The organism is Duganella sp. sic0402, assembly GCF_019219065.1.
GTDB lineage: Bacteria > Pseudomonadota > Gammaproteobacteria > Burkholderiales > Burkholderiaceae_D > Rugamonas.
Genome location: NZ_JAHUWK010000011.1, coordinates 57,672 through 233,109, shown reverse-complemented (window position 1 = coordinate 233,109; position 175,438 = coordinate 57,672). Strand labels below are relative to the sequence as shown.

General features: G+C 62.5%; 155 protein-coding genes, 5 tRNA genes and 1 riboswitch (1 of these 161 running past the window's edge). Of the genes, 66 read left to right on the top strand and 94 right to left on the bottom strand.

What is annotated here, in order from left to right:
* From KW842_RS22985 to KW842_RS22970, 4 genes are all read right to left on the bottom strand, one after another.
* Nucleotides 1–715 (bottom strand): elongation factor Tu (locus tag KW842_RS22985; protein ID WP_218306444.1); only part of this gene is annotated, 715 nt, incomplete at its 3' end.
* Nucleotides 716–802: 87 nt separating this feature from the next.
* Nucleotides 803–877 (bottom strand) — tRNA-Thr (locus KW842_RS22980).
* Nucleotides 878–933: 56 nt separating this feature from the next.
* Nucleotides 934–1,007 (bottom strand) — tRNA-Gly (locus KW842_RS22975).
* A gap of 55 nt (nt 1,008–1,062) precedes the next feature.
* A tRNA-Tyr gene (locus KW842_RS22970) sits at nt 1,063–1,147 on the bottom strand.
* 198 nt (nt 1,148–1,345) lie between these two features.
* Here KW842_RS22970 and KW842_RS22965 point away from each other — a divergent pair.
* Nucleotides 1,346–4,603: an EAL domain-containing protein gene (locus tag KW842_RS22965; protein ID WP_218306443.1), complete on the top strand. Its 3,258-nt coding sequence runs from the start codon at nt 1,346–1,348 to the stop codon at nt 4,601–4,603.
* Nucleotides 4,604–4,615: 12 nt separating this feature from the next.
* On the opposite strand, the gene KW842_RS22960 is transcribed toward KW842_RS22965, so the two are convergent.
* The 3 genes from KW842_RS22960 to KW842_RS22950 form a co-directional block, all read right to left on the bottom strand.
* Nucleotides 4,616–6,193: a DUF3369 domain-containing protein gene (locus KW842_RS22960; protein WP_218306442.1), complete on the bottom strand. Its 1,578-nt coding sequence runs from the start codon at nt 6,191–6,193 to the stop codon at nt 4,616–4,618.
* A gap of 77 nt (nt 6,194–6,270) precedes the next feature.
* Entirely contained in the window at nt 6,271–7,287 is a 1,017-nt protein-coding gene (locus KW842_RS22955; protein WP_218306441.1) for a J domain-containing protein, read from the bottom strand.
* A 106-nt stretch (nt 7,288–7,393) separates the two neighbouring features.
* Nucleotides 7,394–8,545, bottom strand: coding sequence for a class I SAM-dependent methyltransferase (locus tag KW842_RS22950; protein WP_218306440.1), 1,152 nt, complete (start codon nt 8,543–8,545; stop codon nt 7,394–7,396).
* 24 nt (nt 8,546–8,569) lie between these two features.
* Here KW842_RS22950 and KW842_RS22945 point away from each other — a divergent pair, with 24 nt between their 5' ends.
* From KW842_RS22945 to KW842_RS22930, 4 genes are read left to right on the top strand one after another with little or no spacing between them, the layout of a single operon-like run.
* Nucleotides 8,570–9,367, top strand: a complete 798-nt coding sequence (locus KW842_RS22945) for an SDR family oxidoreductase (RefSeq protein WP_218306439.1) — start codon at nt 8,570–8,572, stop codon at nt 9,365–9,367.
* 22 nt (nt 9,368–9,389) lie between these two features.
* Complete coding sequence (locus KW842_RS22940; protein ID WP_218306438.1) at nt 9,390–9,788, top strand: dihydroneopterin aldolase; 399 nt, start codon at nt 9,390–9,392, stop codon at nt 9,786–9,788.
* Entirely contained in the window at nt 9,785–10,711 is a 927-nt protein-coding gene (ttcA, locus tag KW842_RS22935; protein WP_218306437.1) for a tRNA 2-thiocytidine(32) synthetase TtcA, read from the top strand. Before KW842_RS22940 ends, ttcA begins: the two co-directional genes overlap by 4 nt.
* A 59-nt stretch (nt 10,712–10,770) precedes the next feature.
* Entirely contained in the window at nt 10,771–11,106 is a 336-nt protein-coding gene (locus KW842_RS22930) for a hypothetical protein (protein WP_218306436.1), read from the top strand.
* Here KW842_RS22930 and KW842_RS22925 read toward each other — a convergent pair.
* From KW842_RS22925 to KW842_RS22915, 3 genes are all read right to left on the bottom strand, one after another.
* Nucleotides 11,103–12,872, bottom strand: coding sequence for a M14 family metallopeptidase (locus tag KW842_RS22925; protein WP_218306435.1), 1,770 nt, complete (start codon nt 12,870–12,872; stop codon nt 11,103–11,105). The genes KW842_RS22930 and KW842_RS22925 overlap by 4 nt on opposite strands.
* Before the next feature lie 74 nt (nt 12,873–12,946).
* Complete coding sequence (locus KW842_RS22920; protein ID WP_218306434.1) at nt 12,947–14,521, bottom strand: S41 family peptidase; 1,575 nt, start codon at nt 14,519–14,521, stop codon at nt 12,947–12,949.
* Between the two features lie 42 nt (nt 14,522–14,563).
* Nucleotides 14,564–15,487, bottom strand: a complete 924-nt coding sequence (locus KW842_RS22915) for a LysR family transcriptional regulator (RefSeq protein WP_218306433.1) — start codon at nt 15,485–15,487, stop codon at nt 14,564–14,566.
* Nucleotides 15,488–15,590: 103 nt separating this feature from the next.
* On the opposite strand from KW842_RS22915, the gene KW842_RS22910 reads away from it, so the two are divergent.
* The gene (locus KW842_RS22910; protein ID WP_229223854.1) at nt 15,591–16,790 is read left to right on the top strand and encodes an MFS transporter; all 1,200 of its coding nucleotides are present in this window, start codon (nt 15,591–15,593) and stop codon (nt 16,788–16,790) included.
* A 15-nt stretch (nt 16,791–16,805) separates the two neighbouring features.
* On the opposite strand, the gene KW842_RS22905 is transcribed toward KW842_RS22910, so the two are convergent.
* From KW842_RS22905 to hppD, 5 genes are all read right to left on the bottom strand, one after another.
* Complete coding sequence (locus tag KW842_RS22905; RefSeq protein ID WP_229223853.1) at nt 16,806–19,487, bottom strand: TonB-dependent siderophore receptor; 2,682 nt, start codon at nt 19,485–19,487, stop codon at nt 16,806–16,808.
* A gap of 131 nt (nt 19,488–19,618) precedes the next feature.
* Nucleotides 19,619–21,703, bottom strand: coding sequence for a prolyl oligopeptidase family protein (locus KW842_RS22900; RefSeq protein ID WP_218306431.1), 2,085 nt, complete (start codon nt 21,701–21,703; stop codon nt 19,619–19,621).
* 23 nt (nt 21,704–21,726) lie between these two features.
* A complete protein-coding gene (locus KW842_RS22895) occupies nt 21,727–24,084 on the bottom strand; it encodes an FtsX-like permease family protein (RefSeq protein ID WP_229223852.1) in 2,358 nt (785 codons plus the stop codon).
* Nucleotides 24,085–24,303: 219 nt separating this feature from the next.
* Nucleotides 24,304–27,885 carry an indolepyruvate ferredoxin oxidoreductase family protein gene (locus KW842_RS22890; RefSeq protein ID WP_218306430.1) on the bottom strand — a complete coding sequence of 1,194 codons (3,582 nt, stop codon included), beginning with the start codon at nt 27,883–27,885 and terminating at the stop codon, nt 24,304–24,306.
* Nucleotides 27,886–27,997: 112 nt separating this feature from the next.
* Entirely contained in the window at nt 27,998–29,119 is a 1,122-nt protein-coding gene (gene hppD, locus KW842_RS22885) for a 4-hydroxyphenylpyruvate dioxygenase (RefSeq protein ID WP_218306429.1), read from the bottom strand.
* A gap of 126 nt (nt 29,120–29,245) precedes the next feature.
* On the opposite strand from hppD, the gene KW842_RS22880 reads away from it, so the two are divergent.
* The 4 genes from KW842_RS22880 (at nt 29,246) to KW842_RS22865 (ending at nt 33,052) form a co-directional block, all read left to right on the top strand.
* Nucleotides 29,246–29,767 carry an Lrp/AsnC family transcriptional regulator gene (locus KW842_RS22880; RefSeq protein ID WP_218306428.1) on the top strand — a complete coding sequence of 174 codons (522 nt, stop codon included), beginning with the start codon at nt 29,246–29,248 and terminating at the stop codon, nt 29,765–29,767.
* Between the two features lie 167 nt (nt 29,768–29,934).
* The gene (locus KW842_RS22875) at nt 29,935–31,503 is read left to right on the top strand and encodes a methyl-accepting chemotaxis protein (RefSeq protein WP_229223851.1); all 1,569 of its coding nucleotides are present in this window, start codon (nt 29,935–29,937) and stop codon (nt 31,501–31,503) included.
* 25 nt (nt 31,504–31,528) lie between these two features.
* The gene (locus KW842_RS22870) at nt 31,529–31,936 is read left to right on the top strand and encodes a hypothetical protein (RefSeq protein ID WP_218306426.1); all 408 of its coding nucleotides are present in this window, start codon (nt 31,529–31,531) and stop codon (nt 31,934–31,936) included.
* Between the two features lie 12 nt (nt 31,937–31,948).
* Nucleotides 31,949–33,052 carry a porin gene (locus KW842_RS22865; protein WP_218306425.1) on the top strand — a complete coding sequence of 368 codons (1,104 nt, stop codon included), beginning with the start codon at nt 31,949–31,951 and terminating at the stop codon, nt 33,050–33,052.
* Nucleotides 33,053–33,073: 21 nt separating this feature from the next.
* On the opposite strand, the gene KW842_RS22860 is transcribed toward KW842_RS22865, so the two are convergent.
* From KW842_RS22860 to KW842_RS22845, 4 genes are read right to left on the bottom strand one after another with little or no spacing between them, the layout of a single operon-like run.
* Nucleotides 33,074–33,739, bottom strand: coding sequence for a GNAT family N-acetyltransferase (locus KW842_RS22860; protein ID WP_218306424.1), 666 nt, complete (start codon nt 33,737–33,739; stop codon nt 33,074–33,076).
* The gene (locus KW842_RS22855) at nt 33,736–34,977 is read right to left on the bottom strand and encodes a multifunctional CCA addition/repair protein (RefSeq protein WP_218306457.1); all 1,242 of its coding nucleotides are present in this window, start codon (nt 34,975–34,977) and stop codon (nt 33,736–33,738) included. Before KW842_RS22855 ends, KW842_RS22860 begins: the two co-directional genes overlap by 4 nt.
* Nucleotides 34,978–34,981: 4 nt before the next feature.
* On the bottom strand, nt 34,982–35,701 hold the full coding sequence (locus KW842_RS22850; RefSeq protein WP_218306423.1) for a glutathione S-transferase family protein: 720 nt from the start codon (nt 35,699–35,701) through the stop codon (nt 34,982–34,984).
* Nucleotides 35,702–35,722: 21 nt separating this feature from the next.
* Nucleotides 35,723–37,696, bottom strand: a complete 1,974-nt coding sequence (locus tag KW842_RS22845; protein ID WP_218306422.1) for a lytic transglycosylase domain-containing protein — start codon at nt 37,694–37,696, stop codon at nt 35,723–35,725.
* A 30-nt stretch (nt 37,697–37,726) separates the two neighbouring features.
* Here KW842_RS22845 and KW842_RS22840 point away from each other — a divergent pair, with 30 nt between their 5' ends.
* Entirely contained in the window at nt 37,727–38,308 is a 582-nt protein-coding gene (locus tag KW842_RS22840; RefSeq protein WP_218306421.1) for a 5-formyltetrahydrofolate cyclo-ligase, read from the top strand.
* Here KW842_RS22840 and metF read toward each other — a convergent pair whose 3' ends face one another.
* Genes metF through ahcY form a run of 3 tightly spaced genes read right to left on the bottom strand, consistent with a single transcriptional unit; the run spans nt 38,309 to nt 40,958 of the window.
* Complete coding sequence (gene metF, locus KW842_RS22835) at nt 38,309–39,136, bottom strand: methylenetetrahydrofolate reductase [NAD(P)H] (RefSeq protein ID WP_218306420.1); 828 nt, start codon at nt 39,134–39,136, stop codon at nt 38,309–38,311. It abuts the gene before it with no gap.
* The gene (locus KW842_RS22830; RefSeq protein WP_218306419.1) at nt 39,129–39,479 is read right to left on the bottom strand and encodes a phage holin family protein; all 351 of its coding nucleotides are present in this window, start codon (nt 39,477–39,479) and stop codon (nt 39,129–39,131) included. The genes metF and KW842_RS22830 overlap by 8 nt, the downstream gene beginning before the upstream one ends.
* Nucleotides 39,480–39,530: 51 nt before the next feature.
* On the bottom strand, nt 39,531–40,958 hold the full coding sequence (gene ahcY, locus KW842_RS22825; RefSeq protein WP_218306418.1) for an adenosylhomocysteinase: 1,428 nt from the start codon (nt 40,956–40,958) through the stop codon (nt 39,531–39,533).
* 29 nt (nt 40,959–40,987) lie between these two features.
* Nucleotides 40,988–41,056, bottom strand: a riboswitch (S-adenosyl-L-homocysteine riboswitch).
* A 113-nt stretch (nt 41,057–41,169) separates the two neighbouring features.
* On the opposite strand from ahcY, the gene KW842_RS22820 reads away from it, so the two are divergent.
* Nucleotides 41,170–41,682, top strand: coding sequence for a hypothetical protein (locus KW842_RS22820; protein ID WP_218306417.1), 513 nt, complete (start codon nt 41,170–41,172; stop codon nt 41,680–41,682).
* Between the two features lie 160 nt (nt 41,683–41,842).
* Here KW842_RS22820 and metK read toward each other — a convergent pair whose 3' ends face one another.
* Nucleotides 41,843–43,009, bottom strand: a complete 1,167-nt coding sequence (gene metK / locus KW842_RS22815) for a methionine adenosyltransferase (protein WP_110846281.1) — start codon at nt 43,007–43,009, stop codon at nt 41,843–41,845.
* 174 nt (nt 43,010–43,183) lie between these two features.
* Between metK and KW842_RS22810 the strand changes: the two genes are divergently transcribed.
* From KW842_RS22810 to dapF, 3 genes are read left to right on the top strand one after another with little or no spacing between them, the layout of a single operon-like run.
* Complete coding sequence (locus KW842_RS22810) at nt 43,184–44,044, top strand: lysophospholipid acyltransferase family protein (protein WP_218306416.1); 861 nt, start codon at nt 43,184–43,186, stop codon at nt 44,042–44,044.
* Entirely contained in the window at nt 44,041–44,919 is an 879-nt protein-coding gene (locus KW842_RS22805) for a lipid A biosynthesis acyltransferase (protein ID WP_218306415.1), read from the top strand. Before KW842_RS22810 ends, KW842_RS22805 begins: the two co-directional genes overlap by 4 nt.
* 7 nt (nt 44,920–44,926) lie before the next feature.
* The gene (gene dapF, locus KW842_RS22800) at nt 44,927–45,790 is read left to right on the top strand and encodes a diaminopimelate epimerase (protein ID WP_218306414.1); all 864 of its coding nucleotides are present in this window, start codon (nt 44,927–44,929) and stop codon (nt 45,788–45,790) included.
* On the opposite strand, the gene KW842_RS22795 is transcribed toward dapF, so the two are convergent.
* The gene (locus tag KW842_RS22795; protein ID WP_218306413.1) at nt 45,787–47,118 is read right to left on the bottom strand and encodes a tetratricopeptide repeat protein; all 1,332 of its coding nucleotides are present in this window, start codon (nt 47,116–47,118) and stop codon (nt 45,787–45,789) included. The two genes, dapF and KW842_RS22795, sit on opposite strands and share 4 nt — an antisense overlap.
* A 329-nt stretch (nt 47,119–47,447) precedes the next feature.
* Here KW842_RS22795 and KW842_RS22790 point away from each other — a divergent pair, with 329 nt between their 5' ends.
* The 8 genes from KW842_RS22790 (at nt 47,448) to hslU (ending at nt 55,316) form a co-directional block, all read left to right on the top strand.
* Nucleotides 47,448–48,500 (top strand): porin, encoded by a 1,053-nt coding sequence (locus KW842_RS22790; RefSeq protein WP_218306412.1) that lies wholly within the window; start codon nt 47,448–47,450, stop codon nt 48,498–48,500.
* 112 nt (nt 48,501–48,612) lie between these two features.
* The gene (locus KW842_RS22785) at nt 48,613–49,281 is read left to right on the top strand and encodes a DUF484 family protein (protein ID WP_218306411.1); all 669 of its coding nucleotides are present in this window, start codon (nt 48,613–48,615) and stop codon (nt 49,279–49,281) included.
* Between the two features lie 10 nt (nt 49,282–49,291).
* Nucleotides 49,292–50,227, top strand: a complete 936-nt coding sequence (locus tag KW842_RS22780) for a tyrosine recombinase XerC (protein ID WP_218306410.1) — start codon at nt 49,292–49,294, stop codon at nt 50,225–50,227.
* Nucleotides 50,228–50,330: 103 nt separating this feature from the next.
* Nucleotides 50,331–51,407 (top strand): GTP-binding protein, encoded by a 1,077-nt coding sequence (locus KW842_RS22775; RefSeq protein WP_218306409.1) that lies wholly within the window; start codon nt 50,331–50,333, stop codon nt 51,405–51,407.
* 90 nt (nt 51,408–51,497) lie between these two features.
* Complete coding sequence (dksA, locus tag KW842_RS22770) at nt 51,498–51,941, top strand: RNA polymerase-binding protein DksA (protein ID WP_218306408.1); 444 nt, start codon at nt 51,498–51,500, stop codon at nt 51,939–51,941.
* A gap of 119 nt (nt 51,942–52,060) precedes the next feature.
* Nucleotides 52,061–53,341, top strand: a complete 1,281-nt coding sequence (locus KW842_RS22765; RefSeq protein ID WP_218306456.1) for a hypothetical protein — start codon at nt 52,061–52,063, stop codon at nt 53,339–53,341.
* Nucleotides 53,342–53,433: 92 nt separating this feature from the next.
* A complete protein-coding gene (hslV, locus tag KW842_RS22760) occupies nt 53,434–53,976 on the top strand; it encodes an ATP-dependent protease subunit HslV (RefSeq protein ID WP_218306407.1) in 543 nt (180 codons plus the stop codon).
* Entirely contained in the window at nt 53,973–55,316 is a 1,344-nt protein-coding gene (gene hslU / locus KW842_RS22755) for an ATP-dependent protease ATPase subunit HslU (protein WP_218306406.1), read from the top strand. Before hslV ends, hslU begins: the two co-directional genes overlap by 4 nt.
* 51 nt (nt 55,317–55,367) lie before the next feature.
* Here hslU and KW842_RS22750 read toward each other — a convergent pair whose 3' ends face one another.
* The gene (locus KW842_RS22750) at nt 55,368–55,901 is read right to left on the bottom strand and encodes an outer membrane beta-barrel protein (protein ID WP_218306405.1); all 534 of its coding nucleotides are present in this window, start codon (nt 55,899–55,901) and stop codon (nt 55,368–55,370) included.
* 138 nt (nt 55,902–56,039) lie between these two features.
* On the opposite strand from KW842_RS22750, the gene KW842_RS22745 reads away from it, so the two are divergent.
* Nucleotides 56,040–56,774, top strand: a complete 735-nt coding sequence (locus tag KW842_RS22745) for a helix-turn-helix transcriptional regulator (protein WP_218306404.1) — start codon at nt 56,040–56,042, stop codon at nt 56,772–56,774.
* A 73-nt stretch (nt 56,775–56,847) separates the two neighbouring features.
* On the opposite strand, the gene KW842_RS22740 is transcribed toward KW842_RS22745, so the two are convergent.
* The 17 genes from KW842_RS22740 to gpmA all read right to left on the bottom strand — a co-directional run bounded on the left by KW842_RS22740 (nt 56,848) and on the right by gpmA (nt 74,719).
* Nucleotides 56,848–59,088 carry a patatin-like phospholipase family protein gene (locus KW842_RS22740; RefSeq protein WP_218306403.1) on the bottom strand — a complete coding sequence of 747 codons (2,241 nt, stop codon included), beginning with the start codon at nt 59,086–59,088 and terminating at the stop codon, nt 56,848–56,850.
* An 8-nt stretch (nt 59,089–59,096) separates the two neighbouring features.
* Nucleotides 59,097–59,657 carry a type II secretion system protein N gene (locus tag KW842_RS22735; protein ID WP_218306402.1) on the bottom strand — a complete coding sequence of 187 codons (561 nt, stop codon included), beginning with the start codon at nt 59,655–59,657 and terminating at the stop codon, nt 59,097–59,099.
* A 25-nt stretch (nt 59,658–59,682) separates the two neighbouring features.
* Nucleotides 59,683–60,903 carry a type II secretion system inner membrane protein GspF gene (gspF, locus tag KW842_RS22730; protein WP_218306401.1) on the bottom strand — a complete coding sequence of 407 codons (1,221 nt, stop codon included), beginning with the start codon at nt 60,901–60,903 and terminating at the stop codon, nt 59,683–59,685.
* An 18-nt stretch (nt 60,904–60,921) separates the two neighbouring features.
* Nucleotides 60,922–62,343, bottom strand: a complete 1,422-nt coding sequence (gene gspE, locus KW842_RS22725) for a type II secretion system ATPase GspE (RefSeq protein ID WP_218306400.1) — start codon at nt 62,341–62,343, stop codon at nt 60,922–60,924.
* 1 nt (nt 62,344) lies between these two features.
* Complete coding sequence (gene gspD, locus KW842_RS22720; protein WP_218306399.1) at nt 62,345–64,570, bottom strand: type II secretion system secretin GspD; 2,226 nt, start codon at nt 64,568–64,570, stop codon at nt 62,345–62,347.
* 16 nt (nt 64,571–64,586) lie between these two features.
* Complete coding sequence (locus KW842_RS22715; RefSeq protein WP_218306398.1) at nt 64,587–65,360, bottom strand: type II secretion system protein N; 774 nt, start codon at nt 65,358–65,360, stop codon at nt 64,587–64,589.
* Nucleotides 65,357–65,866: a type II secretion system protein GspM gene (gene gspM, locus KW842_RS22710; RefSeq protein WP_218306397.1), complete on the bottom strand. Its 510-nt coding sequence runs from the start codon at nt 65,864–65,866 to the stop codon at nt 65,357–65,359. The genes KW842_RS22715 and gspM overlap by 4 nt, the downstream gene beginning before the upstream one ends.
* Nucleotides 65,863–67,098 carry a type II secretion system protein GspL gene (gspL, locus tag KW842_RS22705; RefSeq protein WP_218306396.1) on the bottom strand — a complete coding sequence of 412 codons (1,236 nt, stop codon included), beginning with the start codon at nt 67,096–67,098 and terminating at the stop codon, nt 65,863–65,865. The genes gspM and gspL overlap by 4 nt, the downstream gene beginning before the upstream one ends.
* Nucleotides 67,099–67,125: 27 nt before the next feature.
* The gene (gene gspK, locus KW842_RS22700; RefSeq protein WP_218306395.1) at nt 67,126–68,070 is read right to left on the bottom strand and encodes a type II secretion system minor pseudopilin GspK; all 945 of its coding nucleotides are present in this window, start codon (nt 68,068–68,070) and stop codon (nt 67,126–67,128) included.
* Nucleotides 68,067–68,723, bottom strand: a complete 657-nt coding sequence (locus KW842_RS22695) for a type II secretion system protein J (protein ID WP_218306394.1) — start codon at nt 68,721–68,723, stop codon at nt 68,067–68,069. The genes gspK and KW842_RS22695 overlap by 4 nt, the downstream gene beginning before the upstream one ends.
* Nucleotides 68,720–69,091: a type II secretion system minor pseudopilin GspI gene (gene gspI / locus KW842_RS22690; RefSeq protein ID WP_218306393.1), complete on the bottom strand. Its 372-nt coding sequence runs from the start codon at nt 69,089–69,091 to the stop codon at nt 68,720–68,722. The genes KW842_RS22695 and gspI overlap by 4 nt, the downstream gene beginning before the upstream one ends.
* Before the next feature lies 1 nt (nt 69,092).
* Complete coding sequence (gene gspH, locus KW842_RS22685) at nt 69,093–69,563, bottom strand: type II secretion system minor pseudopilin GspH (RefSeq protein WP_218306392.1); 471 nt, start codon at nt 69,561–69,563, stop codon at nt 69,093–69,095.
* Nucleotides 69,564–69,584: 21 nt separating this feature from the next.
* On the bottom strand, nt 69,585–70,040 hold the full coding sequence (gspG, locus tag KW842_RS22680; RefSeq protein WP_218306391.1) for a type II secretion system major pseudopilin GspG: 456 nt from the start codon (nt 70,038–70,040) through the stop codon (nt 69,585–69,587).
* Nucleotides 70,041–70,177: 137 nt separating this feature from the next.
* Nucleotides 70,178–70,972: a HesA/MoeB/ThiF family protein gene (locus KW842_RS22675; protein WP_218306390.1), complete on the bottom strand. Its 795-nt coding sequence runs from the start codon at nt 70,970–70,972 to the stop codon at nt 70,178–70,180.
* A gap of 30 nt (nt 70,973–71,002) precedes the next feature.
* Nucleotides 71,003–72,490, bottom strand: a complete 1,488-nt coding sequence (locus KW842_RS22670; RefSeq protein WP_218306389.1) for a S41 family peptidase — start codon at nt 72,488–72,490, stop codon at nt 71,003–71,005.
* 15 nt (nt 72,491–72,505) lie between these two features.
* Nucleotides 72,506–73,933 carry a murein hydrolase activator EnvC gene (locus KW842_RS22665; RefSeq protein ID WP_218306455.1) on the bottom strand — a complete coding sequence of 476 codons (1,428 nt, stop codon included), beginning with the start codon at nt 73,931–73,933 and terminating at the stop codon, nt 72,506–72,508.
* Nucleotides 73,934–73,972: 39 nt separating this feature from the next.
* Nucleotides 73,973–74,719, bottom strand: a complete 747-nt coding sequence (gpmA, locus tag KW842_RS22660) for a 2,3-diphosphoglycerate-dependent phosphoglycerate mutase (RefSeq protein WP_218306388.1) — start codon at nt 74,717–74,719, stop codon at nt 73,973–73,975.
* A 100-nt stretch (nt 74,720–74,819) separates the two neighbouring features.
* Here gpmA and KW842_RS22655 point away from each other — a divergent pair, with 100 nt between their 5' ends.
* The 5 genes from KW842_RS22655 to KW842_RS22635 all read left to right on the top strand — a co-directional run bounded on the left by KW842_RS22655 (nt 74,820) and on the right by KW842_RS22635 (nt 77,686).
* A complete protein-coding gene (locus tag KW842_RS22655; protein WP_218306387.1) occupies nt 74,820–75,221 on the top strand; it encodes a rhodanese-like domain-containing protein in 402 nt (133 codons plus the stop codon).
* 10 nt (nt 75,222–75,231) lie between these two features.
* Nucleotides 75,232–75,492 (top strand): glutaredoxin 3, encoded by a 261-nt coding sequence (gene grxC / locus KW842_RS22650; protein WP_161047569.1) that lies wholly within the window; start codon nt 75,232–75,234, stop codon nt 75,490–75,492.
* Nucleotides 75,493–75,629: 137 nt separating this feature from the next.
* Nucleotides 75,630–76,103 carry a protein-export chaperone SecB gene (gene secB / locus KW842_RS22645; protein ID WP_090189134.1) on the top strand — a complete coding sequence of 158 codons (474 nt, stop codon included), beginning with the start codon at nt 75,630–75,632 and terminating at the stop codon, nt 76,101–76,103.
* 69 nt (nt 76,104–76,172) lie between these two features.
* On the top strand, nt 76,173–76,616 hold the full coding sequence (locus KW842_RS22640; RefSeq protein WP_218306386.1) for an SH3 domain-containing protein: 444 nt from the start codon (nt 76,173–76,175) through the stop codon (nt 76,614–76,616).
* A 41-nt stretch (nt 76,617–76,657) separates the two neighbouring features.
* Nucleotides 76,658–77,686: an NAD(P)H-dependent glycerol-3-phosphate dehydrogenase gene (locus tag KW842_RS22635; RefSeq protein ID WP_218306385.1), complete on the top strand. Its 1,029-nt coding sequence runs from the start codon at nt 76,658–76,660 to the stop codon at nt 77,684–77,686.
* A 10-nt stretch (nt 77,687–77,696) separates the two neighbouring features.
* On the opposite strand, the gene KW842_RS22630 is transcribed toward KW842_RS22635, so the two are convergent.
* The 3 genes from KW842_RS22630 to mscL are packed head-to-tail and all read right to left on the bottom strand — an operon-like array spanning nt 77,697 to nt 80,029.
* Nucleotides 77,697–78,386, bottom strand: a complete 690-nt coding sequence (locus KW842_RS22630; protein WP_218306384.1) for a DUF2461 domain-containing protein — start codon at nt 78,384–78,386, stop codon at nt 77,697–77,699.
* Between the two features lie 8 nt (nt 78,387–78,394).
* The gene (locus tag KW842_RS22625; RefSeq protein WP_218306383.1) at nt 78,395–79,555 is read right to left on the bottom strand and encodes a Do family serine endopeptidase; all 1,161 of its coding nucleotides are present in this window, start codon (nt 79,553–79,555) and stop codon (nt 78,395–78,397) included.
* A 36-nt stretch (nt 79,556–79,591) separates the two neighbouring features.
* Nucleotides 79,592–80,029, bottom strand: a complete 438-nt coding sequence (gene mscL / locus KW842_RS22620; RefSeq protein ID WP_218306382.1) for a large conductance mechanosensitive channel protein MscL — start codon at nt 80,027–80,029, stop codon at nt 79,592–79,594.
* Between the two features lie 347 nt (nt 80,030–80,376).
* On the opposite strand from mscL, the gene petA reads away from it, so the two are divergent.
* The 7 genes from petA to KW842_RS22585 all read left to right on the top strand — a co-directional run bounded on the left by petA (nt 80,377) and on the right by KW842_RS22585 (nt 85,175).
* Nucleotides 80,377–80,985 (top strand): ubiquinol-cytochrome c reductase iron-sulfur subunit, encoded by a 609-nt coding sequence (gene petA, locus KW842_RS22615; protein ID WP_090189124.1) that lies wholly within the window; start codon nt 80,377–80,379, stop codon nt 80,983–80,985.
* A gap of 1 nt (nt 80,986) precedes the next feature.
* Nucleotides 80,987–82,399 carry a cytochrome bc complex cytochrome b subunit gene (locus KW842_RS22610; protein WP_218306381.1) on the top strand — a complete coding sequence of 471 codons (1,413 nt, stop codon included), beginning with the start codon at nt 80,987–80,989 and terminating at the stop codon, nt 82,397–82,399.
* 27 nt (nt 82,400–82,426) lie between these two features.
* Nucleotides 82,427–83,191, top strand: coding sequence for a cytochrome c1 (locus tag KW842_RS22605; protein ID WP_218306380.1), 765 nt, complete (start codon nt 82,427–82,429; stop codon nt 83,189–83,191).
* Between the two features lie 113 nt (nt 83,192–83,304).
* Entirely contained in the window at nt 83,305–83,916 is a 612-nt protein-coding gene (locus KW842_RS22600; protein ID WP_072788101.1) for a glutathione S-transferase N-terminal domain-containing protein, read from the top strand.
* A gap of 89 nt (nt 83,917–84,005) precedes the next feature.
* Nucleotides 84,006–84,491, top strand: coding sequence for a ClpXP protease specificity-enhancing factor (locus KW842_RS22595; protein ID WP_218306379.1), 486 nt, complete (start codon nt 84,006–84,008; stop codon nt 84,489–84,491).
* A 26-nt stretch (nt 84,492–84,517) separates the two neighbouring features.
* Nucleotides 84,518–84,593: transfer RNA gene (locus tag KW842_RS22590), tRNA-Thr, on the top strand.
* Between the two features lie 378 nt (nt 84,594–84,971).
* On the top strand, nt 84,972–85,175 hold the full coding sequence (locus KW842_RS22585; protein WP_218306378.1) for a hypothetical protein: 204 nt from the start codon (nt 84,972–84,974) through the stop codon (nt 85,173–85,175).
* Nucleotides 85,176–85,180: 5 nt separating this feature from the next.
* On the opposite strand, the gene KW842_RS22580 is transcribed toward KW842_RS22585, so the two are convergent.
* The gene (locus KW842_RS22580) at nt 85,181–85,948 is read right to left on the bottom strand and encodes a hypothetical protein (RefSeq protein WP_218306377.1); all 768 of its coding nucleotides are present in this window, start codon (nt 85,946–85,948) and stop codon (nt 85,181–85,183) included.
* 84 nt (nt 85,949–86,032) lie between these two features.
* Here KW842_RS22580 and KW842_RS22575 point away from each other — a divergent pair, with 84 nt between their 5' ends.
* Nucleotides 86,033–86,914 carry a dienelactone hydrolase family protein gene (locus KW842_RS22575; protein WP_218306376.1) on the top strand — a complete coding sequence of 294 codons (882 nt, stop codon included), beginning with the start codon at nt 86,033–86,035 and terminating at the stop codon, nt 86,912–86,914.
* Nucleotides 86,915–86,931: 17 nt separating this feature from the next.
* Here the strand turns inward: KW842_RS22575 and KW842_RS22570 are convergent, their stop codons facing one another.
* Both KW842_RS22570 and KW842_RS22565 read right to left on the bottom strand, forming a co-directional pair.
* Nucleotides 86,932–87,927, bottom strand: a complete 996-nt coding sequence (locus KW842_RS22570) for an alpha/beta fold hydrolase (protein WP_218306375.1) — start codon at nt 87,925–87,927, stop codon at nt 86,932–86,934.
* 129 nt (nt 87,928–88,056) lie between these two features.
* Nucleotides 88,057–89,025, bottom strand: a complete 969-nt coding sequence (locus tag KW842_RS22565; RefSeq protein WP_218306374.1) for an alpha/beta fold hydrolase — start codon at nt 89,023–89,025, stop codon at nt 88,057–88,059.
* A 152-nt stretch (nt 89,026–89,177) separates the two neighbouring features.
* On the opposite strand from KW842_RS22565, the gene KW842_RS22560 reads away from it, so the two are divergent.
* The 3 genes from KW842_RS22560 (at nt 89,178) to KW842_RS22550 (ending at nt 91,170) form a co-directional block, all read left to right on the top strand.
* Nucleotides 89,178–90,080, top strand: coding sequence for a LysR family transcriptional regulator (locus tag KW842_RS22560; protein ID WP_218306373.1), 903 nt, complete (start codon nt 89,178–89,180; stop codon nt 90,078–90,080).
* 113 nt (nt 90,081–90,193) lie between these two features.
* Nucleotides 90,194–90,376: a hypothetical protein gene (locus KW842_RS22555; protein ID WP_218306372.1), complete on the top strand. Its 183-nt coding sequence runs from the start codon at nt 90,194–90,196 to the stop codon at nt 90,374–90,376.
* A 26-nt stretch (nt 90,377–90,402) separates the two neighbouring features.
* Nucleotides 90,403–91,170, top strand: coding sequence for a GIN domain-containing protein (locus KW842_RS22550; protein ID WP_218306371.1), 768 nt, complete (start codon nt 90,403–90,405; stop codon nt 91,168–91,170).
* 90 nt (nt 91,171–91,260) lie between these two features.
* Here KW842_RS22550 and KW842_RS22545 read toward each other — a convergent pair whose 3' ends face one another.
* The 10 genes from KW842_RS22545 to KW842_RS22500 form a co-directional block, all read right to left on the bottom strand.
* Complete coding sequence (locus tag KW842_RS22545; protein ID WP_218306370.1) at nt 91,261–92,190, bottom strand: type II secretion system F family protein; 930 nt, start codon at nt 92,188–92,190, stop codon at nt 91,261–91,263.
* A gap of 12 nt (nt 92,191–92,202) precedes the next feature.
* Nucleotides 92,203–93,180 (bottom strand): type II secretion system F family protein, encoded by a 978-nt coding sequence (locus tag KW842_RS22540; RefSeq protein WP_218306369.1) that lies wholly within the window; start codon nt 93,178–93,180, stop codon nt 92,203–92,205.
* Between the two features lie 4 nt (nt 93,181–93,184).
* Complete coding sequence (locus tag KW842_RS22535; protein WP_218306368.1) at nt 93,185–94,528, bottom strand: CpaF family protein; 1,344 nt, start codon at nt 94,526–94,528, stop codon at nt 93,185–93,187.
* A gap of 1 nt (nt 94,529) precedes the next feature.
* Complete coding sequence (locus KW842_RS22530) at nt 94,530–95,702, bottom strand: AAA family ATPase (protein ID WP_218306367.1); 1,173 nt, start codon at nt 95,700–95,702, stop codon at nt 94,530–94,532.
* Complete coding sequence (locus KW842_RS22525; protein WP_218306366.1) at nt 95,699–95,950, bottom strand: hypothetical protein; 252 nt, start codon at nt 95,948–95,950, stop codon at nt 95,699–95,701. The genes KW842_RS22530 and KW842_RS22525 overlap by 4 nt, the downstream gene beginning before the upstream one ends.
* A complete protein-coding gene (locus tag KW842_RS22520) occupies nt 95,950–97,377 on the bottom strand; it encodes a type II and III secretion system protein family protein (protein WP_218306365.1) in 1,428 nt (475 codons plus the stop codon). The genes KW842_RS22525 and KW842_RS22520 overlap by 1 nt, the downstream gene beginning before the upstream one ends.
* A gap of 6 nt (nt 97,378–97,383) precedes the next feature.
* The gene (gene cpaB, locus KW842_RS22515; RefSeq protein WP_218306364.1) at nt 97,384–98,211 is read right to left on the bottom strand and encodes a Flp pilus assembly protein CpaB; all 828 of its coding nucleotides are present in this window, start codon (nt 98,209–98,211) and stop codon (nt 97,384–97,386) included.
* Nucleotides 98,208–99,575, bottom strand: coding sequence for an AAA family ATPase (locus KW842_RS22510; protein ID WP_218306363.1), 1,368 nt, complete (start codon nt 99,573–99,575; stop codon nt 98,208–98,210). Before KW842_RS22510 ends, cpaB begins: the two co-directional genes overlap by 4 nt.
* Nucleotides 99,576–99,670: 95 nt before the next feature.
* The gene (locus KW842_RS22505; RefSeq protein WP_218306362.1) at nt 99,671–100,201 is read right to left on the bottom strand and encodes a prepilin peptidase; all 531 of its coding nucleotides are present in this window, start codon (nt 100,199–100,201) and stop codon (nt 99,671–99,673) included.
* A 56-nt stretch (nt 100,202–100,257) separates the two neighbouring features.
* Nucleotides 100,258–100,437: a Flp family type IVb pilin gene (locus KW842_RS22500; protein ID WP_218306361.1), complete on the bottom strand. Its 180-nt coding sequence runs from the start codon at nt 100,435–100,437 to the stop codon at nt 100,258–100,260.
* A gap of 253 nt (nt 100,438–100,690) precedes the next feature.
* Here KW842_RS22500 and KW842_RS22495 point away from each other — a divergent pair, with 253 nt between their 5' ends.
* Complete coding sequence (locus KW842_RS22495; RefSeq protein ID WP_218306360.1) at nt 100,691–101,734, top strand: GGDEF domain-containing protein; 1,044 nt, start codon at nt 100,691–100,693, stop codon at nt 101,732–101,734.
* Nucleotides 101,735–101,736: 2 nt separating this feature from the next.
* On the opposite strand, the gene KW842_RS22490 is transcribed toward KW842_RS22495, so the two are convergent.
* The gene (locus KW842_RS22490; protein ID WP_218306359.1) at nt 101,737–102,957 is read right to left on the bottom strand and encodes an HD-GYP domain-containing protein; all 1,221 of its coding nucleotides are present in this window, start codon (nt 102,955–102,957) and stop codon (nt 101,737–101,739) included.
* A gap of 85 nt (nt 102,958–103,042) precedes the next feature.
* Between KW842_RS22490 and KW842_RS22485 the strand changes: the two genes are divergently transcribed.
* The 3 genes from KW842_RS22485 (at nt 103,043) to icmF (ending at nt 111,001) form a co-directional block, all read left to right on the top strand.
* Entirely contained in the window at nt 103,043–103,975 is a 933-nt protein-coding gene (locus KW842_RS22485; protein WP_218306358.1) for a LysR substrate-binding domain-containing protein, read from the top strand.
* A 183-nt stretch (nt 103,976–104,158) separates the two neighbouring features.
* Nucleotides 104,159–107,680: an indolepyruvate ferredoxin oxidoreductase family protein gene (locus KW842_RS22480; protein WP_218306357.1), complete on the top strand. Its 3,522-nt coding sequence runs from the start codon at nt 104,159–104,161 to the stop codon at nt 107,678–107,680.
* A gap of 27 nt (nt 107,681–107,707) precedes the next feature.
* Complete coding sequence (gene icmF, locus KW842_RS22475) at nt 107,708–111,001, top strand: fused isobutyryl-CoA mutase/GTPase IcmF (protein ID WP_218306356.1); 3,294 nt, start codon at nt 107,708–107,710, stop codon at nt 110,999–111,001.
* An 18-nt stretch (nt 111,002–111,019) separates the two neighbouring features.
* Here the strand turns inward: icmF and soxR are convergent, their stop codons facing one another.
* Complete coding sequence (gene soxR / locus KW842_RS22470; protein WP_218306355.1) at nt 111,020–111,451, bottom strand: redox-sensitive transcriptional activator SoxR; 432 nt, start codon at nt 111,449–111,451, stop codon at nt 111,020–111,022.
* Between the two features lie 68 nt (nt 111,452–111,519).
* On the opposite strand from soxR, the gene KW842_RS22465 reads away from it, so the two are divergent.
* The gene (locus KW842_RS22465) at nt 111,520–111,924 is read left to right on the top strand and encodes a RidA family protein (protein ID WP_218306354.1); all 405 of its coding nucleotides are present in this window, start codon (nt 111,520–111,522) and stop codon (nt 111,922–111,924) included.
* Here the strand turns inward: KW842_RS22465 and KW842_RS22460 are convergent.
* The 6 genes from KW842_RS22460 to KW842_RS22435 form a co-directional block, all read right to left on the bottom strand.
* A complete protein-coding gene (locus KW842_RS22460; protein WP_218306353.1) occupies nt 111,918–112,319 on the bottom strand; it encodes a hypothetical protein in 402 nt (133 codons plus the stop codon). The two genes, KW842_RS22465 and KW842_RS22460, sit on opposite strands and share 7 nt — an antisense overlap.
* A gap of 54 nt (nt 112,320–112,373) precedes the next feature.
* The gene (locus KW842_RS22455) at nt 112,374–113,381 is read right to left on the bottom strand and encodes a substrate-binding domain-containing protein (RefSeq protein ID WP_218306352.1); all 1,008 of its coding nucleotides are present in this window, start codon (nt 113,379–113,381) and stop codon (nt 112,374–112,376) included.
* A gap of 10 nt (nt 113,382–113,391) precedes the next feature.
* Nucleotides 113,392–114,660, bottom strand: coding sequence for a sugar MFS transporter (locus tag KW842_RS22450; RefSeq protein ID WP_218306351.1), 1,269 nt, complete (start codon nt 114,658–114,660; stop codon nt 113,392–113,394).
* Nucleotides 114,661–114,686: 26 nt separating this feature from the next.
* Complete coding sequence (gene pgmB, locus KW842_RS22445) at nt 114,687–115,328, bottom strand: beta-phosphoglucomutase (RefSeq protein WP_218306350.1); 642 nt, start codon at nt 115,326–115,328, stop codon at nt 114,687–114,689.
* Nucleotides 115,325–117,646: a glycosyl hydrolase family 65 protein gene (locus tag KW842_RS22440; RefSeq protein ID WP_218306349.1), complete on the bottom strand. Its 2,322-nt coding sequence runs from the start codon at nt 117,644–117,646 to the stop codon at nt 115,325–115,327. Before KW842_RS22440 ends, pgmB begins: the two co-directional genes overlap by 4 nt.
* An 87-nt stretch (nt 117,647–117,733) precedes the next feature.
* Complete coding sequence (locus KW842_RS22435) at nt 117,734–118,729, bottom strand: LacI family DNA-binding transcriptional regulator (protein ID WP_218306348.1); 996 nt, start codon at nt 118,727–118,729, stop codon at nt 117,734–117,736.
* A gap of 187 nt (nt 118,730–118,916) precedes the next feature.
* Between KW842_RS22435 and KW842_RS22430 the strand changes: the two genes are divergently transcribed.
* On the top strand, nt 118,917–121,391 hold the full coding sequence (locus KW842_RS22430; RefSeq protein ID WP_218306347.1) for a TonB-dependent receptor domain-containing protein: 2,475 nt from the start codon (nt 118,917–118,919) through the stop codon (nt 121,389–121,391).
* A 104-nt stretch (nt 121,392–121,495) separates the two neighbouring features.
* On the top strand, nt 121,496–121,831 hold the full coding sequence (locus tag KW842_RS22425) for a hypothetical protein (protein ID WP_229223849.1): 336 nt from the start codon (nt 121,496–121,498) through the stop codon (nt 121,829–121,831).
* Here KW842_RS22425 and KW842_RS22420 read toward each other — a convergent pair whose 3' ends face one another.
* On the bottom strand, nt 121,832–122,911 hold the full coding sequence (locus KW842_RS22420) for an MBL fold metallo-hydrolase (RefSeq protein ID WP_218306346.1): 1,080 nt from the start codon (nt 122,909–122,911) through the stop codon (nt 121,832–121,834). It lies immediately after the preceding gene.
* Nucleotides 122,912–122,996: 85 nt separating this feature from the next.
* Between KW842_RS22420 and KW842_RS22415 the strand changes: the two genes are divergently transcribed.
* Nucleotides 122,997–123,605: a TetR/AcrR family transcriptional regulator gene (locus KW842_RS22415; protein ID WP_218306345.1), complete on the top strand. Its 609-nt coding sequence runs from the start codon at nt 122,997–122,999 to the stop codon at nt 123,603–123,605.
* Here KW842_RS22415 and KW842_RS22410 read toward each other — a convergent pair.
* On the bottom strand, nt 123,602–124,693 hold the full coding sequence (locus KW842_RS22410; RefSeq protein WP_218306344.1) for an exo-alpha-sialidase: 1,092 nt from the start codon (nt 124,691–124,693) through the stop codon (nt 123,602–123,604). The two genes, KW842_RS22415 and KW842_RS22410, sit on opposite strands and share 4 nt — an antisense overlap.
* Before the next feature lie 2 nt (nt 124,694–124,695).
* Nucleotides 124,696–124,965: a MoaD/ThiS family protein gene (locus KW842_RS22405; RefSeq protein ID WP_218306343.1), complete on the bottom strand. Its 270-nt coding sequence runs from the start codon at nt 124,963–124,965 to the stop codon at nt 124,696–124,698.
* 61 nt (nt 124,966–125,026) lie between these two features.
* Here KW842_RS22405 and KW842_RS22400 point away from each other — a divergent pair, with 61 nt between their 5' ends.
* Nucleotides 125,027–125,332, top strand: a complete 306-nt coding sequence (locus KW842_RS22400; RefSeq protein WP_218306453.1) for a hypothetical protein — start codon at nt 125,027–125,029, stop codon at nt 125,330–125,332.
* On the opposite strand, the gene KW842_RS22395 is transcribed toward KW842_RS22400, so the two are convergent.
* The gene (locus KW842_RS22395) at nt 125,329–125,865 is read right to left on the bottom strand and encodes a carboxymuconolactone decarboxylase family protein (protein ID WP_218306342.1); all 537 of its coding nucleotides are present in this window, start codon (nt 125,863–125,865) and stop codon (nt 125,329–125,331) included. The two genes, KW842_RS22400 and KW842_RS22395, sit on opposite strands and share 4 nt — an antisense overlap.
* A 112-nt stretch (nt 125,866–125,977) precedes the next feature.
* Between KW842_RS22395 and KW842_RS22390 the strand changes: the two genes are divergently transcribed.
* Complete coding sequence (locus KW842_RS22390; RefSeq protein WP_218306341.1) at nt 125,978–126,871, top strand: cupin domain-containing protein; 894 nt, start codon at nt 125,978–125,980, stop codon at nt 126,869–126,871.
* On the opposite strand, the gene KW842_RS22385 is transcribed toward KW842_RS22390, so the two are convergent.
* Together KW842_RS22385 and KW842_RS22380 are read right to left on the bottom strand one after the other, a co-directional pair.
* A complete protein-coding gene (locus KW842_RS22385) occupies nt 126,816–127,118 on the bottom strand; it encodes a 2Fe-2S iron-sulfur cluster-binding protein (RefSeq protein WP_218306340.1) in 303 nt (100 codons plus the stop codon). The two genes, KW842_RS22390 and KW842_RS22385, sit on opposite strands and share 56 nt — an antisense overlap.
* A gap of 35 nt (nt 127,119–127,153) precedes the next feature.
* Entirely contained in the window at nt 127,154–128,824 is a 1,671-nt protein-coding gene (locus KW842_RS22380) for a PAS domain-containing methyl-accepting chemotaxis protein (protein ID WP_218306339.1), read from the bottom strand.
* Between the two features lie 288 nt (nt 128,825–129,112).
* On the opposite strand from KW842_RS22380, the gene KW842_RS22375 reads away from it, so the two are divergent.
* On the top strand, nt 129,113–129,511 hold the full coding sequence (locus KW842_RS22375; protein ID WP_218306338.1) for an EF-hand domain-containing protein: 399 nt from the start codon (nt 129,113–129,115) through the stop codon (nt 129,509–129,511).
* Here the strand turns inward: KW842_RS22375 and KW842_RS22370 are convergent.
* The 4 genes from KW842_RS22370 to KW842_RS22355 are packed head-to-tail and all read right to left on the bottom strand — an operon-like array spanning nt 129,508 to nt 135,636.
* Entirely contained in the window at nt 129,508–130,698 is a 1,191-nt protein-coding gene (locus KW842_RS22370) for a hybrid sensor histidine kinase/response regulator (protein WP_218306337.1), read from the bottom strand. The two genes, KW842_RS22375 and KW842_RS22370, sit on opposite strands and share 4 nt — an antisense overlap.
* Entirely contained in the window at nt 130,698–131,300 is a 603-nt protein-coding gene (locus tag KW842_RS22365; protein WP_218306336.1) for a chemotaxis protein CheB, read from the bottom strand. Before KW842_RS22365 ends, KW842_RS22370 begins: the two co-directional genes overlap by 1 nt.
* A 2-nt stretch (nt 131,301–131,302) precedes the next feature.
* Nucleotides 131,303–132,121, bottom strand: a complete 819-nt coding sequence (locus tag KW842_RS22360) for a protein-glutamate O-methyltransferase CheR (RefSeq protein ID WP_218306335.1) — start codon at nt 132,119–132,121, stop codon at nt 131,303–131,305.
* Nucleotides 132,122–132,135: 14 nt separating this feature from the next.
* Entirely contained in the window at nt 132,136–135,636 is a 3,501-nt protein-coding gene (locus KW842_RS22355) for a response regulator (protein ID WP_218306334.1), read from the bottom strand.
* 251 nt (nt 135,637–135,887) lie between these two features.
* Between KW842_RS22355 and KW842_RS22350 the strand changes: the two genes are divergently transcribed.
* The gene (locus tag KW842_RS22350; protein WP_218306333.1) at nt 135,888–136,094 is read left to right on the top strand and encodes a hypothetical protein; all 207 of its coding nucleotides are present in this window, start codon (nt 135,888–135,890) and stop codon (nt 136,092–136,094) included.
* Nucleotides 136,091–136,786, top strand: a complete 696-nt coding sequence (locus KW842_RS22345; RefSeq protein ID WP_218306452.1) for a DUF535 family protein — start codon at nt 136,091–136,093, stop codon at nt 136,784–136,786. Before KW842_RS22350 ends, KW842_RS22345 begins: the two co-directional genes overlap by 4 nt.
* Here KW842_RS22345 and KW842_RS22340 read toward each other — a convergent pair.
* Complete coding sequence (locus KW842_RS22340) at nt 136,783–137,565, bottom strand: TauD/TfdA family dioxygenase (protein ID WP_218306332.1); 783 nt, start codon at nt 137,563–137,565, stop codon at nt 136,783–136,785. The genes KW842_RS22345 and KW842_RS22340 overlap by 4 nt on opposite strands.
* Before the next feature lie 100 nt (nt 137,566–137,665).
* On the opposite strand from KW842_RS22340, the gene KW842_RS22335 reads away from it, so the two are divergent.
* Nucleotides 137,666–138,607: a LysR family transcriptional regulator gene (locus tag KW842_RS22335; protein WP_218306331.1), complete on the top strand. Its 942-nt coding sequence runs from the start codon at nt 137,666–137,668 to the stop codon at nt 138,605–138,607.
* An 8-nt stretch (nt 138,608–138,615) separates the two neighbouring features.
* Here KW842_RS22335 and KW842_RS22330 read toward each other — a convergent pair whose 3' ends face one another.
* From KW842_RS22330 to KW842_RS22295, 8 genes are all read right to left on the bottom strand, one after another.
* A complete protein-coding gene (locus tag KW842_RS22330; RefSeq protein ID WP_218306330.1) occupies nt 138,616–139,962 on the bottom strand; it encodes a cytochrome c in 1,347 nt (448 codons plus the stop codon).
* Between the two features lie 9 nt (nt 139,963–139,971).
* Complete coding sequence (locus KW842_RS22325) at nt 139,972–141,747, bottom strand: GMC family oxidoreductase (protein ID WP_218306329.1); 1,776 nt, start codon at nt 141,745–141,747, stop codon at nt 139,972–139,974.
* A gap of 5 nt (nt 141,748–141,752) precedes the next feature.
* Complete coding sequence (locus KW842_RS22320) at nt 141,753–142,481, bottom strand: gluconate 2-dehydrogenase subunit 3 family protein (RefSeq protein ID WP_218306328.1); 729 nt, start codon at nt 142,479–142,481, stop codon at nt 141,753–141,755.
* A gap of 24 nt (nt 142,482–142,505) precedes the next feature.
* On the bottom strand, nt 142,506–143,186 hold the full coding sequence (locus KW842_RS22315) for a response regulator (protein ID WP_218306327.1): 681 nt from the start codon (nt 143,184–143,186) through the stop codon (nt 142,506–142,508).
* Nucleotides 143,183–144,592: an ATP-binding protein gene (locus KW842_RS22310; RefSeq protein ID WP_218306326.1), complete on the bottom strand. Its 1,410-nt coding sequence runs from the start codon at nt 144,590–144,592 to the stop codon at nt 143,183–143,185. Before KW842_RS22310 ends, KW842_RS22315 begins: the two co-directional genes overlap by 4 nt.
* A gap of 100 nt (nt 144,593–144,692) precedes the next feature.
* A complete protein-coding gene (locus KW842_RS22305; RefSeq protein WP_218306325.1) occupies nt 144,693–146,846 on the bottom strand; it encodes an ATP-binding protein in 2,154 nt (717 codons plus the stop codon).
* 105 nt (nt 146,847–146,951) lie between these two features.
* The gene (locus tag KW842_RS22300; protein WP_307729863.1) at nt 146,952–148,781 is read right to left on the bottom strand and encodes a glycosyl hydrolase family 28 protein; all 1,830 of its coding nucleotides are present in this window, start codon (nt 148,779–148,781) and stop codon (nt 146,952–146,954) included.
* Between the two features lie 19 nt (nt 148,782–148,800).
* Nucleotides 148,801–150,912 (bottom strand): hypothetical protein, encoded by a 2,112-nt coding sequence (locus tag KW842_RS22295; RefSeq protein ID WP_218306324.1) that lies wholly within the window; start codon nt 150,910–150,912, stop codon nt 148,801–148,803.
* 190 nt (nt 150,913–151,102) lie between these two features.
* On the opposite strand from KW842_RS22295, the gene KW842_RS22290 reads away from it, so the two are divergent.
* Both KW842_RS22290 and KW842_RS22285 read left to right on the top strand, forming a co-directional pair.
* Nucleotides 151,103–154,174 (top strand): TonB-dependent receptor domain-containing protein, encoded by a 3,072-nt coding sequence (locus tag KW842_RS22290; protein WP_218306323.1) that lies wholly within the window; start codon nt 151,103–151,105, stop codon nt 154,172–154,174.
* The gene (locus KW842_RS22285; RefSeq protein WP_218306322.1) at nt 154,171–155,670 is read left to right on the top strand and encodes a glycosyl hydrolase family 28 protein; all 1,500 of its coding nucleotides are present in this window, start codon (nt 154,171–154,173) and stop codon (nt 155,668–155,670) included. The genes KW842_RS22290 and KW842_RS22285 overlap by 4 nt, the downstream gene beginning before the upstream one ends.
* Here the strand turns inward: KW842_RS22285 and KW842_RS22280 are convergent.
* Entirely contained in the window at nt 155,664–157,208 is a 1,545-nt protein-coding gene (locus KW842_RS22280) for a glycoside hydrolase 43 family protein (RefSeq protein ID WP_229223858.1), read from the bottom strand. The genes KW842_RS22285 and KW842_RS22280 overlap by 7 nt on opposite strands.
* 58 nt (nt 157,209–157,266) lie before the next feature.
* On the opposite strand from KW842_RS22280, the gene KW842_RS27630 reads away from it, so the two are divergent.
* Entirely contained in the window at nt 157,267–157,392 is a 126-nt protein-coding gene (locus KW842_RS27630; protein WP_255584408.1) for a hypothetical protein, read from the top strand.
* Nucleotides 157,393–157,449: 57 nt separating this feature from the next.
* Here the strand turns inward: KW842_RS27630 and KW842_RS22275 are convergent.
* Nucleotides 157,450–157,525: transfer RNA gene (locus tag KW842_RS22275), tRNA-Arg, on the bottom strand.
* Nucleotides 157,526–157,727: 202 nt separating this feature from the next.
* Here KW842_RS22275 and KW842_RS22270 point away from each other — a divergent pair.
* The gene (locus tag KW842_RS22270; RefSeq protein ID WP_218306320.1) at nt 157,728–158,279 is read left to right on the top strand and encodes a cytochrome c5 family protein; all 552 of its coding nucleotides are present in this window, start codon (nt 157,728–157,730) and stop codon (nt 158,277–158,279) included.
* Between the two features lie 45 nt (nt 158,280–158,324).
* On the opposite strand, the gene KW842_RS22265 is transcribed toward KW842_RS22270, so the two are convergent.
* Nucleotides 158,325–158,885, bottom strand: a complete 561-nt coding sequence (locus tag KW842_RS22265) for a hypothetical protein (RefSeq protein ID WP_218306319.1) — start codon at nt 158,883–158,885, stop codon at nt 158,325–158,327.
* A 78-nt stretch (nt 158,886–158,963) separates the two neighbouring features.
* Between KW842_RS22265 and KW842_RS22260 the strand changes: the two genes are divergently transcribed.
* The gene (locus KW842_RS22260) at nt 158,964–159,173 is read left to right on the top strand and encodes a hypothetical protein (RefSeq protein ID WP_218306318.1); all 210 of its coding nucleotides are present in this window, start codon (nt 158,964–158,966) and stop codon (nt 159,171–159,173) included.
* Nucleotides 159,173–159,736, top strand: a complete 564-nt coding sequence (locus KW842_RS22255) for a PIN domain-containing protein (RefSeq protein WP_218306317.1) — start codon at nt 159,173–159,175, stop codon at nt 159,734–159,736. The genes KW842_RS22260 and KW842_RS22255 overlap by 1 nt, the downstream gene beginning before the upstream one ends.
* Before the next feature lie 35 nt (nt 159,737–159,771).
* Here KW842_RS22255 and KW842_RS22250 read toward each other — a convergent pair whose 3' ends face one another.
* The 4 genes from KW842_RS22250 to KW842_RS22235 form a co-directional block, all read right to left on the bottom strand.
* Complete coding sequence (locus KW842_RS22250) at nt 159,772–161,808, bottom strand: M13 family metallopeptidase (RefSeq protein ID WP_218306450.1); 2,037 nt, start codon at nt 161,806–161,808, stop codon at nt 159,772–159,774.
* Between the two features lie 93 nt (nt 161,809–161,901).
* Nucleotides 161,902–163,923, bottom strand: coding sequence for a M13 family metallopeptidase (locus tag KW842_RS22245; protein WP_218306316.1), 2,022 nt, complete (start codon nt 163,921–163,923; stop codon nt 161,902–161,904).
* Between the two features lie 76 nt (nt 163,924–163,999).
* Nucleotides 164,000–165,991 carry a M13 family metallopeptidase gene (locus KW842_RS22240; RefSeq protein ID WP_218306449.1) on the bottom strand — a complete coding sequence of 664 codons (1,992 nt, stop codon included), beginning with the start codon at nt 165,989–165,991 and terminating at the stop codon, nt 164,000–164,002.
* Between the two features lie 142 nt (nt 165,992–166,133).
* Nucleotides 166,134–166,721, bottom strand: a complete 588-nt coding sequence (locus tag KW842_RS22235; RefSeq protein ID WP_218306315.1) for a hypothetical protein — start codon at nt 166,719–166,721, stop codon at nt 166,134–166,136.
* Between the two features lie 344 nt (nt 166,722–167,065).
* On the opposite strand from KW842_RS22235, the gene KW842_RS22230 reads away from it, so the two are divergent.
* Both KW842_RS22230 and KW842_RS22225 read left to right on the top strand, forming a co-directional pair.
* Nucleotides 167,066–168,511, top strand: coding sequence for a S41 family peptidase (locus KW842_RS22230; RefSeq protein ID WP_218306314.1), 1,446 nt, complete (start codon nt 167,066–167,068; stop codon nt 168,509–168,511).
* 125 nt (nt 168,512–168,636) lie between these two features.
* On the top strand, nt 168,637–169,758 hold the full coding sequence (locus tag KW842_RS22225; RefSeq protein WP_218306313.1) for a beta-ketoacyl-ACP synthase III: 1,122 nt from the start codon (nt 168,637–168,639) through the stop codon (nt 169,756–169,758).
* Here the strand turns inward: KW842_RS22225 and KW842_RS22220 are convergent.
* Together KW842_RS22220 and KW842_RS22215 are read right to left on the bottom strand one after the other, a co-directional pair.
* Nucleotides 169,755–170,372, bottom strand: a complete 618-nt coding sequence (locus tag KW842_RS22220; RefSeq protein ID WP_218306312.1) for an FMN-dependent NADH-azoreductase — start codon at nt 170,370–170,372, stop codon at nt 169,755–169,757. The genes KW842_RS22225 and KW842_RS22220 overlap by 4 nt on opposite strands.
* Complete coding sequence (locus KW842_RS22215) at nt 170,369–170,788, bottom strand: GNAT family N-acetyltransferase (protein ID WP_229223848.1); 420 nt, start codon at nt 170,786–170,788, stop codon at nt 170,369–170,371. Before KW842_RS22215 ends, KW842_RS22220 begins: the two co-directional genes overlap by 4 nt.
* Nucleotides 170,789–170,868: 80 nt before the next feature.
* Here KW842_RS22215 and KW842_RS22210 point away from each other — a divergent pair, with 80 nt between their 5' ends.
* The 4 genes from KW842_RS22210 to KW842_RS22195 all read left to right on the top strand — a co-directional run.
* A complete protein-coding gene (locus tag KW842_RS22210; protein ID WP_218306310.1) occupies nt 170,869–172,272 on the top strand; it encodes a PLP-dependent aminotransferase family protein in 1,404 nt (467 codons plus the stop codon).
* An 87-nt stretch (nt 172,273–172,359) separates the two neighbouring features.
* Entirely contained in the window at nt 172,360–172,806 is a 447-nt protein-coding gene (locus tag KW842_RS22205; protein WP_218306309.1) for a carboxymuconolactone decarboxylase family protein, read from the top strand.
* A gap of 286 nt (nt 172,807–173,092) precedes the next feature.
* Nucleotides 173,093–174,814 carry a YbaL family putative K(+) efflux transporter gene (gene ybaL / locus KW842_RS22200; protein WP_218306308.1) on the top strand — a complete coding sequence of 574 codons (1,722 nt, stop codon included), beginning with the start codon at nt 173,093–173,095 and terminating at the stop codon, nt 174,812–174,814.
* Nucleotides 174,814–175,438, top strand: the 5' portion of a protein-coding gene (locus KW842_RS22195; RefSeq protein WP_218306307.1) for an ABC transporter substrate-binding protein. Its footprint extends 146 nt past the window's final position; 625 of the gene's 771 nt are visible here — the first part of the coding sequence; the start codon lies at nt 174,814–174,816; the stop codon falls past the right edge of the window. The genes ybaL and KW842_RS22195 overlap by 1 nt, the downstream gene beginning before the upstream one ends.

The window sequence follows — 175,438 nt, the reverse complement described above, 5'->3', positions numbered from 1 at the left end:
TGATGCCGCGCTCAACACGACCGGTCACCACGGTACCGCGGCCCGAGATCGAGAACACGTCTTCCACTGGCATCAGGAAGGCGCCGTCAACTGCGCGCTCTGGGGTTGGGATGTAGCTGTCCAGTGCGTCGGCCAGCTGCATGATCGCCTGTTCGCCCAGAGGACCGGTGTCGCCGTCCAGTGCTTTACGTGCCGAACCTTTGATGATAGGCAGGTCGTCGCCTGGGAACTCGTATTTCGACAGCAGCTCGCGCACTTCCATCTCAACCAGTTCCAGCAGTTCTTCGTCGTCGACCAGGTCGCACTTGTTCAGGAACACAACGATGTATGGAACGCCAACCTGGCGGGCCAGCAGGATGTGTTCGCGGGTCTGCGGCATTGGGCCGTCAGCTGCGGAGCACACCAGGATCGCGCCGTCCATCTGCGCTGCGCCGGTAATCATGTTCTTGATGTAGTCGGCGTGGCCTGGGCAGTCAACGTGAGCGTAGTGACGCGAAGCGGTTTCGTACTCAACGTGTGCGGTGTTGATGGTGATGCCGCGTGCTTTTTCTTCTGGAGCAGCGTCGATCTGGTCGTAAGCCTTAGCTTCGCCGCCGAATTTTTTCGACAGAACGGTTGCGATCGCAGCGGTCAGGGTGGTCTTGCCGTGGTCGACGTGGCCGATGGTGCCGACGTTAACGTGCGGCTTGGTCCGCTCGAATTTCTCTTTTGCCATTTTAGACTCCTAACGATTTGGTGTGATTGGCAGGGAACCCTGCCCAACTGTCTTGATAGTGCTACCGAACTGCCGTACTGCGTATTCTGGTGCCCTTTACGTGGATTGAACACGTGGCCTCTCCCTTACCAAGGGAGTGCTCTACCACTGAGCTAAAAGGGCTTATGGGGTACTACGCTTTACAACTGCGATACTTGCGTATCTGATTGCAACAACACTGGAGCGGGTGAAGGGAATCGAACCCTCGTCATAAGCTTGGAAGGCTTCAGCTCTACCATTGAGCTACACCCGCGAGGTATTGGTTCAATTCATTTCACTTGCTGCGCCACTCAGTCTTTTGCAAAACTTGGTGGAGGGGACTGGATTCGAACCAGTGTACTCTGAGAGAACGGATTTACAGTCCGTCGCCTTTAACCACTCGGCCACCCCTCCGCGAGGAACCGCAGAGTATGAAGCAATTTTTCCGAGCCGTCAACTCATTTTCGCATCTTATCGATGCTGCGTTGACAGTTCGTCTGCTTCGGGGCGAGATTTTATACGCACCAACTGCGATTGTGCAAGTGTTGTTTTTATGTTGCATGATTTCCTATACAATCGTCCGCACCCTATGAGACTCCCGGAGCCTTGCGTTTGAAGAATCGAAGCGGTCGCTGGCCTACTTTGCTGTTCGCCAATCTGGTCCTGTGGGCCGTGTACTTCGCCACCGGCCGGCTCGGTCTGCTGCTGGCGCTGCCGCCGGGCTATGCGTCCCCGATCTTTCTGCCGGCCGGTATCGCATTGGCCGCCTGCGTGGCCGGCGGTGCGCGCATGCTGCCAGCGGTGGCGCTCGGTTCCCTGTCGGTCAACCTGGTCTACCCGTGGCTCAGCCCTGGCGGCATCACTTCCGCCGCGCTGGCGGGCGCAGCTGCACCGGCCTTGGGCGCGGCGCTGCAAGCCTGGGTGGGCAGCGTGCTGTTCCGCCGCTATATCGACCAGGCGATCGGCTCAGGCCGCGATGTGGTGCGCTTCATTCTGCTGGCCACCACGGTCACGCTGGTGTCGAGCACGGTGTCGGTGTCCGGCATGCTGGCGCTCGGCATCCTGCAGCGCGACGGCCTGGCTGCCGACTGGCTGGCCTGGTGGATGGGCGACACCATCGGCATCCTGCTGGCGGCACCGCTGACCTGGATCGCCATCGGCCGGCCGCGCGCGCTGTGGGCGCGCCGCCGCACGCTGGTCGGCCTGCCGCTGGTGCTGTCGGCCGGCGCCTTCATCGCCATCTACCTGCAAGCGGACCGCTGGGAAAGCAACCAGCAGCTGCAAACCTTCCGCCTCAAGGCGCAACAGACCGGCGACCTGCTGCAGGCGCAGTTCAGCGAACACGAACGCTTCATTTACGCGATGGCCAAGGCGCTCAACGATCCGCGCCGTGCGATTGGCGCCGACGACTTCAGCAACCTGGCGCACGGCTATCTCGACCAGCGCCCGGAGCTGCTGTCGATGGCCTGGCTGAGGCCGGTTGAAGGCAGCGAGCGCGGCGCATTCGAAGCCTGGGCGAGCCAGCACGCGGCGCCCGGCTACCGCATCCGCGAGCGCGATGACGCCGGCACATTCACCATTGCCAGCCAGCGCGAACGCTACTTCGCCGCCACCTTCATTGAACCGGCCGCCAGCCGCGTCTACCTCGGCCTGGACTTCCTGCACGATCCGCAGCGGCGCGACGCGCTGGAACGGGCCATCCAGTCCGGCCAGCCGACCGCCACCGGGCCGCTGCAAATCCTGCCGCGAAACGCCGGTCCCGGCCTGCTGCTGCTGCAAACCGTCTACCCGCCCGGCAGCCATCGCCAGGCCATCGGCGCCTTGCTGATCTCGATGCAGTTCGACGACTGCCTGAACCAGGCGCTGAAGCGTTCCGAATTCCCGCACTTCCTGCTGCGCTTTGAGGACACCGACGACGAAGGTCCGCGCCGCGTGGTGCAGGACACGCTGGGGCGCGCGGTGGACGCCGGCGACTTCCAGCGCCAGCTGCACTTCGGCGGCCGCATCTACGAACTGACGCTGGCGCCGACGCCGGCCTATCTGCAACAGCAGCGCGGCTGGCAAAGCTGGACCGTGCTGACCTGCGGCCTGCTGCTGACCGGCCTGCTGGGCACGCTGATGATGCTGATCAGCGGCGAGCGCGCGCGCATCCAGGCCGAGGTAAAAGACTCCACCTCGCGGCTGCGCCAGCGCGAAGCGCGCCTGCAGGCGATCCTCAACAAGGCGGCCGATGCCATCCTCACCATCGACAGCAACGGCATGCTGATGTCGGCCAACGCCGCTGCCGGCCGGCTGTTCGGCTACGCGCCGGAGAAAATGGTGACGCTGCCGCTGGACAGCCTGATACCGGTTGGTGTCGGCGAAGCGGCGGGCCTGGATGCGGCGGGCCTGCTGCGCATGATCGCCTGCGGCGTCACCCACGAATACGAGCTGCCCGGCTGGCGCAGCGACGGCAGTGAATTCCCGCTGGCGATGTCGGTGTCGGAAGTGGAGCTGCCGGACGAGCACTTGTTCGTCGCCATCCTGCACGACCTGACCGAACAGCATATGGCGCAGGAGCGCATCCACCGCCTGGCGCACCACGACACCCTGACCGGCCTGGCGAACCGGCTGTCGCTGAACCTGCGGCTGGAGCAGCTGCTGGCGCAGACGCGGCGCAACGGCGGCATGGCGGCGGTGCTGTTCATCGACCTGGATCACTTCAAGAAAATCAACGACACCCACGGCCACGAAACCGGCGACCTGCTGCTGGTGGCGGTGTCGCAGCGGCTACAGGAACTGCTGCGCGAAGTCGACACCATTGCCCGCCTGGGCGGCGATGAATTCATCGTGGTCACCGACGGCGCCATCTCGCCGGACGACGCCTCCAACATCGCGGTGCGCATTGTCGACGCGCTGACCGCGCCGTATCACCTGAACGGCAAAACCGTGCACAGCGGCGCCAGCGTTGGCGTGGCCATGTTCCCCGGCGACGGCGAAGACGCCGGTACGCTGATGCGCCACGCCGACACCGCGATGTACGCCGCCAAGAGCCAGGGGCGCGGCAACTTCCAGTTCTTCTCAGAGGAGATGAACACCGCCACCCACGATCGGCTGATGCTGGAAAGCCGGCTGTGGCAGGCGCTGGAGCAGGACGAATTCGAACTGTATCTGCAGCCGCAGGTGGAGCTGGCGACACAGCGCATCATCGGCGCCGAAGCGCTGCTGCGCTGGCACCATCCAGAGCTGGGCATGGTGGGGCCGGACCGCTTTATTCCGATCGCCGAAGAATCGGGCCTGATCCTGCCGCTGGGCGACTGGGTGCTGCAGCGCGCCTGCACACTGCTGCATGCGTGGAGTGTGCCAGAACTGGCGCACCTGCGGCTGGCGGTCAACCTGTCGGCACGCCAGTGCCACGGCCCAGGCCTGCTGCCGCACCTGGACCGCATGCTGCACAGCCACGGCATCGACCCGGCCTTGCTGGAACTGGAGATTACCGAATCGGCGGCGATGCAGGATCCGGAACGCAGCCGCGCGCTGCTGATCGAATTACGCTCGCGCGGCATCAAAGTAGCGATTGACGACTTCGGCACAGGCTACTCGTCGCTGAGCTACCTGAAGCTGTTTGAAATCGACCGCATCAAGATCGACCGTGGTTTCGTAAAAGATATCGAAAGCGATCCGAATGATGCGGTAATTGTCGCCGCCACCATCGCTCTGGCGCACTCGCTCGGCCTGGAGGTGATCGCCGAAGGCGTAGAAACCCAGGCCCAGCGCGACTTCCTGCGCGCCAAGCAATGCGACGAAGCGCAAGGCTACCTGTTCGCCAAACCGATGCCGGTAGCGCAATTCGAAGCGATGGTCCGCGCCGCCAGCATCGCCGCCGCCTGAGCCAATCCGGGGTCAGTTGGGGGTTTGGCCGATGGCGGGGTCGCGTTCGATCATATCCAGTAGCGCGGCCACCACTTCGGGGTCGAACTGCTTGCCGGCGCGGTCCTTGATGTAGGCCACCGCCTCGGCGTGCGGCCACGGCTCCTTGTACGGGCGCTCATGCAGCAGCGAGTCGAATACGTCGACCACCGCCACGATACGCGCCGCCAGCGGAATCGCGCTGCCCTTCAGCTGGTTGGGATAGCCGCCGCCGTCCCAGTGCTCGTGGTGGCCGCCAGCGATCTGCGCGCCATAGGTCAGGTAGCTGACGCCATCTACCATATTCGCCGCGCGTTCCAGGATGGTCTTGCCCACCGCCGCGTGCTGCTGCATTTCGGCGCGCTCTTCCGGCGTGTGAATGCCCGGCTTGAGCAGGATATGGTCCGGCGTCGCCACCTTGCCCACGTCATGCAGGATCGACGCCAGGCCGATCATTTCCAGCAGCTGCGGCGTGATTTCGTCCGGATAGGCGCCACGCTCGTGCAGCCGCTGCGCCAGCGTCGACGACAGCATCTGCACCCGCCGCACATGGCCGCCGGTGCCGCTGTCGCGGAATTCCGCCAGGTCGGCCAGCGCCACCACCGTGGCTTCCTGCGCCTTGCGCAGCTGGCCGAACATATACAGATTGTCGAACGCCGCCGCGATCCGCTGGCAGAACACTTCCAGCAGGTCGCGCTGGATTTGCGCCAGCGGCCATGGCGGCGTGACCGAAATCGCCACCTCGCGGTTTTCCTGCGTGTGGATGAACAGCACATTGGCCGGATGCTCGAACTGCGATTTCTTTTCCGCGAAAGCCTTGGAGATGGTCGGCCACAGCGGGTGCCCGGCCGGCATCAGCTCGGCGTCGTTGAGCGCCGCGTAATTGCCGGTGGCCGCCACCACGGTGGTGACGCCGGTGTCGCCCTGCATCAGGCACAGCACGCCGTCCGAGCCGACATCCAGGATCGCGCTGACCTGGTTCAGCACACCGGAGGCGAACTCGCGCAGCGAATGGATCTGGTACAGATTGGTGGCGCCGGCCAGGATCTTGCCCAGCCCGACCCGGCTGCGCTCCAGCATGTTCAGACTCTCGTAGGCGCGCAGCGCCGAGATCACCGTGGTGAACAGCTTCTGCGTGGTCAGCTCGGTCTTGGCCTTGTAGTCGTTGATATCGTATTCGATGATGACGCGCTGCTCCGGCGCCTGGCCCGGCTGGCCGGTACGCAGCACCACCCGCACGATCGAATTGTGGAGTTCCTCCCGGATGCGCCGCGCCAGGATCAGGCCAGCGTCGTCGGTTTCCATCACCACATCCAGCAGCACCAGCGCAATGTCCGGCGTGTCGCGCAGGATGTCGAACGCTTCGCGCCCGCTGTAGGCAGAGAACAGTTCCAGCTCGCGGCCCTTGAAGCTCACATTGCGCAAGGCCAGCCGCGTCACCGCATGCACATCGACATCGTCGTCGACAATCAGCACCCGCCATAAACGCTGGTCGGGGGCACCGAGACCACTGGCCGGAAGCTCATCCTCGTCTTCATCGATCAGCCAGTTGTCATCGTTGGAATCGGTCATGCGCATCTCCTGTGGTTGCCCTCAGGATAATCAGATTCCCCCCCTGTGACAACTGTTATTGGCGCTGCACTGAAGCTCTAGTTGTTGACGGGGGACGCCCCGGTTTCCATCGCGGCCGTGGCGGTGCGATTGGCGCCGCCGCAGGCGCCCGGATTGGCGCCGACGTCGAGGTTCTGGTAGCGGATTTCGTACTTGCCGTTGCTCAGCTTATCGACCAGCAGCTTGTCATGCGCCTGCACATAGGCGTAGCGCACATTCGAACGGCGGTCCATATCGTAGACCTTGATGAAGACTGCCGAGCTATTACTGCTGTTGTCCAGCGTCAGCTGCATCTCGTCGCCGCGATTGCCGACCGGGAAACCTTCCATATAGCCGGAGCGGGCCGGCCACGGCTCGCCGTTGGGCGCCACCAGGGTTTGCGTCTGGGTTTCGCTGTCGCATTCGGCGCCTGCGCTCGGCAGCACGATCTGCGAGGTGGCCGCCACCTTGACCGGCGACGGCTTGACCGTGAGCGAATCGGACAGCCGCACCGTGGCCCAGCTGTCACGCTGCTCGGCGCGCGCATCCTTCTGCTCGCGAGGCGCATGCGCGGCGGCGTCCGGCGTGGCGGCGTTGGCATTGATGCCGCCGTTCTTGCCGCCCCAGGCGCTGCTCAGCAGGCTGCCCATTATCTGCGGCTCGGCCACCATGGTGGCGCCGCCGATCCAGCCCAGCGCCAGGCAGGCAGCCAGGCCGCCCCAGAAGCGCCAGTCGCGGCGGCGCCGGCGCCGTGGCGCAGCTTCATGGACGTGTTCAGGATGCCAGGTGCTGTCGTGGCGCGCCTTGCTGCCTTCCTCGTGGCGGGTGCTCTCCAGCCACTCGATTTCCCACTCTTCCGACGCGATCCATTCGTCATGCTCCTTGCGGCGCTGGGCGTCGGACAGGGTTTCGTAGGCGCTGTTGAGTATGGCCATGATACGCGCCGCCTTCTCATCCCCAGGATTTTTGTCCGGATGATACTTTTGGCTGAGCGCCTTGTACGCGGCACGTATGACCTCCTGTGGCGCCATGCGCGACACTTTCAGGTTGTCATAGTGGGTGTGTATCTTAGCCATAGCAGGAAATCGACGCAGAATCAGTCATCATAGCCCATCTTAGCGCATGCAACTCAGAGATCAGACACCGATTTGAGTTGCTGCTCTGCCTATTGTGCTGTTTTGTCTACAATCGATGGCTGCGATCCTGCAAGATTATGTTTTCAGGCAACTCTACGCCCTTACCCACCGCCAGCACTTTGAACAACTCGCCCATCTCGGCCGGCGATACCAGCTTTTGCAGCGCGCGCGACTGCGGCAGGTAGGCGGCCGCGTCGGCAAGATCGGTGCGCAGCAGCAGTTCGCCGATGCCGGCGCCCAGCAGGAAGCCGGACTGGTTCAGATAGCCCAGCACCCCGATGCCGGCGTCCTGCGCCGCCAGCGCCATCGCGGTGAAATCGACGTGGGCGGTGATGTCTTGCAAGCCGGGATAATAGAACGGGTCCGGATGCGCATGATGGCGGTAATGGCACATCAGCGTGCCGGTCACGCGCTGCTCGAAATAAAACTCATGCGCCGGGAAGCCATAATCGAACAGGAAGGCGGCGTTGGCCTTGCCTTGGTCCAGCATGCGCGCCAGCGTCGCCATAAAGCCGCACGCCACGCCATGCAGCTCGGTCACATAGCCGGCCGGCAGCAGATCGTGTCCGGGAATCTGGCGCGCGATCTGCGCCAGCAGCTCGGCGCTGGCCGGCACTTCGAGATACTGGAAGCCGCCCTCCCTGACCGTGACCTGCAATTCCTGCCAGCCGTCGGGATGCTTGATGGCCAGCTGGACCGGCATCGCATCCAGCACCTCGTTGCCGAAGATGACGCCGTCAAACGACGCCGGCAGCGCATCCAGCCACGCGACCTGCGGGAAATCGCGCAGCTTTTCCTGCTGCCGGCCGCGCAGCTCGCCGGACAGCTCGACGATGTAATACTTGTCCACCGTGACGCCGGCGGTGGCCAGCTCGGTCAGGATGTCAAACGCCAGCTTGCCGGTGCCGGCGCCGAATTCGAGGATGTTCGGCGCGCTTTGGGGGATAATAGCGGCTGCAACCTGCGCCAGCGCTGCGCCGAACAAGGGCGACAGCTCGGGAGCGGTTGTAAAATCGCCATCTTTGCCAAGTTTGGCGGAGCCGCCGCTGTAATAGCCCAGACCGGGCGCGTACAGCGCCAGCTCCATATAGCGGGCGAAGGAAATAGCGCCTGCGTTGCTTTCGATCTCGGCGGCAATCAGGTGCTGCAAGGCGTGGGACGCGGCCAGCGCGTCGCTAGAAGGTACGGGTAAGGACATCCCGGCATTATATCCAGTTCAAACATGATGACAGCACAGGACAACTCCGCCACGCCTCCGCATGAACCCGCCCGCGTGGCCCTCGTTACCGGCGCCGCACGCCGCATCGGCCGCGCCATCGCGCTCGGCCTGGCGCGCGCCGGCTGGGACGTGGCGGTGCACTACCGCGCCTCGGCCGCCGACGCTGCCGAGGTGGCCAGCGAGATCATCGCGCTGGGCCGCCGCGCCGTCGCGCTGCAATGCGACCTGGCCGATGAAGCAGCAGTGCGCGAGCTGCTGCCGCGCGCCACGGCGGCGCTGGGCCGGGTGCAGTGCGTGGTCAACAACGCCTCCATCTTCGAATACGACAGCGCCACGGACTTCAGCCCTTCCCTGCTGGACGCCCACATGCGCGCCAACGTCGCCGCGCCGGTCCTGCTGGCGCAGGCGCTGCATGCCGCCACGCCGGAAGGCGGCCAGGCCGCCGTCATCAATCTGCTGGACCAGAAGCTGTACAATCTCAATCCTGATTTTTTGTCGTACACCCTGTCCAAGGCTGCGCTGCACACTGCCACCACCATGCTGGCGCAGCAGCTGGCGCCCAGGTTGCGGGTGATCGGCGTAGCGCCGGGCATCACCATGCTGTCCGGCGACCAGACCGAAGCCGGTTTCGCCAACGCGCACCAGCAAACGCCGCTGGGCCGTTCCAGCACCCCTGAAGACATCGCCGACGCCGTGGTGTACGCAGCCTCGGCGCGCGCAATGACCGGCGCCACGCTGCTGGTCGACGGCGGACAGCACCTGGTGCCGCTGCCGCGCGATGTGATGTTTTTGGCTAAATAATTTAATCTCTAGAAGGTAATCCATGCTGTCCGCCCTGATACACCCGCAACTGAACGACTGCCGCCGCCTGTTCCTGCGCAACTACGAAGTCATGATCAACATCGGCGTTTACGAGTTCGAGAAAAAGGGCGAGCAGCGCTTGCTGATCAACGTCGACCTGTACATCCCGCTGGCGCTGTCGTCGCCGACCCATGACCAGCTGGAAGAAGTGGTGGACTACGACTTCATGCGCAACACCATCGCCGCCCGCATGGCGCGCGGCCATGTGCAGTTGCAGGAAACCCTGTGCGACGACATCGTGCGCGCCATGCTGGAACACCCGAGCGTGCGCGCGGCGCGCGTCTCCACCATGAAGCCCGACGTGTATCCGGATTGCGAAGGCGTCGGCGTTGAAGTATTCAAGATCAAGGAAGCAGCATGAACGCAGTTATCGAAGACAAAGACACGCTCAGCGCCAAGGCCGCTGAAAAAATCGCCCACGAAAACAACAAGCTGCACAAGCGCCTGTGCCGCCTGGTCGGCCAGGCCATCGGCGACTTCAATATGATTGAAGACGGCGACAAGGTCATGGTCTGCCTGTCCGGCGGCAAGGACTCGTACGCGCTGCTGGACATCCTGATGACGCTGCGCGAGCGCGCGCCGATCCACTTCGACATCGTGGCCGTCAACCTGGACCAGAAGCAGCCGAACTTCCCGGCCGATATCCTGCCGGCCTACCTGGACAAGCTGGGCATCCCCTACCACATCGAAAACCAGGACACCTACAGCATCGTCAAGCGCCTGATCCCGGAAGGCAAAACCACCTGCTCGCTGTGCTCGCGCCTGCGCCGCGGCATTCTGTACCGCGTGGCCGATGAACTGGGCTGCAACAAGATCGCGCTGGGCCACCACCGCGACGACATCCTCGAAACCTTCTTCCTGAATATGTTCTTCGGCGGGAAAATCAAGGGCATGCCGGCCAAGCTGGTGTCGGACGACGGCAAGCACATGGTGATCCGCCCGCTGGCCTATGTGAAGGAAGAAGACACCGAGCGCTACGCCGAGGTGAAGAACTTCCCGATCATTCCGTGCGACCTGTGCGGCTCGCAGGAAAACCTGCAACGCAAGCAGATCAAGAACATGCTGCGCGACTGGGAGAAAAAACATCCAGGCCGCGTGGAAAACATCTTCTCCTCGCTGTCGACGGTGGTGCCATCGCACCTGATGGACCGCGACCTGTTCGGCTTCAAGGACCTCAAGACCGACGGCATCGCCAACCCGCTGGGCGACATCGCCTTCGACGAAGAGCCATGTTCGACCCCGGCCCCGGTTGCAGGTATCATCTCCCTGCAGCGCGAAGACTGAGCGCTTCCTTTGCCCTCGGCTAGGAAGCAGGACCAATCACCCAGGGTAAAGGAGAAGAGATGAAGATTGAATCGAAAGCGCTGAGCGATGCGCTGCTGGCGAACTTTGCGCCGAAGCAGAATGGCGATGGCGGGGATTTCAGCGCGCTGCTCAAGCATGCTGAAACCAAGCAGTCGGAAGGTGCGGCGGAGCTGGAAAAATATCTGAAGATGACGCCCGCCGAACGCATGACCCAGGCCATGCTGGGCAAGCTGGGCATCACCCAGGCGGAATTCGACGCGATGACGCCGGAACAGCAGGCCGCCATCACCGCCAAGATTACTCAGATGATACGTGAAGAGATGGAGCAGAAGATGGCGCAGCAACCCGGCGCCACCTCCGCCAGCAAGATTTAGTACTGCTGCGCGGTGCGCATCACCGGATACAGGTTGTAACGCTCATCCCACGATGCGTGCCGCTTGGCGAAGAACTCCAGCCGCTTGGCCGGGCTCTTGTTGAACTCCGCGTCGGTATCCAGCTTTTTCTGGAACTCGGCGCGCAGCGCCGGATTGGCTTCCAGCTGGTCGCGCGCCACCTCCTCCGCCACGTAGTCCTCCATATACTCCTTGCGCTCAAAGGCGTTGTTGAATTCGCCCCAGGCCAGCAGGCCATCGGCGCCGCGCGGCTCCAGCATGGTCATCACCAGGCGCGCCTTCGGCTGCGCGATCGGCACAAACAGCGCGCCCTTGGCCACCGCCCTGCGCTCGCGGCTCCAGTCACCTTCCACTGCCAGCGTTTGATGGCCCTCGAAGGACTGCGTACCCAGCTTGGTTTTGCTGGCGCGGAAAGTCTCCACCTCGGCCAGCATCTCGTCCTGCTTGATCACCTTGAAGTCAACACCGTGCTGTTTCAGCTTGGCGCCTACCCACGCAGCCTGCGCCAGCGGCACGATATAGCCGCCCAGCGGCGCCGTCACCTTCAGCTCCGGCACGATCTCGTCACGCAGCGGCACCGTCCACATCTGCGGCTTGCTCTCATCGTAGCGGGTCCACAGGCCGCCGGAGACCTCCGAATGCTCGCGCACATAGGCATAGCCAGGGAACTCGATGGTCTTGGTATTGAAGGTGGTGCGGTAGCTGAGCGGGAAATCGCTGCCGGCCATGGTCAATGCGCGCGCGTCGGCCTCCTTGGTCAGCTTCTGCCATTCCTTGCCATGCTGCGCCACTTGCGACAGCAGCGAGACGATGGTGTTGTAGGTGATCCGCACGCGCGTTGGATAATCCTTCCACGAGTGGGTTTCCACCAGCATCGCAAAGCGGTTACGCAGCAGGAAGTAGCCGGTCGAGAAGCGCGGCGTCGACATGCTGTCGACAAAGCCGGACATCGGATCGTCTTCCTTGGCGAACGAAATGTAGTACGGCTTGGGATCCGAGCCCTTGGCCTTCAGGTCGGCCATGACATTGGTTTGCAGCGCGGCGCCGGCGACTTTCAGCGCTTCGTCGCCGCCGTGCACCGGCTCCACCTGGATCGAAATATCGGGCTGGAACTTGGCGCCGTCGGTGACGTGCAGATCGACATAGGCCAGCGGGTCCCAGGCGTTGACCAGCGCCAGCATGGCTTGCATCTCCGGCGCGTCGGCCTTCACGTAATCGCGGTTCAGATTGTAGTTCTGCGCCGTGGTGCGCCAGCCCATTTCCACCGGGCCGCGCTGGTTCGGGCGGTTGTTCTTGCCGAAGCGCTCATGGCCGTCGACGTTGAACACCGGGACGAACAGCAGCACCTGCTTGTCCAGCGCGCCGGCCGCCGCCTTGCCTTCCAGCGCATCGCGCAGCGCCAGGAAGCCGGCGTCCTTGCCGTCGATCTCGCCGGCATGGATGCCGCCCTGCACCAGCAGCACCGGCACGCCCTTCTTCTTCGCCTGCTCGGCGCTCAGCGCACCGGTGCGGGTGACGGCCAGCGCCAGCATCGGCCGGCCTTCCGGCGTGCGGCCGAATTCAAAGCAGCGCACCTGCTTCGGATAAGCTTTCTGGAACTGGGCGCACAGCGCCACCACTTCGTCGTAGCGGCCGGTGGTCTGGAAACCGGAGCGTTCGGAGATGGTGGTCAGCGGCGCGGAAGCGGGGGCAGCGGAGGCCAGCGAGGTGCTGGCGGCAAAGGCAAGCAGTATGGCGGAACGGATCATGTAGAGAATTCCAGCGATGGTTGATCGACCGATGCCTGTGCCGGCATCGGATACGCTGGAAATTATAGTCCGCTTTACGCGCCAGGAATACGTATCGCTATTTGCTTGCCTTCCGGCCGCACCAGTTCCAGCACGCCACTGGCGGCCGCCCCCGGCTCCGCGCGGTTCCGCTGCACCGTGGCAGGGCAGACGCCGCGCTCTCGGTAGCTCAAGGCGGCAGCCAGCAAGCCTTCCGCCGTGTCGCCCATTTCGCGGGTCAGATCGTCCGCCACCTTGCAGGTTGGCTGGAAGCCATCGGCATAGTCGCCGAAACCCTTGTTGTTGGTGCCGCGTGTCTCAATCGCGAAATAGGTCGTGCCGCAGTTCGGCGCCGGCGTGAAGGCATATGGCTTGCCACAGGTTTCGCCGCCAATCAGCGTCACCTCGACATCAACGCCGCGCAAGCCGTTGATGACGGATTCGCTGGCGGAACAGGTGCCGGCGGTGGTCAATATCGTCACCCGCTTCAGGCCCAGATAGGGCAGCGCCGCGCCACTTTTCAATTTGGACGGCACGAAACCGTAAGCAGTCGAGGAAAACAGCTGCGGCGCGATGGCCTTTTGCTTGTCGTTGTAATGCAGGTTTTCAAAAGTCTTGTCTTGCGTGGCGTCCGGCCCCGCGACCATATACGCCAGTTCTGCGGCCAGACGCACATAGCCGCCGCCGTTGTAGCGCATGTCCAGTATTAAATCGGACACGCGGGCGCTCTGGAACTGGGTAAATGCGTCCGCCAGCTGGCTTTCCGCCACCGCGTTGTGATCATGGAACTGCAAATAGCCGACCGTGCCGCTATCGGTCGCCAGCAGCTTGGCATTTTGGACCGGCATCAGCGCCAGGTTCGCCGATGTCAGCGACACCGGCAGCGATAGCCCATTCCGCGACAGCACGAATTTATGCACTTTGCCGGCGGTCTTGGGTGTCAGGCCGGCATTGAGCACCTCAACGCCCGCCGTGCTGTTCGCCTGCATGCTGACGCCATCCACCGACTCCAGCCTGTCGCCGCGGCGCAGTCCTGCCACATCCGCTGGCGAGCCAGGCTCCACCATCGACACCAGCCAGACGCGCGGCAGCACGCCGCTAGCACTGCGCGACCAGGTCACACCATAGGTCAGTTCAATGCCCTGGCTGCTCATCGCATACCAGACATCGCTCGGATAGCTGAAATGGAAGCGGTCCTTGGCGCGGCCCGATGCCGTGATGGCGGGCGTTTTCAGTACCGCGAAGTAGTCGAGCGGCGTCTTGTAATCCGCCATGTTCAGATTCTTGGGGATCTCGTCGTACCAAAGGTAGCTATCATCAATATACGAACGCATCCAGCGCAACTCATCGTTGAGCGTGCCCTGGAAGTCCAGATAAGGCAGGCCGTTGGGCTGCAAGCCTGTGCGCGGATGCTCGCAGCGGCCATACAAGGTGAACCAGTCTGGCTTGGTGGGCTCGGTCACAGGCGGCGTGACGGGCGGTGTGACCGGCGGCTCGGTTGGCGGCGTCACCGGTGGCGTCACTGGCGGCGTGGTCACCGGTGGCGTTACCGCAGGCGGGGACGAGCCTCCACCGCAGGAGGCCAGCAGCAAGGGCAAAACAACACACAGGGAACGCAGCTTCAGTTTCATCGACAACTCAGTTCGGGCCAGGGATGCAAATTATAGACCTTATCAAGCCTGCAAGTCAGCATCCTGGCGCAGCAACTCGCCCAGCCATTCCGCAAACACCCGCAGGCGCGGCGATGACATGCGGCCTTGCGGGTACAGCAAGGACAGCGGCATCGGCGTCGGCGGCGTGGCGGCCAGCACTTCCACCAGCGCGCCGCTGGCCAGGTGCGAGCGCACCTGGTAGCGCGCCAGCTGTGCCAGTCCCATGCCCTGCAACGCACAACTGGCACTGGCCTCGGCGTCGTTGACGGCGATGGCGCTGCGGATCTCGGTGGTGACCTCGCTGCCATCGACCATAAAATCCCAGTCGAACGGCCGGCCGGTACGGCCTGAAAAGTGCGACACGCAGCGATGCGCGCGCAAATCAGTCCATATCTGCGGCACGCCGTGCTGCTTCAGATAGTCCGGCGCGGCGCAGGTGACAAAGCGCATGCTGCCCAGCGGCCGGCCGATCATCGCCGAATCCTGCAAGGCGCCGACGCGCAGCGCGCAATCGGCGCCCTCCTCGGTCAGGTCGCGCACCCGGTCGCTCAGGCTGATCACCAGTTCGATATCCGGATAACTGCGGCAGAAGGCGGCGATATGCGGCAGCACCACATTCCGGCCGAAGGTGCCGGGCAGCTCGATGCGCAGCTTGCCGCGCGGCTGAGCCGCACCTTGACCGCCCCGCTGGTCGCGATAGGTGCTCTCGGCATCTTCCACCGCCTGGAGGATCTGCTGGCACTTGCGGTAATAGTCGGCACCGTCCGGCGTCAGCGACAGGCGGCGCGTGGTCCGCTGCAGCAGCTGGGTGCCGAGAAAGGCTTCAAGCTTCTTGATGGTGGCCGTCAGCGCGGCGCGCGGCAGGTCCAGCGTTTCGGCGGCCTTGGTGAAGCTGTTGGCCTCGACGATGCGCACAAACGTCTGCATGGCTTTGAGTCTGTCCATGATTGTTCACATAATGTGAAAAGTATAGGGGCATTATGCCCTAATTATCTTTGCCTGGCTTTTGCCTACAATCTGCTCATCATCTTCTTACTGGAGTAGCACCATGAGCAATAAAGACATAAGTTCCGGCATGGTCACCCTGCTGGCCACCGCCACCGGCCTGATCGTCGCCAGCCTGTATTACGCACAAACCCTGGTCGGCCCGATCAGCGCCGCCACCGGCTTGTCGCCCGAAGCGGCCGGGCTGATCGTCACGCTGACGCAAATTGGCTACACCCTCGGCCTACTGTTCATCGTGCCGCTGGGCGACCTGCTGGAAAACCGCCGCCTGATCTTCACCGGCCTGCTGTTCACCTCCGCCATGCTGGTGCTGGCCGCCGTCAGCAGCAGCGCGTGGATGTTCCTGACCGCTGCACTGGGCATCGGCCTGGGTTCGGTGGCGGCGCAGATCATCGTGCCGTTTGCCGCCCACCTGTCGCGGGAAGCGACGCGCGGCGTCACGGTCGGCAAAGTGGTCAGCGGCCTGCTGCTGGGGATTATGCTGTCGCGCCCCGCCGCCAGCCTGATCGCCGACGCCACCAGCTGGCATGTGGTATTCGGCGGCGCCGCCGTGCTGGTGCTGGCGGTAGCGTTTGTGCTGCGCGCCAAACTGCCGCTGCGTATGCCCAACCATCACATCAGCTATCCAAAACTGATGGGCTCCTTGTGGCACTTGTTCCTGCAAACGCCGGTGCTGCGCCGCCGCGCCGCCTATCACGCCGGCCTGTTTGGTTCGTTCAGCCTGTTCTGGACGGTGACGCCGCTGATGCTGTCCGGTCCCGAGTTCCACCTGTCGCAAACCGGCATCGCCATCTTTGCGCTGGTCGGCATGGCTGGCGCGATCGCCTCGCCGATCGCCGGCAAGCTGGCCGACCAAGGCCACACGCTGATGGCGACCGCCGCCGCGCTGGTACTGGGTGTGCTGGGATTTGCGTTGCCGATGATCGTGCCAGGTTCGCGCGATGTGGCGCTGGCCGTGCTGGTGGTGGCGTCGATTGTGCTGGATATGGGTGTGGCGGCGAATCTGGTGCTGGGCCAGCGCGCCATCTTTTCGCTCGGTGCGGAAGTGCGCAGCCGCCTGAATGGCGTGTACTTCGCGCTGTTCTTCGCCGGTGGCGCGCTGGGTTCGGCGCTGGGTGGCTGGATGTACGCCACCCACGGCTGGCACGGCGCGCTGCTGACCGGCATGGCCTTCAACGCCGCCGCGCTGCTGTACTGGGTGACCGAGTATCTCGGCCACGCCAGCCAGCAAAAGGCCGCTTAAGACAGCTAAGGCAGCTTAGCCGCCGAAGTGGTAGTTCAGCTCGACCCAGGCCTGGCGGCCGACCGGGCTATAGGTTCCGACCGGGTAGTAAGGCCAGCCATCGCTGGTATCCGCCTTGACCTTGTTAAACAGGTTATTGACCGCCACCGACAAGGTGGCGCGTTCATTCAGGCGATACACCACGCTGCCGTTGACCAGGGTGGTCGGGGTCAGGAAGGCCGTGCCGGCGCCGTTAGGCACTTTGCCGTAACGCTGCAGGAACAGCGTGTTGGTCCACTTGCCGTAGTTCCAGCTCAGGCTGGCATTGAGCTTGTCGCGCCAGTCGTAGACGTTCAGGTCTTCCACCTCGTCGATCAACTCGTCGCCGGCGAACTGGCGCGAGTGCTTGTTCAGCGTCTTCGAGTAATTGCCACGCACGGTGAAGGTGCCGTAGTCCTTGCTGCGGAAAGCATACTTGGCGGCGAGGTCGATGCCGTCCACGCTGGTCGACGCGGCGTTGATCGGATTGACCAGGATCTGCTTGATCTCGCCCGGACGGTACAGCGCATTGTCCGCATAGCGGACGATGCGCGAAATCGCATCGGCGCAGGTCGGCGAAGCCAGGTCGCCAGCCAGTCGGCAGGCGGCTTCGTCGCGCAGCAGCTTGTTCTCGTTCAGATTGGTCACCAGATCGCTGATCTTGATGTTCCAGTAATCGAGCGATACGTCGAAGTCCGCGCTCGGCGACCAGACGATGCCCAGACCGGTGGACCGGCCCTGTTCCGAACGCAAGTCCTTGCTACCGGTCTGCACATAGTCCGCGCCCGGCGAGTAGTTGGCGAACTCGCAGCCGGCGATCGGCTGGCCGGACTTGGCGCAACGATAGTAATCGGTAGTGGCGGAGTAGTAGCCAGTACCGCGCGCCTTGTAGATGTAGTTCATGTCCGGCGCGCGGAAGCTGGTGCCGTAGGTACCGCGTAGCAGCAACTGCTTGACCGGACGCCACTCGATGCCGCCGTTGTAAGTGAACTTGCCATCTTCGCGGCCGGCGAAGCTGTAGCGGTCATAACGGCCAGCCAGCGTTGCATCCACGGTCTTGATCACCGGGATGTTGAACTCGGCGCCCACCGCATAGCGCTTGCGGGTGCCGGCAGTGACGTCCGCGCCGGTGGCGATATTGAAATAGCCTTCGTTGATGCGCGCATCCGGGCGATTCGAGAAGCCCTGCTTGCCGTACTCCAGCACGGTCGCCATCTTGACCGGGCCGGCCGGCAGATCGAACGCTTCGCCGCTGGCGCTCAGGCTGACGGTATTGGTCCACGATTTATCGTCGCTGATCGACGCGCCGCTGATGCTGGCGAATTGCTCCGGCGTCAGGCGCGTAGTCAGGCGCGCCTGATCGGGCGCGTAGATCGCGACGCCGTTGGCATCCACGCCCAGTTGCTGGCCGAGGAAGAAGCTGTCGGCATTGGCCAGAACGCGCGGGCGATGGTCCTGGCTCTTGTACAGCGAGGCGGTGTAGCCTGCTTCATAGCTCCAGGTGGTACCGGGAATCAGGCCCTTGGCGCCGAACGACAGCGAACTGGCCTGGTCATCCCAGTAACGGTTGTAGCGGCCTACACCCCCCATCTCTTCCGGCGAAATATACCGGTTCCACGTCTCGTAGGAGCCGGTGTTCTGGTTCAGGAAATAGCTATCCGACAGCTGGCGCGAAGTCCACGACGGGCCGCGCGTATTGTTGATGCTGCGGTTCTGGCCAAACAACGCTTCCGCATACAGCGTGGTGTTCGGCGACAGCTCGTAATTCAAGCTGCCGAAGGCGTTCTGGCTGCTGTTCTTGGTCATCGTGGTCCAGTAAGTCGGACCGACTTTCGGGCTGGCGCAGTAAGGGCCGGTTTTCGACACATAGTTGACCGCGCTGCCGCCAAACATATCGCTGTTGTTGGCGCAAGCGCTGCCCAGGTCGACGTACTTGCCGGTGCTGACGTTCTTGCGGCCCATGATGGAGGTCGGTGCGACGTCGGTCTTGGCGGCCATGAAGTCGCGGTCCGCGCTCCACAGCGGGTTACGCTCCGACAGCTCAAGGCTGAACAGCGTATTCAGCTTGTCCCAGGACTTGCCGCCAGTGAGCTGCAAACGCTTGTCGGCCGCGCCACCGCGCGACGTGCCGCCAGCCTTGACGTTCACGTCGAAGCCTTGGTACTGTTTTTTCAGGATGATGTTGACCACGCCAGCCACCGCGTCCGAGCCATAGATGGCCGATGCGCCACCGCTCAGGATCTCGATGCGCTCCACCACGCTCGACGGAATATTCGCCAGATTGGTGAAGTTGACCGTACCGTCATAGGCGGTCGGGAAGTCGGCCATGCGGCGGCCGTTCAGCAGGACCAGTGTGTGATTAGGCCCCAGGCCACGCAAGCTGATGGCGTTGGCCGATGGGGTAAAGGTGTTGCCGTAGTCGGCGCCCTGGGTGAAGCCGCTGTTCTGGGTTTGATTGCTCAGCGCGTCGAAGACGTTGCGGTAGCCCTGCTTCTCGATGTCGGCAGCGGTCAGCACAGTCACGGCCGAAGGGCCTTCGGTGCCCGCGCGCGCAATGCGCGAACCGGTAATGACAACGGCCTGCGGAGCGCTCGCCGCCACGGTATCCTGTGCCTGCGCCAGGGTATGGCCGGCAACACCGGCGAGCAGCGCGATAGCGCCAGCCGCCAGTGGATTCAAATGACACTTTGTTTGCATTGTAAATATTTCACAAATGAAAAGGCGACACCTTAACAATTGTGGGCCGTTTATTGAACGACCTTTTTGTTACATGCTTATGCGAAATACGAATAAAGTAGTTTCATGCCGGGCTATTTGAGCTGCTTCAGCAGGAAACTATAGGTGGCCGCCCACCACTGCACCTCCTGCTCGATCGACGCCGCGACGGAGTGGCCGCCCTCGGTATTTTCCCAGTACAGCACATCATGGCCCTGCTCTTCCATCCTCGCCGCCATTTTGCGGGCATGGCCCGGATGCACCCGGTCGTCGCTGGTGGAGGTGGTAAACAGCACGCGCGGATAGTGCCGATCCTTCAGCACGTTCTGATACGGAGAATACTTGCTGAGATAAGCCCACTGCGCCGGATCATCCGGATCGCCATATTCCGCCATCCACGACGGCCCGGCCAGCAGCTTGGTGAAGCGCTGCATGTCCAGCAGCGGCGCGCCGCAGATCACTGCATTAAACAAATCCGGACGCTGCGTGAAGGCGACGCCGACCAGCAGGCCGCCATTGCTGCGGCCGGAAATCCCCAGGTGGCGTGGACTGGTTATCTTGCGCTGGATGAGATCCTCAGCCACCGCCAGAAAATCATCATAGGCGCGCTGGCGGTTCTGTTTTACCGCCGCCTGATGCCAGGACGGCCCGAACTCCCCGCCACCACGAATATTGGCCAGCACATAGACGCCGCCATGTTTGAGCCAGGCGTCGCCCATCGGGCCGAGATAGTGCGGCTTCATCGGTATCTGGAAGCCACCGTAGCCGTTCAGCAGCGTCGGGTTGCCGCCGTCGAGCCGTGCCTGTTTGCTCATGACCACAAAATACGGCACTTGCGTGCCATCCTTCGAAGCGGCGTGGAATTGCTGCACCTTGTATGCCGACGCGTCGAAGTAAGCCGGCATCGCTTTCAGCAGCGTGCGCTGGTCGTTGCCGATGCGCCCCAGGTAGGTGGTAGTGGGGTTGAGGAAATCCGTGACCTTCAGAATATAGTCATCCGAAGCCAGCGGATCGAGTGCGCTCGCCTCCAACTGGCCAAACGCCGGTGCATCGACTTTCCTCTGCCGCCATTGCTGCCCCACGCGGCGCACTTCCACCAGGCGGTTCCTGACGTTGTCCAGAATATTCAGCAGCAGCGCGCCACGCGTGACCGTCACGCCATCCAGCGAACTGGCCGGCGTGGGTGTAAACAGCACCGCCAACTGGCGCTCACCGCCCACCAAGCGGCGCAAGTCGGTTGCCAGCAACGCGCCTTGTGGATAGCGCTTGCCGTTCACGTCCCAGTCGGAGTTGAGCTGAATGGCAAGCTGACCGCCCAGCACAAAGGTCTGTGCATCATCGGGAACCGGCAGCTTGCGCAGCGTGCCGTGGTCGCGCCAGAACAATTCGCTGCGGTAGAAGTTAATGGTGCGGGTGACGAACTGCAAGCCCTCTCCCGCCGTCAATTGATGGTGTGCCGAAATGCGCATATCGTCGGCTGCTCCCTCGTACAGCGTGCGCGCTTCAGCCAGCGGCGTGCCGCGCTTCCATTCCTTGACCACACGCGCATAGCCGGATGCGGTCAGCGTGCCGGCGCCGAAATCGGTGCCGACCAGCAGCGTGTTCTGATCGATCCACGACACTTCGCTTTTCGCCTCGGGCAGCCTGAAGCCGTCCTCGATGAAGCGGCGTGCGACTGTGTCGAATTCGCGCACCACATGCGCATCGCCACCGCCGCGCGATAGCAGGATCAGGCAGCGCCGCGCCTGTGGATACAGGCATTGCGCGTCGTGCCACACCCATTTTTCATTTTCCCGCGCCGCCAGCTGGTCCACATCGATAATGGTTTCCCATGCCGGCTGCTGACGCTGGTACTGCTGCATCGTCGTACGCCGCCACACGCCGCGCTGGTGCTCGGCGTCAATCAGGAAGTTATACAGGAAGCGGCCATGCTGCGTCACCTCCGGCAAGCGCACGCTGGTGTTCAGCGCGGTGCGCACGCTATGCAGAATCTCCTCATATTCCGGTGTGGATTGCAGCTCGCGCAGCGCCGTGGTGTTCTGTCCGGCCACCCACTGCATTTGCCGCTCGCCGCGTACCTCTTCCAGCCATTGATACGGATCGCTATCCTGCGCGCTGGCCAGACGCGGCAAGGCGAGCGCCAGCAACGCCATGCTGGCGATTTTTTGATACAGGTTCATGCACTCTTCTCCAGGGTAAAAAACTAGTCGCGCAGCATCCGGGCGGGCGAGAGGCGCAAGGCGCCGAGTGTGTGGTGCGCGATGGCCAGCACCGCCATCGCCATGCCTAGCGCCAGCGCGGCGAGCAGCGGCCAGGCGCTCATCGGCGCGCGCTCTGCATGGCTGGCCAGATAATGCTGTATCGCCAGCCACGCCGGCGGCAATCCCAGCAAGGCGCTGATCGCAAACAGCGCGCCAAACTCACGCGCCATCATCAATGCAATATCGAGGCGGCTGGCGCCATGCAGCTTGCGCATCACGATCTCGCGCTGGCGTCGCTGCACGCTGTACGCCGACAGCACAAAAATGCCGAAGCCGGACAAGGCCAGCGCGATGGCGCTGCTGGCGGCGAGGATGCGCATCAGTCTGCGGTCGCCCAGCAAGCGCTCAGCCAGCACCATTTGCTGCGTTCTCAGGTCGAGAATGTCGTTCGGGTAGTGGCGCCGCCACAGCGGCGCGATATTGTCATGCGCGGCTTGCAGTTGATCGTCGGTGCGGATCACCAGCACTGACGCGTGACGCACGAAATAGACGATGGCGCGCGACGGTTTGCGCAGTTCCTGGAAGCGCACTTCCGGCGCGATGCCGATGATGCGGTAGTCCGTCGACAGCATCTTGCCGACGGCTTCCTGCGGCGTGGCGTAGCCCAGCGCCAGTGCGCCGGCTGCATTCACCATCGCCCGGCCGGAGGTCTGATCATCATTAGCGTCATGGCGCGTGTTGAAAGCCTCGCCGAATGCGGCGTGCAAGTGGTGCAGTTCAAACCACTCCGGACCGACAAACTTGGCCTCCATCGGAACATCGCTGCCGTCCTTAGCTTTCAGCCGGTGGATACTCTTGGCGCCATCACGGCCAACCGCTTCGGAAATCGACGTCAGGCCCTGCACGCGCGGCAGCCGCCGCAGCTGTTCCACGAACGCGGCGTCATTGCTCTTGCCGCCCGCGTAGGATGGCAGGTTCAACACCAGCAGCCCGGCCGGATCAAATCCTGGCGAGGCATGACTCAGGAAATAGGTTTGCCAGCTGACCGCCAGCGTGGTCGCGCTGAGCGCCAAAGCGCTGGCGAACTGCACCACGGTGAGCACGCGCCGGCCACGCAAGCCCGCTGCCGTTTCGGCATCGCCACGCCCCGCCAGCGCAGGTCCAGGCAATGCATGGTGCGCCAGCCACGCCGGATAAGCGCCGGCACACAGGCCGATGGCAACGCTGAACCCCAGGGCCAGCGCGCATGCGAACGGCGTAAAGATGCCTTCCAGCGGACGATCAACCAGACCAGCAAACACCGGCAGCAGCAGCCACGCCAGCACCAGGCCCGAGCCGGCCGCCAGCACAGTGGTCAGCACCGCTTCGCACAAAAATTGACGCGTCAGCCGCCAGGCGCTCGCACCCAGCAATTTGCGAATGCCGATCTCGCGCTGGCGCCGCAAGGTGCGCACCGTGGCCAGATTGACGTAGTTGATCGTGGCCAGCAGCAGGATGAATAGCCCACCGGCCGCCAGAGCGTAGATACTGCTGCGCTGAGCATACTGGTCAGCGGTTTGGCTGCGCGCCAGATCGGCGTCGAAATAAACGTCGCGCAGCGGCAGCAGGCGCAGGTCCGAAACGTTGCCGCCACTCGGGATGCTCGCCGTAGTGGAACGCATTTGCTGGCTCAGCGGTGCCTTCTCGCTGGCCTGCTGCAGCAGCGCAGTCAGTGCGGATATCGAGGCTCCCGGCTTGAGCTTCAAGTAGACACCGCCGCGATCCCACTGCCGCATCGCCGCTTCGCTGCCACGCCAAGCGCTGCCGCCAGCGCCAGCCAGCGCCTCGTAACGCGGCGAGCTATTCGGCGCTGGATCGCGCAGCAAGGCGCGCACCTGCAATACGCTGCCGGCGACATCCACCGTCCGTCCGAGTATCGATGCCGATGACGCGCCGAATAATTTGCGCGCAGCGGTGACCGTCAATGCCAGACCATCCGGCTGGGTCAACGCGGCGTGCAGCTCGCCCTCCAGTGTGACCACCGCGAACATCGACTGGAAATCCGCATCGACCAGTTGCAAGTTCAGCGCATGCAGCGCGTCGCCTGTACGCAGCGGCATATCCAGCGCCTTGACGATTGTGGATGCCTCCACCATACCGCTTGCCCGCGCCACGTCGCGCAGCGGCAGGAAGGCCATCAGTTGCCATTCCGCACGAGGAAAAACATTGATGCGCTGCTTGATCACCACCACCCGATGGTTATCCGGAACGCTGCCGTTATAGTTCAGGCAGAACTGCACAAAGCCGAATAGCAGGAAGCAGCTGGCAAATCCAATCGCCAGCCCGCCGATGATGACCAGCGAATAGAGGGGTCGCTGCAAAAGCAGCCGCCAGCCTATTCGAAAATCACGCAGCATCATCTTTCCCATCACTATTTCACCCATTCCACCTTTACAGCAAAAGCCATGCCATCGTCCGAACCGCTGCACAGGCGGCGCGGCGCGCGCGTAACGTTCACATCCGAACACTAGCACTGTTCAAAAATGGACAGACAAAAAAACGGCCCCGAAGGGCCGTTAAGGTACAACTATGGAACTGGATCAGGCGGCGTGTGTCGCCACGCTGGCCTCTGCAACAATGAGCGGTGCTGGCTTGTCAAACTCGGCCAGCAGGCGGCTTTCCTTCTGCTTGGCGGCCAGCAGGTGGCGCTCCTTGACGTGGCCATAACCGCGTATGTCTTCCGGAATGCTGGCAATGGCCACCGCCTGCGCCAGATTCTCTGCCTTCAATTTAGGCAGCAGTGCAGACACAGTGTCACGGTACTCGGTGATCAGCGCGCGCTCCATCTTGCGTTCCACCGTGCGGCCGAAAGGATCCAGCGCCGTGCCGCGCAGTCCTTTGAACTTGGCCAGCACGCCGAAGGCCTTCATCATCCATGGGCCATATTCTTTCTTGACCAGATGGCCTTGGGCGTCAGTCTTGGCGAAGATCGGCGGCGCCAGGTGGAATTTCAGTTTGATGTCGCCATCGAACATGCCTGCCACCTTTTGCTGGAAGGCGCCGTCGGTGTACAGGCGGGCGACTTCGTACTCGTCCTTGTAAGCCATCAGCTTGTAGTAGTAGCGCGCCACGGCTTCGCTCAGGCGGGTGCTCTTGCCCAGCTTGGCCTCTTCACCACGGACCTGATCGACAAACGATTTATACTGTTTCGCATAATCGCTGTTCTGATAGGCCGTCAGCAGCTCTACCCGTTTGGCGATAATGTCGTCCAGCGTCTGGATACGTTTGAACTCGATCACCTTGGCCGGCGTGGTGAGCTTGGTGACCGACGCCAGGTCGTGCGCAGCGGTGCGCCCCCAGTGGAAGGCGGCCTTGTTGAAGCCCACCGACACGCCATTCAGCTCAATCGCCTTGATCAGCGCGGCTTCGCTCAGCGGCACACGGCCTTTCTGGAAGGCGTAGCCGAGCATGAACATATTGGTGGCGATGGAGTCGCCCATCAGCGCGGTGGCGATCTGGCCGGCATCGACGAAATCAACGTTATCGTTGCCGCAGGCGCGGATGATTTCGCCGCGCGAGCCGGCGTCCGGGAATTGCCAGTCCGGGTTCTTCACAAACGCTGCCGTCGAGGAGCCGGTCGAATTGATCATCGCGTGTGTGCGGCCCTCGCCCATGCGCGACAAGGCGTCGCGCGCAGCGGTGACGATCAGGTCGCAGCCGATCACCAGATCGGCGCTGCCAGTGCCCACCCGGGTCGAGTGCAGATCGCTCTGATGATCCGCCAGGCGCACGTGCGACATCACCGGACCGCCCTTCTGCGCCAGGCCGCTCATGTCCAGCACGATGGCGCCCTTGTTCTCGACGTGCGCGGCCATGGCCAGGATCTGGCCCACCGTCACCACGCCGGTGCCGCCAATACCGGTGATCAGGATGCCGAACGGCGTCTCGGTCGATGGCAGCACAGGCATCGGCAACACGGCTTGCGGTGCTTCGCCGGTGGCGGCTTTCTTCGGTTTCTTCAGCGCGCCGCCTTCCACCGTCACAAAGCTTGGGCAGAAACCGGTGGTGCAAGAGAAGTCCTTGTTGCACGACGATTGGTTGATCTGGCGTTTGCGGCCCAGGTCCGTCTCCAGCGGTTCCACCGACAGACAGTTGGACTGCACCGAGCAATCGCCGCAGCCTTCGCAGACGGCTTCGTTGATCACCGCGCGCTTGGCTGGATCTGGGTATTCATTGCGTTTGCGGCGGCGGCGCTTTTCGGACGCGCAGGTCTGGTCGTAAATCATCGCCGACACGCCAGGCTTGTCGCGCAGTTCGCGCTGCACGTCCATCAACTCGCTGCGATGGCGCACGGTGACGCCGGGCGCCCAGTTGTAATCGGATGGATATTTTTCCGGCTCGTCGGTCACCACAATAATCGGCGTCACGCCTTCCGCCGCGATCTGGCGCGAGATCATGCCGGGATCAAGCGGACCGTCGAACTGCTGGCCGCCGGTCATGGCGACAGCATCGTTAAACAGAATCTTGTAGGTGATATTGACCTTGGCCGCGACCGCCGCGCGTATCGCCAGTATCCCCGAGTGGAAGTAGGTGCCGTCGCCGAGATTGGTGAACACATGCTTCTCGTTGGTGAATGGCGCCTGTCCCACCCAAGTCACGCCTTCCGCGCCCATATGGGTGAAGGTCGATGTCTCGCGGTCCATCCACAGCACCATGTAGTGGCAGCCAATGCCCGCCAGCGCGCGCGAGCCTTCCGGCACTTTGGTCGAGGAGTTATGCGGGCAGCCGGAGCAGAAGAACGGCGTGCGGTCAGTTTGCGGATTGGCCTTGGTCGGCAGCGTTTTCAGCGCCAGCTCTTTCGCTTCCAGATACGCCACGCGTTCCTGCACGCGCTTGGCCACCGGATGGCCGGCGCAGTAGTGGGCGATACGCGAGGCGATGGCGCGCGCGATCTGCGCCGGATTCAGTTCGTAGGTTGCCGGCAGCAGCCAGTCGCCGTGGCCGGTCTTGCCCTTGTTGCTCCACTCGCCGGTGTCGTCGAACTTGCCGACCACGCGTGGACGCTCGCCGTCCGGCAGGTTGTACAGCTCTTCCTTCAGCGCGTATTCGAGGATCTGGCGCTTCTCTTCCACCACCAGGATCTCGTCCAGGCCCTTGGCGAATTCGTGCACGCCGTCCGCTTCCAGCGGCCAGGTCATACCTATTTTGTACAGGCGGATGCCGATGTCGGCGGCGGCCTGCTCGTCGATGCCCAGGTCGGCCAGTGCCTGGCGCGTGTCCAGATACGATTTGCCGGCGGTGATGATGCCGATCTTCGGCTTCGGCGAATCCCAGATGATCTTGTTCAGCTTATTGGCGCGGCAGTACGCCAGCGCAGCGTACCACTTGTAGCTGTTCATGCGGACTTCCATATCCAGCACGGTGTCCGGCCAGCGGATATTCAGGCCGCCTTCAGGCAGCTCGAAATCGGTCGGCAGTGCGATCTGCACGCGGTCCGGATCGAAGTCCACCACGGCGCCTGATTCGATGATGTCGGTGACGCATTTCATCGATACCCACAGGCCGGTGTAGCGGCTCATCGCCCACGCATGCAGGCCGTAGTCGATGTACTCCTGCACCGAGGCTGGATACAGCACCGGAATGCCGCAGGCGTTGAGGATGTGGTCCGACTGGTGCGCGGTCGAAGACGACTTGGCCGCATGGTCATCGCCAGCCAAGACCAGCACGCCGCCATGCTTGGCCGAGCCGGCATTATTGGCGTGCTTGAACACATCGCCGCAGCGGTCCACGCCAGGGCCTTTGCCGTACCACATGGAGAACACGCCGTCGTACTTGGCGTCTTTGAACAGATTGGTTTGCTGGGTGCCCCAGACAGCGGTCGCCGCCAGGTCTTCGTTCATCCCAGGATGGAATTTGACGTGATGTTCGTCGAGGTACTTCTTGGCTTTCATCGCCGTCATGTCGACGCTGGTGACGGGCGAGCCGCGGTAGCCGGTGATATAGCCTGCGGTGTTGAGTCCTGCCTTGAGATCGCGCTCGCGCTGCATCATTGGCAGGCGTATCAGCGCTTGTGTGCCGGTCATGAAAGCGCGACCGCGCTCCAGTGTCCACTTATCGTCCAACGTAATCTCGGCCGCATCGACGGACGGATTCAATAGCAAACCCTTTTGAGGTGCATTCATTGTTTTGTCTCCAAATTTTAGGTACACGCGCGGCAGTGCCGGGTAGGCTCTGCCGCGTGGCGCCGGTGCTCTGTCTATGTGCTTTGCTACCGGCCTGGTACTACTCTACACCTTATGCGGTGGCCTTGCTTGGGTCCAGCAACACGCCCCGCTTGATCTGATCCAGCTCGATCGACTCGAACAGCGCGCGGAAATTACCTTCGCCGAAACCTTGATCGCCCTTGCGCTGGATGATCTCGAAGAAGATCGGGCCGATCACGTTCTGGGTGAAGATTTGCAGCAGCAGTTCGCGCTGCTGCTCGTTGCTCTGGCCGTCGATCAGGATGCGCAGGCGGCGCAGGTCATCCAGGCGCTCGCCGTGGTTCGGCAGGCGGCGATTGACTAGCTCATAGTAAGTCTCGATGGTGTCCTGGAAGGCGATGCCTGCTTTCTTCATGCCTTCGATCGACGTGTAGATATCGTCGGTGCCCAGCGCGATGTGCTGGATGCCTTCGCCGTGGTACTCGTCCAGGTATTCGGCGATCTGCGACTTGTCGTCCGACGATTCGTTGATCGGAATGCGCACCTTGCCGCATGGGGAAGTCATGGCTTTCGACTTCAGGCCGGTCAGCTTGCCTTCGATGTCGAAGTAGCGCACCTCGCGGAAGTTGAACATCTTCTCGTAGAAGTCCGCCCATTCCTTCATGCGGCCACGGTGGACGTTGTTGGTCAGGTGGTCGATATACGTCAGGCCATGGCCAACCGGATTGGCTTGCGCGCCCGGAATCGCAACGAAGTCCACATCGTAGATGCTGATGTCGCCGATGGCGCCTTGCTGCGCATCGCGGTTCTTGCCGCGCCAGCGGTCCACCAGGTAAATCAGCGAATCGCCGACGCCCTTGATGGCCGGGATATTCAGTTCCATCGGGCCGGTCTTGTTATCGAAGCCCCACGCGCCTTTCTCCAGCATGGACTTGTAGGCAAACGCGGCGTCCTGCACGCGGATGCCGATCGCGCACACGGACGGGCCGTGCTGGCGGGCGAAGCGCTGGGCGAAGGAATCCTTCTCGGCATTGATGATGAAGTTGATGTCGCCCTGGCGGTACAGGGTCACATCCTTGTGGCGGTGGCGGGCGATGGCGGTGAAGCCCATGCTCTCGAACAGCGCGCCGAGGGCTTTGGGATCGGGTGCGGCATACTCGACAAACTCGAACCCGTCGGTGCCCATCGGGTTGTCCCATGGCTGGAATTGCATGCGTGTCTCCTTATTCGAATAGCGCACAGTATAGATCCGCTTTAGCGGCAGTAAATTGCAAACAATTCCCACGGCCAGCCATTTTGAGCAATAATATTGCCTTATTTCCGAATTTCCGAGGTGTTTATGACCAAGATCGCGCTAGACAAAACCGACCGTAAGATTCTTTCTATATTGCAATCGGACGGGCGCTTGTCGAACCAGGACGTGGCCGAGCTGGTAGCGCTGTCCCCATCACCCTGCCTGCGCCGCATCAAGCGTCTGGAAGAAGCCGGCGTGATACGCCAATACGTGGCGCTGCTCGACCCGGACAAGATCGGCCTGGGCCTGCTGGCCTACGTCAACGTACGCCTGGAGAAGCATAGCGAAGCCGGCGCACACAGCAACGCCCGCGCGCTGGGCGCACCGAACGCGCCGCCATCGCCGCGCGCCGACTTTGCCGAATCAGTGGCGCAATGGCCGGAAGTGGTGGCCTGCTACGCCATGACCGGCGAAATGGATTACCTGCTGCGTGTGCACGTCGAAGACATGGACCACTTCTCGCGCTTCATGATGGCGACGCTGCTGCGCCACCCGGCGGTACTGGACGTGAAATCCTCGTTCGCCCTGCAACGCGTCAAGGACACTACCGCATTGCCATTGGTATAAGTATTTGCTGGCAGCGTATCCAGAATGCCACAGCAGAGTCTGCGGTTTTCTGTTGTTAAATGGAAATAGCGCTTAATTAACCACATTTATAAGCACGGTGACAATGTGTGAGAATTGCCTCAGAGACATACTATATGATTCCAGTCATATCATATTGAATGTCGGAAATGCAATTCTCTTTCAAGTTACGTATCTGGGCCATTCCCGCCACCGCCGCCCTGTTGTTTGCCACCGGCCTCGTCATTAATCAGAGCTATACCTCGTCCGCTCAAGCCCATATTGCCCGGGCCGGCACGGTGGACTATCCGGCGCTGGGCCAGCTAAATTCCATGATCCGCAACGTGCAAGCCATTTCCGAAGGCATGCAGCACGCCGTCGCCGATGGCGAGCAGGATGGCCTGAAGGCGATCCAGGAATCGGCCCAACGCATCCGCGCCACGCTGGACACGCTCGGCAAGATCGACGGCCACAGCGCCGCCGCCGCCCGCATCGGCAGCGAATTCGACGCCTATCTGACGCCCACGCTGAAGGCCGGCAAGATCATGCTCGGCCTGGACACCGGCGACGTGCCGCAGACCGTCGCCGCGATGCAGGCGGCACTGGCCGTCCTCAACAAGGATCTGAACGACAGCTATGCCGCCGAGAGCCGCCAGCTGACCGCCACGCTGGAGAACAGCGCGCGCGATGTCAGCTTCGTCATGAAACTGAACATCATGGTGGCGCTGCTGACAGTGGCGGTTCTGGCGCTGGCTTCCTACTTCATTATCCGCCGCTTGTGGGGTCAGTTGGGCGGCGAGCCGGAATACGCGATCCGCATCGCCGGCACCATTGCCGAAGGCGATTTTAGCAGCCACATCCGCACGGCCCCGGACGACCAGGGCAGCCTGCTGCTGAGCCTGCGCGAGATGCAGGACAAGCTGGCCGCCAGCATGGTGCGCATCCGCACGGCGGGCCACACCATCGCCGGCGCGGCGCAGGAAATCGAGGTCGGCAATGCCGATCTGGCACAGCGTACCGAACACGAAGCCGGCGCGCTGGACCAGACCGTCGAATCGATGCGCCAGCTGACCGCCACCGTGCGCCAGAATACCAACAGCGCCCATCAAGCCAACCAGCTGGCCGGCGCCGCCTCCGGCGTGGCGCAGAAAGGCGGCGCCGTGGTGGCGCAGGTGGTCGACACCATGGGCGCCATCAACGCCTCGTCGAAGAAAATCGTCGACATCATCGGCGTCATCGACGGCATCGCCTTCCAGACCAACATCCTGGCGCTGAACGCCGCCGTGGAAGCGGCGCGCGCCGGCGAACAAGGACGCGGCTTCGCGGTGGTCGCCACCGAGGTACGCAATCTGGCGCAACGCTCGGCCGCCGCCGCGCGCGAAATCAAAACCCTGATCGACGACTCGGTGCAGCGTGTCGACGACGGCGCACGCCTGGTCGACCAGGCCGGCGCCACCATGCAAGACATCGTCAGCAGCATCGCCAACGTCACCAGCATCATGGCCGAGATCACCCAGGCCAGCCAGGCGCAGAGCGAAGACCTGGAGCAGATCCAGGTGGCGCTAGGCGCCATCGACCAGGACACGCGCCAGAACGCGGTACTGGTCGAGCAAGCCTCGGCCTCGGCCGCCTCGCTGCTGGACCAGGCCACCACGCTGGCCCAGGTGGTCAGCGTCTTCAAACTGGATGCCCAGGCTGCAACCGCCGCGCCACGCCGGCTACTCGCCGCCCCCGTGTAATATTTTTACCACTCACCTTTAATTTATGAAACTGAAACTCTATGCCGGCGGCAGCGCGCTGCTGCTGGCTGCCGTATTGGCTGCGCCCGCGCACGCCGAGTTGGTGGTGATCGTCTCCGCCAAGGCCAACGCTCCCGCCAATGAAGTGATCTGCCAGGCCTATCTGGGCAAAACCAAGCAGCCGGCTCCGGTCAATCTGCCGGAAAAAAATTCGGTGCGCGACCAGTTCTACGCCAAGGCCTGCCACAAGGACCCGGCGCAAGTACGCTCGATCTGGTCCAAGTTGATCTTCACCGGCGGCGGCACGCCACCGCTGGAAGTCGACAGCGAGCAGGATATGAAAAAGACCGTCGCCGCCGATCCCACCCGCATCGGCTACATCGATAAGAAAGACGTCGACGCCAGCGTCAAAGTCATCGCCACCCTGAATTAACCGAGCTTACCCATGAAGAAACTGATTTCCGTCCTGCTGCTGGGCGCCGCCAGCCTGACCGCAGCGCGCGCGGACGACCTGACCATCTCCGGCTTCGCCACTGTGGCCGCCGGCAAAGCCTACGGCGGCACTACCGGCAAGTGGAACGAATTCGACTGCCCTTGCTTCATCGCCAACTATGAGCACGGCGCCGTGTACAACAACAACCGCGTCAGCATGTCGGAAGAATCGCTGGCCGGCCTGCAGCTGAAATACAAGATCAACGAGCAGTTGTCGGCCACTGCGCAGGTGGTAACGCGCGCCTCGGAAAACATGAAGGCCGATATCGACTGGGCCTACCTGACCTGGGACGTCACGCCCAGCACCACGCTGCAGGTGGGCCGCCGCCGCCTGCCGATCTACGCCTTCTCGGACAGCGTCTACATTGGCTACACGCTGCCGTGGATACGCGTGCCGCAGGATATCTACGGCTGGGAAATCGGCGCTTACAACGGCGCGAACCTGAGCCACCGCGTCACGGTCGGCGACTGGGCGGTGATCGGCAACGTCTTCGGCGGCCAGGAAGTCACCAAGAACAACAAGGAAATGGAGCGCATCTATTACGGTGCCAAGGTGGACGACGCCTGGAAGCACATCCTCGGCGGCTACCTCGACCTCTCCAACGACTACGTGGGTCTGCGCCTGATCTATATGCAGAACTCTATCCATCTGACCAGCTTCCCGGCAGCGATTGAAGACAAGGTGGAAATCAAGGGCCTGCGTCAGCGCATCATGGGCGTGTCGGCCAGCGTCGACTACAACAACTTCCTGCTGCGCGCCGAAGCCAATACTTTCCGCCGCCCGACGCAGGACTACAAGGCCAACAGCTGGACTGCCACCGTCGGCTACAAGATCGGCGACTTCACCCCGCTGGCCGGCTACTCGCATTACACCGAAAAGCTGAGCAATACCTACACCGATCTGCAAATCGATAATACCCGCTTCGTCGCGGTGCGCTGGGACTTCCGCAAGAATATGGACCTGAAAATCCAGTTCGACAAAGTGATCGACCGCAGCGCGATTCCGTTCAGCGGCAATTCCAAGCTGGTGAGCGTGGCGCTGGACGCGGTGTTTTAATCTGCGCCGCCTGCGGGCGGCTTATTTTCGGCGTATCAGCTTGCCGAACCACTTAACGGCGATGCGCTTGTTAGCCTTGAAGGTGTAGTCCAGCACCGCGAACTGTTCGTGCAGCGCTTCTTGCAGCACGCTGGACGGATCGGCAGGCAGCAGCTTCAGGTAGGCGTCGGCCTCGCCGTAATCGCGGTGGATTTCCATGCCGGCTTTTTTGGCGATATGCATCATGGTCTTGTTGGTCGACAGGCAGTGCATATACAGCGTGTCGACATCGCTGTTGCGGCAATGGATGGCGGCGCGCTCGAACAGCCGCGAGCCGACGCCAAGCCCGCGCGCCGAGCGGCTGACCGAGACGCCGAATTCCGCTACCCGCTCCTTCTCCGTGACAGTGCTCGATTCATCGCGCGGCGCAAACGCCAGGTGACCGACGGCCACCAGCCGGAATACCCGGTTGTACACGCCGAACACCATGTCGCGCGAGAAGTTGATGCCGTTGACGTAGTTGGTGATCTGTTCATCCGGTAGCACGGAGCCAAAGCGCAGCAGGCGGTCGCTGTCTTCCAGTTCCAGAAAATGCCGCAGCATGCGGCGCCGGTCGCGTTCACGCAGTTCCTTCACCGGCACCGTCGGGCGCCGATCGCCCTTCTTCCTCAAACGGCGCAGCGGATTCTGGAACAGGTCGGAACTCATTCCGCTTCTTCTTCCTTCAGCGCCGCCTTGACCGCGCTGACGCGCGCCATGTGCACCCGCTCCGGAATCCGCTGTGGGTTGTCGGCGCAGCCTTGCGCGATCTCGCCGGCGTTGACGCCGCGCGCTGCCGCCAGCGCCGTCTCCAGATGCGCCAGTTGCGGGAACGGTGCATCGGCATAGCTGGCTTCCGGGCCGATGCGGCCGCGCGCGTCGCATTCGGTCGCCAGCAGCATCTGCGTGAAGCGCGCCGGCTTGCGGAAAGCGTCGCAACGCTCGAACAGGGTAACAATGGTGTTGGCGCGCAGTTGCAGCGCGCGGCCGACGTTGCCATGTTCGCGCGCCGTCATCACTGCCAGGTCGCGGGATTCGGTCGGAACGCGCAGGCGCTTGCACACCTGCTCCACCAGTTTCACACCCAGGCCTTCGTGGCCGTGGTGCGCAGGCCAGTTGGCGGACGGCGTCACGCCCTTGCCCAGATCGTGCATCAGGCAGGCGAAGCGCACCGGCAGCTCGCGCTCCAGCCGCGCCGCACAGTCGATGACCTGCATGATGTGCACGCCGGTATCGACCTCAGGATGCCACTTCTCCGGTTGCGGCACGCCCCACAAGGCGTCCAGCTCGGGCAGGATGCGCACCAGTGCGCCGCAGTCGCGCAGCACGTCGAACATGCGCGACGGCTTGTGCTCCATCAGTCCGCGCGCCAGCTCCTGCCACACGCGTTCGGCCACCAGCGCATCCACTTCGCCTTCGGCCACCATGCGCTTCATCAGCTCATTGGTTTCCGGGGCGACGGTGAAATCGCTGAAGCGCGCGGCGAAGCGCGCCAGGCGCAGGATGCGCACCGGGTCTTCAGCGAAGGCGTCGGACACATGGCGGAAAATGCGCAGCTGGATATCGCGCTGGCCGCCGTACGGATCGGTGATGCTGCCGTCGTCGGCACGCGCCATGGCGTTGATGGTCAGGTCGCGCCGCACCAGGTCTTCTTCCAGCGTGACGTCGGCCGAGGTGTGGAACACAAAGCCCTTGTAGCCTGGCGCGGTTTTTCGCTCGGTGCGCGCCAGCGCGTATTCTTCTTGCGTTTGCGGGTGCAGGAAAACCGGGAAGTCCTTGCCTACCGGGCGGAAGCCCTTGGCCAGCATGTCATCCGGGGTGGCGCCAACGACAACATGGTCGTGATCCTTGACCGGCAGGCCGAGCAGCGCATCTCGTACCGCGCCGCCGACAACATAGGTTTGCATCATCTTAGTCCGGCATCTCGGCGTCATGCTTGGGCGCCGTTTCGGTTTCCGCCAGCGCTTCGCTGACCCAGCGCGCCACCGCCGGATGCGCCAGCACGCGCTGGCAGTAGGCGTCCAGCGCCGGCGCCAGCGACACGCCATAGGTGCGGAAGCGCATCACCACCGGCGCATAGTAGGCGTCAGCAATCGAGAAGTCGCCAAACAGGAACTGGTGATGGCCGAAGCGCGACAAGCACTCTTCCCAGATTTCGCTGATGCGGCCGATGTCGGCCTGGGTGCCCGGCGTACGGCCCTTGCCCGGATAGCTGGCGCGGATATTCATCGACATCGAGGTGCGCAGGTCGCTGAAGCCGGCGTGCATTTCAGCGCACACCGAACGCGCCATCGCGCGCGCCGCCACATCCCGCGGCCACAGCGGCAGCTCGGGGAATTGCTCGGCCAGATATTCGCAGATGGCCAGGCTATCCCAGATGGTCATCTCTTCGCCGGCCAACAGCACCGGCACGCGGCCGGACGCCGAGTAACTGCAAATGCGGTTGGCGGTGTCATCCTGGTCCAGCAGCACGCGCACTTCCTGGAACGGAATGCCGAAGGCGGTCATCACCACCCATGGCCGCATCGACCACGAGGAATAGTTCTTGTTGCCGATGATGAGCGTGAGGCCTGGCTCGCGCGCGGCAGCCAGGGTTTGCGACAGGCTGGGGTCGAGGTGGGTAGTCTGCATGATACGTCCTGTAAGGTTTAATCAGCGCGGCGAGAAACTGGTTTCCTGTTCCTCGGCCTGGGTGTAGCCCTTGGGGCCAACGGTGACCAGGCGCGCCTTCATCGATTGCGGCCGCCCTTCAAACAGCGCCGCGTAGTAGGTGGCGTTCGACATCACGTTCTTGACATAGGTGCGCGTCTCGAAATACGGAATCGACTCGATGAACACGGTGGCGTCCATCGGCTTGGTCAGCGTGGCGCGCCAGCTGCGCAAGCGTCCCGGCCCGGCGTTGTAGGCGGCGGTGGCCAGCACTTCGTTGCCATCCATATTCCCCAGCACCATGTTCAGGTAATTCGTGCCCAGCATGATGTTGTAGCGCACATCGCTCAGCATCTCCTGCGCGAAATCGGTCAGGCCGATCTTCTTCGCCACCCAGCGGCCGGTGGACGGCATCACCTGCATCAGGCCCGAGGCGCCAACGTGCGATTGCGCGTCCATGATGAAGCGCGATTCCTGCCGTATCAGGCCATACACCCAGGCCTTGTCCAAGCCCAGGGTCTGCGTGGCCGGATGCATCACATCGTTGTGCGGCGACGGGAAGCGCTGCGAGTAATCAACCTGGATGCGGGTGCGCTCCGAGGTGTTGACCATGCGGTCGAGGATGTTGTTCTGGCGTGCGTATTCAGCAGCGGCCAGATGCTCGCGTTCACTCAAGCCGCGCAAGCCCCAGTTCCATTCGCGCGTGCCTTCAAAGCGCAGCCGCATGCTGAAGAATTTCAACGCGCGCTGGAAGTTGGGGTTGGCGGCGATCGGCGTGATCTCGGCCTGCGAAATCGGCGCGCCCGGCGTTGGAATAGTAATCAGCTTGCCGGTTTCTTCCAGCGCCAGCTGGCCGTAATAATTGGACTGGTCGGAGATGCTGCGGAACAGTTGCGCCGCTTCGCCGCTTGGCTGGCTGGTCACGCCGTCACGCGCCATCAGCGCGCGGCCCAGCCAGTAGACCCAGGTTGTATCGTTGCGCAGCGACTGCGGCATGGCGCGGATATTATTCTCCACCTGGCGCCAGTCGCCGTTGCGCATGGCGATGCGGGTCTTCCATTGGATCTGGTCGATCGACAGCTGCGCGCCATTGGAACGGCGCCAGTAATCGGTAGTTTCAGGCGATAGCGAATACGAGGTTTGCAGCGCGATCGCCGCCCACGCCTGCTGCTGCTCTTGCGACGACATCTTCGGCATTGCCTTGTTCAGGCCCAGCACCGCCAGCTTGCTGCTGGTCTTGGCCAGGCGGCCGAGCGCGACGATGAAGATCTGATGTTCCACCTTGCTCGGCCCCATGCCCTTGGCCACCGCCACCGTCGGCAGATCAACCGCCTGCACGGCTTTCTTTTCCGGGCCATCGAGCAGTGCGACGATACGGCGCGCCTGGCCGGTGGCGTTGAATTCGCCCGCCAGGCGCAGCTGCGCATACAGGTCTTCGGTGTTGAACTGGCCGCTCTGGTGCAGAGTGGCGATCAGGTCGGCGCAGGGCTGGCCGTACACCGATGGCGCGGTCAGCAAGGCGCGCGCTTCATCGGCGACTTTCTGGCCTTTCAGCGCGCGCGACATCAGCGCATAGCATTTGACTTGCGTGTCGTCGTTCAGCACAAACAGCGGATACTGTTCGTCGAAAGTGGCCCAGTCGCGCTTGCGGCCCAGCTCCAGCAGCCAGTCGTTGCGCAGCCGGTCGACGATCGCCTGGCCCTGATAGCGCTTGAAGAAATCGCGGATATCGGCCTGGGTGGCATCCTTCAGGCGCGATTTCAGCCGATAATAATCGACGTAGGATGGAATGGAGTAGCTGCTCAGGCGCGCGGCGTAGAAATCCGCCTTGCTGGCGTCGTCCTGGCGCACGGCGTCGCGCAGCAGCAGGAAGGCATCGTCGTCCCTGCGGCTATCTGCGCTGATGTCGTCGGCGTGGGCAAGCGAAGTAAAGGCAACGACGAAGGCGCCGGCTATCCATTTCGAAGCAGAAATCACTGTGCAACTCTCTAAAGTCTTGAACCAAATATGACCAGCGACCCTAGAATACCACGCAGCACGTCCGTATCACCAGTATCGAAGGCTGAATTGCGCCAGCAGCTGCTGGCTGCGCGGCGTGCGCTTGATCCAGCTGTGCGTGCAGGCTGGGACCGCGCCATCGGCGATCACGTTATCGCATGGTGGAAGGCGGCGCAGCCGGTGGCGCTGGGCGTGTACTGGCCGCTGCGCGACGAGCCGGACCTGCATCCCGCTTATGCGGAACTGGCGCGCCTGGGCGCGCGGCTGCTGCTGCCGGTGGTGGTGCAAAGGGATGCGGCGCTGGAGTTTGCCGAATGGCGCATCGGCGAGGCCATGGTGAAGGACAAGATGGGCGTGGCCGTGCCGGCCGATCTGCGTTTGCAAACCGACTATCCGCCGGCGCTGCTGGTGCCTTGCCTGGGATTTAATCCGCAAGGTTATCGATTAGGCTACGGCGGCGGATTCTATGACCGCACGCTGGCGCGCCACACGCCGCGCCCGCAGGCACTGGGTATTGCCTACCAGTGCCTGCAGGTACAGTTTGCCGGTGATCGTCATGATGTGGCGCTGGACCGCATCATCACCGAGTGATTACGCCAGGCGTTGCCACAGCGCGGTGGTGGCCGCCGCCTGGTTCATGCTGTAGAAGTGCAGGCCAGGCGCGCCGCCTTTCAGCAGTCGCTCGCCCAGCGCCGACACCACATCCAGCCCGAAGGCCTTGATCGAGGCGCTATCGTCGCCAAAGCTGGCCAGCTTGAGCCGCACCCAGCGCGGGATCTCGGCGCCGCACATGTCCGAGAAGCGCATCAGCTGCGTGTAGTTCAGGATCGGCATGATGCCCGGCACGATGGGCGCGGTGATGCCCAGCTTCTGCGCCTGCTCGACGAACTGGAAGTAAGCATCAGCATTATAGAAATACTGGGTGATGGCGGAATTCGCGCCCGCCTTGATTTTGCGCTCGAAGGCCAGCAGGTCATCCTGCGGCGAACGCGCTTGCGGGTGCACTTCCGGATAGGCCGCCACTTCGATGTGGAAGTGATCGCCGGTTTCCTGGCGGATGAATTCCACCAGCTCGTTCGCATAGCGGAATTCGCCGCCCGCGCCATAGCCGCTTGGCAGGTCGCCGCGCAGTGCGACGATGCGCTTGATGTTGTGCGACTTGTATTCAGCCAGGATGGCACGGATCGATTCGCGCGTGCCGCCCACGCAGGACAGGTGCGGCGCGGCGTCTTCGCCGGCGGCCATGATCTCGACCACGGTGTCCAGCGTGCCTTGCTGGGTGGTGCCGCCGGCGCCGAAGGTGACCGAGAAATATTTAGGATTCAGCTCGGACAGCTTGGCGCGCGTGACGCGCAGCTTTTCCGCGCCTTCCGCCGTTTTAGGCGGAAAGAATTCGATACTGAAATTCGGATTATCCATCTGCGTTCTTCAAAAGTAAGGTAGACAGAGCCCAGGAAATAATGCTGTACAACACGGCGCCACCGACAGCGGACAGATAGCTGTCAACATGGAAACCATCAACCCATTGCGCCACCAGCCAGAACATGAAGCCATTGACCAGGAAAATGAACAGGCCCAGCGACAGCACGGTCACGGGCAAGGTCAGCAACAGCAGCACAGGGCGTATCAGCGTATTTACCAGGCCCAGTACAAGAGCCGCGACGAGGGCTGCGCCTATGCTTGTGACATCGACGGAATGCATCAGGTAAGGCACTGCCAGCAAGGCAACTGCATTGATTAACCAGGTAAGGACCAAACGCATGGTGAAAGTTCTCGCTGCAAAAAAACGGGGCCCGCAGGCCCCGCCTTGGGATTAATAACGGTAGTGGTCTGGCTTGTACGGACCTTCTTGCGTCACGCCGATATAGGCCGCTTGCTCTTCGGTCAGCACGGTCAGTTGCGCGTTCAGCTTCTTCAGCTGCAGGCGCGCTACTTTTTCGTCCAGGTGCTTAGGCAGCACGTACACGCCGACCGGGTACTTGGCGGTGTTGGCGTACAGCTCGATCTGGGCAATGGTCTGATTCGCGAACGACGACGACATCACGTACGAAGGGTGGCCAGTGCCGCAACCCAGGTTGACCAGACGGCCTTCGGCCAGCAGGATGATGCGCTTGCCCGATGGGAAGATCACGTGATCCACTTGCGGCTTGATGTTTTCCCAGGTGTATTTCTTCAGTGCAGCGACATCGATTTCGTTGTCGAAGTGGCCGATGTTGCAGACGATGGCCTGGTCCTTCATCTTCAGGATGTGCGCTTCGGTCAGGATGTGATAGTTGCCGGTGCAGGTGACGAAGATATCGCCGTGTTCGGCAGCGTAATCCATGGTCACGACGCGGTAGCCTTCCATCGCGGCTTGCAGTGCGCAGATCGGATCGATTTCAGTTACCCAAACCTGTGCCGACAGCGCGCGCATTGCTTGTGCCGAGCCCTTGCCGACGTCACCGTAACCGGCGATGACGGCGATTTTGCCGGCGATCATCACGTCGGTGGCGCGCTTGATGCCGTCCACCAGCGATTCGCGGCAGCCGTACAGATTGTCGAACTTCGACTTGGTGACCGAGTCGTTGACGTTGATCGCCGGGAAGGCCAGCTTGCCTTCTTTGTGCATCTGGTACAGGCGGTGCACGCCGGTGGTGGTTTCTTCGGTCACGCCCAGGATGTGCGGCAGACGCTTGGAGTACCACGCTGGATCGATCGCCAGGTGAGTCTTGATGGCGTTGAACAGGCAGATTTCTTCTTCCGAGCCAGGGGCGGCCAGTACCGAGATATCTTTCTCAGCGCGCGCGCCCAGGTGCAGCAGCAGGGTGGCGTCGCCGCCGTCGTCCAGGATCATGTTCGAGTAGACCGGGTTGCCCGATGCGTCGGCTGGCCACTCGAAGATGCGGTGGGTGTAGTCCCAGTATTCGTCCAGGGTTTCGCCCTTGATGGCGAACACCGGGGTGCCGTTGGCGGCGATGGCAGCGGCGGCGTGGTCCTGGGTCGAGTAGATATTGCAGGATGCCCACCGCACGTCGGCGCCCAGCGCTTCCAGCGTCTGGATCAGCACGGCGGTCTGGATGGTCATGTGCAGCGAACCGGTGATGCGCGCGCCTTTCAGCGGCTGGGCCGCGGCGAATTCTTCGCGAATGGCCATCAGGCCAGGCATTTCGGTTTCGGCAATCTTGATTTCTTTGTTACCCCATGGCGCCAGGGAGATATCGGCAACCAGGTAGTCTTGAGCGGATTTGAGTACGGCGTTCATCACGCCCTCCTTTCATGTGTTTGAAAAAAGTAACGTGAGCGCGGTTGGGGATCTCCGAGCCTGGCGAAAGCTAGTTCGTCGCAGCGCTCCTCGGAAGGTGCATTCTAGCATCGTTAAGTCCGCATGGCGACAACAATCCGCCCGTTTGCGCCAGCGCAGATAGCCCCTCAGCGCACGCGCCTATATTGGATTTTTTGAACGCGAGCCCGTCATGCCCATCGATCCGCGCGATGCTATCTGGAATGAAGCCAACGATTTGCTGTACCGGGCCACTTATGCGGAAGCCCTCAAGACCGCCCTGCTGGCGCGCTGGGTATGGCTGGATAGCATTACCAAAATCACTGTTGCCATATCGTCCGGAGGCGCTGCGCTCGCCGGCCTCGTATTCTGGAAGAATAGCGACTATACTTTTCTCTGGCCGATGTTTACTTCCGCCAGCGCTCTGCTCGCCATCTTATCCAGACAACTGAACGTCGCAGAAAAACTGAAGGCGCACGCGACATCGGCGGTGAGCCTGACGATGCTCGCCATAGACATTGGTTCCCTGATAGTCCGCATGAAAATCAATGCCGGTTTTTCCATCGCCGAGTTTGAAAAAAAGGTGCTGGGATTCAGGGGCAGATACGGCATGGAAGTCAGCAAATTCCCTTTTGACTTGCTGCTGACAGAGAAGCTAAGAGTCAGAACACAGGCAGCGGTCACCAAAGCACTCGGGCCGCAATAAAGGAGCAATCATGATTTTCAGAGATGACCCACGGCGCAGATACGAGCCCCCCAATCCCATTCCGCCACCGCCTAAGCGGCCGGTATGAACGTCAGATGCAGCAACGCCCCGGAATCCGGGGCGTTGGTGTTTTGGGCTACAGCAGAGGCTGCTTAGCGGATTACTTCAGGCCGGCGGCGGCGCGCAGGATGGCGGCCTTGTCGGTGCGCTCCCAGCTGAACTCCGGTTCTTCGCGGCCGAAGTGGCCGTAGGCGGCGGTCTTGGCGTAGATCGGGCGCAGCAGGTCCAGCATCTGCACGATGCCTTTTGGACGCAAGTCGAAGTGCTCCTGCACCAGCTGGGCAATCTTCTCGTCCGGGATCACGCCGGTGCCTTCGGTGTAGACGGTGATGTTGATCGGACGCGCCACGCCGATGGCGTACGACACTTGCACCTGGCACTGGCGCGCCAGACCGGCGGCCACCACATTCTTGGCTACGTAGCGTGCGGCGTAGGCAGCCGAACGGTCGACCTTCGATGGGTCCTTGCCCGAGAACGCGCCGCCGCCGTGCGGCGAAGCGCCGCCGTAGGTGTCAACGATGATCTTGCGGCCGGTCAGGCCGCAGTCGCCTTGCGGGCCGCCGATAACGAAACGGCCGGTCGGGTTGACCAGGTATTTGGTGTCCTGCAGCCACTCTTTCGGCAGCACCGGCTTGATGATTTCTTCGATGACCGCTTCTTCGATCTGCTTGTGCAGCATCTCAGGCGCGTGCTGGGTCGACAGCACCACGGTGTCCACCGCCACCGGGCGGCCATTCACGTAGCGCAGCGTGACTTGCGATTTGGCATCCGGGCGCAGCCATGGCAGCCGGCCATCCTTGCGCAGCTGCGACTGGCGCTCGACCAGACGGTGCGCGTAGTGAATCGCGGCCGGCATCAGCTCGGCGGTTTCGTCGCAGGCATAACCGAACATCAGACCCTGGTCGCCAGCGCCCTGATCCAGATCCAGGCCAGCGCCTTCGTCCACGCCCTGGGCGATGTCCGGCGATTGCTTGTCGTAAGCCACTAGCACCGCGCAACCACGATAGTCGATACCGTAATCGGTATTGTCGTAGCCGATGCGTTTGATGGTTTCGCGCGCGACCTGAATATAATCGACGTTGGCGTGGGTGGTGATTTCACCAGCCAGCACCACCAGACCGGTATTGCACAGCGTTTCAGCGGCAACACGGGCTTTCGGGTCCTGGGCCAGAATCGCGTCGAGGATGGCGTCGGAAATTTGGTCAGCTACCTTGTCTGGGTGACCTTCCGAGACGGATTCAGAGGTGAAAAGATAATCATTAGACATCGCAAGCTCCTGATTGGGTGTGAATCATACTGTCGCATACCAATACGGCTTGCGACGCTTTAGCGAGATTTATATTCCGCATCGCAAGTTGTCATTAACTCAGCGGTTACTACTTAACGTGTTATTTTACGCTTTTTTGTAAAAGCTTGCTCCTAAAACAGGCCACTTCTCTCCATGCTGGTGCTCATTTTCCGTCTTTTATCGATCCTTCCCCTGTCCGTGCTGCACGCGGCCGGCGCCGCGCTGGGCTGGCTGGTGTACTGGGCTTCGCCGTCCTACCGCCGCCGCATGCGCGACAATATGCGCCAGGCCGGCGTCAGCCAGCACCTGAACGCCGCCATCGCCGAAGCCGGCAAGAGCATGTTTGAACTGCCTTTCATCTGGTGCGCCGACCCGGCGCGGGTGTCGCGCCATGCCACGCTGGAGAACTGGGAACTGGTGCAGTCCCAGCTGGACGCCGGCCGTGGCATTGTGTTCATGACGCCACACTTGGGCTGCTTTGAGATCGTCGCCCAGGAAATCGCGCTGCGCACCGAACTGATGGTGATGTACCGCCCGCCTAAAAAAGAAGCGCTGAAACCGCTGATCGAAGGCGCGCGCGCGCGCCACAACCTGCTGCTGGCGCCGGCCAATATGTCGGGCGTGCGCATGCTGGCCAAGTTCCTCAAGAAAGGCCAGCCAGTCGGCGTGCTGCCCGACCAGGTGCCGCAGGAAGGCGAAGGCGTGTGGGCCACCTTCTTCGGCCGCCCGGCCTACAGCATGACGCTGCCAGCCAAGCTGGCCCTGCTGGGCGACGCCGCCATCATCATCACCTACGCCGAACGGCTGCCCGGCGGCAAAGGCTATGTGGTACGCTTCGTGCCCTTTGACGGTACGCTGGACGGCGACAGCGCCGCCCAGGCGCAAGCGATCAACAGCGCCATGGAGCGCCTGATCGTCCGCAGCCCGTCGCAATATTATTGGAGTTATAACCGCTACAAAGTACCGGACGGCATCGCAGCGCCGCCGGCCGGCAAAGCGGGAGAACAAGCATGAAATTGATGTTGGGATTAATGTGGCTGCTGCACTGGCTGCCCTTGCCGCTGCTGGGCCGCTTCGGCAAGGCCATTGGCAGCCTGTTGTTTATCGCGCTGCGTTCGCGCCGCCATATCGCGCTGACCAATCTGCGCCTGACCATGCCGGAACTCAGCGAAGCGGAGCGTGTCGATATCGCACGCCGCCACTTCCAGGCCTATTCGCGCAGCGTGTGGGAACGCGCGGTGCTGTGGTGGGCGCCGGAGTCGCGCCTGAAGCGGCTGATCAAGATCGCGCCGGACGGCGAGATCCCGGTGGCGGCGATGACCGAAAAGCCGACCATCCTGCTGTGTCCGCACTTCGTCTGCCTGGACGTGGCCGGCGCGGCCATCGCCATGGAGGCCAGCGCCTCGTCGATGTATGTGACGCAAAAAAACGCCGCCTTCGACAAGGTGCTGCGCGCCGGCCGCGCCCGCTTCAAGCCGGTCAAGCTGTTCACCCGCCAGGACGGCATCAAGCCCATCCTGCGCGCGCTGCGCGACAAGCTGCCCTACTTCATGCTGCCGGACATGGACTTCGGCGAAAAAGACGCCGAGTTCGTGCCCTTCTTCGGCATCGAAGCGGCGACGCTGACCGCCACCGCGCGCATCGCCGCCACCACCGGCGCGCAAGTGATGCCGGTGATTGCCACCTTCCTGCCGGATTACCAGGGATATTGTGTGAAATTCTATCCAGTGTGGGACAATTACCCCGGTGACGATATGGTGGCCGCCACCCGCCGCATGAACCAGTTCATCGAGGAGCGCGTGCGCGAGGCGCCGGCCGAATATTTCTGGACCCACAAACGCTTCAAGACGCGCCCGAATGGCGAGCCTTCGCTGTACAGCAAACCCTAATCTGCCCATGAAACTCAAATTCACCAAAATGCACGGCGCCGGCAACGACTTCGTGGTCATCGACGGCGTCAACCAGCAGATCGACTTCACGCCGGCGCAATGGAAGCTGCTGGGCGACCGCCGCTTCGGCGTCGGCGCCGACCAGATCCTGCTGGTGGAAAAACCAAGCGAAGCCGGCTGCGATTTCCGCTATCGCATCTTCAACGCCGACGGCGGCGAAGTGGAACAGTGCGGCAATGGCTCGCGCGCCTTCGTCAAGTTCGTCTCGGAAAAAGGCCTGACCGACAAGCAGTCGATCACCGTGCAGACCAAGGCCGGCGTGATCGCGCCGCGGCTGGAAGCCAACGGCAGCATCACGGTCGACATGGGCGCGCCCATCCTGGAACCGGGCCGGGTACCGTTCGACGCCGAAGGCCTGCAGGGCGAACAACAGGGCCGCGACACGCTGTGGCCGCTGCTGCTGGAACTGGGCGGCGCACGCGAAAGCGTGCTGATTTCAGCGGTATCGATGGGTAATCCGCACGCGGTGCAGGTGGTGGATGATGTCGACACCGCGCCGGTGGAACTGACCGGCCCGCTGATCGAGCATCACGCGCGCTTCCCCAACCGCGTCAACGCCGGCTTCATGCAAGTGATCAGCCGCCAGCACGTCAAGCTGCGCGTGTTCGAACGCGGCGTCGGCGAAACGCTGGCCTGCGGCACCGGCGCCTGCGCGGCGGCGGTGGCGGGCATCCGCCGTGGCCTGCTGGACAGCCCGGTGCGCGTCGACGCGCGCGGCGGCCAGTTGTCGATCGCCTGGGCCGGCGAAGGCCAGCCGGTGTTGCTGACCGGTCCGGCTGTCACCGTGTTTGAAGGCGAGATGGACATCTAAGCCGCTAGCAGATCATCCGGTAGCCAGGTCTTGAGCCGGTACAGGCGCTGGCGGTAATTGCCTTCCAGCCCGCCGGGGCCGCTGTCGATCGATTCAAAAAGACGCACGATGCGGTCCAGCGCCTGCCGCTCGCGCGCCGTGCGCAGCAGCACCAGGCGGCGCTTGCTGCGGCCGTAGCTGGCGCGGATATCCACCACCAGGCAGTGGCCGTGATCGGCCTCCTTCACATCCAGTAGCAAGGCTTCCGCACGGCTCAGGCCGAACAGCGCGGCCAGCTCCAGCCGGGCCGCCAGCAGCGGCTGGCTCTCCAGCAGTTCCCGCGTCAGGCTGGTCACCAGGCTGGCCATCCAGCGCTCTTCCTTGGGCGCTGCGGCGATGCGCGCCAGCGCCGCCTCCGCTTCCTGGCAGCCCTGCGCGGCGGCCTTCTGCAGCCAATAGGCGGCGCGCACATCGCTGTGCTGCTCGGTGCGGCGGTTGCGCCAGGCGTACATGCCGCACTCCAGCTGCGCGCCGCCGTGCCCCAGCTCGGCCGCGCGCTCCAGATACGTTTGCGCCTCGGCCACGCAGCGCTGCGAGAATTCTGGTTTCAGATAGATGCGCGACAGCGCATACCAGGCTTCCGCCAGCCCTTGTTCGCCGGCCAGCGTCAGCCAGCGGATCGCACGCTTGAAGTTGACTGCGGCGATGCCGTGACGCTGACGCTTGCCGTCGCCATCCATGCGCGCGAACCACAGGCCCAGCGCCAGCTGCGCATGGCGGTCGCCACCGCAGGCCGCCAGTTCTCGGCACTGCTGCAATTGCGGATCGGCATCTTCCGGCGTCAGGTGTAGAAGCGCACGCGCCAGCTGCACAAAGGCGGCGTGATCGTGCTGCCACAGCTGCTCCAGCTGCGCGTATTGCTGCGGCGTGATGCGATGGCCGTCGCATGGCGCAGCCGGCATGGCAAGGCGCGTGGCAGGCCGCCGCGCGACGCGCGCCGCCTCAGCCTGCTGGCACGCCAACGGCGCCTGCTGTGCTTGATCTTGCCGCACCAGTTGCGCCAGCACCAGCGCAGCCGCCGCAATGCCGGCATCACTGGCACGCTGATACCATCCGAGCACCTCGGGCATGGCGTGCTGCGCTACCTCGAACGGGATATGACTGCCGATCAATCGCCACGCCTCGTCGCACTGCTGGCGCGCGGCGCGGTTCAGCCAGTGCAGCGCGGTTGGCGCATTGCGCGGCAGGCTGGCGCCGCCGAACAGATACAGCTTGCCCAGCGCCAGCTGGCAGTCCGCGTCTCCGGCGCGGGCGCCCCTGATGATCCCCAACTCTTCTCGATTGGCCATAGTCTTGTATGTGCTGTCATCGAAGCTATTTGTAGTCCAGTGTAGCGTGCCATCCGCGCCACACACTAAGACTATCTGCGCACACGCTTGATCTTCCACAGCGAGGTCCCCCCGTCGCGCTTGTACGCTAGAGCTGTTCCGATGCACGAAGAGCAGCAGGCAAGCGTTTCAAAAATACAACAAGATGCCGGGGTTCCACGGCTTTCGACCAAAACAAGCCGTCACAATCGACCATTCCAGCGCAATTGCCAGGCCGACCTATTAAGGTTTAAGCAAGCGGCGCTCAGGTGGAGACGGGGATGTGCACTACACTTATAAAGGAATAACAAATGAAAAAGACTTTGGTGGCCCTGGCGCTGACAGGGGTGTGTTGCGGCGCGCAGGCGCAATCCTCCGTCACCATCTACGGCACGCTGGACGCCGGTGTATCGCGCCGCACGGATACCGACATCACCGCGGTCGGCAAGCGCGATAACAACAAGCTGGGCTTCCGTGGCGTGGAAGATCTCGGCAGTGGCCTGAAAGCGCTGTTCCAGCTGGAGATCCGCTACGAGCCGGACACCGGCGTCATTGAAAGCACCGTGCGGCCGCTGTTCCAGGGCCAGAGCCGGGTCGGCCTGCAAGGTGATTTCGGCACGCTGCGCCTGGGGCGCGGCCTGACCGCCTTCCAGGAAACCAGCACCGCGTTTGAGCCATGGTCCGGCATGCCGGCGGTAGCCGGCTACCAGACCGACCTGCAAGTGGCCGGCTACACCAGCGATCCGATGAGCGTGGCCGGCAATTCGCTGAACCGCTACTCCAACGCGGTGTTCTACAACACGCCGGTGATCGGCAACATCTTCCAGCTCAACGTCACCGTGGCCTCGCGCGAAGCCAACAACAATCCGGCTATCATCGGCCGCGGCACTGCAGCCGCGCCGCAATTCCCTGCCAATAGCATGGCGCCGGTGTATCCCTACTCGGTCAGCGCCACCGCCACCCAGGGGCCGTTTGCAGCCTACGCAGCGGTCGAGCGCAACGCCGTGTCCACCAAGCTGTGGTCGGTTGGCGCCTCGTTCAAGCCGATCAATGACCTGAAGCTGATGGCCACCTACCAGCGCCAGGATCAGGATTACAGTCTGCCCATCAATCCCATCACCAAGGCCTGGATGATCGGTGCAAACTACAATATTGGCCTGGGCATGGTGCGCGCCGGCTTCGGCCACAAAACGCCGGACAATGCGCTGAACCTGCCGACCATCGCCAAAACCAGGCAATTTTCGCTCGGCTACGACTACAACCTGTCGCCGCGCACCTATGTGTATGTCGATGGCACGCGCCGCAAGGCCACATCGACCACCACCTTCAATTTCTACAGCATCGGCATCCACCACAATTTTTAAGCTGAGCAGGCGCCAGAACTGCCGGCGTGGGCTGGGAATGACGGGCATGGGTCCACCATGCCCGTTTTTTTTCGTTTAGAATTGCACACCAACCTCGCATACAAAGTAACTCATGACCTCCCCTCTGGATTCCACACTCGTCGCACAATTCCTGACCGATAACCCGCAGTTCTTCGAAGAGCATGCTGACTTGCTGGGTGAAATCAAACTGGCCAGCCCGCTGACCGGCCGCGCTGTTTCGCTGCAGGAGCGCCAGATGGAAGTGTTGCGCGACAAATACAAGACGCTGGAACTGCGCATGAGCAACCTGATGCGCCTGGCGTCGGAAAACGAAGCCATCGCCAACAAATTCCACCGCTGGACCCAGATCCTGCTGCAATCGGAAGACATCGGTTCGATGCCGCACGCCGTCACCAATGGCCTGAAAACCGCCTTCGACGTGCCGCAGGCAACCGTGCGCCTGTGGGGCGCAGCGCCGGACTACCAGGACGAATGGTTCGTCAAGGGCGTATCGGAAGACGCCCGCATCTTCGCCAACAGCCTGCATGCACCATACTGCGGCGCCAACAAGGACTTTGAAGCGGTGCGCTGGCTGGACGATCCAAGCGCGGTGGTATCGACCGTCATCATCCCGCTGCGCAAGCCGGGCGACAAACAGGCCTTCGGCCTGCTGATCATGGGTTCGCAGGACGCCAACCGCTTCACCTCGCTGATGGCGACCGACTTCCTGGTCCACATCGGCGAAACCTCCAGCACCGCGCTGGCCTGGCTGCTGGCCTGAGGCCTAGCCGATGAGCGACGCTCCAGACAGCAAGCTGGCCTGGATCGACGCCTACCTGGCCCACCTGAGCGGTGCGCGCCAGCTGTCGAAGCACACCACCGCCGCCTACGCCCGTGACTTGCAGGAGCTGGCAGCGCTGTCCGGCGCCCAGGAATGGCCCGCGCTCGACCATCACGCGGTGCGCCGCCTGACCGCCAAACTGCACGCGCAACAGCTCGATCCCCGTTCGATTGCCCGCAAGCTGTCCAGCTGGCGCGGCTTTTTCAACTGGCTGGGCGAACAGATTCCCTTGGCTGCCAATCCGGTGCAAGGCGTGCGTGCGCCCAAGCAAGCCAAAACGCTGCCACGCGCGCTGTCGGTGGATGACGCCGTGCAACTAGTGGCGCCATCCCGGCCCGCCGCCGGCAATGCCGCCGAGCCGGCCGATTTGTGCAACCGCGCCATGTTCGAGCTGCTGTACTCCAGCGGCCTGCGCGTCTCCGAGCTTGCTGGGCTGGACCTGACGCCCGGCAAGAGCAGCCTCGGCTGGGTAGAAATCGGCAACCACGAGGTCATCGTCACCGGCAAGGGCAACAAACGGCGCGTGGTGCCGGTCGGTTCGGCCGCCATGGAGGCGCTGCAAGCCTGGCTGGCGGTGCGCCCTGCTCCCACCGATGGCAGCGACGCGCTGTTCGTCAGCACGCGCGCCACCCGCGTCTCGCCACGGGTGATCCAGCAGCGGCTGCAGCAGCACGGCGTGGCCCATGGCGCGCCTGTGCATGTGCACCCGCATATGCTGCGCCACTCGTTCGCCTCGCATGTGCTGCAATCTTCTGGCGACTTGCGGGCGGTGCAGGAAATGCTGGGCCACGCCAGCATCAGCTCGACGCAGGTTTATACTGCGCTGGACTTCCAGCACCTGGCCGAGGTGTACGATAAAGCCCACCCACGCGCCAAAGTGAAATAGCACACCTGTGCTGATATTGCTCAATCGGGCGAATTGCTAGCGTTCGGAAAATTCCGGCATAATCAGCCGATTGCATGAACGCATTTTGAAATAAGACAACCACATGGCTATGATACCCACCACCATCCTGACCGGCTTCCTGGGCGCCGGCAAGACTACGCTGCTGAACCGTATCCTGCAGGAACAGCACGGCATGCGCATCGCCGTCATCGAAAACGAGTTCGGCCAGGAAAACATCGACAACGAAATCCTGGTCCAGGACAGCGGCGAGCAGATCGTGGAAATGAATAACGGCTGCATCTGCTGCACCGTGCGCGGCGACTTGATCGTCGCGCTGAGCAGCCTGGCGCAAAAGCGCGAAGCCGGTGAAATCCAGTTCGACCGCGTGGTCATCGAGACTACCGGCCTGGCCAATCCCGGCCCTGTGGCGCAGACCTTCTTCGTTGACGAGGAAGTGGGCGCTCACTACATGCTTGACGCAGTAGTAACCGTGGTGGATGCCCGCCACGCCATGGCGCAGCTGGACCAGCATGAGGAAGCGCAGCGCCAGGTTGGTTTCGCCGACAAAATTCTGCTGTCCAAGACCGACCTGGTCAGCGAAGCGGAACTGGCCGCGCTGACCACCCGCCTGACACGCATGAACCCGCGCGCGCCGGTCAGCAAGTCCGACTTTGGCCGCGCGCCGATCAGCGAGGTGCTGGACCTGAAAGGCTTCAACCTCAACGACAAGCTGGAACTGGACCCGGATTTCCTGCTGACTGACCTGGCCCACGAGGAAGGTCACGTCCACGATGAGCATTGCGGCCATCATCACCATCACGGCCATGAGCATGATGCGCACTGCAACCACGACCATCACGATCACCATCATGGCCACCACAGCGACGACATCGCTGCTTTCGTGTTCAAAAGCAACCGGCCGTTCGACACCGCCAAGCTGGACGAGTTCCTCGGCGGCCTGGTGAATGTCTACGGTCCTCGCATGCTGCGCTACAAAGGCGTATTGTTCATGCAGGACGCGGATCGCAAGGTAGTGTTCCAGGGCGTGCACCAGATCATGGGCAGCGACCTGGGAACGAAATGGGGAGAAAACGACGTTCGTGGCAGCAAAATGGTATTTATAGGTAAAAATCTGCCTAAAGACATCTTTATTAGCGGTTTAGAACAATGTCTGGTATAAACTATCCCGGTTTTGTGGGGATGGCTAAATAGCCACAAAATCTGGGCTGATTAATTTGAAAACTCTGTCGTATCGAAGGTAAGCGAAGTTATGACCAAAACTAATAAATCGACCCCTGCCGCCGAGCGCGTCCTGACCGAAGAAGAAATTCTGAAGATGGATGACAAGGACTACATGAATCCAGCGCAAATGGCGTTCTTCAAGGCCAAGCTGCAAACGCTGGAAAAAGAGCTGCTGAAAAACGCCGGCGAAACCACCGAACACCTGCGCGAAACCGTGCTTGTGCCGGACCCTGCCGACCGCGCCACCATCGAAGAAGAGCACGCACTGGAGCTGCGCACCCGCGACCGCGAACGCAAGCTGCTGAAAAAAGTGCAGCAGTCCATCGTTGCCATCGACAACAACGACTACGGCTGGTGCGAGGAAACCGGCGAGCCGATCGGCATTCCGCGCCTGATCGCCCGCCCGACCGCCACCCTGTCGCTGGAAGCGCAACAGCGCCGCGAACTGAAGCAAAAGCTGTACGGCGATTAATTCGCTGCAACGCCGACAAAAAGCACGCGCCTGACACCGCGTGCTTTTTTTACGTAAATTTGCGTTTCCCATCTGATAGGTAATGCGGCAAGGCTGATGCTTGCAGCTACACTATGGGCATGGGATTGTTCTCACTCTTCAAGAAGGCCGCTGCGCCGCCGTTGAGCGACGACGAACAGGCGCGGCTGGCCGCCAGCAATGCAGCGGCGCGCCATAGCCAGGCCGCGCGCCAGCGCGAGATCGCCCGTGCCACCGCCATGAAAATCGACGCGATTGAATCGGCGATGGCGGCCGACATCTTCAATCTGGCGGAGCCGGCCTGGGGCAGCCAGCGTCCGGCGCGCGTGCGGTCAGCGGATGAAACGCTGGACGGCATCGCCACCACGCTGCTGATGGTCAGCGATGCGCCACTGGTGCATGACGCGCCCGCCATCGACGAAATCGCCATCCTGTACGCCAACGGCCAGACCGCCGCCGCCCTGCAGATGCTGCTGGAAGCCGTGACGCAAGCCAACCATCTGAACAGCGAGCGCAGCGCCTGGTGGATGCTGTTCGATTTCTATCAGGCCAGCGGCCAGCAGGACGCTTTCGACAATCTGTCGATCGACTACACCAGCACCTTTGAAACCTCGCCGCCGTCATGGCAAGCGCGGCAACCGCCACAGCCTGCTGCCGCCACGCCGGACTGGAGCGGGCTGACGCCGACCATCGCGCTGGCCGGCATGCTGGATCAGCAGATTGCGCCGCAGTTGCAGCGGCTCTACCAGCTGGCCGAGGACAGCCCATTGCTGCGGCTGGAGTTCAGCCGCGTCAGCGCGGTCAGCGCCGATGGCTGTGCGCTGCTGCTGGCGGCACTGCATCGCTTGCAGGCGCGCCAGCGCGAGCTGATACTGGCCGGTGCAGCGGCGCTGGCGGCGCTGCTGCGCGACAGCATCGCGGTCGGTCAGCGTGGCGGCGGCGCGGCACCGTGGTTGCTATTGCTGGAATTGCTACAGCTGCAAAACCGCGAAAAGGAATACGAGCAGACCGCCATGGACTATTGCGTGACATTCGAGGTATCGCCGCCATCGTTCACACCGCCGCGCAAGGTGGCGATGGCCCCGGCACAGCCTCAGCTTTCCTCGCCAGACCGCTTCATGCTGCCGCCGCTGATCGAACAGCAACTTGGACCTTTACTCCCTGCGATACAGCAGTATGCTGATACCTATCCGGCGCTGGTGTTCGATTGTTCGCGGCTGGCGCGCATCGATTACGATAGCGCAATTCAGCTGCACACTGTGCTCGCAGCGCTAGCGCCGGGCCGGAAAATCGCGTTCCGCGATGTTAATCACCTGGTTGCAAGCTTGTTTAAATTGCTAGGCTACGCCAGTCTGGCAAGCATCTATCCGCACAAGTATTAAGCACCGTAATTCAGCACTGCAAACTTGCAATTCCCGTTTCCAGCCCCACTTTTCAGTCTTGAGGCAGTCTGCATCATTACTTTGAGGTCACTATGGAACAATTTCACGGCACCACCATCCTGTGCGTGCGCCGCGGCAAGCAGGTCGCGCTGGGCGGCGATGGCCAGGTAACGCTGGGCAATATCGTCATGAAGGGCACCGCCCGCAAGGTGCGCAAGGTGTACCAGGGCAAGGTCCTGGTCGGCTTCGCCGGCGGCACCGCTGACGCCTTCACCCTGCTCGACCGTTTTGAAGGCAAGCTGGAAAAACACCAGGGCAATCTGCTGCGCGCCTCGGTCGAGCTGGCCAAGGACTGGCGCACCGACCGCGTGCTGCGCCGCCTGGAGGCGATGCTGCTGGTGGCCGACGCCGAATCGACGCTGGTCATCACCGGCAACGGCGACGTGCTGGAACCGGAAGACGGCATCGGCGCCATCGGCTCGGGCGGTACCTACGCGCAATCGGCCGCCAAGGCATTGGTAGAAAACACGGAACTGTCGCCGGCGGAAGTCGTCAAAAAGTCACTGACCATCGCTGGTGAATTGTGCATCTACACCAACCTGAACCACATCATCGAAACACTGGACCCAGCATGAACATGACCCCGCAGGAAATCGTCGGCGAACTCGACAAACATGTGGTTGGCCAGGGCAAGGCCAAGAAGGCGGTCGCCATCGCGCTGCGCAACCGCTGGCGCCGCCAGCAGGTGGAAGAGCCGCTGCGCCATGAAATCACGCCGAAAAACATTCTGATGATCGGCCCGACCGGCGTCGGCAAAACCGAGATCGCGCGCCGCCTGGCCAAGCTGGCCGATGCGCCCTTCATCAAGATCGAGGCCACCAAATTCACCGAGGTCGGCTATGTCGGCCGCGATGTCGACACCATTATCCGCGACCTGGTCGATATCGGTGTCAAGCAGACCCGCCAGGGCGAGATGGCCAAGGTGCGCACCCGCGCCGAGGACGCGGCGGAAGACCGCGTGCTGGACATCCTGCTGCCGCCGGCGCGCGACTTCGGCTTCACGCCGTCCGGTGCGGGTTCGTCGGATGCGCCGAAGGACGACACCACCCGCCAGACCTTCCGCAAGCGTCTGCGCCAGGGCGAGCTGGACGACAAAGAGATCGAAATAGAACTGGCCGAAGCTGGCCCGCAAATGGAAATCATGGCGCCGCCGGGCATGGAGGAAATGACCGAGCAGATCAAGTCGATGTTCTCCGGCATCGGCGCGCAGCGCAAGAAGGCGCGCAAGGTCAAGATCAAGGACGCGATGAAGGTGCTGATCGACGAGGAAGCCGCCAAGCTGGTCAATGAGGATGAGATGAAGCAGAAGGCGATCCAGAACGTCGAGCAGAACGGCATCGTGTTCCTCGACGAGATCGACAAGATCGCCTCGCGTTCGGAGGTGGGCGGCGCCGATGTCTCGCGTGCCGGCGTGCAGCGCGACCTGCTGCCGCTGGTCGAGGGTACCACCGTCAACACCAAGTACGGCATGATCAAGACCGATCACATCCTGTTCATTGCCTCGGGCGCCTTCCACCTGGCCAAGCCGTCCGACCTGATCCCGGAATTGCAGGGCCGCTTCCCGATCCGGGTCGAGCTGGAATCGCTGTCGATCGCCGACTTCGAACGTATCCTGACCAGCACCGACGCCTGCCTGACCAAGCAGTACGAGGCCCTGCTGGCGACCGAAGAGGTCCAGCTGGAATTTTCGCCGGAAGGCATCACCCGCCTGGCGGAGATCGCCTACTCGGTCAACGAGCGGACGGAAAACATCGGCGCGCGCCGGCTGTACACGGTGATGGAAAAACTGCTGGAAGAGCTGTCCTTTACGGCCAGCGAAGATAGCGGCAAGACCATTGTGGTCGATGCGGCGTATGTGAATGCGCGTCTGGATGCGCTGGCGGTCAACGAGGACCTGTCGCGCTACGTGCTGTAATGCAGTAACCGTCAGCGGGCGCCGGTGTTGGCGCCCGCTCTCAGGTTATCCTCAGAAAGCGTAACGCAGGCCCACGGTCACGGTCGGCACCTTCGACTTGATGCGCTCGGTCACGTGCAGCGGCATATAGGTCGCATCGGTGGTAATCGAGATATTCGGGGTCAGCTTGTACGCCAGTCCCACGCCGGCAAACACGCCCGGTTTGTTCTCCGTTTCGCTCCACACATCGGTATTGCGGATGGTGGTGGTGGTGTAGTGCACGCCCAGGCGGCCGCCCACCGAAAACTTGTCCGTCACTTTCAGCAGCGTCGCCCAGTTGATGGCGATCGAATTGGCACGCGCCTCGTGGCCGTTGTCCGACAGGCCGCGGCTGAAGACACCGATCTCCACCGATTGACGCTGTTCCGGGTCGAGTTTCAGACCGCTGCCCAGTTCATAGCCAACATAGGCGTGGCCGCTGGGGCCATGGCTACGGCTGGTCTGGGCGCCGATATCGGCGCCGACATACCAGGGCGACTGCTCGGCTGCGCTGGCGCTGCCAGCTGCGGCGATCAGGGTGAACAAGGCTGCAGATACTGCTTTCATAGTTGTACTCCACGGAAGGTGTTACAGTTAAAGTGTGCGGCACGCAGGCCGAATGTACTAATTATATATTCCAGGACTCAGTTTTCACGCCGGCAGGTATCATGTTACGATACTTTGTTATTTCAGCAAGGCGAAAACATGAGTTCACCGGAGTTGTTGCTGCAAGTGCTGAGGACCCAGATGCGGGCCGCCGGCGTCACCTACAAAATGCTGGCGGAGCGGATCGCGATGAGCGAATCCAGCGTCAAGCGCATGTTTGGGCAGCAGGACATGTCGCTGACGCGGCTGGCGCAGATCTGCAAGGCCGCCGGCGTGCCGATGGAGGACGTGCTGCGCGGCGCCGCCGACGCCACGCCCCAATCGGACAGCCTGACACTGACTCAGGAAAAATCGCTGCTGGCCAATCCGCACCTGCTGCTGATGGCGATCTGCTGCCTGGGCCACTGGACGCTGGAGCAGGTGCTGGAAACCTACAACCTGACCGAGCCGGAGTGCATTGTGCTGCTGGCCGAGCTGGACCGGCTGGGCCTGATCGAGCTGAAGCCGCTGAACCGCTACCGCCTGCGCGTCTCCAACGCCTTCCGCTGGCTGCCCGATGGCCCGGTGCAGCAATTCTTCCGTGCGCACGCGGTCGACGACTACTTCAGCGGCAGCTTCAACGGCGCCGGCGAAACGCTGCTGTGCCTGCCGGCGCGGCTGTCACAGCCGAGCGCGCAGGAGCTGGTCGGCCGCATCCAGCAACTGGCTGGCGAGCTGGCGCGGCTGCACCAGAGCGACCGCCGCCTGGCGCCGCAAGAGCGCGACGGCTTCACGCTACTGGTCGGCTTCCGCTCCTGGGAATTCGCCGCCTTCACCGCCCTGCGCCGAAAATAATCCGGGGTCAGTTCTGCCAAATGTACACGAGCTCGTGTACATTTGGCAGAACTGACCCCGGATTTACCTTGTTTTACCAGATCGGGCCGAGGAACAGATAGCCGCTGCCTTTGCCTTCTTTGGTGGCGCCGGCGCCGAAATAGAGCGGGCCGAAACGGGTGTCGACCGCGATGAAGGCGCTGCCGGCCTGCTTGAGCTTGCCCCAGCTGAGCGGATCGGCCGGGCTGTAGGCGGCACCGGCTTCCAGCGAGAAGCCGAGCCGCACATCACCGCCCAGCGCAGCCGGCATCGAGCCGATACTGCGCGCCATCACCACCCGTCCCAGCACCGTGCGGCTGCCCACCACCGAATTCGGGGTGGTACCCGAGAGGCGCAGGAAGCCGCCCAGATTGTTGTCGGTGGCGCCGCCCTGGCTGCGTGCCCATTCGCCATACACATGGCCCGCCCAGCGGCCGACGTGGAAGGCTTCCAGCCCCTTTACTTCCTGCCGCGCCGGCACCGCCGAGTTCTCTTCATTTTTGTTTTTCGTGACTGCGCGCTGCCACGACAGGCTGAACAAGGTACCGCGCGTCGGGAAGGCGATGGTGTCGAGCGTGTCGACATTGAAGCTCAGCTGCTGCACGGTCTGGTAGACGCGGTAACGCGTCTCTTCTTCGGGGATGGTCATGTGGCTATTGCTGACCTGGCGCGCCAGCGTGTAGCGCAGATCGCCCCAGCGGCCCAGCTGCCGTCCCAGCGAGATAAGGCCGGCGCTGTAGTCGTACGCGTAGCGCGCGCGGCGGAAACCGGTCGAGTTGAACACATCGCTGGAGGCGGCGCCGAATTCCAGCGATGGCGCCACATACCATTGCGATCCCGCACCCAGCGGCTGCCAGAATTGCGTGGCCAGCGAGCGCTCGGTGCCGACGCTGGCGATGGTGCGCAATTCGCCGCCCCAGTCGTTCAGCGACGACAGCACATGCATGGCCTTCAGCTGGAACGCGCTGTTATCACTGAAATCACTGTTCAACTCCAGCCCTACACGCAAGCGACTGTGTGCCCAGCCGGACTCGGTCGGCTTGATCAGTACACTGCGGCCATTCTCGTCATCGCGCACCTCGGTTTCCACGCGCGCCAGATCGCCGCGCCCGAACAGCCGGTTGCCAGCCGTGGCCGCCTGCTCACCGGTCACCATCTGACCGATCTGCAGGCCGGTCTGTACCTCCAGCTCGCGCGGGTTGATACGCCCGCTCGGCGCCACTTCCAGTTTGGTCAGCTGCACCGGCTGGTCGATCGCCACCGGCGCCGAGGAGCGCTTCACTTCATACGCCGCGTACTGCGCTTCCGGCAAGGCCAGTTGCACCAGCTTTTCGCTCATCGCGCGCACCGCCGCCTCGCCTTCTTTCATGGCGCGGTCATGCTGGCCGAAATCCAGGAAGCCAATGCCGCCCAGGTGCGGTTGCAGCAGCACGTCGTTCGGACGCAGCTCCTTCAGCGAGCGCTGGACGTTTTGCTCGGTCAGGATTTGCAGCATCTGCTGCGCCACGCTGACCGCGCTGACCAGTTCTTTTTCCTGCGCCAGCGGCGTGCCCACGTTGACCGCAATGATGATGTCTGCGCCCATTTCACGCGCCACGTCCACCGGCAGATTGCGTACCAGCCCACCATCGACCAGCAGCCGCTGGTTGACACGCACCGGCGCAAACACGCCAGGCACCGCCAGCGAGGCGCGCATGGCCAGGAATAGTGGCGTATCGTTCAGTTCCACCAGTTCGCCGGTCACCAGATCCGAGGCGACCGAGCGGAATGGCAGCTGCAAGAGATTGGCCGGCTTGTCGCGCGCGCCCGGCGGCAGCACGCGGGTCAGCGCCAGTTCCAGCGCCTCGTTGCCGGCGGCGGCCGGCGGCAGCGACACGCCGTCGGTATGCGCGCCGAATTCAATCCGCGACGGCAGCAGCAAGTCTTCTTCGCGGCGCCGGTAGAACAGTTCGTCGCGCGGCGGACGATCAGCCACCACGGCGTTCCAGTCGGTGCGGCGCACCAGCTGCTCCAGCTGATCTACCGAGCTGCCGGCGGCATACGCGCCGCCGACTACGCTGCCCATGCTGGTGCCGACCACGAAGTCGACCGGGATGCGCAGCTCCTGCAAGGCGCGCAGCACGCCGATGTGGGCGAAGCCGCGCGCGCCGCCACCGGACAGCACCAGCGCTATCTTGGGACGCGGCTTGGCCGAGGCATCCGGCGCCACCGAGGTCGCGTCCGAAGGTGCGGCCTGCGCCGCTGATAAGAAAAAGCCGCAGCATAAAGCTGCGGCCAATATACGGAGATAAGCCATGGACTAGCCTATTGAGTGTTGGTCGGGATGGGCGCAATCCCCATCGGGGCGATCGGTTGCTGCGGTGGCGTCTGCGGCTGCGCCACCGGTGGCGGCGACGGCATGACCGTCGGCGCGGGCTGCATCGGCTGCTGCGGTGGCTGGCCCGGCAAGGTGGCCGGACCGCTGGACACGCCGGCATCGCTAGGCAGGTCCAGACGCTTGTTGACGCCGCCCTCGGACAGGATCACATGCCGCGCATGCACCTCCTTGACCGTCACGCCCGGCGCCACTTCCTTGCCGATGGCAACCGCCACTGCCGGCTGGGTGTCCACCGAGATGATGGCCGCGCTATCCTCGCCACGCGCCGCGACCACGCCTTTCAGCTGATAGTTGCTGACTGCGGCCACCAGCACCTGGCCGCCAAACAGGCCTTTGGCCGCCTCCACATTGATGCCCATCGGCGGTGGCGGCGGCGGCGCTGCAATCGCGCGCTGCTGCGGCTTGAATAACTGCAGTCCCCAATAGGCCAGCGATGCGGACAGCAGCACCACGGCGAGAACAGTAACGATTAAGGGCAAACGCTTCATGGTGTCCTTGTTGTATTCCTGACGATCAGCGTACCAGCTGATTGATTTCGATAATAGGCATCAGCACCGCCAGCACGATCAGCAGCACCACCACGCCCATGGCCAGGATCAGCGCCGGCTCCAGCAGGCCGGCAATGGTCAGCGTGCGGCGTTCCAGATCGGCTTCCTGTGCGGCGGCGGCGCGGTCCAGCATGGCCGGCAGTTCGCCGGTGATTTCGCCGGCGCGTATCATGTGGATCAGCATCGGCGGGAAGTGCTTCTGCGCCGACAGCGCGCGCGCCAGGCTGACGCCTTCGCGCACGCCATCGCTGGCCTCTTCCACCAGTTCCTGCATGGCGACGTTGTTCAGGGTATCGCGGCTGGTGTCGAGCGCGCGCAGGATAGGCACGCCGGACCCGGTGGTGATCGCCAGCGTGCTGGCGAAACGCGCGGTGTTCAGGCTGCGCTCAAACTTGCCGTACACGGGGGCGGTCAGCAGCCAGGTATGCCAGCGCCGCTTCAGCACCGGATTCTGCAAGGCGCGCCGCCACGCCACCCAGGCGCCGATCAGCGCAATCGCCACCACGATGCCGTAGTGGCGCACAAAGTCCGACACCGCCAGCATGACGATGGTGAGGAAGGGCAGCTTCTGCTTGGTGTTGGCGAATACCGAAACGATCTGCGGCACCACATAAGTCAGCAGGAAGATCACGATCGCAAACGCCACCACCGTGACGATGGCCGGATAGGTGAACGCCAGCTTCACTTTCTGCATCAGCGCGTTGCGGCGTTCGATGTAGTCGGCCAGGCGCGACAGCACCCTGGACAGCTGGCCAATCTGCTCGCCGGATGCCACCAGCGCGCGATAGATTTCAGCGAAGTCGCGCGGATGGCGGCCCAGCACGGCGGACAGCGAATCGCCGCCGATCACTTCAGAACGCACCGATGCGATCAGGTCGCGCAGATACGGACGCTCAGCCTGTTCCAGCAGTGCGGTGAAAGCCTGCTCCAGCGGCAGACCCGCTTCCAGCAGGCTGGCCAGCTGGCGCGTGAACAGCGCCAGCTCCGTAGAACTGAGCCGCTCGCCAAAGCCACGGCTCTTGGCGACGCCGGAGGCATCAACCTGCGCGGCAATCGCGTCAACCTTGAGCGGCACCAGTCCCTGCGAGCGCAACTCGGCGCGCGCCGACCGCGCGCTGTCGGAATTGAGCACGCCTTTTTTGGTGGCGCCGCCGGTATCGACGGCTTCATAACGAAATGCGGGCATGGTTGCTTACCTGATCCTTTAGTCCTTGGTCACGCGCATCAGCTCTGCCTGCGTGGTCATGCCGCTGGCCAGCCAGCGCTCGCCATCGTCGCGCATGGTCTGCATGCCATCGGCGACAGCGGCGGCCTTGATTTCCGCTTCCGAAGCGCGGTTGTGAATCTGCGCGCGTATCTGTTCCGTGGTCTCCAGGAATTCGTAGACGCCAACGCGTCCCTGGTAGCCGGTCTGGCCGCAATGTTCGCAGCCGACCGCATGCCACAGCTTGCCGTCGAAGGTCTTGCAGCTCGGGCACAGCTTGCGCACCAGGCGCTGCGCCAGTACGCCCAGCAGCGTGGACGACAGCAGGAACGGCTCGATGCCCATGTCCAGCAAGCGGGTGACGGCGGCGGCGGCGTCGTTGGTGTGCAGCGTGGCCAGCACCAGGTGGCCGGTCAGCGAGGCCTGCACTGCGATCTGCGCGGTTTCCAGGTCGCGGATCTCGCCGATCATGATCACGTCCGGGTCCTGGCGCAGGATCGCGCGCAGGGCTTTGGCGAAAGTCATGTCGATGCGCGGATTGACCTGGGTCTGGCCGACGCCGGCGAGGTCGTATTCGATCGGGTCTTCCACCGTCATGATGTTGGTGGTGGTGGCGTTCAGCAGCGACAGCGCGGCGTACAGCGTGGTGGTTTTACCGGAGCCGGTAGGACCGGTCACCAGCACGATGCCGTGCGGCTGGTTAATCATCGCGTCGAACTTCGGCAGCATGGTGTCGCTCATGCCGAGGTGATTCAGGTCGAGGCGGTTGGCTTCCTTGTCCAGCAGACGCAGCACGGCGCGCTCGCCGTGGCCGGTCGGCAGCGTCGAAACACGCACGTCCACCGGCTTGCCGCCGATGCGCAAGGTGATACGGCCGTCCTGCGGTAAACGCTTCTCGGCGATGTCCAGCTGCGCCATGATCTTGATACGCGAGATCAGCGAACCGTGGATGGCCTTGCGCGGACGGACGATGTCGCGCAGCGTGCCATCGACACGGAAGCGCACCACCGAGGTCTGCTCGAATGGTTCGATGTGGATATCCGACGCGCCATCGCGCAGCGCCTGCGTCAGCAGCGCGTTGATCATGCGGATCACCGGTGCGTCGTCGGACGATTCCAGCAGGTCTTCGATCGCCGGCACGTCCTGCAGCAGCTTGGTCAGATCGAGGTCGGCGTCGAATTCTTCCGCCACCATTGAGGCATTGCCGCCCGAGCTGGCATAAGCTGCCGCGATGGCGGTTTCCAGATCGGCGCGCGTCATGTTCTTCAACTGGATGCGGCCGAAGCGGCGCGATACCTCGGCGATGGCGGCCGGCGCGGTGGCGCCGCACACCAGCACCTCGACGGTGTTTTCGGCATCGTCGCTGGGCTGGGCCAGCACCACGAAATCGCGGGCGAAGGCGTAAGGAAGCAGATTACTCATATCACTGCTGCACCGGCTGCGCTGGCTGGATATTGGCGCCGCCCGGCATGCGGGCCGGCACCGGGGCTGGCGGCACTGGCGCGGCCACTGCGCCGCCGCTGATTGGTGCGCCGTTCTGCAACTGCGGCAGCATCGGCTGGCCCAGGTCTTTCACCAGCGCGCTGTCCGGCGGCAGGATGGCTTGCTGCTGGCCGCGCATGTAGTCGTAGCGGTCGGTGGCCAGGCTGGTGCTCTGCTCCTTGCTGCGGATCACCACCGGGCGCAGGAACACCATCAGGTTGGTCTTCTTGCGGGTGCGCGATTGCGACTTGAACAGATTGCCCAGCACCGGAATGCTGCCCAGGCCCGGCACGCGGTCGACGCCATCGCCTTCGGTGTCTTCGATCAGGCCGCCCAGCACCACGATCTGGCCATCGTCGGCGATCACATTGTTCTCAATCACGCGGTTGTTCAGCGTGATGCCGGAAGCGGCGGTCAGCGTCGATTTATCCACACTGGAGGTCTCGTGGTAGATCGCCAGCTTGATGGTGCCGCCTTCGGAAATCTGCGGGCGCACTTTCAGCGTCAGGCCGACGTCCTTGCGGTCGATGGTCTGGAACGGATTGCTGTTGGTGCCGGAGGTGGTGGTGAACTGGCCGGTCAGGATAGGCACGTTCTGGCCGACGCGGATGGTGGCCAGTTCGTTGTCCAGCGTGACCATATTCGGCGTCGACAGGATATTGGCGTTGCCGTCCGATTCCAGCGCATGCGCCACCGCACCCAGGCCCAGCGCGCCGCTGACCTGCTTGAACAGGCCGACCGTCAGGCCGTTGCTCGGCACAGTCTTGTTGGCGTAGATCGAGGTCAGCGCGCCATCGGTGCCGCTGGTGGTGAACGATTGCAGGCCGCCCAGGCGGTACTTGCTGCTGTCGCTGCCGGTCGCGCCCACCCACTGCACGCCGAATTCCGACGCCTTGTCGGAGGTGACTTCGACGATCAGTGATTCGATATAGACCTGCGCGCGGCGCACGTCCAGCTGGTCGATCACGGCGCGCAGGTTGCGGTACACCGATTCTGGCGCGGTGATGATCAGCGTGTTGGTGGTGGCGTCGGCCTGGATATAGCCGCCGGCGCCGCTGCCGCTGTTCTGCTGCGAACTGCCGGAGCCGGTCAGCAAAGGATTGCTTGGGCCGGAGTTGCCGCCGGTCGAACTACCGCTGCCTGAGTTGTTGTTATTGCTGCTGTTATTCATGCCGGTGTTACCCAGGCCGTTATTGCTGTTCTGCGTATTGCCGCCAGTACCGCCGCTCTGCTGCGAACTCTCGCCCGACACCACCGAACGCAGCGTCTGCGCCAGCTTGGTCGCTTCCGCGTTCTTCAGGTAGACCACGTGCACATTGCCCAGTTCCTGGGTAGGCTGATCCAGCTTGGCGATCAGCGACTTGGCCAGGTTGGAGCGCGCGGCCGATGGCGCGCGCAGTATCAGTGAATTGGTGCGCGGATCGGCCAGCACGCTGACCTTGCCCGCATCGGCAGCGCCGCCGCCGGAGTCCATCAGCTTGTTGATCATCGCCGCCAGGTCGCTGGCGATGGCGTAGCGCACCGGGATCACGTCCAGGTCGGCGACGGCCGGCGCGTCCAGCGCGGCGACGATTTTCGCCAGGCGCTTGACGTTGTCGGCGTAGTCGGTCACCACCACGCTGTTATTGCCGGGATTGGCGTTGATGGTGTTGTTCGGCGAGATCAGCGGACGCAGCACCGCCACCACATTGTTGGCAGACTCATAATTCAGATGGAAGATCTGGCTGACGATCTGGTCGCCCTTGGCCGAGGCCTGCGATGCGCCAACCTGGGTCGGGCTGGCCTGCAGCTTGGCGTCCGCTTCCGGCACCACCTTGGCGAAGCCGTCGCCGCTGACCACCGCAAAGCCTTGCAGGCGCAGCGCGGAGGTCAGCAGGCTGAAGGCCTGCGACTTGGTCACCGGTTTTTCCGACACCACCGTCAGCGTGCCTTTGACGCGCGGATCGATGACGAAGGTGATGTTGGTGTAGTGGCCGACGGCCTTGATCACCGATTCGATATCGGCGCCGACAAAGTTCAGCGCGGCGTCGTCCGCGGCGGCGTGCGCCAGCGCAGGCATCAGCAGCGCGGCGGTCGGCGCGGCGCTGATCGCGCAGCACAGCATCGCACCCGCGCTCAGGCGGCGCAGCGCAGGGAGATTGGTTTTGCTAACGGACTGGTTTTTCATAGTCTGAACTTTATCTTTAATGGAACTCTAAAGCGATCACGTTACGGTCACTACCCGGCTTGCGCTGGCCCAGCAAATTCAACAGATTGGCCAGCGTCTCTTCGTATCCTTGTGCTGCCTCGGCCTGCCCGGAAAACTGCAGGCGGCCGTTGATCAAGCTGCCGCGTCCACTCAGCAGCAGCGGCCCCTTGACGGAGCTGAGCGTCAACTGCGCCTGCTGGTCTTTCCAGTCCAGCGCCAGCGCGTAGCTGCCCAGTGGCCGGGTCGAGGACAGGCGCGAGGCCATGTCGCTCATCTCCAGCGTGGTGCGGCCGTTGATGCTGAGCTGGCGGTTGGCCAGCGCCAGCTCCAGCCGCGTCCACGACAAACGCATGCTGCCGTTGGGCGCGATGGTGTTCAGTGGCGCGCCCAGGCCGGACAAGCCTTCGGCCGGCAGCAGCAGCGCCGATGGACTCAGTTGCCATTGCGACCAGCCGCCATGGAAGGTCACCGGCTGCGCCAGCGCTTGCGGATTCTCCAGTTGCAGGTCGACCATGCCGAACAGCGCCAGCGGCGAAATCTTCCAGCTGAAGCGCCCCGGCAGCAGCGGCGTGACCGGGCTGTTATTGCCCGCCGCACCGCCGATAAAGGCCGAACCACGCCACAGCGTACCTTGCGCATCCCCCAGCGTCAAACGCCCGCCGGTGCGCTGCTCGACCATGGAGCCCAGCCACGCCGCCGGGAAAAACACCAGCAGCGTGATGACCATCGTCAGCGCGATCGTCAGCAGCCATAACAAGGCGCGTTTCATCGGGCTCCCTGGCGCAGCGTCAGCGTGGCGTTGACCACGCCCGCCGTGTCCTGCGCGGTAAAGCTGGCGTCCACCACATTGATGCGGCTTTCGGTGCGCACCGCATCCAGCCAGGCCACCACGCCTGCGTACTGCACGCCGTTGAAGGCCAGCTTGGCGTATTCGCCGGTGACGTTGAGCGATTGCGGCGTGAGGCCGCGCGCGGCCAGGCCGGCGCTCAGGTTATCGCGCGTCATCGGCGTCGGCGCGATATTGTTCTGGCCTTTCAGTGCCTGCGCTTCGCGCGCCATCACCTGCATCTCGGCCGCCTGCTGATGCAGCTGCGGCAGTTCCTTGTGCAACTGGGCGCGGCCGGTCAGCGCGGGATCAACCAGCAAGCTGTAAAACAGCCCCAGTCCGACCACCACGCCGCCGATGCGCAGCAGCTTGCGTTCCTGCTCGGTGCGCACCTGCCAGAAGGCAGTGGCGCGCGCGCGCAGCGTTTCGATGGGATTCTGTTTGCTCATGATTTTGCTCCAGCGGCGGCAGGCGCGATTTTCCAGCTGCCCGGCGTGGGTTCCTGCATGCCCAGCTTGCGGCTGGCCAGCGCATCGCGCAGCTGCTGCACCGCCGCCGCATCCACCATATTCGGCTTGACCTTGACCAGCAGCGCGTGGTCCTTGTATTCCAGCGTGGCGATGATGTCCTTGCGCGGCAACACGCTGAGCGCTTCACCGAAGGCTGCACTCAGCGTGACGAATTCGTCGCCGCCAGCTTCGCCGCTATTTGCCTTGGCCAGGCGGATGTTGCGGCGCATCTGGTCCTGCGGCGCCGCCACCAGCGGTTCGTTCGGATACACCGACTTGAAAGTCTGCGCCATCGATTGCACCACTGCCCTGGCTTCGCCCTTGAGACGCATCCATTCGATATTCATGCCCACCACATTGATCAGCAGCGCCAGCGCGCCGATGCGCAGCGGCCAGCGCCAGCGCTGCCATGCGCGCGCCGATGCGCCGTGGTCGCCCACCGCCGGCGCCAGGTCCAGGCCAGCACCGCGCGCCGCCGCCACCCAGTGCGCCCAGTGGTCCTCTTCCAGCGTCAGGTGCGGGATTTCCAGGGCCGGCGCGGCGAATTGCGCCTTCTGCGCGGCCGAGACATACAGCGTGACCGGCTGCTCACCGGCCAGCGCACGCAACGTCTGCAGCGCGGCCTGCGGCTGCGCCGGCAGCGTCATGCCCAGGCCTTCAAACTGCGACTGGCGCATCACCAGGTCGTAACCGGCGTCGCCCGGTACCAGCGCGGCCGACACGGCGCCCGGCTGGAACGGCAGGCACAGCTGCGACGGCACCACAGACACCGCCTGCGCGCCCTGCGCGATCAGCGCCTTGACCAGCACTTCCAGCCAGGCGCGCTGCACCACGGCGACGGTGCGCACGCCTTCATCATCGGCGGCGCCGGCAGCCAGCACGCAGTCGGCCGGATCGCCCAGCACATGTTCTTCCACCAGCGCGGGCAAGGCGGCCTTCAGCTTGGCGGCCGACAGCGGCGGCGCCTTGACCCGCAACAGCGTGACATCGGAGGCGGCCAGCAACAGCGTGACGCGGCGTGCCGAGACCACCATGGCGCCCAGATTGCCCAGCGGCGAAGCGCCTTGCTGCAACAGGTTGCCGCCGTCGCCCACCAGCGCAAACGGACAGGTCTGCGCCGCGCCGCTGTCGATGCTGGCCTTGGCCGGATAGCGGATAAATAATGTAGTCAAAGGATCTCGCTTTCGTTCATCGCCGTTCTAGTATTCCCGTATCCATTCCACTCTGGTGATCGGCAGATTGGCCTCCCGCACCAGCAGCGACTGCGACTCCAGCGTGGCGCGGTCCAGCCTCACCCGGCTGTAGGCCAGGAAGTAATCGCTACGCACGCTCCATTCCGCCCCAATCGGCTTGTTACTCACCTGCTGCAAGGCGGTGAAGCGGGCCTTGTCCAGGTAGTACACCGTCTTGCGCGCGCTGACCATGGCCGCCGCATCCGACAGCGACAGCCCCGGCACCAGCGCCGACAACAGCTCGGCCGGCGCGGTGTTCACATTCACCCCGACCTTGCGGCCGGGCGGCAGCACAATCACATAATCCCGCAGCTGCTCAATGGCCTGCGGCGTAAAGCCGCTCACCGCCAGCAGATCCTCCACCCGCACCAGTCCCATCGGCTCGTTGTTGCCGCCCTGCTGCGGCTGTTGCGGCACCTGCAACGCGTTCGACTGCGCCACCATATTCGCCACGCTCTGTGCCAGGCCGGAATCCAGGCGCAGATTGGTCAGCAGGCGCTCAAACACCTCCCGCTCAGCGGTATTCACCATCTTGCCATTGGCCAGATTGCCAAGATTGTAGCGCGACTGGGCGTCGACCATGCGGCCCGCCAGCGTGGCGTCAAAACTTTCACCTTGCAAGCGCTCGCGCTCAACATAATCGTCCAGCCGCGTTTCTTCCAGCGGCGTGGCCCACACGCCGTTCAGCTGCGTGTAATTAGGCGAGTCCAGAAAATCCTGGTTGAGTATCAAGCGGCTCAGGTCCAGCGCGCCGCGCAAGATCCAGCGCGTTTGCAGTTGCAGGCGCTGGTTCTCCATCGAGCGCACCTGCACCTGCTGTAACCAGAACAGGCTGGTGACGATGGTCACCGCCAGAGTGCTGAGCAGCAGCGCGGTTACGATGGCGACGCCTTTTTGCCGTTGCAGCTTCACAGTGCCCCCAGCAGGAAAGCCTTGACCATCGGGATTTGCTGTCCTTGCAACGACAGTGACACTTCCAGCCCGGTCGGCGCGGGCACGCCGCCTGCAGTCGACACACCAGCAGCCTGGCGCCAGCCGCCGGCATTGGCCGCGTTCTGGACCGGGCCGGCATTCGGGCCCGGCACCCACAGGCGCATCACCATATTCTGCACATTCGCTTGCAGCGCCACCGAGGTATTGGTGTCCACATCGCTCAGCGCCGCCTGCCACAGATTGTCCAGTTGCGCGAGTTCGCGCGTGGCGGCGGACTCGCGCCGCGTCAGCACGCCGTCCGCGTTGACGCGGTAAGACACCACCTGCAAGCGGGTCGGCTGATTCTCGGCCAGCACCATGCGCACCAGCGTGATGCGGTTGTCTTCGGCCTGCAGGAAGGCGCGGCTGCGCAGCAGCGTGTTGTTGGCCATGTGGGCGCAATCGCTCTGCATCTGCGCGAAGGCCAGTTGCAGGCCGCGCGTCTGGTCCATCTCGGCAGTCAGCGTGCCACGCGAGCGGACAATGCTATCCAGGCCGCGCCAGCCCAGCACCGCCATCATCGCCAGGATGAAGATCGCCAGCAGCAGTTCGATCAGCGTGAAGCCGCGCGTCTTTTTACCATGCGCCGTCATGAATTCAGCACCAGTTGCACCAGCTTGATAATCCGGCGCTCCGGATGACTGGCTTCATACACACTGACCTCCACCCGGCGGAAGCGCGGATTCGGGCTGGCGATGACTTCCTCCTCGCACATCAGTTGCAGCTCGCCCTGCGGGCATTCGAAGGTGGTTTTGCCGATTGAAGGAAAGACGCGCGACAGGCGCAGCTGCACCAGCCGGTTCTCGGCCGACCAGGTGGCCATCATATTGGCGCGCAGGCCGTCGCTATTGGAGGTCAGGCTGCCGACCGCGCGTAGCGATGCGATCAGCGCGGTGGCGACAATCATCAGCGCGACCAGCACTTCCAGCATGGTGAAACCTTGGGAGGACGTGCGGCGCATACTAGTCCACCGTGAAATGGCCGATACCGTCGGCGCGGATGACAACCCGGTTGCCGTCGTCGGCGGCCATGGTCAGCACAAACGGCTTGTCGACCGGCTCGCGCCCAAAGATGATGCGCATTGCACCGTCCTGCACCGCCGGCTGCGGTTCCAGCATCAGCGTCACCGGCGCGCGCTTGAATTCACGCTCGCGCAACAAGTCATCCTGCACCACCTGCTCCCACTCGCGGTTGTCGTTGCGGACCATGAAACGGTAGCTGTCGCTGCCGGCTTCGAAGGCGATCAAGCGGTTGCGGACGATGGCTTCGTCGCGCGCCAGTTGCAGCAGCAGCGCGATGCGCTTGGCGTCCTGCTCCAGCGATTGTTTCTGGCTGGGCGCGGCGCTGAGCGACACCACTCCCAGCGTGATGCCCAGGATGACCATCACCACCAGCAGTTCGATCAGCGTGAAGCCACGCTGGCCCGCGCCCATGATGCCTGCTCCCGTCAGCGGTCAGTTATCCCAGGAACCGATGTCGGCGTCATCGCCGGTGCCACCCGGCTGGCCGTCGGCGCCGTAGGAGAACACATCGATCTCGCCCTTGATGCCAGGCGACAGGTATTGGTAGGGGTTGCCCCAAGGGTCGCGCGGCATCTTCTCGACATAGCCGCCGGCCTTCCAGCCGTTGGCGGCCGGGCCGCCGGTTGGCTTCTCGATCAGCGCCTGCAGGCCCTGTTCGGTGGTCGGGTAGCGCTGGTTATCCAGCTTGTACAGTTTCAGCGCCTGCATGATGGTCGCGATGTCGACCTTGGCGGCGGCGATCTTCGATTCACCGGCACGGTTCAGCAGCTTGGGCACCACCAGCGCAGCCAGCACGCCCATGATCACCACCACCACCATGATTTCGATCAGCGTAAAGCCGCGCTGCAAACGTTGGACGGCACGGCGGTGAAGGTTAAGCTTTTTCATAATTTGGCAACGGATAAGCAACAAATAAAAATGAGTGCAGAGTATAAGGCGGAATGCTGGCCATGGCGACTTTTAGGCCTAATTTATCTGCTTTGGCGCTTAATGACTGCTTAATATGACAGTTTCTTTACAAGACCTTACGCCTTAATTGCGCTTGCGGGCGCTCGCTTCGATACGGCGTGCGCTGTATCCGCGCACACCGGGCAAGCGCCGTTGCGGCCGACACCGATGCTGGTCCACTCCATGTGCAAGCCATCCAGCATCATCAGCCGTCCGGACAGCGAGCGGCCCACGCCCATCAGCAGCTTCAGCGCTTCCGCGGCCTGCATGGCGCCGACCACGCCCACCAGCGGCGCGAACACCCCCATGGTGGAACACGCCACATCTTCAAATTTTTGGTCCTGCGGGAACAGGCAGGAGTAGCAAGGCTGATCTCCGCTACGCGGATCGAACACGCTGATCTGGCCGTCGAAGCGGATCACTGCGCCGGACACCAGCGGCTTGCCGGCAGCCACGCAGGCGCGGTTGACGGCGTGGCGCGTGGCGAAATTGTCGGTACAGTCCAGCACCACATCGGCAGCCGCCACCAGTTGCGCAAGGCGCGCGTCATCGGCTCGCTCGGCAAGCGCGGTGACGGTGCTATCGGGATTGATCTGTTGCAGCGTGATGCGCGCCGATTCAGCCTTGGGCTGGCCGACGCGTGCCGTGGTGTGCGCGATCTGGCGCTGCAGGTTGGTCAGGTCGACCGTGTCGTCGTCGACCAGCGTGATGTGGCCGACGCCGGCCGAGGCCAGGTACATGGCGGCCGGCGAACCGAGGCCGCCGGCGCCGATCACCAGCGCATGCGCGGCCAGCAGCTTTTGCTGGCCCTCAATGCCGATTTCGTCAAGCAGGATGTGGCGCGAATAGCGCAGCAGTTGTGAGTCGTCCATCTTCTCTATGCGGCGTCGGCGCGCGTGGCGTTATTTGGATTTGGTGTCGGGCTTCAGCGGCGTTTCGGGCTTGGGCTGCGTGTCCGGCTTGCTCTCGCCGACATCGTTGGCCGGCTTGGCTTCCGCCTTGGCATCCGCTTTCGACAGCTGCACCGGCAAGCCCTTGAAGTGGTTCAGCGCCTGCGCCAGCTGGAAGTCGTCCTTGGAGCCGAATTCCACCGGCTTGTATTTCTTCGCCAGCGCGGCAATGCGCTGTTCATCTTCCAGCGCGTCGCGCTTGGCTTCGCCCTGCGGATCTTTGTCGTTGCCCAGGTGTTTTTGCAGGTCCGCTTCGCGCACGCGCAGGCGGTTCAGGCCATCACCTTCGGCGGTTTCATCGACCAGCAGGTCCGGCGTGATGCCGCGCGCCTGAATGGCGCGGTTCTTCGGCGTGTAGTAGCGGGCGGTGGTCAGCTTGACGGCGGTATCGGCGGTCAGCTGGCGCAGCGTCTGCACCGAGCCTTTGCCGAAGGTCTGCTGGCCCATGATGGTGGCGCGCTTGTAGTCTTGTAAAGCGCCAGCGACGATTTCCGAGGCCGAGGCCGAACCGGCGTTCACCAGCACCACCATCGGCACATCCTTCAGCGCGGCCGGCAGCTTGGCCAGCGGGTCGGCCTTGGCGCGCGGCGCATAGAACTCCTGGCGGCCGTAGAACGTCTCCTTGGAGGTCAGCAACTGGCCATTAGTGGAGACGATCACCGAGTCCTTGGGCAGGAAGGCGGCCGACACGCCAATCGCGCCCGGCACCACGCCACCCGGATCGTTGCGCAGGTCCAGCACCAGCCCTTTGATATGCGGATCCTGCTGGTACAGCGCGGCGACTTTCTTGGCCATGTCGTCGACGGTCGGCTCCTGGAACTGCGAGATGCGCAGCCACGCATAGCCCGGCTCAACGATCTTGGCCTTGACGCTTTGCACGCGGATTTCCTCGCGCGTGATGTTGAACACCAGCGGCTTGTCCTCGTCCTTGCGGCTGATGGTGACACTGACCTTGGAGCGCGGCTCGCCGCGCATCTTCTTCACCGACTCGTCCAGCGACATGCCCTTGATCAGCGTGCCATCGATGCGGGTAATCAGGTCGCCGGCCTTGATGCCGGCTTTGAAAGCTGGCGTGTCCTCGATCGGCGACACCACCTTGATATAGCCCTCTTCCAGTCCCACTTCCACGCCGATGCCGACAAACTTGCCGGCCACCGTCTCGCGCATTTCGCGGAAGGCTTTCTTGTCCAGGTAGACCGAGTGCGGGTCGAGCGAGGACACCATGCCGGAAATGGCTTCGGTCAGCAGCTTTTTGTCATCGACGGTTTCGACGTAATCGCTCTTGATCAGGCCAAACACGTCGGACAGCTGGCGCAGTTCCTCCAGCGGCAGCGGCGCTGCCGTGACCTTTTGCGCAATGGCGGAAAACTGGAACGAAGCGGCCACACCAGCCACCATACCGAGGCCGATCAGGCCGATGCTCTTGACGTTGTTGCGCATGTTTTCCCGCGATCCTTAAAACTTGACCCAGCCAGCCGGATCGAATGTCGCGCCCTGATGGCGAAGTTCGAAGTATAGCCCCGAATCTTCACTACTGCCGGTGTTGCCGACGCTGGAGATGACCTCGCCAGGCTTGACGGTGTCGCCCGGGCGCTTGAACAGGGACTCGTTATTGGCATACAAACTTAAATACTGGCCGCCGTGGTCGATGATAATCAGGTTGCCAAAGCCGCGCATCCACTCGGCCAGCACCACCCGTCCGGTGGCCACGGCGTGCACCTCGGTGCCCTCGCTGGCGCGGATGAATACGCCTTTCCAGGTCGGGCCCTCGCCGCGGCGGGAACCATACTTGGCGGTAACCTTGCCTGCCACCGGCGAACGCAGCTGGCCCTTCAGCGCGGCAAAGGCGCCAGCCGGCGCGACTGGTGCCAGTGCGATGTCAGCCGGCTTGGCCGGCGGCGTATTGTCGACTGGCGCAGGGGCCGGCTTGACGGCGGCCACCTTGGGCGGCTCGTCGCTGTCGATGGCATCGGCCGGATTCGGCTGCGCCGGCTTGATGGTGCCGGACTTGCTATTGTTGGCCAGGCGCTTGCGCTCGGCTTCGGCGGCAGCCTTGGCCTTGGCCAGTGCGCGCGCCTCGGCGTCTGCCTTGGCTTTGGCGGCGCGCGCGGCCGCCAGCTGTTCCTGGCGTTTCTTCTCAGCCGCGGCGGCTGCTGCTTGTTCGGCGATCAGCTTATTCAGCTTGTCGACCAGGCCGGCCATGCGCTGCTCATCTTTTTCCAGATTGCCCGCTTCCTTGCGCTGGCTGACCAGTTTCTTCGACAAGCTGGACAGCAAGGCGGCGCGGCGGCCTTTCTCCTGCTCCAGCTTGGCTTTTTGTTGCAGCTGCTCCTGGGCGATTTCTTCCAGCTCATCCTTGGCGTTCTGCGCCTGCTCCTGGTTGACCTCGACGGCCTTCAGGTTGGCGCGCAGCGCTTCCAGCAGCCGCGCCTGCGCCTGCGAGACGTAGGCCAGCATTTGCAGCTCGCGGTTGATGCGGTTGGGATTGTCGCCGGACAGCAGCAGCTTGATGCGGTCTTCGTTGCCGGCCACGTATTGCTCGCGCAGCAGCTTGGACAGCTGCTGTTTCTGCTGCTCGACGGTAGCGGCCAGCCGGTCGTGCTCGGCCGACAGCTGTTTCAGCTTGACGTTGGTGTCGCCCTGCTCCTGCTGCAGGTCACGCAGCGCGCGGTTGGCGTCGGAAATCGCCTGTTCCGACTCGGACAGTGTATCGGCCGCGTCGTCCTTGGCACTTTCGGTCTTGCTGATGTCTTTTTTCAGCGCCGACAATTTTTGCTGCAAGCCGGCGCGCTCAGCCTCGGCCGCCGCTTTCTGCTTGCTGCGCTCGGTGGTCTTGCCGAACGGCGCGGCCGAAGTGGCTCCGGCAGCGCCGATCGACAGCATCAGCAGCAACGCTGCTAGGTGGCGGTGCGAAGAAGACAACTACTTGGCCTTACCCTGGTTAGCCACGGCGGCTTGCGCGGCGGCGATGGCGTCGGCGTCACCCAGGTAGTAGTGACGGATCGGTTTCAGGTTCTCGTCCAGCTCGTAGACCAGCGGCGTGCCGTTAGGAATGTTGAGGCCGACGATATCGCTGTCGCTGATGCCGTCCAGCATCTTGATCAGCGCGCGCAGGCTGTTGCCGTGGGCCGAAATGATGATTTTCTTGCCAGCCTTGATGGCCGGGGCGATTTCCTCATCCCATACCGGCACCACGCGCGCCACGGTGTCTTTCAGGCACTCGGTCAGCGGAATCTGTTGTTTCGACAGGCCGGCGTAGCGCGGATCGTTGAACGAGGCGCGCTCGTCCGACGCTTCCAGCGCTGGCGGCGGGGTGTCGTAGCTGCGGCGCCAAACGAGCACTTGCTCGTCGCCGTACTTGGCGGCGGTTTCGCCCTTGTCCAGGCCTTGCAGCGCGCCGTAGTGGCGCTCGTTCAGGCGCCAGTCGTTCTTGATCGGCAAATACATCGCGTCCATCTCGTCCAGCGCCAGCCACAGCGTGCGCACCGCGCGCTTCAGCACCGAGGTGTAAGCCAGGTCGAAAGTGAAGCCGCCGTCCTTCAGCAGCTTGCCGGCCTGCTTGGCCTCATTGATGCCTTTTTCGGTCAGGTCAACATCGGTCCAGCCGGTGAAGCGGTTCGACAGGTTCCAGGTGGATTCGCCATGGCGCATGAAAACGATTTTGTACATAGAGGACTATCTTTTCAAGAAAAGGTGGAAAACCGGTAGTAAGAACTTCTAACAGCTTCTATTTTATAATGCGCAGATTAAGTTCAACCATTGGATTCCTGTGAAATTCTTCATTGACAATATTTTTTTGATCGCCATCGTACTGGTTTCCGCTGGCGCCCTGCTGTGGCCGGCCCTGACCGTGCGCGGCAAACGTGGCAGCCCGCAAGATATCACCATGTTGATAAATCGCGGTAAAGCCACCATCTTGGATGTACGCGATGCCAAGGATTATGCTGATGGCCACTTGCCTGAGGCCAAGAACATCCCGCTGGCCGACCTCGACAAGCGTATCGGCGAACTGGACAAGTTCAAAAACCGCAGCGTGATCGTCGTCGGCAAGAGCGATGCGCGCGCTTCGTCCGCTGCCGCCAAACTGGGCAAAGCGGGCTTTGCCGATGTGGTCAACCTGGAAGGCGGCATTGCTGCCTGGCAAAAAGCTGGCCTGCCAGTGGCTAAATAAGGAGCTCATCATGACTGCCGAAGTGATTATGTACACCACCGCCGTCTGCCCATACTGCACGCGCGCCGAGCGCCTGCTGGAATCCAAGGGTGTGACTGGCCTGAAAAAAATCCGCGTCGACCTGGACCCGGAACAACGCATGACGATGATGCAAAAGACTGGTCGCCGCACCGTGCCACAAATCTACATCGGCGACACCCACGTCGGCGGTTTCGATGACTTGTATGCGCTGGATCAAGCGGGCGGATTGTCCCCCTTGTTAAATGGCTAATGGACCTCATAATACAACGCAGGGCGGGAAATCCTTTGAAACCATAATGGTTTTGATACAATTGCCCTCGCGTTTGATTTGAGCTGTTTTCTAGCTATACCAAGCAAACATCATTGAAACTATAACGAAAGCGTTCCATGTCTGAAGAAAATCTGCAACCAGTATTCCAAATCCAACGCGTCTACCTGAAAGATCTGTCGCTGGAGCAACCTAATTCGCCGGCGATCTTCCTGGAACAGGAAGCCCCGACCATCGAAGTAGCGCTGGACGTTGGCGCCGAGCCACTGGCTGACGGCATCTTCGAATCGACCGTGACCATCACCGTGACCGCCAAAGTCAAAGACAAAGTGGCGTTCCTGGTAGAAGGCAAACAAGCCGGCATCTTCGAAGCCCGCAATATTCCGGAAGACCAGCTGGACCCACTGCTGGGCATCGGCTGCCCGAACATTGTTTACCCATACCTGCGTTCGAACATCGCTGACGTGATCACCCGTGCCGGTTTCCCACCAGTGCACCTGGCTGAGATCAACTTCGAAGTGTTCTACCAGCAGCGTCAGCAAGCGATCGCTGAAGCAGCCGCCGCTGCCCCAGCCGCTGACGCGACCCACTAAGCAATACCCAAGCAACAAGACGCTGCCGGACAAGTGTCCGGCGGCAGTTTCATCCTCTCAAGGTAAGCCATGACATTTCCCCGTTTGATCGCTGCTCTGACCATGATGCTGGCCGCTGCCGGCAGCCAGGCATACGACTTCAAATCGGTCGGCGCCGCGCCCGTGATCCTGTACGACGCGCCGTCCACCAAAGGGGGCAAGCTGTTCGTCGTACCGCGCGGCGCGCCACTGGAAGTGGTGCTGGCCTATGGCGAATGGCTCAAGGTGCGCGACATGAACGGCGAGCTGGCGTGGACCGAGGCCAAGGGCCTGAGCGCCAAGCGCAACGTCATCGTCAAGGCCGCCAATCTGAAAATCCGCGCCACGCCGGATGACGCCGCGACTGCGGTGTTCACCGCTGACAAGGGCGTGCTGCTGGAACTGAGCGAATCGGTGGCCGGCGGCTGGATCAAGGTGCGTCACCGCGACGGCCTGGTCGGTTTCGTCAAACAAACCGAGGTCTGGGGCATATAATTGCCGTAGCGGCGCCCTCCCTGCGCGCCGAATGAGATCCCATGCAAGAAAAAACTAGCAAACATGCGGGCGCCGCCCGCAAGGTGAGCGTGCTCGGCGCAGGCGCCTGGGGCACCGCCGTGGCCATGGCGCTGGCGCAGCGCCACGAGGTACTGCTGTGGGGCCGCAACAGCGCCGCGCTGGAAACCATGCGCACGGCCCGCGAAAGCAGCTACCTGCCCGGCTACACCTTCCCCGAGCGCCTGCAAGTGGCGGCCGATTTCGACGCCGCGCTGGCCCATGTGGCCGAGCCGGGCGGCCTGCTGATCGCAGCCTGCCCGGTGGCCGGCCTGCGTCCGCTGCTGGGCCAGTTGAAAGGCCGCCAGATTCCCAACATCGTCTGGCTGTGCAAGGGCTTCGAATACGACACCGGCCTGCTGCCGCATCAGATCGTGCGTGAAGTGCTGGGCGACGATGCGGTGGCCGGCGGCGCCTTGTCCGGTCCGTCGTTCGCGCAGGAAGTGGCCAAGGGGCTGCCTTGCGCACTGACCATCGCCTCCGATTCGGCCGAACTGCGCGCCTGCGTGGTGGAAACCGCGCACGGCGGCAATATGCGCGTGTATTCGAGCGAAGACCTGGTCGGGGTGGAAGTCGGTGGCGCGGTGAAAAACGTGCTGGCCATCGCCACCGGCGCCGCCGATGGGCTCGGCCTCGGCCTGAACGCGCGCGCCGCGCTGATCACCCGTGGCCTGGCCGAGATCACCCGCCTGGGCGTGGCCCTGGGCGGGAAAAATGAAACCTTCATGGGCCTGACCGGTATGGGCGACCTGATTCTGACCTGCACCGGCGACCTGTCGCGCAATCGCCGCGTGGGCCTCGGCCTGGCGCAAGGCAAGGCGCTGGACGTGATCGTACAGGAGCTGGGCCACGTGGCCGAAGGTGTGCCCTGCGCCAAGGCCGTGCGCGAGCTGGCCGGCAAGCTGGGTGTCGACATGCCGATCACCAACGCCGTGGCCGGCGTGCTATTCGACGGCGACCAGCCGCAAGCGATGGTGGCCCGCCTGCTCTCCCGCGACCCGCGCGGCGAATAAACTCCGGGGTTTATGCTTCGGGTTCTTCCGATTTGGCTTCGCGCATCCACTGCACCAGCGGGTAGGCGTCTTTCAGGCCGGCGGCCAGGATAGGCACCAGCTTTTCCGGCTGGTTCAGCGGCAGCGCAATCTCGGTCCAGATGAAGAAGCTCTTCAGCTTGATGTATTCGATGTGCTCGTGCTCCGGATCAAAGCCCTTGGGCGGACGCATCAGCTTGCCTTCGTTCTGGATGTCGCCGTAAGTGGCCACCAGTTTCTTGTTCTTCAGCACCTTGCTGAAGCCGGCCGCGTCGTCGACCATATGCTGGCGCAGCGCTTTCAGGCGGTGCGGCGGCGGCATGTATTCGCCGGCGCCAAACAGCATCTTGCCGGTGCCGTCGATCTGCATATAGTAGGTCGGGCCGCCAGCCTTGCTCGGGCGGCGCATATCGTTGGGCGCCACGGCGGCCGAGAAGCGCGTCTTGTACGGCCGCTTGTCATGCGCAAAGCGCACATCGCGGTTGATGCGGAACATGGCTTTCTTCGGATTGCTGAACTTGACCTGCGGGTCAAACTTGCCCAGCTCGGCAATCATCTGCGTCACCACTTGCAGGAATTCTTCGCGCAGGATGTCGTAGCGCGGCTTGTTCATGATGAACCATGGACGGTTATTGTTTTCCTCCAGCTCCCGCAGGTACTGGGTCAGGTCACGCAGATGCATGGGTTTCCTTATTTCTGATTGGCCGGCCGCTTGCCGACCGCGACGTCTAGCGTCATTTCCTTGTTTTTACGCAGCAGCGTCATTTTAGCTTTTTCGCCCGGCACCAGCTGGGCGATCAGGTTCAGCATGCTATTGGTGTCGGCCACCGGCTTGCCATCCACCGAGAGCAGGATATCGCCCGGCTTGATGCCGCCCTTGTCGGCCGGGCCATGTCGCACCACACCGGCAATGATGGCGCCGCTCTGGCGTTGCAGGCCGAAGCTGGCCGCCAGCTCAGGCGTGATTTCCTGGCTTTCCACGCCGATCCAGCCGCGCACCACATGGCCGGTCTTGATGATGGCTTCCATGACGTTTTTCGCGGTCGACACCGGAATCGCAAAGCCAATCCCTACCGAGCCGCCACTCTGCGAATAAATCGCCGAGTTGATGCCCAGCAGATTGCCGCTGGCGTCGACCAGCGCGCCACCCGAGTTGCCGAAGTTGATCGCCGCGTCGGTCTGAATGAAGTTCTCGAAATGGTTGATGTGCAGATTGTTGCGGCCCAGCGCGGAGATAATGCCCATGGTCACCGTCTGTCCGACGCCGAAGGGATTGCCGATGGCCAGCACCACATCCCCCACCTGCGCCTGCTCGGCCTGACCCAGCACGATCACCGGCAGCTTTTCCAGCGTGATCTTGATCACCGCAAGGTCGGTTTCCGGATCGGTGCCGACCAGCTTGGCGGCTGCCTTGCGGCCATCGGTCAGCACCACCTCGATTTCATCGGCCGCTTCCACCACGTGGTTGTTGGTCAGGATGTAGCCCTGGGCCGAGACGATCACGCCCGAGCCAAGGCTGGAATCCTCGTCGTCGCCATCTTCGCGCTCGCCGAAAAACTTCTTGAAAAAGGGATCGCGCAGCAGCGGATGCTTGCCGCGCTTGGGCTTCTTGCTGGTGATGATGTTGACCACCGCCGGCATGGCGCGCGCGGCCGCCGCACGGTACGAGCCGCCAGCCGAGGCCGGCGGCTTGGATGGCCCGGCCTCCAGCATCGCCGCCGGATGATCGGTGCTGCCCATTTGCTGCACCCGCACCGGCGCCGGGCGCTCACGGCCAACCGCCGTGTAAACGAAATACAGTGCCAATACGACGGTCACCGTTTGCGCAAACAATAACCAGAGTCGTCGCATCGCAGTCCAACCTGCCGCCCCGAAGGCGGCGGTCCTTTATTTTTTGAGAGAGTCGCGAATTTCGCGCAGCAGCACGATATCTTCTGGTGGTGGCGGTGGCGGCGCCGACGCGGCGGCAGCTTCTTCCTGCTTGTGGCCCAGCGTGCGCGCCTTGTTCATCAGCCGCACCATCTGGAAGATCACAAACGCCAGGATGATAAAGTTCAGCAGGATAGTAGCAAAATTCCCGTAAGCGAACACGGCGCCCAGTTTCTTCGCTTCCACCAGGCTCAGCTCGGCAGCCTGGCCATTCAGCGGAATGTAGTAGTTGGCGAAATCCAGGCCGCCAAACAGCTTGCCGATCGGCGGCATGATGATGTCAGCCACCAGCGAATCGACGATCTTGCCGAACGCGCCGCCGATGATCACGCCGACCGCCAGATCGACCACATTTCCCTTCATCGCGAATTCTTTAAATTCCTTCATCATTGCCATTTTTTTATCCTCGCTGTGTGGTCAATTGTGAACAAAACTGCGCTTGGATCATACTATTTTTTCAATTGGAATCCAAACACGCTTGCTGTTTACGCATTTGCAAGCCGAATTACGATATAAATTGACCTACATCAATTTCTGCTCATGGCCCCAGCCTCTATCATCGCACCGGGAACGGTGTAAACCTGGCCAAACTTGGGAAACGGGCAACGTTGGTGTAAAGAGTTGCATCGTGCATACCTTATAAGGTAAGGTGGCTCGATTTCGTGCTATATCCAAGTTTTCAGCATTCAGGTTGGTACACAGTTCGCAAGATTTTGTTCGCACTTTGACTGATTGGGGTTTGTATGAGTAACGAAAAGCAGGTCGATTCGGGCCGTCGCGGCATATTGGTCGCGACCGGCGCGGCGGGCGGCGTGGTAGGCTTGGCCACCGCCGGCGCATTGGTAAGTACCTTCCAGCCGTCGGAGCGCGCGAAAGCGGCCGGCGCACCGGTCGAAGTGGATATCTCCACGCTCAACGCCGGCGAAATGACCACCGTCGAGTGGCGCGGCAAACCCGTCTGGATCATCAAGCGCACGCCGGAAATGATTGCGTCGCTGAAGAAAACCGACGGCAAAGTAGCTGACGCCGAATCGAAACGCAATCCCGAAGAATTCACTCCCGAATACGCCCAAAACGAATGGCGCTCGCGCAAGCCGGAAATCCTGGTCGCGGTCGGCATCTGTACGCACCTGGGCTGCTCGCCCTCGTCCAAGTTCACCCCCGGTCCCCAGCCTTCGCTGCCGGACGACTGGGAAGGTGGCTTCCTCTGCCCTTGCCATGGCTCGACTTTCGACATGGCTGGCCGTGTATTTAAGAACAAACCGGCGCCGGACAATCTGCAAGTCCCGCGCTATATGTTTTTGAGCGACACCAAGCTGGTCATTGGTAAAGACGAGAAAGGCGAGGCGTAACATGGCGGCGTTTAAAGAAACCAAATTCCCGGACGACGCGCCGGCCGCACAAAAAGCACTGGGCTGGGTCGATGACCGTTTCCCGCTGACCAAGCTGTGGAACGACCAGTGGGGCAAGTACTACGCCCCGAAAAACTTCAACTTCTGGTACATCTTCGGCTCGCTGGCGATGCTGGTGCTGGTGCTGCAGATCGTCACCGGCATCTTCCTGACCATGCACTACAAGCCGGACGCCAACCTGGCGTTCGCCTCGGTCGAATACATCATGCGTGAAGTGCCGTGGGGCTGGCTGGTGCGCTATATGCACTCGACCGGCGCTTCGGCCTTCTTCATCATCGTCTACCTGCACATGACCCGCGGCCTGCTGTACGGCTCGTACCGCAAGCCGCGCGAGCTGATCTGGCTGTTCGGCTTCGCGATCTTCCTGTGCCTGATGGCCGAGGCCTTCTTCGGCTACCTGCTGCCTTGGGGCCAGATGTCGTACTGGGGCGCGCAGGTGATCGTCAACCTGTTCGGCGCGATTCCGCTGATCGGCCCTGACCTGTCGCTGTGGATACGCGGCGACTACGTGGTCTCGGATGCGACGCTGAACCGCTTCTTCGCCTTCCACGTGATTGCGATCCCGCTGGTGCTGCTGGGCCTGGTGGCTGCCCACCTGATCGCGCTGCACGAAGTCGGTTCGAGCAATCCGGACGGCATCGAAGTCAAGGAAAACCTGGGCCCGGACGGCCATCCGGTCGACTCGATTCCATCGCACCCTTACTACACGGTGCACGACCTGTTCGGCGTCTCGATCTTCCTGCTGATCTTCAGCACGGTGGTGTTCTTCGCGCCGGAAATGGGCGGCTACTTCCTGGAGTACAACAACTTCCTGCCAGGCGATTCGCTGAAGACCCCGCTGCACATCGCACCAACCTGGTACTTCACCGCGTTCTACTCGGTGCTGCGCGCCACCACCGCCGACTTCATGTGGGTGCTGATGTTCTTCGTCGCCGCCTACGTGGTGTTCGTCTGGCTGAAATCGCGGCTGGCGCGTACTACCAAGATCGCCATCGCGGTGATCGCGCTGGTGGCCATCATCGGCATGCTGCCGCAGATCCTCGACGCCAAGTTCTGGGGCGTGGTGTTCTTCGGCGGCTCGGTGGTGATCCTGGCCTTCCTGCCATGGCTGGACAAGTCGCCGGTCAAGTCGATCCGCTACCGCCCGACCTGGCACAAATATGTGTACGCCGTGTTCTTCCTGTCGTTCCTGACGCTGGGCTACCTCGGCACGCTGGCGCCGACTGACGGCCGCACCATCGTTTCGCAAGTGTGCACCCTGCTGTACTTTAGTTTCTTCCTGTTCATGCCTTGGTGGAGCGCCGCCGGCACGTTCAAGAAGGTTCCGGACCGCGTGGTCTACAAAGGTCACTGATCGCTAAAGTATATAAAAGGACAACACATGAAATTCCCGAAACGACTGCTTGCCATTCTGGCACTGTTGCCCGGTCTGGCCCTCGCCAACGAGGGCGGCATCGCCCTGGACAAGGCCCCGGACCGCTCAAATAACATGGCCGCGCTGCAGCACGGCGCCAAACTGTTCGTCAATTACTGCCTAAACTGTCATAATGCGTCCTCCATGCGCTACAACCGCCTGAAAGACCTGGGTTTGAGCGAGGAGCAGATCAAAGCCAATCTGCTGTTTACCGGTGAGAAGGTCGGCGAAATGATGACCACCACCATGAAGCCGCAAGATGCGAAAGCGTGGTTTGGCGTGGTGCCGCCGGATTTATCGGTGATCCAGCGCGCCAAAGCCTCCGGCGCGGGCAGCGGTAGCGACTACCTGTATACTTATCTGCGTACTTTCTACAAGGACGACGCCCGGCCTACCGGCTGGAATAATCTGGTCGTGAATAATGTGGCAATGCCGCATGTCTTGTGGGAATTGCAAGGCGTACAGAAGGTTGTGATGAAAGAAGTGCCCGATCCGCACGAACACGGCAAAATGACCCATCAGTTTGCTGGATTTGAGCAGGTCACTCCGGGTAAACTAAGCAAGCTTGAGTTTGACACCGCCGTGGCCGACCTGGTCGGCTACATGGAGTGGATGGCGGAGCCTGCTGCGCAGACCCGCAAAAAACTGGGCGCCATAGTCGTGTTGTTTATGGCTGTGTTCGCCTTCCTGGCATGGCGCTTGAATGCGTCGTTCTGGAAAGAAGTGAAATAGACGAGAGCGCCGGCTGGTACGGCGCTTGTTTTGCGAAGCCCGCATTTGACGGGCCGATATGGGGTGATCCGTTCGCGGCCCACCCCCTTTTGTTCTTCTAAGGAACGATAAACATGATGGTTCTCTACTCGGGCACGACCTGCCCATTTTCGCAACGCTGCCGCCTGGTCCTGTTTGAAAAAGGCATGGACTTCGAAGTGCGCGATGTCGACCTGTTCAACAAACCAGAAGATATCTCGACCATGAATCCTTATGGTCAGGTGCCGATTCTGGTCGAGCGCGAGCTGATCCTGTACGAATCGAACATCATCAACGAGTACATCGACGAACGCTTCCCGCACCCGCAACTGATGCCGGCCGACCCGCTGATGCGCGCGCGTGCCCGCCTGATGCTGTTCAACTTCGAAAAAGAACTGTTCGTCCACGTGCACACGCTGGAAAGCGAACGCGCCAAGGGCAACGACAAGAGCCACGACAAGGCCCGCGCAGAAATCCGCGACCGCCTGACCACGCTGGCGCCGCTGTTCCTGAAAAACAAATACATGCTGGGCGACGAGTTCTCGATGCTGGACGTGGCGGTGGCACCGCTGCTGTGGCGTCTGGACCACTACGGCATCGAACTGTCGAAGACCGCCGCGCCGCTGATGAAGTACGCCGAGCGCATCTTCTCGCGTCCTGCCTACATTGAAGCGCTGACGCCGTCGGAAAAGGTCATGCGCCGTTAATCGGACGCTGGCTGTTTAGTCGAAGTACTGCGGCGCGTTTGCCGGCCTTTGTCGGCGGCGCGCCGTGTATCACCGCAGTCTGGAATCTCATGCCTGAAATCTCAACCAAACCCTACCTGCTGCGCGCCATCTACGAATGGTGCACGGACAGCGGCTACACCCCTTATCTCGCCGTCAAAGTCGACGCCGGCACTACCGTGCCGATGGAATTCGTGAAAAAAGGCGAAATCGTGCTCAACATCAGCTTCGGCGCCACCTCCGGCCTGAAGATGGACAACGACAGCATCCGCTTCCACGCCCGCTTCGGCGGCGTCTCGCGCGAAATCTTCATCCCGGTCAACAACGTGATGGCGATCTACGCCAACGAAAATGGCCAGGGCATGGCGTTTGAACCGCAGGTAGGCCAGGCCAGCACGCCAGCGCCGGAAGCGGTCGAGGAAGCGCCCGTGGCACCGGTGTTGTCTTCCGTCCCAGTCGCCCCGGCCGAAGCTAAAACCGAGGTGGCAGACGCTCCGGACGACAACAACGAGCCCCCCAAAAAGGGCGGACGCCCCACCCTTACGCGTATTAAATAGCGTATAATTCGCACCGTAAAAGTTACGCCGACTTAGCTCATTTGGTAGAGCAGTTGATTTGTAATCATCAGGTGGCCAGTTCGAAACCGGCAGTCGGCACCACGAATTAGCATCGGAAAAAGGGTTGCAAGCTCACGCTTGCAACCCTTTTTTTCGTCCGCACGATTGCAAAGATTTTTTTCGATAATTATTAAATATAGATCTATTATTGAAATTGATTTATATGCAACCGTGGAGCAGGATTGGTGCTGTGCGGCATAGCGGCCCTGCGCCGGCGTCAAACAAGCTGAGCAGTCTGCGCAACGCCTAGGCTTTTGCTATCCAGATCATTTTTGTGATTGAAACGATAAATTATGCTCGCCTGAAAAGTTGTTATAGTGACTTTCCCCGAAGTAGCTACTGGCGCCCAGACATCGCGCGCTGATTGCGGCTACAGATTCTCACCCAAGCCCGTGAGCATTTTGATACGAGGTGAGAATCATGCAACCAAGACTGAACCGTCAATTTGCCCAAGTGGTAGAACAAGCCGTCGTGATCGAGGCGCTGAGCGGCGCCGCGACAGCCTGGGCATTCCTGGCCGCCTACGAGGTGCCGCGAGAAACCATTTTGCGCGTGCTATCCACTGCATCCGTACGCCGCAAGACGGATAATCCTTCGTCCCGTGCGATTGAAAAGTGCCGCTAGCCGCGTCAGGGAGACAGCGCGTATGTCTTCGACAACGCTTCCACCTGCTGCGCGCCATGGGCGCCGATCCAGTTCCAGACGGCTTCGACCTGCTCGCGGTTGCGCTGGTAGTAGCTGCGGTTGGCGCCCAGCCACATCGATGAGACGCGCGCCGGCTTGTCCAGACGTGTGAACTGCTTGCCGTAGCGCGTGACGAGATAGGGATCGAGCGCACCCGGCGTGATCAGCGCCAAGGTGAAGCCATCCACCCGCTTCAGGCGCAATTTATCCAGGTTGTTCCAGGAGCTGAAGCTGCCGTCGTCGATGCGCAGACCCGCGCCCTTCAGATGTTCCGCCAAGATCGTGCCCTGGTTCACCGCCAGCGTATGCGTTTTGAAATAGCTCAGCGGATCGGTATCCGCGGGTAGATGGTCTTCGGTCCGCACGAACACATAGGCCAGCGTGCGCAAGGCGCGGCGATGATCGGCCCCGCCGCTGGCAGTGGTGGCGATCATATAGCCAGCCGTGCCGCCCGACGGCGTATCGGACGGGGCGATATCCACCGCGCCGCTGATCAGCGCCAGGCGCACCCGCGCCAGCGGCAATCGCACCAGCTCAACCGGGCAGCCGACACTGCGGAAAGCATCGCGGAATAACTCCACCAGCACGCCTGGCTGGTCCGGCACCTCGCCGCCATTGCCCATGTAGTACGGCGCCCGCTCGCGGTCAGAATAGCCGATGCGCACCGGTGCGCAGGGAGCGGCAGCCTGCGCGCCGGCGCAAGCAAGTAACAATAAGACGATCCAATACCTCATAGCACGAGTATAACGGCTGATAGGCTACACTTGTCTGATCTTTACGTTTACTGGAGAAACAAGATGACCCGCAAGACCGCCGCCGACTTTGACCCGGAAGTGTTGAAACTGTTCGACCAGTACGTGCACGGCCGCATCAGCCGGCGCGATTTTCTGTCGTCGGCCACGCGTTATGCAGTGGGCGGCGTGACGGCAGCGGGTCTGTTGACCGCGCTCAGCCCGAGCTTTGCCGCGCCGCTGGTCACGCCGGACGATAAGCGCCTTAACGCGCGCTTTGTCGAACTGCCGTCGCCGCAGGGCAATGGCACGGTGCGCGGGTATCTGGTATCGCCCACCGGCGTCAAGGGCAAATTGCCGGTGGTTCTGGTGGTGCATGAAAATCGCGGCCTGAATCCGCATATCGAGGATATCGCGCGCCGCGTGGCGCTGGACGGGTTTATCGCGTTCGCCCCGGATGCGCTGCACACGCTAGGCGGCTATCCCGGTGATGAGGACAAGGCGCGCGCCCTGTTCGGCAAGCTGGACCAGACCAAGTCCCGCGCCGATTTCGTCGCGGCCGCGCAATGGCTGCAGCAACAGCCAGAGGGCAACGGCAAGCTGGGTGTGGTGGGCTTCTGCTACGGTGGCGGCATCGCCAACTATCTGGCGACGCAGTTGCCGGACCTGCTGGCTGCCGTGCCATTCTACGGTTCGCAGCCTAAGGCGGAGGATGTGCCGCGCATCAAGGCGCAATTGCTGATCCACGACGCCAGCAAAGATGAGCGCATCCTGGCCGGCTGGCCTGCCTACGAGACGGCCTTGAAAGCCGCCGGGGTGAAGTATGAACACCACGTCTATCAGGGCGAGCATGGCTTCAACAACGACACCACGCCGCGCTACGACGAAACCGCCGCCAAGCTAGCCTGGCAGCGGACCATGACCTTCTTCCACGCCCGGCTTAGCTAAGAGCCGGGCTGACACGCTTAGGATTTGGCGAACGCCAGGAAGTCGCTGTGGAACTTGTCTTTATGCGTGTCGGTCAGGCCGTGCGGCGCACCTGGGTAGACGATCAGTTTCGCACCTTTGACGATCTTGGCCGAAGCGATACCGGCGGCATTGATCGGCACGATCTGGTCGTCGTCACCGTGGATGATCAGGGTAGGCTTGTCAAACTTTTTCAGGTCGTCGCGGAAGTCGGTTTCCGAGAAGGCTTTGATCGAGTCGTAGGTGTTTTTGAAGCCGCCTTGCATGCCTTGGGCATACCATGCCTGGATGATGCCTTGCGATGGTTTCGCACCAGGGCGGTTGTAGTTGTAGAACGGGCCCGAGGCGATATCCAGGTACAACTGGCCGCGATCCTTGACCTGACCAGCGCGGATGCCGTCGAATACTTCCAGCGGCAGACCGCCTGGGTTGGTATCGGTTTTCAGCATCAGCGGAGGCACAGCCGAGATCAGGCCCAGCTTGGCGATACGTTTGGTGCCGTGACGGCCCACATAGCGCGCCACTTCGCCGCCGCCGGTCGAGAAGCCGGCCAGGATGATGTTTTTCAGGTCCAGTGCTTCGATCAGCTGCGCCAGGTCATCGGCGTAGTGGTCCATATCGTTGCCATCCCAAGGCTGGCTCGAACGGCCATGGCCGCGGCGGTCATGGGTGATCACGCGGAAGCCGTTATTGGCCAGGAAGAAGGCTGCCGACTCCCAGCTGTCCGCATTCAGCGGCCAGCCGTGGCTCAGGATCACCGGCTGGCCGCCGCGTGGACCCCAGTCCTTGTAGTAGATCTCAACGCCATCGCGGGTGGTGATGGTGCTGGCGGTTTTGCTCACACCACCTTTGCCTGCTGCCACCGGTGCTGCCTCGGCGCTACCGGCAGCCAGCGCGGCCAGGGGAACGGCAACTGCTGCCGCTGCGGCACCAGCGCCACTAAACATTGCGGAACGACGGGACAGGCTGACTTGTTCTTGGGTATTTTTGCTCATGATAGGCTCCGAATTAGTTAGTTAACGATTTAGTTGCGAACTACATGTGATCAATATATATCGCACGCAATTCAATAGCAAGCAATTTTTGAAGGTTTTTATGGGCCGTCCTCGGACGGCCCTTCGTGATTACGATTTGGCGAAGGCCAGGAAGTCGTTGTTGAACTTCTCTTTGTGCGTATCGGTCAGGCCGTGCGGCGCACCTGGGTAGACGATCAGTTTCGCACCTTTGACGATCTTGGCCGAGGCGATGCCGGCGGCGTTGATCGGCACGATCTGGTCGTCATCGCCGTGGATGATCAGGGTCGGCTTGTCGAATTTTTTCAGGTCTTCACGGAAGTCGGTTTCAGAGAAGGCTTTGATCGAGTCGTAGGTGTTTTTGAAGCCGCCTTGCATGCCTTGGGCATACCACGCCTGGATGATGCCTTGCGATGGCTTGGCGCCGGGACGGTTGTAGTTGTAGAACGGGCCCGAGGCGATATCCAGATACAGCTGAGCACGGTCTTTCACCGACGCAGCGCGGATGCCGTCGAATACTTCCAGCGGCAGACCGCCTGGGTTGGTATCGGTTTTCAGCATCAGCGGAGGCACAGCCGAGATCAGGCCCAGCTTGGCGATGCGCTTGGTGCCGTGACGGCCCACATAGCGCGCCACTTCGCCGCCGCCGGTCGAGAAGCCGGCCAGGATGATGTTTTTCAGGTCCAGTGCTTCGATCAGCTGCGCCAGGTCGTCAGCGTAGTGGTCCATATCGTTGCCATCCCAAGGCTGGCTGGAACGGCCATGGCCGCGGCGGTCATGGGTAATCACGCGGAAGCCGTTATTGGCCAGGAAGAAGGCTGCCGACTCCCAGCTGTCCGCATTCAGCGGCCAGCCGTGGCTCAGGATCACCGGCTGGCCGCCGCGTGGACCCCAGTCCTTGTAGTAGATCTCGACGCCGTCACGGGTGGTGATGGTGCTGGCGGTTTTGGTTACAGGTCCGGTGGCGGCTTGCGCTTCGGATGCGCTGCCCAGAGCGGCCAATGGCAAGGCTACAGCGGCGGCGGCGCCAACGGAGCTGAAGAAGGCGTTGCGGCGGGACAGGTTGACGGTTGCGTTCATGATCTTCTTCCTTTTAGTCTATGTATGGATATGCAGTAGTTGTGCTACAGTCGTTTCGTTCTGCAGCTGCGATGGAGTGCATCTTAGGCCCCGAAAAACGTTTGTGGAACAGACAACACTGCAAGCCCACTTTGCAAAAATGCAGCCCCCCCATGCCAACTAGCAACGACTTCGACTGGAACGACATTCCGCTGATCCTCGCGCTCGCCCGTAGCGGCAGCATGAGCGCCACCGGCCGCCAGTTGGGGGTCGATGCCTCGACTATCAGCCGCCGCATTGCAGCTGCGGAAAAGGCGCTCAAGCTGCGCCTGTTCATCCGCGACAACACCGGCTATCAGCTGACCGACGCCGGCCAGGTCTTCGTCGAGCATGGCGAAGCGGTCTACGGCAACGTGCAGAGCATGCTGCAAGCTTCATCGCAGGAGGCCGACGCCACCGCCGGCCCGGTCAACATCACTTCCATCGACTTCCTGTTTGATTACTGGCTGCTGGAGCACGTCCCCGCCCTGCACGCCCAGCATCCCCATCTGCAACTGACGCTGCAGGCGGAAAACCAGAATCTCTCTTTCACCCGCCGCGAAGCCGACTTCGCCCTGCGCCTGGGCAAGCCGAGCGAGGACGCCGCCCTGGTCATGCGCAAGCTGGGCGACATGGGATTTGCCGTCTACGGCCACGCCAAATTCGCCGACACGCCACGCGCCTGCTGGGGCACGCAGCCGTGGATCGCCTATGACGATGCGCTCTCCGGCACCGGAGAGATGCAATGGCTGGCGGCGATGGAGCCGCAGCCGCGCAAAGTCCTCAAGGTGAACAGCCTGAGCACGATGGTGCGCGCCGCACGCGCCGGCGTCGGCATGGCGCTGCTGCCTTGCATCATGGGTGAACAGGAGGGCCTGCAGCGCATCGGCGCTACGGTAGAAGTGCAGCGCGACATCTGGCTGCTCAGCCATCGCGACGCAGGCGGCATCGCCCGCTTTAAAACCGTCTCCGCCTGGCTGTCCCAGGTCTACACCGCCAACGAACAGCTGTTGTGCGGCGCAGCTTCACACCCTTAAAACGCATTCTGCCCCCCGTTTTTTGCAGTTCGTCACATCCCGGTGGATGGACGGATAGGCCTTGTCTATAGTTCACTCAACGCAACGAACTAACCACCCACAAGGAGCTCAAAATGAACATCGCAAAAAACATGGAAATCATCTTCGCCGCTGCTGTAGTCGTCGTCAGCGCCACCTCTTTCGCTACCGCTGCGGTCAACCCGCCAGTGATCGAAGTGAAGGCTGATACGGTCACCATGCCAACCGTGACGGTCACCGCAAAACGCCTGACCGCCGCTGAAAAAGCAGCCCTGTAATTCAATCGACCACGACGGAGCGCATCATGAAAAAATATCTGAAGGCCGCGATGCTGGCGGCGGCAATGAGCAGCGGCGCACACGCCGCGCTGGCCGCCGACATCATCAGCGAGAGCCGCAATGTTGATGCACGCGCTGTCAGAATCGAGCTGGATGGCGTGATCAGCCTCAAAGTAAAACAAGGCGCGACTGCCGCACTGACGATCTACGGCGAAGCAGACGCCGTGAAAAAAGTGGTGGTCGAACAGAGCGGTGAAACGCTGCACATCGGCACCGCAAAAATGAACAACATCAGCTTCGGCAACAAGCGCGAACTGCGCGCCGAACTGACGCTGCCTAATCTGCGCACGCTGACTTCGGCCGGCGTCGGCGCCACCGAGGTGAGCGGCTTCAACGGCGACAGTCTGCGCCTGGCGCTGGAAGGCGCAGGCTCGGTGAAAGTCGATGCGCAATACCGCAACATCGATGTACGCCTCGGCGGCGTGGGCGGCATGACTGTCAACGGCGGCAAGAGCGACAACGTCGACCTGCAACTGAACGGCGCCGGCCGCATCGAGATGACCGGCCAGACCAGGCAACTGAATGCCAGCCTTGGCGGCGTCGGCAGCCTGGATGCGGAACAGCTGCGCGCTGACGCGGTCGATCTCAAAATGAGCGGCCTGGGTAGCGCGGCGGTCTACGCCAGCAACAACGCCAATCTGAAATTAACGGGCATGGGTTCGGCCAAGGTCTACGGCAACCCGACCAATCGTAGCGCCAGCGCTCGCGGCATGGGCAGCGTGAGCTGGCAGTAAAGAATGCGCCGGCCTGCGTGGCCGGGCACCGGAAACACATGGGTGTGTTTTTACCGTCCTGAAGGAGCCCTCTCCTTTCGGACGGTTTTTTTATGGGGCGTGCGCCATCATGCGGTAGATCTGTATGCACGCCGGGCCAATCAATACCAGCATCAGCGTCGGAAAAATACAGAAGATCAGCGGGAACAGCAGCTTAAGCGCAATCTTGGCGGCGGCTTCCTCGGCCAGCATGCTGCGCTTGCTGCGCAAATTATCGGAGTGAATGCGCAGCGAATCACCCATGCTGGTGCCGAAGCGCTCCGATTGAATCAGCATCGCCACCAATGTATCGACATCTTCCACGCCGCTGCGCAAGGCCAGGTTGCGCAAGGCGCGCTCCTTGGTGAAGCCGGCGCGCATTTCCATCAGCGCCAGTTGCAGCTCCTGCGCCAGCGCCACGCTCTTGATGTGGATTTCGCCTGCCACCTTGACCAGCGCCCTTTCCAGGCTCAGGCCCGCTTCCACGCACACCGTCAGCAAGTCCAGCGCATCCGGGAAATTTTCGAAAATCTCGCGACAGCGCGCGGCGGCTTTGTGCGACAGCACCGCGTTCGGCAGGTAGTAGCCGATGCCGGCCACCAGAAATAAAAAATACATCAAGCCCTTGTGCGGCCCGTTCAACAGCAACCCACCACATACGGCGGCGATGGCGGGCAGCCCCAGGGCTAGCAGTGTCTTCGAGGCGAAGTACAACGACGGTGCGCTGGCGCTACGCCAGCCAGCATTCATGAAGCGCGTGCGCAGCGGCGATTTTTCCCAGCCCTCCTCTGGCAAGGACAGGCGCGAAAACGGCTGTGCCGCATGCGCCACCTTCTCCACCCAGCCCGCGCCGACCGGATCTGCACCCGTCTCGGCCGGTGACACCACATCGTTCAAGCGCTCGCGCAACGCCACCGGCGAGAACACCAGCAGCGCCGCCACCGCCAGCCCGGCCGCCACAACAAACACCAGCGCCAGGAACATGATCTGCGATCCATCCATATGCACCTCCATTCAAACGCGGATGCGTATCAGCTTGCGCATCCACAGCACGCCGCCGATCGCCACCGCGCTGGCGTACCACATCAGCTGAATACCGATCGGGTCGGTCCACAACACGCGCACATAAGCGGGATTGGCCACCGCCATCAACATCATCACACCCAACGGCAGCAAACCCAGCACCCAGGCGGACATACGGCCTTCGGCGGACATCACCCGCACCTGCGCCAGCAGCTTCAAACGCGCGCGTATCAGACGGCTGATATTGCCGAACACTTCGGCCAGGTTGCCGCCCGACTCGCGCTGTATCAGCACTGCGATGACCAGGTAGCGCAAATCCGTCAGCGGCACGCGCAGCGCCAGGTTATGCAAGGCTTCGTTCATCGGCACGCCGTAATGGATTTCCTCGTAGGCGAATTTGAATTCGCCAGCGACAGGCTCCGGCATCTCCTCGCCCACCATCTGCATCACATTGGCGAAGGAGTGGCCGGCGCGCAGCGCGCGGCCGAGAAAGTCGGCGGCTTCCGGCAGCTGTTGTTCCAGCTTGCGCAAGCGGGCGCCACGCACACGCATCAGCACCAGCGACGGCAGTGCCGCAGCCAGCGCCAGCAAACCAGCCGCCGGCAGCAAGGGCAGCTTGAGCATCTGCGGCAGCAGCGCACCGGCAACAGCCATCGCCAGCGACCAGCCGAGAAACTGCGCCACCGACCAGCGCACGCCAGCCTGCAACAGCAAGCGGTCCAACGACGCCAGTCTGGTGAAGCGGCGCAGCTGTTTTTCCAGCGCGGGATAGCGGCTGTAAGTACGGCGCTTGAGGATATCCACCCGCTCGACGCCGCCATGGCCGCCGGCCGCCATCAGCCGCAAGCGCTTGGCGATACGCCGCGCCGCGCCGCCATGCGCGCCCGACCACCACAGCCAGGTGCCTTCCAGCATCAGGATCACTGCCGCAAACAGCAGCACGGCGAAGGCGGTAAAGATGCTGTCCATGGCCTTACTCGTAAATTTTGTCGGGATCGAAGACCGTGTCCGGCACCGCAACGCCGAACATGCGCAGGCGGTCGGCAAAGCGCGGCCGTACACCGGTCGCGTAGAAATGCCCCTGTACCTTGCCATGCGCATCCACGCCCTTTTGCTCGAAACGGAAAATCTCGTGCATGGCAATCACCTCGCCTTCCATGCCGGTGACTTCCTGCAGGCTGACCAGCTTGCGCGTGCCGTCGGTCAGGCGCGACACCTGCATCACCACTGTGACGGCGGAGCAGATCTGCTGCCGCGTGGCGCGCGGCGTCAGGTTCACGCCGGCCATGCCGACCATATTCTCCAGCCGTGACAGCGCATCGCGCGGCGTGTTGGAGTGGACCGTGGCCAGCGAGCCTTCGTGCCCGGTGTTCATCGCCTGCAGCATATCCAGCGCTTCCGGCCCGCGCACCTCGCCGAGAATGATGCGGTCCGGCCGCATCCGCAGCGCGTTGCGCACCAGCGAGCGCTGATTCACTTCGCCCTTGCCTTCGATATTCGGCGGCCGCGTTTCAAGCCGCACCACATGCGGCTGGCGCAGCGCCAGTTCCGCCGCGTCTTCGATGGTGACGATGCGCTCATGCGCGGGGATGAAGCCGGACAGCACGTTCAGCATCGTCGTCTTGCCCGAGCCGGTGCCGCCCGATACCAGGATGTTGATCTTGGCCTGTCCCAGCGCCTTCAGCACCTCTACCATCGGCGGCGTCAGGCTGCGGAACGCCAGCAAATCGTCGATGCTGAGCGGGTTGACCGCGAAGCGGCGTATCGACAGGATCGGGCCATCAATCGCCAGCGGCGGAATGATGGCGTTCACCCGCGAGCCATCCGGCAGCCGCGCATCCACCATCGGGCTCGATTCGTCCACCCGCCGGCCCACGCGCGAGACGATCTTCTCGATGATTTTCATCAGGTGCGCGTTGTCGTTGAAGGTAGTCTCGGTCAGTTCCAGCTTGCCTGCGCGCTCGACATAGATTCTGGCCGCCGTGTTGACCAGGATGTCTGACACGCCGGGATCGGCCAGCAGCGGCTCCAGAGGACCGAAGCCCAGCATCTCGTGCTGGATGTCCAGCACCAGGTTGTGCCGCTCATGCTGATTCAGCACGATGTGCTCGTCCTCGATGATGCGCTGGACCAGCAGCGCCAGCTCATGCTTGAACTGCTCCGGCGTCAGCCGCTTCAAGCGCTCAAGGTCGATGCGGTCGAGGATGGTCTGGTGCATGCTCTTTTTCAGTTCCTGATATGCAGCGGCGGCCAGGCCCGGCGGGCCGCTGGCGCCACGGCCCTCATCTGCATGCGACAGGCGTTCGCGCAAGCTCATGTCATCCTCCCTCGTTGCGGCCAAAAATGCGATCGAACAGCCCCCTGCTTTCCGCGACGCGGCGCGCCGCCACCAGCTCCACCAGCTCGGCAAGGCTGCGCGCGACCAGGCTGCTGCGCGACAGCTGTAATACCGGTACGCCCTGATTCACGGAGTCGGTCGCGGACAGGTAATCGTTGGGCACCGTGTGCACCACGTCCGCGCCCAGCGCCTGCTCCAGATCCGCCAGCCGCAGCTTGCCGCCTTTTTCGTAGCGGTTGACGATCAGGCGGATGCGTTCATGCGGATAACCCAGCGAGCGCAGGATGTCCAGCAACCGCCGGCCATCGCGGATATCCGGCAACGCCAGTTGCAGCACCGGATAGATGGCGTCCGCCTGATCAAGCGCACGCAGGGATACCGCATCGATATGACGGCCCACATCCAGCACCACAAAGTCATAGTGCTGCCGCGCGACACGCAGAATGGTGTCCATATGCTCGGGCTTCATGTCGACCGTGCGGTGGGGATCATCGGCCGCCGCCAGCACGCCGAAGTTGGACGCCACATGCACCAGGCAGGAATCCAGAAAGGCGCCATCCATGCGGCTGATCTGCGCGCAGATATCGGACAGCGTCATCGCTGGTTTCTGATCCGAGACATACAGCGTGGCGTCGCCAAACTGGCCATGCAGGTCGATCAGCAGCACCTTCTTGTCCGCCAGCGCCGCCAGCGCGTAGCCGAAATTGGTCGATAAAAAAGTCGCGCCGCTGCCGCCTTTGCAGGAAATGAAGGCCAGCACCTTGCCTTCATGGACGGGACTCAGTCCGGCCGCCACCTCGATGCGGTCTATCGCCTCATGAAAAGCACGATGCGCCAGCGGCAGTTGCAGTACTTCGCGCATGCCGGCACGCATCGCGCGTATCAGCAAATCTTGCTGCGGATCGCGCGTCAGCAGCATGAAGGATGCAGCGGGATACAGCTTGCCCAGCCTGTCCACCATCTCAGCTTCATCGCCGCAGACATCGCTGGCGTCCAGCAACACCAGTTCCGGCGCCTCCGGCAGCTGACGTTCCACCGCATCACGCAAGCCTTTGCGCGATGCGACCAGCTGCACCGCTGGCGTCCGCGCTGATCCCTGCGTGGCAATCTCGGCTTGCAGCAGGCTGTCCTTGCTGATCATCAGCGCTTTCATTTTGCACCGCCCTGCACGATAGGAGGCTGCGGCTCGGCGCCGGCTTTGTGATAACGCTCGTAGGCGGCGCGCGCGCTGCGGCCATCCATGCCGGCGACGGGATCGGTGTTGACGGCGGCGGCCGGGTCGGCGATTTGCCGCGTCAGCGCCAACCGCGTCGCCACACCAAAGCGGCTGTCCCAATGCGGCGTGGTGCTGGCGCACGCGGACAGAAAGCCGGCCAGAAGAATCGCTGGATAACGCATCATCACTCCTTGCTCTCCTGCTCAGTCGGCGCTTCCATGCGCCCACCGAGAAATAATCGGGCGCGGCTGGGCGCGTTGACGCCATCGGTCGGCAGCCTGGTATTGGCCGGCAGCGGTTTCACCAGATGCGGCGTAACGACAAACAGCAGCTCGGTGCGGTCCTGCTGAAAGTCGGTGCTGCGGAACAGCGCGCCCAGCACCGGAAGTTCACCAAGGACAGGCAGGCCGTGGATATTGGTGGTGTGACTATTCCTGATCAAGCCGCCGATGGCGAAGCTTTGGCCGTCGTACAGTTCCACCGTGGTACTGGCGCGGCGTGTGGTGAACAGCGGCAGGATGGCTGCACTGGAGAGGCCACCGGCCGAGATGCCGATGCCTTCGCGGGATATCTCGGATACTTCCGGCGCCACGCGCAGGTTGATGCGTCCACCCGCCAGCACGGTAGGCGTGAAGCGCAGGCCGATGCCGAATTCCTTTTCATCCAGCGTGATCTTGTTATTATCCTGCGCAACCGGCACGAAAATACGGCCGCCCGCCAGGAAGCTGCCTTCCTGGCCGCTGATCGCCATCACGGTCGGTTCAGCAAGGATGCGGACCAGCGCATCCTGCTTGTCTGCGGCAATGACGCCACGGCTGCCGATCCTGAGCAGATTTTTCAAGGTGCCGCTGACGTAGCTGGAATTGAAGGTACTGGCCCAGCTGCCGCCACCCAGGCTGAAATTCACATTGGCTTCCAGCGTTTCCAGCAGCGACTTGGAGACTTCGGCGATCTTCACCTCCAGCATGACCTGCTGCGGTGCGCCGATATTCAGGAAGTTGACGATGCGCGTGCTGGCCTGCGCGGCAGCGGCGGCGTTTTGCGCGTTGGCTTCTTCGCTATGCCTGGCGCCTTCCAGCGCCAGCGGCTTGGCCGGGCGGCGCACGAATGCAGTGGCTAGTTCCAGCACCCGCGCCGCAGTGGGCGCATCGTCAACCGTGCCGCTGAGGACCAGCGTATCGCCAGCAACGCTGACATGGATATCGTGTTGTTCCGGCATCAGCTCGGCCAGCGCCTTCCGCAAGGCAGTGGGGTCGATGCCGACCACCACTTCCACCACGCTGCACAAGCCGCTGCGCCCTTGCACAATCATATTGCTGCTGCCGATGTCGACGCCGACCACGTACAACGTATCCGGCGCCACCAGCAGCGCCTGCACCACGGCGGGATTGCCGACACTACGCGCCTGCACCGCTTCCGGCATGCGCATCAGCGTGGACTTCCCGAGCTGTAGCGATAAGCCACCCGGCTGCGCTGCCTGGCCGGTGCAGCGCAGTTGATCGCTACCGGCTGGCGGCGCGGATACAGGAGAAGCAGCGGGAGCGGCGGCGCGCGAAGGCGCGGCCAGCATCAGCGCGGCGCAAAGCGCCCATGCGTGGAGGCGGGATTCCATGGCGGCTCACAGGCATTCCTGCGAGCGCTGTACGCCCGCGATGACACCGATACAAGGCCGGGCGCGTGGCGCGGCATTGGCAACCTGCACACGCGGCGGCGCGGCGACAGTGGGAACCGGCGGCGTCGCTGGCGCAGCGGGCTGCCCATGCGCACCGAGTAGCGTACCTTTGGTGGCGCCGTCCGTAATGCCAGGCCGTGGATCAACCTGATTGCGCAGCACCAGCGACAGCGTGCCCACGCTGCGCGCCAGGTCCAGATTTTCTGCCTGATGCGGCGTCACTTCCAGCGTCACCGCATTCACCACGCGCGGCTTGGTTTCGTCTCGCCCGACTTCCTGCGCCACCGCCAGCACCAGAATCCGCTCCAGCACAATCTTGGAAATCGCGCTGTCGTTGGTTTGCGTGTTGACGATGATATCGACAAAATTCCCCGGCAAGGCGAAGCCCGCCACACCCACCACATCATTGACCCGCACGGTGATGGCGCGCTTGCCTTCTGAGATGAGCGCTGACAGTCCGCCCAGCGTGCCGGCCGGCGCCAGCTTGGCTTCGCTCAAAGGTTCGTCGCGCAGCACGCTGGTTTTCAGTACGCGGCCCACCAGCTTGGCGCCGTCAGGCAATGCGCCGCGCGGCATGCTGTCGGCCGGCCAGTCGATCTGCCGGAGCATCTCCGGCGCCAGTCGCTGGCCGATACTGACATCGGTCGCTGCCACCACGATCTTGTTCGCTACGCCCGGTCCCTGCCGCAGCAGCCAGCGCGAGGCCAGCGCCACCGCCGCCAGCCCGAACACGATGGCCAACGCCATCATCAACAGTGCGCGCCGGTTTTTCATGCTACCCGAGGCTCCATGGCATCATCCTCGGCGCGCGGCCCGGCACCGGCGAACATGCTGATCCAGGCCTGATCCAGCGTGGCCGGCGACAGCCGCGCCGCTTGCCCCGTGAAGCCGGCGAAGTCCGCCACCCTGGCCGCGATCTCGCGCGGATAGCAGGCCAGCAGCGGCAGCCCGCTACCGGCGTGCAATTCATCGAGCAGATAGCGCAGCGCGGCTTCGTCATAAGCCACACCCAGGCTCAGACACTGCTGACGGAGCAGCGTGCGATAACTGGCGGCGCTCAGCGCGCCCACCGGTATCTTGTAGCCTGCGCGACGCAGCGCCGCATCGTCCAGCAGCGCGGATGGCGGCAGGCTGGCGACAAACACCAGCCGCAGGCGGCACGGTACATGGAAATGATAGCTGCCCGCCAGCGACAGCAGGCTGCGCTGCGCCTCCTGCGCCTGCGCGAAACGGTTCAGCAACTCGGCGGCGGGCATGCGCTGGCGCCCCAGATCATCGACAATCAACAGGCCATTGTTGGCCTTCATTTGCGGAGGCGCGCGATAGCAGCCGCTGGCGGCATCGCGCTGCAGGTCCAGCATCGCCGCTTCCAGTGACGCGTCCAGCGCTACCACCGGCCGGTGGCACAATACCCAGCGTGCATCGCTGCTGCGCCGCTCCGGCGACGGCTGCGCCAAACGCGCCTGGCGTGGCGATGGGGCGCGGTGCACAGCCGCGTCATATACCTGCACGATGTCCTGCCCCACGACCACCGCATGAGGCGTCGCCACCAGTCCTTGCAGCAGCGCGCCCAGGCGGCGCGCCAGTGTCGACTTGCCGCTGCCGGAAGGACCGTGCAGCAGCAAGCTGCGGCCGGCGTACAGCGCGGCGCCCAGCATGTGGCGCACCGGCGGCGCCAGCAAGTCATCGGCGAATTCCGCCGCCAGTTCATCGGCGCCCGGCGGCGGCGCTTGCAGGGCCTGACGCTCCACCATGGCGCGATAGGCTTCCAGCGTCACCGGCGCAGGACCAGCATAAGGGCAGCGCTCCAGCCAGGCACTGACGCGCTGCTTGCCGGCGCTGCTTAGCTGGTACTGCACGTCGATATCGGAGTCGCCGCGCCACGCCACTTCCGCCACATGTTCCGCCACCATGAAGTCGAGCACCTCGCGCAGCACATTGATCGACAAATGCAGCTTGGTGGTCAGCACCGGCAAGTGGCTCTTGCCGCCCAGGTACAGCGCCTTGGCGGCCAGCTCGACCAGCAACTGCTGCGGCAGGCCGGTGTCGCGTATCGACTTCGGTTGTGGTGGCAGCAGCGTATCCGGCTCTGCGTCCAGCAGCTGGGTGTAAGACGACGGGGTGTCGAGGGCAAGCATGGTTATCTCCGCAAGGCATTTAGTTTCGTTGTGGAATTAAGTCTATCCAGCCCTGCCGTGCGGACATTGATATGCAGCAAGCTAGCGTCAGTGCGTCAGTGATGCGTCCAGGCGATGTGCGCCATCGTTCCTAGCGCCACCGCGACGCCGTAGGGAATGTCGCCGGCGCTGGCGGATGGCGGCATCGGCACCGGCAGCAGCGGCACGCCAAGCAGGCGCAACAGCAAGGGCTTGCCGATCAGCCGCAGGTTGCGCGCGCTCTGCCGCCAGCGGCCGCTGATCAGCAACAACAGCAACGCCATCGCACCGCCCACCAGATAGGCCAGCAAGGCGATCTTCAGCGCCGCGCCCGGCCCGCTGAAGCCGCCTACCATGGCCATCAGCTTGACGTCGCCCGCAGCCATGCCGCGCAGCAGATACAGCGGCAGGAATAAAAAAAAACCGGCCATCGCGCCGGCAAACCACTGTGTCAGCGGCGCCCACGGCGGACCGGCCAGCAAATGCAGTAGCAGCGCCAGCAGCAGGCCGCTGAGGATCAGCACATTGGGAATCTTGCGCATGGCCAGATCGGTCAGCGCCGCCTGCACGACCAGGCAGATCAGGATCACTTCGATAGCGTTCAGCATGAGGAGGCTCCGCGAAAAGGCTTTCCAGCCAGCCTGAGGCTGGAAAGCCCTGGTGCTTACGGATTATTGATGCGGTCGGCGATGGCCTGGAAGGCATCGCCCAGCGCCGGCGTCAGCACACCGAACGCGGCCACCACGGCGGTCACCATGGTTGCCGCGATCAGGCCGTATTCAATGGCCGTGATGCCGTTCTCGTCACGCGCAAACTCCTTTGCAATAGCAATAAGCGAGTTCATCTCGTACTCCTTGGTTGGTCTATAAAAAACTCTGGCGCCACACTGCCGCGCCATTGCTTTCCACTATACGGAGCACAAGTTTCTCAGAGTTGATTTCACGCAAGTTTTCCGTGCGGAATCTTTTTTGGTCTATGATGAAGATGACTGTCGGAAAAAGCACGCATTCTCAACAATGTAAGTTCTTTTTCGCACACAAGAATTGCCTCGATTGCAAAAAGCTATTATCCTGATCAGCTGTTTTTTGGAAAGGCAAATGGATTCCCTACTGAAACACATGGTGGACATGACCGGTCACCGCGATCACACGATGCTCGACATCTCTGTGATTTCTGCGGTGCAGGAGCTTGCCCGTGCCAGTCAGGTCCGTGTGCTTACTCTGGCGACTGTCAGAGGGAAGGTCTTTGTCCGTCCGCGTGCCGTCATCCGTTCCAACGAAGCGGCGCGCATGGTCGATACCTCCGACCAGCAACATCCCGGCGATCCGGTCGAACGTTTTCCCGCGCTGGCGCAATGCATCGCGCGGCATGAATCGGGCGCCGACGTCGCCAACGAAGCCGATGAGCACACGCTGTGGCTGCCAATCTGGCTGGGCGATAAAGCCGACACCTGCCTGGAAATCGTCAACCCGACGCCGTACACCAAGGAAACCATCCACGTCATCGGCGGCATCGTCAGCGTCTACCGCAATTTCCAGAACCTGCTGGACTACAGCGAACGTGATTCGCTGACCGGCCTGCTAAACCGCAAGACCTTCGACGACCAGCTATCCAAGATGCTGGCCGCCAGCACCGAACAGGAATCGGTGACGCTGCCCGGCGAGCCGGAGCGGCGCGCCCACTATAACGAAGAAATGCAGTGGCTGGCCGTGGTGGATGTGGATCATTTCAAGCACGTTAACGATAGATTCGGCCACTTATACGGCGATGAAGTGCTGATCCTGATCGCCAACCTGCTGACCTCGTCATTCCGCGCGCAAGACCGGGTGTTCCGTTTTGGCGGCGAGGAATTCGTCGTGCTGCTGCGGTCCGCCACGCTGGACAACGCCAAGAAAATCATCGAGCGCTTCCGCATGAACGTGGCCGCGCATGATTTCCCGCAAGTCGGCAAAGTGACAGTCAGTGTGGGCTTTGTCAGCATCAGCGCGCTGGAAGCGCCAGTGGTCATCCTCGGCCATGCCGACCAGGCGCTGTACTACGCCAAGAGCCATGGCCGCAATCTGGTGTGCCACTACGATGAGCTGGTCAGCGGCGGCTTGCTGCAAGCCATCGAATCCAACGACACCGCCGAGTTTTTCTAAGCTTACGCGACGCTCAGGAAGCGCATCGGATCGACGTTCCACTTGGATGGCGATTCGTGGCCGATGATCTTGTCGCCGCCGCCGAATCCCAGCCCCCGCGACAAATCCACCGTTTCTGGCTTGATGTAGACGTTTTTCTTGGTATGGAAGAATACGTTGACCTTGGGCGCCAGCAGATTAGTTTCATGCGGTTCGATCACCACGCCCAGGCGTCCCGACTCCAGCAGCACCATGGTGCCCACCGGATAAATCCCCACGCATCGCATGAACTCCTGCGCATACTGCGGGTTGAAGTGGAATTTGCTCCACTCATAAATCTTGCGCAGCGCTGCGGCGGCCGACATGCCCTTGTGGTACACGCGATCTGCAGTAATCGCGTCGTACACGTCGACAATTGCCGCCATCTGCGCCAATTCACTGATCTCGCCCTCACTCTGCTTGCTTGGATAACCGCTGCCGTCGCGGCGTTCGTGGTGATGCAGCGTAATATCCAGCGGAATCGGGCCGATCTCCGGCGATTGCTTCAGGATCTTGTAGCCATCTTCCGGATGCTTCTTGATGATGGCGAACTCTTCATCGGTCAGCGGTCCCGGTTTGTTGAGGATGTGATCCGGCACCAGCGCCTTGCCCGTATCGTGCAACAAGCCGCCCAGACCAGCCTGATGGGTCACGTCCGCCGCCAGATTGCGTGAGCGGCAGAAGGCAACCAGCAGCGTGCAGACGCTCACCGAGTGCAAAAACGTGTAATCATCCTTGGTTTTGATACGCAGCAGACCGACCAGCGCGCCCGGATTGCGTAAGATGGATTCGGTGATGTTCTGCACCACCGGCTGGACCTGGTCCAGTTCGATGGCCTTGCCGAGACGGGCGTCCTGCATCACGCTGCGCACCAGCGTCGAAGCCTGGTGGCGGATCTGCACCGCGCGCTGCATTTCCTCGCCCAGCGGCACACGGGTCTGCACCGGCGCCTTGGCGACGAGTTCGACGATTTCTCGCTCGGTGGCTGCTTGCGCTTCCGCCAGCGTCGGCGCATCCTGAACATCCAGGCCTTTGGAGCTGTCTATGACAACATCGTGAATGCCGGCATTCAGAATCTTACGGATTTCATCCTGGCTGGACAGCAGAAAGCGGTTGCGGATAAACGGATGGGTCATCCAGTCGCAGCTCAGATCATGGATATACATGCCGATTTTAAGCTGGGAAGAATCGACTTTCTTTAACATACGCATACCCATCAAAAAGAAACTGGACACTACACCGTCATGCATCCAGTATAACAAAACGTTGCCCACCGGGATTTAAATTTACATGGAACTACGCCAGTTACGTTACTTTGTTGCCATCGTCGACCACGGCTCACTGTCGCGCGCGGCGCTGATTTTGCACGTCGCGCAGCCGGCGCTGACCCAGCAATTGCGTCAACTGGAAGAAGATCTGGGCGTGCAGTTGCTGCACCGTAGCGCCCAGGGCGTGCTGAGCACAGACGCGGGCAAAGTCTTCTATGAGCATGCCCAGGCCATCCTCAAACAGGTGGCCGACGCCCGCTCCGCAGTGGCGCAATCAGCCGAGCGGCCGAGTGGCAGCGTCACGCTGGGTCTGCCGCAAAGCATTTCCGGCGCGTTGGCCCTGCCGCTGCTGACCGCGACACGCGCGCATTATCCCGAGATCACACTACAGCTGACCGAAGAACTAACCGGCAACCTGAGCGACCAGCTAAAGTCGGGCCGGGTCAACCTGGCAGTGCTGTTTGACGACGGCCAGCTGAATCAGTTCACCACCCACGTGTTGGCGGAAGAAACACTGCATTTCATCTGTCGCGCCGATGCGGCCTACGCTCAAGGTGAGCATTCACTTACACTTCAGCAGGCGCTGGACATTCAGCTGATACTTCCTGGTTTGCAACACGGTGTGCGGCCCCGTATCGAAAGCGTGGCGCGCGCGGCCGGGCTCAGCGTCAGCAACGTCATCGAGATCAATTCCATCGCCATTCTCAAGTCGGCCCTGCTGGCGAATATGGGGGCGACCATCCTGCCCACGGCACCTGTCCTGGACGAACTTCAACGCGGTACTTTGCGTGCGCAACCCATCCACAGCCCATCCATTTCCCGCACGGTAGCACTGTGTTCTTCACGCAACATTCCGCTGACCAATGCTGCCTCGGCCATCAGCAAACTGGTGCGACAAGTCAGCGATCAGCTATGCCGTTCGGGCGCTTGGCCAGGAGCAAGCGCCTTGCCCTGAGCAGAATCAGGGTCATCACTTTTTCTTATACCCCTATCGGGATTCGGTATTTCCGTATACGTCAACTCGCGCCCATACTGCATGTAAGCCGCTAACCATGCGGCATGAAGGCTTGAACCTGGCCCGCCTACCCGGCGCGCTCCAGTCCAAGCGCGATCCAACTACAAAAACGGAGACACCGCCATGCCAGACGGCACTAGCTCGCTCACGTCCGTGAGTCTCGACGACAAATACACTTCCACCAACGGCAAAATCTTCTTGTCCGGCATCCAGGCGCTGGTGCGCCTGCCAATGATCCAGCACGTGCGCGACAAGACTTCGGGCCTGAACACCGCCGGCTTCATTTCCGGCTATCGCGGCTCGCCGCTCGGCGGTCTGGATGAAAACCTGTGGAAAGCCAAGCCGCACCTGGAAGCGCACAAGGTGCAGTTTGTGCCGGGCGTGAACGAAGACCTGGCGGCAACCGCCGTCTGGGGCTCGCAGCAGGTGGACCTGATCGGCGAATCGAAGTACGACGGCGTGTTCGCCATGTGGTACGGCAAGGGCCCCGGCGTGGACCGCTGCGGCGACGTGTTCAAGCACATGAACCATGCCGGCACGGCGAAGCACGGCGGCGTGCTGCTGGTGGCCGGCGACGATCACGGCGCGTATTCGTCCACGCTGCCGCACCAGTCGGACCACATCTTCTCGGCCTGCATGGTGCCGGTGCTCTATCCATGCAATGTGCAGGAATACCTGGACCTGGGCGTGCACGGCTGGGCCATGTCGCGCTTCTCCGGCTGCGCAGTGGCTTTCAAGGCGCTGGCCGATACGGTGGAATCGTCGGCCTCCGTCGACGCCGATCCCTTCCGCGTCGAGACCAGGATACCGAAAGACTTCGTCATGCCACCCGGCGGCCTGAATGCTCGCCTGTCCTCCGTGCCGCTGGGCCAGCAGGCGCGCAATCAGGAAGCGCTGATGCAGGACTACAAAATCTACGCCGCGCTGGCCTACGCGCGCGAGAACAAGCTGAATCACACCACCATCGACTCAGCCGACGCCAAGCTGGGCATCATCGCCTCCGGAAAATCCTATCTGGATGTGCTGGAAGCGCTGGAAGAACTGGGCATCGATGAAGCGATGGCCGCCAAGGTCGGCCTGCGCCTGTTCAAGGTGGCGATGCCATGGCCGCTGGAGCCGGACAGCGTGCGCGAATTCGCGCAAGGGCTGGATGAAATCCTGGTGGTGGAAGAGAAACGCCAGTTCGTCGAATACCAGCTGAAGGAACAGCTGTACAACTGGCGCGATGATGTGCGTCCACGCGTCATCGGCAAGTTCGACGACAAGGGCGAATGGGTGGCGCCACGCGGCGAATGGCTGCTGCCGCCGAAGGCCGATTTCTCGGTATCGCAAGTGGCGCGCGTGATCGCCAGCCGCGTGGCGCGCTATATCAGCGATACGCACATCCAGCAGCAGATCAAGGCGCGCCTGAGTTTCCTCGATGAGAAAGACGCAGTGCTAAAGAAGGCCATCAACACGCCCTTCCGTCCTGCCTTCTATTGCTCCGGATGCCCGCACAATACCTCGACCAAGGTTCCGGATGGCTCGTTCGCGCTGGCCGGCATCGGCTGTCACGTCATGGCAACCTCGATCTACCCCGAGTACAACAAGCTCACCACGCACATGGGCGGTGAAGGCGCGCCGTGGATAGGCCAGGCCGCGTTTTCAAAAGTGCCGCACGTCTTCCAGAATCTTGGTGACGGCACCTACTTCCACTCCGGCTACCTGGCGATCCGCGCGGCGGTGGCGGCCCGCGTGAACATCACCTACAAGATCCTCTATAACGATGCCGTGGCAATGACCGGCGGCCAGCCTGTCGACGGCCAGACCTCGGTGCCGATGATTGCGCAGCAGATGGCGGCTGAAGGTGTCAAACGCATCGCGCTGGTGACGGAAGACCTGTCCCGCTACGCCGACCGTTCGGCGCTGCCAGCCAGCGTGTCGCTGCACGACCGCAAGGACATGGACGCCGTGCAGCGCGAGCTGCGCGAGATCGCCGGCGTGTCGGTGCTGATCTATGACCAGACCTGCGCTGCCGAAAAGCGCCGCCGCCGCAAAACCGGCGGGTATCCGGACATCGCCAGGCGCATGGTCATCAACGAGGCGGTCTGCGAAGGCTGCGGCGACTGCGGTATCCAGTCGAACTGCGTGTCGATCCTGCCGAAAGAAACGGAATTCGGCCGCAAGCGCAGCATCGACCAATCGTCCTGCAACAAGGATTACTCGTGTGTGAAAGGCTTCTGCCCCAGCTTTGTCACAGTGGAAGGCGGGGCGCTGAAAAAATCCAAGGTCGGCGCGACGCAAAGCGATGATGGCTGGGACGCCCTGCCCGCGCCGCTGCTGCCGGAATGCGAGCAGCCGTACAACATCCTGATCAACGGCATCGGCGGCACCGGCGTGATCACCGTCGGCGCGTTGATGGGCATGGCCGCACACATCGAAGGCAAAGGCGCATCGGTGCTGGACATGACCGGCATGTCGCAGAAAAACGGCTCGGTCACCTCGCATGTGAAGATCGCGCGCACGCCGTCGCATTTGCGCGCGCAGCGCATCGCCACCGGTGAAGCGGACGTGATACTCGGCTGCGATATGCTGACCGCCGGCGCGGCTGACGCGGTATCGAAAATGCGTCCTGGCCGTACACTGGCCATCGTCAATCTGCACGAGCAGCCGCCAGGCACCTTTGCGCAAAACGCCGACTGGCAGTATCCAGTTGCCGACGTGCGCGCGCTGATCGAAGAATCGGTCGGCGAAGGCGCGACGGACTTCATCGACGCGACCAAGCTCGCCACCGCGCTGATGGGTGATTCGATTGCCGCCAACCTGTTCATGCTGGGGTATGCGTGGCAACGCGGTCGCATCCCGTTGAAAGAGGAATCACTGCTGCGCGCGATTGAACTGAATGGCGTAGCAGTCGGCTCCAACAAAAAGAGCTTCCTGTGGGGCCGCCGCGCCGCCGTGGACCTGAAGCGCGTGGAACGCACCGCGACGCCGGCGCAAGCGATTCTGCTCCAGATGCCGCAAAGCCTGGACAGCATCGTCGCCAAGCGTATGGAGTTCCTGACCGCCTACCAGAATGCGGCCTACGCCAACACCTATTCGGAACTGGTGGCGCAAGTGCGCGCCCGCGAAACGGCACTGGGACTGAGCAATAAGCTGTCCACGGCAGTCGCCAGATACTACTTCAAACTGATGGCCTACAAGGATGAATACGAAGTCGCGCGCCTGTATACCGACGGCCGTTTCGTCGAACAGCTCAAGCAGCAGTTCGAGGGCGGCTTCAGCGTGAAGTTCAACCTGGCGCCACCGCTGTTCGCGAAGAAGGACGCCAAGGGCCGTCTGGTGAAGGCGGAATTCGGTTCGTGGATGTGGGGCGCGTTCAAGCTGCTGGCCAAACTCAAAGGCCTGCGCGGCGGCGCGTTCGATGTATTCGGCTACACCGAGGAGCGCAAGATGGAGCGCGCACTGATCGCCGAATACCGCAACACGATCGTGACGCTGCTCGGCACGCTGACGGCGGATAACTACGCCACCGCTGTCGATCTGGCCGCACTGCCGGAGAAGGTGCGCGGCTTCGGGCATGTAAAAGAAGCCGCCGTCGCCGCCTTCCGCGCCGACAAAACCCGTCTGCTGACACAAATTGACGTTAACGTAAACGTCATATAATCAATATAAAAATTATTAGGGACACCAATGAACGATCTCTCGACTCCGAAAATCGCGACCGTCGCTGACCAGCCGCCGCGCGTAGCGAACAAAATCCGCTTCGTCACGGCAGCCTCCCTGTTCGACGGCCACGACGCCTCGATCAACATCATGCGCCGCATCCTGCAATCGAACGGCGTGGAAGTCATCCACCTCGGCCACAACCGCTCGGTGGACGAAGTGGTTACCGCCGCGCTGGCAGAAGACGTACAAGGCATCGCCATCTCCAGCTATCAGGGCGGCCACGTCGAATACTTCAAATACATGATCGATCTGCTGCGCCAGCGTGGCGGCGCGCACATCAAAGTGTTCGGCGGCGGCGGCGGGGTAATCGTTCCGCATGAAATCGAAGAACTGCACACCTACGGCGTCACCAAAATCTTCAGCCCGGAAGACGGCCAGCGCATGGGCCTGGTCGGCATGATCCAGTGGATGGTGCAGCAGTGCGACATCGACCTGTCGCACTGCTCGCCCGCTTCGCTGGCGCCGCTGCGCGAAGGCGTGGACATCGGCGCGCGCCACCGTCCGCTGGCGCAACTGATCACCGCGCTGGAAAACGAAAAGGCTGCGCCAGCACTGCGCGCTGAACTGCTGGCCGCCGCCGAGGACCTGCCGGTCCCCACACTGGGCATCACCGGCACCGGCGGCGCCGGCAAGTCCTCGCTGACGGACGAATTGATACGCCGCTTCCGCCTCGATCAGGGCGACGCACTCAATATCGCCATCATTTCCATCGATCCGTCGCGCCGCAAATCCGGCGGCGCGCTGCTCGGCGACCGTATCCGCATGAACGCCATCAATCCGTGGGCAGGCCAGTCGCGCGTCTTCATGCGCTCACTGGCGACGCGCGAAGCCGGCTCGGAGATTTCGCAAGCGCTGCCCGACGTGATCGCCGCCTGCAAGGTGGCTGGCTTCGACCTGGTGATCGTCGAGACTTCCGGCATTGGCCAGGGTGACGCCGCCATCGTGCCGCACGTCGATGTCTCGATGTACGTGATGACGCCCGAATTCGGCGCCGCCTCGCAGCTGGAAAAAATCGACATGCTCGATTTCGCCGATCTCATCGCCATCAACAAGTTTGACCGCAAAGGCGCGCTGGACGCGCTGCGTGACGTCGCCAAACAGTACCAGCGCAACCGCGAACTGTGGAGCAAGCGTCCCGAAGAAATGCCGGTCTATGGCACGCAGGCGTCGCGTTTCAACGACGATGGCGTCACCGCGCTGTATCAAGGCTTGCTGTCCAAGCTGGCGGAGTTCGGTCTGCGCGCCCAGCCATCGAAGCTGGCGACTAGCGACATCCGCCACTCCAGCGGCAAACACGTCATCGTCCCCCCCGCTCGCGCGCGCTATCTGGCGGAGATCGCCGACACGGTGCGCGGCTACCACCGCTTCACGCGCAAGCAAGTGACGCTGGCGCGCGAACGCCAGCAACTCAGCGAGAGCAAGCGCATGCTGGCCCTCGCCCAGAAAGCCGCCGACTTCGACGACCTGATCACCGAACGCGATGCCGAAATGGACGCCAGCGCCAAGAAACTGCTGGCACAATGGCCGGAGATGCAGGCCGCCTACGCCGGCGATGACTACGTGGTCAGGATCCGCGACAAGGAAATCCGCACGCGCCTGGTGCAGCACACACTGTCGGGTACGCGCATCCGCAAGGTCGTGCTGCCACGCTACGAAGACCATGGTGAAATCCTGCGCTTCCTGATGCTGGAAAACGTGCCCGGCTCCTTCCCCTTCACCGCCGGCGTGTTCCCCTTCAAGCGTGAAGGCGAAGACCCGACCCGGATGTTCGCCGGCGAGGGGGATGCCTTCCGCACCAACCGCCGCTTCAAGCTGGTGTCCACCGGCATGGATGCCAAACGGCTATCGACCGCATTCGACTCGGTCACCCTGTATGGCGCCGATCCTGCGCTGCGGCCGGACATCTACGGCAAGGTCGGCAACTCCGGCGTGTCCATCGCAACGCTGGACGATATGAAAGTGCTGTACGACGGCTTCAACCTTTGCAGCCCAAGCACCTCGGTGTCGATGACCATCAACGGCCCGGCGCCGACCATCCTGGCGATGTTCATGAATACCGCCATCGACCAGCAGATCGCCAGCTTCGCCGAAGAAAACAAACGCCAGCCCAACGCCGACGAGGCGGCCAGGATCAAAGCCTGGGTGCTGCAAAACGTGCGCGGCACCGTGCAGGCCGACATCCTGAAAGAAGACCAGGGCCAGAACACCTGCATCTTCTCGACCGAGTTTTCGCTGAAGGTGATGGGTGATATACAGGAATACTTCGTCCACCACCAGGTGCGCAACTTCTACTCGGTGTCGATCTCCGGTTACCACATCGCCGAGGCGGGAGCCAACCCGATCTCGCAACTGGCATTCACGCTGTCGAACGGCTTCACGTTTGTCGAAGCCTATCTGGCGCGTGGCATGAACATCGACGACTTCGCGCCCAACCTGTCGTTCTTCTTCTCCAACGGCATGGACCCGGAATACACGGTGCTGGGCCGCGTTGCACGCCGCATCTGGGCCGTTGCCATGCGCGACAAATACGGCGCCAACGACCGCTCGCAAAAACTGAAGTACCACGTCCAGACTTCGGGCCGATCGCTGCATGCGCAGGAGATCGACTTCAACGACATCCGCACCACGCTGCAAGCGCTGATCGCCATTTACGACAACTGCAACTCGCTGCACACCAATGCCTACGACGAAGCCATCACCACGCCAACCGACGAATCGGTGCGCAGGGCATTGGCGATTCAACTGATTATCAACCGCGAATGGGGCCTGGCCAAGAACGAGAATCCGAACCAGGGCTCATTCATCATGGACGAGCTGACCGACCTGGTGGAAGAAGCCGTGCTGCAGGAATTCGAACGCATCGCCGAACGTGGCGGCGTGCTCGGCGCGATGGAAACCGGCTACCAGCGCGGCAAGATCCAGGAAGAGTCGATGCTGTACGAGCACCAGAAGCACGACGGCACGCTGCCCATCATCGGCGTCAACACCTTCCGCAATCCCAAGGGCGCGGAAGCGCCGGCGCAAATCGAACTGGCCCGCTCCACCGACGACGAAAAGCAATCGCAACTCGCCCGCCTGGAAGACTTCCACCAGCGCCACGCTGGCGAAGCGCCACAGGCGCTGGCAGCCCTGCAGCAAGCCGCCATCGACAACGCCAACGTCTTCGATAAACTGATGGATGCAGTCCGCGTCTGCTCCCTCGGCCAGATCACCACCGCGCTGTTCGAAGTCGGCGGCCAGTATCGCCGCAATATGTAGACCCCGCGCCGGATCGCGTTACTTGAAGTGCGGTCCGGCGCCTTCATCCGCTAATGCATCCTGCGCATTCCGCAAGGGGCAGGCTTTTAGTGACAGGCATCCGCAGCCGATGCAGCCGTCGAGCTGGTCGCGCAGTTGGGTCAGCGTCTTGATGCGGTCTTCCAAATCTTGCTTCCATGCGGCGGACAGGCGGCGCCAATCGGCGACTGTGGGTGTCCGGCCGGAGGGTAAGGCTTGTAGGGCCTTGGCGATTTCCGCCAGCGGTAGGCCAACACGTTGGGCGACCTTGATAACGGCCAGGCGGCGCAGCACCGAGCGTGGATAGCGGCGCTGGTTGCCGCTGCTGCGGACTGAATGGATCAAGCCTTTGGCTTCGTAAAAGTGCAGTGCGGAGACGGCGACGCCGGAGCGTTCCGCCAGTTCGCCTACGCCCAGTTCTTTGGGAATCATAAAATCCCTTGACCTCAAGTTAAGTTGAGATTTTATAGTGTCTTCATATTTACCGCTTAAAGGACACTATGAAGTTTATCAATCCTGAAGGTTTGTACGATCCGCGTCCCAATGGCTACAGCCATGTTGTCGTCGCCGAGGCGCCGGCACGCTTTATCTACATCGCCGGGCAAGGTGGCGAGGATGCAGAGGGCCGGCTATCCGATGACTTCGGCGTGCAAGTAAAGCAAGCGCTGAGCAATCTGCAGACCGCACTTGCCGCAGCAGGTGCGGTGCATACGGATGTAGCCAAGGTGACGGCACTGATTGTGGATCATAGCGAGGCGCGGCTGGCGATCTTCAGCCAGGCCTTGCGCGCAATGTGGGGCGATCATCCGGCGCCAGCCTGTACGCTGATTCCGGTGCCGCGCCTGGCGTTGGATGGCATGCTGTTTGAGATCGAGGCGACCGCTGTCCAGCCGGAGATTTACTGAGCGTGACAACGCTCGGCACGATAAAAGTAGAAGTTATCGAAGTTGATGAATTCAGTTGAGGCGTTGAGGCGGTAGGTAATCTCGCGCCGCTTCTCGTCATACGCCATCAAGCCACCGATATGCTTGGGCAGCTGTTCCTTGTATAGCTCCGCAGGGAATGGCGCCTTGCCGCCAACCGTGATAAGCAGCGCATCGCCCTCCCGCCGCCACGCGCTCGGATTATAAAAATCAAAGCCCCCCTTGAAAACCAGGCTGCCATCCGATTGCAGCAGCATGCACATGGTCGGAAACTCCGTTCCGGTATTCTCCAGAACCTGCACCGTGCGCACGGAAGGCGTAATCGCGCAACCGCCAAGCAGCAGGGATAGCGCGCCATAAGCCAGATAAGGTTTCATAAGAAAACCGGAGAGAGTGGCAAAGTACCTACTTTACCTCATTGCTTGCGGACTTTACGTGACCCGGCCCACAGTAGCGCCTTCCAGCAGCATGGGTTGCCACAGCTCTTGCAATTCGCTGGCGGGCTTTCCGCCGATCAGGGCGAGCAGCATGTCGACCATGCGGGCGCCGGCTTTGCGTGGATCGGGCTGGTCGATGGTGGTGACGTTGGCGCCGGCCAGCGTGTCGGCCATGCTGCCCCAGACGATCACCGAAATATCCTTACCAATCTCGACGCCCGCATCCAGCAGCGCGCGCACCGCGCCCACACCTGACAGGTGATTATCGACGATGACAGCGGTCGGCCTCGGCGAACACGCCAGCAGCTGTTGCATCGCCTGGTAACCGCTGCGGCGGTCCAGCGTATTGTCGATCAGGTAGCGCGGATCGGCGCTCAGTCCAGCCGCCGCCAGCGTGGCGATGAAGCTATCTTTGCGCTGCCGCGCGAAATTCAGTTCCAGCGGAGCGCTAAGCAATGCCACCCGCTGATGGCCTAGTCCCAGCAGACGTTCCATCGCCATCTGAATGCCGGCCTCGTTATCGTAGTCAAACCAGGCGTAAGGCGCTTTCAATTCCGTGCGGCCATGCGCGACAAAGGGGAACTTGGCTTTGCTGAGAAAAGCGATGCGTTCATCGTGCACCAGCGTGCGTCCGACCACCAGGCCATCGACCCGTCGCCCACGCACGATCTGCTGGTACGCAGGCTGCTCGGCTGCCGGTGACACCGGGGCAATGATCAGGCTTTTGCTGACCTCCTCCAGTGCCGACGACATGCCCGCCACCACATCGAGGAACATCGGATCGCCCAGGTCTGTCGGTAGCAGCGGATAGATGATGCCGAACACATTGGTGCGTCCCAGCGCCAGCGAGCGCGCCATTGGATTCGGCTGGTAGCCAACCTCCTTGGCCGCCTTCAGCACCCGTTCGCGGGTGCGTACATTCACCTCGGGGTAACCGTTTAACGCCCGGCTCACCGTGGTCTTGGACATGCCAAGGTGATTTGCCAGATGCGCGAGGTTCATAGAAGGATGTTCAATGTTGACCGCTGATTATAGCGTTTGGCCCGAAGTCACCGCCACCATCATCGACAGCACGTTTGAAGAAATACAACATCACCAGCACAATCGCGATCGGCACCAGCGTCAGATAGAACGCAAAATGGCCGCTGAAATTGCCAAAGACGTAGCCCGTCACCAGTGAACCAGTGGTGCCGCCCAGTGCTGAAAAAATCACCAGCAGGCCGGTCATGGCCGAGTGCTGATGCTTGGGCAGAGAGCTGAGCATCACCGAATTGATACCGGGGTAGATCGGCGCCATGAACAAGCCGATCAGCGGGAATAAAAAGGTCGCCAGCGGTGCGGTGGACCAGCTGATATGCGGATCGGCCACCACATCGTGTGTCAGCGGCAGCGCCAGCAGCACCATCGCGGCCATCCCCAGCACGCAGCCGTTCATCACCGGATACCAGTTCAATTTGCGCATCAGCACACCGGCCGACAAGCGCCCCACCGCCAGGCATGCGGCAAAGATGCTGGTGACTTCAACACTCATCGCCGCTGGGAGCTTGAGGATCTCGTTATTGAACGTCGGCAGCCAGGTGCCGACACTCTGCTCGATCAGCACATACAGGAAGGCGGTAATCACGAACACGCACACCAGCGGTTTGAAGAACAGCTTCAGCATGGCCGCGAAGTCCTGCGCAATGCCACGGCCTTCCGGCAACGCGGCGGCGGCCTCGTTGAACTTGGTCGACAGCACCAGCACAAACGTCAGCGCGCACAGCACGGCCAGTACCCAGTACACTTGCAGCCAGCTTTGCGATTGCGGATTATGCGAATCGATGAAGTAGCCGAACACCCAGTAGGCGCTCAGCACGCCCAGCATGAAGAAGCCCTCCAGCAGATTCATGGTGCTGGCATGCTGCTTGCGGTCCGATGCAATCAGGCCCAGCGTGGAATACACCGACACTTTCACCAGCGCGAACGATACGCCGACGCAGAAGAACAAGGCCTTGGTGGTGGCGAACGACGGCAGCAGCGGCATCGCCACGCAAGCGGCGGTGACGATGGCAAGACCGATCAGCATGGCCTTCTTGTAGCCCACGCGCGGCAGGAAGGACGCGACCAGGAAGGACACAATCGCAATCGGTAAATCCTTGAAGCCTTCCAGCACGCTGGCGGCGGACTTGCTGACACCGTAGTTGCTGATCACCTGCAGGATCACCGTGCCCACGCTGTTCAGCAGGATGGCGAATACAAAGTAGATCAGGAATAGCGCAAAGAGTATTTTGTTGTTCTTCATGTGCTGCTGTCTCCGTCGTTTTTGTTTTAGTAGGCGCCGAGGTTGAAGTCCTTCAGGCTGGTGATCACCACATCGGCCTCGGCCAGCACAAAGGGATGGCCTATCCCCAGCGCGAACATGCCGGCGGCCTTGATCGCCGCCACACCGGCCACAGCATCCTCCACGCCAAGGCAATCCGCTGGCGCGACGCCCAGTTCACGCGCCGCCTTCAGGAAAATCTCCGGATCCGGCTTGCCGCGCGCGATGGTCGCGGCATCCACCACGTAATCGAATTTATCGGTGATGCCCAAGCGCTCCAGCACCGTAAAGGCGTTCTTGCTGACCGACGCCAGGCCGATGCGCAAGCCTGCGCGGCGTACCGTGTCCAGCGCTTCCACCGCGCCCGGCAGCAGATCCTCTGACGACATGGTGGCGATCAGTTCCTGATAATGCCGGTTTTTCACATCGGCCAGCGCCAGCTTCTGTTCTGGCGTGTACTGGCGTGCGGCCGATGCCAGGATCAGGTCCAGGGAGCCCATGCGGTCGATGCCCTTCAGGCTCTCGTTGAACTCGTGGTCGAAGTGCACGCCCTGCGATTCGGCCAGCTGCTTCCACGCCAGGTAGTGGTAGTGCGCGGTATCAGTGATCACGCCATCCAGATCGAATATGACTGCCTTGAAGCGGCTCATACAATGCTCCTCGATTGCTTAGGTTGCGACAGGGTCAGCGCCAGCGCTTCGCCGCCATGGATAAAGTCCAGTACCTCGCCTTGCAGCAGGCGATATTCCACGCTGCCCGGCTGCACATGTACCTCCAGCAGCGCACCACGGAAATGCACCTTGAAGGTGTAGTGCTGCCACTGCTTGGGCAGTTGCGGCGCGAAGTGCAGCTCGCCGCCGATCACGCGCATGCCGGCGAAACCGTAGGCCACGCCCATCCAGGTGCCGGCCATCGCGGCGGTGTGCACGCCGTAATGCGTGTTGCCGTGCGTATCGTCCAAGTCGAGGCGCGCCGTCTCCATGAAGTAGTCGTAAGCTTTGTCCGCATAGCCCACTTCCGCCGCGATGATGCTGAAGATGCAGGTGGACAGCGAGGAATCGTGCGTGGTCACCTTCTCGTAGTAATCGAAGTCGCGCCGCTTGTCGTCCAGCGAGAACCGATCGCCCAGCAGCAGCAACGCCAGCACCACGTCCGCCTGCTTGCACACCTGATGGCGGTAGATCACCATCGGATGATAGTTCAGCAGCAGCGGATAGTTTTCCTTCGGCGTGTTGGCGAAGTCCCACACTTTCTTGGACAGGAAGCTGTCGTCCTGCGCATGGATTTGCAGCGCATCGTCATACGGCAGATGCATCAGCGATGCGGCGCGGCGCCACGCGGCTGGCTCGTTCGCATCCAGCGCCATGGCGGCAGCGATGCGCGCGAATTCCGCTGGCGCCTCTGCCTGCAACTGCTCCGCGATAGAGGCCGCGAAGTTCAAGTGCATCTGCGCCATCGCATTGGTGTAATAGTTGTTGTTGACCAGCGCCGTGTATTCATCCGGCCCGGTCACCTGGTTGATGCAGAAGCGGCCTTCGCGGTCATACGTACCGATGCCGGCCCAGATGCGCGCCGTCTCCATCACAATCTCCGCGCCGGACTGGATCAGGTATTCCTGATCATCGGTTGCTTCCATATAGGTTTTGATCGAATACGCGATGTCGGCATTGATGTGGTACTGCGCGGTACCGGCCGGGAAATAGGCCGAGCATTCGTCGCCGGCGATGGTGCGCCACGGGTACAGCGCGCCTTTGTCATGCGACATCTGGCGTGCACGCTCACGCGCTTTCGGCAGACCGGCGTAGCGGTACTCCAGCAGCTTGCGCGCGATCTCCGGCTTGGAATACAGGAAGAACGGAAAGATGTAGATTTCCGTGTCCCAGAAATAGTGGCCTTCGTAGCCCTCGCCGGTCACGCCCTTGGCGGAAATATTGGTCTTGCCGTCGCGGCCCACCGATTGCAGCAGGTGGAACTGGTTGAAGTGCATGCCTTGCTGGAGCGCGTCGTCGCCGGCGATCTGCACGTCGGCCTGCTGCCAGAAGTCGGCCAGGTACTGCTCTTGCGCCAGACGCAGATCGGCAAAGCCGCCAGCCTTGGCGTTGGACAGCGTGTCCTTGCTGCGCCACATCAGCTCTTTGGCGTCATAGTCGCGCGACGAATAGTAGCTACCGTATTTGGTCAGCGTCAGCGGCTGACCGGCAACGGCCGCGACTTCCCATGTCTGCGTCAGGCGCTGGCCCTCTTGCGCATTCACCGGCGGCAGGCCATCACCTACTACTGTCTCGGTCGCGCTGACCAGCGTGAAGCCGCTGTTGTGCGTCTTCTGCACCAGTGCCGAGAAACCGCCAGCTTGCTCGCTGTCGATCATGTGCAAGGTAGGACCAGAAATCGCCGAGCCGACACGCGGATCGTCACCGGCTTCCAGGTTCTTCACCGCGCCATCCAGTACCGACACCAGGCGCAAGCTGCCAACGTCGTTCAGCGGCGTCACCTCGAACGCAATCGCAAACAAATGCTTGTTCTCGAAGCTGACCATGCGGCGGCTGCGCACGCGCACGCTGCGCCCTTGCGGCGAAGTCCATTCGACCACGCGCGTCAGCAAGCCGGTGCGGAAGTCCAGTACCCGCTCATAAGTTTGAATCGAGCCGGTCAGCAGATCGAAACGCTCATCGCCCAGCCACAGCTCGATGCCTTTGGCGTTCGGCACATTCAGCATGAACTGGTTGACCTTGGCCAGCCCATACGCCGCCTCCGGATAAACGATGGGCTCCGACTCGTAAAAGCCATTCAGGTAGGTGCCATCCAGCGAGCTGCCGGCGGGGCCGCTATAGCCCTCTTCGCCAGTGCCGCGCAAGCCGATGTAGCCGTTACCCAGCGCGAACAGCGTCTCGTCGAGGAAGTGGGATGCGGTGTCAAAGCTGGTCTCGCGGATGCACCAGGCTTCAAGAGGATAAGTGTGTTGTTGCACAGCGAATTCCTTAGATGAACGATTCAAAGCGGTTTGGATTTTGAAAAACGCCTATTTTTGCGTATTTTTGGCGTATTTCAGGGAAAACTAGGTGTGACGTACCATCAGCGTGGTCGGCAGCATTTCAGAGGCGACCGGGTGGCCTTCGATCAGGCCTAACATCTTCTTAGCCAACAACACGCCGCCATCGCGCAGATACTGGTGCACGCTGGTGAGCGGCGGCACGAAACTGGCCGCGCCGGGCGTATCGTCGTAGCCGATGACGGAGACATTCTCCGGCACCCGCAAATTCTTCTCGGCCAGCGCGCGGATTGCGCCCATGGCCAGCAAGTCACTGGCGGCAAACACACCGTCGAACGACGCGCCCTTCTTCTTCAGCAGCGACGAAATGCTGTCGAAGCCGGCCTCGAAGGTGAACGCCTTCGGCCGGATGATGTGCACCGTGGCCGCGCCGCCCATCGCATCGATAAAGCCGGCACAGCGCTCCTGCACTTCGGCGTGGTCCACGTCGCCGAGGAACACCAGCTTTTGCCTGCCCTGTGCGATGAAGCGCTCGGCGGCGCTGACGCCTCCCTTGCGGTTGTCCGAACCGACCACGATGGTGTCGCTGCCCTGCTCCGGCGCGCCCCACACCACCAGCGGCATGCCGGTCTGCTGCAAAGTGCGCACCGCCTCGCCGTGCGAGCCCTGGCCCAGCAGGATCAGGCCGTCGGCGCCCATGACCGGGGCCGTGTTCATCAGCTGCTTTGACGTTAAAACAACACTGTAGCCCGCCGTGGTCAGCTCCTGCGTAATGCCGCCCAGCAGCTCCAGCGGATATGGGTCGGACATCGGCCGGCCGCGCACCGGCGTCATTTCCACCACCACCGCCACCGAATAGCTGCGTCCCATGCGCAGATTGCGCGCGCTGACGTTGAGGCGATAGCCCTGCTGCTCGGCCAGCGCGCGGATTTTGTCGCGCGTTTCAGCCGTCACCAGCGGACTGTCACGCAAGGCCCGCGATACCGTGATCTTGGACACGCCGGCCAGCTTGGCCAAGTCTTCCATCGTCACGGCAGTGGCTACAGTTTTCTTCGCGGGCATGTTGTTCTAGGAGTAAAAAAGCGGAATTGCGGACGCATTATGACAGAAATTTTTCATTTGTCGCGGAAAATGACATCGATAACATTTCAATTGACATCGATAACATTTCTTGTTTCAATGACTAAATCGGCGATGGCGGCACGCTGTCTCCGGGAGACGATAGACCCTATAAGAAAGAAGAGACACGATGAAAAACCCGTTCCTGCCATCGGCCATCGCGGCCGCCGTCCTCATCATGGTCAACCAGAGCGCCGCCGCCCAGACCGAGCCTGCATCGGCTCAGGCTGCGACTGCCGAGCCATCCACCGAAGTTTCCAAGGAAATCCAGCAAGTGGTCGTCACCGGCGTCGCCTCGGCGCGCGGCGTGCGCAAGGTTGACTCCGCCTTCTCGATCACCACCGCCAACGAAGAACAGCTGAAGCAAGCCTCACCGAGCAGCACCGCCGACGTCATGAAGCTGGTGCCGGGCGTGTACGCGGAATCGACCGGCGGCCAGTCCGGCGCCAACATCGAGGTGCGCGGCTTCCCGTCGGGTTCCGATTCGCCGTTCGTTTCGGTGCAGATGATGGGCAACCCGATCTTCCCGCCGCCAACCTTGTCCTTCTTTGAAGGCTCGTCGGCGTTCCGCCTGGACGACACCGTCGAGCGCGTCGAAGTGCTGCGCGGCGGCCCGTCGACCATCTGGTCCAACGGCCAGCCGGGCGCCACCATGAACTTTATCCTCAAAGAAGGTACCGACACGCCGGAAGGCACGGTGCGCTTCACTACCGGCACCGGCAGCCTGCGCCGCGTCGATATGTACTACGGCGGCAAGCTCAGCGACGGCTGGTATGGCTCGGTCGGCGGCTTCTACCGCAAGACCGACGGCGTGCGCGACGCCGGCTTCCCGGCTGACGACGGCCACCAGATCACCGCCACGCTGACCCGCAACCTCGACCAGGGCAAGCTGACCCTGTACGCGCGCAGCACCGACGACAAAAACGCCTTCTACACCGGCGTACCGCTGATCTCCAGCAACGGCGGCCGCAGCATCAGCGCCTTCCCCGGCTTCGATCCGCTGACCGGCACGCTGATGAGCGGCGAAATGCGCAATTTCACCATCGAAGCCGGCCCTGGCCGCACGCTGAACAAGGACCTCGGTGATGGCCGTGGCCTGAAAGCCACCGTCTTCGGCGCCAACTTCGACCAGAAAATCGGCGATTGGAGCATCTCCAACAAGTTCAACCGCTTTGACGGCGACCTGAACACCATCGCCATGTTCACCGGTAACAACCCGTTGTCGATGAGCGATTACATTAACGCGGCCATTACCTCGGCCAACAGCAATCCGGCCGTGGTGGCGGCTGCCGGCGGCCTGGCAACCTCCGGCACCGCTTCGTATGTCAAAGGCGGCGCGGTGGCTGGCAATCAGCAAGTGGTGCAGGCTGGCCTGTGGGCGGTCGAGAAAAAACTGAAATCCTTCACCGATGAGCTGCGCGTCAGCAAAGAAATCTTCAAAGGCAACACCCTCACCGTGGGCGGCTACTTCGCCGACTACTCGTCGCACGACATCTGGTTCCTCGGCAATAGCCACCTGATGACCGCCGTGCCGCAAGCCAGCCTGATCAACGTCACGCTGAACAATGGCGTGGTGGTGTCGAAAAACGGCACCGACGGCCCGGTCAACTACGCGCCGGTGGCCTCGTATGACGGCCGCAACACTGCCGGCTTCATCTCGGACGAATGGCAGATCACCGACAAGATCAAGATGGACGCCGGTATCCGCCACGAAAAGCAGAAGATCAGCGGCACCATCTCCAACCTGGCTTCGGGCGATACCGACAACAATCCGCTGACCGTCTACAACAATGGCACCTCGATGACCACCGGCTCGAATACCTACCTGAGCCGCAGCGACAGCGCCAACTCCTTCACCATCGGCGGCAACTACAAGCTGGCCAAGGATTCGTCGGTGTTTGTGCGCGCCAACCGTGGCCACACTTTCGTGTCGTTTGACGATATCCGCGGCGCCGGCAACCAGAAGGACGCCAACGACAGCAAGCTGCTGCCAACGCCGAAAATCAGCCAGTACGAAATCGGCTTCAAGACGGCAACCCAGCTGTACACCGCCTATATCAACGCCTTCCACACGCAATTTGACGGTATCGCGTTCACGCAGATCCTCTCGAACGGCCAGGAACTGCGTTCGGTCAGCGGCTCCAAAGGCAATGGGGTCGAGTTTGAAGTGGCGGTGCGTCCGATCGAAAACCTGCAACTGCAACTGACCGGCGACTATCAGAAGTCCGAGTACAAGGACAACCCTGCCACCGCCGGCAAAGTCGTGCAGCGCCAGCCAAAGCTGCAATTCCGCTTCACGCCAACCTACCGCATTCCGTTCGGCGATGGCCACTCGGCCAAGCTGTACGCGACCTACACCTCGATCGGCGAGCGCTGGGCGGACCAGGCCAACCAGCAATACCTGCCGTCCTACCGCACCATCGACGCGGGCGTGCTGTTTTCGCTGGGTGAGAAGATCGAAGTGCGCCTGGCGGGCACCAACCTCAACAACGAACTTGGCCTGACCGAAGGCAATTCGCGCCTGACCACCGGCAACGTCGGCCCGATCAACGCGCGTCCGCTGTTTGGCCGCACCTGGGAAGCATCTCTGCTGTATCGCTTCTAAGGGGCACGTAACGTCCCTCTTCAGGCAAGGCGCAGTTGGCCTTGCCTTTTTTGTTTCCATGGCCTAATCTGCAATAAATGCATCATCCTGCCTGAAGGATTGTCATGGCCACCTTGTCCGTTACTGCGCTGCAAGCATCGGTTGTACAAGCTGAAAGGCAGGTGCAACAGGACCGCGTGCGCGTCAGCCAGGACAGCAGCCGGCTGGACGCCAGCCAGGATCAGTTAGCGAAGGACAAGCAAAAGCTGTCGGACAGCCAGCGCGAAAGCAATCAGGCGACGCAATCGGCGGAAAAGCCGCTGCCCACCGTCAATCTCACCCGCGCCATTGAAAACCCGCCCCGCGTCGAGCAGCAATTGCCGACGGATTTAGTCGTGCCCAAGCCGCAGGTCAACACGCTGGGGCAGACCATCGGCAAGTTCATCAACATCACTGCCTGATCAGGCGGCGCGCGCAGCGGCCTCGGCCGCCTCCTGTTGCGCCAGCGGTTCCCACCATTTCACTTCGGCATGCGGCTGGCGGATATCCAGCGGCTGGCCGATTTCCGGCGTGGCGATCGGCAGGCGGCGCTCCTGCGCCAGCTGGGTGATCCGGTCGAAGGGATCGTGCCAGGCATGCAGCGACAGGTCGAACGTGCCGTTATGAATCGGCAGCAGCACCTTGCCGCGCAAATCAATGTGCGCCTGCAAGGACTCTTCCGGCTGCATATGCACGTCCGGCCATTGCGGATCGTAGGCACCGGTTTCCACCATGGTCACGTCGAACGGCCCGTAGCGGCGACCAATTTCCTTAAATCCGTCGAAATAGCCGCTATCGCCGCTGAAAAACAGCCTTACATCGCGGTCTTCAATCACAAACGATGCCCACAGCGTCTTGTTGCGGTCATGCAGGCCACGGCCGGAGAAATGCTGGGCCGGCGTCGCCACCAGCTTCAGGCCGGCCACATACGTGGCTTGCCACCAGCTCAGTTGCTGCACCTTGCTGGCCGGGATGCCCCAGGCGATCAGGCGCTTGCCCACGCCCAGCGGGGTGATGAAATGGTCGGTCTTGGCGGCCAGCTTTTTCACAGCGGCCTGGTCCAGATGGTCGTAATGGTCGTGCGACAGGATCACGCCCTTGATCGGCGGCAGGTCTTCGATGCTGATCGGCGGCTGGTGGAAACGCTGCGGACCGGCCCACTGCACGGGCGACGCACGCTCGGAAAACACCGGGTCGGTCAGCCAGAACTGGCCATTGAGCTTGAGCAGCACCGTCGAGTGGCCCAGGCGGAACAAGCTGCGATCCGGAGCATCCACTAACTGCTGCTGCGTGATCGCATGAACGGGAATCGGCTGAGTCGGCACCGTGTCTTTCGGCTTGTCGAAAGCAAAGCGCAGCATGATGCCCAGCGTCTTGAAGAAGCCCATCTTGTGCATCCTGACCGGATTCCGGAAACGGCCATTGCGCGAGCGTGGCGCGCTAGGGACGGACAAGCCGTCCAGGCTATCGATAGCAGATTCGGCAATAACGGATGGATGCATGAGGGACTCCAGGGAGTTAGAATGTACACTACACAGTGTAGTTCTTATTTTTGAAAAAGTAAACTAGTCGGTGTAAAATAAAAGCATGAATGCGCCCATCAAACTGACCGACCGCAAACGGCAAGCGATTGTCGAAGCAGCCATCGCCGAATTCCGCGCCAGCGGCTTCGAATCCACCAGCATGGACAAGATTGCCGCCACCGCCGGCGTGTCCAAGCGCACCGTCTACAACCACTTCCCCAGTAAAGACGAACTGTTCGCGCAAATATTGCATGAGCTGTGGTGCAGCATCGGCGCGATGCAGCCGCCGCCCTATGAGCCGGCCGCGCCGCTGCGCCAGCAATTGCTGGATTTGCTGAACAAAAAGATGGAAATGCTGCAGGATGGCTATTTTCTCGACCTGGCGCGCGTCGCCATCGCCGAGGCCATCCACTCGCCCGAACGGGCGCAGGAAATGGTCGGCCGTCTCAGCGTGAAGGAAGAGGCGGTCACCACCTGGCTGCGCGCCGCCCAGGCCGACGGCAAGCTGCTGCGCGCCGGCGATCCCGAACTGGCGTCGCAAATACTGCAAGGCCAGTTGAAGACCTTTGCCTTCTGGCCGCAGGTCACCATGAACCAGCCGCCCCTCAGCGCGGAGATGCAGCAAAAAGTGGTGCAGTCAGCAGTGGAAATGTTCCTGGCCTACGCCGACTAGGCGAAGGCCACCGCGTAAATTGGCGGCAAGGTGGTGGAAATCGTCTGCCACTGGCCACCGCCATCTTCCGACAGCCACGCGCCGCCAGTGGTCGAGCCCATCAGCAACACCTGGCCGTCATCGCTGACCGCCAGCCCGTGCCGGTACACCAGGTCATAGCAATGCTGATGCGGCAAACCGCCGCGCCAGGCGATAAAGCTCTTGCCGCCATCGGTGGTGCGGGTCACCGCCAGCGAGGCCTGCGGTGGAATCCGCTTGCTGTCGGCTTCGGCGGGAACAAACCACGCCATCTCGCCATCCTTTGGGTGCACCGCCGTGACAAAGCCGAAATCCGACACCGGCGCCGGCGGCTTCACCTCGGTCCACAGCGCGCCATTGTCGACGCTGCGCCAGATGCCGTTGTGGTGCTGGCACCACAGCTTGTCCGGCTCGCCTGGGCAGCGCACGATGCAATGCGGGTCCTGCACCGTTTCCTCGCCGGCCAGCTCGGGCGGCATATAGGTGGCGAGCATGCCTTTCGCGCGCAGCGTCCAGCTGGCGCCGCCGTCATTGGTCAGCCAGGCGCCGCCGCAGGACACGCCTACCAGCACCGACCGGCTATCGCGCGGATCGACACAAATGCTGTGGATACCCGGCACGTCGTAGCCGCCGCCCATCCATTGCGCGCGCTGCGGCACATTCCACAAGGCGTCCACCAGTTGCCAGCTGTCGCCGCGGTCATCCGAGCGGAACAGCCCGCCCGGCAAGGTGCCGGCCCATAGCACGCCCGGCTGGTCGGGACCGCCCGCCGCCAGCGACCAGATCTGCCTCACCTTCCATTCCACCGGATCGGTGCTGTCGGCTGGCTTGAGCGGAAACGCCGGCGCCGCCACTTCCACCCAGTCAGTACCGCCCGGATCGCGACGGTGCAGCTTGGTGCCGAAGTGGCCCAGGTTCAGCGCCGCGTATAGCGTGCCGTCGCGCCGGTCCGGCAGCACCATCGACACCGGATCGCCAAGGAAATGCTGCTGATCCAGCAGCCACGCCTCATGCGTGCGTGTCACTTCAAACAAACCTTTGCGCGTCGCGATATAGGCGCGGTCGGACATGGTCAGCCTCCTGATAAAGCTTGCAAGATGTATACCTGGGAATGGGGAGCCAGCGCGTCGTCGAGCCGCTGGCGTTCGCGGGTGCGCTGGCCGTCGATGAAAATCACCACGTTCTCGCGCAAATGCCCCTGCTCGTCGAGCACATAGCCGCGCAGCCGGGGATGGTCGGCAAAGCAGGCATTGAGCGCGCCGCGCAGGTCGGCCGCGTCGGTCTGCACCTGCGGCACGGCCATGAAGCGCCCTAGTTGCTGGGTAAAGTTCAGATGCGCCATGCGCACAGATTCTATGCCGATTGGCGCTAAAATGAAATCGCCTCAATCACCGGAGCTGTGCATGTCGATTACCCCGGAAGAACTGGAACTGCTGATGCAGGAAGTGGAGAAGGAAGACCCGATCGACTTCGCCGACCTGCCTTTTGACGAACACGATTTGCGCGGCCTGATCTCCAACCATCTGTGCGAGATGGCTGACGCGATGGAGAACTTCAGCGACGAGGACAAGCACCTGACGCTGCTGGCCGTCGCCGCCAAGCTGGTGCTGGAAAACATGGTGCTGAATATTCAGTTGCTGCGGCGCCACGGCGTGCCGCTCAGCGACACCACGGAGGCGCTGTTGCAGCGCCTCCGCAAGAAGGATTAGCCGGCGCGCGGGAAGTCGATCTCGGTCACATTCACCCGGTTGAACAGATTGGTGAAGGTGATCGAGGTAACCGCCAGCAGCGTATCGACGATCTGCGTATCGCTATAGCCGGCCTGCTTCACCGCCAGCACGACATCAGCAGGCACATCGCCGCTGGTGCTGACCACGCTGCGGACGAAATCCGCCAGCGCGTCCAGGCGCGCATCGCCGCCCGGCTGGCCGTGGCGTGCGCCGAGGATGGCTTCATTGCTCAAGCCAGCTTTGCCGCCCATCAGCGTGTGCGCGGCCAGGCAATAATCGCAGCCGGCGTTCTGGCTGACCGCCAGTTTCACCACTTCGATTTCCTTCGCGCTAAGGCTGCTTTTGCGCAGCGCAGCATCCAGATTCAGCGCGGCTTCCAGCGCCACCGGGCTATTGCTGCCGATGCCCAGGTAGGCGTTCGGCACCTTGCCGATCGCGCCTTTGATGGCGGTGAACAGTTGGGCGGCGTGGCCGCTGGCTTCGCTAGCAGCTTGGGTGTATAAGCGGGACATGATGTGTTTCCTTTTCAAAGTGAGTTGCGATGGAAACAGTGTAGGCCGGTCGCTTGCGATGCTGAATACCCGAAATGCTCTATAATTTGCTCTATCGTCTCATCCGCATGTTATGGACCCGCTTAGCCATTTACTCTCCCTTTACCCGGTGCGCACCGCGCTGGACGTGCGCTGCCGCTTCGGCGCGCCGTGGGTGCTGAACCACCAGGGCACGCCGCCTGGCGTCGCTCCCTACCACCTGATCGTGCGCGGCGAAGCGCAGGTCGGCGAGCAGATACTGCAAACCGGCGACATCGTCGTCTTCCCGCACGGCGGCGCGCACCAGCTGCACATCGGCGATCCGGCGCTGGCCTCGGCCCAGCACAGCACGCCCGGCGTGCTGCAACTGCAAGGCAACCACGGCGACGGCCCGCAAACCGACATCCTGTGCGGCGAATTCCGTTTTGACGCCGACAGCGGCGCCGGCCTGCTGCAAGCCTTGCCGCACATGCTGGTGGTGCGCACCGCCGGCCGTCCGGACGCGCAAAGCCTGCGCTACCTGCTGCGCATGCTGCAGGAAGAAGCGGAAGCGCCGCGCGGCGGCTCGGAAGCCATCATCCGCCAGCTCGCCTTGGCCCTGTTCGCGCTGCTGATCCGCACCTGGCTGGAACAATCGCTGGCGGTGCCCGGCCTGTTCGGCGTACTGGCCGAACGCCGCCTACAGGCCGCCATCAACGGCATGCTGACCGCGCCGGAAAAACCATGGACACTGGAAGACCTGGCCGACGCCAGCCATATGTCGCGCGCCACCTTCGCCCGGCTGTTCAAGCAGGCCGCCGGGGCCACGCCGGCTGATGTGCTGACCCAGCTGCGCATGGCGCGCGCCGCCCGCCTGCTGGACGACGGCCGCCAGGCAGGGGAAGTGGGAGAGGCGGTAGGCTACCAGTCGGAAGCGGCGTTCAACCGCGCCTTCAAGCGCCAGTATGGGGTGGGACCGGGAGCCTGGCGGCGGCGGGCGCCTGAATGAGCAGATCGGTTTCGGCTATCGCCACGCAAGGCAGGATGTAGCCCTCGCGCTTTTCGTCGGGGCTCAGGCCCGGCCAGTCGACCTTGTAGCGTACCGTGCCGCTGGTGGACAGGCAGATGCAGGTGCGGCACGTGCCGTTGCGGCACGAGCTCGGCAAGCGGATGCCGTTCCGGTCGGCCGCCTGCAGCAGCGTCTCCGGCGCCTGCGCCTCAAACGTCCATCCCTGCCCTTCCAGCGTGACCTTCATGCCTGCATCCTATTGCCCGTGAAGGCAATATGATATCAAGCATGCAGTTGCAGGCGCGGTTTGCTGTCCACCGGCGGGCGCGAAGGCTGGCCGCCGACCGGGCGGGTACGCCGCGCGGACGCGTTGGCGTGCTGTTGCAGCTTGAATACCGAAATCGCCTGGCACACGAAGCGCGCCTGCACCGCCAGGTTGCCGGCCGCAGCAGCGGCTTCTTCCACCAGCGCCGCGTTCTGCTGGGTGATGTCGTCGATCTTGATCACCGCCTCGTTGACCTGGCCGATGCCGTTGCTCTGCTCGCGCGTCGAATTGGAAATCTCGCCCATCACCTTGGATACGCGGCACACCGATTCAATCACCTCGTTCATGGTGACGCCGGCGCTGTTGGTCAGCGTGGTGCCGGCCTGCACTTTCTGGATCGAAGTATCGATCAGTTCTTTGATTTCCTTGGCCGCCGTGGCCGAGCGCTGCGCCAGGCCGCGCACCTCGGACGCCACCACGGCGAAACCGCGTCCCTGCTCGCCGGCGCGTGCCGCCTCCACTGCCGCGTTCAGCGCCAGAATATTGGTCTGGAAGGCGATGCCGTCGATCAGGCCAATGATGTCGAGGATCTTCGCCGACGAAGCGCTGATGTCGCCCATGGTAGTCACCACCTGCGAGACAATGCTGCCGCCCTGCGTGGCCACTTCGCGCGCCCGTTCGGCCAGCTGGTTGGCACTGGCGACGTTGGAGGCACTCTGCTGCACGGTGGCGGTCAGCTGCTCCATGCTGGAGGCGGTCTGCTGCAAGCTGGACGCCTGCGATTCGGTGCGGCCCGACAAATCCATATTGCCATCGGCAATTTCATCAGTGGCCACCGAGATCTGGTCGAAGTTGGCGCGCACATCGCCGATGATGCTGTGCAAATTGATATTGGTCTGGCGCAGCGCCGCCAGCAGCTGCCCGACCTCATCGTCGCGCTGGATCTCGATCTTGGCGGTCAGGTCGCCGCCGGCCATCATGCGCGCCGCCTTGGTCGCCTGCCGCAAGGGCAGCGCCACATTGACATACAGGTTGCGGCCAAACGCCAGCATGCCCAGCATGGCGATGATGGCCGCGCCGCCCAGCCAGCCGTGCGCCTTGGCGGCAGTGGCGTCATCCATCACCAGCAGCGCCAGCGCCAGCGCGGCCAGCACGCTGACCAGCAGCGTGGTCACTGCCGCGATCTGCGTCGGCAGCGAAGTGCTGGTCATTGCGCGGATGCGGGCGGCCAGGCCGGTCGATACCGCGCGCCCTTTGACGATGCGCAGATTGCGCGGATTGCCATTCTTGAATTCGCGGTACAGCGCGTCCGCCTCGCGCACCTGCTCGCGCGACGGCTTGGTGCGCACCGACAGGTAGCCGACCGGCTTGCCGTTTTCGATCACCGGCGTGACGTTGGCCAGCACCCAGTAGTAGTCGCCGTTCTTGCAGCGGTTCTTCACCAGCCCGGTCCACGGCATGCCGTCCTTGATGGTGTTCCACAAGTCCGCAAACGCTTCCACCGGCATATCCGGATGGCGCACCACGTTCTGCGGCGCGCCCATCAACTCTTCCTCGGTGAAGCCGCTGACTTCAATGAAGTAAGGGTTGGCGTAATTGATATTGCCTTGCAAATCGGTGGTGGAGACGATGGTCTTGCCATCCTCCATGATGTATTCATTTTGCGTGACTGGGGTGTTGACTCGCATAACCGCTCCTTTGCCAGCTTCATCTGCTTTTCAGTAGGGAGGCGAACCGGGGCTTGGGGGGCGCCACAGGCCGCAATGGCCTGTGTAAGAAGAATAGAATTATTTTGGGCGCAAAATAATCTCCAATTGTCGCAATGCCGCAAATTTTCTGTTGAGTTACAACAGTGAAAGTGTAATGTGTGTGATGCATCCGGGCGACAGCGCGCACCGAAGCCATTTGCTTAATTTGCGCATTAGGATCAAAGTATCTCTCCAAGCCATGCATCTCGCGATGCGGGGGAGACAACAATGAAGCTTTTGCAATGTGCACTGATCACCGTGGCGGCCGGGCTCGCTGCCCATGCTGGCGCGCAGTCGCCCAGCCAGGAACCAGGCCTGTCACCAGCCGCACGCAGCGCGCCGGCCTACTCGCCGTACATTCCGCCGGCACTGCGCAAACCCTTGCGCGACGCGGCGCCCGGCCCGGCGCTGCTGCGCTACCAGCCGATGCAAAAGCTGAGGAAACGTTTTGACGCCGCCGATCTCGACGGCAATGGCATGCTGAGCCGCGACGAAGCGCGCAAGGCCGGCCTCGGCGTGGTCGACCGCAACTTCGACCACATCGACACCGCCCAGCGCGGCAACGTCAGTTTCGACGACCTGCAAACTTATCTGATCCAGCGCCGCGAAGAGGCGCACTCGCGCTAAGCCTGCTCGGCTTGTGGTGGCGCATCGCGGCGCGGCAGGGTCAGGCTGAACACCGAGCCTTCGCCCGGCTTGCTGTGCAAGGTCAGGCTGCCTTCGTGCACTTCGGCCAGCTGGCGCGAAATATACAGGCCCAGTCCCAGGCCTGCCGGTGCATCGCTGCCGACGCCGCGTTCATACGGTTCAAAAATCTTCGCCTGGTTTTCCGGCGCCACGCCAGGGCCGCAATCGCGCACGTCAATACGTGCCCAGTCCTGCTGCACCGTCAGGCTGACGCTGACCGGCTGCTGGCAGCCATAGCGCATGGCGTTGGTCAGCAGATTGACCACGATCTGTTCGATGCGGAACTCGTCCCACCAGCCGCTGACCGGCGTGTCGGCGCTCAGCGTGATGCTGGTGCCGGAGGTGGTGGCTTGCGGCGTCAGATCATGCACCACGCGCCGCAGCAAACCGGACAGCTCCACCCAGCCCGGCCGCAAGGACAGCTTGCCGCTGCGGATGCGCGACACGTCCAGCATGTCGTCGATCAGCCGGATGATGCTCTGGATCTGGCGGTCGTCGCGCGCCACCATGCGCTGCAACTGCTCGGCGCCGAACGCGGCCATATTTCCGCGCTCCAGCTGCATCTTGCGCAGCTGGGTTTCCAGGTACAGCGTATTCAGCGGCGTGCGCATCTCGTGCGACACCATCGACATGAATTCATCGCGCATCAGCAGCGCGCGCTCCAGCTGCGCCTGCGTCTCGGCCTGCTGCTGGCGCGACGCCTCCAGCGCCTCGACCTGGCGCCGCATCGCCTCGCGCGCCTCGTACAGGGCCACAAAGACTTGCACCTTGCCCTTCACCGCGCGCGGATCGAGCGGCTTGTACAACACGTCCACCGCGCCAGCCTCGTAACCCTTGAACGAATAGTTGAGCTCCTTGCCGGCCGCCGTCACGAACACGATCGGAATCTGCCGCGTCTTCTCGGTGCCGCGCATCAGCTCGGCCAGTTCAAAGCCGTCCATGCCCGGCATCTGCACATCCAGGAAAGCCATGGCGAAATCATGTTGCAGCAGCAGCGCCAGGGCCTCCTCGCCGGACCCTGCCTGGTAGACCTCGCGCCCGTCGCCGCGTATCACGGCGTTCAGCGCCTGCAGGTTCTCCGGCAGGTCGTCAACGATCAGCAGCTTGGTGGGGGAGGCGTCTTGCATTAGTTATTCTCCAGCATCATCAACAGAGTGTGTATCTCATCCAACGGCAAAATCAGGTCCGGCTGGCGCAGCCGGATCGCCTCCTGCGGCATGGTCGGTACTTCGGCTTCGCGCGGGTCCTGCACCACGGTCAGGCCGCCGGCCGCGCCGATCGCCGCCAGGCCAGCCGCGCCATCCTGGTTGGCGCCGGTCAGCAGGATGCCGACCAGGGCCGGGCCGTAGGCGTCAGCCGCCGATTCCATCAAATAATCGATCGCCGGCCGGGCGAAATGCAGCGGCGCTTCGCAGCTCAGTGAGAAACTGCGATCCTGCTCTACCGACAAATGGTAGCCCGAACCTGCAAAGTATAACGTTCCGGCAGCAATCTGCTCTTTGTCGCGCGCCTCGTGCACCGGCAAATTCATGCGCTGCTGAAACACCCCGGCCAGATGGCTCTGCCGCCCATCGGGAATATGCAGCACCGCCACCATGGCGCAGCCGTAGTCGGCCGGCAATCCCGGCAGCAGGCGCAACAGCGCGCCGACGCCGCCAGCCGAGGCGCCGATCACCACCGCCTCGATGTTGCGGCCGGCCAGCGCGGTCTGGAGCTGCGAGCGGTCCATGGTCAGCGCTTGCGGAACAGCCGTTCGCGCTTGAGGACGGGCTCAAAGCGCGGGCCATAGGCGGAAAAGTCGATGCTCTCCTTGCTGCCCAGCCCCAGAAAGCCGCGATGGCATAGCGACTCGTGGAACAGGCCGAAGGCGCGCTCCTGCAACTTCTTCTTGAAGTAAATCATCACATTGCGGCAGCTGATCAGATGCGTTTCCGCGAACACCGCGTCGGTCGCCAGGCTATGGTCGGCAAAGGTGACGTTCTCGCACAGCGCGCTATCAAACAGCGCCGCGTTATAAGCGGCGGTGTAATAGTCGGAAAAACTGCGCGTGCCGCCGGCCGCCTGGTAGTTCTGCGTGTACTCGCGCATCGCATCCAGCGGAAACACGCCCTTGCGCGCCTTGTCCAGCGACTGCGGGTTGATGTCGGTGGCGTAAATCATGCTGCGCTCCAGCAGCCCTTCTTCCTTGAGCAGGATCGCCATCGAATACACTTCCTCACCGGTGCTGCAGCCAGCAATCCAGATCTTCAGCGACGGATAGGTACGCAGCACCGGCACCACATGCTCGCGCAACGCGGCAAAGTAGGTCGGATCGCGGAACATCGACGTTACCGGGATGGTCAGGTACTGCAATAGCTGGCTGAAGGCGGCCGGCTCGTGAATGATGCGCGCCTGCAGCGCCGAAATACTATCGCACTCCATCTCGCGCATCGCGTGCAGCACGCGGCGCTTTTGCGAAGCGCCGGTGTAATCACGAAAATCGTAGCTGTACTTCATGTAGATCGCTTCGATCAACATTCTCAGCTCGATATCGGTGTCGCTATGATGCATACATTACCTTTACTTCAGCTACGTTCGGCGTTCGGCATCCACACGCGCAACAGCGAGTACAGGCGGGACAGGTCGATCGGCTTGGCCAGGTAATCGCTGGCGCCGGCCGCCAGGCATTGCTCCTGGTCGTCCTTCATGGCCTTGGCGGTAATCGCGATCACCGGCAGGCGCGCGAAGCGCGGATCGTCGCGCAGACGGCGCGTCGCTTCCAGACCGTCCATGCCCGGCATCATCACGTCCATCAGCACCAGGTCGATGTCCGGCACGGTGTCGAGTTTTTCCAGCGCTTCATAGCCGTTGCGGCCCACTTCCACCAGCGCCCCCTTCTGTTCCAGCGCACTGGTCAGCGCGAAGATGTTGCGCACATCGTCGTCCACCAGCAGGATGCGGCGGCCTTCAAACACGCGGTCGCGCGCACGCACCGTTTTCAGCATGCGCTGGCGTTCGCTGGACAGGTCGGCTTCCACCTTGTGCAGGAACAGTGTTACCTCATCCAGCAGGCGCTCCGGCGAACGCGCCCCCTTGATGATGATCGAGCGCGAATACTTGTGCAGATCGGCTTCCTCGGCGCGCGACAGGTTGCGGCCAGTGTAGACGATCACCGGCGGAAACGCCGCCAGCGATTCGCCGGCCATGCGCTGCAGCAGTTCGTTGCCCTGCATGTCAGGCAGCTTCAGGTCGATGATCATGCAATCGTAGACGGTGGTGCGCAGCAGCGCCAGCGCTTCCTCGCCGCTGCCGACCGCAACGATTTCCACGTCATCGTCGGAAATCAGCTGCACCACGCTGTCGCGCTGGCGGTCGTCGTCTTCCACCAGCAGCACCCGCTTGATCTTCTGGGTCAGCTTGGTTTCGATGCGGCGGAACACTTCCATCAGCTGTTCGCGCGTGGTCGGCTTGAGCGCGTAGCCAATCGCGCCCAGGTGCAGCGCGGCCTCGCCGTTGTCAGCGCCAGACACCACATGCACCGGAATATGGCGGGTGTGTGCATCATCCTTCAGCAATTGCAGCACCGACAGGCCGGAGCGGTCCGGCAAGCGGATGTCCAGCATGATGGCGTCCGGGCGGTATTCACGCGCCAGGCGCAAACCCTCATCCGCGTCGAAAGCGACCAGGCACAGGTACTGCTTTTCGTGCGCCAGGTCGTACAGGATGCGCGCGAAGGCCGCGTCGTCCTCCACCACCAGCACCAGCCGCGAGCGGCTGGCGCCCGCTTCTTCCACCAGTGCGCGGTCATCGTCGAAGGGGCGTGGCAGGGCCGGCGCCGGGGCAGGTGCGGGCGCCTGCTCGGACAGCGGCGGCAGCGGCCGATCGCTGGTCTCCACCTGTGCCGGCGTGGTCGAGCTACCGGCGCGCGGGCCTGGCTCCGGCGTACTCCAGGCCAGCGGCAAGGTCAGCGTGAAGCAGCTGCCTTTGCCAGGCTCGCTGACCAGGCTGATCGAACCGCCCAGCAGCTGCGCCAGGTCGCGCGAAATCGACAGGCCCAGGCCGGTGCCGCCGTATTTGCGGCTGGTGGTGCCATCAGCTTGCTGGAAGGCGTTGAAGATGCCCTGCTGGTCTTCGGCGCGGATGCCGATGCCGGTGTCCTGCACCGAGAACGCCACCTGGCCGTTGCCGCCCGGCTGGGCCGACAGCGTGATCTGGCCGGTGCTGGTGAACTTGAGCGCATTGGACAGCAGGTTTTTCAGAATCTGTTCCAGGCGCTGGCGGTCGCTGACCATGTGCTCGTTCAAGCTGTCCCCGACTTGCAGATGGAAGGCCAGCTTCTTCTGCTGCGCCAGCGGCTCGAACACCATCGCCATGCCTTCGACGACATGCCGCACCGACAGCTGCTCCGGCACCAGGTCCAGCTTGCCGGCTTCCACCTTGGAGATGTCGAGGATATCGTTGATCAGGTTCAGCAGGTCGTTGCCGGCCGAGTAAATCGTGTTGGCGAAGCGCACCTGCTCTTCGTTCAGATTGCCCTGGCCATTTTCCGCCAGCAGCTTGGCCAGGATCAGCGAGCTGTTCAGCGGCGTGCGCAGCTCGTGCGACATATTCGCCAGGAACTGCGATTTGTACTGGCTGGCCCGTTCCAGCTCGCGCGCACGCTCTTCCAGATCTTGCTGGGCTTTCAGCAGCTCGGAATTTTTCTGGTCGAGCGCCACGCCCTGCTCGTTCAATTGTTCGTTGGTCTGTTCCAGCTCGGCCTTCTGGTTTTCCAGGCTGGCCTGCGATTCTTCCAGCACGCGCGACTGCTCTTCCAGCTCCTCGTTGGCGGTGCGCAGTTCTTCCTGCTGTACTTGCAGTTCTTCGTTCAGTTGCTGGGTCTCAGCCAGTACCTCTTGCAGGCGCTGGCGCGAATGGCTGGCTTCGATGGCGCTGCCGATATTGCTCTTCACCAGCGTCAGCAAGTCGATATCGCGCTCGGCGATCGGCCGCAACAGGCCCAGCTCGACCACGCCGTTGATCACGCCGTCGCTGTCCACCGGTGCCAGCAGTACGCTGGCCGGGGCACCGCCGCCCAGGCCGGAAGCGACCTGGATGTAATCGGCCGGCAGCGGCTCCAGGCGGATCACGCGGCGCTCCAGGGCGGCTTGCGCTACCAGGCTTTCTGCTGGCTTGAACTGCTGGTCGCGGTGTTCCCACGCATCGCTGAAGCCATACGAGGCGACGCGGCGGAAGCTGCCATCCGGTGCGCGCAGGTACAGCGCACCGACCACCACGCCCATATAGCGCGCCAGGAACTGCAGCAGCGCCTGCGACAGCTGCGGCAGCGCCAGCTGGCCAATGCCCTGCTGCGCCAGCTCGCTCTGGCCGGTGCGCAGCCAGGCTTGCTGTTGCAGCTGCTTGGCGTGCTCGGCATGGTCGTCCAGCGCGCGCGTGTACACGCGCGACAAGCTGGTCAGCTCGCGCCGGCCGAACCAGGCCAGCACGCCGCCCACGCCCAGCGTCAGCAGCAGGTAGACCACTGCCACGGTGGTTGTGACCGCGCGCGATTCATCGTTGCGCTCCTGGCGCATGCGGGTTTCGGTATTGACGAACAAGTCCAGCTGGCGGCGAATCTCGTCAAACTGCGCTTTGCCGCGCGCGGTCTTGATCGGGCCGGTGACGTCGCCGTTGGAGGAGCGCAGCTTAATCATTTCCTGTGCGTACAAATCCCATTGCTGCTGCTGGTATTGAATGGTGCGCAGGCGGTCAACCTGGGTTGGATTGTCCTTCACCAGCTTCATCAGGCCGTCGAGATTGGCCGCCACGCGCGGCTTGGCGATGATATAGGGCTGCAGGAAGGATTCATCGCCGGCCAGCAGATAGCCGCGCATGCCGGTTTCCATGTCCACCATTTCCTTGCCGATCTGATTAGCGTTGCCGATCACCCGCTCGCTGTGTTCCACCCAGTTCATGGTGGTGATCAGATAGGCAAGCAGGACAACGAACACCCCGGCGCTGACCACGCCAGCGGCCAGCGGCAAGGTCACGTTACGTACGAGGATGCGACGAAAACCGCGGTCGTCGAGCATGGTGGAGTTTGGCATGGGCTGGGCCAGATTAGCTTAAGAAGCAAGAAGTTTATCCCAAGTACAAGGTTCTCACCCCTGCTAAATCAATCGTGCGACAGTAGCTGATAAACAACAAAAAATTATCAGTGGATAATTTTTATTGTCTAAGAATTCAGCAAAATACATCAATACGGGTTTTCTTTCCAAAATGTAATGTGATATTCCATAGACCAAGTTAATCTTGTTTCATGATGATACAAGGCGTTACAAAGTCGAGGATGATAGGAATGAAGGTTCAACAACTGCATCAGTGGGTGTTCAAGCGGGGACTGCCGCTGCTGCTGCGCGCGCGCAGCCACTACCGCCTGCAAAGCGTGCTGGATACGGCGCCAATCGCGGCACTGACCGCGCGCCATCCGGCGATACGCTATAAATATCTGCGCGCCAACTATCTGATGGGCTCTCTGTCCACCAGCGATTCGCTGGCACCATGATTCACCACTACCGCAGCCTGGGCGACCGTATCAAGCCCTGCTTCTTCACACGCCTGTTCGACGAAAGCCCGGCCATCTGGGAACACCATGAGCGCGAGCATGATTTCAAGATCCGCCTGTCCTTCCCGCGCCATCTGCGCTGCGCCACCGACATGCATGACCACGAGGGCGATCTGTCGCTGATCTTTGAAATGGATGGCGTGCCCTTGTACGTGCTGTGCATGACGCTGGTGCCTGGCAAGATCGCCGCCAGCCGCTGGGGCGTGCGCAACCTGGCCGGCGCCATGTTTGTCGGCCGCGTACAGGGTGTGCGCGACCAGGTGGAAGAGCTGCGCACCGCCACCAAGACGCTGAAAGACATCGCGCCGCCGCGCATCCTGCTGTGCGCGGTGGAGTCGCTGACGCGGATATTCGGCGCCGACGTGATCATCGGCGTCTCCAATGCCGAGCAGCTGTCGCGCCGCCTGCATGAAGAAGAGGCCGAGTCCTTCTTCGACTACGACGCCTTCTGGCAACAGGCCGGCGCCCAGCCCACCCATGGCGGGCTGTTCTGGACCCCGGCCCAGCTGCCGGAAAAGCCGATTGAACGGGTGCAGCAGAAACACCGCTCGCGCACGCTGGCCAAGCGCAACTTCCGCCGCGCGATCACCGACAGCATCAGCAGCAGCTTCGCCCACACCTTCCTGCACTAGGCGGCCGCCTCCGGCGCGTCCTGATGCCAGATCACGCCGTCGGCGCGCACCGTGGTGCGGTTGAGGATGCGCCGCGTGTCGGGGGTGATCGGCGTGGCCTTGTGCCCTACCCGCAGATTATCGGCCACCACCACATCGCCCGGCAGCCAGTGATGCCGGTAAGTGGCGCCCGGCCGCGAGTAGTGACGGTCCACCGCCGCCATCAGCGCGCGCGTATGCTCGGGACTGTGGCCCAGCACGCCGGCAGTCAGTCCCATATTCAGATACAGCGCCGGCACGCCGGTGCGCGGATGCTTGAGCACCAGCGGATGCACCACGCCATTGCGGTGCGCCGTACGCAGCGCGCCGAACTCCTGCTGTATCTCCGGCTGCAGCGTGGCGTATGCCTGTTGCAGGTCGGTGAACAGCGTATCGCCGCCCGCGTCCGAGCGCACTTCCGAATACCAGAAACTGATCGGCGTCGGGTCGGCGCGAAACGAGCCATCCGAATGCCAGTAGCGGCCGACTTCGACATGGCCATCCTCGGGCCGGCTGGCGACGCGGAAAATCTCCGGCCAACCGTCCAGTTGGCCGCGTACCGACGGGAACGTCTCCAGGCTGCCGAACAGCTGGCTGGCGGCGATCTGGTCTGGCGGCGTGAACGACTGGCCGCGTATCACCAGCAGGCCATATTGCAGTAGCGCGGCGCGCAGCTGTTCTGCCATGCTGGCGTCTGCCTGGCGTAAATCGGCGCCGCTGATTTCCGCGCCAAAGCCGATGGAAAGGGGGGTGATAAGCATGCTGACCTCCTGAGTTATGAGCATGAAATCACTATAATCCGCAGCCCATCTGCTGATAATATGGGCCAAATCGCACACACCTTTGCGCAGGACGCAAAACATGGATAGATTCGCTGAACTGAAAGCTTTCTGCCTGGTCGCCAGCAAGGGCGGCTTTTCCGCCGCCGCGCGCCAGTTGGGCGTGGCCACCTCGTCGGTGACGCGGCTGGTGGACGCACTGGAACAGCGCATCGGCGCGCCGCTGCTGAACCGCTCCACCCGCAGCATTACCCTGACCGACAGCGGCCGCAGCTACTTCGAACACGCCACGCACATCCTGGCGGCGCTGGATGAGGCCGATGACGCCGCCGCCGGACGCGACGCCGAGCCAGCCGGCGTGCTGCGCGTCGCAGCGCCGGTGGCGCTGGCGGTGCGCCATATCGCCCCACTGCTGCCTGAGCTGCACCGCCGCCATCCCCGGCTGGAGCTGGACCTGCGCCTGAATGACGCGCTGACCAATATGGTCGACGAGGCGATCGATGTCGCCATCCGCATCGGTAATCCGGAACGCCATCCCGGCCTGATCGCGCGCAAGCTGGCCGGCCACCAGCGCCACATTGTCGCCAGCCCGGACTACCTGGCGCAGCACGGCGCACCGCCCACGCCGGATGCGCTGGCGCGGCACAACTGCCTGCTGTTCAGCTACGGCGACAAGCGCGCCGTCTGGCATCTGCGCAACGGCGAACAGGCCGCCGAGATCGAAGTCAGCGGCAGCCTGCAAGTCAATAATGGGGAAATACTGCGCCAGGCCGCGCTGGACGGACTGGGCCTGGCGCTGCTGCCCGGCTGGCTGGTGCAGCCGGACCTGGACGCCGGCCGGCTGCTGCCGGTGCTGGCCGACTACCAGGCCAATCCGGGCGAGATGGAAGTCGGCATCTACGCGGTGTACCCGGCCAACCGGCGCGGCGCCTCCAAGATACGCGTATTCACCGACCTGCTGGCCGAGTCGCTCAGCGTCGCTCCCGCGCAAGCGGGAGTCCGTGCTGAGCAAGCGCCCGGATAAGCGCCTGCCTAGTGCCTGGCCTCCGCATCGACCTGCTTGCGGATCTTCGCCACCTGGCCAGCATCGGCCGCCGATGCCTGATTGCCCCAGCTCTGCCGCACAAAGGTCGCCAGCTGCGCCACCTCCTGGTCAGACAAGCGCCATGCAAAGCCCGGCATGCCCAGGTCCGACGGCGCGCCCTTGGTCGAAGGCAGCTTGCTGCCCGCCAGAATCAGGCGGATCAGCGAAGTCGGATCATCCGACAGCACCGACGGATTACCCGCCAGCGCCGGGAACACCTTGGCATTGGACACCGCGTCCGAACGGTGGCAAGCATTGCAGTTGTCGAGATACAGCTGCGCGCCGCGCGTTTCATCGCGGCCGGCCTGCAAGGCCTTGGCGGTGACATCGCTGGCCGCAAAGCGCGCCTTCTCGTCCGGTCCCGGCGTCAGCGACTTCAGATAAACCGCCATCGCCTTCAGGTCTTCCGGCGTCATCTGCTGGGTGCTGTTCGCCACCACTTCAGCCATCGGTGAACCCGCCACCGCCGAATGCGCATTGCGCGCCGTCGCCAGCGTATCGATGATGTCCTGCTCGCTCCAGCGCCCCAGGCCGCCAGCCGGGTTGCTGCGCAGGTTAACCGCCAGCCAGCCGTCTATCACCGGGCCGCCCGACAGGAACAGCGGATTCGACTCGTCCTGCGCCAGCTCCTGCTGCGTCGCCGCGCGCGGCGTGTGGCAGGCGCCGCAGTGGCCCAGCGATTGCACCAGATACGCACCGCGCGCCAGCGCCTCGCCCTGGTACTTGCTGAGCACCAGCGGCTCAACCGGCGGCGCATAGGTCTTGCGCCAGATCGCCAGCGGCCAGTTGATCGACAGCGGCCAGGTAATGCCATGCGCCTTGTTGGCCGCAGACACCGGCTGCACGCCATGCATGAAGTAGGCGTACAGTGCACGCGTATCATCGTCAGTCACTTTGGCGTAGGACGGATACGGCATGGCCGGATACAGCGTGACGCCCGATGGCGCGATGCCATGACGGACCGCGCGGTCAAAGTCGTTCAGGCTGTAGTTGCCGATGCCGGTGGCTTTATCCGGCGTGATGTTGGAGCTGTAGATGGCGCCGATCGGCGTGGCCATCGACAGGCCGCCGGCAAACTGCTTGCCGCCCGGCGCCGTGTGGCAAGCCACGCAGTCCGCCGCCACCGCCAGGTAGCGGCCCTTCTCGATCAGCTGTGCATCCGGCGCCGTCAGATTGAGCGTGCCCGGCCCGATATCCCTGGTCACGGTCGCCTGCGAGCCATAGATGAACGCGCCCGCCACCGCCACCACCGCCACGCCGGCGACGACCAGCAATCCTTTTTTCACATGGTTCATATCGTCTCCTTAAGCGTGGACCAGCGGGCCGGGGTTTTTCAGATACTGCTCGCGGATCGCCGTAGCACACCAGTAGGTCAGCGCGCCTACCATGCCAGTCGGGTTGTAGCCATTGTTCTGCGGGAAGGCGTTGGCGCCCGGCGCAAACACATTCGACACATCCCACGATTGCAGGTAGCGGTTCAGCGCCGAAGTCTTCGGATCGGTGCCCATGATGGCGCCGCCGCAGGTGTGGGTGGACTGGTATTGCGTGATGTTGTAGTGGTCGCCATCCTTCTTGGCGTCGCCCTTCATCGCTTTCGGTCCCAGCACCTTGCACATGTCGGTCGCTTTCTCCACCAGGTACTGCGAGGCCTTGATCTCGTTGTCATGCCAGTCGAAGGTCATGCGCAGCAGTGGACGGCCGAAGGCATCCTTGTAGGTCGGGTCCAGGCTCAGATAGGCGTCCTGATAGGACATGCACGAACCCTGCACCTCGTAGTAGAACGAATGGCGGAACGCTTCCTTGACGCCCTTCTTCCACGCGCTGCCCCAGTTCGGCACACCAGGCGGCGTGGCGATGCCGCGCACCGGACCGCCGCCCGGCTGGCGTGCCCAGACCAGGCCGCCGCCGATGTAGCCGGACTTGGCGCTGTCATTGCGGTTGCCGTTCAGATCGTCGATGGTGGTGCCGCCGCCGCCGATGCCGATGAACTGGTTGGCCTGCACGGTCTCATCGAAGAACAGCGAGACGCGGTTCAGATTCTGGTACGAGTAGTTGCGGCCGATGGTGCCGGTATTGCTGACAGGGTCGTACGGCGTGCCGATGCCGGAAATCAGCATCAGGTGCACATTGAACAGCGAGAACGCACACAGCAGTACCAGGTCGGCCGGCTGTTCGGTTTCGCGGCCTTGCGCGTCCAGGTAGGTGACGCCGGTGGCCTTCTTCTTGTCGGCGCTCAGGTTCACTTTCAGCACCTGCGCGCGGGTACGCAGCTCGAAGCCCTTGCGGCCGCGCAGCACCGGCAGGATGCAGGCGTTGGGGCTGGCTTTCGAATAGTTGAGGCAGCCATAGTCCGAGCAGAAGCCGCAGAAATTGCACGGTCCCATCTGGCAGCCATACGGATTGACGTAAGTGCTGGACGCGTTCGACGCCGGAATCGGATACGGGTGATAACCCATCTCGCGCGCGGCCTTGTAGAACCATTCGGCCCCCAGATAGTTGGGATTCGGCGGCAACGCGAATTCACGCGAGCGCGAGCCTTCAAACGGATTGCCGCCCTCGACCAGCTTGCCATTGATGACGCCGGCCTTGCCCGAGGTGCCGCACACATATTCGAAATGGTCGAAGTGCGGTTCCAGATCCTCGTAGGTCAGCGGGAAGTCCTGGATGGTCATCCCTTGCGGAATGAACTTCTTGCCGTAGCGCTGCTCCACATTGCTGCGCACCTTGAAGTCTTCCGGCAGCGCGCGGAAATGGCAGCCGGACCAGTGGCTGCCGGCGCCGCCGACGCCGGTGCCCGGTTTGAACGACCCCATCTGGCGATACGGCACGGCGGTGTCGTTGACGCCGTGGCGGATGGTCACGGTTTCCTGCGACAGCGCTTGCAGATAACGGCGGTGCACCGAGCCTTCCAGCTCATCCACCACGCGCGGATAGGCGAAGTCCGGTTGCGTATCACGGTCCTGGCCGCGCTCCAGGCACACCACATTGAGGCCGGCGTCGGTCAGTTCCTTGGCCATGATGGCGCCGGTCCAGCCCATGCCGACAATCACGGCGTCCACTTTGTTTTTTACGATAGTCATAATGCTTAACCTCTACGTCCAGCCAGATCGACAGGGCCGATCGGATAGGGTTTTTCACGGACTTCCACCCAGTCCAGATAGTCGCCGCGCATGCCCGGATAACCGATCATCTTCCACGCGCCCATGCCCTTGTTGCCGCCGTGTTTAGGGTCGGCGAAGTAGCCATTGCGGGTTTCGTTCAGCAGGTTGGTGAAGAACAGCTTGGCGGAGATTTCCTCCAGCTTCAGCTTGCCGCCTTCGCAGTTCTTGAGAATTTCTTCCTGCTGCTTGCGCTCCAGGTCGGCAAACGCCTTGCCGCCGAATTGCGACGCGCAGTAACCGTCCACGTTCTTGATGCCGACGCGGAGGATGTCGCGCAGCGGCAGCTTGCCCTGGTAGCCGAACTCCGGCTTGGCGCTCAGGTAAGGGCCTTGCGTATACCAGATATCGCCTGCGGCGTATGGCGTCTGCATGTGGCGGTCGAGGAATTCCAGCACGCCCAGCTCAACGGCGCCGGGGCCATGCTCGTCGTGCGGAATCAGTCGGTCCACTGCCGCGCCCAGGAATTTCCACTCGGTCTGATTGAAGAACGCCGGCGTATAAGCGTCAGGCTTGCCCTCCGATGCGTTGCCGTCGGCAGCGCTGGCGGGCTGCAAGGCACGCACCACGCCGCTGGCGGCAGCCGCACCGATGGGCACGAACATCATGGTTTTGATAAGACTCCGCCGCGACGGCGATTGTGTGTCGTCAGACATTTCTTTCTCCTCTGTTTGACTGCTTCAGGGTTGCAGCGCGCTGCGTGCTTCCCATCGATAGCCGACCCCGTAGACGGCCGAAATAGCTTCGACCAGGCCAGCTTCCTCCAGTTTCCGGCGCAGGTTCTTCACATGCGTATCGATCGTGCGGTCGTGCACGATGCGCCGGTCCTCGTACACCCAGCTGCGCAAGTCATCGCGTGACAAGGCCTTGCCGGGCGCATCGCGCAAACGCTTCAGCAGGCGCAGCTCCACCGGCGTCAGCGCCAGTTCCTTGCCATGCACGAAAGCGCGCATGCCGTGCTCGTCGATCTGCAAGCCCGGCTGCGGCGTGCCGGATGGACGGCGCCGCAGCACCGCCCTGACCCTGGCCACCACCTCGCGCGGACTGAAGGGCTTGCAGATGTAATCGTCGGCGCCGCTGTCGAGGCCGTCGAGGCGGTCTTCCTCCTGGGCGCGCGCGGTCATCATGATGACCGGGATATCGCTGTTGGCGCGCAAGGCGCGGCACAGGCTCAGGCCGTCCATGCCGGGCAGCATCCAGTCCAGCAGGATCAGGTCGACGTCGCCGCCCGCCACCGTGGCTTGCACCGACAAGCCGTCGTGCTGGGCGCTGGCGCGGTAGCCGGCCGCCTGCAAGTAGCTGACCAGCAGCCGCGCCAGCCGCTGTTCATCTTCGACCACCAGCACATGCTGCGGGTTCATGCCGCTTCTCCCTGCAATGGCAGAATGATGCGGATCGACAGGCCATGCGGCACGGCGGTATGCGTGTGCGCAGCGCTGATGCTGCCGCCATGCGCTTCGACAATGCTGCGGCAGATCGACAGGCCCAGGCCGCTGCCGCCGGTGGCGCGGCTGCGCGCGCGGTCGCCGCGCCAGAAACGCTCGAACAGCATGGTCAGGCCGGCGTCACTAACACCGATGCCGTTGTCGGACAAGGTCAGCACCGATTGATTGCGCAAGGTATGCAGGCTGATGCTCAGCTGGGTGGCGCCGTCGGCGTGGCGCAGCGTGTTGTTGAACAGGTTGCGCAGCAGCTGGCGCAGGCGGATGGTGTCGCCATCGACGATCATGGTTTCCGGGCTATCCACGATGATCTCCATGCCGGCTTGCGCCAGCGGCTCGCCCCAGCGCTGGATTTCATTGCGCAGCAGCGCCGCCAGGTCCAGCGGCTCGCGGCGATAATCGAAGGCGCCCACTTCGGACAGCGTGATCTGGCGCATATCGTCCACCAGACGGCTCAGCGTGGCCACCTCATCCATCAAGGCTTTCAGGCTGTCGTTGTCGATCGGCTCGATGCCGTCCTCCATCGCCTCCAGCTGCGCCTGCAAGACGGACAAGGGCGTGCGCAGCTCATGCGAGATATCGGCCATGAAATGGCGGCGCAGCGCTTCATTGCTTTCCAGCGTGGCCACCATCAGATTGAAATTGCGTGCCAGCGTGCCCAGCTCGTCGCGCTGCGCATGCGGCACGCGCACGCCATAATCGCCTTCCGCCACCTTGGAAGCGGCCGCAATCAAGCGCCGCGTTGGCGCCACAAAGCTGCGCGCCAGCAGGATCGCCGCCAGCGCCGCCAGCACCAGCGTCGCCAGGCCGATGAACAGGCTGTCGCGCTGCTGTTGCGTTTGGAAAGTGAGTTCAGCCTCTTCCTGCAAGCCGCGCAGCGGCGCACCAGCCAGCGTGCCGACCGCCACGCCATTGACCAGCACCGGCTGATAGCGCAGGTCGTCGCCGGTTTGCAGATTGCCGGCCAGGTGATTGCCCTGCATATCGTACAGGCCGAGGCGGCGCGGCGCTTTGTCAGGGACGGCGTAATAGATGGAGTCGCCGCCAGGGCGCGGAGAAGTGGCGCGTTCGCGGCCGATGGCGCCGGTGTAGCGCTCCCATGCGGCGCGGTTGTGGCGGATGAAGTCCCAGTTGCCGTGTTCCTGATAGGCCTGCGCGAACTCGAACGCCATCGCCTCCATGCGGCGCGCCTCGACCTCGTTCAGATAGCCCTGGAAGCCGCGCTTGAAGCTCCAGCGCGTGCCCAGCCCCACGCCGACCGCAGTCAGCACGCTGACGATCAGCAGTGAAAGAAACAGCCGGGCAGTGATACCGATCTTGACCATCAGGCTATTTAGCCACGATGACTGGCCCGCTTCAAGCGGGACACTGCAAACTGCCGTAATTCTTCACCGAAACTCCACATTGTTGTGGAAGTGTATAGTTTTAGTCGCGCGGCAGTGTTACAGCAAAGATAACCTGCGGCGCTTCGTAGCGGTAGGCGATCTCGCCGCCGTGCTGCTGCACGATTTCCTGCGCAATATGCAGCCCCAGTCCGAGGCCGCCACGGTTGCGCACATTGCCGACCGAGGCGTGCTTGAGCGGACTGTACAAGGTAGGCAGCAGCTCGGCCGGTATCGGCGGCGCCACATTGCGCACTTCCAGCAGCACCGTGCTGCCGCTTTCCGCCAGCAATACCTGAATCGGCTCGCCATGCGTGCCGTGGTGGCGGGCGTTGCTAAGCAGATTGCTCACCACCTGCATCATGCGGTCGCTGTCGATTTGCGCCGTCAGCGAGGCAGGCAGGCTGACAGCGAGGCGCAAGTCGGCATGGGCGGTGCGCACCTCGTCCAGCAGATCATGCAGCAAGGGCACCAGATCGGCCGCGCTGCGGCTCAGTCCCAGACCGAGGCCGCCGTTGATGCGGCTCATGTCCAGCACCTGGCTGATCAATCGCTCCATGCGCGTGCTGGAGGCCTGGATGCGGCTGCTCATGGTACTGGCGGCGCCGCCATGCTGCAGCACCGTGGCTGCCATATTGATCGAATGCAGCGGGCCGCGCAGGTCGTGGCCCAGCATCGCCAGCAGCTGCGCGCGGGCACGGTCGGTTTCCACATGCTTGGCCACGCTGGCGCGGTGCATCTCGCCCAGCAGCTGGCTGGCCGCCAGCCGTTCCGCATCGCTCCATGGCACGGCGCGCTGGCGCACCATCTCGCGCCATTCGTCGAAGGAGCCGCGCGGCGTCAGGCGCGCGCCCAGCGGGCCGATGCGCACCACCTTTTCCGGCCGCCCGGCCCAGCGTATCGTGTGGATCTGTTCACGCCGCAGCGCCAGCAGCCAGCCAGAGGTGACGGAGTCAAAGCGCAGCGCCAGCAAGCCTGCCCACGGCGCCAGTGCCGGCTGCAATGCCGCCGGCCAGTCACCCACAGCACTGCGTTCCACCAGCTCCGGGCCGTCGGCCGGCAGCGAAGCCACCATGCGCGCGGCCAATTCGGCGTCGATATCGCCGTGCACCATCAGCTTGCCGTACTGGCTGATTACCAGCGCCTCGGCCTGCAAGGACTGGCACAGCGCCGGCGCATGCGTCAGCAGCGCGCGCGCCGGTTCGTCGTGGTGCAGCAGGGTTTCCATCACGCGCGTGCGCACCTCGGCCGATTGCTCGACCAGCCTGGCGTTTTCGCGCGCTTCCATCGATTGCACCAGCGAGGCGATCACCTGCGCCATCACGTCAGCCGCCATGCGCACCGAGTACGGCACCTGCAACGACGACATATGATGACAGGCCAGCAGCCCCCACAAGCGGCCCGCTACCACGATCGACACGCTCATCGACGCGCCCACGCCCATGTTCTGCAGGTATTCGATGTGCACCGGCGACACGCTGCGCAGCACGCTGTGGCTCAGGTCCAGTGGCGCATCGCCGGCACGCCCGCTCAGCGGCGACGGTGTGTAATTGACATCGGCAATCAGCCGCAGCGTGTTGATGATGTACAGCCGCCGCGCCTGCGCCGGAATATCGCTGGCCGGATAGCGGCGTCCCAGATAAGCTTCCAGATCCTCGCGGCGCGACTCGGCGGTCACGTCGCCGCTGTCGTCCTGGTGGAAGCGGTAAGCCATCACACGGTCGAAACCGGTGATCGCACGCACCTGCTCGGTAGCCAGCTGCAACAACGCGTCGATGGATTTCTGCCGCTTCAGGCGGTCGATGGCGGCGTGCGCCTTCAGTGCAAAAGCAGCAACGGTATCGCTGGGCGTATCGCGCCGCTCGAACTCGATGATGAGGCGCGACTGGTGGGCATGGACGATGCAATCGAAGCGCAGCGCGCCGATGCTCACTTCCAGCGCTATCGCCGGCGCTTCACCGTCCTCGATGCTATCGACGCACTCCGCCGCTGCGGCCGCCACCTCGGCGGACAGGCGCATTGCGGACAGCGGCGTGTTCAGCGTCAGTTGCAAACCCAGCAATTGCGCGGCGTTGTCGCTCCAGCCCAACAGCATGCTGTCGGTATCGAACGCCAACAATGCGCCGTGCGGCTGGATGCTGCCGGGAATATGAATAGGCTCATCCGCACAGTTGTCCAGCGTGACAGGATCTTGCATTGTGCGGCTTCGCTTTTGAGAGGGGGAAGCGATAATTCTATCACCCCGTTGCGAACACAGACAGCATGCCATGCAGATACTTGCCGACTATGTTCGCTAGCGTACTTATAGCGTGCCTGAGGAGATTTCGAGGTTGTAGCTTTTTCCGGAGATGAGCACGTTGGACAGCTTCAGGCCCTGGATATTGTGGATGAACCAGGGCTGCGCGCCGTTGAGCGGCGTGCCGAAATCGCTGTCGCTGATGCTGACGTCGCGGATCGGCAGCAACGGCGACTTAGCATCGCCGTTGTAGCTGGAGGCCAAAGGCCCCAGCAGCACAAAGGCCTGGTAGCACGAATGCTGCGTGCTGCCGACCACCACATTGGCGGCACGGATATCGCTGATGTGCACGTCCGATACCTGCGGCGGACGGATGCGCATCACGTCATCCTGCGGCGCATAATCGCAATCGAACACGATCACCGCGCCACCGCCCGACGACGCCACCTCCGGCGCGATCTCCGCCCCAGGCAGGCGCTTGCTGAACATCGGCTGGGTCTTCACGCCGTTCGGCAGCGTCAGCTTGCGTGCGTACAGATGGCGCAGGTAGCCGCCCCGGTTCATATTGGTCTTCAGGCGGATCGCCGTCCACAGCGGATTGCTGGCCCAGTGGACGTTGCGGAATTCGATGTTCTGCACATACACATTCTCAATGCCGGCCGCCATTTCGCTGCCCAGCGTGACGCCGCCATGGCCGCTGTTCATCACGCAATCCTGGATGACGATGTTGCGGCTGGGGCCAAATTGCGTGTCGAGGTTTTTGCCGGACTTGATGGCGATGCAGTCGTCGCCGGTATTGAAGGTGCAGCCTTCGACCAGTACATGATCGCAGCCATCCGGATCGAAGCCGTCGCTGTTGGGCCCCATGCTATCCATTTGCACATTGCGGAACCAGACGTTGCGGCAGTTGACTGGATGGTGCAGCCAGAACGGCGCCCCCGCCACGCGATAACCCTGCATCAGCACATTGGTGCAGCCGATGAACTGCACCATGCACGGCCGCAGGAAATGGCCGACGCCAAACACGCGCCGCGCCAGCGGCACGCCTGCTTCCGACAGCGCCGGCAGGAAGTAGTGGTCCGAACGCCACGTTGCACGGCCGCCTTCGATCTGGCGGCGTAGCGCCGGGTCCAGCGACGGCGCCACCGCGTCCAACGTTTCCGGATTGCGCGGATTGACGACGCTCTGGACATCGCCGGCCGGTGCGCCGGGCAGCTTGCGGCCAGCCCAGCCCCACCAGCAATCCTTGCTGTCCTTGAACGGCACGCCACCCATGCCGTCGATCACACTGCCCTCGTCGCCGGTCAGCGCGATGTTTTCCTGGCCGTAGGCGTACACCATCGGCGAATAGTTCAGGCAGTCGTTGCTCTGCCAGCGCGAGATGACCAGCTTGCCGTTCGGCCCGCAATCGACGTCGCCATCGCGCGCGTAGTCGAGCGGATTATTATTGAAGTACAGATGCGCGCCCGCCGCCAGGTGCACATGGACATTCGAACGCAGCACCATCGGGCCGCAGCTCAACCAGTTCCCGGCCGGGATCACCACCCTGCCGCCGCCGGCCGCATGGCAGGCGGCGATGGCGGCCTTGATGGCGCCGTAGCAGTCAGGCGAACCATCCCTGGGCACATTCAGCTTGCCTTCCTTGCGGTACTCGACCAGCCCATCCACCTGCCCAAGCTGGCAAGGCTTGGCGCCGTAGGCGGTGATCTCGAAGTCCTGCTGGCGGAACGCGATTGGGCGGCGGCAGCGCGCTACTATGGCCTCAGCCTCCAGCCACGGATCGCGGGATGTCGCAGCGGCGTGCACCACGCCCAACGGCAAGCCCATGCCGGCAATCACGCCCGCCCCTGCGCGCGCGAAACTGCGTCGGCGCGGATTGAAAACTGGTTCACGCAAAATAGCTCCTTATCGCAAGTTATGGCAATGCTTGAAAACCTTCCGCCCTTACCTTCCAGCCCTGTTGCGGGAAGCCGGGCGCGTTGCGCTGCGGCGCGCCGTCCCAGCCGCCGGCCATCATCGCAACCGCCGCCAGCAGCGCACCGTTGCCAGGCAGGTAGACCGGCAGACCGGTATTCGGATTATGCCCTGCGGCGGTGTAACTGTTGTTAGGACCGTCGGTCTTCAACAGCACATCAACTGCCTGCTGTGCCGCATCGAGGCGCGCGGCAGTCATCGCGATCATCGGATAATCCCAGCCCCAGATTTTAGTATGGAAGTCCCAGTCGCTGAGCACCGCGTCCAGCGTGCGGCGCATTACGGCGCGGTCCACGCCGGCGCCCGGCAACTGGCCCAGCGCCATCAGGAAAGATGGATGGTCATGGCGGCTGGCGACGTTGTCCCAGGTATCCGGCGTGGATTCCAGCGCCACGTACTTGCCGTCTTTTTGCGGCAGCGCGGACAGTTGCAGGCGCTGCTTTTCCCATGCCGGATTCGGCGCCAGGCCAAGGCGCACGCGCCATTGCTGCGCCAGCGCCAGGCCGGTGGACCAGTAACTCAGCTCATAGGCTGGATTCATACTGGTCGATTGATCGTAAATCTCCTGGGCGATCCACAGTGGCGGGCCAAGCACATAGCGCTTGCCATCCCAGTGCAGCATCGACGACATCGCATCGGCAGTGGCGAACACCAGCTCGCGATAGCGCTCCAGCGTTTGCGGCGTGGGCGCGGCGCGGTAAAGCAATTCGGCCAGGTGGATGAGATGCGGCTGGTTCCAGACGATCAGCGGATTGCCGCCAGGGCTTTCGCGCCCGCCCGGCCCGGTCATCTTCGGCCAGCGCGCGCCTTCCAGCCCGCGCGACTGGGCAATCTGCCGCGCCACCGGCAATACCTTCTGATGCCAGCGCAAGGCGTTCTCCAGGTATTGCGGCCGGCCCCACAATGCGAAGTGCGCGGTGTGCCACCACAGCATTTCCGTGTGATGCTTGCCGAACCAGGTGGTGGTGGTCAGGCCGCTCTCCTGCGGCGGGAAGTCGCCGCCGAACTGGATCGCCGTCAGGTATTGCGACAGCACCACGCGCCGCTCCAACTCGGCCGCGCGCGGATCGCTGCTGCCGCTGAAATCCAGCGCCGCGCCGCTGCGCCAGAATGTCTGCCAGTGCTTCGTGCTTTGTGCGATGACGGCCGCAGCGTCAGGCGCTTCGGCTGCCGTGGCCAAAGCATAGGACAGCGTGAAGTCCAGTGCCGCTCCCTGCGCGGGTGCGATCTGGAAGGTGTGCGGTGCGGGCTGATTCACCCGCATCGCCATGCCGGCCTGCAGCGCCACGCCGTAACGCGCGGCGTCGCGCGCATGTTCCAGCACCAGCGAGCGCTCGCCTTGCGCCAGCACGCGCGTGCTATGGGACTCCGGTTGCGTCCAGTCGAGCGGCGGATTGTGCTTGACGCTCATATCGTAGCCGCGCGGCAGCGCCAGGCGCACCGCCAGCTTGCCGCTGGCCAGCAGCGGCGATTGAATCCGCACCGCCAGCGTATCCTGTCCGGGGCTGACCGCCGTCATCACGCTGACCGGCTGGCCATCCACCGTGTAGCGGCTGGTCAGCACGCCCTTCCACAGGTCCAGCTTCTGATCGACGTCGCGGATGTCCGCCATGGACAAGGCGCTGCCGTCGCCGCGCCTTAGACTGAGCTGCCCCAAAGGCCACACATGGGGATTGGCGCGCAGCCAGAGCGCGGCCGGGCTGGTCATGATGGTCGGATAGCCCACTGTCTGGCCATGCGCGGTGTAATCGCGGTTGGCATCGGCCAGCTTGTAGCCATTGGGATTGGGATCTTCATGCCACGACCAGCGCGCCTGCGTTTCCAGCGCAATGCCCTTGGCGCTGTAATGCTCGGGGAAAGTCTGCAAGCCGGTGACGTCGGCGGTAAAACAGAACTGGCCATTGCCGACGCTCAGCGGCGCCCACGGGTCAATGGCTTTCAGCTGTGGATTATGACGCTGCACCAGCGCCTGGCGGTCTATGGGCGCAGCCAGCGCCACGCCACTCAACAAAATAAACACCAGCGCCGGAAAGCGCTTCAAATAATTGTTCATATCGCTCATCAATCGCTCACGAACGTTGATCATACCCACCAAATGCAACAGTTTTGGGGCCCAATTGATCAACTTGATGACTATAGCGGATTTGCTCACGGCCTTGAGCGGTCGATGATTGACGTGCTTATCGCAAGCCACCACCATCGGCTAAGCCGCTCAACGGCAATAACCCGAAGAGGAGACAATAATGAAAACGAAGCATACCGCGATTGTTCAAGCCATCCTGCTGCTTGCCACCACCATCAGCGCCGGCGCACAGGAAGTGAAGGAAGCAGCAGCTCCCCCCAACGCAGCAGAAGAAAACAAAGTGGTGATCACCGGTTCCCGGCTGGTCAACCGCGGCTTCCTGGCCCCCACGCCCGTCACCGTGGTGGACGCCCAGGAACTGAAGGTGTCCGGTACGCAGAATCTGGAAAACCTGCTCAACGACACGCCGCAATTCACCGCCAACCAGTTGAACAGCCCCACCGCCAACACGGTGCAGGCTGGCCAGCCATCCGGCACCTCGACGCTGAACCTGCGCAACCTGGGGCCGACGCGCAACCTGGTGCTGGTCAACGGCCGCCGCTACGCCATCACCGGCCCGGACTTCACCACCGACATCAACACCATCCCTACCGCGCTGGTCAAACGGATCGAGACGGTGACCGGTGGCTCGTCCGCTGTCTACGGCTCGGATGCGATTTCCGGCGTGGTCAACTTCATCCTCAAGGATAATTTTGAAGGCGTCGAAATCGGCGTACAGGGCAACTGGGACCAGCCGACCCACACGCCAACCAAGAGCATCGACCTGACCGTCGGCGGCAACTTCGACAACAAGAAGGGCAACGCCGTCATCTCCATCAACTATCAGGACCGCGAAGGCATGACGCGCGGTGATCTGGGCGGCTACTCGACACCGTCGCTGGGCGATGGCTGCGTGACCGCTGCGACCTGGTCGTCCACCAAGGCCGGCACGCCGCTGAGCGTCCCATCCGGCCAGACCTGCTTGTCGGCCGGTGGCCGTCCTGGCCTGGTGTACAGCGGCTCGTCGACGATACCGACCGGCCGCATCGGCAACCTGCCGCTGTATGGCTCGTCCGGCTCGAATGCCGCGCTGGATGCGGCGATGGCGGCGGCTGGCCTGCAAAACATGAGCACCCTGGGCGCGATGTTCGACGCCACCGGCAAGGCGATCCGCCCTTACACCACGGCCGACGCGTATGACCTGGCGCCACTGTCCTACATCATCACGCCGCAAAAACGCTGGGTCGCCAATGCACTTGCCCACTATGATTTCAACGAACACGCCACCGGCTACAGCGAGGTCCATTTCAGCACCAACACCGCCAATGTGCAAATCGCGCCGACCAGCGCCAGCGGCAACTTCCTGGTCAACACCAACAATCCTTATCTGAGCCCGCAGATGCAGGAAGTGCTGCGCCAGCTGGACTTGAAGGAGTCCGGCACCACCCGCGTCACCAATGGCACGCAGACCTTGTCCACCACGCCGGGCGACGGCCTGGCGGTACTCAATCTGAACCGCCGGCTAAACGATATCGGCACCCGTGCCGCATCAACCGAGCACCAGACCTTCCGCATCGCGCTGGGCCTGAAAGGCTATCTGAACGATCTGTCGGAAAAATACCTGACCGACCTGCGCTACGATATGTACTACACCAATAGCCGCACCACCGAGTCGCAGTTCCAGTCCGGTTCGATTTCGCTGAGCCGCTTCCAGAACTCGATCCTGTCGCAAAGCGGCGCGGCGCCGGTGCTGAATCCATTCGGCCAGAACATCACCGAGACGGCGCGCAATGCGGTCGGCATCTCGTCCAATTCCACCATCACCGCCGAGCAGCAAGGGCTGGCGGCCAACTTGAGCGGCAAGCTGCTGGAACTGCCGACCGGTCCGGTCGACTTCTCTACCGGCGTGGAACACCGCCACGCTTACAGCCGTTATTCGCCGGATGCCTATCTGTCTTCCGGCGACGTGTCGGGCTGGAACGCGGCGCGCGCCACCGAAGGCGAATCGACGGTCAAGGAAATCTTCGGCGAGGCGCGCGTGCCGCTGCTGAATGATCTGCCATTTGCCAAGAGCCTGAGCCTGAGCGGCGCCTTCCGCCGCTCCGACTATGACATAGAATCGGTCGGCAAGGTCTGGACCAACTCGGTCGGCACCGAATGGACGCCGGTGGAAAGCCTGACCTTCCGCGCACAGAAGCAGAAGTCGATCCGCGCGCCGAACGTCGGCGAACTGTTTGGCGGCCAGGGCACCAACGGCCCAACCGCCACCGACCCATGCTCCAGCCGCCAGCCTGCATCGCAGCAGACCGCCGCCGTGCGCGCGCTGTGCCAGGCCACCGGCGTACCGGCCAACCTGGTGTTTGACCAGTCGGTGCAGCCGACCAACTTCATCACGCAAATCGTCGGCGGCAATCCCAACCTGAAAGCGGAAACCTCGCACACCACCACCGTCGGCGCAGTGTTCGCACCGCGCGCCGTGCCTGGCCTGCAAATGAGCCTGGACTACTACAAGATCACGCTGGACGATGCGATCTCCACGCTCGGCGGCGGCGGCATCCAGTCGGTGCTGAACCTGTGCTACAACACCATCCAGAACGCCAACAGCGTCTACTGCAAGGCCATCAACCGCGACCCGATCACCGGCCAGATCGCCGCACCGACCTATGTGATGACCACGGCGGCCAATATCGGCGGCATCAAGACCGAAGGCTACGACTTTGCAGGCAACTACAACTTCAAGACTTCATGGGGTCTGATGGGTGCGGACACGCGCTGGAACTTCAGCACCAACTGGACCTACGTGAAAGAGCTGACCTTCACGCCAATCCAGGACCTGCCGAACATCACCAACCAGTGCGTCGGCAGCTTTGGCCAGACCTGCGGCCAGCCGGTGCCGAAGTGGAAAGGCACGGCGCGCCTGACCATGAACACGGGCAAGCTGATGCTGTCGGCGCGCGCCCGCTACCTCGGCAGCGTGACGGTGGATACCTATGTGCTGCCGCAAGGCCAGGGCGGCACGCCGCCAGCGCTGGAAACGCTGACCAATCCGAAGATCAAGGCTTACACCTATCTGGATCTGACGGCGGGCTGGGAATTCACCAAGAACATCAACCTGACGGCCGGCATCCGCAACGTGCTGGACAAAGATCCGCCAGTGCTGGGCTCCTCGCAGCTGCCGGCGAATAACACCATCGCCGCGACCTACGACCCGCTGGGCCGCAATCTGTTCTTCAGCCTGAACGTCAAGCTGTGAACGGCCGCCACCTGCAACGCCGGCGCATGACGCTGGCACTCGGGGCCGGCCTGTTCGGCGGCTTGAGCCTGCCGCTGGCGCGCGCCGCAAGCGCGCCGTCGAGCTGCAAGCCGGATGTGGCCTGGGCTGATGCGCTGCGGCGCGATCTGGACGCCATGGCGGCGCAACTGACGCGGACGCTGAAGCCATGGCCGGTGCCAGCGCGCGTGTTCACACCGGAGGAGCACGGCGGGCTTGCGGCCGGGATGGCTGCCACGGCCGCCATTCAGCGCGCGGTGGAAGCCTGCGCAGCGGCCGGCGGCGGCACGGTGCGGCTGTCGAAAGGCGATTACATCAGCGGCACCATCGTGCTGCGCTCGGGCGTGATGTTCGAGGTCGCCGAAGGTGCGCGCCTGCTGGCCAGCACCAACCTCAAGGACTATCCCGAACATCGCGCCCAACGCCGCACGGTGCAGGACACCAATATGGGCATGAACCAGTCGCTGATCTTCGCCGAAGGCTGCGAACGCATCGGCATCGGCGGCAAGGGACTGATCGACGGTCGCGGCAGCAAAGCCAACTTCCCCGGCGAGGAAACGGTGGGCTCCACGCCAGGCCGGCCCTTCATCATCCGCGTGATCGACTGCAAGCAGGTGGTGGTGCGTGACATCCACATGAAAGACTCTCCGTGCTGGATGCAGAACTACCTGAACTGCGAAGACCTGCTGGTGGATGGCATCCACGTCGAAAACCAGGCCAATCACAACAACGACGGCCTGGATATCGACAGCTGCCGCCGCGTCATTGTGCGCAACTGCTTCATCAACGCGCAGGACGACGCAATGTGCTTCAAGGGCGCCGGGCAGCGGCTGGCGGAAAACATTCTGATCGAACACTGCCAGTTCTACAGCACCTGCAATGCCCTCAAATTCGGCACCGACTCACAGGACGTGTTCCGCAATGTACTGGTGCGTAACGTCACGCTGGGCGGGCCGGCGGCCGATATGCGCGCCATCAACCGGCGCAAGGCGGACGGCGGCATCTCGTGGGAAATCGTCGACGGCGGCACGCTGGAGCGGGTGCTGGTGCACGACATCCGCATCGTGCGCGCCGAAAGCCCTTTGTTCCTGCGGCTGGGCGATCGCGGGCGGGTGCAGCCGGAACAAAAGCGTCCCGGTCCGGGCGTGCTGCGCTATATCGTCTACGACCGCATCAGCGGTGATGACAATGGCGTGCGCGGCTCCTTCTTCACCGGCATCGAAGCGGCACAGATCGAGCATGTACTGTTGCGCGATGTAGACCTGGGCATGGCAGCGGCCAGCGAACCGGGCGCCGATCCGCGCAGCATTCCCGATGCGCCGGCCGAGTATCCCGATCCGCATATGTTCCAGAAGGTGATGCCGGCGTATGGCTTGTGGGCGCGGCACATCCGCCACCTGACCTTGCAGCGGGTACGCTTCCGCAGCAGCAGCAAGGACGCGCGGCCGGAAGTGCTGGCCGACGCCTGCCGTCAGTGAGCGACGCGGAACCAGTCCACGTCGATATAGCCGGCCTGGCCGCCTTTCACATACGTGAAGACGGCAGGCCGACTGCCCTTCCACCATGAGAACTTCGCCAGCTCCGTCACCGGGCCTACATTCGTGTACGGCCCGTTTTCATTGAGCGCGTAGGAGAACTGCACCGTCTGATCCTGCTTCACCACGGCGCGCAGGATCACGGCAGCGGCGGTGATCCTGGCGCCGCGCATTTCCTCGCCGGCGTTGGAATACGTGATGTAGCTGGCGCCGCCCTCCTTCACCACGCCCGCCCACGGCACTTTTACGCCGAACAGGCTTAAGCCGGCGCGCTGCGTATCAGCCATGCCGGCCAGTTCGATGCGTGTGGTGATGTGCGACTGCGGGCCTTGCAGGATCTGCGTCAGCGTATTGCGCGCGCCGACCAGATATGCCGATTTGCTGGCCTGGATGCGCATGAAGCCGGGCCGCTGCGTCAGGCTCCAGCGCGCATTATCGGGATTGTGATTCCACGACCATTGCAAGCCCAGCTTTGCGGACGAGAACTCATCGCTGTCCTGTAGCTTGTAATCGCGCGATTGCTGCGCGGTGTCCGGATACGCGTGCTTCAGCACCGGCATGGTCTGATCGCCCATGATCGGCCAGTCATCCTTCCATACCACCGGTTGCAGATGCACGATGCGGCCAAACGCGCCAGTGCTGTTGAAATGCAGGAACCAGCCCTGCCCGGAAGGCGTCTCCACATAGCCGCCCTGGTGCGGCCCGTCGAGGCCATTGCCCGGCTTGAGCGCCAGGTGCGTCTCATATGGTCCGTCGATGCTGCGCGAACGCAGCACAGCTTGCGGCCCTGTCCCCACGCCGCCGATCGGTGCGAAGACGTAGTAATAGCCATTGCGCTTGTAGACCTTGGGGCCTTCAAACACCGGCAGATTGACTTTGTCTTCGATGATGGTCTTGCCGGCGTCGAGCAGTGTCTTGCCGTCCGCACTCATCGCATGCAGGATGCCGGGACCGGCGCCGACCTTGGAATGAATCAGGTAAGCCTTGCCATCGTCGTCCCAGAACGGGCAGGGATCCTCGTAGCCAGCGCCTTCCAGCACCATCACCGGTTCGGCCCATGCGCCGGCGGGATCGGTGGCGGTGCTCATGAAGATGCCTTCGCCCGGCGTGGCCCAGTACACGTAGAACAGGCCTTTGTGGAAGCGTATCGACGGCGCCCATACGCCGCCAGCGTAGCGCAGGCTGTCGCCGACCGGCTTGGAGACGGCGTCGGTCAGCGGATAGGTCGGCGACATATCGTAGGAAGGATGGAAGTTCAGCTTGGGCAGGACGTGGCCGGCGATCTTCCAGTTCACCAGGTCCTTCGACGTCAGCACCGGGATGCCGGGCGAGAAATGGAAGCTGGATGCCACCATGTAGTAATCGTCCCCAACGCGGATAACGTCGGGATCGGAATAATCCGCGTAGAGCACAGGATTGGTGTATTCCACCGCACCGGCCGAGCCGCACAGCAGCGCCAGAGCCAGCGCCATATTCCGCATTTTCACAAGCAGTCTCCATCCTTTTGATAGCTACGCAGTAGACCATGAGCTTGCGCGCGTGGGCAATCAACATGCTGAGCAAAAGCCCTCAAAAGTATTGCTGGCTTTTTTGATGCAAGTCAAAAATGTTGCAGAAAAATCCGATGGTTTTTTGGCGCGCCGCAGCATAGGGCGCAAAAACTGATTTGCGCTGCAATGCAGCATGCAAAATCAGCTAAGCGATTGATTATATGGAGAAACTTGGTGCGGCTGACTGGGATCGAACCAGTGACCCTTGGCTTCGGAGGCCAATACTCTATCCACTGAGCTACAGCCGCGACAGGGGGATACGCGAAGGCGTGCCGTAGGATACCGTTTTTATCGCCTCCCGTCCATGGGGCAGTGTCGTTTTCAACAAGTTTGCGTTTCCCTCGCGGCATTCTTGTGTCTATAATCAGCCGTTTGGTGAAGGTTTTTACAAGGCAGCTGCTATTAATTCTTCGCGCCACCCTGGCTTGAAATCAGTCTCTTAAGGAAATCATGAGCGACGCACACAACGAACACGAATCCGCAATCAAAACGCCCAAACAACTCGCCGTCGCCGTTATCGGCTTCTTCGTCGTAGTTATCTTCGGCATCGTCCTGTTAGTCAAATTTGTCACAACCGATAAGTTGACTGGCGCCGGTTCCGGCAGCCAGGAACCCGACGCGGTCGCCACCCGCATCGCTCCGGTTGCAGACGAAGGCTATACGCTGAAAGACGCCAGCGGCCCCAAAGTGCTGCAGACCGGCGAAGTCATCTACAACACCACCTGCGCGGCCTGCCATGGCGCCGGCGTAGCGGGCGCACCGAAGTTCGGCGACGCCGGTTCGTGGAGCGGCCGTATCGCCCAGGGCTACGACACCGTCCTCAAGCACGCCATCGAAGGCTTGCGCGCGATGCCGGCCAAAGGCGGCAATCCGGACCTGGACGATGTGGAAGTCGCACGCGCCGTGGTCTACATGGCCAACGCGTCGGGAGGCAAGTTCAAGGAGCCTGAAGTTCCTGCGCCAGCAGCAGCTGCACCGGCTGCTTCGGAACCGCACAAGTAAGCGGCTCCTGTGCAAAGAAAACCGGCCCTCGCGGCCGGTTTTTTATTAGCTGCACAGGCCGTAAGCTTTGCGGTCCGGGAAGTAGCGGTAGGTGAAGGTGCGCACCGGATATTTGTTCAGCGCGATCTCGAAGGCTGGCGGGACCACGTCGAAGCGGTCCGGCAGTTTCTGCGTCACGCGCAGGCGCACGCGCCAGATGGTTTCCGCGCCGGTGGCGCCGGCGATCAGCATATCCGGCACTTTCGGAATCGCCTCGACGATTTCGGCCGGGGAATTGGTGGTGCGCTGATAGAAGGTGACCAGCTCCGCCTTGGCGATGACAGGGCCTTTCGGCTCGGTCACGTTGTAATCGCGGCTGACAAACATCGCCCGCTCGCCGCGCGGCACCAGATACACAAAAGTGAACTCGGCGCCGCCGTCCGGCAGCGTGACCGGCGGCGAGGTCGAAATACTCATCCCGCGCGGCAACTCAAAGCGCGAGCCCTCCTGCCAGTCCTTGCACTCGGGCGTCTTGGCCATATACACATCGACCGGCGTATAAGAATCGCCGCAGGCACTCAGCAGCAATGGCAAAACAAAAGAAGATGCGATGTAGCGCAAACGCATGATGTCTGGCTCTTGAAATTGGAAGGCATTAGTTTACTCTGAAACGAGCGGCAGCTTGCTATTTTGAGGAGAATCACCATGACCACAGTTCTGATCGATGATGATGAGAGACTAGCGCACGCGGCAGATTTTTTGAACGTATCCACAGAGTACCTCCAGCACTTGCTCGACCAAGGCCAAGTCAGCATGGAAAGCCTGACGGAATACAAGGAAAAACAGCGAAGTAAATCACAACACGCGCTCCAGCAGCTCGTCACCCAGGCGCAGGAGCTAAACATGGGCTACTGATGACAGTCAATAGCGAAATAGCGGTACTGGATGCGTGCGTACTCTATCCAGCGCCGCTACGCGATTTGCTGCTCAGCTTGGCCGCAGAAGATTTATATCGGGCGCGCTGGACAGAGATGATTCAGAATGAGTGGATCACCGCCGTGCTCTCGCATCGTCAAGACTTACAAGCAGCCGCACTCCATCGCACCGCCACGCTGATGAACCGAGCTATTGAGAATAGCCTGGTTCTGCACTATGAACATCTAATTGATTCGCTTGTATTGCCAGACCCCGAGGACCGGCACGTGCTTGCCGCAGCCATCACTTGTCGGGCCAACGCAATCGTTACTTTTAATAAGAAGGATTTTGGGCAGCAGGCCAACATCACGATTGTCCATCCCGATGATTTTTGCGTATCGCTATTCGCGCGGAGTGAGGCTGACGCGCAGCACGCTGTAAAAACGCTACGCCAGCGACTGAAAAATCCGCCAAAGACGGCGCGAGAGCTGATCACCACGTATGAACAGCAGGGCTTGCCCAAGTTAGCCACGCTGCTGCAAGACAAATTGAATTTGCTATAAAAAAAGGCCGCATTGCTGCGGCCTTACTTACTTGGTTACCACATGATGACGCGGTCTTTCGGGGCGAGGTACATTTTGTCGCCCTGTTTGACGCCGAAGGCTTCGTAGAAGCCCGGCTGGTTGCGCATCGGGCCGTTGGCGCGGAATTGGCCTGGCGAGTGCGGGTCGGTCTTGATTTGCTGGATCTGCGCCGCTTCACGCATCTTCATGCGCCACACTTGTGCGAAGCCCATATAGAAGCGCTGGTCGCCGGTCAGGCCGTCCAGTACCGGCGCCTTCTTGCCTTTCAGCGACAGCTTGTAGGCTTTGTAGGCAATCGCCACGCCGCTATTGTCGGCAATGTTTTCGCCCAGCGTCAGCTCACCGTTGACGTGGTAGCCTGGCAGCGGGCTGAACTGGTTGTACTGCTCGACCAGCATCTTGGTTTTGGCCGAGAAGGCTTTGTGGTCGGCTGCGGTCCACCAGTCACGCAGATTGCCGTCGCCGTCGTACTGTGCGCCCTGGTCGTCGAAGCCATGGCTGATTTCGTGGCCGATCACGCCGCCGATGGCGCCGTAGTTGACCGCGTCATCGGCATCCGCGTCAAAGAACGGTGCTTGCAGGATCGCCGCCGGGAAGACGATTTCGTTCATCTCCGGGTTGTAGTAGGCGTTGACGGTTTGCGGCGTCATGCCCCATTCGTCGCGGTCGATTGGTTTGCCCAGTTTGTTCAGCTCTTTGTTGTAGTCGAACTGGTGCGAACGGATCACGTTGCCGACCAGATCATCCTTGCTGATGGTCAGCGCCGAGTAGTCGCGCCATTTGTTCGGGTAGCCGATTTTGTAGGTGAACTTGGCGAGCTTGGCTTGCGCCTGCTTCTTGGTGACCGGGGTCATCCAGTCCAGCTTGTCGATGCTGGTCTTGTACGAAGCCAGCAGGTTTTTCACCAGCGCTTCCATGCGCGCCTTGCGTTCGGCCGGGAAGTGTTCCGCCACGTACAGTTTGCCGACAGCTTCGCCCAGCGCGCCTTCGCTCACTTGCACGCCACGCTTCCAGCGCGGACGCTGTTCGGTAACGCCGCTCAGCACGGTGCCGTAGAAGGCGAAGTTTTCATCGACGAAGGCTTTGCTCAGGTAAGGCGCGTGCGTGCGCACCACTTGCCATTGGAAATAGGCTTTCAGCGTGTCCAGCGGGGTGCTTTCCAGCAGCGCGGTCAGGCCTTTCAGGTAGCTAGGCTGGCTGACGATGACGTAAGTGGCTTTGCCAGCCACGCCGGCATCGATCAGGTAGGCGTTCCAGTCGTAGCCTGGCGCTACTTCGCCCAGCTTGGCGATGTCGACCTTGTTGTAGGCCTTGATCGGGTCGCGCAGCTCAACCTTGGTCCATTGCAGCTTGGCCAGTTCTTTTTCGAACTCGACCACGGCGTGGGCGGTGGTCGCGCCGTGCGCGTCGCCGGCCAGGGTCAGCATTTTGCCAACGTGCAGTTCATACTTGGCCAGCGTGTCGGCCAGTTTCTTGTCGTCCGCCTTCAGGTAGTAGTCGCGGTCCGGCAGGCTCAAGCCGTCCTGGTAGATGTCGGCCACGTACTTGGTCGAATCCTTGTTGTCCTGGTGGATGCCGTAGTTGTACGGTGCGGTCACGCCGATCTGGTTGAAGTGCGAGATCAGCGCCGGCAGCTGTTTCTTGTCCTTGAGTGCGGCAACCTTGGCCAGTTCCGCGTTCAGCGGTGTCGCGCCCAGTTGCTCCAGCTTGGCTTCATCCATGAAGCTGGCGTAGAAGTCGCCGATGCGCTGCGCTTCAGCGCCGCCAGCCTTGTTGGCGGCCGCGCCTTCGATAATCGCGCGCAGCTGCGGCTGGATGTCATCGCGCAGTTTGGCGAACGAGCCCCAGCTCGATTTGTCGGCCGGGATTTCAGTCGTCGCCAGCCACTTGCCATTCATGTGGTTAAACAGGTCGTCCTGCACGCGCACGGCCGGATCGATGTATTCGACGGCAATGCCGGAAGTCGGCTTGCTTGCTACTTTGGCGCTGGCAGGGGCGGCGCTTTTGGCGCTGTCCGCAGCACCAGCCAGGCCTGCGATCAGGCTCAGCATCAATGCACTTACGAGATGACGTTTCACGAGGATTTCCTTCTATGTTTGAATGAAGGCCCATTGCTCACATGGGCCGTGCTGCTTTATATCACATCACCACATGATGACGCGGTCTTTGGGCGCAAGATACATTTTGTCGCCCGGCTTGACGCCAAAGGCTTCGTAGAAGCCCGGCTGGTTACGCACCGTGCCATTGGCGCGGAACTGATCCGGCGAATGCGGATCGGTTTTCAGATACACGATTTGCTGCGCGTCGCGGATTTTCGAGCGCCACACCTGGCCGAAGCCCATGTAGAAGCGCTGCTGGCCGCTCAGGCCATCGATCACCGGCGCCGGCTGGCCTTTCAGCGAGATCAGGTAAGCCTTGTAGGCGATCGCCGCGCCGCTGTTGTCGGCGATGTTCTCGCCCAGCGTCAGCTCGCCGTTGACGAAGTAGCCCTTGACCGGGCTGTAGCCGTTGTACTGCTTGACCAGCATCCTGGTCTTGGCGGCGAAGTTCTTGTGGTCGGCCTTGCTCCACCAGTCGCGCAGATTGCCGTCGCCGTCGTACTGCGCGCCCTGATCGTCGAAACCATGGCTGATCTCGTGGCCGATCACCGCGCCGATGGCGCCGTAGTTGACCGCGTCGTCGGCGTCCGCATCAAAGAACGGCGGCTGCAGGATCACGGCCGGGAACACGATCTCGTTCAGCTCCGGGTTGTAATAGGCGTTGACGGTTTGCGGCGTCATGCCCCATTCGTCGCGGTCGATCGGCTTGCCCAGCTTGCCGATTTCCTTTTCGTACTCGAACACCTGCGAACGGCGCACATTGCCCACCAGGTCATCCTTGGACACCACCAGCTTCGAGTAATCGCGCCACTTGTTCGGATAGCCGATCTTGGTGGTGAACTTGGCCAGCTTTTCCTGCGCCTGTTTTTTGGTTTCCGGTCCCATCCAGTCCAGCGTGTTGATGCTTTCCCTGAACGCCTCAAGCAGATTCTTCACCAGCGCTTCCATGCGCGCCTTGCGCTCGGCCGGGAAGTGCTGTTCGACGTATAGCTTGCCCAGCGCTTCGCCCAGCGCGCCATCGGTGGCGTTGACGCCGCGTTTCCAGCGCGGCGGCTGTTCATCAATGCCGCTCAGCACCTTGCCGTAGAAGGCGAAGTGCTCCAGCGCGAAATCCCTGGCCAGATAAGCTGCGTTGGCGTGCAGAACCTGCCACTGGAAGTACACCTTCCAGGTCGCCAGCGGGGTCTTACTGAGCAGCTTGTTGAAGCCGCTGATGTAGCTCGGCTGGCTGACGATGACGTAGTCGACCTTGCCGCCGATGCCGGTGTCGTTCAGCCAGGTCGTCCAGTCGTAGCCTGGGGCCAGCTTGGACAGCTTGTTCAGCGGCACCTTGTTGTAGGCCTTGACCGGATCGCGCAGCTGCACCTTGGTCCATTGCAGCTTGGCGATTTGCGTTTCCAGCGCGATGATGGCCTTGGCGTCGGCCGCAGCGTTGGCGTTGCCTGCCAGCGCCAGCATCTTGCTGACGTGCTGCTCATACTTGGCCAGGGCCTCGGCCAGTTTCTTGTCCGATTTCTTCAGGTAGTAATCGCGGTCAGGCAGGCTCAGGCCGTCCTGGTACAGATCCGCCACATACTTGGTCGAATCCTTGTTGTCCTGGTGGATGGCGAAGCCGTACGGCGCCGTGTAGCCATTGCGGTTGAAGTGGGCGATCAGGCCCGGTATCAGGCGCTTGTCGTTGAGGGCGGCGATGCGCTCGAAGTCGGCCTTCAGCGGCAGCAGGCGCAGTTCTTCCAGCTTGGCCTCATTCATGTAGCTGGCGTAGAAGTCGCCGATGCGCTGCGCTTCCGGGCTGCCCGCCTGATTGGCGGCCGCGCCTTCGATCAGCGCGCGCAGCTGCGGCTTGGTGTCGTCGTCCAGCTTTTCGAAGGAACCCCAGCTGGATTTGTCGGCCGGGATGTCCGTTTTGGCCAGCCACTTGCCGTTCAGGTGCTGGAAGAAATCGTCCTGCGGCCGCACCGCAGCGTCGATATTGGCGATGTCCACGCCCGAGGTCTTGGTTTGCGCCTGGACGCCGGCCGTGGCCAGCAGCGCCACCATCAGGGCGCTGAGCAGATGTGTTTTCATATTCTTGCCTCTCCTGTTATCCAGGAACAATAGCAAAAAAGCCACACGTGGTGGCTTTTTTGCTGGGGATAAACGCTTACCAGATGATGATGCGCTGTTCCGGCGCAACATATAGCTTGTCGCCCGGCTTGACGCCGAAGGCTTCATAGAAGCCGGGCTGGTTCACCACCGGGCCATTGGTGCGGTACTGGCCTGGCGAATGCGGATCGGTCTTGATCTGCTGTACCTGCTGCTGCTCGCGCATCTTGACGCGCCAGATCTGGCCGAAGCCCATGTAGAAGCGCTGCTCGCCGGTGAAACCATCGATCACCGGCGCCGGCTTGCCGCCCAGCGACAGCTTGTAGGCCTTGTAGGCGACCGCCATGCCGCTGTTGTCGGCGATGTTCTCGCCCAGCGTCAGCGCGCCGTTGACGTGGTAGCCAGGCAGCGGGCTGTAGCCGTCGTACTGCTTGACCAGCGCATCGGTCTTGGCCTTGAAGTTGGCCTTGTCTTCGGCAGTCCACCAGTCGCGCAGATTGCCGTCGCCGTCCGACTGGCTGCCGCCGTCGTCGAAGCCGTGGCTGATCTCGTGGCCGATCACCGCACCGATGGCGCCGTAGTTGACCGCGTCATCCGCGCGCGCATCGAAGAACGGCGGTTGCAGGATGGCTGCCGGGAATACGATCTCATTCATCGTCGAGCTGTAATAGGCGTTGATGGTTTGCGGCGTCATGCCCCATTCCTCGCGGTCGATCGGCTTGCCCAGCTTGGCGATCATGCGCGCGTGGCGGTAGTTGGAGGCGCGCAGCACATTGCCCACCAGGTCGCTCTTGATGATGGCCAGCGTCGAGTAGTCGCGCCACTTGTTCGGATAGCCGATCTTGGGCGTGAACTTGGCCAGCTTGGCTTGCGCCTCGATCTTGGTGGCGGGGCTCATCCAGTCCAGACTGTCGATGCTGGTCTTGTAGGCGGCCAGCACATTCTTCACCAGCTGGTCCATGCGTTCCTTGCGCTCAGGCGGGAAGTATTCCGCCACGTACAGCTTGCCCAGCGCTTCGCCCAGGCTGGCTTCAACCAGCGCCACACCATTCTTCCAGCGCGGCGGCTTGACTTCCACACCGGTCAGCACAGTGCTGTAGAAATCGAAGTGCGCGTCGGCGAAATCCTTGGACAGGAAGGGCGAAGTTTCACGCAGCAGCTGCCATTCGAAATACGCTTTCCAGGTTGCCAGGTCGGTCTTCTCCAGCGTGGCGGTAAAGCCGGTCAGATAGCTCGGCTGGCTGACGATCACATAGTCAACCTTGTTGGCGACCCCGGTGGCGGCCAGCGTATGGCTCCAGTCAAAGCCCGGCGCCAGCTCGGCCAGCTGCTTGATCGGCATCTTGTTGTAGCGCTTGACCGGGTCGCGGTTCTGCACCTTGGTCCATTGCGCTTCCGCCAGTGCGGTTTCCAGCGCGACGATTTTCTTGGCGTTGGCGCCGGCGTTGCGGTCGCCCGACAGGCCCAGGATCTTGGCCACATGCAGCTCATACTTGGCCAGGGTGGCGGCCAGCTTGGCGTCGTCTTTTTTCAGGTAGTAGTCACGGTCCGGCAGGCCCAGGCCGCTCTGGGCGATGTAGACCGCGTACTTGGTCGATTCGCGCGCGTCCTGGCGCACGCCGACGCCAAACGGCGTGCCCACGCCGATCTGGTTCAGGTGGGCGATCAGAATCGGCAAGCCTTTCTTGTCCTTGATCGCGCGGATGCGGTTCAGCTCACCGGTCAGCGGACGGATGCCAGCTTCGTTCAGCTTGGCCTCGTCCATATAGCTGGCGTACAGGTCGGCGATCTTCTGCGCTTCGCTGCCCGGCTTGCGGGTTTTGTCGGCTTCGGCTTTTTCGATCAGGCCGCGCAGCTGCGGCAGCGTGTCGTCGCGCATCTTGGCGAAGGTGCCCCAGCTGGATTTGTCGCCGGGGATTTCGGTGGTCTTCAGCCAGTTGCCATTCAGGTAGGTAAAGAAGTCATCCTGCGGACGCACGCTGGTGTCCATATTGGGCAGGTCGATGCCGGAGATCGGCGTGGTGTCTTGCGCCATGGCGAAGGCGGTCATCAGGCTCAGGGTCAAAGTGGTCAGCAACAACGATTTTTTCACAGCGTGTCCTTATGGTTAGAACTTGGATTTCTATTCTAACGTCCGCTCCGACCACAAGGAAAGCACTGGCCCGCTTGTTACTTTACGATACACACGATGATCAGCCGCCACCGCCCGGCAAGTTGACATTCAGGCCGCCCGCACCGACGCCGCCGCCCATGCCACCGCGTCCGCCTTTGCCGCCGCGATGTTCGCCGCCCTCTTCCTTGCGTTCCGGCCGGCCGCCACCACCACTCTCCTGCACGCGCTGCAGCTGCTCGGCCAGCATCTGCGCCACCACCTGGCGCTGGCTTTCCGATAAGGCATCATTGACAGTCAGCCACCATTCGCGCAGCAGCTTTTCTTCGCCGGTGCTGGCATTGCTTTCCTCCTCCACCGCCTTGGCCAGATCACGCAGTTCGACATTGGCGCCGCGCGCACCGGCCAGCGTGGCGGCTTGCAGATGTTCGCGCCGTTCCTTGCGGGCGCGCAGCAGGTTGCGTGTTTTGGTTTCGGTTTGCGCCCACAGGGTTTGCTGGTTGGCGTTCAGGTTCAGCGTTTTCTTCAGCTCCGCCGCCATGGGCAGATAGTCTTCGGCTTTCATCTCCATCAAGGGCAAGGCAAAGGCCGATGACAGCAGGCCGGACAAGGCCAGCGCGGCGCCGAAACGGCACAAAATGGACGGGGATGGACGTGACAGAAATCGCATGTATGCTCCGTAGATAAAAAAAAGCCTGCGCTTGGGGCGCAGGCAAAAACCACTTCAGGGTAGAGAGAAATACGAGCTCAGTGTAGGCCGCACACGCCGCCGTTACAGGGCTTCTTACAAATACTTACCGTCGTGAACGTGAGGGATACACTCCATACAAAACAGCAAAATTGGCCTTTCGCCAAGCGGCGTCTGGCATGCTTTAAAAGTCAACGGAGCGCGTTGTAAAACCTCGTAAAGGTATAAATCATTTCGTGATGGCTACTACGTTTGCTGCGAATCAGGTTTATACTCGTTTCATGCAGGCTGCAAATCCGCAGCGCGCGTGCTTTGACAGGTGAAACATGGGCAAGAAATTAAAGAATTCGGGTCTGGTCGGACTCGGCGTGGTGGCGGGCATCGCCATATCGTTGCAATTCTCCGCCATGGCGCAACGGCCGATGGACCCGCCGCTGCCGCTGGAAGAGCTGCGCCAGCTGGCCGATGTCTTCGGTCTGATCAAATCCGACTATGTTGAACCGGTCGAAGACAAGAAGCTGCTGACCGAAGCCATCTCCGGCATGGTCGCCTCGCTGGACCCGCACTCCGCCTACCTCGACAAGAAAGCCTACGCCGAATTGCGCGAAGGCTCGCAAGGCAAGTTCGTCGGCCTTGGCATCGAGATCGGCCAAAGCGAAGATGGCTATATCAAGATCGTCGCGCCGATCGAGGATTCGCCCGCCTGGCGCGCCGGCATCAAGCCGGGCGACCTGATCAGCCGCCTCGACAACACGCCGATCAAAGGCATGTCGCTGGATGAGTCGATCAAGAAGATGCGCGGCGAGCCAAACAGTAAAGTCAGCCTGACGGTGCTGCGCAAGGGCGAGGAAGAGCCGCTGACCTTCAACATCACGCGCGAAGAGATCCACCAGAAAAGCGTGAAGGGCAAGCTGATTGAGCCGGGCTATGCCTGGCTGCGCATCTCGCAGTTCCAGGAACCGACCGTGGATGACATGGCGGCCAAGATTATCGAATTATACAAACAGGACCCGAACATCAAGGGCCTGGTACTGGACCTGCGCAACGATCCGGGCGGCGTACTGCAAGGCGCGATCGGCGTCGCCGCCGCCTTCCTGCCGAAAGACTCGCCTATCGTATCGACCAACGGCCAGTTGCCCGACCAGAAGCAAATCTTCTACGGCCGTCCCGAATACTACGAGCTGCGCGGCGAAGCCGACGCGCTGGCCAAGCTGCCGGCCGCGATCAAGAAAGTGCCGATGGTCGTGCTGGTCAACACCGGTTCGGCGTCGGCCTCGGAAATCGTCGCGGGCGCGCTGCAGGATTACAAGCGCGCCGACATCATCGGCACCCAGACCTTCGGCAAAGGCTCGGTGCAGACCATCCGCCAGCTGACGGCCGACACGGCGGTCAAGCTGACCACGGCGCGCTACTACACGCCGAACGGCCGCTCGATCCAGGCCAAGGGCATCACGCCGGACGTGGCGGTGGATGAAAACGCCGATGGCGACGGCCTGAACGCGCTGCGCACCCGCGAGGCCGATCTCAGCAAGCATCTGTCCAACGACCGCGAGGCCGAAGGCGAGAAAAGCAAGCGCGACGAACTCGAAGAACAGATCCGCATCCTGGCGCTGGAGAAAAACCGCAAGCCGCTGGAATACGGCAGCGGCGAGGATTTCCAGCTGCAGCAGGCGCTGAACCACCTGAAAGGCCTGCCGGTGCAGCTGGCCAAGCAAAGCACCGCCATCGTCAGCACCGAAACCGGCCTGAAGAAAGACCTGTCCAAAAAATAAGCAGTTGTGGCCTGAATAGCGCGGCGCCTCAAGGGCGCCGCTTTTATTTGCGCCTAAGGTGCAGGCATTGTGTAGAATTTGCCTCATTATTGGCGCATGCCATTGCCTAATTTGAAAGTTTAACCATGAAACAAGCCGTCATCAGCGGTACCGGCCTCTATACGCCAGCGCAGTCGATCAGCAATGAAGAGCTGGTTGCATGCTTCAACGCCTACGCCGAACAATTCAACGCCGGCAATGCCGCCGCCATCGCGGAAGGCACGCTCACGGCGCTGGAGCCATCCAGCGTGGCCTTCATCGAAAAAGCCTCCGGCATCAAGGCGCGCTATGTGATGGAAAAAGCCGGCATCCTCGATCCGCAACGCATGGTGTCGCATATCCCTGAACGCGCCGACGAAGAACTGTCGCTGCAGGCGGAAATTTCGGTGGCGGCGGCGCGCCAGGCGCTGGACCGCGCCGGCAAGACGCCGGCCGATATCGATATGGTGCTGGTGGCCTGCTCGAATATGCAGCGCGGCTATCCGGCGATGGCGGTGGAAGTGCAAGGCGCACTGGGCATCGAAGGCTATGGCTTCGACATGAACGTGGCCTGCTCGTCGGCCACCTTCGGCATCCAGCAGGCAGTGGCGGCGGTGCAAAGCGGCCAGGCGCGCGCGGTGCTGGTGCTGAATCCGGAAATCACCTCGGGCCACCTGAACTGGCGCGACCGCGACAGCCACTTCATCTTCGGCGACGCCTGCACCGCCATTGTCGTCGAAGCCAAAGACACGGCCACCAGCGCGCAGCAGTGGGAGATTGTGGACAGCAAGCTGAAGACCAGCTTCTCCAACAACATCCGCAACAACTTCGGCTTCCTCAACCGCTTCGACGAAGCCGGCGTGGGCCAGGCCGACAAGCTGTTCCGCCAGCAGGGCCGCAAGGTGTTCAAGGATGTCTGCCCGATGGCCGCCGAGATGATCAAGGACACCATCGCCAACGCCGGCCTGGACGTGCCGCAGGTGAAGCGCTACTGGCTGCACCAGGCCAACCTCAACATGAACTTGCTGATCAGCCGCCTGGTGCTGGGCCGCGACGCCGAACCGGGCGAAGCGCCGGTGATCCTGGACGAATACGCCAACACCTCGTCGGCCGGCTCCATCATCGCCTTCCACAAGCACTCGGCCGACATGGCCGCCGGCGAACTGGGCGTGATCTGCTCCTTCGGCGCCGGCTACTCGATCGGCTGCGTGGTGGTGAAGCGTCTCTAAGCCCGGAAGTGGTTCGCTAGTTCCTGCTCAACGGCCGCATACGCGGCCGTTGTTGCATCCGGGCCGGCAGCCAGTGCCTGCAGCGAGAAGAAGTGCAGATCTTTCAGGCCGATGGTGGGCAGGATGGCGCGCAGATAGGGTTCCAGGAAATCGGGTTGGCGGGCTCGTTCGCCAGTGCGCCAGCCGCCGGAACTGACCGCGATGTAGACCGGACGGTCGGCCAGGGTGCCGATCTTGCCTTCCGGTGTAGCGTTAAAAGTCACGCCGATGCGCACCACGTGGTCCAGCCACGCCTTCAGCACCGAAGGTACGCTGAAGTTGTGCATGGGTGTGGCGATTACTACCGCATCGGCAGCCTTCAGTTCTTCGATCAGCAGATCCGACCAGGCCAGCGATGACAATCCGTTCGCATGCGCGGTGCCGCCGGGGTGACGTGACAACGCATTGGAATATTGGAAATCCACATGCGGCAACGGCTGCGCCCACAAATCACGCGACACCAGCTGCGCCTCCGGATACGCCTTGCGCAGTTGCGCGATGAGCTGTTGCGACAAGCGGTAGCTGGCCGAATCTTCAGCGCGCGAACTGGCGCTGATGTGCAAAATCTTCTTCATGCAATCACCTTGCCGAAACGTAGCGCGCCGGGCAGCAGCCCTTCGCGGAAATAGAAACGCTGGCCCAGCACATTGGTCAGCGCCGTATCCAGCACCAGCCGCGCGCATTGCGCCTGCTCGGCAAACACGGTCAGCTTCCCCAGCAGCAGGGCGCCCCAGCGACGGCTGCGATGCTGTTCTGCCGTGATCAGATCGTCCACATACAGGAAGCGGCCGTACACCGTGTTCTCCTGATAGCGATAGCCGGCCAGCGCCACCACCTCGTCATCCTGCCACACCGCCAGGATGTGATAGTCCTGCTCGCGCTGGCGCATCACCTGCGCGACAAACGCATCCTCCGACAGCAGATGCGGACGCAGCGCCTTCATCACCGGATAGCAGGCGCGCAGCTCTTGTTCCGTCTCTACGATTTTCATGGCGTATCCTTTCAAAGACGCCATCGTAGGCCGCCAATGGCATAATCCATAGAGCCATAAAATGACATATGGAATAGACCATGGATTTTCTCCAGCTGGATAGCAGCGCCGCCGAGCCGCTGTACCGACAAATATACACGCGCTTCCGCAGCGCCATCGCCGAAGGCACGCTACAACCCGGCGACCGCATCCCCGCCGCACGCGCACTGGCGCTGGAACTGGGCCTGGCGCGCGGCACGGTGGAATCAGCCTACGCACTGCTGACAGCGGAAGGCTATGTGGAGGCACGCGGCCAGGCCGGCACCGTGGTCACACCGGCGCTGGCCCGTCATGCCCCCGTGGCGCCCACGCCGCGTCCCGCATCGGCCCACAACAATCTGGGCGAAGCCGCCTCCTCCACCAAGCCCTTCCAGATGGGCATACCCGCGCTGGACGCCTTCCCGCGCAAGGTGTGGGCGCGCCTGGCTGCACGCGCGGTGCGCGCTACGCAGCCGGCCGACATGATCTATCCGCCATGGGCCGGACTGCCGGAACTGCGCATCGCCATCGCCGCCTACCTGCAACTGTCGCGCGGCATCGACTGCACGCCGTCGCAGATCTTCATCACCAACGGCTACCGCAACAGCATGGAACTGATCACGCGCGCACTGCTCAAGCCCGGCGATGGCGTATGGGTCGAAGATCCCGGCTATCCACCGACCAGCGACCTGCTGCGGGAAGCCGGCATGCAGGTCGCACCGGTGCAGGTCGATGCCGAAGGCTTGATGGTGTCGCACGGCGTGGCCAGCGCGCCCGGCGCCAAGGCCGCCATCGTCACGCCGGCACATCAAAGCCCGCTATGCGTGTCGCTGTCGCTGCCACGCCGCCTGGCCCTGCTGGACTGGGCAGCGCAGGCCGGCGCCTGGATTGTAGAAGACGACTACGATGGCGAATACCGCTATGTCAGCCGTCCGCTGCCCGCGCTGCAAAGCCTGGACCGCGATGGCCGCGTGCTGTATTCCGGTACCTTCAGCAAGGTACTGTTCCCGGCCATCCGGCTGGCCTACCTGGTGGTGCCGCCGGCGCAGGTGGAGCGTTTTGAACACATCTGCCGCACCTTCGCCACCGGCGGCCCGGCACTGATGCAGGGCGTGGTCGCGGACTTCATGAACGAAGGCCATTTCGCCCGCCACATCCAGCGCATGCGCCGCCTGTACGCCGAACGCCGCGAGCTGACCGCCGACGGCCTGTCCTCGGTGCTGGGCAAGCACATGCAGGTGGAGCCGCAACCAGGCGGCATGCACCTGGTGCTGTGCATGAAGGGCTATCACACCGATCGCGCACTGGCGGCGCGCATGCGCGAGAAAGGCATGGCGGCGCTGGCACTGTCCGAGCGCGGCGTGCTGCCGCATATCCCTTCGGCGCTGCTGCTGGCCTTCACCAATATCGAATCGCAAGCCAGGGCGCAAGAGCTGGGTAAACGCATACTGAAAATCATGGCCTAGTCAAAATCACGCATCTTGGCTCTTCTTGAATAGTCCATCAAGGCGCACAATGATTCCATCGTAACCAAGCACACAGAGGAAATCATCATGAGCAAACGTCTGGAAATCTTCAAATTTGCCCCTGCCGCCTACAAAGGCTTTGGCGCCGTCAAAGACTATGTGGCGGGCGCCCTGCCGGCCGAGCTGCTGGAGCTGGTCTACCTGCGGATCTCGCTGATCAACGGCTGCGCCTACTGCATCGACATGCATACCCGCGACCTGCTGAAGCAAGGCGTCAAGAGCGACAAAATCGCGCTGGTGCCGGTATGGGATGAAGCGGCGGCCCTGTTCAGCGAAAAAGAACAAGCCGCACTGGCCTGGGCCGAAGTGGTCACCCGCGTCGAGCAAACCAAGGTGCCGGACGCCGACTACCAGGCCGCGCTGAAAGTGCTGAGCGAGCAGGAACTGGCCGACATCACCGTCGCCGTCGCACTGATGAACGCCTTCAACCGCTTCGGCGTCAGCATGCGCATGCAGCCGGCTGCGCTGGGCTAACTCGCCGGCCTGGCCACCCAGGCGCCATTGCTTTGCCTGATGCGCGCCTTGCTGTTTTTGAACGGAACCAGTCTTTCCACAGCGTAGTCAACTACGCCGGGCCAAGGCTGGCCTTCCGGTCCAGTGATGTAATGCGTGGTAATGGCGGCATCCATCGCCAACGTGATGTTGCCAGAAAATTTTGGCAATTCTTTAAAGCAACCATGCACTTTTGGCAGCCGGGCGGGCTGCGTATGCTAATCTCAGGGTTTCCCTTATCTTTTTTTCCTCAAGGAGCCCCCAACGCATGCCCCATAACATCAGTCTGATTACCACGATCGCCGCCGCACTGGGAGCTGGTCTCCTGTTCGGCTATATAGCAACGCGCCTCAAGCTGCCGGCGCTGGTGGGGTATCTCGCTGCGGGCATTATTATTGGACCGGCGACACCGGGTTATGTGGCGGATGCCGCACTGGCTGGCCAGCTGGCCGAAATCGGCGTGATGCTGATGATGTTCGGCGTCGGCCTGCACTTCTCGCTGGAAGACTTGTGGGACGTGCGCAAGGTCGCGCTGCCGGGGGCGATATTGCAGATTGCCGTCGCCACCGCGCTCGGCATGGCGCTGGCCCACTTCTGGGGCTGGAGCATCGGCGGCGGGCTGGTGTTCGGCCTGGCTTTGTCGGTAGCCAGTACCGTGGTGCTGCTGCGCGCCCTTGAGGAGCGCGGCATACTCGACTCCTTCAATGGCCGCATCGCGGTCGGCTGGCTGGTGGTGGAAGACCTGGTGACGGTGCTGATGCTGGTGCTGCTGCCGGCGCTGGCCAGCTCGCTGGGCGGCGAAGCGCTCGACGGCGGCCATGGCGGCGGCGACGATAATATCTGGTGGACGCTGGCATTGACGCTGGGCCAGGTCGGCGCCTTCATCGTGCTGATGCTGGTCGTTGGCCGCAAACTGTTCCCATGGATTTTGTGGCAAGTGGCGCGCACCGGCTCGCGTGAGCTGTTCACGCTGTGCGTGATCGCGGCAGCCGTCGGCATCGCCTACGCCTCCACCCACTACTTCGGCGTGTCGTTCGCGCTGGGCTCCTTCTTTGCCGGCATGGTGCTGCGCGAATCGGCGCTGGCGCACCGTGCCGCCGAAGAGTCACTGCCGCTGCGCGATGCGTTCGCGGTGCTGTTCTTCGTCTCGGTCGGCATGCTGTTCGAGCCGACCGTGCTGACCGAACAGCCGCTCAAGCTGCTGGCGGTAGTGGCGATCGTCGTCGTCGGTAAATCGGTGGCGGCCTTCCTGCTGGTGCTGCTGCTGCGCTACCCGGCCAAGACCGCGCTGATGGTCTCCGCCAGCCTGGCGCAGATCGGCGAATTTTCCTTCATCCTGGCCGCGCTGGGCATATCGCTGAAGCTGATGCCGGAAGAAGGCCAGAGCCTGATCCTGGCCGGTGCCATCATCTCGATCGCACTCAATCCTGTAGTCTTCCTGGTCACCAAGCCGTTGGAACGCTGGCTGGGCAAAAACCTGGATCTGGCGGCCAAGTTCGACCGCTCACCCGACCCGCTGGCCGAACTGCCGATGACCACCCCACACGAACATCTGCGCGGCCAGGTGGTGCTGGTCGGCTATGGCCGTGTAGGCCGCAAGATCGCTGCGGTGCTGAAGGAAAAAGGCATCTCCTATGTGGTGGCGGAACAGAATCGCGAGGTTGTCGATCAGCTGCGCAAAGACGGCGTGCCTGCGGTGGCGGGTAACGCCGGCGAGCCGGCGGTGCTGATCCAGGCGCACATCGCGCATGCGGCCATCCTGGTCATCGCCACGCCGGACACCTTCCACGTGCGCGCCATGATCGAAACCGCGCGCGCGCTGAATCCGGGTATCAAGACCGTGGTGCGCACCCATAACGACGCCGAGGCGGACCTGCTGCGCAGCGAACGCGCCGGCGAAATCTTCATGGGCGAACAGGAACTGGCCAAGGGCATGACCGCCTATGTGCTGGACAGCCTGGAGAAGCATGGCAAAGGCCACGCGCACTGATGTTCAGGCATGCTTTTGTCGCCTGTGCTCTGGCCGCGCTGCTGCCGGCAGCGGCGGCGTATGCCGCCGACAAGGACGATGAGATTCCGGTACTGATCGCCGAAACCGTCGACCCGCGCGGCAATATGCTGCCGACGCCACCCGTCATCACCGCAGTCATCAGCCAGCTTGCGGCGGAGTCGGGACTGCACCTGGTGATCCAGGCCTATCCCTGGCGCCGCGCGCAGCTGATGGCGGAAAATGGCGAAGGCCTGCTGTACGGCGCGGCGATCACACCGGAGCGGCTGGGCGTCTTCCGCTTCACCAAGCCGCTGTACGCGGCCAATCAATGGCTGGTGTCATCGGCGCAAACGCCGCTGATATTCCGCCGCTGGTCGGACCTGCGCGGCAAAGTGATTTCGATCGGCAGCGGCGGCAAATACGGCCCGGAATTTGAAGCGCGGCGGGGCAAGCTGTTCAAGGTCGAAGAGAATGCCGCGTCGATGGAAAGCCGCCTGAAAATGCTGAGCGCGCACCACGTTGACGGGGTGCTGGTGGACAGCTTCCGCAATCCAGTGCAACTTGGCGCCAGCCTGAATTGCCGCTTCCCCAGCGACCGCTGGACCGTGGCCAGCAAATCGGTGG

What these genes read in the sequence shown, in the direction of transcription:
- gpmA (WP_218306388.1), bottom strand. Translation starts at nt 74,719, where the DNA reads ATGTACAAAATCGTTTTCATGCGCCATGGCGAATCCACCTGGAACCTG.
- KW842_RS22530 (WP_218306367.1), bottom strand. Translation starts at nt 95,702, where the DNA reads ATGAAAGCGCTGATGATCAGCAAGGACAGCCTGCTGCAAGCCGAGATT.
- icmF (WP_218306356.1), top strand. Translation starts at nt 107,708, where the DNA reads ATGAACGATCTCTCGACTCCGAAAATCGCGACCGTCGCTGACCAGCCG.
- KW842_RS22735 (WP_218306402.1), bottom strand. Translation starts at nt 59,657, where the DNA reads ATGAAGCGTTTGCCCTTAATCGTTACTGTTCTCGCCGTGGTGCTGCTG.
- KW842_RS22400 (WP_218306453.1), top strand. Translation starts at nt 125,027, where the DNA reads ATGTCGATTACCCCGGAAGAACTGGAACTGCTGATGCAGGAAGTGGAG.
- KW842_RS22960 (WP_218306442.1), bottom strand. Translation starts at nt 6,193, where the DNA reads ATGACCGATTCCAACGATGACAACTGGCTGATCGATGAAGACGAGGAT.
- KW842_RS22450 (WP_218306351.1), bottom strand. Translation starts at nt 114,660, where the DNA reads ATGAAGAACAACAAAATACTCTTTGCGCTATTCCTGATCTACTTTGTA.
- KW842_RS22775 (WP_218306409.1), top strand. Translation starts at nt 50,331, where the DNA reads ATGGCTATGATACCCACCACCATCCTGACCGGCTTCCTGGGCGCCGGC.
- KW842_RS22855 (WP_218306457.1), bottom strand. Translation starts at nt 34,977, where the DNA reads ATGCAAACCTATGTTGTCGGCGGCGCGGTACGAGATGCGCTGCTCGGC.
- KW842_RS22310 (WP_218306326.1), bottom strand. Translation starts at nt 144,592, where the DNA reads ATGGTCAAGATCGGTATCACTGCCCGGCTGTTTCTTTCACTGCTGATC.
- ahcY (WP_218306418.1), bottom strand. Translation starts at nt 40,958, where the DNA reads ATGAACGCCGTACTCAAATCCGCTCAAGACTACCTGGTTGCCGATATC.
- ybaL (WP_218306308.1), top strand. Translation starts at nt 173,093, where the DNA reads ATGCCCCATAACATCAGTCTGATTACCACGATCGCCGCCGCACTGGGA.
- KW842_RS22740 (WP_218306403.1), bottom strand. Translation starts at nt 59,088, where the DNA reads ATGGCTTATCTCCGTATATTGGCCGCAGCTTTATGCTGCGGCTTTTTC.
- KW842_RS22670 (WP_218306389.1), bottom strand. Translation starts at nt 72,490, where the DNA reads ATGCGCAACAACGTCAAGAGCATCGGCCTGATCGGCCTCGGTATGGTG.
- KW842_RS22350 (WP_218306333.1), top strand. Translation starts at nt 135,888, where the DNA reads ATGAAGGTTCAACAACTGCATCAGTGGGTGTTCAAGCGGGGACTGCCG.
- KW842_RS22345 (WP_218306452.1), top strand. Translation starts at nt 136,091, where the DNA reads ATGATTCACCACTACCGCAGCCTGGGCGACCGTATCAAGCCCTGCTTC.
- KW842_RS22375 (WP_218306338.1), top strand. Translation starts at nt 129,113, where the DNA reads ATGAAGCTTTTGCAATGTGCACTGATCACCGTGGCGGCCGGGCTCGCT.
- KW842_RS22785 (WP_218306411.1), top strand. Translation starts at nt 48,613, where the DNA reads ATGACCTCCCCTCTGGATTCCACACTCGTCGCACAATTCCTGACCGAT.
- KW842_RS22910 (WP_229223854.1), top strand. Translation starts at nt 15,591, where the DNA reads ATGAGCAATAAAGACATAAGTTCCGGCATGGTCACCCTGCTGGCCACC.
- KW842_RS22535 (WP_218306368.1), bottom strand. Translation starts at nt 94,528, where the DNA reads ATGAGCTTGCGCGAACGCCTGTCGCATGCAGATGAGGGCCGTGGCGCC.
- KW842_RS22295 (WP_218306324.1), bottom strand. Translation starts at nt 150,912, where the DNA reads ATGAACAATTATTTGAAGCGCTTTCCGGCGCTGGTGTTTATTTTGTTG.
- KW842_RS22340 (WP_218306332.1), bottom strand. Translation starts at nt 137,565, where the DNA reads ATGCTTATCACCCCCCTTTCCATCGGCTTTGGCGCGGAAATCAGCGGC.
- dapF (WP_218306414.1), top strand. Translation starts at nt 44,927, where the DNA reads ATGAAACTCAAATTCACCAAAATGCACGGCGCCGGCAACGACTTCGTG.
- KW842_RS22315 (WP_218306327.1), bottom strand. Translation starts at nt 143,186, where the DNA reads ATGAACCCGCAGCATGTGCTGGTGGTCGAAGATGAACAGCGGCTGGCG.
- KW842_RS22380 (WP_218306339.1), bottom strand. Translation starts at nt 128,824, where the DNA reads ATGCGAGTCAACACCCCAGTCACGCAAAATGAATACATCATGGAGGAT.
- petA (WP_090189124.1), top strand. Translation starts at nt 80,377, where the DNA reads ATGAGTAACGAAAAGCAGGTCGATTCGGGCCGTCGCGGCATATTGGTC.
- gspG (WP_218306391.1), bottom strand. Translation starts at nt 70,040, where the DNA reads ATGAAAAAGCTTAACCTTCACCGCCGTGCCGTCCAACGTTTGCAGCGC.
- KW842_RS22870 (WP_218306426.1), top strand. Translation starts at nt 31,529, where the DNA reads ATGAAACTGAAACTCTATGCCGGCGGCAGCGCGCTGCTGCTGGCTGCC.
- ttcA (WP_218306437.1), top strand. Translation starts at nt 9,785, where the DNA reads ATGAACGCAGTTATCGAAGACAAAGACACGCTCAGCGCCAAGGCCGCT.
- KW842_RS22330 (WP_218306330.1), bottom strand. Translation starts at nt 139,962, where the DNA reads ATGAACCATGTGAAAAAAGGATTGCTGGTCGTCGCCGGCGTGGCGGTG.
- KW842_RS22430 (WP_218306347.1), top strand. Translation starts at nt 118,917, where the DNA reads ATGAAAAACCCGTTCCTGCCATCGGCCATCGCGGCCGCCGTCCTCATC.
- KW842_RS22805 (WP_218306415.1), top strand. Translation starts at nt 44,041, where the DNA reads ATGAAATTGATGTTGGGATTAATGTGGCTGCTGCACTGGCTGCCCTTG.
- KW842_RS22850 (WP_218306423.1), bottom strand. Translation starts at nt 35,701, where the DNA reads ATGCAGACTACCCACCTCGACCCCAGCCTGTCGCAAACCCTGGCTGCC.
- KW842_RS22420 (WP_218306346.1), bottom strand. Translation starts at nt 122,911, where the DNA reads ATGCATCCATCCGTTATTGCCGAATCTGCTATCGATAGCCTGGACGGC.
- KW842_RS22890 (WP_218306430.1), bottom strand. Translation starts at nt 27,885, where the DNA reads ATGAATGCACCTCAAAAGGGTTTGCTATTGAATCCGTCCGTCGATGCG.
- dksA (WP_218306408.1), top strand. Translation starts at nt 51,498, where the DNA reads ATGACCAAAACTAATAAATCGACCCCTGCCGCCGAGCGCGTCCTGACC.
- KW842_RS22235 (WP_218306315.1), bottom strand. Translation starts at nt 166,721, where the DNA reads ATGCGATTTCTGTCACGTCCATCCCCGTCCATTTTGTGCCGTTTCGGC.
- KW842_RS22565 (WP_218306374.1), bottom strand. Translation starts at nt 89,025, where the DNA reads ATGAACGCAACCGTCAACCTGTCCCGCCGCAACGCCTTCTTCAGCTCC.
- KW842_RS22575 (WP_218306376.1), top strand. Translation starts at nt 86,033, where the DNA reads ATGACCCGCAAGACCGCCGCCGACTTTGACCCGGAAGTGTTGAAACTG.
- KW842_RS22865 (WP_218306425.1), top strand. Translation starts at nt 31,949, where the DNA reads ATGAAGAAACTGATTTCCGTCCTGCTGCTGGGCGCCGCCAGCCTGACC.
- KW842_RS22495 (WP_218306360.1), top strand. Translation starts at nt 100,691, where the DNA reads ATGGATTCCCTACTGAAACACATGGTGGACATGACCGGTCACCGCGAT.
- hslU (WP_218306406.1), top strand. Translation starts at nt 53,973, where the DNA reads ATGAACATGACCCCGCAGGAAATCGTCGGCGAACTCGACAAACATGTG.
- KW842_RS22950 (WP_218306440.1), bottom strand. Translation starts at nt 8,545, where the DNA reads ATGTCCTTACCCGTACCTTCTAGCGACGCGCTGGCCGCGTCCCACGCC.
- KW842_RS22205 (WP_218306309.1), top strand. Translation starts at nt 172,360, where the DNA reads ATGAGCAAACGTCTGGAAATCTTCAAATTTGCCCCTGCCGCCTACAAA.
- KW842_RS22500 (WP_218306361.1), bottom strand. Translation starts at nt 100,437, where the DNA reads ATGAACTCGCTTATTGCTATTGCAAAGGAGTTTGCGCGTGACGAGAAC.
- KW842_RS22595 (WP_218306379.1), top strand. Translation starts at nt 84,006, where the DNA reads ATGCCTGAAATCTCAACCAAACCCTACCTGCTGCGCGCCATCTACGAA.
- KW842_RS22745 (WP_218306404.1), top strand. Translation starts at nt 56,040, where the DNA reads ATGAGTTCACCGGAGTTGTTGCTGCAAGTGCTGAGGACCCAGATGCGG.
- KW842_RS22545 (WP_218306370.1), bottom strand. Translation starts at nt 92,190, where the DNA reads ATGGATGGATCGCAGATCATGTTCCTGGCGCTGGTGTTTGTTGTGGCG.
- KW842_RS22875 (WP_229223851.1), top strand. Translation starts at nt 29,935, where the DNA reads ATGCAATTCTCTTTCAAGTTACGTATCTGGGCCATTCCCGCCACCGCC.
- KW842_RS22410 (WP_218306344.1), bottom strand. Translation starts at nt 124,693, where the DNA reads ATGTCCGACCGCGCCTATATCGCGACGCGCAAAGGTTTGTTTGAAGTG.
- KW842_RS22860 (WP_218306424.1), bottom strand. Translation starts at nt 33,739, where the DNA reads ATGAGTTCCGACCTGTTCCAGAATCCGCTGCGCCGTTTGAGGAAGAAG.
- KW842_RS22840 (WP_218306421.1), top strand. Translation starts at nt 37,727, where the DNA reads ATGACCAGCGACCCTAGAATACCACGCAGCACGTCCGTATCACCAGTA.
- KW842_RS22880 (WP_218306428.1), top strand. Translation starts at nt 29,246, where the DNA reads ATGACCAAGATCGCGCTAGACAAAACCGACCGTAAGATTCTTTCTATA.
- KW842_RS22230 (WP_218306314.1), top strand. Translation starts at nt 167,066, where the DNA reads ATGGGCAAGAAATTAAAGAATTCGGGTCTGGTCGGACTCGGCGTGGTG.
- KW842_RS22945 (WP_218306439.1), top strand. Translation starts at nt 8,570, where the DNA reads ATGATGACAGCACAGGACAACTCCGCCACGCCTCCGCATGAACCCGCC.
- KW842_RS22635 (WP_218306385.1), top strand. Translation starts at nt 76,658, where the DNA reads ATGCAAGAAAAAACTAGCAAACATGCGGGCGCCGCCCGCAAGGTGAGC.
- hslV (WP_218306407.1), top strand. Translation starts at nt 53,434, where the DNA reads ATGGAACAATTTCACGGCACCACCATCCTGTGCGTGCGCCGCGGCAAG.
- KW842_RS22405 (WP_218306343.1), bottom strand. Translation starts at nt 124,965, where the DNA reads ATGGCGCATCTGAACTTTACCCAGCAACTAGGGCGCTTCATGGCCGTG.
- KW842_RS22560 (WP_218306373.1), top strand. Translation starts at nt 89,178, where the DNA reads ATGCCAACTAGCAACGACTTCGACTGGAACGACATTCCGCTGATCCTC.
- KW842_RS22355 (WP_218306334.1), bottom strand. Translation starts at nt 135,636, where the DNA reads ATGCCAAACTCCACCATGCTCGACGACCGCGGTTTTCGTCGCATCCTC.
- gspF (WP_218306401.1), bottom strand. Translation starts at nt 60,903, where the DNA reads ATGCCCGCATTTCGTTATGAAGCCGTCGATACCGGCGGCGCCACCAAA.
- hppD (WP_218306429.1), bottom strand. Translation starts at nt 29,119, where the DNA reads ATGCAATTCCAGCCATGGGACAACCCGATGGGCACCGACGGGTTCGAG.
- KW842_RS22415 (WP_218306345.1), top strand. Translation starts at nt 122,997, where the DNA reads ATGAATGCGCCCATCAAACTGACCGACCGCAAACGGCAAGCGATTGTC.
- KW842_RS22280 (WP_229223858.1), bottom strand. Translation starts at nt 157,208, where the DNA reads ATGCGGAATATGGCGCTGGCTCTGGCGCTGCTGTGCGGCTCGGCCGGT.
- KW842_RS22490 (WP_218306359.1), bottom strand. Translation starts at nt 102,957, where the DNA reads ATGTTAAAGAAAGTCGATTCTTCCCAGCTTAAAATCGGCATGTATATC.
- KW842_RS22455 (WP_218306352.1), bottom strand. Translation starts at nt 113,381, where the DNA reads ATGAACCTCGCGCATCTGGCAAATCACCTTGGCATGTCCAAGACCACG.
- metK (WP_110846281.1), bottom strand. Translation starts at nt 43,009, where the DNA reads ATGTCTAATGATTATCTTTTCACCTCTGAATCCGTCTCGGAAGGTCAC.
- mscL (WP_218306382.1), bottom strand. Translation starts at nt 80,029, where the DNA reads ATGGCAATGATGAAGGAATTTAAAGAATTCGCGATGAAGGGAAATGTG.
- KW842_RS22765 (WP_218306456.1), top strand. Translation starts at nt 52,061, where the DNA reads ATGGGATTGTTCTCACTCTTCAAGAAGGCCGCTGCGCCGCCGTTGAGC.
- gspH (WP_218306392.1), bottom strand. Translation starts at nt 69,563, where the DNA reads ATGGGCGCGGGCCAGCGTGGCTTCACGCTGATCGAACTGCTGGTGGTG.
- KW842_RS22290 (WP_218306323.1), top strand. Translation starts at nt 151,103, where the DNA reads ATGAAAACGAAGCATACCGCGATTGTTCAAGCCATCCTGCTGCTTGCC.
- KW842_RS22830 (WP_218306419.1), bottom strand. Translation starts at nt 39,479, where the DNA reads ATGCGTTTGGTCCTTACCTGGTTAATCAATGCAGTTGCCTTGCTGGCA.
- KW842_RS22385 (WP_218306340.1), bottom strand. Translation starts at nt 127,118, where the DNA reads ATGAAGGTCACGCTGGAAGGGCAGGGATGGACGTTTGAGGCGCAGGCG.
- KW842_RS22665 (WP_218306455.1), bottom strand. Translation starts at nt 73,933, where the DNA reads ATGCTGTCGATCGGCGCTGCCGGAGCCACTTCGGCCGCGCCGTTCGGC.
- KW842_RS22305 (WP_218306325.1), bottom strand. Translation starts at nt 146,846, where the DNA reads ATGCAAGATCCTGTCACGCTGGACAACTGTGCGGATGAGCCTATTCAT.
- soxR (WP_218306355.1), bottom strand. Translation starts at nt 111,451, where the DNA reads ATGATTCCCAAAGAACTGGGCGTAGGCGAACTGGCGGAACGCTCCGGC.
- KW842_RS22460 (WP_218306353.1), bottom strand. Translation starts at nt 112,319, where the DNA reads ATGAAACCTTATCTGGCTTATGGCGCGCTATCCCTGCTGCTTGGCGGT.
- pgmB (WP_218306350.1), bottom strand. Translation starts at nt 115,328, where the DNA reads ATGAGCCGCTTCAAGGCAGTCATATTCGATCTGGATGGCGTGATCACT.
- KW842_RS22390 (WP_218306341.1), top strand. Translation starts at nt 125,978, where the DNA reads ATGGACCCGCTTAGCCATTTACTCTCCCTTTACCCGGTGCGCACCGCG.
- KW842_RS22395 (WP_218306342.1), bottom strand. Translation starts at nt 125,865, where the DNA reads ATGTCCCGCTTATACACCCAAGCTGCTAGCGAAGCCAGCGGCCACGCC.
- KW842_RS22480 (WP_218306357.1), top strand. Translation starts at nt 104,159, where the DNA reads ATGCCAGACGGCACTAGCTCGCTCACGTCCGTGAGTCTCGACGACAAA.
- KW842_RS22215 (WP_229223848.1), bottom strand. Translation starts at nt 170,788, where the DNA reads ATGAAAATCGTAGAGACGGAACAAGAGCTGCGCGCCTGCTATCCGGTG.
- KW842_RS22795 (WP_218306413.1), bottom strand. Translation starts at nt 47,118, where the DNA reads ATGGCCAATCGAGAAGAGTTGGGGATCATCAGGGGCGCCCGCGCCGGA.
- KW842_RS22335 (WP_218306331.1), top strand. Translation starts at nt 137,666, where the DNA reads ATGGATAGATTCGCTGAACTGAAAGCTTTCTGCCTGGTCGCCAGCAAG.
- KW842_RS22520 (WP_218306365.1), bottom strand. Translation starts at nt 97,377, where the DNA reads ATGGAATCCCGCCTCCACGCATGGGCGCTTTGCGCCGCGCTGATGCTG.
- KW842_RS22675 (WP_218306390.1), bottom strand. Translation starts at nt 70,972, where the DNA reads ATGGACGACTCACAACTGCTGCGCTATTCGCGCCACATCCTGCTTGAC.
- KW842_RS22915 (WP_218306433.1), bottom strand. Translation starts at nt 15,487, where the DNA reads ATGGACAGACTCAAAGCCATGCAGACGTTTGTGCGCATCGTCGAGGCC.
- KW842_RS22370 (WP_218306337.1), bottom strand. Translation starts at nt 130,698, where the DNA reads ATGCAAGACGCCTCCCCCACCAAGCTGCTGATCGTTGACGACCTGCCG.
- KW842_RS22695 (WP_218306394.1), bottom strand. Translation starts at nt 68,723, where the DNA reads ATGACGGCGCATGGTAAAAAGACGCGCGGCTTCACGCTGATCGAACTG.
- KW842_RS22265 (WP_218306319.1), bottom strand. Translation starts at nt 158,885, where the DNA reads ATGCGTTTGCGCTACATCGCATCTTCTTTTGTTTTGCCATTGCTGCTG.
- KW842_RS22550 (WP_218306371.1), top strand. Translation starts at nt 90,403, where the DNA reads ATGAAAAAATATCTGAAGGCCGCGATGCTGGCGGCGGCAATGAGCAGC.
- KW842_RS22250 (WP_218306450.1), bottom strand. Translation starts at nt 161,808, where the DNA reads ATGCTGAGCCTGATCGCAGGCCTGGCTGGTGCTGCGGACAGCGCCAAA.
- KW842_RS22225 (WP_218306313.1), top strand. Translation starts at nt 168,637, where the DNA reads ATGAAACAAGCCGTCATCAGCGGTACCGGCCTCTATACGCCAGCGCAG.
- KW842_RS22360 (WP_218306335.1), bottom strand. Translation starts at nt 132,121, where the DNA reads ATGCATCATAGCGACACCGATATCGAGCTGAGAATGTTGATCGAAGCG.
- KW842_RS22465 (WP_218306354.1), top strand. Translation starts at nt 111,520, where the DNA reads ATGAAGTTTATCAATCCTGAAGGTTTGTACGATCCGCGTCCCAATGGC.
- metF (WP_218306420.1), bottom strand. Translation starts at nt 39,136, where the DNA reads ATGGATAATCCGAATTTCAGTATCGAATTCTTTCCGCCTAAAACGGCG.
- KW842_RS22245 (WP_218306316.1), bottom strand. Translation starts at nt 163,923, where the DNA reads ATGAAAACACATCTGCTCAGCGCCCTGATGGTGGCGCTGCTGGCCACG.
- KW842_RS22715 (WP_218306398.1), bottom strand. Translation starts at nt 65,360, where the DNA reads ATGAAACGCGCCTTGTTATGGCTGCTGACGATCGCGCTGACGATGGTC.
- KW842_RS22585 (WP_218306378.1), top strand. Translation starts at nt 84,972, where the DNA reads ATGCAACCAAGACTGAACCGTCAATTTGCCCAAGTGGTAGAACAAGCC.
- KW842_RS22780 (WP_218306410.1), top strand. Translation starts at nt 49,292, where the DNA reads ATGAGCGACGCTCCAGACAGCAAGCTGGCCTGGATCGACGCCTACCTG.
- KW842_RS22325 (WP_218306329.1), bottom strand. Translation starts at nt 141,747, where the DNA reads ATGACTATCGTAAAAAACAAAGTGGACGCCGTGATTGTCGGCATGGGC.
- KW842_RS22610 (WP_218306381.1), top strand. Translation starts at nt 80,987, where the DNA reads ATGGCGGCGTTTAAAGAAACCAAATTCCCGGACGACGCGCCGGCCGCA.
- secB (WP_090189134.1), top strand. Translation starts at nt 75,630, where the DNA reads ATGTCTGAAGAAAATCTGCAACCAGTATTCCAAATCCAACGCGTCTAC.
- KW842_RS22925 (WP_218306435.1), bottom strand. Translation starts at nt 12,872, where the DNA reads ATGATCCGTTCCGCCATACTGCTTGCCTTTGCCGCCAGCACCTCGCTG.
- KW842_RS22955 (WP_218306441.1), bottom strand. Translation starts at nt 7,287, where the DNA reads ATGGCTAAGATACACACCCACTATGACAACCTGAAAGTGTCGCGCATG.
- KW842_RS22810 (WP_218306416.1), top strand. Translation starts at nt 43,184, where the DNA reads ATGCTGGTGCTCATTTTCCGTCTTTTATCGATCCTTCCCCTGTCCGTG.
- gspM (WP_218306397.1), bottom strand. Translation starts at nt 65,866, where the DNA reads ATGAGCAAACAGAATCCCATCGAAACGCTGCGCGCGCGCGCCACTGCC.
- KW842_RS22570 (WP_218306375.1), bottom strand. Translation starts at nt 87,927, where the DNA reads ATGAGCAAAAATACCCAAGAACAAGTCAGCCTGTCCCGTCGTTCCGCA.
- gspE (WP_218306400.1), bottom strand. Translation starts at nt 62,343, where the DNA reads ATGAGTAATCTGCTTCCTTACGCCTTCGCCCGCGATTTCGTGGTGCTG.
- KW842_RS22750 (WP_218306405.1), bottom strand. Translation starts at nt 55,901, where the DNA reads ATGAAAGCAGTATCTGCAGCCTTGTTCACCCTGATCGCCGCAGCTGGC.
- KW842_RS22260 (WP_218306318.1), top strand. Translation starts at nt 158,964, where the DNA reads ATGACCACAGTTCTGATCGATGATGATGAGAGACTAGCGCACGCGGCA.
- KW842_RS22425 (WP_229223849.1), top strand. Translation starts at nt 121,496, where the DNA reads ATGGCCACCTTGTCCGTTACTGCGCTGCAAGCATCGGTTGTACAAGCT.
- gspI (WP_218306393.1), bottom strand. Translation starts at nt 69,091, where the DNA reads ATGCGCCGCACGTCCTCCCAAGGTTTCACCATGCTGGAAGTGCTGGTC.
- KW842_RS22365 (WP_218306336.1), bottom strand. Translation starts at nt 131,300, where the DNA reads ATGGACCGCTCGCAGCTCCAGACCGCGCTGGCCGGCCGCAACATCGAG.
- KW842_RS22820 (WP_218306417.1), top strand. Translation starts at nt 41,170, where the DNA reads ATGCCCATCGATCCGCGCGATGCTATCTGGAATGAAGCCAACGATTTG.
- KW842_RS22625 (WP_218306383.1), bottom strand. Translation starts at nt 79,555, where the DNA reads ATGCGACGACTCTGGTTATTGTTTGCGCAAACGGTGACCGTCGTATTG.
- KW842_RS22240 (WP_218306449.1), bottom strand. Translation starts at nt 165,991, where the DNA reads ATGACCGCCTTCGCCATGGCGCAAGACACCACGCCGATCTCCGGCATC.
- KW842_RS22600 (WP_072788101.1), top strand. Translation starts at nt 83,305, where the DNA reads ATGATGGTTCTCTACTCGGGCACGACCTGCCCATTTTCGCAACGCTGC.
- gspD (WP_218306399.1), bottom strand. Translation starts at nt 64,570, where the DNA reads ATGAAAAACCAGTCCGTTAGCAAAACCAATCTCCCTGCGCTGCGCCGC.
- grxC (WP_161047569.1), top strand. Translation starts at nt 75,232, where the DNA reads ATGACTGCCGAAGTGATTATGTACACCACCGCCGTCTGCCCATACTGC.
- KW842_RS22605 (WP_218306380.1), top strand. Translation starts at nt 82,427, where the DNA reads ATGAAATTCCCGAAACGACTGCTTGCCATTCTGGCACTGTTGCCCGGT.
- KW842_RS22555 (WP_218306372.1), top strand. Translation starts at nt 90,194, where the DNA reads ATGAACATCGCAAAAAACATGGAAATCATCTTCGCCGCTGCTGTAGTC.
- KW842_RS22790 (WP_218306412.1), top strand. Translation starts at nt 47,448, where the DNA reads ATGAAAAAGACTTTGGTGGCCCTGGCGCTGACAGGGGTGTGTTGCGGC.
- KW842_RS22485 (WP_218306358.1), top strand. Translation starts at nt 103,043, where the DNA reads ATGGAACTACGCCAGTTACGTTACTTTGTTGCCATCGTCGACCACGGC.
- KW842_RS22510 (WP_218306363.1), bottom strand. Translation starts at nt 99,575, where the DNA reads ATGCTTGCCCTCGACACCCCGTCGTCTTACACCCAGCTGCTGGACGCA.
- KW842_RS22640 (WP_218306386.1), top strand. Translation starts at nt 76,173, where the DNA reads ATGACATTTCCCCGTTTGATCGCTGCTCTGACCATGATGCTGGCCGCT.
- KW842_RS22320 (WP_218306328.1), bottom strand. Translation starts at nt 142,481, where the DNA reads ATGTCTGACGACACACAATCGCCGTCGCGGCGGAGTCTTATCAAAACC.
- KW842_RS22435 (WP_218306348.1), bottom strand. Translation starts at nt 118,729, where the DNA reads ATGCCCGCGAAGAAAACTGTAGCCACTGCCGTGACGATGGAAGACTTG.
- KW842_RS22505 (WP_218306362.1), bottom strand. Translation starts at nt 100,201, where the DNA reads ATGCTGAACGCTATCGAAGTGATCCTGATCTGCCTGGTCGTGCAGGCG.
- KW842_RS22540 (WP_218306369.1), bottom strand. Translation starts at nt 93,180, where the DNA reads ATGGACAGCATCTTTACCGCCTTCGCCGTGCTGCTGTTTGCGGCAGTG.
- KW842_RS22220 (WP_218306312.1), bottom strand. Translation starts at nt 170,372, where the DNA reads ATGAAGAAGATTTTGCACATCAGCGCCAGTTCGCGCGCTGAAGATTCG.
- KW842_RS22255 (WP_218306317.1), top strand. Translation starts at nt 159,173, where the DNA reads ATGACAGTCAATAGCGAAATAGCGGTACTGGATGCGTGCGTACTCTAT.
- KW842_RS22525 (WP_218306366.1), bottom strand. Translation starts at nt 95,950, where the DNA reads ATGATGCGTTATCCAGCGATTCTTCTGGCCGGCTTTCTGTCCGCGTGC.
- KW842_RS22900 (WP_218306431.1), bottom strand. Translation starts at nt 21,703, where the DNA reads ATGAACCTGTATCAAAAAATCGCCAGCATGGCGTTGCTGGCGCTCGCC.
- KW842_RS22930 (WP_218306436.1), top strand. Translation starts at nt 10,771, where the DNA reads ATGAAGATTGAATCGAAAGCGCTGAGCGATGCGCTGCTGGCGAACTTT.
- cpaB (WP_218306364.1), bottom strand. Translation starts at nt 98,211, where the DNA reads ATGAAAAACCGGCGCGCACTGTTGATGATGGCGTTGGCCATCGTGTTC.
- KW842_RS22920 (WP_218306434.1), bottom strand. Translation starts at nt 14,521, where the DNA reads ATGAAACTGAAGCTGCGTTCCCTGTGTGTTGTTTTGCCCTTGCTGCTG.
- KW842_RS22270 (WP_218306320.1), top strand. Translation starts at nt 157,728, where the DNA reads ATGAGCGACGCACACAACGAACACGAATCCGCAATCAAAACGCCCAAA.
- KW842_RS22940 (WP_218306438.1), top strand. Translation starts at nt 9,390, where the DNA reads ATGCTGTCCGCCCTGATACACCCGCAACTGAACGACTGCCGCCGCCTG.
- KW842_RS22210 (WP_218306310.1), top strand. Translation starts at nt 170,869, where the DNA reads ATGGATTTTCTCCAGCTGGATAGCAGCGCCGCCGAGCCGCTGTACCGA.
- KW842_RS22630 (WP_218306384.1), bottom strand. Translation starts at nt 78,386, where the DNA reads ATGCATCTGCGTGACCTGACCCAGTACCTGCGGGAGCTGGAGGAAAAC.